The organism is Micromonospora sp. NPDC018662 (genome assembly GCF_044391475.1).
Taxonomy (GTDB): Bacteria; Actinomycetota; Actinomycetes; order Mycobacteriales; family Micromonosporaceae; genus Micromonospora.
This window is the reverse complement of the sequence record NZ_JBISAC010000007.1, coordinates 131,739-351,819: the sequence shown is the minus strand read 5'-3', so window position 1 is coordinate 351,819 and position 220,081 is coordinate 131,739. Positions and strand designations below refer to the sequence as shown.

At 74.3% G+C, this 220,081-nt stretch carries 200 protein-coding genes, 1 tRNA gene and 7 pseudogenes; 131 read left to right on the top strand and 77 right to left on the bottom strand.

The genetic code is table 11. The annotated features are described in order from the left end of the window. Positions 1 to 1,658, bottom strand: a pseudogene (locus tag ACH495_RS21695) (hypothetical protein); the annotation flags it as partial. A 160-nt stretch (positions 1,659 to 1,818) separates the two neighbouring features. Between ACH495_RS21695 and ACH495_RS21690 the strand changes: the two are divergent. The 3 genes from ACH495_RS21690 to ACH495_RS21680 are packed head-to-tail and all read left to right on the top strand — an operon-like array spanning position 1,819 to position 4,494. Next, positions 1,819 to 2,670, top strand: coding sequence for an ABC transporter permease (locus ACH495_RS21690; protein ID WP_396859518.1), 852 nt, complete (start codon positions 1,819 to 1,821; stop codon positions 2,668 to 2,670). Between the two features lie 19 nt (positions 2,671 to 2,689). After that, complete coding sequence (locus tag ACH495_RS21685) at positions 2,690 to 3,511, top strand: ABC transporter permease (protein WP_396859517.1); 822 nt, start codon at positions 2,690 to 2,692, stop codon at positions 3,509 to 3,511. Next, positions 3,508 to 4,494, top strand: coding sequence for an ATP-binding cassette domain-containing protein (locus ACH495_RS21680; RefSeq protein ID WP_396859516.1), 987 nt, complete (start codon positions 3,508 to 3,510; stop codon positions 4,492 to 4,494). Before ACH495_RS21685 ends, ACH495_RS21680 begins: the two co-directional genes overlap by 4 nt. A 20-nt stretch (positions 4,495 to 4,514) precedes the next feature. On the opposite strand, the gene ACH495_RS21675 is transcribed toward ACH495_RS21680, so the two are convergent. From ACH495_RS21675 to nadA, 3 genes are all read right to left on the bottom strand, one after another. Then, entirely contained in the window at positions 4,515 to 5,162 is a 648-nt protein-coding gene (locus ACH495_RS21675) for a DUF3043 domain-containing protein (protein ID WP_396859515.1), read from the bottom strand. Between the two features lie 30 nt (positions 5,163 to 5,192). After that, positions 5,193 to 6,548: a UDP-N-acetylglucosamine 1-carboxyvinyltransferase gene (gene murA, locus ACH495_RS21670; protein WP_089157291.1), complete on the bottom strand. Its 1,356-nt coding sequence runs from the start codon at positions 6,546 to 6,548 to the stop codon at positions 5,193 to 5,195. Positions 6,549 to 6,764: 216 nt separating this feature from the next. Continuing rightward, positions 6,765 to 7,940, bottom strand: a complete 1,176-nt coding sequence (gene nadA / locus ACH495_RS21665; protein WP_396859514.1) for a quinolinate synthase NadA — start codon at positions 7,938 to 7,940, stop codon at positions 6,765 to 6,767. A gap of 43 nt (positions 7,941 to 7,983) precedes the next feature. Here nadA and ACH495_RS21660 point away from each other — a divergent pair, with 43 nt between their 5' ends. The 4 genes from ACH495_RS21660 (at position 7,984) to ACH495_RS21645 (ending at position 11,364) form a co-directional block, all read left to right on the top strand. Then, the gene (locus ACH495_RS21660; protein WP_396859513.1) at positions 7,984 to 9,144 is read left to right on the top strand and encodes a glycerate kinase; all 1,161 of its coding nucleotides are present in this window, start codon (positions 7,984 to 7,986) and stop codon (positions 9,142 to 9,144) included. Positions 9,145 to 9,282: 138 nt separating this feature from the next. Next, positions 9,283 to 9,654 carry an iron-sulfur cluster insertion protein ErpA gene (erpA, locus tag ACH495_RS21655; RefSeq protein WP_396859512.1) on the top strand — a complete coding sequence of 124 codons (372 nt, stop codon included), beginning with the start codon at positions 9,283 to 9,285 and terminating at the stop codon, positions 9,652 to 9,654. A gap of 187 nt (positions 9,655 to 9,841) precedes the next feature. Continuing rightward, positions 9,842 to 10,816, top strand: a complete 975-nt coding sequence (locus tag ACH495_RS21650; RefSeq protein ID WP_396859511.1) for a carbohydrate kinase family protein — start codon at positions 9,842 to 9,844, stop codon at positions 10,814 to 10,816. Next, the gene (locus tag ACH495_RS21645; RefSeq protein WP_396859510.1) at positions 10,813 to 11,364 is read left to right on the top strand and encodes an AAA family ATPase; all 552 of its coding nucleotides are present in this window, start codon (positions 10,813 to 10,815) and stop codon (positions 11,362 to 11,364) included. The genes ACH495_RS21650 and ACH495_RS21645 overlap by 4 nt, the downstream gene beginning before the upstream one ends. Before the next feature lie 158 nt (positions 11,365 to 11,522). Here ACH495_RS21645 and ACH495_RS21640 read toward each other — a convergent pair whose 3' ends face one another. Together ACH495_RS21640 and ACH495_RS21635 are read right to left on the bottom strand one after the other, a co-directional pair. Then, positions 11,523 to 11,762 carry a sulfurtransferase TusA family protein gene (locus tag ACH495_RS21640; protein ID WP_396859509.1) on the bottom strand — a complete coding sequence of 80 codons (240 nt, stop codon included), beginning with the start codon at positions 11,760 to 11,762 and terminating at the stop codon, positions 11,523 to 11,525. A gap of 55 nt (positions 11,763 to 11,817) precedes the next feature. Beyond that, positions 11,818 to 12,969, bottom strand: a complete 1,152-nt coding sequence (locus ACH495_RS21635) for a cysteine desulfurase family protein (protein WP_396859508.1) — start codon at positions 12,967 to 12,969, stop codon at positions 11,818 to 11,820. Between the two features lie 169 nt (positions 12,970 to 13,138). On the opposite strand from ACH495_RS21635, the gene coxB reads away from it, so the two are divergent. Together coxB and ACH495_RS21625 are read left to right on the top strand one after the other, a co-directional pair. After that, positions 13,139 to 14,110: a cytochrome c oxidase subunit II gene (coxB, locus tag ACH495_RS21630; RefSeq protein ID WP_396859507.1), complete on the top strand. Its 972-nt coding sequence runs from the start codon at positions 13,139 to 13,141 to the stop codon at positions 14,108 to 14,110. Positions 14,111 to 14,120: 10 nt separating this feature from the next. After that, positions 14,121 to 14,549: a cytochrome c oxidase subunit 4 gene (locus tag ACH495_RS21625; protein WP_396859506.1), complete on the top strand. Its 429-nt coding sequence runs from the start codon at positions 14,121 to 14,123 to the stop codon at positions 14,547 to 14,549. Positions 14,550 to 14,908: 359 nt separating this feature from the next. On the opposite strand, the gene ACH495_RS21620 is transcribed toward ACH495_RS21625, so the two are convergent. The 4 genes from ACH495_RS21620 to ACH495_RS21605 form a co-directional block, all read right to left on the bottom strand. Beyond that, entirely contained in the window at positions 14,909 to 15,115 is a 207-nt protein-coding gene (locus ACH495_RS21620; RefSeq protein WP_396859505.1) for a hypothetical protein, read from the bottom strand. 120 nt (positions 15,116 to 15,235) lie between these two features. Then, positions 15,236 to 16,282: an anthranilate phosphoribosyltransferase gene (gene trpD, locus ACH495_RS21615; RefSeq protein ID WP_396859504.1), complete on the bottom strand. Its 1,047-nt coding sequence runs from the start codon at positions 16,280 to 16,282 to the stop codon at positions 15,236 to 15,238. Between the two features lie 79 nt (positions 16,283 to 16,361). Beyond that, a complete protein-coding gene (locus ACH495_RS21610) occupies positions 16,362 to 16,760 on the bottom strand; it encodes a hypothetical protein (RefSeq protein WP_396859503.1) in 399 nt (132 codons plus the stop codon). 53 nt (positions 16,761 to 16,813) lie between these two features. Beyond that, positions 16,814 to 17,779 (bottom strand): cytochrome c oxidase assembly protein, encoded by a 966-nt coding sequence (locus ACH495_RS21605; protein ID WP_396859567.1) that lies wholly within the window; start codon positions 17,777 to 17,779, stop codon positions 16,814 to 16,816. 111 nt (positions 17,780 to 17,890) lie between these two features. On the opposite strand from ACH495_RS21605, the gene ACH495_RS21600 reads away from it, so the two are divergent. The 5 genes from ACH495_RS21600 (at position 17,891) to ACH495_RS21580 (ending at position 23,023) form a co-directional block, all read left to right on the top strand. Further along, positions 17,891 to 18,490, top strand: a complete 600-nt coding sequence (locus tag ACH495_RS21600) for a heme-copper oxidase subunit III (RefSeq protein WP_091059316.1) — start codon at positions 17,891 to 17,893, stop codon at positions 18,488 to 18,490. A 72-nt stretch (positions 18,491 to 18,562) separates the two neighbouring features. After that, positions 18,563 to 19,396 carry a c-type cytochrome gene (locus tag ACH495_RS21595; protein WP_343445866.1) on the top strand — a complete coding sequence of 278 codons (834 nt, stop codon included), beginning with the start codon at positions 18,563 to 18,565 and terminating at the stop codon, positions 19,394 to 19,396. A gap of 67 nt (positions 19,397 to 19,463) precedes the next feature. Beyond that, entirely contained in the window at positions 19,464 to 20,552 is a 1,089-nt protein-coding gene (locus ACH495_RS21590; protein ID WP_396859502.1) for a ubiquinol-cytochrome c reductase iron-sulfur subunit, read from the top strand. Further along, positions 20,549 to 22,180 carry a cytochrome b N-terminal domain-containing protein gene (locus ACH495_RS21585; RefSeq protein WP_396859501.1) on the top strand — a complete coding sequence of 544 codons (1,632 nt, stop codon included), beginning with the start codon at positions 20,549 to 20,551 and terminating at the stop codon, positions 22,178 to 22,180. Before ACH495_RS21590 ends, ACH495_RS21585 begins: the two co-directional genes overlap by 4 nt. Before the next feature lie 168 nt (positions 22,181 to 22,348). Further along, a complete protein-coding gene (locus tag ACH495_RS21580; RefSeq protein WP_396859500.1) occupies positions 22,349 to 23,023 on the top strand; it encodes a DUF4142 domain-containing protein in 675 nt (224 codons plus the stop codon). 63 nt (positions 23,024 to 23,086) lie between these two features. Here ACH495_RS21580 and ACH495_RS21575 read toward each other — a convergent pair whose 3' ends face one another. The 5 genes from ACH495_RS21575 to ACH495_RS21555 form a co-directional block, all read right to left on the bottom strand. Next, a complete protein-coding gene (locus ACH495_RS21575) occupies positions 23,087 to 23,374 on the bottom strand; it encodes an Lrp/AsnC ligand binding domain-containing protein (RefSeq protein ID WP_343445870.1) in 288 nt (95 codons plus the stop codon). A 52-nt stretch (positions 23,375 to 23,426) separates the two neighbouring features. After that, positions 23,427 to 24,305, bottom strand: coding sequence for an NTP transferase domain-containing protein (locus ACH495_RS21570; RefSeq protein WP_396859499.1), 879 nt, complete (start codon positions 24,303 to 24,305; stop codon positions 23,427 to 23,429). Then, a complete protein-coding gene (locus ACH495_RS21565; protein WP_396859498.1) occupies positions 24,302 to 24,841 on the bottom strand; it encodes an NUDIX hydrolase in 540 nt (179 codons plus the stop codon). Before ACH495_RS21565 ends, ACH495_RS21570 begins: the two co-directional genes overlap by 4 nt. 49 nt (positions 24,842 to 24,890) lie before the next feature. Then, the gene (locus tag ACH495_RS21560; RefSeq protein WP_396859497.1) at positions 24,891 to 26,678 is read right to left on the bottom strand and encodes a RelA/SpoT family protein; all 1,788 of its coding nucleotides are present in this window, start codon (positions 26,676 to 26,678) and stop codon (positions 24,891 to 24,893) included. A gap of 127 nt (positions 26,679 to 26,805) precedes the next feature. Beyond that, positions 26,806 to 28,563, bottom strand: a complete 1,758-nt coding sequence (locus ACH495_RS21555) for a DEDD exonuclease domain-containing protein (protein ID WP_396859496.1) — start codon at positions 28,561 to 28,563, stop codon at positions 26,806 to 26,808. A 126-nt stretch (positions 28,564 to 28,689) separates the two neighbouring features. Here ACH495_RS21555 and ACH495_RS21550 point away from each other — a divergent pair, with 126 nt between their 5' ends. From ACH495_RS21550 to ACH495_RS21525, 6 genes are all read left to right on the top strand, one after another. Then, positions 28,690 to 30,087, top strand: coding sequence for an NYN domain-containing protein (locus tag ACH495_RS21550; RefSeq protein ID WP_396859495.1), 1,398 nt, complete (start codon positions 28,690 to 28,692; stop codon positions 30,085 to 30,087). A gap of 141 nt (positions 30,088 to 30,228) precedes the next feature. Beyond that, positions 30,229 to 30,456 carry a hypothetical protein gene (locus tag ACH495_RS21545; RefSeq protein ID WP_396859494.1) on the top strand — a complete coding sequence of 76 codons (228 nt, stop codon included), beginning with the start codon at positions 30,229 to 30,231 and terminating at the stop codon, positions 30,454 to 30,456. A 699-nt stretch (positions 30,457 to 31,155) separates the two neighbouring features. Next, a complete protein-coding gene (locus tag ACH495_RS21540; RefSeq protein WP_396859493.1) occupies positions 31,156 to 32,415 on the top strand; it encodes a M48 family metallopeptidase in 1,260 nt (419 codons plus the stop codon). Then, complete coding sequence (locus tag ACH495_RS21535) at positions 32,412 to 33,536, top strand: glycosyltransferase family 4 protein (protein ID WP_396859492.1); 1,125 nt, start codon at positions 32,412 to 32,414, stop codon at positions 33,534 to 33,536. The genes ACH495_RS21540 and ACH495_RS21535 overlap by 4 nt, the downstream gene beginning before the upstream one ends. A 60-nt stretch (positions 33,537 to 33,596) precedes the next feature. Further along, positions 33,597 to 34,901, top strand: coding sequence for a sensor histidine kinase (locus ACH495_RS21530; RefSeq protein WP_396859491.1), 1,305 nt, complete (start codon positions 33,597 to 33,599; stop codon positions 34,899 to 34,901). Continuing rightward, positions 34,853 to 35,521: a response regulator gene (locus tag ACH495_RS21525; protein WP_396859490.1), complete on the top strand. Its 669-nt coding sequence runs from the start codon at positions 34,853 to 34,855 to the stop codon at positions 35,519 to 35,521. Before ACH495_RS21530 ends, ACH495_RS21525 begins: the two co-directional genes overlap by 49 nt. Positions 35,522 to 35,599: 78 nt before the next feature. Here the strand turns inward: ACH495_RS21525 and ACH495_RS21520 are convergent, their stop codons facing one another. The 5 genes from ACH495_RS21520 to ACH495_RS21500 form a co-directional block, all read right to left on the bottom strand. Next, positions 35,600 to 37,270, bottom strand: a complete 1,671-nt coding sequence (locus tag ACH495_RS21520) for a putative bifunctional diguanylate cyclase/phosphodiesterase (protein ID WP_396859566.1) — start codon at positions 37,268 to 37,270, stop codon at positions 35,600 to 35,602. Between the two features lie 91 nt (positions 37,271 to 37,361). After that, positions 37,362 to 38,174: an SAM-dependent methyltransferase gene (locus ACH495_RS21515; protein ID WP_396859489.1), complete on the bottom strand. Its 813-nt coding sequence runs from the start codon at positions 38,172 to 38,174 to the stop codon at positions 37,362 to 37,364. Positions 38,175 to 38,372: 198 nt separating this feature from the next. Further along, entirely contained in the window at positions 38,373 to 39,041 is a 669-nt protein-coding gene (locus ACH495_RS21510; protein WP_007072219.1) for a response regulator transcription factor, read from the bottom strand. A gap of 7 nt (positions 39,042 to 39,048) precedes the next feature. Further along, complete coding sequence (locus ACH495_RS21505; protein WP_396859488.1) at positions 39,049 to 40,743, bottom strand: GAF domain-containing sensor histidine kinase; 1,695 nt, start codon at positions 40,741 to 40,743, stop codon at positions 39,049 to 39,051. A gap of 14 nt (positions 40,744 to 40,757) precedes the next feature. Continuing rightward, a complete protein-coding gene (locus ACH495_RS21500) occupies positions 40,758 to 42,557 on the bottom strand; it encodes an AMP-dependent synthetase/ligase (protein WP_396859487.1) in 1,800 nt (599 codons plus the stop codon). A gap of 98 nt (positions 42,558 to 42,655) precedes the next feature. On the opposite strand from ACH495_RS21500, the gene ACH495_RS21495 reads away from it, so the two are divergent. The 6 genes from ACH495_RS21495 (at position 42,656) to ACH495_RS21470 (ending at position 48,249) form a co-directional block, all read left to right on the top strand. Further along, positions 42,656 to 43,111, top strand: a complete 456-nt coding sequence (locus tag ACH495_RS21495) for an SRPBCC family protein (protein WP_396859486.1) — start codon at positions 42,656 to 42,658, stop codon at positions 43,109 to 43,111. A 41-nt stretch (positions 43,112 to 43,152) separates the two neighbouring features. After that, a complete protein-coding gene (locus ACH495_RS21490; RefSeq protein ID WP_396859485.1) occupies positions 43,153 to 43,860 on the top strand; it encodes a hypothetical protein in 708 nt (235 codons plus the stop codon). Between the two features lie 64 nt (positions 43,861 to 43,924). Beyond that, positions 43,925 to 44,881, top strand: a complete 957-nt coding sequence (locus ACH495_RS21485) for an ROK family glucokinase (protein WP_396859484.1) — start codon at positions 43,925 to 43,927, stop codon at positions 44,879 to 44,881. A 1-nt stretch (position 44,882) separates the two neighbouring features. Further along, positions 44,883 to 45,584: an endonuclease/exonuclease/phosphatase family protein gene (locus ACH495_RS21480; RefSeq protein ID WP_396859483.1), complete on the top strand. Its 702-nt coding sequence runs from the start codon at positions 44,883 to 44,885 to the stop codon at positions 45,582 to 45,584. Between the two features lie 437 nt (positions 45,585 to 46,021). Continuing rightward, positions 46,022 to 47,428, top strand: coding sequence for a flavin-containing monooxygenase (locus tag ACH495_RS21475; protein ID WP_396859482.1), 1,407 nt, complete (start codon positions 46,022 to 46,024; stop codon positions 47,426 to 47,428). Further along, positions 47,425 to 48,249, top strand: coding sequence for an alpha/beta hydrolase (locus tag ACH495_RS21470; RefSeq protein WP_396859481.1), 825 nt, complete (start codon positions 47,425 to 47,427; stop codon positions 48,247 to 48,249). Before ACH495_RS21475 ends, ACH495_RS21470 begins: the two co-directional genes overlap by 4 nt. Before the next feature lie 15 nt (positions 48,250 to 48,264). Here the strand turns inward: ACH495_RS21470 and ACH495_RS21465 are convergent, their stop codons facing one another. After that, positions 48,265 to 49,683 (bottom strand): trehalose-6-phosphate synthase, encoded by a 1,419-nt coding sequence (locus ACH495_RS21465; protein WP_396859480.1) that lies wholly within the window; start codon positions 49,681 to 49,683, stop codon positions 48,265 to 48,267. Between the two features lie 171 nt (positions 49,684 to 49,854). Then, entirely contained in the window at positions 49,855 to 50,691 is an 837-nt protein-coding gene (locus tag ACH495_RS21460) for a DUF308 domain-containing protein (RefSeq protein ID WP_396859479.1), read from the bottom strand. A 151-nt stretch (positions 50,692 to 50,842) separates the two neighbouring features. On the opposite strand from ACH495_RS21460, the gene ACH495_RS21455 reads away from it, so the two are divergent. Beyond that, entirely contained in the window at positions 50,843 to 51,535 is a 693-nt protein-coding gene (locus ACH495_RS21455) for a lysophospholipid acyltransferase family protein (RefSeq protein WP_396859478.1), read from the top strand. Positions 51,536 to 51,538: 3 nt separating this feature from the next. On the opposite strand, the gene ACH495_RS21450 is transcribed toward ACH495_RS21455, so the two are convergent. Further along, entirely contained in the window at positions 51,539 to 55,006 is a 3,468-nt protein-coding gene (locus ACH495_RS21450) for an ATP-binding protein (protein WP_396859565.1), read from the bottom strand. Positions 55,007 to 55,190: 184 nt separating this feature from the next. On the opposite strand from ACH495_RS21450, the gene ACH495_RS21445 reads away from it, so the two are divergent. Continuing rightward, the gene (locus tag ACH495_RS21445) at positions 55,191 to 55,391 is read left to right on the top strand and encodes a hypothetical protein (protein WP_396859477.1); all 201 of its coding nucleotides are present in this window, start codon (positions 55,191 to 55,193) and stop codon (positions 55,389 to 55,391) included. 123 nt (positions 55,392 to 55,514) lie between these two features. On the opposite strand, the gene ACH495_RS21440 is transcribed toward ACH495_RS21445, so the two are convergent. Further along, complete coding sequence (locus ACH495_RS21440) at positions 55,515 to 56,207, bottom strand: Crp/Fnr family transcriptional regulator (RefSeq protein ID WP_091059444.1); 693 nt, start codon at positions 56,205 to 56,207, stop codon at positions 55,515 to 55,517. A 247-nt stretch (positions 56,208 to 56,454) separates the two neighbouring features. On the opposite strand from ACH495_RS21440, the gene ACH495_RS21435 reads away from it, so the two are divergent. From ACH495_RS21435 to proC, 4 genes are all read left to right on the top strand, one after another. Beyond that, the gene (locus ACH495_RS21435) at positions 56,455 to 56,952 is read left to right on the top strand and encodes a polyadenylate-specific 3'-exoribonuclease AS (protein WP_396859476.1); all 498 of its coding nucleotides are present in this window, start codon (positions 56,455 to 56,457) and stop codon (positions 56,950 to 56,952) included. 83 nt (positions 56,953 to 57,035) lie between these two features. Beyond that, a complete protein-coding gene (locus ACH495_RS21430; protein WP_396859475.1) occupies positions 57,036 to 57,539 on the top strand; it encodes a pyridoxamine 5'-phosphate oxidase family protein in 504 nt (167 codons plus the stop codon). Between the two features lie 179 nt (positions 57,540 to 57,718). Then, on the top strand, positions 57,719 to 58,747 hold the full coding sequence (locus ACH495_RS21425) for a 6-phosphofructokinase (protein WP_343447693.1): 1,029 nt from the start codon (positions 57,719 to 57,721) through the stop codon (positions 58,745 to 58,747). Positions 58,748 to 58,832: 85 nt separating this feature from the next. After that, positions 58,833 to 59,642, top strand: a complete 810-nt coding sequence (gene proC, locus ACH495_RS21420; protein ID WP_396859474.1) for a pyrroline-5-carboxylate reductase — start codon at positions 58,833 to 58,835, stop codon at positions 59,640 to 59,642. A gap of 209 nt (positions 59,643 to 59,851) precedes the next feature. Here the strand turns inward: proC and ACH495_RS21415 are convergent, their stop codons facing one another. Together ACH495_RS21415 and ACH495_RS21410 are read right to left on the bottom strand one after the other, a co-directional pair. Next, positions 59,852 to 60,571 carry a 5-formyltetrahydrofolate cyclo-ligase gene (locus tag ACH495_RS21415; RefSeq protein ID WP_396859473.1) on the bottom strand — a complete coding sequence of 240 codons (720 nt, stop codon included), beginning with the start codon at positions 60,569 to 60,571 and terminating at the stop codon, positions 59,852 to 59,854. A gap of 9 nt (positions 60,572 to 60,580) precedes the next feature. Then, entirely contained in the window at positions 60,581 to 61,036 is a 456-nt protein-coding gene (locus ACH495_RS21410) for a hypothetical protein (protein WP_396859472.1), read from the bottom strand. A 169-nt stretch (positions 61,037 to 61,205) separates the two neighbouring features. On the opposite strand from ACH495_RS21410, the gene ACH495_RS21405 reads away from it, so the two are divergent. From ACH495_RS21405 to ACH495_RS21390, 4 genes are all read left to right on the top strand, one after another. After that, a complete protein-coding gene (locus tag ACH495_RS21405; protein ID WP_396859471.1) occupies positions 61,206 to 61,574 on the top strand; it encodes a hypothetical protein in 369 nt (122 codons plus the stop codon). 154 nt (positions 61,575 to 61,728) lie between these two features. Next, the gene (locus ACH495_RS21400; protein WP_396859470.1) at positions 61,729 to 62,112 is read left to right on the top strand and encodes a helix-turn-helix domain-containing protein; all 384 of its coding nucleotides are present in this window, start codon (positions 61,729 to 61,731) and stop codon (positions 62,110 to 62,112) included. 9 nt (positions 62,113 to 62,121) lie between these two features. Continuing rightward, a complete protein-coding gene (locus ACH495_RS21395) occupies positions 62,122 to 62,412 on the top strand; it encodes a hypothetical protein (protein WP_396859469.1) in 291 nt (96 codons plus the stop codon). Positions 62,413 to 62,771: 359 nt separating this feature from the next. After that, positions 62,772 to 63,122 carry a DUF2203 domain-containing protein gene (locus tag ACH495_RS21390; RefSeq protein WP_396859468.1) on the top strand — a complete coding sequence of 117 codons (351 nt, stop codon included), beginning with the start codon at positions 62,772 to 62,774 and terminating at the stop codon, positions 63,120 to 63,122. A gap of 94 nt (positions 63,123 to 63,216) precedes the next feature. Here the strand turns inward: ACH495_RS21390 and ACH495_RS21385 are convergent, their stop codons facing one another. After that, entirely contained in the window at positions 63,217 to 63,900 is a 684-nt protein-coding gene (locus tag ACH495_RS21385; protein WP_396859467.1) for an NADPH-dependent F420 reductase, read from the bottom strand. Between the two features lie 215 nt (positions 63,901 to 64,115). On the opposite strand from ACH495_RS21385, the gene ACH495_RS21380 reads away from it, so the two are divergent. Next, entirely contained in the window at positions 64,116 to 64,922 is an 807-nt protein-coding gene (locus tag ACH495_RS21380) for an SGNH/GDSL hydrolase family protein (RefSeq protein ID WP_396859466.1), read from the top strand. 216 nt (positions 64,923 to 65,138) lie between these two features. On the opposite strand, the gene ACH495_RS21375 is transcribed toward ACH495_RS21380, so the two are convergent. Further along, the gene (locus ACH495_RS21375; protein ID WP_396859465.1) at positions 65,139 to 65,627 is read right to left on the bottom strand and encodes a glutathione peroxidase; all 489 of its coding nucleotides are present in this window, start codon (positions 65,625 to 65,627) and stop codon (positions 65,139 to 65,141) included. Between the two features lie 144 nt (positions 65,628 to 65,771). Here ACH495_RS21375 and ACH495_RS21370 point away from each other — a divergent pair, with 144 nt between their 5' ends. Beyond that, positions 65,772 to 67,409, top strand: a complete 1,638-nt coding sequence (locus ACH495_RS21370; RefSeq protein WP_396859464.1) for a glycosyl hydrolase family 18 protein — start codon at positions 65,772 to 65,774, stop codon at positions 67,407 to 67,409. A gap of 96 nt (positions 67,410 to 67,505) precedes the next feature. On the opposite strand, the gene ACH495_RS21365 is transcribed toward ACH495_RS21370, so the two are convergent. Continuing rightward, positions 67,506 to 68,480, bottom strand: coding sequence for a helix-turn-helix domain-containing protein (locus ACH495_RS21365; RefSeq protein ID WP_396859463.1), 975 nt, complete (start codon positions 68,478 to 68,480; stop codon positions 67,506 to 67,508). A 221-nt stretch (positions 68,481 to 68,701) separates the two neighbouring features. Here ACH495_RS21365 and ACH495_RS21360 point away from each other — a divergent pair, with 221 nt between their 5' ends. From ACH495_RS21360 to ACH495_RS21350, 3 genes are all read left to right on the top strand, one after another. Next, positions 68,702 to 69,190 (top strand): hypothetical protein, encoded by a 489-nt coding sequence (locus ACH495_RS21360; RefSeq protein ID WP_396859462.1) that lies wholly within the window; start codon positions 68,702 to 68,704, stop codon positions 69,188 to 69,190. Positions 69,191 to 69,281: 91 nt separating this feature from the next. Next, positions 69,282 to 70,688, top strand: coding sequence for a class II 3-deoxy-7-phosphoheptulonate synthase (locus tag ACH495_RS21355; RefSeq protein ID WP_396859461.1), 1,407 nt, complete (start codon positions 69,282 to 69,284; stop codon positions 70,686 to 70,688). Positions 70,689 to 70,710: 22 nt separating this feature from the next. Beyond that, positions 70,711 to 71,730 (top strand): threonine aldolase family protein, encoded by a 1,020-nt coding sequence (locus ACH495_RS21350; RefSeq protein WP_396859564.1) that lies wholly within the window; start codon positions 70,711 to 70,713, stop codon positions 71,728 to 71,730. A gap of 157 nt (positions 71,731 to 71,887) precedes the next feature. On the opposite strand, the gene ACH495_RS21345 is transcribed toward ACH495_RS21350, so the two are convergent. Together ACH495_RS21345 and pknB are read right to left on the bottom strand one after the other, a co-directional pair. Beyond that, positions 71,888 to 72,766: a deoxyribonuclease IV gene (locus ACH495_RS21345; protein WP_396859460.1), complete on the bottom strand. Its 879-nt coding sequence runs from the start codon at positions 72,764 to 72,766 to the stop codon at positions 71,888 to 71,890. After that, positions 72,763 to 74,745, bottom strand: coding sequence for a Stk1 family PASTA domain-containing Ser/Thr kinase (gene pknB, locus ACH495_RS21340; protein WP_396859459.1), 1,983 nt, complete (start codon positions 74,743 to 74,745; stop codon positions 72,763 to 72,765). The genes ACH495_RS21345 and pknB overlap by 4 nt, the downstream gene beginning before the upstream one ends. 143 nt (positions 74,746 to 74,888) lie before the next feature. On the opposite strand from pknB, the gene ACH495_RS21335 reads away from it, so the two are divergent. Next, the gene (locus ACH495_RS21335) at positions 74,889 to 75,269 is read left to right on the top strand and encodes an Rv2175c family DNA-binding protein (RefSeq protein WP_396859458.1); all 381 of its coding nucleotides are present in this window, start codon (positions 74,889 to 74,891) and stop codon (positions 75,267 to 75,269) included. A 180-nt stretch (positions 75,270 to 75,449) separates the two neighbouring features. On the opposite strand, the gene ACH495_RS21330 is transcribed toward ACH495_RS21335, so the two are convergent. Continuing rightward, positions 75,450 to 76,532, bottom strand: coding sequence for a polyprenyl synthetase family protein (locus tag ACH495_RS21330; RefSeq protein WP_396859457.1), 1,083 nt, complete (start codon positions 76,530 to 76,532; stop codon positions 75,450 to 75,452). Between the two features lie 9 nt (positions 76,533 to 76,541). Then, a complete protein-coding gene (locus tag ACH495_RS21325; RefSeq protein ID WP_396859456.1) occupies positions 76,542 to 77,252 on the bottom strand; it encodes a helix-turn-helix domain-containing protein in 711 nt (236 codons plus the stop codon). A gap of 221 nt (positions 77,253 to 77,473) precedes the next feature. Here ACH495_RS21325 and metF point away from each other — a divergent pair, with 221 nt between their 5' ends. Continuing rightward, positions 77,474 to 78,391 (top strand): methylenetetrahydrofolate reductase [NAD(P)H], encoded by a 918-nt coding sequence (gene metF / locus ACH495_RS21320; RefSeq protein WP_396859455.1) that lies wholly within the window; start codon positions 77,474 to 77,476, stop codon positions 78,389 to 78,391. A 44-nt stretch (positions 78,392 to 78,435) separates the two neighbouring features. Then, the gene (locus tag ACH495_RS21315) at positions 78,436 to 79,125 is read left to right on the top strand and encodes a CDP-alcohol phosphatidyltransferase family protein (RefSeq protein WP_396859454.1); all 690 of its coding nucleotides are present in this window, start codon (positions 78,436 to 78,438) and stop codon (positions 79,123 to 79,125) included. A gap of 66 nt (positions 79,126 to 79,191) precedes the next feature. Here ACH495_RS21315 and ACH495_RS21310 read toward each other — a convergent pair whose 3' ends face one another. The 10 genes from ACH495_RS21310 to ACH495_RS21265 are packed head-to-tail and all read right to left on the bottom strand — an operon-like array spanning position 79,192 to position 88,094. Then, a complete protein-coding gene (locus tag ACH495_RS21310; RefSeq protein ID WP_396859453.1) occupies positions 79,192 to 80,679 on the bottom strand; it encodes a phytoene desaturase family protein in 1,488 nt (495 codons plus the stop codon). 12 nt (positions 80,680 to 80,691) lie between these two features. After that, on the bottom strand, positions 80,692 to 81,819 hold the full coding sequence (locus ACH495_RS21305; protein ID WP_396859452.1) for a glycosyltransferase: 1,128 nt from the start codon (positions 81,817 to 81,819) through the stop codon (positions 80,692 to 80,694). Then, positions 81,816 to 82,667, bottom strand: coding sequence for a carotenoid biosynthesis protein (locus ACH495_RS21300; RefSeq protein ID WP_396859451.1), 852 nt, complete (start codon positions 82,665 to 82,667; stop codon positions 81,816 to 81,818). The genes ACH495_RS21305 and ACH495_RS21300 overlap by 4 nt, the downstream gene beginning before the upstream one ends. After that, positions 82,664 to 83,218, bottom strand: a complete 555-nt coding sequence (locus ACH495_RS21295) for a GNAT family N-acetyltransferase (protein ID WP_396859450.1) — start codon at positions 83,216 to 83,218, stop codon at positions 82,664 to 82,666. Before ACH495_RS21295 ends, ACH495_RS21300 begins: the two co-directional genes overlap by 4 nt. After that, positions 83,215 to 83,946: a monooxygenase gene (locus ACH495_RS21290; protein WP_396859449.1), complete on the bottom strand. Its 732-nt coding sequence runs from the start codon at positions 83,944 to 83,946 to the stop codon at positions 83,215 to 83,217. The genes ACH495_RS21295 and ACH495_RS21290 overlap by 4 nt, the downstream gene beginning before the upstream one ends. After that, entirely contained in the window at positions 83,943 to 84,437 is a 495-nt protein-coding gene (locus tag ACH495_RS21285) for a YbaK/EbsC family protein (RefSeq protein WP_396859448.1), read from the bottom strand. Before ACH495_RS21285 ends, ACH495_RS21290 begins: the two co-directional genes overlap by 4 nt. A gap of 52 nt (positions 84,438 to 84,489) precedes the next feature. Continuing rightward, positions 84,490 to 85,365: a TetR/AcrR family transcriptional regulator gene (locus tag ACH495_RS21280; protein WP_396859447.1), complete on the bottom strand. Its 876-nt coding sequence runs from the start codon at positions 85,363 to 85,365 to the stop codon at positions 84,490 to 84,492. 4 nt (positions 85,366 to 85,369) lie between these two features. Continuing rightward, complete coding sequence (locus ACH495_RS21275) at positions 85,370 to 86,191, bottom strand: FAD:protein FMN transferase (protein WP_396859446.1); 822 nt, start codon at positions 86,189 to 86,191, stop codon at positions 85,370 to 85,372. Beyond that, positions 86,188 to 86,676: an FMN-binding protein gene (locus tag ACH495_RS21270; protein ID WP_396859445.1), complete on the bottom strand. Its 489-nt coding sequence runs from the start codon at positions 86,674 to 86,676 to the stop codon at positions 86,188 to 86,190. The genes ACH495_RS21275 and ACH495_RS21270 overlap by 4 nt, the downstream gene beginning before the upstream one ends. A gap of 20 nt (positions 86,677 to 86,696) precedes the next feature. Then, on the bottom strand, positions 86,697 to 88,094 hold the full coding sequence (locus ACH495_RS21265; RefSeq protein ID WP_396859444.1) for a ferric reductase-like transmembrane domain-containing protein: 1,398 nt from the start codon (positions 88,092 to 88,094) through the stop codon (positions 86,697 to 86,699). A gap of 563 nt (positions 88,095 to 88,657) precedes the next feature. Between ACH495_RS21265 and ACH495_RS21260 the strand changes: the two genes are divergently transcribed. From ACH495_RS21260 to ACH495_RS21215, 10 genes and pseudogenes are all read left to right on the top strand, one after another. Then, complete coding sequence (locus ACH495_RS21260; protein WP_396859443.1) at positions 88,658 to 89,185, top strand: SAV_6107 family HEPN domain-containing protein; 528 nt, start codon at positions 88,658 to 88,660, stop codon at positions 89,183 to 89,185. A gap of 133 nt (positions 89,186 to 89,318) precedes the next feature. Then, positions 89,319 to 90,056: a hypothetical protein gene (locus tag ACH495_RS21255; RefSeq protein WP_396859442.1), complete on the top strand. Its 738-nt coding sequence runs from the start codon at positions 89,319 to 89,321 to the stop codon at positions 90,054 to 90,056. Next, positions 90,053 to 91,357, top strand: a pseudogene (locus ACH495_RS21250) (DNA polymerase Y family protein); the annotation flags it as partial. The gene ACH495_RS21255 and the pseudogene ACH495_RS21250, both read left to right, overlap by 4 nt. 126 nt (positions 91,358 to 91,483) lie before the next feature. Beyond that, positions 91,484 to 91,921 (top strand): annotated as a pseudogene (locus ACH495_RS21245) (DNA polymerase Y family protein); the annotation flags it as partial. 234 nt (positions 91,922 to 92,155) lie between these two features. Then, a complete protein-coding gene (locus ACH495_RS21240) occupies positions 92,156 to 95,530 on the top strand; it encodes an error-prone DNA polymerase (RefSeq protein ID WP_396859441.1) in 3,375 nt (1,124 codons plus the stop codon). 98 nt (positions 95,531 to 95,628) lie between these two features. Then, the gene (locus tag ACH495_RS21235; protein WP_089157237.1) at positions 95,629 to 95,808 is read left to right on the top strand and encodes a hypothetical protein; all 180 of its coding nucleotides are present in this window, start codon (positions 95,629 to 95,631) and stop codon (positions 95,806 to 95,808) included. Positions 95,809 to 95,825: 17 nt separating this feature from the next. Continuing rightward, entirely contained in the window at positions 95,826 to 96,557 is a 732-nt protein-coding gene (locus ACH495_RS21230; RefSeq protein ID WP_396859440.1) for a methyltransferase domain-containing protein, read from the top strand. Next, the gene (locus tag ACH495_RS21225; protein ID WP_396859439.1) at positions 96,554 to 97,717 is read left to right on the top strand and encodes an alkaline phosphatase family protein; all 1,164 of its coding nucleotides are present in this window, start codon (positions 96,554 to 96,556) and stop codon (positions 97,715 to 97,717) included. Before ACH495_RS21230 ends, ACH495_RS21225 begins: the two co-directional genes overlap by 4 nt. A gap of 92 nt (positions 97,718 to 97,809) precedes the next feature. Continuing rightward, positions 97,810 to 99,072 (top strand): DNA polymerase IV, encoded by a 1,263-nt coding sequence (locus tag ACH495_RS21220; protein WP_396859438.1) that lies wholly within the window; start codon positions 97,810 to 97,812, stop codon positions 99,070 to 99,072. A gap of 115 nt (positions 99,073 to 99,187) precedes the next feature. Further along, the gene (locus ACH495_RS21215) at positions 99,188 to 99,586 is read left to right on the top strand and encodes a DUF3040 domain-containing protein (protein ID WP_107162615.1); all 399 of its coding nucleotides are present in this window, start codon (positions 99,188 to 99,190) and stop codon (positions 99,584 to 99,586) included. A gap of 183 nt (positions 99,587 to 99,769) precedes the next feature. Here ACH495_RS21215 and ACH495_RS21210 read toward each other — a convergent pair whose 3' ends face one another. Genes ACH495_RS21210 through ACH495_RS21200 form a run of 3 tightly spaced genes read right to left on the bottom strand, consistent with a single transcriptional unit; the run spans position 99,770 to position 104,616 of the window. Further along, complete coding sequence (locus ACH495_RS21210) at positions 99,770 to 102,235, bottom strand: DUF3488 and DUF4129 domain-containing transglutaminase family protein (protein WP_396859437.1); 2,466 nt, start codon at positions 102,233 to 102,235, stop codon at positions 99,770 to 99,772. A gap of 16 nt (positions 102,236 to 102,251) precedes the next feature. Next, on the bottom strand, positions 102,252 to 103,550 hold the full coding sequence (locus tag ACH495_RS21205) for a DUF58 domain-containing protein (RefSeq protein WP_396859436.1): 1,299 nt from the start codon (positions 103,548 to 103,550) through the stop codon (positions 102,252 to 102,254). A 1-nt stretch (position 103,551) separates the two neighbouring features. Beyond that, the gene (locus ACH495_RS21200) at positions 103,552 to 104,616 is read right to left on the bottom strand and encodes an AAA family ATPase (protein ID WP_396859435.1); all 1,065 of its coding nucleotides are present in this window, start codon (positions 104,614 to 104,616) and stop codon (positions 103,552 to 103,554) included. A 326-nt stretch (positions 104,617 to 104,942) separates the two neighbouring features. Between ACH495_RS21200 and leuS the strand changes: the two genes are divergently transcribed. Then, entirely contained in the window at positions 104,943 to 107,783 is a 2,841-nt protein-coding gene (gene leuS / locus ACH495_RS21195) for a leucine--tRNA ligase (protein WP_396859434.1), read from the top strand. Between the two features lie 536 nt (positions 107,784 to 108,319). Here the strand turns inward: leuS and ACH495_RS21190 are convergent. From ACH495_RS21190 to ACH495_RS21175, 4 genes are all read right to left on the bottom strand, one after another. Then, positions 108,320 to 108,940: a phosphotransferase gene (locus ACH495_RS21190; RefSeq protein WP_396859563.1), complete on the bottom strand. Its 621-nt coding sequence runs from the start codon at positions 108,938 to 108,940 to the stop codon at positions 108,320 to 108,322. Between the two features lie 83 nt (positions 108,941 to 109,023). After that, positions 109,024 to 109,740 carry a TVP38/TMEM64 family protein gene (locus tag ACH495_RS21185; protein ID WP_396859433.1) on the bottom strand — a complete coding sequence of 239 codons (717 nt, stop codon included), beginning with the start codon at positions 109,738 to 109,740 and terminating at the stop codon, positions 109,024 to 109,026. After that, positions 109,737 to 110,459, bottom strand: coding sequence for a type 1 glutamine amidotransferase (locus ACH495_RS21180; protein ID WP_396859432.1), 723 nt, complete (start codon positions 110,457 to 110,459; stop codon positions 109,737 to 109,739). Before ACH495_RS21180 ends, ACH495_RS21185 begins: the two co-directional genes overlap by 4 nt. Beyond that, positions 110,449 to 111,696 (bottom strand): MurT ligase domain-containing protein, encoded by a 1,248-nt coding sequence (locus ACH495_RS21175; protein WP_343447696.1) that lies wholly within the window; start codon positions 111,694 to 111,696, stop codon positions 110,449 to 110,451. The genes ACH495_RS21180 and ACH495_RS21175 overlap by 11 nt, the downstream gene beginning before the upstream one ends. Before the next feature lie 355 nt (positions 111,697 to 112,051). Between ACH495_RS21175 and mraZ the strand changes: the two genes are divergently transcribed. The 26 genes and pseudogenes from mraZ to ACH495_RS21045 all read left to right on the top strand — a co-directional run. Further along, complete coding sequence (mraZ, locus tag ACH495_RS21170) at positions 112,052 to 112,483, top strand: division/cell wall cluster transcriptional repressor MraZ (RefSeq protein WP_091060154.1); 432 nt, start codon at positions 112,052 to 112,054, stop codon at positions 112,481 to 112,483. Positions 112,484 to 112,687: 204 nt separating this feature from the next. Continuing rightward, positions 112,688 to 113,746, top strand: a complete 1,059-nt coding sequence (gene rsmH / locus ACH495_RS21165; RefSeq protein WP_396859562.1) for a 16S rRNA (cytosine(1402)-N(4))-methyltransferase RsmH — start codon at positions 112,688 to 112,690, stop codon at positions 113,744 to 113,746. Continuing rightward, complete coding sequence (locus tag ACH495_RS21160) at positions 113,743 to 114,327, top strand: hypothetical protein (protein WP_396859431.1); 585 nt, start codon at positions 113,743 to 113,745, stop codon at positions 114,325 to 114,327. Before rsmH ends, ACH495_RS21160 begins: the two co-directional genes overlap by 4 nt. Before the next feature lie 3 nt (positions 114,328 to 114,330). Next, on the top strand, positions 114,331 to 116,541 hold the full coding sequence (locus ACH495_RS21155) for a peptidoglycan D,D-transpeptidase FtsI family protein (protein ID WP_396859430.1): 2,211 nt from the start codon (positions 114,331 to 114,333) through the stop codon (positions 116,539 to 116,541). A 52-nt stretch (positions 116,542 to 116,593) separates the two neighbouring features. Further along, positions 116,594 to 118,156, top strand: coding sequence for a UDP-N-acetylmuramoyl-L-alanyl-D-glutamate--2,6-diaminopimelate ligase (locus ACH495_RS21150; RefSeq protein ID WP_396859429.1), 1,563 nt, complete (start codon positions 116,594 to 116,596; stop codon positions 118,154 to 118,156). Beyond that, the gene (gene murF / locus ACH495_RS21145) at positions 118,153 to 119,562 is read left to right on the top strand and encodes a UDP-N-acetylmuramoyl-tripeptide--D-alanyl-D-alanine ligase (RefSeq protein ID WP_396859428.1); all 1,410 of its coding nucleotides are present in this window, start codon (positions 118,153 to 118,155) and stop codon (positions 119,560 to 119,562) included. The genes ACH495_RS21150 and murF overlap by 4 nt, the downstream gene beginning before the upstream one ends. After that, a complete protein-coding gene (gene mraY / locus ACH495_RS21140) occupies positions 119,559 to 120,686 on the top strand; it encodes a phospho-N-acetylmuramoyl-pentapeptide-transferase (protein ID WP_396859427.1) in 1,128 nt (375 codons plus the stop codon). The genes murF and mraY overlap by 4 nt, the downstream gene beginning before the upstream one ends. A gap of 122 nt (positions 120,687 to 120,808) precedes the next feature. After that, positions 120,809 to 122,338, top strand: coding sequence for an FtsW/RodA/SpoVE family cell cycle protein (locus ACH495_RS21135; protein WP_396859426.1), 1,530 nt, complete (start codon positions 120,809 to 120,811; stop codon positions 122,336 to 122,338). Next, entirely contained in the window at positions 122,338 to 123,444 is a 1,107-nt protein-coding gene (gene murG / locus ACH495_RS21130; RefSeq protein ID WP_396859425.1) for an undecaprenyldiphospho-muramoylpentapeptide beta-N-acetylglucosaminyltransferase, read from the top strand. Before ACH495_RS21135 ends, murG begins: the two co-directional genes overlap by 1 nt. Positions 123,445 to 123,530: 86 nt before the next feature. Beyond that, positions 123,531 to 125,012, top strand: a complete 1,482-nt coding sequence (gene murC, locus ACH495_RS21125; protein WP_396859424.1) for a UDP-N-acetylmuramate--L-alanine ligase — start codon at positions 123,531 to 123,533, stop codon at positions 125,010 to 125,012. After that, on the top strand, positions 125,009 to 125,827 hold the full coding sequence (locus ACH495_RS21120; RefSeq protein ID WP_396859423.1) for a cell division protein FtsQ/DivIB: 819 nt from the start codon (positions 125,009 to 125,011) through the stop codon (positions 125,825 to 125,827). The genes murC and ACH495_RS21120 overlap by 4 nt, the downstream gene beginning before the upstream one ends. A 217-nt stretch (positions 125,828 to 126,044) precedes the next feature. Then, entirely contained in the window at positions 126,045 to 127,160 is a 1,116-nt protein-coding gene (gene ftsZ / locus ACH495_RS21115; protein WP_396859422.1) for a cell division protein FtsZ, read from the top strand. A 9-nt stretch (positions 127,161 to 127,169) separates the two neighbouring features. After that, positions 127,170 to 127,916 carry a YggS family pyridoxal phosphate-dependent enzyme gene (locus ACH495_RS21110; RefSeq protein WP_396859421.1) on the top strand — a complete coding sequence of 249 codons (747 nt, stop codon included), beginning with the start codon at positions 127,170 to 127,172 and terminating at the stop codon, positions 127,914 to 127,916. A gap of 193 nt (positions 127,917 to 128,109) precedes the next feature. After that, the gene (locus ACH495_RS21105) at positions 128,110 to 128,826 is read left to right on the top strand and encodes a cell division protein SepF (protein WP_396859420.1); all 717 of its coding nucleotides are present in this window, start codon (positions 128,110 to 128,112) and stop codon (positions 128,824 to 128,826) included. Positions 128,827 to 128,854: 28 nt separating this feature from the next. Next, positions 128,855 to 129,160 carry a YggT family protein gene (locus ACH495_RS21100; RefSeq protein WP_091059628.1) on the top strand — a complete coding sequence of 102 codons (306 nt, stop codon included), beginning with the start codon at positions 128,855 to 128,857 and terminating at the stop codon, positions 129,158 to 129,160. A 41-nt stretch (positions 129,161 to 129,201) separates the two neighbouring features. Further along, a complete protein-coding gene (locus tag ACH495_RS21095; protein ID WP_396859419.1) occupies positions 129,202 to 130,008 on the top strand; it encodes a DivIVA domain-containing protein in 807 nt (268 codons plus the stop codon). Positions 130,009 to 130,081: 73 nt separating this feature from the next. After that, positions 130,082 to 130,387, top strand: a pseudogene (locus ACH495_RS21090) (hypothetical protein); the annotation flags it as partial. Between the two features lie 351 nt (positions 130,388 to 130,738). Further along, a pseudogene (locus tag ACH495_RS21085) lies at positions 130,739 to 130,933 on the top strand (hypothetical protein); the annotation flags it as partial. A gap of 2 nt (positions 130,934 to 130,935) precedes the next feature. Then, the gene (locus tag ACH495_RS21080) at positions 130,936 to 131,244 is read left to right on the top strand and encodes a DUF167 domain-containing protein (protein WP_396859418.1); all 309 of its coding nucleotides are present in this window, start codon (positions 130,936 to 130,938) and stop codon (positions 131,242 to 131,244) included. 22 nt (positions 131,245 to 131,266) lie between these two features. Continuing rightward, on the top strand, positions 131,267 to 132,772 hold the full coding sequence (locus tag ACH495_RS21075) for a potassium/proton antiporter (RefSeq protein ID WP_396859417.1): 1,506 nt from the start codon (positions 131,267 to 131,269) through the stop codon (positions 132,770 to 132,772). Between the two features lie 220 nt (positions 132,773 to 132,992). Beyond that, a complete protein-coding gene (locus ACH495_RS21070; protein WP_107157596.1) occupies positions 132,993 to 133,412 on the top strand; it encodes a TraR/DksA C4-type zinc finger protein in 420 nt (139 codons plus the stop codon). Positions 133,413 to 133,479: 67 nt separating this feature from the next. Then, positions 133,480 to 134,085, top strand: coding sequence for a signal peptidase II (gene lspA, locus ACH495_RS21065; RefSeq protein ID WP_396859416.1), 606 nt, complete (start codon positions 133,480 to 133,482; stop codon positions 134,083 to 134,085). Next, complete coding sequence (locus tag ACH495_RS21060) at positions 134,082 to 135,026, top strand: RluA family pseudouridine synthase (RefSeq protein ID WP_396859415.1); 945 nt, start codon at positions 134,082 to 134,084, stop codon at positions 135,024 to 135,026. Before lspA ends, ACH495_RS21060 begins: the two co-directional genes overlap by 4 nt. A 2-nt stretch (positions 135,027 to 135,028) precedes the next feature. Then, on the top strand, positions 135,029 to 135,874 hold the full coding sequence (locus ACH495_RS21055) for a hypothetical protein (protein WP_396859414.1): 846 nt from the start codon (positions 135,029 to 135,031) through the stop codon (positions 135,872 to 135,874). A gap of 141 nt (positions 135,875 to 136,015) precedes the next feature. Further along, complete coding sequence (locus ACH495_RS21050) at positions 136,016 to 137,593, top strand: ATPase (RefSeq protein ID WP_396859413.1); 1,578 nt, start codon at positions 136,016 to 136,018, stop codon at positions 137,591 to 137,593. A 48-nt stretch (positions 137,594 to 137,641) separates the two neighbouring features. After that, positions 137,642 to 138,472 (top strand): annotated as a pseudogene (locus ACH495_RS21045) (DUF2567 domain-containing protein); the annotation flags it as partial. Between the two features lie 136 nt (positions 138,473 to 138,608). Here the strand turns inward: ACH495_RS21045 and ACH495_RS21040 are convergent. Continuing rightward, positions 138,609 to 139,313, bottom strand: a complete 705-nt coding sequence (locus tag ACH495_RS21040; RefSeq protein ID WP_396859412.1) for an LON peptidase substrate-binding domain-containing protein — start codon at positions 139,311 to 139,313, stop codon at positions 138,609 to 138,611. 107 nt (positions 139,314 to 139,420) lie between these two features. On the opposite strand from ACH495_RS21040, the gene hisD reads away from it, so the two are divergent. From hisD to hisF, 12 genes are all read left to right on the top strand, one after another. Beyond that, complete coding sequence (gene hisD / locus ACH495_RS21035) at positions 139,421 to 140,743, top strand: histidinol dehydrogenase (protein ID WP_396859411.1); 1,323 nt, start codon at positions 139,421 to 139,423, stop codon at positions 140,741 to 140,743. Further along, on the top strand, positions 140,740 to 141,813 hold the full coding sequence (locus ACH495_RS21030; protein WP_396859410.1) for a histidinol-phosphate transaminase: 1,074 nt from the start codon (positions 140,740 to 140,742) through the stop codon (positions 141,811 to 141,813). The genes hisD and ACH495_RS21030 overlap by 4 nt, the downstream gene beginning before the upstream one ends. Then, on the top strand, positions 141,810 to 142,421 hold the full coding sequence (gene hisB / locus ACH495_RS21025) for an imidazoleglycerol-phosphate dehydratase HisB (RefSeq protein ID WP_396859409.1): 612 nt from the start codon (positions 141,810 to 141,812) through the stop codon (positions 142,419 to 142,421). The genes ACH495_RS21030 and hisB overlap by 4 nt, the downstream gene beginning before the upstream one ends. Continuing rightward, complete coding sequence (locus ACH495_RS21020; RefSeq protein WP_396859408.1) at positions 142,421 to 142,588, top strand: hypothetical protein; 168 nt, start codon at positions 142,421 to 142,423, stop codon at positions 142,586 to 142,588. Before hisB ends, ACH495_RS21020 begins: the two co-directional genes overlap by 1 nt. Beyond that, on the top strand, positions 142,588 to 143,214 hold the full coding sequence (hisH, locus tag ACH495_RS21015) for an imidazole glycerol phosphate synthase subunit HisH (RefSeq protein WP_396859407.1): 627 nt from the start codon (positions 142,588 to 142,590) through the stop codon (positions 143,212 to 143,214). The genes ACH495_RS21020 and hisH overlap by 1 nt, the downstream gene beginning before the upstream one ends. Then, the gene (locus tag ACH495_RS21010; protein WP_396859406.1) at positions 143,207 to 143,527 is read left to right on the top strand and encodes a hypothetical protein; all 321 of its coding nucleotides are present in this window, start codon (positions 143,207 to 143,209) and stop codon (positions 143,525 to 143,527) included. Before hisH ends, ACH495_RS21010 begins: the two co-directional genes overlap by 8 nt. A gap of 18 nt (positions 143,528 to 143,545) precedes the next feature. Beyond that, on the top strand, positions 143,546 to 144,274 hold the full coding sequence (gene priA / locus ACH495_RS21005; protein WP_396859405.1) for a bifunctional 1-(5-phosphoribosyl)-5-((5-phosphoribosylamino)methylideneamino)imidazole-4-carboxamide isomerase/phosphoribosylanthranilate isomerase PriA: 729 nt from the start codon (positions 143,546 to 143,548) through the stop codon (positions 144,272 to 144,274). Then, positions 144,271 to 144,696 carry a Rid family hydrolase gene (locus tag ACH495_RS21000; protein WP_396859404.1) on the top strand — a complete coding sequence of 142 codons (426 nt, stop codon included), beginning with the start codon at positions 144,271 to 144,273 and terminating at the stop codon, positions 144,694 to 144,696. Before priA ends, ACH495_RS21000 begins: the two co-directional genes overlap by 4 nt. A 491-nt stretch (positions 144,697 to 145,187) precedes the next feature. Continuing rightward, positions 145,188 to 145,634 carry a MarR family winged helix-turn-helix transcriptional regulator gene (locus ACH495_RS20995; protein ID WP_396859403.1) on the top strand — a complete coding sequence of 149 codons (447 nt, stop codon included), beginning with the start codon at positions 145,188 to 145,190 and terminating at the stop codon, positions 145,632 to 145,634. Positions 145,635 to 145,636: 2 nt separating this feature from the next. Next, entirely contained in the window at positions 145,637 to 146,062 is a 426-nt protein-coding gene (locus ACH495_RS20990) for an organic hydroperoxide resistance protein (RefSeq protein ID WP_396859402.1), read from the top strand. Then, complete coding sequence (locus ACH495_RS20985; RefSeq protein ID WP_396859401.1) at positions 146,059 to 147,060, top strand: NADP-dependent oxidoreductase; 1,002 nt, start codon at positions 146,059 to 146,061, stop codon at positions 147,058 to 147,060. The genes ACH495_RS20990 and ACH495_RS20985 overlap by 4 nt, the downstream gene beginning before the upstream one ends. A 74-nt stretch (positions 147,061 to 147,134) precedes the next feature. After that, positions 147,135 to 147,902, top strand: a complete 768-nt coding sequence (hisF, locus tag ACH495_RS20980) for an imidazole glycerol phosphate synthase subunit HisF (protein ID WP_396859400.1) — start codon at positions 147,135 to 147,137, stop codon at positions 147,900 to 147,902. A 16-nt stretch (positions 147,903 to 147,918) separates the two neighbouring features. Here the strand turns inward: hisF and ACH495_RS20975 are convergent, their stop codons facing one another. Then, positions 147,919 to 148,380, bottom strand: a complete 462-nt coding sequence (locus ACH495_RS20975; RefSeq protein ID WP_396859399.1) for a hypothetical protein — start codon at positions 148,378 to 148,380, stop codon at positions 147,919 to 147,921. 116 nt (positions 148,381 to 148,496) lie between these two features. Then, positions 148,497 to 149,129 (bottom strand): YitT family protein, encoded by a 633-nt coding sequence (locus ACH495_RS20970; RefSeq protein WP_396859398.1) that lies wholly within the window; start codon positions 149,127 to 149,129, stop codon positions 148,497 to 148,499. A 59-nt stretch (positions 149,130 to 149,188) separates the two neighbouring features. Here ACH495_RS20970 and ACH495_RS20965 point away from each other — a divergent pair, with 59 nt between their 5' ends. Together ACH495_RS20965 and ACH495_RS20960 are read left to right on the top strand one after the other, a co-directional pair. Next, entirely contained in the window at positions 149,189 to 150,640 is a 1,452-nt protein-coding gene (locus ACH495_RS20965) for a PLP-dependent aminotransferase family protein (RefSeq protein ID WP_396859397.1), read from the top strand. Between the two features lie 73 nt (positions 150,641 to 150,713). After that, positions 150,714 to 152,021: a low temperature requirement protein A gene (locus tag ACH495_RS20960; protein WP_396859396.1), complete on the top strand. Its 1,308-nt coding sequence runs from the start codon at positions 150,714 to 150,716 to the stop codon at positions 152,019 to 152,021. A 41-nt stretch (positions 152,022 to 152,062) separates the two neighbouring features. Here ACH495_RS20960 and ACH495_RS20955 read toward each other — a convergent pair whose 3' ends face one another. The 3 genes from ACH495_RS20955 to ACH495_RS20945 form a co-directional block, all read right to left on the bottom strand. Then, positions 152,063 to 153,889: an AMP-dependent synthetase/ligase gene (locus tag ACH495_RS20955; protein ID WP_396859395.1), complete on the bottom strand. Its 1,827-nt coding sequence runs from the start codon at positions 153,887 to 153,889 to the stop codon at positions 152,063 to 152,065. A 117-nt stretch (positions 153,890 to 154,006) separates the two neighbouring features. Further along, on the bottom strand, positions 154,007 to 154,957 hold the full coding sequence (locus ACH495_RS20950; RefSeq protein ID WP_396859394.1) for a terpene synthase: 951 nt from the start codon (positions 154,955 to 154,957) through the stop codon (positions 154,007 to 154,009). A 126-nt stretch (positions 154,958 to 155,083) separates the two neighbouring features. After that, positions 155,084 to 155,713 (bottom strand): TIGR03085 family metal-binding protein, encoded by a 630-nt coding sequence (locus ACH495_RS20945; RefSeq protein ID WP_396859393.1) that lies wholly within the window; start codon positions 155,711 to 155,713, stop codon positions 155,084 to 155,086. 196 nt (positions 155,714 to 155,909) lie between these two features. Here ACH495_RS20945 and ACH495_RS20940 point away from each other — a divergent pair, with 196 nt between their 5' ends. Together ACH495_RS20940 and ACH495_RS20935 are read left to right on the top strand one after the other, a co-directional pair. Continuing rightward, a complete protein-coding gene (locus tag ACH495_RS20940) occupies positions 155,910 to 157,784 on the top strand; it encodes an ABC transporter ATP-binding protein (RefSeq protein ID WP_396859392.1) in 1,875 nt (624 codons plus the stop codon). Next, positions 157,781 to 159,562, top strand: a complete 1,782-nt coding sequence (locus ACH495_RS20935) for an ABC transporter ATP-binding protein (protein ID WP_396859391.1) — start codon at positions 157,781 to 157,783, stop codon at positions 159,560 to 159,562. Before ACH495_RS20940 ends, ACH495_RS20935 begins: the two co-directional genes overlap by 4 nt. 49 nt (positions 159,563 to 159,611) lie before the next feature. Here the strand turns inward: ACH495_RS20935 and ACH495_RS20930 are convergent, their stop codons facing one another. Genes ACH495_RS20930 through ACH495_RS20920 form a run of 3 tightly spaced genes read right to left on the bottom strand, consistent with a single transcriptional unit; the run spans position 159,612 to position 161,685 of the window. Next, entirely contained in the window at positions 159,612 to 160,208 is a 597-nt protein-coding gene (locus ACH495_RS20930) for a TetR family transcriptional regulator (RefSeq protein WP_396859390.1), read from the bottom strand. Then, positions 160,205 to 160,960 carry an ABC transporter permease gene (locus ACH495_RS20925; protein WP_396859389.1) on the bottom strand — a complete coding sequence of 252 codons (756 nt, stop codon included), beginning with the start codon at positions 160,958 to 160,960 and terminating at the stop codon, positions 160,205 to 160,207. The genes ACH495_RS20930 and ACH495_RS20925 overlap by 4 nt, the downstream gene beginning before the upstream one ends. Further along, positions 160,957 to 161,685 carry an ABC transporter ATP-binding protein gene (locus ACH495_RS20920; protein ID WP_396859388.1) on the bottom strand — a complete coding sequence of 243 codons (729 nt, stop codon included), beginning with the start codon at positions 161,683 to 161,685 and terminating at the stop codon, positions 160,957 to 160,959. Before ACH495_RS20920 ends, ACH495_RS20925 begins: the two co-directional genes overlap by 4 nt. A gap of 107 nt (positions 161,686 to 161,792) precedes the next feature. Between ACH495_RS20920 and ACH495_RS20915 the strand changes: the two genes are divergently transcribed. The 6 genes and pseudogenes from ACH495_RS20915 to ACH495_RS20890 all read left to right on the top strand — a co-directional run bounded on the left by ACH495_RS20915 (position 161,793) and on the right by ACH495_RS20890 (position 166,742). Then, a complete protein-coding gene (locus ACH495_RS20915) occupies positions 161,793 to 162,182 on the top strand; it encodes a MerR family transcriptional regulator (protein WP_396859387.1) in 390 nt (129 codons plus the stop codon). Continuing rightward, positions 162,179 to 163,183: an aldo/keto reductase gene (locus ACH495_RS20910; protein ID WP_396859386.1), complete on the top strand. Its 1,005-nt coding sequence runs from the start codon at positions 162,179 to 162,181 to the stop codon at positions 163,181 to 163,183. The genes ACH495_RS20915 and ACH495_RS20910 overlap by 4 nt, the downstream gene beginning before the upstream one ends. A 159-nt stretch (positions 163,184 to 163,342) precedes the next feature. After that, positions 163,343 to 164,017 (top strand): annotated as a pseudogene (locus tag ACH495_RS20905) (phosphoribosyl-AMP cyclohydrolase); the annotation flags it as partial. 180 nt (positions 164,018 to 164,197) lie between these two features. Next, positions 164,198 to 164,623: a phosphoribosyl-AMP cyclohydrolase gene (hisI, locus tag ACH495_RS20900; RefSeq protein ID WP_396859561.1), complete on the top strand. Its 426-nt coding sequence runs from the start codon at positions 164,198 to 164,200 to the stop codon at positions 164,621 to 164,623. Further along, complete coding sequence (locus ACH495_RS20895) at positions 164,620 to 166,173, top strand: anthranilate synthase component I (protein ID WP_396859385.1); 1,554 nt, start codon at positions 164,620 to 164,622, stop codon at positions 166,171 to 166,173. Before hisI ends, ACH495_RS20895 begins: the two co-directional genes overlap by 4 nt. After that, positions 166,170 to 166,742, top strand: a complete 573-nt coding sequence (locus ACH495_RS20890; RefSeq protein WP_396859384.1) for a Trp biosynthesis-associated membrane protein — start codon at positions 166,170 to 166,172, stop codon at positions 166,740 to 166,742. The genes ACH495_RS20895 and ACH495_RS20890 overlap by 4 nt, the downstream gene beginning before the upstream one ends. Here the strand turns inward: ACH495_RS20890 and ACH495_RS20885 are convergent. Beyond that, positions 166,735 to 167,010 carry a hypothetical protein gene (locus tag ACH495_RS20885; protein WP_396859383.1) on the bottom strand — a complete coding sequence of 92 codons (276 nt, stop codon included), beginning with the start codon at positions 167,008 to 167,010 and terminating at the stop codon, positions 166,735 to 166,737. The two genes, ACH495_RS20890 and ACH495_RS20885, sit on opposite strands and share 8 nt — an antisense overlap. Before the next feature lie 442 nt (positions 167,011 to 167,452). On the opposite strand from ACH495_RS20885, the gene trpC reads away from it, so the two are divergent. From trpC to ACH495_RS20860, 5 genes are all read left to right on the top strand, one after another. Beyond that, positions 167,453 to 168,256, top strand: a complete 804-nt coding sequence (trpC, locus tag ACH495_RS20880) for an indole-3-glycerol phosphate synthase TrpC (RefSeq protein WP_396859560.1) — start codon at positions 167,453 to 167,455, stop codon at positions 168,254 to 168,256. Between the two features lie 37 nt (positions 168,257 to 168,293). Then, positions 168,294 to 169,520 (top strand): tryptophan synthase subunit beta, encoded by a 1,227-nt coding sequence (gene trpB, locus ACH495_RS20875; protein WP_396859382.1) that lies wholly within the window; start codon positions 168,294 to 168,296, stop codon positions 169,518 to 169,520. A gap of 4 nt (positions 169,521 to 169,524) precedes the next feature. Beyond that, positions 169,525 to 170,328: a tryptophan synthase subunit alpha gene (trpA, locus tag ACH495_RS20870; RefSeq protein ID WP_396859381.1), complete on the top strand. Its 804-nt coding sequence runs from the start codon at positions 169,525 to 169,527 to the stop codon at positions 170,326 to 170,328. Between the two features lie 387 nt (positions 170,329 to 170,715). Beyond that, positions 170,716 to 171,921 (top strand): prolipoprotein diacylglyceryl transferase, encoded by a 1,206-nt coding sequence (gene lgt / locus ACH495_RS20865; protein ID WP_396859380.1) that lies wholly within the window; start codon positions 170,716 to 170,718, stop codon positions 171,919 to 171,921. A gap of 11 nt (positions 171,922 to 171,932) precedes the next feature. Then, on the top strand, positions 171,933 to 173,120 hold the full coding sequence (locus ACH495_RS20860) for an FAD-dependent oxidoreductase (protein ID WP_396859379.1): 1,188 nt from the start codon (positions 171,933 to 171,935) through the stop codon (positions 173,118 to 173,120). 39 nt (positions 173,121 to 173,159) lie between these two features. On the opposite strand, the gene ACH495_RS20855 is transcribed toward ACH495_RS20860, so the two are convergent. After that, positions 173,160 to 174,002 (bottom strand): GNAT family N-acetyltransferase, encoded by an 843-nt coding sequence (locus ACH495_RS20855; protein WP_396859378.1) that lies wholly within the window; start codon positions 174,000 to 174,002, stop codon positions 173,160 to 173,162. Positions 174,003 to 174,147: 145 nt separating this feature from the next. On the opposite strand from ACH495_RS20855, the gene gltB reads away from it, so the two are divergent. Both gltB and ACH495_RS20845 read left to right on the top strand, forming a co-directional pair. Next, entirely contained in the window at positions 174,148 to 178,815 is a 4,668-nt protein-coding gene (gltB, locus tag ACH495_RS20850; RefSeq protein WP_396859377.1) for a glutamate synthase large subunit, read from the top strand. Continuing rightward, the gene (locus tag ACH495_RS20845) at positions 178,808 to 180,313 is read left to right on the top strand and encodes a glutamate synthase subunit beta (protein WP_396859376.1); all 1,506 of its coding nucleotides are present in this window, start codon (positions 178,808 to 178,810) and stop codon (positions 180,311 to 180,313) included. Before gltB ends, ACH495_RS20845 begins: the two co-directional genes overlap by 8 nt. 68 nt (positions 180,314 to 180,381) lie before the next feature. Here ACH495_RS20845 and ACH495_RS20840 read toward each other — a convergent pair whose 3' ends face one another. After that, a complete protein-coding gene (locus ACH495_RS20840; RefSeq protein WP_396859375.1) occupies positions 180,382 to 181,968 on the bottom strand; it encodes a M1 family metallopeptidase in 1,587 nt (528 codons plus the stop codon). 148 nt (positions 181,969 to 182,116) lie between these two features. On the opposite strand from ACH495_RS20840, the gene ACH495_RS20835 reads away from it, so the two are divergent. Then, on the top strand, positions 182,117 to 182,902 hold the full coding sequence (locus tag ACH495_RS20835; RefSeq protein WP_396859374.1) for an SGNH/GDSL hydrolase family protein: 786 nt from the start codon (positions 182,117 to 182,119) through the stop codon (positions 182,900 to 182,902). A 62-nt stretch (positions 182,903 to 182,964) separates the two neighbouring features. Here ACH495_RS20835 and ACH495_RS20830 read toward each other — a convergent pair whose 3' ends face one another. After that, positions 182,965 to 184,419 carry an MFS transporter gene (locus ACH495_RS20830; RefSeq protein ID WP_396859373.1) on the bottom strand — a complete coding sequence of 485 codons (1,455 nt, stop codon included), beginning with the start codon at positions 184,417 to 184,419 and terminating at the stop codon, positions 182,965 to 182,967. 164 nt (positions 184,420 to 184,583) lie between these two features. Between ACH495_RS20830 and ACH495_RS20825 the strand changes: the two genes are divergently transcribed. From ACH495_RS20825 to ACH495_RS20810, 4 genes are all read left to right on the top strand, one after another. Further along, the gene (locus tag ACH495_RS20825) at positions 184,584 to 185,159 is read left to right on the top strand and encodes a TetR/AcrR family transcriptional regulator (RefSeq protein WP_396859372.1); all 576 of its coding nucleotides are present in this window, start codon (positions 184,584 to 184,586) and stop codon (positions 185,157 to 185,159) included. Between the two features lie 119 nt (positions 185,160 to 185,278). After that, positions 185,279 to 187,960, top strand: coding sequence for a hypothetical protein (locus ACH495_RS20820; protein WP_396859371.1), 2,682 nt, complete (start codon positions 185,279 to 185,281; stop codon positions 187,958 to 187,960). A 178-nt stretch (positions 187,961 to 188,138) separates the two neighbouring features. Continuing rightward, on the top strand, positions 188,139 to 188,576 hold the full coding sequence (locus ACH495_RS20815) for a hypothetical protein (protein ID WP_396859370.1): 438 nt from the start codon (positions 188,139 to 188,141) through the stop codon (positions 188,574 to 188,576). A gap of 65 nt (positions 188,577 to 188,641) precedes the next feature. After that, positions 188,642 to 188,965, top strand: coding sequence for a hypothetical protein (locus ACH495_RS20810; RefSeq protein ID WP_396859369.1), 324 nt, complete (start codon positions 188,642 to 188,644; stop codon positions 188,963 to 188,965). Between the two features lie 7 nt (positions 188,966 to 188,972). Here the strand turns inward: ACH495_RS20810 and ACH495_RS20805 are convergent, their stop codons facing one another. The 4 genes from ACH495_RS20805 to ACH495_RS20790 are packed head-to-tail and all read right to left on the bottom strand — an operon-like array spanning position 188,973 to position 189,917. Beyond that, on the bottom strand, positions 188,973 to 189,134 hold the full coding sequence (locus ACH495_RS20805; protein WP_396859368.1) for a hypothetical protein: 162 nt from the start codon (positions 189,132 to 189,134) through the stop codon (positions 188,973 to 188,975). 23 nt (positions 189,135 to 189,157) lie between these two features. Then, positions 189,158 to 189,430 (bottom strand): hypothetical protein, encoded by a 273-nt coding sequence (locus ACH495_RS20800; RefSeq protein ID WP_396859367.1) that lies wholly within the window; start codon positions 189,428 to 189,430, stop codon positions 189,158 to 189,160. Further along, positions 189,427 to 189,714 carry a hypothetical protein gene (locus ACH495_RS20795; RefSeq protein ID WP_396859366.1) on the bottom strand — a complete coding sequence of 96 codons (288 nt, stop codon included), beginning with the start codon at positions 189,712 to 189,714 and terminating at the stop codon, positions 189,427 to 189,429. The genes ACH495_RS20800 and ACH495_RS20795 overlap by 4 nt, the downstream gene beginning before the upstream one ends. Next, a complete protein-coding gene (locus ACH495_RS20790) occupies positions 189,711 to 189,917 on the bottom strand; it encodes a hypothetical protein (protein WP_396859365.1) in 207 nt (68 codons plus the stop codon). The genes ACH495_RS20795 and ACH495_RS20790 overlap by 4 nt, the downstream gene beginning before the upstream one ends. A gap of 234 nt (positions 189,918 to 190,151) precedes the next feature. Here ACH495_RS20790 and ACH495_RS20785 point away from each other — a divergent pair, with 234 nt between their 5' ends. After that, a complete protein-coding gene (locus ACH495_RS20785) occupies positions 190,152 to 190,382 on the top strand; it encodes a winged helix-turn-helix domain-containing protein (RefSeq protein ID WP_396859364.1) in 231 nt (76 codons plus the stop codon). A 93-nt stretch (positions 190,383 to 190,475) separates the two neighbouring features. Here ACH495_RS20785 and ACH495_RS20780 read toward each other — a convergent pair whose 3' ends face one another. Together ACH495_RS20780 and ACH495_RS20775 are read right to left on the bottom strand one after the other, a co-directional pair. Continuing rightward, a complete protein-coding gene (locus tag ACH495_RS20780; RefSeq protein WP_396859363.1) occupies positions 190,476 to 191,429 on the bottom strand; it encodes an endonuclease domain-containing protein in 954 nt (317 codons plus the stop codon). 112 nt (positions 191,430 to 191,541) lie between these two features. Continuing rightward, complete coding sequence (locus tag ACH495_RS20775; RefSeq protein ID WP_396859362.1) at positions 191,542 to 192,954, bottom strand: alkaline phosphatase PhoX; 1,413 nt, start codon at positions 192,952 to 192,954, stop codon at positions 191,542 to 191,544. A 188-nt stretch (positions 192,955 to 193,142) separates the two neighbouring features. Between ACH495_RS20775 and ACH495_RS20770 the strand changes: the two genes are divergently transcribed. The 3 genes from ACH495_RS20770 (at position 193,143) to ACH495_RS20760 (ending at position 196,776) form a co-directional block, all read left to right on the top strand. Next, entirely contained in the window at positions 193,143 to 195,662 is a 2,520-nt protein-coding gene (locus ACH495_RS20770; RefSeq protein WP_396859361.1) for an FtsK/SpoIIIE domain-containing protein, read from the top strand. Beyond that, positions 195,659 to 196,351, top strand: a complete 693-nt coding sequence (locus tag ACH495_RS20765) for a hypothetical protein (protein ID WP_396859360.1) — start codon at positions 195,659 to 195,661, stop codon at positions 196,349 to 196,351. The genes ACH495_RS20770 and ACH495_RS20765 overlap by 4 nt, the downstream gene beginning before the upstream one ends. 161 nt (positions 196,352 to 196,512) lie before the next feature. After that, on the top strand, positions 196,513 to 196,776 hold the full coding sequence (locus ACH495_RS20760; RefSeq protein WP_089157165.1) for a DUF6244 family protein: 264 nt from the start codon (positions 196,513 to 196,515) through the stop codon (positions 196,774 to 196,776). A gap of 9 nt (positions 196,777 to 196,785) precedes the next feature. On the opposite strand, the gene ACH495_RS20755 is transcribed toward ACH495_RS20760, so the two are convergent. Further along, complete coding sequence (locus ACH495_RS20755; RefSeq protein ID WP_396859359.1) at positions 196,786 to 198,135, bottom strand: pentapeptide repeat-containing protein; 1,350 nt, start codon at positions 198,133 to 198,135, stop codon at positions 196,786 to 196,788. Positions 198,136 to 198,350: 215 nt separating this feature from the next. Here ACH495_RS20755 and ACH495_RS20750 point away from each other — a divergent pair, with 215 nt between their 5' ends. Then, a complete protein-coding gene (locus ACH495_RS20750; protein WP_396859358.1) occupies positions 198,351 to 199,172 on the top strand; it encodes a lipase family alpha/beta hydrolase in 822 nt (273 codons plus the stop codon). Between the two features lie 43 nt (positions 199,173 to 199,215). Here ACH495_RS20750 and ACH495_RS20745 read toward each other — a convergent pair whose 3' ends face one another. From ACH495_RS20745 to ACH495_RS20735, 3 genes are all read right to left on the bottom strand, one after another. Beyond that, on the bottom strand, positions 199,216 to 200,808 hold the full coding sequence (locus ACH495_RS20745; RefSeq protein WP_396859357.1) for a GMC family oxidoreductase: 1,593 nt from the start codon (positions 200,806 to 200,808) through the stop codon (positions 199,216 to 199,218). A 68-nt stretch (positions 200,809 to 200,876) separates the two neighbouring features. Continuing rightward, positions 200,877 to 201,743: an aldo/keto reductase gene (locus tag ACH495_RS20740; RefSeq protein ID WP_396859356.1), complete on the bottom strand. Its 867-nt coding sequence runs from the start codon at positions 201,741 to 201,743 to the stop codon at positions 200,877 to 200,879. 69 nt (positions 201,744 to 201,812) lie between these two features. Continuing rightward, positions 201,813 to 203,570: a PP2C family protein-serine/threonine phosphatase gene (locus ACH495_RS20735; protein ID WP_396859355.1), complete on the bottom strand. Its 1,758-nt coding sequence runs from the start codon at positions 203,568 to 203,570 to the stop codon at positions 201,813 to 201,815. A 205-nt stretch (positions 203,571 to 203,775) separates the two neighbouring features. On the opposite strand from ACH495_RS20735, the gene trpS reads away from it, so the two are divergent. From trpS to ACH495_RS20700, 7 genes are all read left to right on the top strand, one after another. Beyond that, positions 203,776 to 204,891, top strand: a complete 1,116-nt coding sequence (gene trpS, locus ACH495_RS20730; RefSeq protein WP_396859559.1) for a tryptophan--tRNA ligase — start codon at positions 203,776 to 203,778, stop codon at positions 204,889 to 204,891. Between the two features lie 154 nt (positions 204,892 to 205,045). Continuing rightward, positions 205,046 to 205,411, top strand: a complete 366-nt coding sequence (locus ACH495_RS20725) for a YciI family protein (RefSeq protein ID WP_091060178.1) — start codon at positions 205,046 to 205,048, stop codon at positions 205,409 to 205,411. Positions 205,412 to 205,949: 538 nt separating this feature from the next. Continuing rightward, positions 205,950 to 207,398, top strand: a complete 1,449-nt coding sequence (gene pyk / locus ACH495_RS20720; protein ID WP_396859354.1) for a pyruvate kinase — start codon at positions 205,950 to 205,952, stop codon at positions 207,396 to 207,398. Positions 207,399 to 207,468: 70 nt separating this feature from the next. Further along, positions 207,469 to 208,338 carry an acyl-CoA thioesterase gene (locus tag ACH495_RS20715; RefSeq protein ID WP_396859558.1) on the top strand — a complete coding sequence of 290 codons (870 nt, stop codon included), beginning with the start codon at positions 207,469 to 207,471 and terminating at the stop codon, positions 208,336 to 208,338. A 71-nt stretch (positions 208,339 to 208,409) separates the two neighbouring features. After that, on the top strand, positions 208,410 to 208,880 hold the full coding sequence (locus ACH495_RS20710; RefSeq protein ID WP_396859353.1) for an RrF2 family transcriptional regulator: 471 nt from the start codon (positions 208,410 to 208,412) through the stop codon (positions 208,878 to 208,880). Positions 208,881 to 209,037: 157 nt separating this feature from the next. Continuing rightward, positions 209,038 to 210,033, top strand: coding sequence for a sulfite exporter TauE/SafE family protein (locus tag ACH495_RS20705; RefSeq protein WP_396859557.1), 996 nt, complete (start codon positions 209,038 to 209,040; stop codon positions 210,031 to 210,033). A 370-nt stretch (positions 210,034 to 210,403) separates the two neighbouring features. Further along, on the top strand, positions 210,404 to 212,650 hold the full coding sequence (locus tag ACH495_RS20700) for a cellulose binding domain-containing protein (RefSeq protein WP_396859352.1): 2,247 nt from the start codon (positions 210,404 to 210,406) through the stop codon (positions 212,648 to 212,650). A gap of 172 nt (positions 212,651 to 212,822) precedes the next feature. Here ACH495_RS20700 and ACH495_RS20695 read toward each other — a convergent pair whose 3' ends face one another. Both ACH495_RS20695 and ACH495_RS20690 read right to left on the bottom strand, forming a co-directional pair. Then, the gene (locus ACH495_RS20695; protein ID WP_396859351.1) at positions 212,823 to 213,818 is read right to left on the bottom strand and encodes an LLM class flavin-dependent oxidoreductase; all 996 of its coding nucleotides are present in this window, start codon (positions 213,816 to 213,818) and stop codon (positions 212,823 to 212,825) included. Between the two features lie 61 nt (positions 213,819 to 213,879). Further along, positions 213,880 to 214,359 (bottom strand): Lrp/AsnC family transcriptional regulator, encoded by a 480-nt coding sequence (locus ACH495_RS20690; protein WP_281936438.1) that lies wholly within the window; start codon positions 214,357 to 214,359, stop codon positions 213,880 to 213,882. 102 nt (positions 214,360 to 214,461) lie between these two features. On the opposite strand from ACH495_RS20690, the gene ACH495_RS20685 reads away from it, so the two are divergent. Then, positions 214,462 to 215,619 carry a trans-sulfuration enzyme family protein gene (locus ACH495_RS20685; RefSeq protein ID WP_396859350.1) on the top strand — a complete coding sequence of 386 codons (1,158 nt, stop codon included), beginning with the start codon at positions 214,462 to 214,464 and terminating at the stop codon, positions 215,617 to 215,619. A gap of 80 nt (positions 215,620 to 215,699) precedes the next feature. Here the strand turns inward: ACH495_RS20685 and ACH495_RS20680 are convergent, their stop codons facing one another. Continuing rightward, positions 215,700 to 216,434, bottom strand: coding sequence for a transcriptional regulator (locus tag ACH495_RS20680; RefSeq protein ID WP_396859349.1), 735 nt, complete (start codon positions 216,432 to 216,434; stop codon positions 215,700 to 215,702). Positions 216,435 to 216,481: 47 nt separating this feature from the next. After that, positions 216,482 to 216,564: transfer RNA gene (locus ACH495_RS20675), tRNA-Leu, on the bottom strand. 81 nt (positions 216,565 to 216,645) lie between these two features. On the opposite strand from ACH495_RS20675, the gene ACH495_RS20670 reads away from it, so the two are divergent. From ACH495_RS20670 to ACH495_RS20660, 3 genes are all read left to right on the top strand, one after another. Beyond that, positions 216,646 to 217,269: an ANTAR domain-containing response regulator gene (locus ACH495_RS20670; protein WP_091059864.1), complete on the top strand. Its 624-nt coding sequence runs from the start codon at positions 216,646 to 216,648 to the stop codon at positions 217,267 to 217,269. Positions 217,270 to 217,310: 41 nt separating this feature from the next. Next, the gene (locus ACH495_RS20665; RefSeq protein ID WP_396859348.1) at positions 217,311 to 218,495 is read left to right on the top strand and encodes a hypothetical protein; all 1,185 of its coding nucleotides are present in this window, start codon (positions 217,311 to 217,313) and stop codon (positions 218,493 to 218,495) included. A gap of 258 nt (positions 218,496 to 218,753) precedes the next feature. Further along, the gene (locus tag ACH495_RS20660) at positions 218,754 to 219,914 is read left to right on the top strand and encodes a branched-chain amino acid ABC transporter substrate-binding protein (RefSeq protein ID WP_281936428.1); all 1,161 of its coding nucleotides are present in this window, start codon (positions 218,754 to 218,756) and stop codon (positions 219,912 to 219,914) included. The last annotated feature ends 167 nt before the right edge of the window (positions 219,915 to 220,081 follow it).

The following is a 220,081-nucleotide window of genomic DNA, read 5'->3' as shown; positions in this document are numbered from 1 at the left end:
CCGGGCATGCCGGACGCGGGCATGCCGGACGCGGGCATGCCGGACGCGGGCATGCCGGACGCGGGCATGCCGGACGCGGGCATGCCGGACGCGGGCATGCCGGACGCGGGCACGCCGGCTCCGGGCCCGCTGTGGACGGGAGCGCCGGAGACGGGCGCGGTGGCGGCCGGTCCGGCGGACGCCCGCCGGTCGTGCTCGGCAGCCGGGCGGTGGATCTCGTCGTAGCGACCCGGCGCCGGCGGAGCGGACCGCAGCGGCTCGGCCGGTCGGGCCGGCGGTTCCGGTCGCGCCGGTGCGTCGCCGGCACGGACCGGTGTGTGCTCGTCGGGGTGTCCCGGCCACTGTGCCGGCCGGGGCCGGTACTCGGAGGGCCCGACGGGCGGCCGGGCGTCCCGGGGCTCCGGGCGGGGGCGGGCCGGGCCGTCCTGCTCCGGGCGGCGGCCGTCGCGGCGCGGGTCGTCGGTCGGGCGGACCGGGTACCCGTCCGGGGCCGGCCGCTCCGCGGGCGGGCGGGACCGCTCGTCGGGCCGGTACGCGGCCGGCTCGCTACGCGGTCGCCGCTCGATCACCGGCCACTCGCCCTGCGGGGCGTGCATCCGGTCGGCCGGCGGAGGCTGGCCGTCCCACCGTCTGTCGACCGAGGGACGCGGGGCGCCGTGCCGGTCGGTCCCGGTGGGGACGGCGGGGTCCCGGCGCGGCGGGCCGTCCGCCCACCGGCCGCCTCCCGGCTCGCGTCGGTCCGCCGGGGTACGCGGTCCCGGTTCGCGCCAACCGGCACGGCCCGGCTCGCCGTACGACGGCGTGCCGCGCTCGGGCGGGGGAGCGGCCTGACTGTGGCGGTCCGCCGGTCGGCCGGGTGCGGGATCCCGCGCCGCGTCGGCCGCCGGCCCGCGTCGGCCGTCGGACACGGCCTCGCGACCGTCCACCAGAGGACGGTGCCCGTCCACCGGCCGGCGGCGCTCGGACCAGCCCGCCGCGGGTTGTGGGAGTTCGCTCGGCTCCGGCATCCAGCCCGGCGCGGGCGGGGCGGACCGGTGTGACGGTGTCCCCGGGTGTGTCCAGCGCTGGTCGAAGCGTTCGGGCGAGGAAGGCGGGCCGGGCGGGGTCCGGTCCGCCGGCCGGGGCCGTCGACTGTCCGTGCCGGACCGGTCCGGCACGCCGCGCCACTCACCCGGCGCGCCGACCGGACGCTGCCCGGACGGCTCGTCCGGCCCGGCCGGGCTGACGGGGTACGTCCCGCGCGGTCCGGCCGGGCTGACCGGGTACGTCCCGCGCGGTCCGGCCGGGCTGACGGGGTACGTTCCGCGCGGTCCGGCGGGGCTGACCGGGTACGTCCCGCGCGGTCCGGCCGGGCTGACCGGGTACGTCCCGCGCGGTCCGGCGGGGCTGACGGGGTGCGCCCCGCGCGTGCCCGCCGGGCTCACCGGGTACGCGTCGGACGGCGCCGGGCTGATCGGGTGCGCGGTGTCGGGGGCGGGGCTGACCGGGCGTACCTCGGCGCGTCCGACCACGGCCCGGCGACGCGGCGGGGGCGTCAGGTGTTCGAGGCCGATGTCACCCGGGTAGCGCTGCCCGGGAAACTGCGGCTGCCACTCGTGGGTGGGCTCGAGCGCCCAGGCTGGTTCGGCCGGCTCGCGCCAACTGCCCCAGCCACTCATCGGCAGCCTCTTCCGCGGCTCGCGCGGCGCGGCCCCGGAACCGGCTCGCGTCGCTCGCTCACGGCGGTGTCACCTCGTTGGAAATTGTCGCGCTGGGGCGTCGGACGTGCCGTAGAGTCGCCCGGCCAGCACGTCTTGGCTGCGGAAGGAGGGTAACGGCGTGGGCTCGGTCACCGCCACTGTGGCGTCACCCACCGACGGACACGTTACCCCATGGTTTCGGACATTCGGCGCGATAGTGGCGGCTGGCTTCCGTCGACACGCCACCTACCGCCAGGCGGCCGTGGCCGGCGTGGTGACCAACACCGTGTTCGGCTTCCTGCGCTGCTACATCTTCCTCGCCGCCACCGGCGCGGCGGGCACCGTCGCCGGCTACGACCGGGCGCAGCTCGCCACGTTCGTCTGGGCCGGGCAGGGGTTGCTGGCGGTCATCGCCATCTGGGGCTGGACCGACCTGGCCGACCGGATCCGCTCCGGCGAGGTGGCCGCCGACCTGCTGCGGCCGGTGCACCCGGTGACCAACTATCTCGCGGTCGACCTGGGTCGGGCCGGGTTCGCCGCGCTCGCCCGGCTACTGCCCCCGCTGGTGGTCGGCCCGTTCTTCTTCGCGGTGTACCTGCCCCGCCACTGGGCCACCGTGCCGCTGTTCCTGCTCTCCGCCGTGCTCGCGGTGGTGGTCTGCTTCGGTGCCCGCTACCTGGTCAACGCCACCGCGTACTGGTTGCAGGACGTCCGGGGCCCGATGATCCTCTGGACGCTGGGCTCGGGCGTGCTGGCCGGGCTCTACTTCCCGCTCGGCTTCCTCCCGGGCTGGTTGGAGGCGACCCTGCGCTACGCCACCCCGTTCCCGAGCCTCCTCCAGGTCCCGCTGGACGTGCTGGTCGAGCGGGAGTCGATGTCGACGGGTCTCGGCCTGGTCGGGCTCCAGCTCGGCTGGGCGGTGCTGCTGCTGGCGCTCTGCCGGTTCGTCCAGCGCCGGGCCGAGCGCCGCCTGGTGGTGCAGGGTGGCTGAGCACGCCAGTGCGCCCAGGGTGGCTGAGGTGGGGGGCGGGGGTGGGGCGCTGCGGGCGTACCGGGCGCTGCTCGGCGCGCAGGCGCGTGCGCAGGCGGCCTACCGCACGTCGTTCGTGGTCGACCTGGTCGGCAACGTGGGCGCGACCGTGTTCGACGTGGTCACCGTCCTGGTGATCTTCGGGGTGACGCGGGAGCTGGGCGGCTTCACGCTGCGCGAGACGCTGGTAGTGGTCGGGCTGTCGTCGTGCGGGTTCGCCGCCGCCGACCTGCTGGTCGGCAACGTCGAACGACTGCCCCGGTACGTGCGCACCGGCCTCTTCGACGCGGTGCTGGTCCGCCCGCTCGCCGCGCTGCCGCAACTGCTCCTGATGGACCTGCCGCTGCGCAAGGCGTCCCGGGCCGTGTTCGGGCTGGCCGTGCTGCTGTTCGCGCTCGCCTCGGCCGGGATCGACTGGACCCCGGGCCGAATCGCGCTGGCCGTGGTCGCTCCGCCGGCCGCGGTGGTCTTCTTCGCCTCGGTCTTCGTCACCACCGCCACGGTGTCGTTCTACTGGGTCGACTCCGGCGAGCTGGCCAACTCGGTCACCTACGGCGGGCGCGACTTCACCTCGTACCCGATCACCGTCTTCGGCGGGTGGTTCCGCGCGGTGTTCGCGTACGGGATGGGGTTCGCCTTCGTCAGTTACCACCCGGCGCTGGCGCTGCTCGGCCGCGCCGACCCGCTCGGCCTGCCGACCTGGGTGGGTTGGGCCGCGCCGGGCGTCGCGCTGGTCGCGGCGGCGGTCGCGGCGCTGTCCTGGCGCGTCGGGGTCCGTCACTACCGGAGTACGGGGTCATGAGCGTCATCGAGATGGACGGGCTGCGCAAGGAGTTCACGGTGCGGGTCCGGGCCGGGCGGTTGCGCCGCGAGAAGCGGACGGTGACCGCGGTCGACGGGATCGACCTGCGGGTGGAGCGCGGCGAGATGCTCGGCTACATCGGCCCGAACGGCGCCGGGAAGTCGACCACGCTGAAGATGCTCACCGGTGTGCTCATGCCGTCGGCGGGCCGCGCCCGGGTCTGCGGGCTGCGGCCGGTCGCCGACCGGACCCGGTTGGCGCTGCGCATCGGGGTGGTGTTCGGGCAGCGGTCCCAGCTCTGGTGGGACCTGCCGCTGCGGGACTCGTTCGACCTGCTGCGGCACGTCTACCGGGTGCCGGCCGCCGCGCACGCCGCGCGGCTGGCCCGGTGCCGCGACCTGCTCGACCTGGACGCGTTCCTGAACATCCCGGTCCGGCAGCTCTCCCTCGGCCAGCGGATGCGCGGCGAGCTGACCGCGGCGCTGCTGCACGGCCCGGAGGTGCTCTTCCTGGACGAGCCGACCATCGGCCTGGACGTGGTGAGCAAGCAGGCGGTCCGTGGCTTCCTGGCCGAGCTGGGCCGGGCCGGCGACACCACGCTGGTGCTCACCACGCACGACCTGGCCGACATCGAACGGCTCTGCCACCGGCTGGTGGTCATCGACCACGGCCGGGTGGTGCACGACGGTTCGATCGCCGAGCTGCACCACCGGTACGGCTCGCGCCGGATGGTGGTCGCCGAGCTGGACACCGCGCTGGCCGAGCCGCCGGTGCTGCCCGGCGCGCCGGTGCAGCGGGTGGAGGCCGACGGGCGGCGGCTGGTCTTCGCGCTGGAACGAGCGAGCGTCGCCGAGGTGGTGGCCGGGCTGGCCGGCCTGGCCACGTTGCGGGACATCTCGATCGTGGAGCCGGACATCGAGGAGGTCGTCGCCCGCCTCTACCGCAGCGAAAGGAGGGGCCCCCTGTTAACGCCTGGCGTATAGGAAGGGGCCCCGCTTAACACTCAGATCTTGTCGCCGATGGCGACGCGAGGGGCGGGGGCGCGCATCTTGCGGAACGTGATCGACCGCATGATCGCGTAGAAGTAGAGCGAGCCGAGCTTCTCGGTGCTCTTCGGGAAGCGCTCGCGGACCAGCTTCTTGATCTTCCGGGCGATCAGCACCGAGTCGATCAGCACGCCCAGGGCCAGCGCGCCCCAGAGCAGGTTGGACAGCAGCCGCACGATCGGCGGCATCGCCTGGTTGGAGCCGACCAGCACGATAAGCGCGCCGCCGAAGAACCAGGTGCCGACCGTACGCCGGGAGTCGACCACGTTGCGGGCCAGCAGCCGCTCCGGGCCCCGGTCACGCGGGCCGCCCTCGCGGCGGAACTCGGCGGCGGACTCGGCGCGCGCCACGCGGCGCTGCTCCCGGGCCTCCTCCTTGGTCAGCGGGCGGGCCGGCGCAGCCGGCCGGCGACCGGCGGCCGGGCGCTTCGGGGTGGTCCGCCCGAGCTCCTTCTTGCTGGGCGTGTAGCCCCGGGGCCGGGCAGCGGCGGACTCCTCGTCGGTCGTCACCGTGGTGACGGACTCCTCGACGAGGTCGGCGGACTTGCGGCGAAACAGCGACGGCACGCCGGCAAGGGTAGCCAACCGGTCGAGCCCGGTGCACATCGCGGTGCACCGGGCTCGGGAGACGGCGGGTCAGGGACGCTCGACGTGCGCGCCCAGGTCGGCCAGCTTGGCCTCGAAGTCCTCGTAGCCCCGGTTGATCAGGTCGACGCCGTACACCCGGGAGGTGCCCTCGGCGGCCAGCGCCGCGATGAGGTGGCTGAAGCCGGCCCGCAGGTCCGGGATGACCAGGTCGGCCGCGTGCAGCTTGCTCGGGCCGGCGATCACCGCCGAGTGCTTGAAATTGCGCCGGCCGAAGCGGCACGGGGTGCCGCCGAGGCAGTCCCGGTAGACCTGGATGTTGGCGCCCATCGTGTTCAGCGCCTCGGTGTAGCCGAGCCGCTGCTCGTAGACCGTCTCGTGGACGATCGACAGGCCCCGCGCCTGGGTGAGCGCGACCACCAGCGGCTGCTGCCAGTCGGTCATGAAGCCGGGGTGCACGTCGGTCTCCAGTGCCACCGCGTTCAGCTCGCCGCCCGGGTGCCAGAACCGGATGCCGCCCTCCTGGCCCGGGTCGCCGAGCTTCGGCGGCCGGGCGTCGGTGACCTCGTACTCGCCGCCGACGGAGCGGAAGATGTTCAGGAACGTCATCATGTCGGCCTGCTGCGCGCCGAGCACCTCGACGTGACCGCGGGTGGCCAGCGCCGCCGCCGCCCAGCTCGCGGCCTCGATCCGGTCCGGGATCGGCCGGTGGGTGTAGCCGTGCAACTTCTTGACGCCCTGGATCTCGATCACCCGGTCGGTGTGGACCTTGATGATCGCGCCCATCTTCTGCAGGATGCAGATCAGGTCGATGATCTCGGGCTCGACCGCGGCGTTGCGCAGCTCGGTGACGCCCTCGGCCATCACCGCGGTCAGCAGCACCTGCTCGGTGGCGCCGACGCTCGGGTACGGCAGGGCGAACTTGGTGCCGTGCAGCCCGTTCGGCGCCGACAGGTGCAGGCCCTCGGGGGTCTTGTCGACAGTCGCGCCGAACTCGCGCAGCGCCTGGAGGTGGAAGTCGATCGGGCGCGGGCCGATGTGGCAGCCGCCCAGGTCGGGGATGAACGCGTGGCCGAGCCGGTGCAGCAGCGGCCCGCAGAACAGGATCGGGATCCGGCTGGACCCGGCGTGCACGTTGATCTGGTCGGTGCTGGCGCTCTCGACGTTGGACGGGTCGAAGACCAGCTCGCCGTCCTCGGTGCCGTCGGTCACCTTCACCCCGTGCAGGCCGAGCAGCCCGCGGACCACCTCGACGTCACGGATGCGGGGCACGTCGAACAGTCGGCTGGGTGTGTCGCCGAGCAGGGCGGCGACCATCGCCTTGGACACGAGGTTCTTCGCGCCGCGCACGCGGATCCGCCCTTCGAGCGGAGTGCCTCCGTGTACGACCAGGACGTCGTCGGTCAACGCAACCTCCAGCGCGTTGGGTGTTGCCGTGTAGGTGGGGGGGTTCGCGATTGCTCATCGCTACCCGGATCGCGGCCATGGGAAAACCGGCACGCGTATGTCGTCGCCCCGGCAGCATAGCCCTCCGTGACGAGAATGGAATCGGTCACATCGCCAGCGGGGGCACGAACCGGGGCCTCCGGTGCGTTTCCGTGCCAGCGAACTCACCGAGAGTGATCAGGTGCCCGGTAGCGCCAGCATCTGGTCCAGCGCCGCGCGGGCGTGCCCGGCGGTTTCCGGATCCACCGTGATCTGGTTGACCACGCGGCCGGCGACCAGCTCCTCCAACGCCCAGACCAGGTGCGGCAGGTCGATCCGGTTCATCGTCGAGCAGTAGCAGACCGCCCGGTCGAGGAACATGATCTGCTTGTCCGGGTGGGCCAGCGCGAGCCGCCGGACCAGGTTCAGCTCGGTGCCCACCGCCCACGCCGAGCCGGCCGGGGCCGCCTCGATGGCCTTGATGATGAACTCGGTGGAGCCCACCAGGTCGGCGGCGGTGACCACCTCGTGGCGGCACTCCGGGTGCACCAGCACGTTCACGCCGGGCACTCGGGCCCGCACGTCGTGCACGCTCTCCAGCGTGAACCGGCCGTGCACCGAGCAGTGCCCGCGCCACAGGATCATCTTCGCGTCGCGAAGCTGCTCCGGGGTGAGCCCGCCGCCCGGCTTGTGCGGGTCGTAGAGCACGCAGTCGTCCAGCGAGAAGCCCATCTCCAGCACCGCCGTGTTGCGGCCCAGGTGCTGGTCGGGCAGGAACAGCACCTTGCGGCCCTGCTCGAACGCCCAGTCCAGGGCGCGCTTGGCGTTCGACGAGGTGCAGACCACGCCGTCGTGCCGGCCGACGAAACCCTTGATGTCGGCCGAGGAGTTCATGTAGGTCACCGGGACGGTGTCCGCCGCCACGCCCACCTCGGTCAACGTGTCCCAGGCGGCCTCGACCTGCGACAACGCGGCCATGTCGGCCATCGAGCAGCCGGCCGCGAGGTCGGGCAGGATCACCTTCTGCGCGTCCGAGGTGAGGATGTCCGCGCTCTCGGCCATGAAGTGCACGCCGCAGAAGACGATGTATTCGGCGTCCGGGCGGGCCGCCGCCTCCCGGGCCAGCTTGAACGAGTCGCCAGTCACATCGGCGAACTGGATGACCTCGTCGCGCTGGTAGTGGTGGCCCAGCACGAACACCTTCGTGCCGAGCGCGGCCTTCGCGGCGGCCGCGCGGGCCACCAGGTCGGGATCGCTCGGCGCGGGGAGGTCACCCGGACACTCCACGCCACGCTCGGTGGCGGGATCGCTGCCACGGCCGAGGAGCAGCAGCGCAGTGGCGGTGTTGGAGGGCTCAACCCAGGTCGACGTCACACCCCCATGGTCCCACAGCCCGGCCGCCGCGCAGCCGCCGCCGATGTGGCCTGCCACACTGCTCGGCATGCGCGTGCTGCTCTGTCCGGACAAGTTCGCCGGCACCCTGCCAGCCCCGGAGGTGGCCGCCGCGGTCGCCGACGGCTGGCGGACCGTCGCCCCCGGCGACGACCTGCTGCTGAGACCGCTGGCCGACGGCGGGCCCGGGTTCGTCGAGGTGCTCGCCGGGGCGCTGCCCGGACGGCGGCTGCCGGTGCCCACGGTCGACCCGCTGGGCCGCCCCGCCGCCGGTGAGATCCTGCTCACCGACGACGGCGTGGCCTACCTGGAGAGCGCCCAGGCGTGCGGCCTGCACCTGCTGTCCGCCGCCGAACGCGACCCGAAGGCCACCACCTCGTACGGGCTGGGACTGCTGATCGCCGCCGCGGTCGAGGCGGGGGCGCGGACCGTGGTGCTCGGGCTGGGCGGCTCGGCCACCAACGACGGCGGCGCCGGCATGCTCGTCCCGCTCGGCGTCACAGCACTCGACTCCGCCGGCCGGGCGCTGCCGTACGGCGGGGCGGCGCTGGCCGCGGTGGCCGCGCTCGACGGCGTACCCCGGTTGCGCGGCGCGGCGCTGGTCGCCGCCACCGACGTGGACAACCCGCTGCTCGGGCTGCACGGCGCGAGCAGCGTCTTCGGCCCGCAGAAGGGCGCCGACCGGGCGGACGTGCTGCTGCTGGACGCCGCGCTGGAGCGCTGGGCGGACGTGCTGACCGAGTCGCTGCCCGGCTGCCCGGCCGGGCTCGGCGCGCTGCCCGGCGGCGGCGCGGCCGGCGGCCTCGGCGCGGCGGTGCTGGCCCTCGGCGGCCGGCGCGAGTCCGGCATCGGCCTGGTCACCCGCGCGGTCGGGCTGGACACCGCGCTGGACGTCGCCGACCTGGTGATCACCGGCGAGGGCTCCTTCGACCACCAGTCGCTGCGCGGCAAGGTGGTCGCCGGCGTGGCCGGGGCGGCCCGCGACCGCGGTGTGCCGTGCGTGGTGCTGGCGGGACGGGTGAGCACCGGGCGACGGGAGGCCGCCGCGGTCGGCGTGACCGAGGCGCACAGCCTGGTCGAGCACTTCGGCGGCGAGGAGCGCGGGGGCGTGGCGGCGGCGATGGAGCGGCCCGCCGAGGGGCTGCGGGCGCTCGGCGCCCGGCTGGCCGGCCAGTGGAGCCGCTGACCGGCGTTCCGCTGGTCACGCCGACGGGTGGCGGCGCCGACAGCGGCGTACGATCGGACACGGACCACCGGGAATACTGGCGGACGTGCGGCGTTGGCCAGTACGTCCGGACCTCATACCGCGCAGGGAGACTTCCACGTGACCACGCCAGCGCAGACCGAGTCGACCGAGGCCACCCAGGCCCCCAGCAGCGTCGTCCTCACCGACGTCGCGGCGCAGAAGGTCAAGGCCCTGATCGAGCAGGAGGGCCGCGACGACCTGCGGCTCCGGGTCGCTGTGCAGCCGGGTGGCTGCTCCGGCCTGCGATACCAGCTCTTCTTCGACGAGCGGTCGCTCGACGGTGACGTCGTCACCGACTTCGGCGGTGTCGAGGTCGTCGTCGACCGGATGAGCGCCCCCTACCTGACCGGCGCCACCATCGACTTCGCCGACCGGATCGACGCCCAGGGCTTCACCATCGACAACCCGAACGCCGGCAGCTCCTGCGCCTGCGGCGACTCGTTCAGCTGAGTCGACGGGCCGAAACGCCCGACGAACGACGGCGGGACCACCCCTCGGGGTGGTCCCGCCGTTTCGTGCTGTCCGCCCGGTGACATCCGGATGTGCGGGGGACGACCGGTTCGCGACCGACCGTCGACCGGGCCACCGGAACGACCGGTAGGCTGACCGCGCCGTGCTCCCGACCACGAGGGTTGACATGAAGATCGCCGTGACCGGCTCGATCGCGACCGACCACCTGATGAGCTTCCCCGGCCGCTTCGCCGACCAGCTCATCGCGGACCAGCTCGACAAGGTCTCGCTCTCCTTCCTCGTCGACGAGCTGGTGCTCCGGCGCGGCGGCACCGCGGCCAACATCGCGTTCGGCATGGCCCAGCTCGGGCTGCGCCCGGTGCTGCTCGGCGCGGTCGGCGCCGACTTCGCCGACTACCGCTCCTGGCTGGAGCGGCACGGCGTCGACTGCGACTCGGTGCACGTCAGCGAGGTCGCGCACACCGCCCGCTTCGTCTGCACCACCGACACCGACATGTGCCAGATCGCGTCCTTCTACGCCGGGGCGATGAGCGAGGCCCGCAACATCGAGCTGGACCCGGTCGCGCAGCGTCTCGGCGGCCTCGACCTGGTGCTGGTCAGCGCCAACGACCCGGCCGCGATGATCCGGCACTCCGCCGAGTGCCGGGACCGCGGCTACTCCTTCGTCGCCGACCCGTCCCAGCAGCTCGCCCGCATGGACGGCGCGGACGTGCTCGGCCTGGTCGACGGCGCCGACTACCTGATGACCAACGAGTACGAGAAGTCGCTGCTGCAGAGCAAGGCCGGCCTGACCGACGAGCAGCTGCTCGACCGGGTGAAGGTGCGGGTGACCACGCTGGGCAAGCACGGGGTGGAGATCGCCGGCCGGGAGATCGGCACCATCCGGGTGCCGATCGCGCGGGAGATCCAGGCGGTCGACCCGACCGGCGTCGGCGACGGCTTCCGGGCCGGTTTCTTCGCCGCCCTCGACTGGGGCGTCGGGCTGGAGCGCGCTGCCCAGGTCGGCTGCCTGCTGGCCACCCTGGTGCTGGAGAACTTCGGCGGCCAGGAGTACGAGGTCCGCCGGGACCTGTTCGTGAAGCGGCTCGCCGAGTCGTACGGGGAGGCGGCCGCCGAGGACGTCCGGCCGCACCTGCTGTGAGCGGCCCGGCCGGCGGGGTCGGCCCGGACGCGGCCCGTCCCGGCTCGGGCGGCCCGGTGCTGGTGGCCTTCGCCGGGCTGCCCGGCGTGGGCAAGAGCACGCTCGCGGTCCGGGTCGGCGCCGCGCTGCGCGCCCCGGTCCTGCCGGTCGACCCGGTCGAGCGCGCCCTGGGCCGTTACGGCCTCGTCGGCGACGTGCCCGGGATGGCCGCGTACGGCGCGGTCGCCGGGCTCGCCGAGGTGCAGCTCGGCCTCGGGCTGAGCGTGGTGGTCGACGCGGTGAACCCGGTCGCCGCCGCCCGCGGCCTCTGGCACGACCTGGCCGAACGGGCCGGCGTGCCGCTGCGGGTGATCGAGGTGCACTGCGGTGACGAGGCCGAGCACCGGCGCCGGGTCGAGGGCCGACCGCCCGGCGAGCACGCGACCGTGACCTGGGAGCAGACGCTGACCCGTCGCGCCCAGTACGAGCCGCTGATCGGCCCCCGCCTGGTGGTCGACACCGCCGTGGCGACCGACCCGCTCCCCGGCATCCTCGCCTACCTGACCTGACCCCACCCCCTCACCCCGCCGCCGAGCGCGCAGATTCACGGAAAGCGTGGCTTACCGGCCGGAATTAGCCACACTTTCCGTGAATCTGCGGAGGCGCGGGGCGGGGGAGCGCGGGAGCGCGGAGCGCGGGAGCGCGGGGGCAGGGCGCGGGGGCGGGGTCAGTGGGTGCGGCGGATGTCGTAGGCGGGGCCCTGGTCGGGGTGGGCGGCGAGGAACTCGTGGCCGCGCATCCGGCAGAACGCCGGGATGTCCACGGCCGCGGCCGGGTCGTCGGCCAGCACCCGGACCACTGCCCCGGCCGGCAGGTCGGGCAGCCGGCGGGCCAGGTTGATCACCGGGAGCGGGCAGCGCTGGCCCCGGCAGTCGAGCACCTCGACCGGCTCGCTGTCCGCGCTCACGGGGTCACCTCTCGAGCCGGCCCGGCGAGCCCCGCAGCCGCGAGCATGCTCGCGCTCACAGGCCGGTCACCCCCGCCTCCGCGCGCAGGGCCGCCACGATGCCGGGCAGTTCGGCCAGGAACCGCTCCACGTCCGCCTCGGTGGTGTCCCGGTGCAGCGACACCCGCACGTTGCCGTGCGACAGCACCCCCATCGCCTCCAGCACGTGCGACGGGCGCAGCGTCGACGACGTGCAGGACGAGCCGGAGGAGACCGCGAAGCCGCGCCGGTCCAGCGCGTGCAGCAGCGCCTCGCCGTCCACGTACAGGCAGGAGAACGTCACCAGGTGGGGGAGCCGGTCCACCGGGTCGCCGACCACCTCCACGTCCGGCACCTCCGCGGCCACCCGGGCCCGGATCCGGTCCACCAGCGGCGCCAGCCGGGCCGCCTCGGCCGCCGCGTCGGCCGCCGCCGCGCGCAGGCTCGCCGCCGCGGCCACCACCGCCGGCAGGTTCACCACCCCCGGGGTACGCCCCGACTCCCGCTCGTCGGCCGGGAACGGCGACTCCCACCGGGTGCCCTTGCGCACCACCAGCAGCCCGACGCCGGGCGGCCCGCCCCACTTGTGGGCGCTGGCGGTCAGCACCGACCAGCCCGACGGCAGCGGCGCCCGGCCGACCAGTTGGGCCGCGTCCACGTACAGCGGGACGCCCGCCTCGGCGCACCGCTCCGCCGCGGCCGGCACCGGTTGCACGGTGCCCACCTCGTGACTGGCCCCGATCAGCGCGGCCAGCGCCACGCCGGGGGCGGCCACCGCCGCCGCCCAGGCGTCCAGGTCGAGCCGGCCGAGCCGGTCCACGGGTACGGAGACCGCGTCGCCCCCGCCGGCGACGTGCCGTTCCGCCGCGTGCAGCACCGCCGAGTGCTCGATCGCCGAGTGCGCCAGCGTCGTGCCGGCCCGCCGCCGCCCGGCCAGTCCGCCCAGCACGGCGGCGTGCGCGGCGGCCGTACCGCTGGGGGTGAAGGAGAGTTCGTCGGCGCGGACGCCGAGCGTCTGCGCGGCGGCCTCCCGGGCGGCGTCGAGGAGTTGGCGGGCCCGGCGGGCCGGCGCGTAGAGCCGGGCCGGGTCGGCCCAGCCGTCGTCCAGGGCGGCCAGCAGCGCCTGCCGCGCGACCGGATGGAGCGGTACGGCGGAGGCGGCGTCCAGGTAGACCGGGGAGGCGCTCATGGTCCGTCACGCTATCGCCCGGCTGCGCCCACTATCTCCCCGAAGGGGGCGGACAGTGACCCCAAGACGGCCAGGCCCGCCATGGTCGAGTAATCTGCGACCGTCGGTGACGCCTTTGCCGTCGGTGTCAGAGAACAACCGCCGCGGCGCGCTAGGGAGGCAGGACCAGGTGGTCGCAAGGAGTTCGGAGGTACGGCCGTCGGCCGTACGGCACAGCGCTTCCCCGGGGGCCGGTGGGCGCCGGCGGCGTGGTGCTGGTCGACTCGCCGGGCTCGGTCTCGGCGGAGCGGCGCTGCTGGTTCTGCTCACCGGCTGTGACGTCGGCAAGACGTTCGCCGGGTTCGGCTGGCCGCAGGGGGGCATCACGCCCGAGTCGCACCGGATGTACGACCTGTGGATCGCGTCCTGCATCGCGGCGCTGGCGGTCGGCTTCTTCGTCTGGGGCCTGATCTTCTGGTGCGTCATCCGCTACCGCAAGCGCGGCAACGAGCTGCCGGTGCAGACCCGCTACAACCTGCCGATGGAGTTCCTCTACACCATCGCGCCGATCCTCGTGGTCTCCGTGCTCTTCTACTACACGGCGGTCGTGCAGACCGACGTGAACAAGGAGACGAAGAACCCCGACGTCACCGTCGAGGTCGTCGCGTTCAAGTGGAACTGGCAGTTCAACTACCGCGACGGCCAAGGTCGGGACGCCAACACGGTCGCCTCGACGCTGGGCACCAGCGAGGTCATCCCGGTGCTGGTGCTGCCGAGCGGCCGGTCGATCCGGTTCGAGGAGCAGAGCCGCGACGTCATCCACTCGTTCTGGGTGCCGGAGCTGCTGTTCAAGCGCGACGTCATGCCGGGCAGCATCCGCAACACGTTCGAGGTCTCCAGCATCGACCAGGAGGGCGCGTTCGTCGGCCGCTGCGCCGAGCTGTGCGGCAGCTACCACGCGTTCATGAACTTCGAGCTGCGGGTCGTCTCGCCGGAGAAGTTCGAGCAGTTCCTGGCCGCCAAGAAGGCCGGCAACTCGACCCAGGACGCGCTCAAGGCGATCGGTGAGCCCGAGTACGCCACCGAGACGAAGCCGTTCGACACGCGGCGCAACACCGCCAACTTCAACCCGTCCGACGCGTCGGCCGGCGCGGGAAGCTGAGGGGTTCGGCATGAAGACCGAGTGGAAGATCTTCCTGACCATCGCCACGTTCCTCCTCGGCGCGACAGTGCTCTACGGCGCCTGGACGTACGGCGACAGCGGCGGCCGCGTCGAGTGGGTCGGCACGGTGGCGCTGCTGCTCTCCTTCCTGCTGTGCGCGATGTGCGGCGGCTTCTTCTGGTTCGTCTCGCGGCGCATCGACCTGCGCCCGGAGGACCGGCCGGACGGCGAGATCGCCGACGGCGCCGGTGAGATCGGCTTCTTCAGCCCGGGCAGCTACTGGCCGTTCGGCCTGGCCCTGGCCGCCGCGATCGCCGGCCTGGGGCTCGTGTTCTGGCAGTTCTGGCTGCTGGGCCTGGGCCTGGTGGCGGTGGTCTTCGCCGCCTGCGGGCTGCTCTTCGAGTACTACTCGGGCACCCGCCGCACCGCCGAGCACTGATCCGCTCCGTCTCCGCCGCAGGCCCGCGCCCCCTCCGGGGACGCGGGCCTGCCGCTTCTCCCCGCCCGTTCCGCCGGCCGCCGGCCCCCACCCGCGTGATCAAGGGGTTCGTGTCTGCGCGAGTGCTCTTCTCCGACGCCAACTCCTTGGTCACCGGAGTGGTGGGCCGCCGGGGGAGAGGACACGCGTGACGCGTCCGGCCGGGGTCGCCGGAGATCTTGGTAATTGGTGGCCCCTCCAGGGGCCAGTTCGTACCAAGATCTACGCGTTTCTCGGGAAGCGGGAGCTGGCTCTCGTGGAGTGGAACGCGGGCGGCGCCGGCCGTGCTCGGCGGTCATCCTGCCCGGTGCGGGATGAGGTCAGGCGGCGTGACGGTGCAGGGGGCGCGGCGCGCGCCGGCGGGACCGCGTCGAGGGGCGGAACGGCACGGTGGCGATCAGCACGGCCGCGCCGCAGCCGGTGCAGGCCAGCTCCGGGCAGTCGGCGCCGTGCCCGTCGCCGCAGACCGGCGCCTCGAACAGCACGACGCCCTCACAGGTGTCGCAGTAGAGCTCGCGATCCGACACGGGCGTCTCCTCTCGCTCCGGTGCCGGCGGTGGCGGGGGGCCATCGCCCGGCAGAGCTTTCCACCGAAAGCGGAAAATTACTCCCCTGTAGTTTGGCACGCGGGTGTGACAGGAACCCGGTCAGGCGGTGCGCGCGACCGCCAGCCAGCGGTCCAACACGGTCGCGGCGGCACCCGAGTCGACCGACTCGGCGGCCCGGTCCAGGTTGGCGCGCAGCGCCTCGTGCAGGTCGCCGTCGAGCGGGCCCTGGGTGGACAGCGCGACCGCGGCGTTCACCAGCACGGCGTCCCGCACCGGCCCGGTCTCGCCGGCCAGCAGCCGCCGGACCACGTCGGCGTTGTAGACGGCGTCTCCGCCCCGCAGGTCGGCGAGGGTGGCCCGGGGCACCCCGAGCTCCGCCGCGTCCAGCAGCGACTCCCTGACGGTGCCCTGCTGCGCCACCCAGACCCGGGTCGGCGCGCCGGTGCTGAACTCGTCCAGCCCGTCCTCGCCGCGCAGCACGACCACCGAGTCGCCGCGCGCCGCGAAGACGGCGGCCATCACCGGCGCCATCCGCCGGTCGAAGCAGCCGACCGCGCCGGCGCGGGGCCGCGCCGGGTTGGTCAGCGGGCCGAGGAAGTTGAACGCGGTGGGCACGCCGATCTCGCGCCGGACCGGACCGGTGTGTCGCATGCCGGGGTGGAACCGGGCGGCGAAGCAGAAGCCGATGCCGGCCTCGGTGACGCAGCGGGCCACCTGCTCCGGGGCCAGGTCGAGCGGTACGCCGAGCTGCTCCAGCACGTCCGCGGTGCCGCAGGAGGAGGAGGCGGCCCGGTTGCCGTGCTTGACCACCCGGACCCCGGCGCCGGCGACCACCAGCGCCGCCATGGTGGAGATGTTGACCGTGTGCGCGAGGTCGCCGCCGGTGCCCACCACGTCGAGCGCGGTGGCGCGGACCTCCTCGGGCAGGTGCACCGGCACGGCGCGGGTCAGCATCGCCTCGACCAGGCCGCCCAGCTCGGCCGGGGTCTCACCCTTGGTGCGCAGCGCCACGGCGAAGCCGGCGATCTGCGCCGGGGTGGCCGAGCCGGCCATGATCTCGCCCATCGCCCAGGCGGTGTCGGCGGCGGAGAGCTCCTCGCCGCGCAGCAGCGCGTTGAGCAGCAGCGGCCAGGTCCGTTCGCCCATGGCAGGGCCTCCCGAGCGGCGTGAGGGAAAGCGGTTGGGGGCGCGCCACGGCCGCGTCGCCGTGGCGCCGCGGGGCGGCTCAGGCCGCGGCGTGGGTGCGGCGCAGCAGCTCGGCCACGGTGCTGCCGGCGGTCACCGGGTCCAGCGGGTGGGTCAGCGTGGCGTCGACCTCGGCGTACGCGGCGAGCCAGCGGTCGGCGGCGCGGGCCAGCACCACGCAGGTCGGCGGCGCGTCGTCCCGGTCGTCCTTGATCTGCCGGGCGATGCCGATGCCGCCGCCCGGGCTCGCCTCGCCGTCGAGCAGGAGCAGGTCGATCTCGTAGTCGTCGACCAGCCGGACGCAGCCGGCGTAGTCGGACGCCTCGACGAACTCGATCTCGATGCCGGGCGCCGGGCGGGTGCCGACGGCGAGCCGCATCCGGTCCCGGACCTTCGGGTCGTCGCTGTAGAGCAGGACGGTGCAAAGACGATCGCTCATCGTGACGTGGCTCCCACCTCGTAGCTGCCCGCTGATCGTAGCGGGCGTCACATTCAGCCGGTGGGCCCGGCCCCGGCTCCGGTGTTCGCCTCGGTGGCGAGCTGGCGGGCCTCCTGGCGGTCCAGCTCGCGGTCCAGCCGGCGGGCCTCGCGCTCGGACTGTTTGATCCACTGCACCACCAGCACGGCCAGCATGGTGACGCTGACGAACTCGCCGCCGGCCCAGAGGATGCCGCCGGCGACCACCTGGTCGTTGCGCGGGTCGGACCAGGCCAGGTTCAGCGACGGGTACCAGTCGCCGCCGAGCAGCGTGGTGCTCTGCATGATGGTGAGCCCGAGCACGGTGTGGAACGGCACCGAGAGCAGCATGAGCAGCGCGCGGGCCGGGTACGGCCAGCGCCCGGGCAGCGGGTCCAGGCCGAGCAGCGGCCAGAAGAAGACGCAGCCGGTCATGATGAAGTGCGCGTGCACCAGCTCGTGCGCCCACTCGTGGCGCAGGGTGAACTCGTAGAGGTTCGAGAAGTAGAGCACGAACGGGTTCGCCACGAAGATGGCGAACGCCACCAGCGGGAAGCTGTAGACCCGGGCCACCCGGCTGTGCACGATCGCGAGCAGCCGCTTGCGGGGTCGCAACGGCAGCGTGCGCAGCGCCAGCGTCACCGGGGCGCCCAGGGCCAGGAAGATCGGCGCGATCATCGACAGCACCATGTGCTGCACCATGTGCACCGAGAGCAGCGCGGTGTCGTACGCGCCGAGCCCGCTGACCGTGACCAGGGCGATGCCGCCGAGGCCGGGGCCGAGGAACGCCACGGTGCGCAGCACCGGCCAGCGGTCGCCGCGCAGCCGCAGCCGGTGCACCCCGTAGAGGTAGAGCCCGGCGGCGAGCACCAGGCCCAGCGTGAGCCAGCTCTCCAGCCGGGTCTCGGTGAGCACCCGGGACACGGTGAACGGTGGCGGGGCGGCCTCGCCTCCCGCTGCCAGGGTCGCCGAGGTGACGGCGAGGATCTGATCGACGTGCAGCACGCTTTTCAGGGTAGGTCAGGCGAAGCGGACGGCCACGATCGGGCCACTGCGGGCACCGGTTTGGCACCCCGCTGATCGTCGGTCCCGGTCAAGGGCAATAATGACCGCGTGACTGCGGCCCCAGCCATTGACAAGAGCCGGATCCACTCCCTGACGCGTCCCAACATGGTCAGCGTCGGGACGATCGTGTGGCTCTCCAGCGAACTCATGTTCTTCGCGGCGCTGTTCGCGATGTACTTCTCGATCCGCGCGGCGGCGCCGGAGCAGTGGGAGAAGCACACCGAGGTTCTCAACATCCCGTACGCGACCACCTTCACGGTGATCCTCGTGCTCTCCTCGGTGACCTGCCAGCTCGGTGTCTTCGCGGCCGAGAAGGGTGACGTCCACGCCCTGCGTCGGTGGTTCACGATCACCTTCGTGATGGGTCTGATCTTCGTGCTCGGTCAGGCGAACGAGTACCGGACCCTGGTGCACGAGGGCGTCAAGATCAACGAAGACGGGTACGGGTCGATGTTCTACCTGACCACCGGCTTCCACGGTCTGCACGTGACCGGCGGGCTGATCGCCTTCATCATCTTCATGGTCCGCACCACCATGGGCCGGTTCACCCCGGCGCAGGCGACCTCGGCGATCGTCGTGTCCTACTACTGGCACTTCGTCGACGTCGTGTGGATCGGGCTGTACGCCATGATCTACTGGCTTCAGTGATCTTGGCGCGTCACGAACCGCGCCGCTGCTCCGTCCCCTGAGACAAGGTCCAACCGGTTAAGGACACAGGTCATGACTTCTGACAACGACCGCCGACGCGGTCTGCTCGCGCGGCTGCGCGGGCGGCCCGTGGCGCGCAGCAGGGGCCGCCGCCGGCTGGGTGCCGCGGTCCGGCTGGCCGCCGCGCTGATGCTGGCCGGCGGCGCCTACACCGTCTTCGCCCCGGGCGTGCAGGCGCAGGACAACCCGCCGCTGACCGCCGCCGGCAACGAGGGCAAGGCGCTGTTCGACGTGAGCTGTGTGACCTGTCACGGTCGCAACGCCCAGGGCGTCGAGGGTCGGGGCCCGAGCCTGATCGGCGTCGGGTCGGCGTCGGTCGAGTTCCAGGTCGGCAGTGGTCGCATGCCGATGGCCCGGCAGGAGGCGCAGGCCATGCGCAAGCCTCCGCAGTTCACCGACGAGCAGGTGCGCCAGCTCGGGCAGTACATCCAGGAGCTCGGCGGCGGCCCGCAGGTGCCGTCGGGCAACCTGCGCGACGGCGCCAACATGTCCACCGGTGGCGAGCTGTTCCGGATCAACTGCTCGCAGTGCCACGCGTTCGGCGGCGGCGGCGGGGCGCTCTCCTCCGGCAAGTACGCGCCGAGCCTCAAGCCGGCCAGCGACCGGCAGATCTACGCCGCCATGCTGAGCGGCCCGCAGAACATGCCGGTGTTCGGCGACAACCAGATCACTCCCCAGGAGAAGGCGGACATCATCGCCTACATCCAGGAGACCCTGAAGAGCGACCAGGACCAGGGCGGTTTCAACCTGGGCCGGTACGGCCCGTCGACCGAGGGTCTGGCGATCTTCCTGGTCGGCATCGTCGCGCTGGTCTTCGCGAGCCTGTGGATTGCGGGCAAGTCGTGACCCAGGCGAACATCTGTATCATTGCCCTGGTGCCGGCCACCGGTGCCACGCGTAGCGAGGTGACGGCATGAGCACCCACACCGAGCACCAGGCCCAGCAGGGCCGGGAGCCGGTCGACGTGAACGACCCCCGGCTCTCCCGGTTCGAGATCGTCCAGGAGGGCGCCCGGCGGGACGACATCGAGATCGTCCACTACGAGGAGCAGGTCGTCCCGGGCAGCAAGGCGGAGCGCCGGCTGACCCGTACGGTCGCGCTGATGTTCCTGCTGACCGGCGTCGCCGCCACCGCCTTCCTGGTGATCTACATCTGGTGGCCGTGGCAGTGGGAGGCCGGTCGGGGCGGCGACAAGCTCTACACGCCGCTGCTCGGCCTGACCCTGGGCCTCGCCCTGCTCGGCGTCGGCTTCGGCATCCTGACCTGGGGCAAGAAGCTGCTGCCCAAGGAGGTGTCGATCCAGGACCGGCACGACCAGGGCGGCAACCCGGAGGACCGCAAGATCACCGGCGAGACGATGCTCTACCTGGCCGACGAGCTCGGCGTGAAGCGACGTCCGCTGCTCGGCATCTCGCTGCTGGCCGGCCTGGCGCCGGTCGGCGCGGTCGCCGCGGCGCCGCTGATCGGTGGCCTGATCGAGCAGCCGCACAAGAACAACCAGATGTTCACCACCGGCTTCGCGCCGGCCGAGGGCGGTGAGAAGATCCGGCTCATCCGCGAGGACGGCCGGCCGATCCGCCCGGCGGACGTCAGCGTCGGCGGCCAGCTCACCGTGTTCCCGGGCATCGAGGGCGGCGTCAGCAACCGGCACGCCGACTCGCCGACCCTGCTGATCCACCTGCGCGAGGACGACGCGCAGAAGTCGCGCGCCGCCAACGAGCGCAAGGGTCGCGGCGACTTCATGTGGGGCAACTACGTCGCGTTCTCCAAGATCTGCACGCACGCCGGTTGCCCGGCCAGCCTCTACGAGCAGCAGACCAACCGCCTGCTCTGCCCCTGCCACCAGTCCCAGTTCCTCATCACCGACAACGCCAAGCCGATCTTCGGCCCGGCGAACCGGCCGCTGCCGCAGCTGCCGATCGAGGTGGACGAGGAAGGTTTCTTCGTGGCGAGGTCCGACTACACCGAGACCATCGGTCCCGACTTCTGGGAGCGGCCATGAAGCGCCGAAAGTTTGATGCGGCCGCGCTGCCGGCCAAGACCGCCGGGGCGGTGGACGACCGCTTCCAGGTCGCCACGCCGCTGCGCAAGCTGCTGAACAAGGTCTTCCCCGACCACTGGTCCTTCCTGCTCGGTGAGATCGCGCTGTTCTCGTTCGTGGTCCTGCTGCTGACCGGTGTGTTCCTGACCTTCTTCTACGAGCCGGCGATGACCGAGGTGACCTACGACGGCAGCTACGCGCCGCTGCGGGGCACCCCCATGTCGGCCGCGTACGCCTCCAGCCTGGACATCTCGTTCGACGTCCGGGGCGGTCTGATCATGCGGCAGATGCACCACTGGGCGGCCCTGCTGTTCATGGCCGCGATCGTGGTGCACATGCTCCGGGTCTTCTTCACCGGCGCGTTCCGCAAGCCGCGTGAGACCAACTGGATCATCGGCTCGCTGCTGTTCTGGGTCGGCTTCCTGGCCGGCTTCACCGGCTACTCGCTGCCGGACGACGGCCTCTCCGGCACCGGCCTGCGGATCGCCTCCGGCATCATCCTGTCGATCCCGGTGGTCGGCTCCTGGGTCAGCTCGTCGATCTTCGGCGGCGAGTTCCCCGGCATGATCATCATCAGCCGCTTCTTCATCGCCCACGTGCTGCTCATCCCGGGCCTGCTGGTGGCGCTGATCAGCGTGCACCTGGGCCTGGTGTTCAAGCAGAAGCACACCCAGTGGCCCGGCCCCGGCCGGACCAACGAGAACGTGGTCGGCGAGCGGATGTTCCCGCGCTACGCGCTCAAGCAGGGCGGCTTCTTCATGGTCGTCTTCGGCGTGATCGCGCTGATGGGCGGCCTCTTCCAGATCAACCCGATCTGGTACTTCGGCCCGTACGAGGCATGGGTGGTCTCGGCGGCCAGCCAGCCCGACTGGTACGTCATGTTCCTCGACGGCTCGACCCGACTCATGCCGGGTTGGGAGATCAGCATCCCGATCGGCGACGGGTACGTCATCCCGCCGCTGTTCTGGCCGACGGTCGTGCTCCCCGGCATCCTGGTGGGCCTGTCGACGATGTACCCGTTCCTGGAGGCCCGCCGCCTGAAGGACTACAAGCACCACAACCTGCTCCAGCGGCCCCGGGACGTGCCGGCCCGGACCGCGGTGGGCGCCATGGCGGTCGCCTTCTACGTCGTGCTGACGCTCTCCGGCGGCAACGACGTGATCGCCGACAAGTTCCACATCAGTTTGAACGCGATGACGTGGGCCGGCCGGGTCGGTCTGCTGGTCATCCCGCCGCTGGCCTACTACGTCACCTACCGGATCTGCCTGGGTCTCCAGCAGCACGACCGGGAGGTGCTGGCCCACGGCGTGGAGACCGGCATCATCAAGCGGCTGCCCGACGGCCGGTTCGTCGAGGTCCACCAGCCGCTCTCGTCGGCGGACGGGCACGACGGCCACGCCCCGGCGCTGGACTACGTCGGCTGGGTGGTGCCGAAGAAGATGAACCGGCTCGGCGCCCTCGGGCCCGCCATCCGGGGCTTCTTCTACCCGATCGAGAAGCCGGCCGAGGCGCCGGTCTCGCCGGGTCACCCGCCGGTCGAGCCCCGAGCGGAGCGGGAGGAGATCGGCAGCGGCGACAGCCGTCGCTGACCCTTCCGGGTACGACTGACCGTGGCGCCCGCCGGAGTGATCCGGCGGGCGCCACGTCCGTTTCCGCCCCGATCGGCGGCTCGGTGCGCCCCGGACGGGTGGAATCGCAGGAATAACCCCGGTCAGCCGGGTATCCGTGCGGTCCGACGTCTCATGGGGGAGGAACGCATGTGGGGAATCAAACGCCTGGGTCTGCTGGCCGCGCTGGTGGTCGTGGGGCTGGCGCCCGCCGCCGCGGCGCAGGCCGCGGCGCAGCCGTCGACGCAGGACACCCAGTATCTGCAGGCGGTGCACCAGGTCAACCTGTTCGAGATCACCGCCGGTAACCTGGCCCAGCAGAAGGGCCAGAACCAGCAGGTCAAGGACCTGGGCAAGATGTTCGTCACGGACCACACCCAGCTGGACCAGACGGTGAAGTCGACCGCGCAGCAGCTCAACGTGCAGTTGCCGGCCAATCCGACCGCCGACCAGCAGAAGGTCCTCGACAAGCTGAACGGGCTGAACGGCGCCCAGTTCGACAAGGCGTGGGTGACCGCCCAGCTCGCCGGCACCGTGCAGGCCATCCAGGCCACCCAGACGGAGATCTCGCAGGGCTCCGAGCAGTCGGTGGTGCAGCTCGCCCAGGACGCGCTGCCGGTCCTGCAGGCGCACTACGACGCGTTGGTGGCGCTGGCCCAGACGCTGGGCGTCCCGGTGCCGCAGACCAGCGCCAGCGGCACGGCCAGCCCCGGTGGCACCACGTCGCCGGCGCCGGGCGGCACCGAGTCGCCGGCTCCGGGCGGCACCGGGACCGAGGAGCCCGCTCCGGGCACCACGGAGACCCCGGCGCCCGCGCAGAGCTGACCCAGCCGTACGACCGGCGGTGGCCGGCCCGCCCCCCACCGGGGTGGGCCGGCCACCGGCGTCTCAGTCGGCGCTGGCCAGCCCGATCGCGAACGCCTCCTCCAGGTCGTGCTGCGAGTAGGCGCGGAACGCGATATGCGACTCGGTGTTGAGCACGCCGGGCACCTTGGAGATGCTGCCGGCGATGACCTGGGCGATCTGCTCGAACTCGCGCACCCGGACCATGGCGATCAGGTCGACGTGCCCGGCCACCGAGTAGACCTCGCTGACGCCGGGCAGGTTGGCCAGGTTCTCGGCCACCTCGGGGATGGAGTCGGTGGCGCAGTCGATCAGCACGATCGCGGTGATCACGGGACGGTTCTCCGTTCGTCGGCGACGAGCCCCATGCTAGAGCCCGGTGCGGTCACCGCGCGGCCGGGACGGTCAGGTCGGCGCCGGCCCGGATCACACCGTCGAGGCGTTCCCCGGCGGCGACGGTCGCGCCCGGCCAGATCACCGACCGGTCGACCGCGCCGTGAACCCGCGCGCCGGCACCGACCACCGAGCGGGTGACCGGCCCGTCCACCGTCGCGGACGGGTCGACCAGCCCGGCCGGGCCGGCGGCGTGCAGGTTGGCGGCCAGGTAGTCGGCCGGTGTGCCGGTGTCGTAGAACGTTCCCCGGTAGCGGACCACGGTCAGCGCGCCGGCCGCCTCCGCCGGCCGCCACACCGCCCGCACCAGTTCGTCGAACGTGGCCGGCAGGCCCCGGACCAGCCGCCAGGGCAGCAGCGAGAGACCGGCGAAGCGGTGGCCGGCGAAGGTGCCGGGGGCGGCCGGGTCGTCCGCCGGCCGGCCGAGCAGGCGTACGCTCCGCCCGTCCCAGCCGTCGAGCAGCGCGGCCACGTCGGGGCCCGGTGGGGCCGTCGGGTCGGCCAGGTACGCGTCGGCGTTGGCGACCAGCACGCCCCGCCCGGCGATCCAGTCCCGCAGCCGGCCGACACCGCCGGCGGTGCCCAGCGGATCACCCGGCTCGACGGAGAGGTGGGCCCGGTCGCCCACCCACGCGGTCACCTGATCGCCCAGGTAGCAGGCGTTCACCGCGACCCGGGCCGGGCCGGTCAGGCCGAGGCCGGCCAGCCGTGCCAACGCCCGGTCGAGCAGTGGCACGTTGCCGACCGGGCAGAGCGCCTTCGGCAGCCGCTCGGTGAGCGGGCGCAGCCGCGTGCCCGCACCGGCCGCCAGCACCACCGCGCACACCTCACCCCCGGCGGCGGGGCCGCCCGGGTCGGGTCCGGGGCTCACGCGGCCGGGGGCGCGGCCGGCGGGACCTCGCCGGCGCGCGGGCCGATGCCGTAGTAGGCCAGCAGGTTGGCGGTGGCGCGGCTGAGCCGGGGCAGCTCGTCCAACGGGTGCCAGGCGGCCTCGAGCACCTCGGCCCCGTCCACCTTCAGCGCGGTGCGCGACGCCGGCACCTCCGCCTCGAAGACGACGTCCACCCAGCCCTTGGCGTGCACGACCGCGTTCGGCACGGCGGGCCGGAGCCGGTCGGGGGAGAGCCGGACGCCGGACTCCTCGTGCAACTCCCGGGCCGCGCCGACCACCGGGGGCTCGCCGCGTTGCAGCAGGCCGGCGGGGAGGCTCCAACTGTGGCCGGGGGGCTGGCGCAGCAGCAGGATCCGCCCCGCGCCGGTGGCCTCCGCGTCCCGGACCAGCGTGACCGCGCCCACGATGTACTTCGGCACGGCCAGCCGGACCAGCCGCCGCCGCAGCGGAACCGGCAACCGGTAGAAGAGGCGGTAGCCGAGGGCCCGTCCGGTGGCACGCGCGCGGGGGATCATGCGTTCAGGCTAGTGGCCGGCGAGTCGGCGGGGGCGAACGCCCTTCGCCCTACTGCCGGTGGTCGACCAGGTCGATGAGCTGCTCGACCACCGTGTCCGGCTCGACCGAGCGGTCGAAGACCGCCACCAGCAGCGTTTCCAGGTCGGGATAGCCCAGCTCCTCGGAGAGCCGCAGCAGCGGCAGGTCGCTGGCCAGGCCCCGGTCGTGCTTGCGCAGCGCCAGGCCGATCGAGGCGCGGCCCAGCCGGACCTTGTCGGCGATCGAGATGCCCGGCTCGGTGTGCTCCGCGAACCACCTGTTGATCTGCATCTGGGCGTGCGGGGACTTGACGAAGCCCAGCCACTCCCGGCGTGGCCCGCGCGGCGCCACGTCGACCTCGAAGCCGCTCTCCGCGTCGCTCTCGGTGAAGATCTCCACCACGTCGCCCTCCTCCAGCTCGGAGGAGAGCGGGGCCAGCCGGCCGTTGATCCGGGCGGCGAGGCAGTGGTCGCCGCGTTCGGTGCCCAGCTCGTACGCCAGGTCGACCGGGGTGGCCCCGGCCGGCAGCACCACCTGCCGGCCGTCGGCGACCACCTGGATCTGGGCCTCGGCCAGGTCACAGCGCAGCGACGCCATGAACTGGGTCGGGTCGACGGTGTCCTGCTCCCAGTCGAGCACCCGGCGCAGCCAGGACAGCTCGTCCGCCCGGTCGGCGGCCCGGCCGGCAGCTCGCGGGAAGCGGTAGTGGGCGGCGACGCCGTACTCCGCGGAGCGGTGCATCTCGGTGGTGCGGATCAGCACCTCCACGGTGCGGTCCTGCGGGCCGCAGACGCTGGTGTGCAGCGACCGGTAGAGGTTGTTCTTCGGCGAGGCGATGAAGTCCTTGAAGCGGCCCGGGACCGGCCGCCAGAGCCCGTGCACGGCGCCCAGCGCGGCATAGCAGTCGGTCGGTGGGCCGTCCACCACGATCGCGATGCGGGGCAGGTCGTACGGGGCGGTGTGGTCGCCGGCGACGGTGTCCTTCCAGATCGAGTAGAGGTGCCGGGGGCGGGGGGAGACGTCGGCGTCCACCCGGCTGCGGCGCAGTGCCGCCCGGGTGCGCGCCACCACGTCGGCGAGGTAGGCGTCCCAGCCGGGCCGGTCGTGCACGAAGCGGGCGATCCGCGCGTGCTCCTCGGGCCGCAGGTGCAACAGCACCACGTCGTCCAGCTCGCGTTTGAGCGTCTGGATGCCGAGCCGGTCGCAGAGCGGGACCAGCACCTCCAGGGTCTTGCGGGCGATCCGCTCCCGCGAGGCGGCGGAGCGGACCCCGAGCGTGCGCATGTTGTGCAGCCGGTCGGCCAGCTTGATGACCAGCACCCGGACGTCCTTGCCGGCCGCCACGATCATCTTGCGGACCGTCTCCGCCTCGGCGGCCTTGCCGTAGAACGCCTTGTCGAACTTGGTCACGCCGTCGACCAGGTGGGCCACCTCGCGGCCGAAGTCCTCCTGGAGCGCCTGGAGCGTGTAGCGGGTGTCCTCCACCGTGTCGTGCAGCAGCGCGGCGACCAGCGTGGTGGTGTCCATCCCGAGGTCGGCGCAGATCTGGGCCACCGCGAACGGGTGGGTGATGTAGGGCTCGCCGCTCTTGCGGAACTGACCGCGGTGCATGTTCTCCGCGATCGTGTACGCCCGGCGCAGCACCGAGGCGTCGGCGTTGGCATGGATGCCGCGGTGGGCGCGGACCAGCGCGGTGACCGGGTCGCCGTCGGCGGTGGGCCAGGTGAGCAGCGAGCGCAGTCGGCGGGTGAGCGGCAACTCACCCTGGGTCGGAAGGGCGCCGCCCAGGGTGGCGCCGTGTCCGGCGTCGACGTCCACCTGGGACACCTCCTCACCCCGGCCCGCGGTCACCGGGGCCGGTGACCGGGAGCAGGCCCGCGAATCGGGCAGTGCTGCACTTCTTCAACAGCCTAAGGGAGTCGACGTCGTCCGATCGGACACTTGGTCATGAGCGTTCGGTCGAGAGTTGGTGGGATCCGCCGTTCTCGGCCTTCGCCAGCAGGTCACGGAAGCGCCCCGCGCCGGCCACCGGCGAGGCCCATCCGGCGGTGGCCTCGACCAACCGGGTCTCCGGCCGTTCCAACCAGGACAGGATCCGCTCGGTCTCCTCGGCGGTCGCGGCCGGCACCGGCCCGTGCCCGGGCAGCACCGTCTCGGCGGTGGCCCGGATCGCCGCGATGGTCGGTCGTGGGTGGACACCCGGTGGCGACACGCCGGCCCCGGCCAGCCGCCCGTGCCGGACCAGCGCCAGCTCCCAGCCGCCCCGGGCGGCGGGCCGGGCGGCGGCCAGCTCGACGATGCCGGTCAGCGCCGCCAGGCGCTGCATCCGGACCGCCGCGCGCAGCACCGCGGCCAGCCGGCCCCGGACCACCGCGGCCTCCTCGTAGCGGTGCGCGGCGGCGAGCACGTCGATGCGGGCGAGCAGGGCGTCGACCACCACTGCGGGATCGTCGCGGGTGGCGGTGCGGAACGGCGTGGCGGCGCGGTGCTCGTACTCCTCCGGGGTGATCCGGTGCTCGCAGGGCGCCGGGCAGCGACCCAGCTCGGCCAGCGCGCAGGCCGGCATGGTGGTGCGTCGGGAGAGCCGGTGGGTGCACTGGCGCAGCGGCACCGCGTCGTGGAAGCCGGCGGCGGCCAGCTCCGCGGCCTGTCTGGACCGGAACGGGCCGAGGTAGGCGGTGTCGGTGGGGCCGAGGTCGCGGACGACCGACAACCGCGGGTAGGCCTCGTCGGTGAGCTTCAGCCAGACCTGGCGCTCCGGGTATTTCGACCGGCGATTGTACGGCGGGGCGTGCGCGGCGATCAGCCGCAGCTCGCGGACCTCGGCCTCCAGCGAGTGGGCGCACTCGACCGCCTCCACCCGCTCGGCGGCGGCCAGCATCTCGGAGATCCGGGCCCGCTTCTCGCCGGCGGTGAAGTAGCTGCGCACCCGGGTGGCGATGTCGCCGGACGTGCCGACGTAGAGCGGCCGGTCGTCGGCGGCTCGGAAGATGTAGACGCCGGGGACCTTGGGCAGCCCGTCGGCGAGGTGCCGCTTGCGGCGCTGGGTCGGGGTGACCGCCCGGGCGAACTCGATCGCCTCACCGACCGTGTCGACCCGGTGCCCGCCCAGGCGGCCGATCAGCCCGTGCAGCACGTCGACGGTGGCCTTGGCATCGTCCAGCGCCCGGTGGGTGGGCTGGGTCGCGGTGCGGAAGTAGCCGGCCAGCGTGCCCAGCTTGCGGTTGGGCACCTCGTCGCGGGTGAGCACCCGTCGGGCCAGCGCGGCGGTGTCCAGCACCCGCGGGTTGGGCCAGCGGTAGCCGTGCTTCGCGCAGGCCGCCTTGAGGAAGCCCACGTCGTAGGGGGCGTTGTGGGCGACCAGCACGGCGTCGGTGAGAAACTCCAGGAAGCTCGGCAGCACCTGCTCGATCGGCGGGGCGGGCAGCAGCATCGCCTGGGTGATCCCGGTCAGCACGGTGATGAACGGCGGGATCGGCACGCCCGGGTTGACCAGCGTGGCGAGCACGCCCAGCTCCTCGCCGCCGCGGACCTTGACCGCGCCGATCTCGGTGATCCCGCCGCCGTCCGGCGCGCCGCCGGTGGTCTCCAGGTCGACCACCACGAAGGTGGTCGCGTAGAGCGGCAGCGTGGGGTCGACGCCGCTGCCCGCCGCCCGGTCCAGACCGGCCAGCGCCTCCTGGACGTACTCCGTTCCCGTCACCCGCGGGACGGTAACGGCACGGTCCGACACTCGCGTCACTCCGGCCCCGCCGTTACCACGGGGGTACGATGAGAGATCGGCTCACTCACCGGGCGGTGGGCCCGTTCGGGGTGGGAGACTTGCCACATGCCCCTCGCCGAGCCGCACGACGACCGCTCCTCCGCGGAGGAGCCGGTGGTCGGCGCGCCCGAGGCCGGTGAGGACCCGTCGACGCCCGAGCCCGAGCCCACCCTCCCCGAGCCGGTCCGCCAGCGGATCGTCACGCTGACCGCCGCGGTCCTGCCCGGCCTGCCCACCGACGAGGTGCCGGTGCCGCTGCGGCGGGTCGCCAAGTTCGCCCCCAACCGCCGCGCCCGGCTCGGCGCCCCGGTGATCGCCGCCCAGCTCACCGCCGACCCACTGTTCCGGCAGCGGGTCACCGCCCGGGTGCTGGCCGACGCCGGCGATCTCGGCGCGGCGGTGGTGGAGGGCACCGCGCCGGCCGCCGCCGACCCGGTCGAGGTGGCCGCCCTGGCCTACCTGGCCCGGCCCCGGGGCTGGCGGGAGCTGATCGAGGCCAGCGGCGAGGCGGTGCGCGCCGAGGCGGACAGCGCGGTCGTGGCGGAGCTGGTCCGGGAGGCCGAGCAGCGGGCCACCCGGGCCGAGCACGACCGGGCGGTGGCCCGGGTCGAGGCCGAGAAGCTCCGCGACGAGCTGGCCCGGGTCCGGGAGGAGCTGGGCCAGCTCCGCGAGGAGGCCCGCCAGTTGGCCCGTACCCTGCGGGAGACCCAGGCCCGGGAGCGCAAGGCCACCGAGCTGCTGGCCACCGAACGGGGCCGGGCGGCCCGCGCGGCGGCTGACGCGGACGCGGAGCTGCGCCGCGCCCGGGCCCGGCTGGCCGAGGCGGAGGCCGCCGCCGGGGTGGCCCGGGCCAGCGCCAAGGAGGCCCGTTCCGTCGACGACGCCCGGCTGTGGCTGCTGCTGGAGACGATCGGCCAGGCCGCCGTCGGGCTGCGCCGGGAGCTGGCCCTCGACCCGGTGGACACGTTGCCGGCGGACTTCGTCGCCGACGCGTTCGCCGACCAGCCGGGCACCGCGCCGGCCGGGGCGGCGACCCGGGCCCGCGACACCGACGACCCGGCCCGGCTCGACCAGCTCCTCGCGTTGCCCAAGGCGCACCTGGTGGTGGACGGCTACAACGTCACCAAGCGCGGCTTCGGTGAGATGTCGCTGGAGCAGCAGCGCAAGCGGCTGATCACCGGCCTGGGCGGGATCGCGGCGCAGACCGGCGACGAGGTCACCGTGGTCTTCGACGGCGCCGAGCGGATCCACGGGCTGCCGCCGGCGCCGCGCGGGGTGCGGGTGTTGTTCTCCCGCAAGGGGGAGACCGCGGACGAGCTGATCCGCCGGCTGGTCCGCGCCGAACCGGCCGGCCGGCCGGTGGTGGTGGTCTCGTCGGACCGCGAGGTCGCCGACGGGGTACGCCGGCACGGCGCGTACCCGCTCGGCGCCGACTCGCTGTTGCGCCGGCTCGCCCGCTCCTGACCCGTCGGTGCCGTGATGATCGTTTCGGGGTGGGTGCTGCCTCGTTGTCCGGTTCTGTCACACCCGCCGCCTAGCCTTCTGGTGACCGACGGTGGTGGTCCCTTCCCCGACCGCCACCGGCGACCGCGTCAGGAGGCGTTCATGCTCATCGACTGCGACGGCTGCGGCATCCGCGGCGCCGGCTGCTCCGGTTGCCTGGTGACCGCGCTGCTCGACCCCGACTCCCCGGCGGCCGACCTGGGCCCGGCCGAGCACCGGGCGATCGAGGTGTTCGCCCGGGCCGGCTTCGACGTGGAGGTGCTGCCACCGGCGGCCATACCCGCACCCGCACCCGCACCCCGCCGTGCCGCCCGCCGCCGGGTGGCCTGACTCCGCCTGGCTTCGTCCCCGGGTGACTCTCCTCAGGGTGCGGCTCCGACGCGGCTCCGGTGCGGCTCGTCAGGTGCGGCGTTCCACTGGGCCAGGGCTCTGGCCGGCCCCCGATGGTCCTACCCCAGGTCGCTCCGCCGACATGTCGCGGGCTCTTGCCGCCGGGGCGATCCGGACCCCGGCACGTCCCGGGCGTGTCGCGGCAACCAAACAAATGCGTCGAGAGCGATATACCTGTCAGTCATATTTATGACCGACAGGTATATCGCTCTCGGGCCAACGCTGTCCGCTGTCCGCTGTCCGCTGTCCGCTGTCCACTGTCCGCGCGGCCCGCCGCTCGCTTCCTGCCGTTCGCCGCCGTGTGGCCTGCCGCCCCGCCGTTCGCCGCTCGCGCGGCCTGCGGCCTGCGGCCCGCCGCTCGCGCGGCCTGCCGCCTGCCGCCCGCGGCCTGCCGCCCGCCGTCTGCGGCCTGGTTCCTGCCGCCCGGTTCCTGCCGGCCGCGGAAGGCCGACGCGAGGCGAGACGCCAGGTGCCCCGCCGGCCCGACCGCCCGGCGGAGGGGTGCGGCCGGGCTGGTGGGGCGGCCGCCGTCGTCGGTCGGGCACCGGAGCGGATTCGTTCGGACCGGGCCATAGGATGGGCGGTCACGGTGGAAGGGAGCGGCATGACGCGGACGGGTCGCGACGGCGAGGTGGGTCGATGACCCCGCGCGGGTGGGCGCTGCTGACCCTGGCCGGGTTGGCGGTGGCGCTGGTCGTCACCGTGGCGCTGCTGGTGCCGTGGAGCCGGCCGCCGGCACCCCGCGCCGACCAGCTCGCCGCGTTGCGGGCGCTCCCGGTCGAGCAGGTGGCCCGGGGCCGGGCGTTCAGCGGCGCGTTGCGGCCGGCCGGCTGGTCCGCGCTCGCGGTCGGGTTGGTGGTGGCGCTGCTGCTCGGGCTCACCCCGCTGGGCGGGCGTCTGGTCGAGTTGGCCGGCCGGCCCTTCGGCGGACACTGGGTGGCGCAGGCCGTGCTCGGCGGGCTGGGCGTCATGTTCCTCGCCGACCTGCTCACCCTGCCGTTCGCGGCCTGGCGGCGCACCGTGCTGGTCCGGTACGGGCTGAGCACCCAGGGCTGGGGCGGGTGGACGGTCGACCTGCTGAAGTCGTACGCGGTCAGCGCGGTCATCGGCGCGCTCGTCCTGCTCGCCTTCTACTCGGTGGTCCGGCTCGCCCCCCGCTGGTGGTGGGCCTACGGCGCGGCCGGCGCCGCCGCTCTGGTGGTGATCCTGTCGTTCGTGCTGCCGGTGCTGGTCGAGCCGGTGTTCAACCGGTTCACCCCGATGGAGCCCGGGCCGCTGCGCACGGAGCTGACCAGCCTGGCCGCCCGGGACGGGGTCCCGGTCCGGGACGTGCTGGTCGCCGACGCGTCCCGGCGGACCCGGGCGGTCAACGCCTACGTCTCCGGGCTCGGGCCGACCCGGCGGGTGGTGGTCTACGACACCCTGCTGCGGGAGGCGGAGCCGGCGGAGGTGACCAGTGTGGTCGCCCACGAGCTGGGGCATGCCAAGGACCGCGACGTCTGGACCGGCACGCTGATCGGCGCGCTCGGCGCCGCCGCGGTGGTGGTGGCGCTCTACCTGGTCGGCTCGTGGGCCCCGCTGCTGCGGCTGGCCGGCGTCGACTCCATCGCCCAGCCCCGGGCCTTCCCGCTGCTGATCGCGCTGGTCACGGTGGCCGGCCTGGTCGCCACCCCGGTGCAGGCGCTGGTCTCCCGACGGGTGGAGGCCCGTGCCGACGCGCACGCGCTGGCGCTCACCGGCGACCCGGCGACGTTCGAGGCGATGCAGCGCCGGCTGGCCGGGGTGAACCTGGCCGACCCGGACCCGCCGCGCTGGGAGTACCTGTGGTCGGCGTCCCACCCGTCCACGGTGGAGCGGATGGCCGCCGCCCGCGCCTACGCCAGGGAGCACGGCCGATGAGCCGCACCTTGCTGATCACCAACGACTTCCCGCCGCGCCCCGGCGGCATCCAGTCCTTCGTGCACAACCTCGCGGTGCGCCAGCCGCCCGGCTCGGTGGTGGTCTACGCGTCGAGCTGGCGGGGCGCGGAGAAGTTCGACGCCGACCAGCCGTTCGAGGTGGTCCGGGAACGCACCCAGGTGCTGCTGCCCACGCCGCTGATCGCCCGCCGGGCGGCCCGGCTGGCCCGGGCGTACGACTGCGACACGGTGTGGTTCGGCGCGGCGGCCCCGCTGGGGCTGCTCGCGCCGGGGCTGCGCCGGCGGGCCGGGATCCGTCGGGCGGTGGCGCTGACGCACGGGCACGAGGTCGGTTGGGCGGCGTTGCCCGGCGCCCGGTCGGCGCTGCGGCGCATCGGCCGGGGCGTGGACGTGACCACCTACCTCGGCGAGTACACCCGGGTGCGGCTGGCCCGGGCGCTGGACGGGTTGACCGAGCTGCGCCGCCTCGCGCCCGGCGTCGACGTGGAGACCTACCACCCCGGCGTCGACGGCGGGCCCGTCCGGGCGCGGCTCGGCCTCGCCGACCGGCCGGTGGTGGTGTGCGTGTCGCGGCTGGTGCCGCGCAAGGGGCAGGACGCCCTGATCCGGGCGATGCCCGAGATCCGCCGCCGGGTGCCGGACGCCGCGCTGCTGGTGGTCGGCGGCGGGCCCTACCGGGCCACGTTGGCGAAGCTGGCCCGGCAGGTCGGGGTGGAGCGGGACGTGGTCTTCACCGGCTCGGTGCCCACCGCCGAGCTGCCCGCGCACTACGCCGCCGGCGACGTCTACGCGATGCCCTGCCGCACCCGCAACCGTGGCCTGGACGTGGAGGGCCTCGGCATCGTCTACCTGGAGGCGAGCGCGACCGGGTTGCCGGTGGTGGCGGGCGATTCCGGCGGCGCGCCGGACGCGGTCCGCGAGGGCGAGACCGGCTACGTGGTCCGGGGCCGGGACACCGCCCAGCTCGCCGACCGGGTGGCCACAGTGCTCGCCGACCGGGACCTGGCCCGCCGGCTCGGGGCGGCCGGCCGGGCCTGGGTCGAGCGGGAGTGGCGCTGGGAGACCCAGGCCGAGCGGATGGCGGGTCTGCTCGCGGGCTGACGACCGTCGGTGGTGCCAGCACCACCGAATTCCGGGCGCCGGTGCCGGAGAATGAGGTTCGTGGACGCCTCGGCATACCTACCGGTTCGAACCTGGCTGCGGCCCGGCGTGGTCACCGCCGGCCAGGGCCTGCTGATCGCACTGCTGTCGCTGGGCACGAACGTGGCGCTGTTCGTGCTGTCCGTGGTCGCGCTCGCCCTGATCCCGGTGTTCGGGGTCGGGATCGTGCTGTTCCCGGTGGTCACCGTCGGTGTCCGGTACAGCGCCGGGCTGCACCGCCGGTTGGCCCGCTGGGTGGGAGTGACGCTGGCCACGCCCTACCTGCCGGCACCGGACGGCGCGCAGTTCGGCACCTGGCGGCGGTTCCGCTGGGTGGTGTCCGACCCGGCGACCTGGCGGGACCTGGCCTGGATGCTGCTGGGCACCTTCACCGGCGCGATCTGCCTGGCCCCGCTCGCCCTCCCGGCGTACGGGCTGGAGGGGCTGATCGGGCTGCCGTTGGTGCTGCACACCGCCGGCGTCGACTACGGCTACGGCCCGTTCTGGCCGATCGACAACACCGCTCAGGCCCTGCTCTGCTTCCCGATCGGCGCGCTGCTGGTGGCCGGGGGCCTGGTCGTCGCCCGCTGGCCGATCCGGCTGCACGTGACGGTCGCCGGCTTCTTCCTGCCGCCGACCCGGGAGGCGGAACTGGCGCTGCGGGTGCGGCAGCTCACCGTCACCCGGGCCGAGACGGTGGACGCGCAGGCCGCCGAGCTGCGCCGGATCGAGCGGGACCTGCACGACGGCGCGCAGGCCCGGCTGGTCGCGTTGAGCATGAGCATCGGCCTGGCCGAGCAGTTGGTCCGGGACGACCCGGAGGCGGTCCGCCGGCTGCTCGCCGAGGCCCGGGAGACCAGCGGCCAGGCCTTGGCCGAGCTGCGCGGGCTGGTCCGCGGCATCCACCCGCCGGTGCTCGCCGAGCGGGGCCTGCCCGGCGCGGTACGGGCGCTGGCGCTGGCCGTGCCGCTGCCGGTGGACGTCACCGTGGACCTGCCGGGCCGGCCGGCGGCCCCGGTCGAGTCGGCCGCGTACTTCGCGGTGGCCGAGGCGCTGGCGAACGTCGGCAAGCACAGTGGGGCGACCCGGGCCTGGGTGGAGCTGCGGTACGCCGCCGGGCGGCTGACGCTCGTGGTGGGCGACGACGGTCGGGGCGGGGCGGCGTCGACGGCCGACGGCGGATTGGCCGGGACGGGACGCCGGCTGGCCGCCTTCGATGGGACGATGACGGTGACCAGTCCGGCCGGTGGGCCCACCGTCATCAGCATGGAGCTGCCGTGCGCGTTGTCATCGCCGAAGACCTCGCCCTCCTCCGGGACGGGCTGACCCGGATCCTGGAGGCGTTCGACTGCCAGGTGGTGGCCGCCGTCGACAACGGTCCGTCGGTGCTGCCCGCGCTGACCGCGCACCGGCCCGACGTCGCGGTGATCGACGTGCGGCTGCCGCCGACGTTCACCGACGAGGGATTGCAGGCCGCCGTGCGGGCCCGCGCCGAGCTGCCCGGGCTGCCGGTGCTGGTGCTGTCCCAGCACGTCGAGCAGCTCTACGCGCGGGAGCTGCTCGCCGACCGGCGCGGCGGGGTCGGCTACCTGCTCAAGGACCGGGTGTCCCACGTGGATCAGTTCGTCGACGCGGTGCGCCGGGTGGCCGCCGGCGGCACCGTGATGGACCCGGAGGTGGTCGCCCAGCTGCTGGCCCGTCGGTCCGGCGCCGAGCCGCTCGGTGAGTTGACCGCGCGCGAGCGGGAGGTGCTCGGCCTGATGGCCGAGGGCCGCTCGAACGCCGCCATCGCGGCCCGGCTCTTCGTCACCGCGAAGGCCGTCGACAAGCACATCAACAGCATCTTCAGCAAGCTGCGGATGCCGCCGTCCGGCGACGACAACCGGCGGGTACGGGCGGTGCTGGCCTATCTGGACGGCGCGGACGCCCGCCGGCCGGCCGGCTGACGCGCCGCCTCCGCGCTCGGTCGCAGGTGTTAAGCGGGGCCCCCTCCTATACCGAAGGCGTTAAGAAGGGCCCCCGCCTTACACCGCGGCGGGCGCCATGTGGGCGGTGGCGGGGCCGGGGCGGCCGAAGTGCCAGCCCTGCCCGGCGTCGCAGCCGATGGCGCGCAGCCGGTCCGCCTGGTCGGCCGTCTCCACCCCCTCGGCGGTGACCGTGAGGTCCAGGGCGTGCGCCAGCGAGACCAGCGAGGCGAGGATCCGCTCGTCGGTACGCCCACCCGGGTCACCGGCCGGCGCGCGCAGCCCGGTCACGAACTCGCCGGCCACCTTCAGCTCGTTCACCGGCAGGTCCCGCAGGTAGGCGAGGTTGCAGTAGCCGGTGCCGAAGTCGTCGATGGCCACCCGGACGCCGAGGTCGCCCAGCACCCGCAGGGCCCGGACCGGCTCGACCACGGTGCTCATCATGGTGCTCTCGGTGATCTCCAGTTGCAGCCGTTCCGGGGGCAGGCCGGTGCGGCCGAGCACACCGCGCACCTCGGGCACCAGGTCGGCCCGGTGCAACTGGCGTACGGCCAGGTTGACGCTGACGAACGGGGCGTCGCCGCCGGCCGCCGACCAGGTGCCCGCCTCGCGGCACGCCTCGGCCAGCACCCAGCTGCCGAGCCGGACGATCAGGCCGGTCTCCTCGGCCAGCGGGATGAAGCTGTCCGGCCGGAGCACCCCCAGCTCCGGATGGCGCCAGCGCACCAGCGCCTCCATGCCGAGCACCCGGCCGTCGCGCAGCGACGTCAGCGGCTGGTAGTCGAGGTAGAACTCGCCGCGGTCCAGCGCGGCGGGGATCGCCGCGGAGAGCGCGTACCGGGCCAGCTCGCGGCGGTTGCGGTCGGCGTCGAACAGCGACCAGCGGGCCCCGCCGGCGGCCTTCGCCCAGTGCAGCGTGCTGTCCGCCGCGCGCATCAGCTCCATCGGCGAGGTGCCGGCCACCGGCCGCTCCACGATGCCGATGCTGGCCGACACCGTCAGTTCGTGCCCGTCGACGAGCGCCGGCTCGCGGATCGCGTCCAGCGCCGCCTCGGCGACCTTGACCACGTCGTCGGTGCCGGCGGTGCGCTCGACCAGGATCACGAACTCGTCGCCGCCGAGACGGGCCACCAGATGCTCGCCGAGCGCCCGGCGCAGCCGCTGCGCCACCGCCACCAGCAGCGAGTCGCCGACCTGGTGGCCCAGGGAGTCGTTTACCACTTTGAACCGGTCCAGGTCGAGGAAGCAGACCCCGATCCGGTCCGCGCCCCGGCCGGGCGCGACGATCGCGGCGGTCAGCCGCTCGGTGAACAGCGTGCGGTTCGGCAGGTCGGTCAGCGGGTCGTGGGTGGCCTGGTGCCGGAACCGGGCCTCGCTGTCCCGCAGCGCCCGCTCGGCCTGGGCCCGCGCCATCATGGCGGCCCGCCGGATGGACTCCTGCTCGTCCAGCGTGCGGTCGCGCAGCGCCCGGGCGTACCCGGTGGCGACGGTGGCGAGCAGCCGGGCCATCCGGTCCTCGACGTCGTCGACGTCCAGGTCGAGGTCGCGGACCAGCCGGAGCTGGATCACCTCGACGGTGCGGCCCAGCCCTTCGGCGGAGGCGATGTGCGACTGCACCAGCTCGGCGCCCACCTGCTGGCCGATGCGCAGGTCGAACGGGTCGGCGCGGATCGCCTGGGCGAGTCGCTCGGTGAGCCGTTGCAGCATCTCCTCCAGCTGCGCCTGGGTCATCGGCAGGTAGCTGGTGCCGGAGACCGCCTTGGCCCAGGCCCGGGCGAAGACGCCGGGACGGCAGCGGCCGGCGGCGACGGTGGCCACGTCGTCAGGCACCGAGCCGCCCGACCCCGCCCATGAAGACCGCCCGTTCGGCATTCTCGGCCTGGTCGGGGGCGTCCGGTCGCCACTGCGGCACCCACACCACGCCCGGGTCGACCAGCTCGAAGCCGGCGAAGAGCGCGGTCAGCTCGGCCCGGCCGCGGATGAACAACTGGCTGTCGGTGCGCCGGTAGACCCGCTCCGCCTCGGCCCGCGCGTCGGCGTCGTCGCGCCCGTCGTCGCTGGCCTGGGAGAGCACCAGGTAGCTGCCGGGCGCCAGCGCGGCGCGCAGCGTCCGCAGGATCTCCTCCGGGCGGTCGGAGTCGGGGACGAAGTGCAGCACCGCCACGATCATCACCGCGACCGGCTGGGTGAAGTCGAGCAGCCCGGTGACGTCCGGATGGTTCAGGATCGCCGCCGGGTCGCGCAGGTCCTCCCGGACCACGGCGGCCCGGTCGTTGCCGGCCAGGATCTCCTGGCTGTGCGCGACGGCCACCGGGTCCACGTCGACGTAGACCACCCGGGCCGCCGGGTCGATCCGCTGGGCGATCTCGTGCACGTTGCCCACGGTCGGGATGCCGGAGCCGATGTCCAGGAACTGCCGCACCCCGGCCTCGGCCAGGTGGTGCACCGCCCGGCGGAGGAAGGCGCGGTTGGCCTGGGCCATCAACGGGGCCTCCGGCACCGCCTCCACCATCGCCCGGGCGGCGGCCCGGTCGGCCGCGAAGTTGTGCGAACCGCCCAGGTAGTAGTCGTACATGCGGGCCACGCTCGGGCGTTCGATGTCGATCGTCTCGGGTGCCCAGTCCGGCCGCTGCATGTCCCTGCCCCTTGGGTGTCGGCGCCGCGCGGCGTCACCGCCGCGCGGATCACCCGGGTATTCTGCCCGCCCGCCGTCGCGGTGCAAAGACTGCGGTCGCTCCGCGTCCGGCCGTTCACCGTACGCGGTCGACCCGCGCCCGGAATGCCGGAGAGGCCCGCGTCCGGCGTGCGGACGGGGCCTCTGGCGGCGGTGGCGTCAGAACTTCGGCGCGTCGGGGGCCTCCAGCAGCCCCAGTCGCAGCGCGGTCATCAGCGCCTGGGCCCGGTTGGCCGCGCCCAGCTTCTCGTAGAGCTTGGAGATGTGGGTCTTGGCGGTCGACTCGCTGACGAAGAGCTGCTTGGCGATGCCGGCCACGCTCATGCCGTCGGCGAGCAGCCGCAGCACCTGCCCCTCGCGGGGGGAGAGCTGCGGGCCGGACGGGGCCAGCCGGCGCTTCATCGCCTCGGCCAGGTCGGCCGCGGTGAACGCGCTGGGGGAGGAGGCGGCGTGCCGGGCGGCGGCCACCACCTCGTCGGCCGGTGCGGTCTTCGGCACGAACGCGCTCGCCCCCGCCTCCAGCGCGCCGAAGAGCTGGTCGTCGCCGGCATACATGGTCAGCACGACGATGCCCATCGAGGCGCTGGACTTGCGCAGCGCGCGGGTGGCCTCCAGGCCGCTGCCGTCGGGAAGTCGCAGGTCCATGATCACCACGTCGGGCTGGAGCGCGCCGGCCTGGCGCACACCCTCCGCCGCCGTGGCGGCCTCGCCCACGACCTCGAACTGCCGGTCCCGCTCGAAGGCGTGCCGCAGCCCCTTGCGGATCAGGTCGTGATCGTCGACAAGGAGAACCTTGGTCCGGGTGGCCGGTGTCGGGCTAGTGGTCATCCTCGGGTTACTCCCCTTCTGCTGCTGCGGCGCTGCCGCGCACCTTATCGCGCCGGGGCGACGAGCCGAGTACCACCGCCACGGTTGTGCCGCTGGGTTGCCGCGGCCTGATCTCCAACCGGCCTCGGATACGTTCCGCCCTCTCCGCCATGATCGCAAGACCATAGTGCCCCTCGGGCCGCTGGTCACCGATGCCGTGACCGTCATCCGACACTTCGATCCGGGCGTACGGGGGATCCACCTCACACGTGACCCAGAGGTTCGACGCGCCGGCGTGCTTGCGCGCGTTGGTCACCGCCTCCTGGGCGATGCGCAGCAACTCGGCCTCGGTGGCGGCCGGCAGCCGGGCGGTGGACTCGTCCAGGGAGAGGTTCACCCGCAGCCCGCCGGAGGCGCCGACGGTGCGGGCGTACTCGGCGATGGCCGCGGCCAGGCCGCCGTGCCGGTCCACCTCGCTGCGCAGCTCGAACAGGCTCAACCGCAGCTCCTGGATCACCCGGGTGACCTCCTGGCGCAGCGTGCGCAGCGAGTCGGCGGTCTCCTCGGCGTCGTCGTGCACGGTGGCGAGCGCGTTGTCGATGCCGTACCCGACCATCACCAGCTCCTGGGCGACCCCGTCGTGGATCTCCCGGGCCAGCCGCTGCCGCTCCTCGTTGGTGGCCAGCGAGCGCACCTCGTCGAAGAGCAGCGCGGCCTCCAGCCGCAGCGCCGCCGGGCCGGTCAGCGCCGTCACCCGGGACACCACCGGCGGCGGGTAGGCGGCGCCGGTGTCCGCCTCGATCACCACCAGGCCGACCGTGCGCACACCGGCGACCAGCGGCACGATCAGCGCGGACACCTCGCCGGAGTGCCGGGACCGGGCCTGCGAGCGGGCCGAGACGGTCGGCTGCTGGCTGGCCCAGGCGTCGGCGATGGCCGAGTCGGCGTCGAGCGTGGTCTCCCAGTCGACCCGGTCCGCGCCGATCTGGGCGAGCACCACCAGCCGGCCGCCGCCGCTGGCGGAGAGCACCGCGCCCCGGTCGGTCTTCGCCACCACCCGCAGCTCCTCCAGCAGGTGCTCGGAGATGCCGCCCGGGTCCAGGGTGGCGCCGGGCAGTTGCCGGGCGACCGTACGCAGCTGGGTCAGCAGCCGGGTGGCCTCGGCGTACGGCTGGGGTTTGCCCTCGCCGCGGACCCGCATCACCCGCTGGAGCGTGCCGGCGGTGTAGAGGCCGAGGCCGGCCAGGATCAGCCACTGCGCGCAGACCGCGAGGTAGCCGAGCTGGCCGAGCTGCGGCTCGCCGTCGACCTCGGTGAACGCGGCGCTGGCCAGCAGCGTCGCCGCGGTGACCGCGAGCAGCGCGGCACCCTCGGAGAACCGGCGGCGCAGCGCGGTCACGGTGACCGGCACGGCCAGGTACGGCAGCACCGCCGACGCGCCCAGACCGCCGGTGACGCCGGTGAGCTGGGTGTCGGCGGCGACCTGGCTGGCCGCCAGCCCGAGCACCACCACCTCGGCGAAGCGGCTGATCGGGGTGAGGAGCCGGTGCTGCGGGGCCAGCACGGCGGGCAGCCCGGCGACGCCGAGCAGGGCGATCCACCAGAGCTGGGTGGCGTCGCGGGTGGCGAACAGGGTCAGGGCGGCGACCAGCGCGAGCAGGACCGCGCGGGCCGCGACCGCGAGGAGCTGCGTCTGTGGCTGTCCGGATGTGGAGGCGGGCACCTGACGGATCGTAGTCAGCGCCGGTAGATCTCCGCGATCTCCGTGGCGTACGTCTTGTGGACGACCTGCCGTTTGACCTTCAGCGAGGGGGTCAGCTCGCCGGTCGCCTCGGTGAAGTCCTGCGGCAGGATCCGGAACACCTTGATCGCCTCGGCCTTGGAGACGGACTGGTTGGCCTGGTCGACAGCGGTCTGCACCTCGGCCCGCAGCGCCTCGTCGTCGCGCAGCTCGGCGGCGCTGGTGGTCTCCGGGCGCCCGTGCCCGGCCAGCCACTTCGGCAGCGCCTCCTCGTCGATGGTGACCAGCGCCGCGATGAACGGCTGCCGGTCGCCGACCACCACGCACTGGCTGACCAGCGGGTGCGCCCGCACCTGGTCCTCCAGCACCGCCGGGGCGACGTTCTTGCCGCCGGCGGTCACGATGATCTCCTTCTTCCGGCCGGTGATGCTCAGGTAGCCGTCCGTGTCGAGCTGGCCCAGGTCGCCGGTGCGGAACCAGCCGTCGGTGGTGAGCGCCTCGGCGGTGGCCGCCTCGTTGTGCCAGTAGCCCTGGAAGACGATGTCGCCGGAGATCAGGATCTCGCCGTCGTCGTCGATCCGGACGGTGACGCCGGGCAGCGGGCGGCCGACCGTGCCGATCCGGGTGCCGGTGGGCAGGTTCGCGGCGGCGGCCGGCGAGGTCTCGGTGAGGCCGTAGCCCTCGCAGACGGTCACCCCGACGCCCCGGAAGAAGTGCCCGAGCCGGGCGCCGAGCGGCGCGCCGCCGGAGATCGCGTCGCGGCACCGGCCGCCCAGGGCCGCGCGCAGCTTGCCGTAGACCAGGCGGTCGAAGAGCGCGTGCTGGGCGCGCAGCGCCAGGCCCGGCCCGCCCGGCGTCTCCAGCGCCTCGCTCCAGGCGATGGCGACCTTCTCCGCCCGGTCGAAGATCTTGCCCTTGCCGTCGGCCTCGGCCTTCTGCCGCGCGCCGTTGTAGACCTTCTCGAAGACCCGGGGTACGGAGAGCACGAACGTCGGCTTGAACTCCTGGAGCGCGCCGACCAGGTCGCTGGTGTCCGCGCAGTGCGCCATGGTGGCCCGGGCCTGCACCACGCCGACCTGGATGAGCCGGGCGAACGCGTGTGCCAGCGGCAGGAAGAGCAGCGTGGAGGCGCCCTGGCGGAACAGGTTCGGCAGCACCGGCACCGCGTTGGCGATGTCGGCGTAGATGTTGCGGTGGGTCAGCACGCAGCCCTTCGGCCGGCCGGTGGTGCCGCTGGTGTAGATGATCGTGGCGAGGTCGTCGGCCTTGAGCGTCGACCGGCGCACCTCGACCTCGGCCGGGTCCACCGACGCGCCGGCGGCGACCAGCTCGTCCACCGCGTCGAGGTCGATCTGCCAGACCTCGCGCAGGTCGGGCAGCCGGTCCCGGACGCCGGCGACGAGCGTCGCGTGCGCGGTGCTCTCCACCACCACGGCCACCGCGCCGGAGTCACCGAGGATCCAGGCGGCCTGCTCGGCGCTGGAGGTCTCGTAGATCGGCACGGTGACCGCGCCGGCCGTCCAGATCGCGTAGTCGAGCAGGGTCCACTCGTAGCGGGTGCGGCTCATCAGCCCGACCCGGTCGCCGCGGGACACGCCGGCCGCGATGAGGCCCCGCGCCACCGCGACCACCTCGTCGCGGAACTGCCGGCAGGTCACCTCGACCGGCCCCGCGTCGCCGGCCGGCCGGACGAACTGCACGGTGTCCGGGGCGACCTCGGCGTTTTCCCAGACCGGGTCGGTCAGGTTGGCCGCGTCGCCGACGGTGACGATCGGCGGGACGGAGAACTCGCGCACCTGCACTCCCTCGTGCTCGCACCGGCGCCGGGCCGGCCTGGTCGGCTCAGTCGAAACCTACCCGCCCGCCGGGGTGGGGAGCCGGGTAGCCTCCCCCCATGGCGGACTCCTCCACCCAGTCGATCATCGTCGGCGCGTCACCGGAGCAGGTGGCAGCCGTCATCTGTGACTTCCCCCGTTACCCGGAGTGGACCGAGTCGGTGCGCCGGGCCGAGGTGATCGAGGAGTACGAGGACGGCTACGCCAGCCAGGTCCGGTTCACGCTGGACGCGGGCGTGCTGGCCGACGAGTACGTGCTGGCCTACGAGTACGCCGAGGACATCTCCCGGATCGAGTGGCACCTGGTCGCGCCGTCGACGATGCAGCGGTCCCAGCGCGGTTCGTACGACCTGGTCGGCAATCCGGACGGGACGACCACCGTCACCTACACGCTGGAGGTGGAACTGTCCGTGGCGATGCTGGGCATGTTCCGCCGAAAGGCCGAAAAAATGATCATGGATACGGCGTTGAAGCAGCTCAAGCGCCGGGTAGAAGCACCCGGTGCGGGCAACTGACCCGAGCGCCGTCCCGGTCGTCACGCTGGAGGAGCCGAACCATGGGCACCACTGATCCGGGTTCGGCCCGGGAAGAGGCCGAGCGCCTCGTCGTCACGCTGCTGGCCACCGCGCGGTTGGCCGCCGCCTCGTCCGGCGCCGGGGGCCGCAGCCCGCTCGGTGGGATCCTCTCGGGTGTCCTCGGTCACATCCCGACCGGCACCGGCGCCGGTTTCGCCACCGGCTCGCCGGAATGCTGCGTCTGCCCGGTCTGCCGCGGCATCGCGGCGTTGCGGGACCCGAGTCCGGAATTCGCCGAGCGGCTCGCCACCGGCGCCGGTGACCTCGCGGCCGGCGTGGCCAGCCTGCTGCGGGCGTTCGCCCCGGCGGAACCGGCCGGGCCGGCGAGGCCGGCCGATCCGCCGGGACCGGCGACGCCGACCGGTCCCGGCGGTCCCACGCCGGCCGGGTCGGGGGACCACGTGTGGCGCGAGGCCACCCGTACCGGGCATGATTCTCAGCCGGCACCCGAGCAGGACGTGTGGTCCGCCGCCACCCGGGGGGAGGGCGCGGCCGACCCGGGTGCTTCCGACGGCTCCGGGCCGCGGCGTGGCGGCAGGCACGCCGAACCGGAGTTGTCGCAGCCGCCCGCCGACGCCGCCGGGCCGGCGGGGCCGGCGACGAGCCGGCCGCCGGCCGGCCGTCCCACGGTGCCCGCCTCGCGGGCGCCCGGCGAGACGGGCGCGGACGCACCAGGCGACGGGGCCTGACCACCGGACATCCCGGGTCGTACGGCCGGTTCGGCCGGCGCCCGGGGCAGCACAGCAGAGGGGAGTGGCAGCGGTGACGCTGACCATCGGAGTCGACGTCGGTGGCACGAAGGTGGCCGGCGGTGTCGTGGACGACACCGGCGCGGTACTCGTGCAGACGCGACGGGACACCCCCGCCGACGACGTGGCCAAGACCCGTGACGTCATCATCGAGGTGGTCACGGAGCTGACCGCCGGCCGGACCGTCGCGGCGGTCGGCATCGGCGCGGCCGGCTGGATCGACGCGTCCCGCTCCACCGTGCTCTTCGCGCCCAACCTGGCCTGGCGGGACGAGCCGCTGCGCGAGTACGTGAGCAACGCCACCGGGCTGCCGGTGATCGTGGAGAACGACGGGAACGTGGCCGCCTGGGCGGAGTTCCGCTACGGCGCCGCCCGGGCCGCCGACGACTCGATGGTCATGTTCACCATCGGCACCGGCGTCGGCGGCGGCATCGTGCTCGGCGGCGAGCTGGTCCGGGGCGCCAACGGCATCGCCGCCGAGCTGGGGCACATGCTCACCGTGCCGGACGGCCACCAGTGCGGCTGCGGCCGGCTCGGCTGCATCGAGCAGTACGCCAGCGGCAGCGCCCTGGTCCGCTTCGCCCGCGCCGCCGCCCGACAGGAGCCGCACCGGGCCACCGCGCTGCTGGAGCTGGCCGACGGCGAGGCGGAGGCGATCACCGGCCCGATGGTGACCGCCGCGGCCAAGGGCGGCGACCCGGTCTCCACCGAGGCGTTCGCCCAGGTCGGTCGCTGGCTCGGCACCAGCCTCGCGGACATGGCACAGATCCTGGACCCGCAGGTGCTGGTGGTCGGCGGCGGCGTGATCGACGCCGGCGACCTGCTGCTCGGCCCGACCCGGCGGTCGTTCACCGACGCGCTGGCCCAGCGCAGTCGCCTGCCCGTCGCCGAGGTGCGCCCGGCCGAGCTGGGCAACACCGCCGGCGTGATCGGCGCCGCCGACCTGGCCCGGAGGATCTGACGTGCCGGGTCCGGGTGTGCCGCTGCGGGTGCTGTCGTACAACGTCCACAGTCAGCGCGACGACACCGCAGCGCTGGCCGAGGTGGTCCGGGAGGCCGGACCGGACGTGGTGATCGTCCAGGAGGGCCCGCGCCGGTTCCGGTGGCGGCAGAAGTGCGCCACGCTGGCCGACTCGTTCGGCCTGGTGGTCGCCGCCGGCGGGCTGCCGGCGCTGGGCAACGTGTTGCTGACCAGCCTGCGGGTGCGGGTCACCGAGACCCGGTGCGCGCGCTACCCGCTGACGCCGGGCCGGCACCTGCGCGGGGCCGCGTACGCGGCGTGCCGGGTGGGCGGCGTCGACTTCCTGCTGGCCGGCTCGCACCTGTCCACCGATCCGGCCGAGCGGCCGGCGCAGGCGGCGGCGTTCAAGCGGGAGCTGGCCGCGTCCCCGCTGCCGGTGGTGGCCGGCGCGGACCTCAACGAGGGGCCGGACGGGCCGGCCTGGCGGACCGTGGCGGAGGGGCTGACCGACACCGCGATCGCCGCCGACCGGGCCGACCGGCACACGTTCTCCTGCGCCGACCCGCGGCGCCGCATCGACGCGCTCTTCGTCGACCCGCGGATCACCGTGGTCGACTACGACGTGGTCGACACGCCGCGGACCCGCCGCGCCAGCGACCACTTCCCGGTCCTGGTCGACCTGTTGCTGCCCAGCGCCGGCTGACCGCCGCGGCCGGTCCGACCGGGGCTCGGGCCGGCCGACGGGGCTCGGAGCGGGGGCGCGGTGGTCGCGACCCTGCCGTGACGGAACGTGAGGTGCCGGCGGCCGGTGTCCTCGACCGGTCGGCGCCTTTGCTCTGCAGCCCTATACGCATCGACTACCCATGGTGATCGAAGCGGCGTGGCTCGTTCCCGTGGCCCTTCGGCGCCTGCCCAGCTCATGGCCATGCTGCGCCCGTGGCTGCAGAGCAAAGGCGCCGGGCCGACAGCACCTCCGCGCCGCGCGGCGCTCACCGTGCGTAAAGAGGCGGGCGGTAACCCAGCGTCAGACGACCCGCCCGGATGCCCGGTGCCGGCTTCCGGGCGGCTGGACAACGGCGGGCATTCTCGGCAGGATTTCGCACCGACCCGGCACGCGTGCCGCACAAAGGAGATTTCCCGGTGTCCTCCTCCACCGATCTCGGCCGGCCCGAACCGGATCCCGCAGCCGTCCCGAGCCGGGACGACCGTCCGGTCTCCGACCGGGGCGACACGGTCTGCGTCATCGGCGCCGGCGCCAGCGGGCTGACCGCCGTGAAGAACCTTCGCGAGGCCGGCTTCGGCGTCGACTGCTACGAGCGGGAGACCGGCGTCGGCGGGGCGTGGAACTGGCGGCACGACCGCAGCCCGGTCTACGCCAGCACGCACCTCATCTCGTCCCGACCGTTCACCCAGTTCCCGGACTTCCCGATGCCGGACGACTGGCCGGACTACCCGCACCACAGCCAGCTCCTGTCCTACTTCGAGCGCTACGCCGACCACTTCGACCTGCGCCAGCACGTCTGGTTCGGCACCGAGGTGGTCCGGGTCGAGCCGGTCGAGGGGGACCGGTGGGACGTGACCACCCGCAGCACCGGCGGCTACGGTCCCGAGCGCACCTCCCGCTACGCCGCCGTGGTGCTGGCCAACGGCCACAACTGGTCGCCCAAGCTGCCCCGGTACGAGGGGCTGGCGGAGTTCCGCGGCGAGGTCATGCACGCCTCGTCCTACAAGGACCCGGCCCAGTTGCGCGGCAAGCGGGTGCTGGTGGTCGGCGCCGGCAACACCGGCTGCGACATCGCGGTCGAGGCGGCGCAGCAGGCGTCACACTGCTGGCACTCGACCCGGCGCGGCTACTGGTACGCCCCCAAGTACGTGCTCGGCCGCCCGGCCGACCAGGTCAACGACACGTTGCTGGCGCTGCGGGTGCCGCTGCGGGTACGCCAGTGGCTCTACCACTGGACGCTGCGGCTGACGGTCGGCGACCTGACCCGGTTCGGCCTGCCGAAGCCCGACCACCGGGTGTACGAGACGCACCCGATCGCCAACAGCCAGCTCGTCTACTACGTCGGGCACGGCGAGATCACCCCGGTGCCGGACGTGACCCGCTTCCACGACCGCACCGTCGAGCTGAGCGACGGCCGGCGGATCGATCCGGAACTGGTCGTCTTCGCCACCGGCTACCTGCCGCGCTTCGAGTTCCTGCACGGCCGGGTGCTCGGCGACGACGACGGCTCCGGACGGCCCCGGCTGTGGCTGAACGCCTTCACCGCCGGCCATCCCACGCTGGCCGTGGTCGGCCTGGTGCAGCCGGACTCCGGCATCTTCACCATCTCGCACTGGCAGAGCGTCCTCTTCGCCCGGCTGCTCACGCTGCGCCTCGCCCGGCCGGACCGGGTCGCCGCGTTCGACCGCCGGGTCCGTGCCGGCCTCGGCGAGCGGTACTCGGCCAAGGTCAAGGACAGCACCCGGCACTGGTTCGAGGTCGGGCACGCCGACTACCTGCGCGCGCTGCAGCGCGCCCTGCACGAGCTGGAGGACGGCAAATGACCAGCGAGCGGGTGCGGGTGGTCCGGGGCTGGGAGTGGGCCCGACCGGAGCGGCCGGTGCGCCGCGAGGTGCTGGCCGCGCTGCCCGAGCAGGAGGAGGCCAAGCCGCCGCTGCTGTTCGTGCCCGGCTTCGGCCACGGCGCCTGGGCGTTCGCCGAGCACTGGCTGGGCCACGCCGCCGGTCGCGGTTTCCCGGCGTACGCGCTGAGCCTGCGCGGGCACGGCGACAGCGAGCCGGCGCCGGAGGCGACGCTGCGCTCGTACACCCATGACGTGACGCAGGTGGCGGCGAGCCTGCCGCGGCAGGCGGTGCTGGTGGGGCACGGCGCCGGTGCCCGGGTCGTGGCGCACGCGATGTCCCGCTACCCGGCGCGGGCCGCGGTGCTGGTGGCGCCGGTGCTCGGCGGCTGGGCGACGTTCGGCGCGGCGCTGCGCCGCAACCCGGCCGGCACGCTGCCGGCGGTCTTCGGCGCCGGGCTGCGGCTCAACCGGCGGCAGCTGTTCAGCCGGGAGCTGCCCGACGCCGACGCGCGCCGGCACGTGGCGCGGCTCGGCCGGGCCGGCCGCCGCGCGCAGTGGCAGCTGCTCACCGGCCGGGCGCCGGAGCCGGCGGTGGGCCGGCCGCCGGTGCTGGTGCTGGGCAGCCCCGACGACCGGGTGCTGCCGGCGGCGGCGCTCACCCGGGCGGCCCGCCGGTACGCCTCGGCGCCGTTGCTCTTTCCCGGCATGGGCCACGACCTGATGCTCGACGCCCGCTGGCGGGAGCCGATCGACGCGATCCTGGACTGGCTGGACAAGGACCCGGCGCCCACCCCGGGCTGAGCGCCGGGCGCCGGGTCACCGGATGGTGCCCCGGCGGCCGACCAGCGACCCGCTCTCCTCCAGCGCGCTCAGGTAGGACGCCGCCCAGGCGTGGATGTCGTTGTGCGCCAGGTGTTCCCGCATCGCGCGCATCCGGGCCGCGACGTCCTCCGGGCCGGCCCGCAGCGCGGCGAGCAGCCCCTGCTTGAGCCCGTCCAGGTCGTGCGGGTTGACCAGGTACGCCTGCTCCAGCTCGGCGGCCGCGCCGGCGAACTCGCTGAGCAGCAGCGCGCCGGTGCCGTCGACGCGGGCCGCCACGTATTCCTTCGCCACCAGGTTCATCCCGTCGCGCAGCGGCGTCACCGCCATCACGTCGGCGACCCGGTAGAGCGCCACCAGCTCGGCCCGGTCGAAGGGCTGGGTGAGGTAGTGGATCGCCGGCTCGCCGACCCGGCCGAACTCGCCGTTGATCCGCCCCACCTGGTGCTCCACCCGGTCGCGCAGGATCTGGTATTGCCCCACCCGGTCCCGGCTGGGCACCGCCACCTGCACCAGCACGGTGTCCCGCACCTTGACGTCGCCGCTGGCCAGCAGCTCCCGGTAGGCCTTCAGGCGCTGCTCGATGCCCTTGGTGTAGTCCATCCGGTCGACGCTGAGGATCACCTGCTCCGGCCGGCCGAGGTCCTGCCGGAGCCGGTGGGCCCGCTCGGCCACCTCGGGCCGGGCCGCGAGCGCGGCCATCTCGGCGGTGTCGATGGCGACCGGGAACGCGCCGATGCGCACCACCCGGTCGTCGACGCCGATCCGCCGGTCGCTCGCGGACAGGCCGAGCACCTTGGCGGCGAGCTGGGCGAAGTTGTGCGCGGCCTGGGCCCGCTGGAAGCCGATCAGGTCGGCGCCGAGCATCCCGCGCAGCAGCTCGGCCCGGCGGGGGAGCTGCATGAACAGCTCCGGCGGCGGGAACGGTACGTGCAGGAAGAAGCCGATCCGCAGGTCGGGGCGGAGCGCGCGGAGCAGGCCGGGCACCAGTTGGAGGTGGTAATCCTGCACCCAGACCAGCCCGCCCGGCTCGGCCACCTCGGCGGCGGCCTCGGCGAACCGCTGGTTGACCCGCTGGTACGCCTCCCACCAGCGGCGGTGGTATTCCGGCTGCTCGACCGCGTCATGGTAGAGCGGCCAGAGGGTGGCGTTGGCGAAGCCCTCGTAGTGGTCGCGGAAGTCCTCGGCGCTCAGCGGGACGCTGCGCATCCGGACGCCGTCCACGTCGGGCAGGTCGGGGGCCGGGCCGGTGCCGCCGGCCCAGCCGACCCAGGTCGCGGGCGTGTGCCGCAGCAGGGGGTGCAGGGCACTCACCAGCCCGCCAGGGCTGCGGCGCCACTCGAAGGCGCCGTCCGGCGCCACACTGTCGTCGATGGGGAGGCGGTTGGCCACCACCACGAGGGGGCTCTGTCGCATCTCGGGCAATCCGCTCAGCAGGGGTGCCGGTGCCCGGAGGAGCGCAGACCGGACAGCCGGTGCGGGACGTGACGTTCAGCGGTATTCCTACTGACCGTAAGTTACACCCCTGTTACCGGATCGACCCGGGGCGGGCGGTGTCCCGCGATCCGGGCAGCCGTCGCGGTGATCTCAGACGACCGCGCCGTCGTCCGGGTCGTGGTCGTCCCGGTCGCCCGGACGCAGCCGCCAGATCAGCATCACGAACCCGGCCAGGATGCCGGTGAAGCCGAGCAGGGTCACCACCGACGGGTCGACCAGCGACATCACGGTGGGGGAGAGGAAGAACAGGAAGCCGAGCACGATGCAGAGCACGCCCAGCACCGCGTACTTCGAGAAGCGCGGCAGCGGGGGCGGCGGGGGCGGGGTGTAGTGCTCCTCCTCCGCGTCGCCCGGCAGGTCGGCGCCGAACGTGTCCAGCCCGTCCAGCAGGGACGGCTCGTCGTGCCGGTCGCGGCTGACCGAGATGCCGGACACGTCCGCGGCCCAGGGCAGGCGACGCACGTCGGTGGCGGTCGGCCCGGCCGGCTCCTCGGCGCGGCCGGCGGTGGCACCGCCCGGCGCGGCCGGGTCGTCGACGTCCTCGGCGGCCGGCCAGGGACGGCTGCCGGCGGCCGGCGCGGTGTGGAAGCCGGCCACGATCCGGGCCCACTCCGCCTCGATGTCGGGCTCGTCGGCGCGGGGCGGCGGTTCGCCCCCCTCGTCGGCGAGCTGGGTGAGGTAGTCCCGGGCGGTGGTGAGGTGGGACCGGTCGACATAGAGCCGGTCGACCGGGCGGGCCGGCACCGTGGTGGTGCGGGTCACCGGGTTGAGGTCGGCGGAGGGCTGGAGGTAGGCGGCGATGCCGCCGGCGGCCAGCACGTCGAGCAGGTGCTCACCGACGCGCGGATCGACGTCGCCCGCGACCGCGTACTCGGCCGCGTCGAGCCCGTTGTCCCGCCGCCCTCGGCGGGCCCCGCCCCCTGACACCGGCCACCCCCTTCACCACGGCCTGACGTCGTGCCCTGAATCCTGACACGTCGGGGCCCGGTTCCGGGAGTGCGTTGTGGCGCGGCGTACGTGGTTCGTACCCTCGTCCCGGACGATCCCGCGCGTCGCGACCCCACCCGGAAGGACCCCGGTGCTGTACTGGCTGCTGAAGTACATCATCCTCGGCCCGTTGCTGCGGCTGGTCTTCCGCCCGCAGGTCGAGGGGCTGGAATACCTGCCGGCCACCGGCCCGGTGATCCTGGCCAGCAACCACCTCTCCTTCTCCGACTCGATCTTCACGCCGCTGATCGTCAAGCGAAAAGTCACCTTCATCGCGAAAGCCGAATACTTCACCGGCAAGGGCCTCAAGGGATGGCTGACCAAGATGTTCTTCGTCGGCTCCGGCACCATCCCGGTCGACCGCTCCGGCGGGCACGCCGCCCGGGCCGCCCTCGACACCCAGCTCCAGGTGCTGCGCGCCGGAGGCATCGCCGGCATCTACCCGGAGGGCACCCGGTCACCGGACGGCCGGCTCTACCGCGGCAAGACCGGGGTGGCCCGGCTCGCGCTGGAGAGCGGCGCCCCGGTGGTCCCGATGGCCATGCTCAACTCCGACGCCATCCAACCCACCGGCCAGCTCGTCCCCAACCTGGGCCGGGTCCGGATTCGCTTCGGCCCGCCGCTGGACTTCTCCCGCTACGCCGGCCTGTCCGGTGACCGGTTCGTCGAGCGGGCCGTCACCGACGAGATCATGTACGAGCTGATGGAGCTGTCCGGCCGCGAGTACGTCGACACGTACGCGCAGAAGGCGAAGAACCCGCCGCGGCAGCCGGTCCCCGCCTGACGCTCAGCCGACCCCGGCGATCCGCAGCAGCCCGGTGGCGGCGTGCCGGTCCGCGAACGCGCGTACCCGGGCCAGCGTCGCCGCCGCGGCCGGCGGGTCCGCCTCGGCCAGCGGCCCCACCGCCAGCGCGGAGGCGATGATCTGGTCGGTGACGTCGGTCATCCCCGCGTAGCCCTCCGCCGCGGTGGTGAACAGCCGGCCCGCCCGGGCGGCGTCACCGTCGCGCCGGGCCAGCGCCGCGTCGGCGGACCGACCGGCCGCGCGCGCCCAGCGGGTGGCGCGCGGGGCGCGGGCCAGCAGGTCGCGTACCAGGGCCGCCGCGTCGCCGCCGAGCAGGCCGGCGACGTGCCCGACCGCCGGCACCCACTCGGCGAACGGGATCATCCGGGTCCGTCGCCAGTCCTCGTCCAACTCGGTGAGCAGCGCCAGCGCCTCGTCCCGGCGACCCTGCACCGCGCGGCAGAGCGCGGCGTGCGCCACGGTCGAGCGCAGCACCCGGTGGAAGCCGCTGCGCCGGGCCGCGACCAGCGCCTGGTCCACCAGGTCGGGGGCGGCGTCGCCGGCGTCCGGGTGGTCGCCCAGCGCCCGGATCCAGCCGGAGATCGCGACGATGTGCAGGTCCCACTCGTCGGTCGGACGGCGCGTGGACCCCTCGGCCATCCGCAGCGCCGCGGTCCAGTCCCCGCTGTAGTACGAGCGGGTCCACTGGTCGCTGAAGGTGACCGTCAGGCCGTGCTCGTCGGCCAGGTCCAGCGAGCGCTGCTCGTCGACCAGGCGGGCCGACCCGGCCAGGTCCCCCTCCTCCTGCAACGCCCAGGCCAGGTTGTGCACCGCGCGGCGGCGGCTGGTGAGCCGCTCCACCCGGCACTCCTCGGTGACCTCGGCCAGCTCGGCGTACGCCGCCTCGGCGCCGGCCTGGTAGCGGACGACCGCCAGGGTGATGCGGGCGTTGGCGCGTGCCTCGCGCAGCTCCAGCCGCTCGGCCAACTCGGCGGCGCTGCGGGCGGCGGCGCAGGCCGGCTCCGTCTCCGCGTCGAGCATGTGCGCCCGGGCCAGCTCCAGCAGCGCGCCGACCTTGTCCTCGCTGTCCGGCAGCTCGGCGTGCAGCCGGATCGCCCGGTCCAGGCAACGCCGCATCTCCGACCGGTCGGCCCGGGCCCAGGCCGCCGTGGACAGCAGCCGCCAGGCCTTCGCCGCGCCGGGCAGGTCGCCGGCGTCGGCCAGCCGCCCGGCCAGGCCGGTGAGGAGTTCCGCGCCGCCGTCGACCAGGAAGCCGTCGCGGTCGGTGTAGAACGCCAGCTCGGCCTGGAACAGCTCCAGCGCCGGGTCCGGCCCGCACTCGACGCTGAGCGCGCGCCCGACCAGCGTGGCCGCCGTCTCCAGCGCGTGCAGCTCGTACGCCCGGCGGGCGGCCCGGTGCAACGCGGACCGGGTGGCGGCGGCGTGCGGCGCCTGGTCGAGCCCCACCGTCCGGGCGATCTCGTGCGCCGCCCACCGGTGGTTGGCCAGCACCTCGGCCAGGTCGTGCTGCCGGCCGTCGGCGAGCTGCTCCAGCCAGTCGGCGGCGCGCTGGTGCCGGACGACCCGTTCGGCCCGGGGCAGCCGCTGGTAGCAGACGTCCCGCACCAGCACGTGCCGGAACCGGTACTCCGGCTGGCCGGGCATGGTCGAGACCGGCAGCTCGAAGACCAGGTCGCGGCGCTGGAGGCGGTGCAGCGCCCGCTCCACCCACTCCGCCGGCCGGCCCAGGGCCAGCGCCACCGGCGCCGCCCAGAACTGCACCCCCACCACCGAGGCGGCCTGGAGCACCGCACGGTCCGCCGGGTCGAGCAGGTCCAGCCGGTTGGCGATGACCGCCTGGACGGTACGCGGCATCCCGGCGCCCGCCGCCGGATCGAGCCGCCCGAGGCCGGCCGAGCGCTCGACCAGCCCGCCGTCGAGCAGCATCCGCGCGTACTCCTGGGCGTAGAGCGGGTTGCCGTCGGCGAACTCGATCAACGGCGCGCGGGCCTCACTGGGCAGCGTGGCCTGGCCGAGCAGCAGCGAGTAGAGCGTGTCGATGTCACCGTCGTGCATCGGCGGCACCGAGATGGACATCGCGCCGCTGATCGTCCCGGTCCAGGCCGGGTGCCGCTCGCGCAGCTCCGGCCGGGCGGTCGCGACGACCAGCAGCGGCACGTTGCGGGCCGCCGCGCCGAGCTGCTCGACGAAGGAGAGCATCGCCTCGTCCGCCCAGTGCATGTCCTCGAAGACGAGCACGGTGGGGCCGGTCGCGGCCAGCGCGAGCAGGAAGCGCCGCCACGCCGCCTCGGTCTCGGCCGAGGTGAGCCGCTCGCCGGAGACGCCGACCAGCGGGCCGAGCGCCTCGGCGAGCCGGACCGCGTGCGGGTCGGCGAGCCGGCCCAACCGCTCCCGCAGCCGTTCGCGGATGCCGGTCGGGTCGTCGGCGCCGGTCAGGCCGGCCCAGCTCCGCACGATGTCGGCCAGCGCGGCGTAGGTGACGTTCTCGCCGAACGGCGGGCACTGGCCGGTCAGCCAGGTGACCCGCGCGCCGGGCAGGTTGGCCGCGTGCCGGGCCAGCTCGCGCAGCAGTCGGCTCTTGCCCACCCCGGCCGGGCCGAACACGGTCAGCAGCTGGGAGGTGCGCTCGGTGACGGTGCGGTGCAGCGCGCTGACCAGCAGCCCGCGTTCGTGGTCCCGGTCGACCATCGGGGTCAGCTCGGCGCCCTGCCCGTCGCGCCGGGGCCGGGCCCGCACGGCCAGCCAGATCCGGCTCACCGCCGACCGGCCGCGCAACGTCACCGGGGGCTGGTCGGCGTACTCCATCTCGCGCCGGGTGGCGGACCAGGTGCTCTCGTCGACCACCACGCCGCCGGTCGGGGCCAGCGCCTGCAACCGGCTCGCGGTGTTGACCACGTCGCCGGTGACGAAGGCCTGCCCGCCGTCGCGCGCCGCGGCCAGGTCGACGAGCGCCTCACCGGTGGCGATGCCGACCCGGAAGCCGAGTGGCGGGTGCGGGCCGGCCGGCTGCCGGGCCAGGCTGCGCTGCAGCTCCAGACCGGCGCGTACGCAGCGCAGCGCGTCGTTGTCGGTCGCCACCGGCGCGCCGAACAGCGCCATCACCGCGTCGCCGATGTACTTCTCCACCACGCCGCCGTACTGGTGCACCAGCCGGCGCACCGTGGCGAAGTAGACCTGTTGCAGGCCCCGGGCCTGCTCCGGGTCGGCCCGCTCGGCGTACGTGGTGAAGTCCACGATGTCGATGAAGAGCACGCTGACCTGCCGGCGGTCCTCCTGCACCGCGACCGCGTGGTCGCGCAGCGGCTGGCCGCAGCCGGTGCAGAAGTTGGTGCCGACGTCGTTGGCGTGCCCGCAGCCCGGACAGGCCGCCGCGAGCGGCCGGCCGCACCCGCCGCAGAAGCGGTCGTCCGGCCCGGCGGTCCGGGTGCAGTGTCCACAGGTGAGGTCGATGTCCGGCTCCGTACGCGTGAGGTCCCCAGTGTCCCGCGCGGTCGGGTAGTCGGGTACCCGACGGGTCGGCGGGACGTCGCGGCTGTTCGGCCGGGTCTAGTCTCCCCTAGCAGGAAGTCCCGTCGACAGGGAGAGTGCCGTGCACGTCCGGCTTTCCGCCTCATGGACCGATCCACGAGGGACGGTGTGGGCCTCGGGCGACACGGTCGACGTGGACGCCGTCACACTCGCCGAACTGGAGGAAAAAGACATGGTGGAGCAGCCCACGGGCACCGGATCGACCGAGACCACGACCACCACCACGACCACGTCGCCGAAGAAGACCGACCCGTCGAAGATCGGCCCCGGCCCGAGCGCGCCGCCGGCCGACACCAAGGACAACTGACACGACGGGCCGGTGACATCCGGCGGGGTCCGGCGGGGTGACCGCCGGGCCCCGCCGTCGTCGTCCGGGCCCGGTCGTGGTCCGGCTCCCGGCTCGTGGTCCGGCTCCGGGTGGTCGGTCGGGCTAGCGGTCGCTCATGCCGGCGCGGCGGCGCAGCGCGGCCACGTCGGTGACCACGATCCGGCGCCCCTCGGTCCGCAGCCAGCCGCGGCTGGCGAACGAGCCGATGGCCTGGTTGACGCTCTGCCGCGAGCCGCCGGCCATCTCGGCGAGCTGGCTCTGGTTCAGCTCGATCGTGATCATCGGAGCCTGGCTCTCGCCGGCCAGCCGCACCAGCGTCTTCGCCACCCGACCGGGCAGGTCGAGGAAGACGTGATCGGCGTTCTGCTCGGTGAGCCGACGGATCAGCTGGCCGAGCGAGCGCATCACCGCGTCGAGGATGCGCGGGTTGGAGTGCACCAGCTCCATGAAGGCGGGTCGGGACAGCGCCAGCGCGGCGCAGTCCTCGATCGCCTCCGCCGAGGCCGACCGGGTCGAGGCGTCCAGCAGGGAGACCTCGCCCAGCACGTCCGGGGGTCGGATCACCGACAGCACGGCGCGCTCGCCGGTGGGCGCGGTGCGGAACACCGCCACCGCGCCGCGGCGCAGCACGATCAGCGACTCGCCGGGGTCGTTCTCGACGAAGAGGAGCTGCCCCTTGCGGTACGTGCGCGGCACGGCCGCGGCGATGACCCGCTGCCGCACCTCCGGCTCGAGCCCGGCGAACATCTCCACGCCCGTGAGCGCGTCACCCGGCTCCGGCAGGCGAGACTCCACGGCTCAACCCCTCCCCGGTCAGAAGTCACCAGCTCGCACACCGGGTGAAGCGGTCAGTCCCGGTACGAGGCAGTTCAACCGGTTCGGCGCCCGACGGCGGTACACATCAGATCATGACGCCCCGGTAGCGTGCTGTACACCCCCGGAGACACTTCCGTGACCATGGCCGGCCGGCGGCCGGGCGGTGCCGACCTCGGCGGATGCCCCGGGGGTGGCCCGGCGGAGCCGATGGGCGAGGATGGGGCCGATGGTCTACCGCTACTTCTACGACTGCGAATTCATCGAGGACGGCCGCACCGTCGACCTGGTGTCGATCGGCGTCGTCGACGAGTACGGCCGCGAGTTCTACGCGGTCTCCACCGAGTTCGACGACTCCCGGGCGGTGCCCTGGGTGCGGCGCAACGTGCTGGACAAGCTCCCCTCGCCGGCCGACCGGGCCTGGCGTTCCCGGGAGCGGATCCGGGACGACCTGCTCGAGTTCCTGCTGGCGCCGGTGCGGGACCGGCCGGGCGAGCAGCTGGAGCTGTGGGCCTGGTACGCCGCGTACGACCACGTGGTGCTGGCCCAGCTCTGGGGCGCCATGCCAGCGCTGCCCCGGGAGATCCCCCGGTTCACCAAGGAGCTGCGCCAACTCTGGGACGACCGGGGCCGGCCGCGGCTGCCGGAGGCCGAGGCCGGCCGGCACGACGCGCTGGTCGACGCCCGGCACAACCTGGCCCGGTGGCGGGCGATGACCGCGCGCTGAGCGCATGCCAACCCTGCACGGCAGGTTTGACCCGTTCTGCCCGGGGCACCGGAGGCGGCATCACGCCGATCCGAGGAGGGCCCATGAGCAACGAGCCGACCAGCGCCGCCGACGCCCGCCACAAGGTCACCGAGTTGATCCGGGACGCCCGGATCTGCCTGCTCACCACCAGCGCCGTCGACGGGCGTCTGGTCAGTCGGCCGATGGGGCTGCAGGAGGCCGACTTCGACGGTGACCTGTGGTTCTTCGCGTACGCCGACTCCGCCAAGATCCGGCAGATTCGGGTGAATCCGCAGGTCAACGTCGGTTTCTCCGATCAGCGTCACAACGCCTGGGTGTCGGTGGCCGGCACCGCCACCGAGGAGTGGGACACCGACCGCGCGAAGGAGCTGTGGAACCCGCTGCTCAAGGCGTGGTTCCCGGACGGCCTCGAGACGCCGGGGATCACCCTGATCAAGGTGCACGCCAGCTCGGCGGAGTACTGGGACTCGCCCGGCAGCACGGTGGTCAACCTGCTCGGCTTCGCCAAGGCGGCGGTGACCGGGAAGCCGCCGAAGGCGGGCGAGAACCACGAGGTCGGCTACTGACCGGTAGCCGGCGCGGCGGGCGGGACGGGCCGGGGCGCGGTGCTGGCGTACACGTGCGCCGACTACAGTTCGCAGTGACGGCCCGCCCCGGGCCGGCAATGGCGCCGATGGTCTGATCCGACACATATCCTGGGGCTTAATCCGGGCTTCACCTGATGCTTCAGGAGGATGAGCAGATCATGCGTATCGGCGTGCTCACCGGCGGCGGCGACTGCCCTGGTCTCAACGCGGTGATTCGGGCGGTGGTCCGCAAGGGCGTCGCCACCTACGGTCACGAGTTCGTGGGCTTCCGGGACGGCTGGAAGGGCCCGCTCGAGGGGCTGACCAAGCCGCTGGGCATCGCGGAGGTGCGCGGCATCCTGCCCCGCGGCGGCACCATCCTCGGCTCGTCCCGCACCAACCCGTTCAAGATCGACAACGGCGTGGAGCGGATCAAGGAGAACCTGGCCGCGCAGGGCGTGGACGCGTTGATCGCGATCGGCGGCGAGGACACCCTCGGCGTCGCCACCAAGCTCCACGAGCTGGGCGTCAACGTGGTCGGCGTGCCGAAGACGATCGACAACGACCTGGGCGCCACCGACTACACGTTCGGCTTCGACACGGCGGTCAACATCGCCATGGAGGCGATCGACCGGCTGCACACCACCGCCGAGAGCCACCACCGCACGCTCGTCGTCGAGGTGATGGGCCGGCACGCCGGCTGGATCGCCCTGCACGCCGGCCTCGCCGGTGGCGCCAACGTGATCCTGCTGCCGGAGCGGCAGTTCGACGTCGAGCAGGTGGCCGGCTACGTCGAGAAGCGCTTCCAGCACCAGTACGCCCCGATCGTCGTGGTCGCCGAGGGCGCCCAGCCGCTGGACGGCCAGATGGTGCTGCACAACCAGGAGCTCGACTCCTTCGGCCACGTCCGCCTCGGCGGCATCGGCCAGTGGCTCGCCGAGCAGCTCGAGGCGAAGACCGGCAAGGAGGCCCGCACCGTGGTGCTCGGCCACATCCAGCGCGGCGGCACCCCGACCGCGTTCGACCGGGTGCTCGCCACCCGGCTCGGCCTCCAGGCCATCGACGCCGTGCACGAGGGCGACTGGGGCAAGATGGTCGCGATGCAGAGCACGGACATCGTCCGCGTCCCGCTGGCCGAGGCCACCCGCGAGCTGAAGACCGTGCCGTTGGAGCGCTACGAAGAGGCCGAAGTCTTCTTCGGCAGCTGAGGTGTAAGGAGGGGCCCCCGCTTAACGCCTCGTGCATAGGCGGGGGCCCCGCTTAACAGTCGTCGGAGTCGAACGAGGAGGCGCGGTGGGCGGGCACACGGTCGCGGTGATCGGCGCGGGCAAGATCGGCGAGCTGATGCTCTCCGGGCTGCTGCGCTCCGGCTGGCCGGTGGACCGGCTGCTCGCCACCGCGCGCCGGCCGGCCCGCGCGCAGGAGCTGACCGACCGCTACGGCGTACGCGTGGTGGACAACGTCATCGCGGTGGGCGAGGCCCAGGTCCTGGCCGTCTCGGTCAAGCCGCAGGACGCCGCCGCCCTGCTCGACGAGATCGGCCCCAAGGTCCCCGCCGGCAAGCTGGTCATCTCGCTCTGCGCCGGCCTGCCGACCAGCTTCTTCAACCGGCGGCTCCCCGAGGGCACCCCGGTGATCCGGGTGATGACCAACACCCCGGCGCTGGTCGACCAGGCGATGAGTGCCATCTCGCCCGGCGCGCACGCCACCGGCGCGCACCTGGCGCTGGCCGAGGAGATGTTCTCCCCGCTCGGCGCCACCATCCGGGTGCCCGAGTCGCAGCAGGACGCGGTGACCGCGCTGTCCGGCTCCGGCCCCGCCTACTTCTACCTGCTGGTCGAGGCCATGATCGACGCCGGCATCCTGCTCGGGCTGCCACGCCAGGTGGCGCACGAGCTGATCGTGCAGACCGCGATCGGCTCGGCGGTGATGCTGCGCGACTCCGGCGAGCATCCGGTGAAGCTGCGCGAGGCGGTCACCTCGCCGGCCGGCACCACCATCTCCGCGATCCGGGAGCTGGAGAACCACGGCGTACGCGCGGCCATGCTGGCGGCGCTGGAGGCGGCCCGCGACCGCGCCCGCGAACTCGCCGCCCAGGTGTAAGGCGGGGAGCGCGGATTCGGGCGGTGAGTGGAACGGCATGGGTGTCTCCGAGAGCCTGAAGCACCCATGGCGCTCCACTCGTGAAGCTTTCAGCCCGTGAGTGGAACGCGGTGGGTGTCTACGAGGGCGTGAAGCACCCATGGCGTTCCACTCGTGAGGCCGTCGGATCGTCCGAGCCGGTGAACGACTGAGCGATGCGCAGAATTTCCTTATTCTGATATCGAGGACGCCCTGAGGACTGGGATGGCGTCGATCTTCTCTGCGCTGAGGCTCTCCCAGTAGATGCCGGTCGGGCGCTGCCGTCGCCGGCACTCGATCACCTCATCCGGGGTGATGATCAGGTCGAGGCCGACGTCGTGCGACGACTCGGGGAGCGGCCCGTCGACGATCTGCAAGGCGTGGACCGTCGTGGCGAGGATGGTGGATGGACCGACCAAGCCGGCCTCGATGAGCAGGGCGACCTCGATGTCCGAATAGCCCGCGCCCTTCCCGATCCGCACGCCGTCACGGTTGACCGCGACGCTGCCGCACACCACCAGGTCCACCGGCCGCATCTCGCTGATGCCGACCTTCGGCGCGTGGTCCGCCGCGCCGCTGCCAGTCGTGACGTCGGCGGGAGCTGCGTTCAGGTTGGCGGGATCGAGCAGATAGAAGGGACGGATGTCGGCGATCTTCGGCACCGCCATGTAGAGGAGCTTGCCGTCGGCAAGCGCTCGTAGCCTCACCGGCAGTTGAGCCGTGTCCGGGTTGGACTTGATGACGTTGGCACGACGCCACACCTCATGTTGCGCAAGCCGCTCGGCGGCCAGTTCGGCTCCGACGAAGTTGGGGATGCGTCCCTCAGCGCCCGGGGGAAGTGCTTGGCCAGCCTGTTCCAGTCGTGACCAGACGGCCTCGCGCACCTCACGTTTTTCCTGCTCGATGGTCATGCGCTCTCCTCAGGACGCCATCAGCGCGAGCGTCCGGTCCATGATCTCTTCGACGTCCCGCCGGCCTCGCCATGGTCGCAGCTCTCGGCCGGCGGCGAACAGGACGTTGACCGCGCCGCCTCCGCGAGTTTCCTCGACGGCGTCGATTACCTGGTGCAGCGTCTCGGTCGCGCCGTCAAGGCCGCGCTGCCGAAGGCGAGCCAACGCGAGATTGCCGAGGACAATGGCATGCGACTTTTGGCGTTCCTGAATGCCAGCGGGAACGCTTTCGAGGAGAGACTGAGCCCGCTTGGGCTCGCCGAGGCGGAGGTAACAGGACCCGGCCAGTCGGTTGAGTTGTCCGGCCGAGGTGAGTTCGCCGGGCCGACCATCACCGTCCATGTGGGCCAGGTGGCGCTCGGCTCGGCCAAGGGCCGAGCGCTCGCCCATCATCGCGTTGGCTTCGCCGACGTGCAGCAGTGCCACGGCGGACAAGGTGTGGTCCCCGCAGCGGGAGGCGAGTTGGGCGGCCTGAGCTGCTTGAGCGAGGCCACTCTTCGGATCGCCCTCGCTGTAGAGCGACCGGCTCTGGCTCGGCCCGCCGCACGACGCCGGGCTGGGTCTCGACCCGGCGGCACGGTCGGACCTGCTGCTGGTGGCCGGGGGCACCGGGCTCGCGCCGCTGCGCGCCCTCGTCGAGCAGGTCGCCGAGGCTCCGGCCGGGCGGCGGGTGACCATGGTCGTCGGCGCCCGTGCCTTCGCCGACCTCTACGACGCGATCAGCCTGGACCAGCTCCAGTGCGCGCACGACTGGCTGACCGTCGTGCCGGCGTTCTCGCACGATCCGCTCGCCGAGCCGGGGGAGCGGGGCGACGCGCTGACCGTGGCGCTGGTCCACCACCGGCCCGGCCAGGAGGTCTACCTGTGCGGGCCGCCGCCGATGGTGGCCGGGTCGCGGCTGCGGCTGCTCGCCGCCGGGGTGCCGGCCGAGCGCATCCACCTGCCGACCGATCCTGCCGGCTAACCCTATCGTTTTTTTCGCTTTGCCGGTTATCGTGGAGACGGGATCGATGACGTCGGAGGATCTTGTGACGGTGGTACCCGCAGGCGGATCAGCGCCCAACGGTGACGAGCTGCGGCGCTTCGCCCGGCGGTCACTCCGAGGGAGGCGGCTGCAATTGATCGTCGACGGCGGAGAGCCGGTCGACGTGCCGCCCGTGGTGGGCGAGGCCCTTGCCGAAGTCGTGTCGATCCTGGGTCGGGGGCGGCCGGTGCGGGTGATGGCAGAGAACGTCGAGCTGTCGACCGGGGAAGCCGCCGCGATCCTGGGTGTGACCCGGCCGACGGTGGTCAAGCTGATGAACGATGGCGTTCTGCCCTACACCCGTCCCAATTCCAGCCGCCGGGTCGCGTTGCACGACGTGCTGGCCTACAAGGAGCGCCGGTCGAGGGCGCGCCGTGAGGCCCTGGATGAGTTGACGGCGGACGCGATCGACATGGGCCTCTACGAAGAAGCGATTCGGCGCGGCCGCCAGCAGGCAGCCGACCAGCCGGACGAGTGACGCCCACTGATGATCGTTGCCGTGCTGGACGCCTGCGTACTCGTGCCCAGCGTCCTCGCCGACACCCTGCTGCGCTGTGCCGAACAGGACCTGTATCGCCCGCTCTGGAGCCGGGCGATCCTCGACGAGGTCCGGCGGAACCTGCCGCCGTCCGTGCTCGGTGTCAAGGCCGAACGCAGAGTTGAGGTGATGCGAGAGCACTTCCCGAATGCGATGGTTTCGGGTCATGAGCACCTCATCGCCGAAATCGCAAGGATCGCCACGTACTCGCCGCTGCTGCCGCCGCCGATGCGGAGGTAATCGTCACCGCCAACCTTCGTGACTTCCCGGACCATGCGCTGGCGCCGTACGCCATCAAGGTGCTGCATCCGGACGACTTTCTCTGCATGTTGCTGGACGATGACCCGGAACGGATGGCAGACATCGTCGTACAGCAGTCGGAGGGCACCGGGAGAGGCGGACGGCCAAAGCTCAGTGTGGACGACGTCTTGAGCGGCCTGGCCGGATGTCGGGCAATCCGGTTCGCGCACCGAGTCTCCCTTCGACTGGCTGAAGGCCGTATGCCCTGACCGTTTCGAGGCTGATCAGGGTGTCCGGGCATCTGACCCGGTCGGGGCGCCACCGCGACGGATGCGGAACGTGTGCCCCATACTGGGCCGGTGTTCACTCTCGCCCAGGCGCGACACCTGGTGGCCACCCTGCGGCCCCGCGTCGACGAGCTGATCAAGCTGCGGGCCGACCTCGCCGAGCTGCGGGTCGACCTGGCCGACCACGGCGCCAGCGCGCTCGGCGGGCTCGCCGAGGTGAAGGCCATCGAGGCCCGGCTGCACGCCGTGGTGGAGGAGTTCCACCAGCACGACATCGAGGTCAAGGGCATCGCGCCGGTGCTGCTCGACTTCCCCGGCGAGCGGGACGGCCGGGCGGTGCTCTGGTGCTGGTTGGAGGGGGACACCGACGTCCGCTGGTACCACCGGGTGGAGTGCGGCTTCGCCGGCCGCCGCCCGGTCTGAGCGGCCCGCCGCCACCCTCGTTCCTGTCGCCGTGCCACGGGCTCGCCGCCGTGCCCGGCAGCCGGCCGGGGACCGGCCGCCGGGCGGACGTGCGTCAGCTGTCGGCGTAGCGCCGGGCGGCGGCGAGGGCGGCGCGCAACCGCTCCGCACCGGCCGGCGCCGGCCGCTCCCAGTCGCCGTCGGTGGCGTAGAGACCGGCGTACGCGGTGGTGTCCCGCTGGAACCGCCAGCCCTCGGCGAGCGGCCCGACGTCGACCGCGTCGTAGCCCAGCGAGTCGAGGAACGTGGTGACGGCGGCCTTGGCCGCCTCGTCGTCGCCGGCGATCGGCAGGGCGGTCCGGTCGGCCGCGCCGGCCGGGCGGCCCAGGGTGCGCAGGTGTGCGAAGTAGATGTTGTTGAGGGCCTTGACCACGCGTGACTCCGGCAGGTGCCGCTGGAGCAGCTCACTGGTGGTGGTCGACTCGTCGTCCAGCTCCGGGATGCTCCCGTCGCGCTCCGGGTAGTAGTTGTTCGTGTCGATCACGATCTTGCCGGCGAGCGGTGCAGCCGGCACCTGGCGGTAGGCCCGCAGCGGGATCGTGACGACCACCAGGTCGCCGGCGGTCGCCGCCTCCTCGGGGGTGGCCGCCCGGGCCCGGGGGCCCAGCTCGGTCACCAGGTCCTGGAGCGTCTCCGGGCCCCGTGAGTTGCTGAGCACCACGTCGTGGCCGGCGTCCACCGCGAGCCGGGCCACCGTGCCGCCGATGTTGCCGCTGCCGATCAGTCCCACAGTCGTCATGTCCGGTGCCAACCCCGGCGACGACCCGCCGCATTCCCGACCACGGCGGTAGGTTGCCCGCCCCGGCGGAAACCTTCATCCACGCGCGGCTATGCGGCAACGATTTGTAACGACAAGTCGCTATGGGCAGGGACAGCGAATCGATGATCTTCCCTGTTTAGTGATCTCATTGATATCAATCTCTCACCACCACTTCCCACCCCCAGGAGTGCGACGTGCGGAGATCCCGTCTTGCCACCCTCGCCCTGTCCCTGGCCGCCTCGATCGGGGTCGCGCTGTCGCTGGGCGCCGCGCCCGCCCAGGCGTCCCCGTCCGACCGGTACGTCGCGCTCGGCGACTCGTACGCCTCCGGCGTCGGCGCGGACAGCTACACCTCCGAGAGCGGCAACTGCCTACGCAGCACCAACGCCTATCCGGCGCTCTACAACGCCAACATCCGACCGGCCTCGTACCGCTCGGTCGCCTGCTCCGGCGCCACCACCGCGGACGTGATCAACGGCCAGCTCTCCGCGCTCTCCTCGACCACCACGCTGGTCAGCGTCACGATCGGCGGCAACGACGTCGGCTTCGCCAACATCATGAGCACCTGCGTGCTCCAGGGCGAGTCGCAGTGCGTGTCGGCCGTGAACGCGGCCATGAACGTGGCCCGCACGCAGATGCCCGGCCGGCTCGCCAACGTCTACAACGGCATCAAGAACCGCGCGCCCTCGGCCCGCGTCGTGGTGGTCGGCTACCCGGTCTTCTACCAACTCGGCACCGTCTGCGTCGGGCTCACCGCCACCTCCCGGGCGAAGATCAACGAAGGCATCAACCTGCTCGACGACATCACCCGGACGGCCGCCACCTCGGCCGGCTTCACGTTCGCCGACGTCCGGTCCATCTTCGTCGGTCACCAGCTGTGCAGCTACGGCACCAAGTGGCTGCACGCGTTGAACGTGCTGAACCTGACCGTGTCGTACCACCCGACGGCCGCGGGGCAGTCCGGCGGCTACTACCCGGTCTTCCGGTCCGCCGCCGGCTGACCCGCGCACCGCGAGCGGCGGGGGGGCCCCCCGGGGGGGGGGCCCCCCCCCGGCCCCCCGGCGCCCCCCCCCCACCCCCACCACCCCCCCCCCCCGCGGGGGGGGGGGGGGGGCGCGGGGGCCCCCCCGCCCCCCCGGCCGCCCCCCCCGCCGCCCCCCCCCCCCCGCGGGGCGGGCGGCCCCCCCCCCCCCCCCCCCCCCCGCTGCGGCATGCCGTCAGGCCGGCAGCACCTTCTCGATCGTCGCCCGCAGCTCGGGGTCGTCGGGCGTGACCTGCGGGGCGAACCGGGCGACCACGGCGCCGTCCGGCGCGACCAGGAACTTCTCGAAGTTCCAGCGCACGTCGCCGGTGTGCCCCTCGGCGTCCGGCGTGGCCACCAACGCGGCGTAGAGCGGGTGCCGGTCCGGCCCGTTGACGTCGACCTTCTCCGTGAGCGGGAACGTCACGCCGTAGTTCACCTGGCAGAACTCCTCGATCTCCGCCGCGCTGCCCGGCTCCTGGCCGGCGAACTGGTTGCACGGCACCCCGAGCACGGTGAGCCCGCGCCCGGCGTACGCGTCGGCGAGCGCCTGGAGGCCCGCGTACTGCGGGGTGAGGCCGCAGCGGGAGGCCACGTTGACCACCAGCAGGGCGCGGCCGCGGTAGCGGTCGAGGTCGGCCGGGCCGCCGGTGAGGGCGTCGATCTGCACGTCGAAAACGGTCATGTGACGAGGCTACGGGCCGGCTCCCGGCTCGCCCCGCGCCACCCGTGAAATCGACGCATCTACATCTTGACGAACTGATGACGGCGTGAGTAGCGTCTCAGCAATCAATCTGGAAAGTTTCCTAACAGTTTGGGGAGACGCCGAATGAAGAGATCGCTCCGCCGGGCCCTCTGGGCCACCGGCGCCGTGGTCGCGCTCGCGGTCGCCGCGGTGCCCATGACCACCGCGTCGGCCGCCGGCAGCGTCACCGCCACGTTCACCAAGGTGCAGGACTGGGGGACCGGTCACGAGGGGCGGGTGACCGTCACCAACGGCACCGGCGCCACCGTGAACGGCTGGCGCATCGAGTTCGACCTGCCCTCCGGCACCTCGATCAGCAGTTCCTGGGACGCCGACGTGACCCGCAGCGGCGACCACTACGTCGCGGTCAACAAGAGCTGGGCCGGGTCGCTCGCGCCCGGGGCCAGCTTCAACTGGGGCTACAACGGCACCGGCGCCTACCGGGGGCCGCTGAACTGCACCGTCAACGGCGGCTCGTGCGCCGGCGGCGGCACCCCGCCGACCACCGCCCCGCCCACCACCACGCCACCGACCACCACGCCACCGACGACGGCGCCGCCCACCACGCCGCCGCCGACCACGCCGCCCCCCACCACGCCGCCGACCGGCGGCAAGAAGGTGGTCGGCTACTTCGCCGAGTGGGGCGTCTACGGCCGTAACTACCACGTCAAGAACATCCACACCAGCGGCTCCGCCGCCAAGCTGACCCACATCCTGTACGCCTTCGGCAACACCACCGGCGGCCGGTGCAGCATCGGGGACAGCTACGCCGACTACGACAAGGCGTACACCGCGGCGGACAGCGTCGACGGCGTCGCCGACACCTGGGACCAGCCGCTGCGCGGCAGCTTCAACCAGCTGCGCAAGCTGAAGAAGATGTACCCGAACCTGAAGGTGCTCTGGTCCTTCGGCGGCTGGACCTGGTCGGCCGGCTTCACCCAGGCCGCGCAGAACCCGGCCGCGTTCGCGGACTCCTGCTACGCGCTGGTCAAGGACCCGCGCTGGGCGGACGTCTTCGACGGCATCGACATCGACTGGGAGTACCCGAACGCCTGCGGCCTCCAGTGCGACGCCAGCGGCCCGAACGCGTTCAAGAACGTGGTCTCCGCGCTGCGCAGCAAGTTCGGCTCCAGCTTCCTGGTCACCGCGGCGATCACCGCCGACGGCAGCAACGGCGGCAAGATCGACGCGACCGACTACGCCGGCGCGGCGACGAACCTCAACTGGCTGATGCCGATGACGTACGACTACTTCGGCGCGTTCGCCGCCCAGGGGCCGACCGCACCGCACTCCCCGCTCTACTCCTACAGCGGCATCCCGCAGCAGGGCTTCTGGTCCGACGCGGCCATCCAGAAGCTCAAGTCCAAGGGCGTGCCGGCCAACAAGCTGCTGCTCGGCATCGGCTTCTACGGACGCGGCTGGACCGGCGTGACCCAGACCGCGCCCGGCGGCACCGCCACCGGCGCGGCCCCCGGCACCTACGAGGCCGGCATCGAGGACTACAAGGTCCTCAAGAACACCTGCCCGGCCACCGCGACGGTCGGCGGCACGGCGTACGCCAAGTGCGGCAGCAACTGGTGGAGCTACGACACCCCGGCCACCATCGGCGGGAAGATGAGCTACGCCAACACCCAGGGCCTCGGTGGCGCGTTCTTCTGGGAGCTCTCCGGAGACACCAGCAACGGTGAGCTGATCGGCGCCATCAAGGGCGGTCTCGGCTGAGCCGAGGTCGACGCACCAACCCTCGGCCTGGCTGAGGGCCGACGCACCACCCACCCGGCGGGGAGGGGCCGCACCGGCCCCTCCCCGCCCGCGTGGTCAGCCCCGGGCGGCCCGCTCCCGGTGCTCCCCCGGGGACCACCCGTAGGCGGCCCGGAACGCGCGACTGAAGTGCGCCGGGTGCGCGAACCCGCACCGGGCGCCGATCCGCGCGACGCTCAGCCGCCGCAGCCCCGGGTCGGCCAGTTCCCGGGCCGCCCGCTCCAGCCGGCCGGTGCGGATCAGACCGCCGACCGTCGTACCCGTGCCCTCGAAGAGCCGGTGCAACGACCGCACCGACAGGTGGTGCGCCGCCGCGACGGCGGCCGGGGAGAGTCCCGGATCGGTCAGGTGCTGCCGGACGAACGCCGTCACCCGGACCCGCAGCCCGGCGACCCGGGCCTCGACCGGCAGCTCCCGCTCGACGTCCAGCCGCCCGGCCAGCGTGCCGGCGATCAGGTCCAGGGCGATCCGGTCGAGGTGCGGGGCGTCGGCCGTCGCGTACTGCTCCGGGTGCGCCACGACCCGCCGCAGGAACGCGGCGAGCAGCGCGCCCATCCCGGTGCGGGCCGGGATGTCGGCGGTGAACAACTCCGCCAGCCGGTGCGGAGCCACCGGCACCGCCCGGTGCGGCACCAGGACGGTCAACGTCTCCACCACCCCCGGCGTCCCGTCGTCCGGCCGCGACCGGGAGCCGTGCGGTCGGACGGTGTCGACCAGGGTGAACGCGGACGGGTCGAGCGACCCCTCGCGCCGCTGCTGGGTCACCACCCCGCGCCCGGACAGCGGCAGCGCGAGGTGGTACAGCTCCGGGTCGGCGCTGTCGATCAGGTGGGCCGGGCGGATCAGCTCCAGGGACGGGTAACGCCAGACGCCGAGGCGGAGCGCGCCGAGATCGACCACGCGGGCCGAGGCGGTGAAGTCGTCCGCGTGCGCGCTCCGGATCGTGGCCGTCGTCGACTGCCGTGCGACGAGGTCCTGCCAGAAGTCGAACCGTTCGGCCGGGGGCAGCCACGCGGTGTCGACGGACGTCACGCTGAGGATGGTTCGTCACCTCCGCAGAACTGCGCGGCCCGGCGCCGCCACGCCCCCCGAGACTAGTGATCGTCCGGCCGGGCCGGGGTCGGCAGGCGCGCCGTCCGGCCGGACCGGGCGATCGGGGCGAGGATGGGGAGGCCGGCGACCGGCGGGCGGGCCGGTGTGACAGACTCGCCGGTCAGGCACGTCACGATGCCCCGGCGCCGATGGGAGGGACGATGGGTCAGCAGCACCGGAGAATGGCGACCGCCACCGTTCTGCTCGCGCTCCTGCCGGTCACCCTGACCGCCTGCGGCGACGACAGGGAGCCCACCGAGGGCTCCGCGCCCGCGACACGGCAGGCGCCGGCGCAGGAGGCGGCCGCCAAGAGCCGGGAACGCGTGCAGGCGTACCTCGACGCGCTGGCCGCCCGCGACACCGCCGCCGGCCGCAGCCAGCTCTGCGCCCCGCTTCAGGCCACCTTCGACACGGCCGCCACCGGCCCGAACGGCGACTTCGCCGACCACTTCACGGTGCCGCAGGCCACCATCACCGACGTCCGCACCGGGCCGCACGGCCAGGAGGTGAGCGCCTCGATCACGGTCGCCGCCGGGTCCCGGACGGCCACCCGCGCGCTGCTGTTCACGGTCACCCGCACCGGCGCGGACTGGTGCATCGCCGGCGAGGCCCCGGGCGGCAACCCCGCCCAGCCCGCCGGCACACCCTGACCCGGTCCCGGCGGTGGCGGGGGTCTCCCACGCACCGGAACCGTCCCCCTCGGCGTCGAGCGTCCCGGGCGGTCGCCGTACGCTTTCCTCCATGCGCCATGAGTGGCATCAGCTGAGTCACCCCGCCGTGGGCAGCACCGGTCTGCAGACCAGCCGCCCGACCGCCGACTCCGCCGAGGACGTGGCCCTCGGTCTCGACCGTTGGCGGGAGCTGCCGCGCGCGCAGACGCCGCCCTGGGCCGACCCGGCGCAGGTCGCGGAGGTCTGCACCGTGCTCGACACGGTGCCGTCCGTGGTCGCGCCCTACGAGGTCGACCAGCTGCGGCGGAAGCTGGCCCTGGTCTGCGAGGGCAAGGCGTTCCTGCTCCAGGGCGGCGACTGCGCGGAGACGTTCGCCGACAACACCGAGAGCCACCTGCTGGCCAACGCCCGCACGCTGCTCCAGATGGCGATCGTGCTCACCTACGGCGCGTCGCTGCCGGTGGTCAAGGTGGCCCGGGTCGCCGGGCAGTACACCAAGCCCCGGTCGCTGCCCACCGACGCCCGCGGCCTGCCCGCCTACCGCGGCGACATGATCAACTCGCTGGAGGCCACGCCGGAGGCGCGGGTCGCCGACCCGCAGCGCATGATCCGGGCGTACGCGAACTCGGCCGCCGCGATGAACATGCTCCGGGCCTACCTGGCCGGTGGGCTGGCCGACCTGCACGCGGTGCACGACTGGAACAAGGACTTCGTCCGGCAGTCCCCGGCCGGCGAGCGCTACGAGGCGATCGCCCGGGAGATCGACCGGGCCATCGCGTTCATCCGGGCCTGCGGGATGACCGACGAGGAGGCCCTGCGCACCGTCACGCTCTACTGCTCCCACGAGGCGCTCGCGCTGGAGTACGACCGCGCCCTCACCCGGATCTCCGACCGCCGGGCGTACGGCCTGTCCGGGCACTTCCTCTGGATCGGCGAGCGGACCCGGCAGATCGACGGGGCGCACATCGACTTCATCTCCCGGATCGCCAACCCGATCGGCGTGAAGCTCGGCCCGACCACCACGCCGGACGAGGCGATCGAGCTGTGCGAGAAGCTCAACCCGGACAACGTCCCCGGCCGGCTCACGCTGATCAGCCGGATGGGCAACCACCGGGTCCGGGACGCGTTGCCGCCGCTCGTCGCCAAGGTCACCGCGGCCGGCGCCAAGGTGGTCTGGCAGTGCGACCCGATGCACGGCAACACGCACGAGTCCTCCAACGGCTACAAGACCCGGCACTTCGACCGGATCGTCGACGAGGTGCTCGGCTACTTCGAGGTGCACCGCGGTCTGGAGACCCACCCGGGCGGCCTGCACGTGGAGCTGACCGGCGAGGACGTCACCGAGTGCCTCGGCGGCGCCCAGGGCATCGAGGACCTCGACCTGCCCGATCGGTACGAGACCGCCTGCGACCCACGACTGAACACCCAGCAGTCGCTGGAGCTGGCCTTCCTGGTGGCGGAGATGTTGCGTGGCTGACGCGAGGAGTGAGCTGGCGAGCATGATCGATCTTCGTACCGACACCGTGACCCGGCCGACGCCGGCGATGCGGGAGGCGATGGCCACCGCCGAGGTGGGCGACGACGTCTACGGCGAGGACCCGACCGTCGCCGCGCTCGAGGCCGAGGTGGCCGCCCGGTTCGGGCACGAGGCGGCGCTGTTCGCCCCGAGCGGCTCGATGGCCAACCAGCTCGCGCTGCAACTGCTCGTCCCGCCCGGTGACGAGCTGCTCTGCGACGCCGACGCGCACGTGGTCACGTACGAGGTCGGCGCCGCGGCGGCGTACTCCGGGATCTCGACGCGGACCTGGCCGGCGGTGGGCGCGGAGCTGGACCCCGACGTGGTCGTCGGGATGATCCGGCCGGACGGCTACTTCGCGGTGCCGACCCGGGCGATCGCGGTCGAGCAGACCCACAACCGGAGCGGCGGCGGGGTGATCCCGCTGTCGACGCTGCGCCGGCTGCGGGAGGTCACCGACGAGCACGGGCTCGCGCTGCACTGCGACGGCGCCCGCATCTGGCACGCGCACGTGGCCGACGGGGTGCCGCTCGCGGAGTACGGCGCGCTGTTCGACACGCTCTCGGTCTGCCTCTCCAAGGGGCTGGGCGCGCCGGTCGGCTCGCTGGTGGTGGGCAGCGCCGAGAAGATCGCCCGGGCCCGGTTCCTGCGCAAGCGGATGGGCGGCGGCATGCGGCAGGTCGGCATCCTCGCCGCCGCCGGCCGGTACGCGCTGGCGCACCACGTCGAGCGGCTCGCCGAGGACCACGCCAGGGCCGCCCGGCTGGCCGAGGCGGTCGCCCCGCACGGGGTGCTCGCGGCCGGGGTGCGTACCAACATCGTGCCGCTGGACCTCACCAAGCACCCGCTCGACGCGCACGCCCTCGCGGCCGCCGCCCGGGCCGAGGGCCTGCTGATCTCGGTGCTCGGCCCGCGTACCGCCCGGCTGGTCACCCACCTGGACGTCACCGACGCCCAGATCGACCGCGCCGCCGACATCCTGTCCGCCCTCCTCCGAGCCTGACCGTCGCTCCGCGCCCGCCCTCGGTGATCAAGGAGTTCGGGTCGGTTCTGGCGCTGATCGGGACGCAAACTCCTTGATCAACGTTGCGGGGCGGCCGGGCGGACAGACTGGGCGGTCCGGTCCGGGCGGTCCGGCGGTGGGTGTCCCGCGTCGCCGGTCAGGGGTGGAGGCGCCGGAGGGTGGCGATGTCGGCGGCGTGGCCGACGTGCCTCTCCGTGGGCGTCTCCACCAGCACCGGCACGCCGGCGGTCGCCGGATGGCGCATCAGCTCGGCGAACGCCGGCTCGCCGATGCTGCCCTTGCCGATGTTCTCGTGCCGGTCCCGGGTGGAGCCGCACAGGTCCTTCGAGTCGTTGGCGTGCACCAGCCGCAGCCGGTCGGCGCCCACGGTGGCGACCAGCGTGTCCAGCGTGGCGGTCATGCCACCGTCGGCGGCCAGGTCGTGCCCGGCGGCCCAGGCGTGACAGGTGTCGAAGCAGACCCCCAGCATCGGGTGCCGGTCGACCGCGTCCAGGTAGGGGCCGAGGTGCTCGACCCGGGAGGCCAGCGACCGGCCGCCCCCGGCGCTCGGCTCGACCAGCAGCATCGGCCCGCCGACGGCAGCGGTCTCGTCCAGTAGTGGCAGCAACGACGCCCGGACCTGCCGCAGCGCCGCCTCCGCGTGCCCGGCGTCGACCGAGCTGCCGGCGTGGAACACCACACCCTCGGCGCCGATGGCCCGGCCCCGGCGCAGCGCGTGGGCCAGCGTCTCGGCCGACCGGGTGACCGTGGCCGGGGTGGGGGAGCCGAGGTTGACCAGCAGCGAGGCGTGGATGAACACCGGCAGGCCACGCTCGCCGCAGCCGTCCCGGAACAGCGCGTCCTGGGCCGGGTCGCCCGCCGGCAGCGCCCAACCCCGCGAGTTGGAGACGTAGACCTGCACCACCTCGGACGCGGTGGCCTCGGCGTACGGCAGCACCGCCCGGGCCAGCCCGCCCGAGGTGGGGGTGTGCGAGCCCACCCGCCGGTGCCCGCCGGTCGCCTCCGCCGGGCTCACAGGCAGGTCACCGTGACCGTGGTGCCCGGCGGCACCGGCGTGTTCTCGGCCGGGTTCTGCAGCCGCGCCACACCGTTCGGGTTGAGCTGGACGTTGACCGGGAAGCCCTGGCTCTCCAGCGTCTGCTTGGCCTGCTGGCAGGGCATGTCGATGACGCGGGGGACGGCCACCTGGGGCGGGCCCTTGCTGATCTCCAGCTTGACCTTCGCGCCCTTCTCCACGCCGGTGCCGTCGGCCGGACTCTGGCCGAGGATCTCGTCCTTCGGCTTGTCGGAGTCCTTGTAGTTCTCCTCCGGGGTCAGCCCGAGCTTCCCGAGGATGCCCCGGGCCTCGTTGACGTTCTTGCCGACCAGGTTGGGCACGGTCACCGGGGCGCGGCCCTTGCTGAGGATCAGCGTCACCTTCGACCCGGGCTTGACCACGGTGCCCACCTTGGGGTCGGTGGCCAGCACCACCCCGGCCGGCAGCGCGTCGTCGTAGCGGGAGCCACCCTTGGCCGGCGCCAGCTTGGCGTCGGTCAGCTCGGTCCGGGCCAGCTCGAAGTCCTTGCCCACCACGTCCGGCACCGGCAGTCGCTCCGGACCGAGGGACAGCGTCAGCGTGATGGTGCCGCCCTTGACGATCCGGGCGGCCGAGCCCGGAGCCTGCCCGAGCACGGTGTCCTTGGGCACCTTCTCGTCGTAGCGGGCGTCGGCGTAGCGCAGCGTGAAACCGCCGCGCTGGGCCTGCGCCTCCGCCTCGGCCTTGGTGAGGCTCACCAGCTGCGGCGCGACGGTGTACCGGCCCACCCCGAACCACCAGCCGCCCAACGCGGCCACCAAGCCGAGCACCACGACCGCCGCGGCGACGGCCAGCCGGCCGCGCGGTGAGCCCATGATCCGGGTACGCAGGGCGGCCAGCCGGTCGCCCAGCCCCGCCGGCTCGTCGGCGCGCCGCCGGTGCGGCTGCTGCGCGCCGCCCTCGGGCAGCCGGGCCCAGGCCGGCCGTTCGGCCGGCCGGACGGCGGCCACCACCTGCGTCGGTTGGCTCAACACCGCCGTGTCGTCGCTGAGTTGGCGCAGCACGGCGGTGTGCGCGTGCGGGTTGCCCAGTTCCTCGCGGGCCGACTGCACCTCGGTCAACAGCGCTCCGGCGTCGGCCGGGCGGGCGGCCGGGTCCCGTCGGGTGGCTCGGGCGACAAGCGCGTCGAGGACCGGCGGCAGCGCCGGGACCAGGGTCGACGGTGCCGGCACGTCCCGGTCGACGTGCTGCCAGGCCACCTCCACCGGGCGGTCGCCGTCGTAGGGCACCCGGCCGGTGAGCATCTCGAACAGCACGATGCCGGCCGAGTAGACGTCGGTGCGCGGGTCGGCGTGCCCCTGGGTGACCAGCTCCGGTGCCACGTAGGCCACCGTCGCCATGAGCTGGTTGCCGTTCTCCTCCTCGGCGCTGGCCTCGACGGCCCGGGCCAGCCCGAAGTCGGCCACCTTGACCACGCTGTCGACGAGGCTGCCGCCGGCGCCGGCGGGCGCCTCGGCGACCAGCACGTTCTCCGGCTTGACGTCGCGGTGCACGAGACCGGCCCGGTGGGCGGCGGCGATCGCGGCGAGCATCTGCTCGGCGATGGCGAGCGCCTCGTCCGGCCGGAGCCGCCGCCGCTCGGCGAGCACGTCACGCAGCGTGCGGCCGCGGACGTACTCCATCACCAGGTAGGGCAGGCCGCCGTGGATGCCCTGGTCGTAGACCGCGACCACGTTCGGGTGGGTGAGCCGGGCGATGGTCTTCGCCTCGTCGGTGAAGCGCTCGACGAAGCCGGCCATCCGGGCCCGCGCCTGCGGCGCCTGGGTGGGATGAATGATCTTGACCGCCACGGTGCGCTCCAGGCGCTCGTCGGTGGCGGTGTACACGGTCGCCATGCCGCCACGAGCCACGCGACCGCGAATGCGGTAGCGCCCGTCGATCAGCGAGCCCAGCAACGTGTCGGCGACCTGTGTGTCCATCGGCAGGCAGTCTATGTGTCGGGACGGTGAAGGTTGAACAGGATGCTACCGCCGGGGTACGACGAGGGTGGACCGCCACACTCCACCGGCCGGTCCGGGGGTGCCGTGCGCCGGGCGCGGCGGGCACGTGGCAGGGTGTTCTGGTGACCGATTCCGTACCCGCCGAGACCGGCGCCGACCTGCCCGGACCGACCGACCCGGCCGGCTGGCTGACGCTGCCGGACGTGGCCGAGCGCCTCGACCTGTCGATCAGCAAGGTCCACCAGATGATCCGGCACCGGGAGCTGCTCGCGGTGCGCCGCGACGGCGTCCGCCGGATCCCGGCCGACCTGGTGGCCAACGCCATCGTGCTCAAGCACCTGCCCGGCGTGCTCAACCTGCTCGCCGACGCCGGGTACGACGACGAGGAGGCGCTGCGCTGGCTCTACCGGGAGGACCCGTCCCTCCCCGGCACGCCCGCCGCCGCCCTCTCCGGCGACCTGGCCCGCGAGGTCAAGCGCCGAGCCCAGGCCGTCGCCTTCTAACTCCCCGCCCCCTGCCCTCGCCGCCCGCCTCCCCCACCCCCCACCCCCACCGTCGCGCTGATTCACGGAAAGAGTGGCTATCGCGCGCGGAATGACCACTCTTTCCGTGAATCAGCGCGGATCTTGGGGCGGGGTGGGGTGGGGTGGGAGGGTGAGGGCAGGGTAGGGCGATGGGTGGGGTCAGTCGGTGCGGCGGGTGGCGGCGATGGCCAGGTCGACCAGGGCCTGGCGGGCCTCGGTGTCCAGGTTGACGGCGTTCAGCGCGGCCAGCGCGCCCTCGGTCAGCGTGGCGATCCGGCGCTCGGTGCGCTCCAGCGCGCCGCTCGTGGTGATCAGCTCGCGGAGCCGGGTCACCCCGGCGGCGTCCAGACCCGGCTCGCCGAGCCCGCCCAACAGCAGCTCCCGACCGGCCGGGTCGAGCGTCTCCAGGGCGGCCGCCACCAGGTACGTCCGCTTGCCCTCGCGCAGGTCGTCGCCGGCCGGCTTGCCGGTGCGCTCCGGGTCGCCGAAGACCCCCAGCACGTCGTCGCGGAGCTGGAACGCCTCACCCAGCGGCAACCCGTACGCCGAGTAGGCCGCGTGCACCTCGGCCGGAGCGTTGGCCAGCGCGGCGCCCAGCAGCAGCGGACGCTCGACGGTGTACTTCGCCGACTTGTACCGGGCCACCTTGCCGGCCCGCTCGAGCGAGGTGTCGCCGGTGGCCTGGGTCAGCACGTCCAGGTACTGCCCGACGGTCACCTCGGTGCGCATCTCGTCGAAGACCGGCCGGGCCCGCGCCACCGTCGCCGGGGGCAGGCCGGCGGAGTGCAGCAGCTCGTCGGACCAGACCAGGCAGAGGTCGCCCAGCAGGATCGCGGCGGCGTCGCCGAAGGAGTCGGCGTCGCCGCCCCAGCCCGCCGCGCGGTGCCGGGCGGCGAACCGCCGGTGCACGGCCGGCTCGCCCCGCCGGGTGTCCGACCGGTCCATCAGGTCGTCGTGGATCAGCGCGCTGGCCTGCACGAACTCCAACGCGGCCAGGGTAGCGACGACCTGGTCGGAGTCGACCCCGCCGGCCCCCCGGAAGCCCCAGTAGCCGAACGCCGGGCGTAGCCGCTTCCCGCCGCCGAGCACGAACGCCTCGATCGCCTCGGCGACCGGCAGCAGGCCGTCGTCGACGGTGGTCAGCCAGGCGCGCTGGCCGGCGAGGAACTCGGTGAGCGCCTTGTCGATCCGCTGGCGCAGACCGGCGCGGTCGACGGGGGAGACGGGAGCAGCGTGGGTCACGCCACGACGCTAGCCGGTTCCCGCCGGACTCGCCCCGTCGCCGCCCCGGTGTGCCGCCCGGCGCGGTTCGGCCCGTGCCCGCGCCGATCCGGTCCGCGCCGGTTCGGCCCGTGCCCGCGCCGATCCGGTCCGCGCCGGTTCGGCCCGTGCCCGCGCCGGTTCGGCCCGTGCCCGCGCCGGTTCCGTCCGCACCGGTTCGGCCCGTGCCCGCGCCGGTTCGGGTCGCGTCCGCGCTGCCCGTGCCCGCGCTGGTTCGGCCCGTGACCGCGCTGGTTCGGTCCGCGTGCGCGCGGACGTCGGCCCCGGGCCACCCGGGTGCGGGGACCGGGCGGACCGGGCGGGTGGGCGCGGGCGACCCCGGGTGGCGCCCGACCGCCGGCTCGGGCCACCGGCGGCCCGGGTGACGGCCCGGGCGGGTCCGGCGGGTGGTTCGGGCGGTCGACCGGCCGGCTCGCGGCGGAGTTGGCGGCTGCGCGCCGCGGCCTCGGCGATCAGCTCGCCCGGGACCCCGAGGACCGTCGCCAGCCAGGCGGACCAGAAGTCGCCGGGGAGCCGCCGCTGGCGCTCCCACCGGGACACCTCGTGCCGGGTGAGCGTGGGCACGCCGGCGGCGGCGCACAGCTCGGCGGCGATCCGCTGCTGGCTCCAGCCGCGGGCGGCCCGCAACTCGGCCAGGAGCGGCCCGAGCGGGCGGGGGCCGGACGGCGGGGACGGGAACATCGGGACCTCCGGGGCGGCGGCGTGGATGGCGACGCGGACGCCCGGTCGTGCCGCACCGGCGCGTCGCCGTCGGGCGACCCCCGCGCGGGCCCCCGGGCCGGCCCCCGCCGCCCCACCGCGCTGCCGTCGTTCCTACCCCCGGGGTACGACGTCCCGGGTCGGGCCGCTCGCGGACTGGGAAGATCCTCGGCACGGCGGCCCGGTCCGGCTACAGTCGGTCCGTGGCGCTCGGTCTACCCTCGGTCCTCCCCAACCCCCAGCCGGCCATCGGGGAGCTGATCCGTGACGGCCAACCGACCTTCTCGTTCGAGTTCTTCCCCCCGAAGACAGACGCCGGGGAGAAGCTGCTCTGGCAGGCGATCCGCGAGCTGGAGTCGCTGCGCCCCTCGTTCGTCTCGATCACCTACGGCGCGGGCGGCTCCACCCGGGACACCACGGTCGCGGTGACCGAACGGATCGCCACCGAGACCACGCTGCTGCCGATGGCGCACCTCACCGCCGTCAACCACTCGACCGCCGAGCTGCGCCACGTGATCGGCCGGTTGGCGTCGGTCGGCGTGCGCAACGTGCTCGCCGTGCGGGGCGACCCGCCGGGCGACCCGGGCGGCGAGTGGATCGCCCACCCCGAGGGCGTCCGGTACGCCGAGGACCTGGTCCGTCTGGTCCGCGACAGCGGTGACTTCAGCGTCGGCGTGGCCGCCTTCCCGTACAAGCACCCGCGCTCGCCGGACGTGGACAGCGACACCGCGCACTTCGTCCGCAAGTGCCGGGCCGGCGCCGAGTTCGCCATCACCCAGATGTTCTTCGACGCCGACGACTACCTGCGGCTGCGTGACCGGGTCGCCGCCGCCGGCTGCGACACCCCGATCCTCGCCGGGGTGATGCCGGTGACCCAGATCGGCACCATCGCGCGGTCGGTGCAGCTTTCCGGCGCGCCGTTCCCGCCGGCGCTGGCCGAGCGGTTCGAGCGGGTGGCCGACGACCCCGAGGCGGTGCGCCGGCTCGGGGTCGAGCAGGCCGGCGAGATGTGCGGGAAGCTGCTGGACGAGGGCGTGCCGGGGATCCACTTCATCACGCTCAACCGGTCCACCGCGACCCGTGAGGTGTGGCAGCGGCTGCGGGCCGACGCGCGGGTGTGACCACCGCCCACACGACACCCGGGCCACCCTTCTACGGTTGATCCGTGGTGGGCACACAGCTGAACTGGGACCAGTACGCGACCGCGTGGGCGCGGCTGCACGGTGGGTTCGATCCCCGCGGCGCCGCGCCGGTGGTGCGCGCCTGGCTGCGCTTCGCCTATCACGTGGGCTTCGTGCTGGGCCGGCTGCGCGTCGGCCCGACCGCAGTGACCGTGTTCGGGGTGCTGCTCTGCTTCTGCGTACCCCTGCTGGTGGGCCGGCCCGGCGACGGGCCGTTCCTGGGCGCGTTGTTCGTGCTGCTGGCCGCCGTGGCGGACAGCGTCGACGGCGCGGTGGCGGTGGCCACCGGCCGCACCACCCGGCTGGGCTACGTCTACGACTCGGTGGCCGACCGGCTCGGCGAGGTGGCCTGGCTGATCGCGTTCTGGCTGCTCGGCGCGCCCGGCGCGCTGGTCGCCGCGGCCGGTGGCCTGTCCTGGCTGCACGAGTACGTGCGGGCGCGGTCCGTCTCGGCCGGGATGCGGGAGATCGGCGCGGTCACCGTGGGGGAGCGGCCCACCCGGGTCTCGGTGGCCCTGGTCGGGCTGCTGGTCGCCGGGCTCACCGGGCTGATCGACGCCGACCTGACCGCCGGCACCATCACCATGGCCACCACGGTGTGGGTGCTGCTCGCCGGCTTCGGCCTCGGGCAGCTGCTCGCCGCGGTCCGTCGGGCCCTCGTCGACGCCGGCTGACCGCCCTTCGAGGTGTTAAGCGGGGGCCCCGCCTCTACCAAAAACGTTAAGCGGGGCCCCCTCCTTTCACCACGCCGGGCCGATGGCGTCGGCGACGATCTCGGCGGACATCGTCACCATGGGGAGGCCGCCGCCGGGGTGGGTGGAGCCGCCGACCAGCCAGAGCCCGGCCGCCGGGCCCCGGTTGGCCGGGCGCAGCAGCCCGCCCGCGGTGCCGTAGATCGCCCCGCCCGGCGCGCCGGTCGCCGCGTCCAGGTCGGCCGGCGTGCGGATCTCCGAGAACACCAGCCGGTCCCGTACGTCCACGCCCCGCTCGGCCAGCACGTCGAGGACGTGACCGGCGTACGCCTCGGCCAGCCCCGGCCGCCGCCAGTCCACCGCGTCCGGGGCGGTGCCGTGCCGGGGCGCGTTCACCAGCACGAACCACGCCTCGTGGCCGTCCGGTCGGACCGCCGGGTCGTGGGCGGCGGTGACGAACACGGTCGGGTCGGGGGCCGGGCGGGCCCGTACGCCGCGACCGGGGTCGCCGAACACGGCGTCGAACTCGGCGTCGTAGTCGCGGGGGAAGAAGACGGTGTGGTGGGCCAGCCCGGAGTCGCCGCGCACGCCCAGCAGCAGCACGAAACCGGCCAGGCTGCGGTCGGTGAGCGCGGCCAGCCGGCGCGGGTGCGGCAGCAGGTCCCGGTAGACGGTGAGGGCGTCGACGTTGGCCACCACCACGTCGGCGGGGACCGGCGCGGCCGACCCGGCGACGCGTACCCCGTGCACCCGGCCGCCGGCCGCGTCGATGCCGGTGACCGCCGCGCCGGTGCGGATCAGCACGCCCAGGTCCAGGCAGCGGGACAGCAGCGCGTCAGCGAGCGTGCCCAGCCCGCCGCGCAGGTACCAGCCGCCGTACGCCAGCTCGGCGTAGGGGACGGCGACCAGCGCGGCCGGCGCGCGGCGCGGGTCGGCGCCGGTGTAGGTGGCGTACCGGTCGAGCAGCATCCGCAGCCGCGGGTCGGACAGGTACTTCCGGCCCAGCCCGCGCAGCGTGCGGCCGGGACCGATGGCGGCGAGGTCGCCCAGCCGCCAGGCCAGCGCGGCCAGGTCGCGTGGCGAGTCCACGGTGCGGCGCAGGATGTCCCGGTGCGAGGCCGCCCAGACCCGGTCGGCGCGGCGCCACAGCCGCCGCCAGTCGGCGGCGGACCGGTCGCCGAGCACGGCGCCGATCCGGGCGGCGAACTCGTCCGGGTCGGCGCAGGAGTCCAGCGCCGGCCCGCCGCCGGGGAAGACGTGCCGCACGATCGGGTCCAGCGGGACCAGGTCGAGGTATTCGTCGAGCTTCGCGCCGGTGGCCTCGAACAGGTCGGAGAAGACCTGCGGCAGGGTGACCAGGCTCGGCCCGGTGTCGAAGCGCCACGCCCCCTCCGGGGTGTGGTGCGTGTAGCGGCCGAGCTTGCCGCCGACCGTGCCGGCCCGTTCCAGGACGGTGACGTCGTGCCCGGTGACCGCGAGCCGGGCGGCGGTGGCGAGCCCGCCCACGCCGGCGCCGATGACCACGATGCGCGCCATGGGGTGCCCCTCCTAGGTGACCGGGCGACCCCGCCAGGTGAGCCGGCGTCGCTTCCGCAGATGGTACGACCGGACGGTCAGCCAACCCAGGACCACGACCGACACGGGGTGGGCCAGCGCGTCGGGCCAGGACCGACCGCCGGTGGCCCGGGCGCTGACCATGCGTCCCGCGACGCCGGCCAGGTAGGCGCCGAACGCCACGCCGGCCACCGCCGGCGCGCCGGCCAGCAGCGCGGCCACGGCCAGCAGCGGCGGCGCGGTGTAGAGCAGGAGCAGCAGGGCCAGCACGACGGCCGCGCCGGCCGGGTGCCCGAACGAGGCCCACAGCGACTTGGTGTAGCCGTCGCGCAGTTGCGGCCAGTCGTCGTACATCCGGCAGGACGCCAGGCGGGAGCCGTCGGCCAGCGCGATCCGGCCGCCGGCCCGCTTCACCGCCCGGGCCAGCTCGATGTCCTCCAGCACCTTGTCGGCCACCGCCGCGTGCCCGCCGGCCCGCAGGTAGCCGGCCCGGTCCACGACCAGGAACTGCCCGCCGGCGGCGGCCAGCGAGGGCCGTCGCGAGCGTTCCATCGCGCGCAGCGGCAGGAACGTCAGCCACAACCACTGCAACAACGGCTGCACCAGCCGGTCGGCCGCCGTCCGCGCCACGATCCGGGGGTACGGCGACAGCAGCGTCGCGCCCGCCGCGCGCAGCTCGGTCACCGCCGCCGCGACCGCGTACGGGGTGAGCACCACGTCGGCGTCGACGAAGGCCAGCACGTCGGGGGCCGGTTCGGTGCGGGTGGCGAGCTGCCAGCAGGCGTGCGGCTTGCCCAGCCAGCCGGGCGGCGGGGCGACGCCGGTGAGCAGCGTGACCCGCGGGTCGGCGCCGGCCACCGCGCGCACCACGTCGGCGGTGCCGTCGGTCGAGCCGTCGTCGAGCACCATGATCCGCAACCCGGGCACGCCGCGCTGGGCGAGCAGCGCGCGCAGGCACGGGGTGACCCGCTCGGCCTCGTCGCGCAGCGGCAGCAGCACCGCCACCGACCCGGTCACCTCGGCCGGGACGTCGGTCGGGCGGCGCAGCCAGGCGACGGCGTTGACAAGCGTGTGCCCGGTGAGCGCGGCGACCGCCACCACCAGCGCGAGGGCGGCGGTCATGCCGGCGCGTCGACCCGGGGCGGGGGGCCCGGGGCGGTGGCGCGGTCGCGCCGGGCCCGCCACAGCACCACCGCCAGCGGCACCGCGGCCACCGCCATGCCCGCCGCGCCCCACAGCGCGGACGCGGGCAGCCGGAGGAAGACCGCGTGCGCCAGCACGCTGGAGGCGTACGTCCAGAGGTAGAGCGCGAACATCGGGGCGTCGCGGCGGTCGACCCGGTCGACGGCCGGCCCGGCGAGCGGGCGCAGCACGACGGCCAGCAGCACCGCGAAGCCGAGCCAGCCGAGATAGTTGCTGACCGGGATGCCGGGCAGGCCGGGCAGCGCCGGGGTGGCGTCCCGCCAGGTCCAGTAGCCCTCGGCCACCATCTGCGGATCGAGGAACAGGTCCCACGCCGCGAGCCCCACCGCCGCGAGCGCGATCCGGGCAAGGCGGGGCCCCCTGTTAACGCTTCCGGTAGAGGAGGGGCCCCCGCTTAACACCTGGGTGAGCCGGACCGCGGTGAGCCACGCCGGCCAGGCCATCCAGGTCCAGGCCAGCGGGATGATCAGCGGCACGCCGGCCAGCTTCGGGCCCAGCTCGCCGGAGTAGTCGTAGCTGCCGAACGGGAACCCGGTGGCCACGCCGATCGCCTCGACCGCGAACCCGCCGCCGGTCACGACCGCGACCAGCGCGGTCGCGGCCCGGGCGCCCCGGGTGAGCAGCGCGTGGCTGACCGAGAGCAGCCAGCCGAGCACCACGGTGGCCACGGTCAGCCCGGCCCGGGTGGTGCCACCGGTGAGCGGGTAGCAGATCTGGGCGAGGACCAGCACGGCCAGCAGCGCCCAGGGCAGCCGGGCGTTCCTCATGTCCCGTCCGGCGCGGGCAGCGGCAGGTCCCGGCCGAGCACGCCGAACGGTCGCTCGTCGCCGGGGAAGTGGAAGTGCCGCAGCACGTCGACGAAACCGAACCGGCGGTAGAGCCGCCAGGCCCGCGACGCCTGCTCGTCCGCCTCCGGGGTGGAGAGCAGCGTGGTGTCGCCCTCGGCCATGGTGAGCAGCGCGCGCAGCTGGCGGGCGCCCACGCCGTGCCCCTGCGCGGGCGGCCGGACGTGCAGCTCGACCACCTCGAACGGGCGGGCCAGCCAGCGCTGCCGGGCCTCCGCGTCCAGCGCCCGCTGCACCTGGTCGTGCCACCACTGGCCGGTGGCGCCGAGGTAGCCGTACCCGAAGCCGGCCAGGTGTCCCTCGGTGGTCAGGCTGGCGACGGCCCGGAACCCGGGCCGGCGGACGTGGGTGGCGATGTAGCCGCGTCGGGCCTCCAGCAGGTCGGCGCGGTAGCCCATCGCCTCCCCGTAGACGGCGACCACGTCGTCCAGGCGCCGGACCAGGTCGTCCGGCGTCCACCGCACCAGCCTCATGCGTTCCCTCTCGCGGAGTCGTGGTCGCCCTCGGCGGCGACCCAGCCGAGCACCGTACGGTCGCCGACGACGTCGCCCACCGCGAACCGCGCGAACAGTTCCTCCGCGTACCAGCCCTCGGTGGGGGTACGGGTGATCGCGGCGCGGTGCTCGGGGGAACGGTACGCGAACGCGACCAGGTCCGCCGGGTCACGCCACACGCTCACCGTGCCCTGCCAGCCCAGCGGTGCCTCACCGACGCCGAACCGGGCGAGCAGCCCCGGCGCGGCGTGCAGCTCGACGGCTACCGGCGGGATGGCCCGCCAGAAGGTGGCCGCCCGACGGGCCCGCAGCCGGGCCCGGGTCAGCGCCAGCACCGGCCCGGTGACCCGCCCGCCGGACGGCGTGCCGAACGGCTCCCGGCCGGACCACCGGCCCCGGCTGGTCAGCGGGCGCAGGTCCACCCGCACGGCGGCGGAGGCGATCCGGGCCCAGGAGCGGGCGACCGGGGAGGCGTCGAAGCTGGCCGCGTCGGCGGGGGAGTCCCAGACCACCAGCGCGGCCCACCGGGTCAGGTCGGCGTCGCCCGGCCCGAAGCCGGTGCCGGTCCCGGTGCCGAGCAGCTTGGTGAAGCGGACGCCGGGCAGCCGGCGCAGCCGGGCCGGGTGGGTCGCCATCCGGGCCAGCGCCCCGGGCACCGCCCGCCGGGGCACCCGCCACACGTGCAGCGTGACCAGGTCGGGGTTCACGCCACCCCGGCCGGTTCGCCGCCGGTGATCCGCAGCAGTTCCGCGTACGTGGTGGGGAACACCGCCTGCGGCACGCCGCCGGCCGCCCACACCTCGGGGTGGTCGGCGAGGGCGGTGTCGACCAGGGTGCGCAACGGCCCGGGGTGGCCGACCGGGGCGACGCCGCCGATCACCTGCCCGGTGTGCCGCTTGACGAAGTCGGGGGTGGCCCGGCGCAGGTGGGTCACGCCCAGCGTGGCGGCCAGCCCGGCGGTGTCCACCCGGTGCGCGCCGGAGGTGAGCACCAACAGCGGAGCGTCGTCCGCGTCGAAGACCAGCGAGTTGGCGATGGCGCCGACGTCGACGCCGAGCGCCGAGGCCGCCGCCGCGGCGGTGTGCACCGCCTCGGGCAGCAGCCGGACGGTGCTGGCGTGGCCGGACCCGTCCCGCGCCCCCGCGTCGTCGAGCGCCCGCTGCACCGCCCGCACGTTCACATGTGGCTCAGCCTGCATGCCGCCCATTCTCCCCCACCACACCGACCACCCCCACCGCCAGGTGGGTCGATCATGAAGTTGGCGGGTCCTCGGGCCGGTGTGTCGGACCGTCAACTTCATGATCGACCGAGGGTGGCGGGGGTGCGGCGGCGGCGCGGGCGTGGAGCAGCGTCTGGATGCCGTCGAGGATGCGGGTGAGGCCGAAGTCCAGGGTGGGGTCGGGGGAGCCGGGGGAGCGGGGGGCGGGGGGATCGGCCAGGGCGGCGGCCAGGGCGGGGAAGCGGGTCTCGCGGCCGCGCACCAGCGCGGCGAACGCCGCCTCCCGGCCGGAGTCCGGCGGCAGGGCGGCCAGGTTGCGGGCGTGCCCGACCAGCAGCGTCGCCACGTCGAGCCGCTCGGTCGCGGTGAGCCCGGTGCTGGCGAGCGCGGCGACGACGCGTTCCACCCAGGCCAGCTCGTTCGGGCCGGGCAGCCGGGCTCCCACGGCCGCCGCCTGCGCCCAGGGATGCCGGCGGAACCGTTCGACCAGCCGCCGGGTCCAGTCGTCGAGCTGCCCGCGCCAGCCCGCGTCGGTCGTGGTTCGGTCGTCGGGCACGCCTCGGCCGGCGGTCCGGTCGGCCGGTCCCGGGACGTCGGCCGCGCCTCGGCCGGCGGGACGGTCGGCAGCCGGCGCCGGGGGCGGCTCGCCCAGCGCCTCGTCCAGCATCAGGGCCACCAGTTCGGCCCGGCCCGGCACGTAGCGGTAGAGCGCCATCTTGGTCACCGCCAGCGACTCGGCGACCCGCTGCATGGTCAGCCCGTCGAGCCCGTCCGCGTCGGCGACGGCGATGCCGGCGCGGGCCACGGCGGCGGGCGAGAGCGTGGGACGCGGCCCGCGCCGGGGCCCGGCGGGCGTGCCCCACAGCAGCTCGAACAGCCGCTTCTTGTCGACCTCACCGGTCCGCACGTGTTCACCCTTCCCGGTATCCGTCCGTCAGCGGAGAAGATACGGCCCGGGAGCCGGGCCAACCCGGGGTGGCCCGGACCCGGCCGGCGGCGTCCACCAGCAGGGCCGCGTACCCGTCCAGGGTGGCCAGCCAGTCCAGCGCGTCCGTGCCGCGGGCGACGGCCGCGGTCGCGTACACGTCGGCCCAGAGCAGGTCGGGGCCGACCACGGTGACCGACCGGACCGCCTCGGCCGGCCGCCCGGCGCGCGGGTCGGTGATGTGCGCGCCGCGCCGCGCGGTGCCGGAGGTGGCGACCGCGCCGGCGGCCCGCTCGACCACGTCGAGCAGCCGGTCCGGGCGGTCCGGATCCTCGATCCCGATCCGCCAGGCCGGCCGGCCCGGTACGGCCCGCAGCAGCACGTCCCCGCCCGCGTTCAGGCACAGGTCGTGGTCGGCCAGGTCGGTCAGGTGTCGGGCGGCCCGTTCCACCGCCCAGCCCTTGACCAGGCCGGACGGGTCGTAGCCGGTGCCGCCCAGCGGCAGCGGCAGGCGGCGGGCGTCGAACCAGCCGCCGGTCCGCGCGCGGGCCGTCTCGCAGAGCCCGGCCACCTCGCGCACCAGCGGGTCGGCGGTGGCGGCCGGGCCGGGCGGCGCGCCGCGCAGGCGGCCCAGCACGCTGTCCGGCCGGTACGTGCTGAACACCGCGTCGGCGGCGCGCAGCTCGGCGAGGGCCCGCGCCACCCGCTCCTCGACCGCCGGGGTACGCACGCCGGGGCCGCGCAGGTGCACGCTGACCGGCAGCCCCATCACCTGCTCCACCCAGGCCCGCCGGTCCGGCCCGCTCACCGCAGGTGCGCCGCGTCGATGGCGGACTGGAGCGACTCCCGGTAGCCGTCGCTGGTGACGGTGGCCCCGGAGACGCTGTCGATCTCCGCGCTCTGCGCGGCGAGCGCCTCCTGCCGCAGGATCGGCACCGCGTAGTCGTTGATCTCCTGGTCCCGCCGGTTGCCGTCGGGCACCTGCACGGCGGTGACGTCGGTGATCTTCCCGCCGGAGACGGTGATCTTCACCTGCACCGGCCCCCACCGGGTCTGCGCCACCGACCCGGTGGCCGTGCCGTCGCCGCTGCCGCTTGCCGTGCCGCCGCCGTCCGTCGTGCCGCCGCTCGACGAGCCCGGGTCGCCGTCCGAGCCGCTCCACGAGCCGCCGCCCGGGTCGTTCCCGGCCGCTACCGCGCCGGTCTCCCCGGCGCCCATGGTGCTGGTCCGGTAGCTGAACAGCAGCACCAGCGCGGCCACGGTGGACAGCAGCCAGATGGTGATCCGTCGCACGGATCCTCCCTTCGCGCCTGTCACCAGGCGAACCGTTCGTGATGGACGTGCGCGTCGGGCACCCCGGCCGCACGGGTCGCGGCGCGGACGGCGTCGACCCAGCCGTCCGGTCCGCAGAGGAAGACGTCGTGCCCGGCCACGCCGGGGGAGAGCCGGCGCAACGCCTCGGCGTCGGCGAGCCCCTCGGCGTACGCCGGCAGCCAGGAGGGTTGCGCCGCCCGGGGGCCGACCAGGTGGTGCACCACCAGCCCGCGTTCCGCGACGAGCCGGTCCAGCTCGTCGCGGAAGGCCAGGTCCTCACCGGTACGCGCGCGGTAGGCGAGCACCGCCTCACCGGGCGCGTACGGCAGCTCCCAGAGCAACGCCAGCAGCGGGGTGAGGCCGACGCCGCAGGCCAGCATGGTGATCCCGCCGCCGCGCCAGTGCTGCCCGGTGAGCCGCCCGTACGGCCCCTCGATCAGCACCCGGGTGCCGGGGCGTAGGGCGGCCACCCGGGCGCTGTCGTCGCCCAGGTCCTTCACCGTGATCCGCATCAGGTCGCCGTGCGGCGGCGCGGACAGTGAGTACGGGTGGGCGCGGGACCAGCCGGGGCCGTCCAGGAACCGCCAGAGCAGGAACTGCCCGGCCCGCACCGGCAGCCGGTGCAGGTCCCGCCCGCGCAGCCAGACCGAGGTGACCCCGGGCGCCTCGGGCACCACCGCGGCCACCTCGATCCGGTGCCGCAGCGAGCGCCAGGCCGGCAGGCCGAGCCGCCAGACCAGCACGCTGGCCAGCGCCAGCAGGTAGACCGTCCACCAGTAGGCGCGGGCGAGCGGCGAGGCGACGAAGTCGGCGCCGGTCCAGAGCTGGTGCGGCAGCGCCAGTGCGACGCCCAGGTAGGCGTAGAGGTGCAGCAGGTGCCAGGACTCGTAGCGCAGTCGCCGCCGGGCCGCGCGGACCGAGGTGACCACGACCAGCACCAGCAGCGCGAGCGCCGCGGTGGCCAACAGCATCCCGGGGTACGTGACGACCAGGTCCCAGGTCTCGGCGAGCACCCCTTGGCGGGCGGTGCCGGCGTACCCGAGGACGGTCAGCAGCACGTGCGCCAGGACCAGGTGGAACGAGGTGAAGCCGGCGAGCCGGTGCCAGCGGGCGATCCGGTCCTGCCCGAAGCGGCGCTCCAGCAGGGGCACCCGGGCCATCAGCACCACCTGGATCAGCATCAGGTCGGCGCCGACCAGGCCGGTGAGCCGGCCGAGCGAGGTGAGCCCGGTGGCGGCGCCGGCCAGCAGCTCCTGCACGCCACGGTCGGCGGTCCAGAGGGCGGTGACGACCAGCAGGCTGAGCGCCGCGAGGCCGCCGGCGACGTCGGCCCACCAGGCCGGGGCGGTCGGCGGGGTACGGCGTACCGCGCGCCGGTCGGCCACGGTGGCGGTCACCGGAGGGGCTTTTCGGTACGGCTGACGTTCATGGGGTAAACCCTGGTCCGGCGAGTTCCGGGTCGCCTTTGCCGCGGCTGTGCGCCGGCTGGGAATCCGGCCGTCCTTCCGGCGGGTCCCGGGCGCGTCACACGTTGCGTTTTCGTCGGTGGGGAGGTGTACTGTCAGGGTAGTTAGAACGAGTGTTCGATTGGATCGCGTTTGACGCGGGTCGCGGTTGACCCGGCCTCGCGCGATCGGTCGCCCACCCGTTCCCCAGCTCCGGAAGCGGTGTTTCGCGGCACCGACTTCCGGAAAAGGTGCGGCTCCGCGGGCCGCACCGGGTTTCGGACAGTCGCGAGTCCGAGCCCGTCAGGCAGGTCGTCGCCCGCCGCCCACGACCCCCGGGCGGCGGGCGACGGACCAGCCGGCACGCCGGCCGGGTGTGGGTGTGGGGAAGCGTTCACACCCGGCCGGCCGCCACCTGAGGTGCGTCTTCCTCCGCACCGACCGCTCCGGGCGACCGGGCGACGGTTCTCCCGTCGCGCGACCGCCCGCCCCGGCCACACGCGGAGGAGAGACCCATGCCGACCAGTCCGGCCCAGGCGCCCACGGTGCCCGCGCACGTGCTGCCGCACCGCACCCCCGCCCAGTTGCTCGCGGTGGCCCGCGAGGGGTTGGCCGAGGCCGCCCGCACCCGCCCCGACGGTCTCCGGTACGCCGCCGCCCACCTCGCGGCGCTGCGCGCCGCCGCCGCCGTGCTGGCCGCGCGCGCCCGGCCCGCGCCCACCCGGCGTAACCGGATCACCAGCGTCTGGGTGCTGCTCGCCACCGTCGCCCCCGAGCTGGACGAGTGGGCCGCCTACTTCGCCGCCGGCGCCGGCAAGCGGGCCGCCGCCGAGGCCGGCATCCCCCGGGTGGTCACCGCCCGGGAGGCCGACGACCTGCTCCGTGCCGCCGAACAGTTCGTGACAGTGGTGGAGACCGCGCTCGGCCGGCCGCACCAGCCGGCGCTCGACGGCCTGCACCGGGCGACTCGGCTCGGCGGCTCCGACACCGCGCCGCGAGCCGGGTCGGCTGCCGCGCCGCGCTCCGGGGCGGCCGCCGCCTGAGTCGTGGCGCCCGGCCGCCATCGGCGGGACCCGGGTGGCCGGGCGCCGCACCACACCATCCAGCGCACCAAACATGATCCACAGCACCACCACGGGCCGGCCCGTGGCCAGCACACGACGGGGGGTTGGTCCGATGGCGGGCCGCATGGTGGTCGGCTCCGCCGCCCTGGCCGAGCTGGTGCGTCCGGCGAGCGCGCCCGACCCGGCCGGCGGCCACCGGGTGCTCCCCGTCCGGGCCGAGCTGACCGGGCTGCTGCCCAACCGTGGGCTGCGACGCGGCAGCACCGTCGCGGTCGGCGTCGGCCGACCCCGGCACAGCGGCGCCACCTCGCTGATCCTCGCGCTGCTCGCCGAGGCGTCCCGGGCCGGCTCGTGGTGCGCCGTGGTCGGCGTACCCACCTTCGGGGCCGGCGCGGCGGCCGAGGCCGGGATCGCCCTGGACCGGCTCGCCCTGGTGCCCGATCCCGGGCCGGAGTGGCCCACCGTCGTCGCCGCGCTCATCGACGGGGTCGACGTGGTGGTCACCGCCGTGCCGGCCGCGCTCTCCGCCTCGGTCTCCGCCCGGCTGGCCGCCCGCGCCCGGCAGCGCGGCAGCGTGCTGGTCCCGTACGGCCGGTGGGACGGTGCGGACGTGACGCTCCAGGTGGTCCGTGGCGTCTGGCAGGGCCTCGGGCCGGGGCGCGGGCGGCTGCGTCGCCGCGAGGTCACCGTCTCGGCCCGCGGCCGGGGCGCGGCCGCCCGGCCCAAGGAGATCAAGGTGTGGCTGCCCGGCGACGAGCTGACCCGGGTGATCCCCCGCTCGATCGGGTCCGGCGTCCCCGCCGTCCCGGGCCGCCGGCTGCGCGTGGTCGCCCCGGTGGCCGGGCCGTGAGCGCGCCGGCGCGGGCGCTGCTGCTGTGGTGCCCGGACTGGCCCGTCCTCGCCGCCGAGATCGTCGACGGCGTGCCCGCCACCGACCCGGTCGTGGTGCTGCACGCCAACCGGGTGGTGGCCTGCTCCGAGCGGGCCCGGGCCGAGGGGATCCGGCGCGGGCTGCGCCGGCGGGAGGCGCAGGGGCGCTGCCCGCAGCTCATCGTGGTCGACCACGATCCCGGTCGGGACGCGCGGGCGTTCGAGCCGGTGGTGGCCGCCGTCGAGGAGGTGGTCGCCGGCGTCGAGGTGATCCGCCCCGGGGCCTGCGCGACCGCCGCCCGGGGGCCGAGCCGCTACCTCGGCGGCGAGGAGGCGGCGGCCGAGCGGATCGTCGAGCACGTGGCCCAGAGCTGCGCGGTGGAGAGTCAGGTCGGCATCGCCGACGGGGTCTTCGCGGCCGGCCTGGCCGCCCGCGAGGGGCGGATCGTGCCCCCGGGCGGCACCACGGCGTTCCTGGCCGCCCGGCCGGTCGAGGCGCTCGGCCGGCCCGCCCTGGCCGACCTGCTGCGCCGCCTCGGCGTACGCACCCTCGGCGACTTCGCCGCGCTGCCCGCCGGGGACGTGCTGGCCCGGTTCGGCTTCGACGGGGCGCTGGCGCACCGGCTCGCCGCCGGGCGGGACGACCGGCCGCTCGCGGTCCGGCAGCCGCCCGCCGACCTGACCGTCACCGTCGAGCACGACGAGCCGATCGACCGGGTCGACGCCGCCGCGTTCGCCGCCCGGACGCTGGCCGAGCGGCTGCACGAGCGGCTCGCCGCATACGGGCTGGCCTGCACCCGGCTCGGCATCGAGGCGGTCACCGCGCACGGCCAGGAACTGCACCGGGTCTGGCGGCACGACGGCCTGCTCACCGCCGCGGCCATCGCCGACCGGGTCCGCTGGCAGCTCGACGGCTGGCTGACCGGCAGCAACGGCCGGGGCGGGGCCCGCCCGACCGCCGGCATCATCCGGTTGCGGCTGGTGCCGGACGGGGTGCTCGCCCAGGCCGGCCTGCAACCCGGGCTGTGGGGGGAGACCGGCGCGGAACGGGAGCGGGCGCACCGCGCCTTGCACCGGGTGCAGGGCATCCTCGGCCCCGAGGCGGTGGTCACCGCCGTCCTCGGTGGGGGGCGCTCCCCGGCCGACCAGGTGCGCCTGGTCCCGTGGGGCGACGAGCGGGTGCCGGCCCGTCCCGGCCCGCCACCCCTGCCGGCCCTCCCGCCGCCGGGTGCCACACCACCCGTCCCGTCCACCGGGTCGGCTCGGGTCGGTGCGCCGGCTCCCGGCGTGCCGGAGGCGTCCGTCGGGTCGGCCCCGGCGGTCCTGTCGATCCCGGCTCCGGGCCTCGTGCCGGTCGGGTCCGTCGAGTCGGGCCGCGCGCCGGTTGGGTCCGTCGAGTCGGGCCGCGCGCCGGTTGGGTCCGTCGAGTCGGCCTTCGTGCCGGTCGGGTCCGTCGATTCGGGCCGGATGGCGGTGCGGGCCGGTCGCCGGATCGGCCGGGCCAGGGCGGTGCCCGAGCCGCCGTGGCCGGGGCGGATCCCGCCGCCGGCGCCGGCCGTGGTCCTGCCCACCCCGCTGGCGGCCGAGGTGCACGACGCGGCGGGGGAACCGGTCGTGGTGAGCGCCCGGCTGGTGGTCAGCGCGGCGCCGGCCCGGCTGACCGTGGGCACCGGCCGGCCGGCCGAGATCTCCGGGTGGGTCGGCCCGTGGCCGGTGGACGAGCGCTGGTGGGCGCCGGCCGAGACCCGCCGTCGGGCCCGGTTCCAGGTCTGCCTGGTCGACGGTACGGCCCTGCTGCTCGCCGTCGAGGGCGGGCAGTGGCTGGTGGAGGCCATCTATGACTGAGCGGCGTGCCTCGGTTCCGCGGCATGCCGACGCGCCGCGCCGGTTTCCACCCTGCGGAGCCTACGAACGTGATGGCGTAGACGAGTCGCCCGGCCGAACTGCCGCCGTCCCTGCGGCCACCACCACCGAGGCCGGCCTTCGACCGGCCGACATGGGAGATCTTGGAAGCTGGTGGCCCCTCCGGGGGCCGAAATCTTCCAAGATCTCGGTGAGGGCCGGGCGGGGGAGCGCGGGATGAGCTTCCACAATCCGAAGATGCCCTGGTCGAAGCTGGAGCAGGTGCTCTCCGGGCGGGCCGAGGACGGGAAGGACGAGCGAGGCAGGGGCGAGCGGCACCTGCACGTGGTGGACCCGCTGGCGGTCGACGCCGACGGCGGTGACGCCCCGGCCTGGAGCCGCAGACGCGAGGAGTACCAACCGCCGGAGCTGGACCGCCCGGACGGCACGGTGCCCTACGCGGAGCTGCACGCGCACTCCAACTTCAGTTTCCTCGACGGGGCCAGCCACCCCGAGGAGATGGCCGAGGAGGCCGCCCGGCTGGGGCTCACCGCGCTCGCCGTGACCGACCACGACGGCTTCTACGGCGTGGTGCGCTTCGCCGAGGCGGCCCGCGCGCTGCGGCTGCCGACGATCGTCGGGGCGGAACTCTCGCTCGGGCTGCCCGGCCCGCAGAACGGCGAGCCCGACCCGCTCGGCCGGCACCTGCTGGTGCTCGCGCACGGGCACGAGGGGTACGCGCGCCTCGCCGCCACCATCTCCCGGGCCCAGTTGCGCGGTGGGGAGAAGGGCCGCCCGGTCTACGGCGAGCTGGAACAGCTCGCCGTAGAGCTGAAGGACCACGTGCTGGTGCTCACCGGCTGCCGCAAGGGGCACGTGCCGGCCGCGCTGCTCACCGAGGGGGTCGACGCGGCGGCCCGGGAGCTGGACCGGCTCACCGCGCTGTTCGGCGCGGAGACGGTGGCGGTGGAGCTGACCGACCACGGGCATCCGGTGGACGCGGACCGCAACGACGCGCTCGCCGAGCTGGCCGCCGCGGCCGGGCTGCCCACGGTGGCCACGAACAACGTGCACTACGCCACCCCGGGGCGGCGTCGGCTGGCCACCACCGTGGCGGCGGTCCGGGCGCGGCGCAGCCTGGACGAGATCGACGGCTGGCTGCCCGCCGCGGCCACCGCCCACCTGCGCAGCGGCGCGGAGATGGCGGCGCGGTTCGCCGCGTACCCGGGTGCGGTGGCCCGGGCCGCGGAGTTCGGCGCGGAACTCGCGTTCGACCTGCACCTGGTTGCGCCGCAACTGCCGGCGTACCCGGTGCCGGCGGGGCACACGGAGATGAGCTGGCTGCGGCGGCTGACCATGGCCGGCGCCCGGGAGCGCTACGGCCCGCCGGAGGCGCACCCGGAGGCGTACGCGCAGCTGGAGCACGAGCTGCGGATGATCGACGAGCTGGGCTTCCCCGGCTACTTCCTGGTGGTCTACGACATCGTCTCGTTCTGCCGCGAGCAGGACATCTACTGCCAGGGTCGGGGGTCGGCGGCCAACTCGGCGGTCTGCTACGCGCTGCGCATCACCAACGTGGACGCGGTCCGGCACCGGCTGCTGTTCGAGCGGTTCCTCGCCCCGGAACGGGACGGCCCGCCCGACATCGACGTGGACATCGAGTCCGACCGCCGGGAGGAGGTGATCCAGCACGTCTACGCCCGCTACGGCCGGGAGCACACCGCCCAGGTCGCCAACGTCATCTCCTACCGGCCGCGGTCGGCGGTGCGGGACGTGGCGAAGGCGTTCGGCTTCTCGCCCGGCCAGCAGGACGCCTGGAGCAAGCAGATCGACAGGTGGGGTTCGGTCGCCGCGGTCGACGTGGCGGACATCCCCGAGCAGGTGGTGGCGTACGCCAACGAGTTGCAGACGTTCCCCCGGCACCTGGGCATCCACTCCGGCGGCATGGTGATCTGCGACCGGCCGGTGATCGAGGTCTGCCCGGTGGAGTGGGGCCGGATGCCGGGGCGCAGCGTGCTCCAGTGGGACAAGGACGACTGCGCCGCGGTCGGCCTGGTCAAGTTCGACCTGCTCGGCCTCGGCATGCTGTCCGCGCTGCACTACGGCTACGACCTGATCGGGATGAGCCTGGACCTGGGCGGGATGACGCTCGACGACCCCGAGGTCTACGACATGCTCTGCCGGGCCGACTCGGTCGGCGTGTTCCAGGTGGAGAGCCGGGCCCAGATGGCCACGCTGCCCCGGCTCAAGCCCCGCGAGTTCTACGACCTGGTGGTGGAGGTGGCGCTGATCCGGCCCGGCCCGATCCAGGGCGGCTCGGTGCACCCGTACATCCGGCGCAAGAACGGCCAGGAGCCGGTCACGTACGCGCACCCGCTGATGCGCAACGCGTTGGAGAAGACGCTCGGCGTGCCGCTGTTCCAGGAGCAGCTCATGCAGCTCGCCATCGACCTGGCCGGCTTCGACGCGGCCGGCGCCGACCAGTTGCGCCGGGCCATGGGGGCGAAACGCTCGGTGGAGCGGATGGCGCGGATCGCCGACCGGCTCTACGCCGGGATGGCCGAGCGGGGCATCACCGGCGAGCTGGCCGACGACGTCTACCGCAAGCTCACCGCGTTCGCCAGCTACGGCTTCCCGGAGAGCCACGCGATGAGCTTCGCCTACCTGGTGTACGCCAGCTCGTGGCTCAAGCGCTACCACCCGGGCCCGTTCCTGGCCGCGCTGCTCAACGCCCAGCCGATGGGCTTCTACTCGCCGCAGACGCTCGCCGACGACGCCCGCCGGCACGGTGTGGAGGTGCGCCGGCCGGACATCAACGCCAGTGGCGCCAAGGCGGTGCTGGAGTCGACGCCGGAGACCCGGTGGGGGAGCCTGCCGGGGGAGCCGCCGCACGCCTGGGGGCTGGGTGGCCCGGCGGTCCGGTTGGGGCTGGGCAGCGTCCGTACCCTCGGCGAGGACGCGGCCGAGCGGATCGAGGCGGAGCGGGCCGCGCACGGGCCGTACCGGGACATGCCGGACCTGGCCCGGCGGACCGGTCTGACCGCGGCCCAGCTGGAGGCGCTGGCCACCGCTGATGCGTTCGCCTGCTTCGGGCTGACCCGGCGGCAGGCCCTCTGGGCCGCCGGCGCGGCGGCCCAGGACCGGCCCGGCCGGCTGCCCGGCACGGTGACCGGCGCGGACCCGCCCACGCTGCCCGGCATGGCGGCGGTGGACCGGCTGGTCGCCGACGTCTGGGCCACCGGCCTGTCCCCGGACAGCCACCCGGCCCGGTTCCTCCGCGACCGGCTGGACGCACTGGGCGCGGTGCCGATCGCCCGGCTCGGCCAGGTGCCGCCCGGGCGGCGGATCCGGGTCGGCGGGATCGTCACCCACCGGCAGCGGCCGGCGACTGCCGGCGGGGTCACGTTCCTCAACCTGGAGGACGAGACCGGCATGCTCAACGTCACGTGTTCGCCGGGGCTGTGGCAGCGCTACCGTCGAATCGCCCGCACCAGCGGCGCGCTGGTGGTGCGGGGCCGGTTGCAGCGGCACGAGGGCGTCACGAACCTCACCGCGGACCGGCTGGACGCGATCGAGCCGCCCGTCACGCCGGCGTCCCGGGATTTCCGTTGACCGTAGTGATCCACATTACGGTTTCCCGGGGCCGGACACGGGAGACTCCCGGACACGGGTGGGCAGAGTGGCTCACCCGGGTATGGGGGATGAACCAGATGACCTTTCACAGCACGTACCCCGGTGGCGTGGCCAACGCCCGACGGACCCGGCTCGGCGCCGGGTGGGCGCCCACCCACGAGATCGAGCCGCGCGAGCACCAGGTGACCGACGGCCCGGTGGCCAACGCCCAGCGCTCCCGCGCCGAGGAGGACCCGGCGGGCGGCGGCGAGTCCTGACCCCTAGGCTCGGCGGGGTGGAGCAGACCCGAACCCTCACCCCCCGCACCGCCGTGATCTGGGCGGTGCTCCGGGCCGAGCTGGGCCGGCGGGCCGACGAACGGCTCGCCGTGCTCGACGTCGGCGGCGGGACCGGCGGCTTCGCCGTCCCGCTCGCCGAGGCCGGCCACCGGGTCACCGTGGTCGACGCCAGCCCCGACGCGCTCGCCGCGCTGACCCGCCGGGCCGCCGAGGCCGGGGTCGCCGATCGGGTACGCGCGACGCAGGGCGACGCCGACGCGCTCGCCGGGCTGGTCGAACCGGCCTCGGTGGACCTGGTGCTCTGCCACTCCGTCCTGGAGGTCGTCGACGAACCGGAGCCGGTGATCGCGGCGCTGGCCGGCGCGCTGCGACCCGGCGGCGCGGCCAGCGTGCTGGTCGCCGCGCGGGCCGCCGCCGTGCTCGGGCGGGCGATGAACGGGCAGCTCGACGCCGCTACCGCGCTCGCCGCCGACCCGCACGGCACCGCCGGCGGCCGGGACACGCTGCGCCGCCGCTACGACGCCGACGGCGCGGTCGCGCTGCTCACCGCCGCCGGGCTCGTCGTCGAGGAGACCCACGGCGTACGCGTGCTCGCCGACCTGCTCCCGGCCGCCGTGGCCGACGGCCAGCCGGCCGCCCTCCTGGAGTTGGAGTACGCCCTGGCGGCGAAGCCGCCGTACCGGGACCTGGCCGCCCAGCTGCACCTGTTCGCCCGCCGCCCGGCATGACCGGCCCGGTCCCGGCCGCGCTCGACCGGGTCGCGCCCCGCTACGGCGGCGGCAGCCTGGTCGACGTGCTACCCAGCGCGCTCGCGCTGCTCGGCGTGCCCGGCGCGGTCGACCTGCTCGGCCTGACGCCCCGGCTGGCCGGGGTACGCCGGATCGCCGTGCTGCTGGTCGACGGCCTCGGCTGGCACCAGATCCCCACCGCCGCCCGGTACGCGCCGACGCTGGCCGGGCTCGCCGCCACCACCGGCACGCCGCTCACCGCGGGCTTCCCCTCCACCACCCCGACCAGCCTGGTCGGCCTCGGCACCGGCACCCCGTCGGGCGCGCACGGCGTGCTCGGCTTCACCGTCCGGGTGCCCGGCACCGACCGGGTGCTCACCCACGTCGACTGGGCCGGCGACCCCGACCCGTCCCGCTGGCAGCCGGTCCCCACCTGGTACGAGCGGGCCCGCGCCGTCGGCGTGGCGGTGACAGTGGTCAGCCGCCCCGAGTTCGCCGGCAGCGGCCTGACGCTGGCCGCCAACCGGGGCGGCGACTACCGGGGCGCCGCCGGGGTCGACGCGCTGGCCGTCCGGATGCTGGCCGCGTTGGCCGCCGGCACCGGGCCCACACTGGTCTCCGGCTACCACCCCGACCTGGACCGGCACGGGCACCTCAGCGGCGTCGACTCGGCGCCCTGGCGGTCGGCCGCCGCCGAGGTGGACGCGCTGCTGGCCCGCCTGGTGGACGGGTTGCCGCCGGACGCCGCGCTGCTGGTCACCGCCGACCACGGCCAGCTCGACATCCCCGCCGGGCACCGGATCGACCTGGACGCCGACCCCCGGCTGCGGGCCGGGGTGCGGGTGGTGGCCGGCGAGCCCCGGGTCCGCTACCTGCACGTCGAGCCGGGCGCCGAGGCGGACGTGGTTGCCGCCTGGGCCGGGGTGCTGGGCGGGGCGGCCGACGTGCTGACCCGGGCGGAGGCGGTGGCCACCGGCTGGTTCGGGCCGGTGCCGGAGGCGCACCTGGCCCGGATCGGCGACGTGGTGGTGGTCTGCCGGGACACGTACGCGGTGGTCGCCACGCGCTCCGAGCCGCCGATGGTGTCGCGGCTGGTGGCGTACCACGGCGCGGACACCGCCGCGGAGATGACCGTTCCGCTGCTGGTGGTCCGGGGCTGACCGGCGGTCCGGTGGAGCCGGGGGCGGCCGGCGGTCCGGTGGGCCGGGGCTGACCGGCGTGGCTGTCGGACCGGCGGGCTAGCCTGCGGGGCATGGGCCGCAGCCAGTCGTTGCCCCGGGGCGGCGGTGACCCGCGCTTCGGGCCGGACGCCGACGACACCGGCTGTTCGATCCTGCACGTCGACATGGACGCGTTCTTCGCCTCGGTGGAGGTGCGCCGCCGCCCCGAGCTGCGCGGCCGGCCGGTGGTGGTGGGCGGCGTCGGTCCGCGCGGCGTGGTCAGCTCGGCCAGCTACGAGGCCCGCGTGTTCGGGGTCCGCAGCGCGATGCCCACCGCCCGGGCCCGGGCGCTCTGCCCGGACGCGGTCTACCTGCCGCCCGACTTCACCGCCTACTCGGCCGCGTCCCGGGCGGTCATGCAGATCTTCCGGGACGTCACCCCGCTGGTCGAGCCGCTCTCCCTGGACGAGGCGTTCCTCGACGTGGCCGGCGCCCGCCGGCTGTTCGGTCGACCGGCGGCCATCGCCGCGCTGATCCGCCGCCGGGTGGCCGAGGAGCAGCGGCTGACCTGCTCGGTCGGGGTGGGGCCGAGCAAGTTCGTGGCCAAGCTGGGGTCCACCCGGGCCAAGCCGGACGGCCTGCTCGTGGTGCCCGCCGACCGGGTGCTGGACTTCCTGCACCCGCTGCCGGTGTCGGCGCTGTGGGGGGTGGGGGAGCGCTCGGCGGAGGCGTTGCGCCGGCTCGGCCTGCGCACCGTGCGCGACCTGGCCGAGGCGCCGGCCGGTCTGCTGCGCCGGGCGGTGGGCGAGGCGTCCGCGACGCACCTGCACGAGCTGGCCCGGGGGCGGGACCCGCGCGGGGTCTCCCCGGAGCAGGTGGAGAAGTCGATCGGCGCGGAGGTCACCTTCGACACCGACGTCACCGACCCGGGCGAGATCCGGCGGGCGCTGCTCGCCCTCGCCGAGAAGGCCGGCGCCCGGCTGCGGGCGGCCGGTCAGGTGGGTCGCACGGTGTCGCTGAAGGTCCGATTCGCCGATTTCCGCACGATCAGTCGCTCCCGCACGCTCGGCGTGCCGACCGACACCGCCCGGGAGATGTTCGACACGGCCTGGGCGCTCTGGGTCGCTCTCGCCCCGGGTGAGGCGGTCCGCCTGGTCGGCGTACGGATGGAGGGGTTGGCCGCGGCGGAGGAGACGCCGCAGCAGCTCACCCTGGGTGCGCCGGAGCGGGGATGGCGGGAGGCGGAGGCGGCGGCGGACGCGGCGGCCGCCCGATTCGGGCGGTCCGTCATAGGTCCGGCCAGTCTTCTCGGCCGCCGCGATCCACGACGAGTCGAAAAACCGACCCGACCGTAGGTCGTCCCGCTTTCCGACGCGCGGGCCCCCTCGTAGACTTGCGGGTAAGCAGCCGGTTGGCTGCCACGGTCTGTCGGCCCGCCCGGGCCGACCAACGTGACCGGGGAGGAGTGCCGTGCCGCTCTCGGAGCACGAGCAGCGGCTGTTCGAGCAGATCGAGCGGTCGCTTGCCGAGGATCCCAAGTTCGCCTCGGCCGTGCGCGCCAGCGACCCGCGTTTCCACGCGCGGCGTCGCGTGCTCGTCGCTGCCGGCGTGGTCGTCGCTGGTCTGGCACTGTTGATCTACGGTGCCGTGATCAAGATTCCTGCGGTGGCCGTGGCGGGCTTCGTCGTCATGCTGGCCTCGTTGGGCTACGCGGTGCAGTCGCACCGCCGGTCCCAGTCGCCCGACCTGCACGTGGTCGGCGGCACAACGACGAGTCGGCGTCGTCCCCGTGGCCGCAGCGGCCGCCGGGGCTCCTTCCTCGACCGGATGGAGGACCGCTGGCGGCAGCGCCCGGAGGGCCACCGCTGACCACGCCCCGCCCCGGACCGGGCGGGGCGGCGACGGACGCTTGCCGGCGTTAGCCGGCAAGCGCATTCGCCGCGTCACCCCCACCCGTGCTTCTGTCCCCCTGATTCACGGAAAGAGTGGTCATCCGGGCCCGGATGACCACTCTTTCCGTGAATCTGCGACGGGGAGGGAGGGGGTGGGGTGTCAGCGGGCGGGGCGGTTGGCCAGGAGGCGACGCGGGTTCCAGCGCAGCATCCGCTGCCGTGCCTGACCGGTGGCGATGACCAGCCGGGCCGACCGCTCGGCCAGGGCGGTCCGCCACCGCGCCAGCACCGACGGCGGCAGCACCGCGGCCAGCAGCCGGGTACGCCGGTTCGCGCGGGCCGCGAGCGCCCCCCGCACGGTCCGTAGCGCCGGCTGCAACTCGGCGTCGGTCAACGGGTCACGGGCGTACCGGGCCCGTTCCTCGGCCCGGCCCAGCAGTCGCACCCCGGTCGCCGCGCCCGCGTCCTCGACCAGCGCCTCCCGGCTCAACCGCTCGGCGGTCGCACGCGGGGTCTCCGTGCCGTCCACCCGGACGTGGAAGTCGACAAGGGTGTCCAGCAGTTCGTCCCAGGCGGCGTGCGCGTCGGCGCGGGCCGCCTCGGCGTCCACACCGACCACCATCTCGGGGCTGCTGCCCCGCTGGCCGGGCACGGCCACCGCGGTGGCCACCGGCAGGGTCGCCCGGACCCGCCGCCGACGCCGCAGCGCGGAGCGCCGCAGGGCCGGCACGGCCAGCAACGCCAGCAGGGCGAGCGCCCCGGCCAGCCACCACGGCCAGACCGGGTTCTGCCGGGTCGGCCCGGTGTCGCCGACCGCCAGGCCCTGGTCGGCGTCCTTGTCCAGCCGGTCCGGCTCGTTCGGGCCGGCCGACGGGTCGGTCGCGTCGGGCGCGGCGCTGCTGCCGGGCACGGGGGCGACCTCCTCCGGGGCGTCGATGTCCGGGGCCCAGGCGGACCGGACCGAACCCGGGATGCTCGCCGCCGGGGTGGCGTCGAACGGCACCCAGCCGATCCCGCCGAAGTAGACCTCGGTCCAGGCGTGCAGGTTCTGGTTGGTCAGCACGTACGAGCCGTTGCCGGTGTTGCTGCCGTTGGTGAACCCGACCGCCACCCGGGCCGGTACGCCGGCGGCCCGCACCAGCCAGGCCATCGCCGCCGCGTACTGCTGGCAGTAGCCGACCTTGGTGGCGAGGAAGTCGGTGATGTCGTCCCCGCTGCTGCCGTTGCGGGTGGAGAGCGCATAGGTGAAGCCGTTCTCCACCGAGAAGTAGTCGTAGACCGCCCGTACCTTGTCGTAGTCGGTCTGCCGGCCCTTCACCAGCCGCTCGACCAGCCGGTCGACGGCCGGGACCGACGGGGTGACGGTCTGCTGGCGCAGCACCGCGCTGTCCGACGGCAGGGACGGCGCGGCACGCAGCGCCGCCGGGCTGAACGTCGACCGTACGTAGTCGAAGGAGTAGCGCTTGCCGCGGGCGTTGTCCCGGCTGGAGAAGACGATCTGCTGCTGCGGGTCGTAGCGCCAGTTGCCGCTCAGGTCGTCGGTCTTGACCGGCTCGGCGTAGACCGGCATCAGCGGCATGTTCAGGTTCTTCGTCACCTCGACGGTGGCCCGGTAGCGCTGCTGCTCGACGCCGCGCGGGGCGCGTTCGGCCGGGTCGGGCAGGCCGCGGGTCACCGACTGCCCGCTGGGCACGCGCGCCTGGAAACCGCTCGGCCGCAGATCGTCCACCACGCCGAGGCGCAGGTAGAACGGGTTCGGCTCGTCGGTGGTGACCTTGACCAGGTCGAACCGCTCGCTCTGGTTGAGCTGGCCGCTGAGCGCGGCGAACAGGTCGATCCGGCCCGTGCTGCCGCCCTGGCCGGGCCGCCCGTTGCCGTCGCCGGGACCAGCGCCGACGTTGTTCATCAGGCCGCCGGTCATCCCGGGCACGGCCAGCGGCAGCGCCACCGCCACCACCACCCCGACCACGGCCAGCCGGCGGCCGGCCGCGGCCAGCGGCGACGCCTCCCAGACGTCGACGTCGCGGCCCTCGCCGGTGAACCGGCGACCGAACCGGCGCACCCGGTCGACGTTGTCGGTGACCAGCAGCCACAGGTAGCCGGCGGCGCCCACCACGAACGGGGTGGCGGGGACGCTGTCCACGTAGACCGCCACCGGCACCGAGTAGATGGCCAGCATCGGCAGCCCGGCCAGCGCCGGCCGGCGCAGCCCGACCGCGAGCACGTCCACCACCACGGCCACCGCGCCGATGCCGAGCACGGCGAGGAAGAGCAGCGAGTCGACGTCGGGCACCTTGACGCCGTACGCGCGCATGTCCTGCAGCGAGGTCTGGAGGAGGTCGCCGAAGTGGGCGAACGTAGCAGGGGTCGGCACGAACGCGAACGCCTCGGTGCCGCCCGGGAAGACCCAGGTCAGACCCAGGGTCAGGCCGGCCAGCATGGCCAGCACCTGGCCCCAGAGCGGGGCCCGGCCCAGCCGGCTCAGCGTCGCCGCGCCGGCCACCACGGCGACCACGATGGCCGCCTGGACCAGCCACGTCCAGCGTTCGAAGATCGCCGACAGCGGGGCCGCCGCCAGCAGCGTCGCCGCCGCGGCGACGAAGCCGATGTTGCGGTGCGGGGTCACCGAACCACCCTTCCGGTCATCGCATGCCTCCGGCGACGGTCTCGGCCAGCGCCGCCCGCAGGGCGAAGCCCTGGGAGCCACGACCGGCCTGCGGCCACAGCGCCGGCAGACGGTTGCCGTGCTCCACCCCGATCACCCGCCAACCGCTCTGCAGCAGGGCGAGCGCGGCGCTGCCGTGCGCCCGCTCCGCCTCGGCCCGCGCCTTCGGCGGCAGGTTCAGCCAGGTGTTGCTGTCGAGCAGGAACGCCACGCAGGTGGCGCCGTTGCCACGCAGCCCGGCCAGCAGCTCAGCCTCGGCGTCGCCGAGCGTGCCGAGGAGCGCGATGATCAGGCCGCCGTCGGCCCGCTGCCGGACCTGCTGCACCAGCGCGGTGATCTCGCCGCGCCGGTCCAGGTGCACCTCGGCGAGATGGTCGAGGAGCAGCCCCTCGCCGCCGGCCTCGGTGGCGCCCACGTCGACGCCGTTGCCGGTGACCAGGCGCAACTTGTAGCCGGCCTGGCGCAGGTGCACGGCGATGCTGGCGGCCGCCGAGACGGCCCACTCGAAGCTGGCCGTCGGCCCCTCGCCGCGGTGCCCGCCGGCGCGGGTGTCCAGCACCACGGTGGCCCGGCTCTCCCACGGTTGCTCCTCGCGGCGCACCATCAGCTCGCCGGTGCGCGCGGTCGACTTCCAGTGCACCCGGCGCAGGTCGTCGCCCATCCGGTACTCCCGGGTGGCGGCGTCGTCCTCGCCGTGCACGGCCACCGAGCGGGCCCGGCTGTCGCCGCTGCCGGCGTACTCGCCGGGCAGCCGCACCGCGGGCAGCGCGGCGACCTGCGGGATCACCGTGAGGTGGTCGGTGCTGGGGAACGAACGGGTCAGCTCGCACAGGCCGAACGGGTCGGTCAGCCGGATCACCAGCGGGCCCACGTCGTAGCGGCCCCGCACGTCGGCGCGGACCGTGTACGCCACGGAGCTGGCCTGGTGCGCGCCGAGCCGTTCCAGCACCACCCGGGGCCGGCTGCCCAACGCGTAGGGCAGCCGGTCCTCCAGCAGCAGGGTGCCGGTGGGCAGCCGGGACAGGTTCTGCAGCCGCAGCACCACCCGGGAGCTGGCCCCGACCGGCACCCGGTGCGGTTCGAGCGTGCGGTTGCAGGCCAGCTTGTAGCGGCTGCGGCCGACGTACGCGGCGGCGAGCAGCGGCAGGACGGCGAGCAGGACGGCCACCCGGAGCAGGTCCTTCTCGCCGAGGATGCCGGCGGAGAGCGCGGCGGCGACCGCGGCCGCCAGGAAGGAGCGGCCGCGGGTGGTCAGCCCGCGCAGCCCGTCGCGCACGTCACGGCCTCCGCGGCTCGAACGGCCCTTGGCCGTTGCCGTTGCCGGCGCCCCCGCCGGGCCGGGTGTCGTACGGCGAGCGCTGCCGGTCGTGCGGCAACGGCAGGCGGTGCACCAGCTCGGCGACGATCGCGTCGGTGGTGCGCCGGGCCAGCTGCGCGTCCGCGGTCGGGATGATCCGGTGCGCCAGCACCGGCACCGCGAGGTTCTGGAGGTCGTCCGGGAGGACGTAGTCGCGACCCTCCAGGGCGGCCACCGCGCGGGCGGTGCGCAGCAGTTGCAGCGTGGCCCGCGGGGACGCGCCGAGTCGCAGGTCGGGCGCCTCGCGGGTGGCGGTCACCAGGTCGATCGCGTACTGCTTGACGGCGTCGGCGACGTGCACCTGGCGGACGTGGCCGATCAGCCGCCGGACGGTGGCCGCGTCGGAGACCGGTCGCAGGGCCGGCAGCGGGTCGGTGGCGCCGTGTCCGTCCAGCATGGCCAGCTCGGCGCTCGGGTCCGGGTAGCCCATCGCGATGCGGGCGGTGAACCGGTCCCGCTGCGCCTCGGGCAGCGGGTAGGTGCCCTCCATCTCGATCGGGTTCTGCGTCGCGATCACCATGAACGGCGTCTGGAGCTGGTAGGTCACCCCGTCGACGGTGACCTGTCGCTCCTCCATGCACTCGAGCAGGGCCGACTGGGTCTTCGGCGAGGCCCGGTTGATCTCGTCGCCGACCACCAGGTTGGCGAAGACCGCGCCGGGCCGGAACTCGAAGTCGTGGGTCTCCTGGTTGTAGACGCTGACGCCGGTGACGTCGCTGGGCAGGAGGTCGGGGGTGAACTGGATCCGGCGGACCGAGCAGTCGATGGAGCGGGCCAACGCCTTGGCCAGCTTGGTCTTGCCGACGCCGGGGACGTCCTCGATGAGCAGGTGGCCCTCGGCGAGCAGCACCGCCAGGGCGAGCCGGACGGTGGCCGTCTTGCCCGCGATGACCTGCTCGATGTTGGCCACGACGGCCTCGCTGGCGGCACGGAACTCGTCGTGCGGCAGCAGACCGCCCACCTCGTCCCAGGTCTGTTGTGTCACGGGCCTCCTCCTCGTCGCCGGAACGGCAGCTCTGTATAGAGCACCTGGACCCGCCGTTGGGTTCGCGACGCCGAGCCTCGTCTGCCGCACGCATCTCACTGGCCTCTCAGGCTAACCATGTTTGTCGTGAACGCCGACTCCCGCAGGTGGTCGGTCGGTTACGCCCGGAATATTCGCCGGACGGGGGACCGGGGTACACTGCGACCCATGGCCGGAGTCTTCCTGCTTCTTACCGAGCCGTGCTGATGCGCTGAACGCGCGACAGCACGGCCGCCCCTCCTGCGCGAGGGGCTTTTTTGTGCCCCCAGCAGACCTGAGGAGACGCCATGAGTGAGGCAGCCGCACCGGCCACCGACATTCCCCCGTTCCGCTACACCGCCGCCCTGGCCGAGGAGATCGAACAGCGCTGGCAGGACACCTGGGAACGGGAGGGCACCTTCCACGCCCCGAACCCGACCGGCCCGCTGGCCGACCCGGGGCACCCCCGCGCCGGCGCCGAGAAGCTGTACGTGCTGGACATGTTCCCGTACCCGTCGGGCGCCGGCCTGCACGTCGGCCACCCGCTGGGCTACATCGGCACCGACTGCTACGCCCGCTACCAGCGGATGGCCGGCCACAACGTGCTGCACGCGATGGGCTTCGACGCGTTCGGCCTGCCGGCCGAGCAGTACGCGGTGCAGACCGGCACCCACCCGCGGACCACCACGGTGGCCAACATCGCGCGGTACAAGGCGCAGCTGCGCCGGCTGGGGCTGGGCCACGACGAGCGGCGCTCGGTCGCCACCATCGACACCGAGTTCTACCGCTGGACGCAGTGGATCTTCCTGCAGGTCTACAACTCCTGGTACGACGCGGACGCGCGCCGGGCCCGCCCGGTGGCCGAGCTGATCGCCGAGTTCGAGGGCGGGAACCGGCCCACCCCGGACGGCCGCCCCTGGGCCGAGCTGACCGTGGCCGAGCGCCGCCGCGTCGTCGACGACCACCGGCTGGCGTACGTCTCCGAGGCGCCGGTGAACTGGTGCCCCGGGCTGGGCACCGTGCTGGCCAACGAGGAGGTCACCGCCGACGGTCGCTCCGAGCGGGGCAACTTCCCGGTCTTCAAGCGCAACCTGAAGCAGTGGATGATGCGGATCACCGCGTACGGTGACCGGCTGCTGGACGACCTGGACACGCTGGACTGGCCCGAGCCGATCAAGCTGATGCAGCGCAACTGGATCGGCAGGTCCACCGGCGCGCACATCGACTTCCCGACCGACGCCGCCGCGGTGCGGGTGTTCACGACCCGGCCGGACACCATCTTCGGTGCCACCTACCTGGTGCTGGCGCCCGAGCACGAGCTGGTCGACGCGCTGGTGCCGGCCGCCTGGCCGGCGGGGACCCGGGACGCCTGGACCGGTGGGCACGCGAGCCCGCGCGAGGCGGTCGAGGCGTACCGCAAGGCCGCCGCCGCCAAGACGGACATGGAGCGGCAGGCCGACACCCGGGAGAAGACCGGCGTCTTCACCGGCGCCTACGCCGACCACCCGGTCACCGGCACGCCGGTCCCGATCTTCATCGCCGACTACGTGCTGGCCGGCTACGGCACCGGCGCGATCATGGCGGTGCCCGCCGAGGACGAGCGGGACCACGCGTTCGCCGAGGTCTTCGAGCTGCCCGTGGTGCGTACCGTGCAGCCGCCGGAAGGGTTCACCGGCGGGGCGTACACCGGGGACGGGCCGCGGATCAACAGCGCCGCGCCCGCGGTCGGCCTGGACCTGAACGGCCTGGGGCTGGCCGACGCGAAGGCCCGGGCCATCGGCTGGCTGGAGGCCGAGGGGCGCGGCGTCGGCGCGACCACCTGGCGGCTGCGGGACTGGCTGTTCTCCCGGCAGCGCTACTGGGGCGAGCCGTTCCCGATCGTGTACGACGAGACCGGGGCGCCGATCGCGCTGCCGGAGTCGATGCTGCCGGTCGAGCTGCCCGAGGTGGACGACTTCTCGCCGAAGACGTTCGACCCGGACGACGCCGCCAGCAACCCGGAGACCCCGCTGTCGCGGCGGCGCGACTGGGTCGAGGTCGAGCTGGACCTGGGTGACGGGCCGAAGCGGTACACCCGGGAGACCAACGTGATGCCGCAGTGGGCCGGCTCCTGCTGGTACGAGCTGCGCTACGTGGACCCGACCGCCTCCCAGCGCTTCGCCGACCCGGAGAACGAGGCGTACTGGATGGGCCCGCGGCGGCCCGGCGACTGTGGGGGCACCGACCTGTACGTGGGCGGCGCCGAGCACGCCGTGCTGCACCTGCTGTACGCCCGCTTCTGGCACAAGGTGCTGTTCGACCTGGGGCACGTCTCCTCGTTCGAGCCGTACCGCCGGCTGTTCAACCAGGGCTACATCCAGGCGTACGCGTTCACCGACCCGCGCGGCGCCTACGTGCCGGCCGAGGAGGTCGTCGAGGTCGACGGCCGGTGGTTCCACGGCGAGACCGAGGTCAGGCGCGAGTACGGCAAGATGGGCAAGTCGCTGCGGAACGTGGTCACCCCGGACGAGATGTGCGCGGCGTACGGCGCGGACACGTTCCGGGTGTACGAGATGTCGATGGGCCCGCTGGAGGTGTCCCGCCCGTGGGAGACCCGGGCGGTGGTCGGCTCGTACCGGTTCCTGCAGCGGGTCTGGCGCACGGTCGTTGACGAGCGGACCGGCGCGTCCCGGGTCACCGACGTGCCCGCCGACGAGGCGACCCGGCGGCTGCTGCACAAGGTGATCGACGGGGTCCGCGCCGACATGGACGGGATCCGGTTCAACACCGCGATCGCCAAGCTGATCGAGCTGACCAACGGCCTGACCCGACTGGCCGAGACGCCGCGCGAGGTGGCCGAGCCGCTGGTGCTGATGGTCGCCCCGTTCGCCCCGCACATCGCCGAGGAGCTGTGGCGCCGGCTGGGTCACGACACCTCGCTGACGTACGCGGACTTCCCGGTGGCCGACCCGGCCCTGCTGGTGGCCGAGTCGGTGACCTACCCGGTGCAGGTCAACGGCAAGGTCCGGGGCCGGGTCGAGGTGCCGGCAGACGCGCCCGAGGACGCGGTCCGCGCGGTCGCGCTGGAGGCGGTCGCCGGCGTGCTGGCCGGCAAGGAGCCGCGCAAGGTGATCGTGGTGAAGGGCCGGATGGTCTCGGTCGTCGCCTGACCCGGGTCGCGGGCGCGCCCAGCGTGGGCGCGCCCGCGATCGCGCACCGCTGGCGCCCGCGATCGCGCACCGCTGGCGGCGGTGCACGATCACCGCGGCGAGCAGTTCGGTCACCGCGCCGGCCCGGTCAACTCGGCCCGCCGATCCTGCCGGGTGCCGGGTGCCGGGTGCCGGGTGCCGGGTGCCGGGTGCCGGCCGGTGGCTCCACGCCGGTGTCGCCGTCGGGTGTGGCCCGTCCTCCGTTGCCGGTCCGTCCCGGCGGCTCGGTCCCTGCCCTCGCTGTTCACCGATCGGGTCGCGCCCCTGTCGAGCTGATATCAGAAACGACTCATCCCGTCCCGCACCGGCTGCCCGCGACTGAGTCGTTTCTGATATCAGCTCCAAAGGCGTCTTGAGGGACCGATGACCGGACGACCGCGACCGGCGACCGCGACCGGCGACCGCGACTGCGACCCGCGACTGCGACTGCGACCGGCGACTGCGACCGGCGACCGCAGCCGGCGACGTGCACCCGAGCCCGTGCCTGGTGGGGACGGTTACGACGTGCCGAGCGCGGCCTCGACCTCCGGGCGGTGCCGGTGCAGCCATTCGTGCCAGCCGCGTACCGTCTCGACTGCCCCGGCGGCGCGCAACCGGCGCATGCCGGGCTCGTCCCGGTCGGCACCGGAGTCGATGCCTCGCCAGGTGGCCCCGATCTGGTCCCGGATGACCGCGACCAGCTCGGCCCGGGGGAGCAGCCCGTCGGCCCCGCCCTCGTAGGCGTCACAGAGCAGCCGGCATCGGCGGCCCAGCTCGGCCGGGTCGGCGTCGCCGCCGAGCGTGCCCCAGTGCCAGCCGGCGAACGCCACGTCGTCGATGCGCCGGCCCGGACCGGCGAGGTCCCAGTCCAGCAGCGCCACCGGCACCGGACCGGCCGGTCCGGCCCGGTACACCGTGTTCTTCGGGGACAGATCCCGGTGGCAGACCGTCTCCGCGCCGCCGGCCAGCCCGGTGCCGGCGCAGGCGTCGTGCAGCGCCCGGGTCAGCCCGGCCAGCCCGGCCAGCGCCGCGTCGGCGAAGAAGGCCGGCTCCTCCCGGTCGCGCCACGGGACCACGCCGTCGACGTGCGCGAGCACCTGCCGGCCCTGGTCGTCCACCCCGAGGTGGTCGGGCGCGATCCCGGGTACGGCGGACCGTGTCCCCGATCCGGACCACCTCGGCGATGAACCCGCCGGGCAGCGTCTCCCCGCTGCCGCTCATGTCAGCTCGGCCCGAGCCGGCGCTGCCGCTCGGCCCGCCACCAGCGATGGATGATCAGCACGCTGGCGATCAGGCCGAGGCTGGCCGGCGCGGCGGCGTACCAGTTGATCGAACCGGGGCTGCTCACCGCCGCGCCGATCGCGGCGTAGCCGATGGCGGTCGGGGCGGAGGCGATGACGCTGCCGGCCAGGAACGGCAGCACCCGGGCCGCGGTGGTGCCGTAGCCGTAGCTGACCAGCCCGAAACCGGCGATCGGCAGCAGCCGGACGGTGATCACCCCGAACACGGTCTGCCGGGCGAACCAGCCGTCCAGCCGGGCCAGCCGGCCGCGGACCCGCTCGGCCACGAAGTCGCGGCCCAGCAGCCGGCCGACCGCGAAGCCGAGCGCCGCCGCGAGCAGCGCCGCGCCGAGCGCGTACGCGGCACCCTGCACCGGGCCGAAGATCGCGCCCGAGGCCAGCGTGACGAACGTCCGGGGCACGAGCGCGACCAGCAGCAGCGCGCCGCCGACCACTGCCGCGACCGGGGCGTACCCGCCGAGCGAGTCGGCGAGCCGGGGCAGGTCGGCCGCGTCCGGCCGGGGCACCAGCAGCAGCGTGACGCCGAACCCGACGAGCAACAGGAGCAGCAGCCCGAACCGGCGCGCCGACGGCTGCCCCAGCAACCCGACGAGGCGGCGGGCCGCCGGTCGCCGCCCCGGCCGGGCGGCCCCGGTCATGCCCGGGCGGCGGCGGCCACCGCGGCGCGGCGCTCGGACCGGAGCCGGTCGGCCCAGGTGTCGTCGAGCGGGGGGAGCTGGTGGATGCCGGTCGCCCAGCGCAGCAGCAGGTCGGCCAGGTCGGGGTTGCGGGCCAGCGCCGGGCCGTGCGAATAGGTGCCGAGTAGCTTGCCCCGCCACGCGCCCTCGGTGGCGCCGTCGTTGCCGACCCCGGCGGTGACCCGGGCCAGCGGCGACACGCCCGGACCGAGATGGGTGCGGCCACCGTGGTTCTCGAAGCCGGTCAGGTGCGGGATGCCCAGCCGCGGGTCGACCTCGCCGGCCAGCTCGCCGACCGCCCGGGTCGGACCCCGGTCGGAGGAGAGGTCGAGCAGCTCCAGCCCTTGGCAGCGGGTGCCCTTGGCGAAGAACGAGGTGCCGAGCAGTTGGTAGCCGGCGCAGACGCCGAACACCACCGAGCCCTGGGCCACCGCCCGGTGCAGGCCGCCGTCGGCGAGCAGGCGCTGGGCGCCCAGCGCCTGCGGCCCGTCCTCGCCGCCGCCGATCAGGTAGATGTCGGCGGTGGCGGGCAGCCGCTGGTCGGAGCGGACCTCCAGCACCTCGACCGGCATGCCGCGCAGCTGGGCCCGGCGGGCCAGGATCAGCGCGTTGCCCCGGTCGCCGTAGGTGGACAGCAGGTCGGGATAGACCCAGACGATGCGCAGGCTCTCAGTTGACACGGTCCAGCTCCGCTCGGATGTCCTGGAAGGCGGTGTAGTTGGCGATGACCTCCAGCCGGCCCGGCGGCACCGCGCGGACCGCCTCGTCGAACGTGCGCACGTGCCGGAACGGCACGCCGTTGACGTCGAGCCGCACCGCCAGGTCGTACGCCCGGTCGCCGGTGATCAGCACCTGCCGGCCGGCCAGCGGGGAGAAGTCGACGTCGAACAGCCACGACGTGTCCAGCCCGTCGGGGTCGCGCGCGTTGATGGAGAGCAGTGTCGGCGCGACGTCGGCCATGTCGAACGCCTCCAGCCAGCTCGCCGGGTTCTTGGCCAGCAGCAGCCGGATGTTGCGCCCGTCCCGGTCGACCTGGGCGTAGCGGCCGGCCACCGAGGTGACCGAGCCGAGCCGGGAGACCGCGTCCACCGGGCGTACGCCGAACTCGGCGGCGACCGCCAGCGCGGTGGCCGCGTTGCCGAGGTTGACCTTGCCGGGGAGCTGGAGCTGGATCTTGTGCCAGGCGCCGGTGGGGTCGAGCACGCCGTCGTCCTCCACCGTCCACTGCGGCTCGGGGCGGCGCAGCGGGCAGCCGGTGCACCACCACTGCCCGCCGGAGCGCTGGATGGTGGAGCCGCACTCGGGGCAGACCCAGGAGTCGTCGTGCCAGCGCTGGCCGGCGCTGAACCAGGTGACGTGCGGCGGCACGTGACCCTGGGCCGGGTCGGCCGGCGGGGTGGCGGCCCAGACCACCATCGGGTCGTCGGCGTTGGCGACCACCCGCACGTCGGGATGCCGGACCAGGGCGGCGCGCCAGAGCTGCGCCATCATGGCGACCTCCTTGGCGCGGTCGAGCTGGTCGCGGGAGAGGTTGAGCAGCGCCACCACGTGCGGCTCGGTCGCCTCCAGCACCTGCGCCAGGTAGTGCTCGTCCACCTCGAGCACGGCGTACGGCGTGCTGCCGGCCTTGGCCAGCGCCGAGGTGTGCCCGGTGGGCATGTTGGCGCCGAAGGCGTTGGAGGCGACCCGGCCCAGCACGCCGACCGCGGCGGTGGTGAGCCGGGTGGTGGTGGTCTTGCCGTTGGTGCCGGACACCAGGGCGATGGCCCGCCCGGCCGAGAGGTGGGCGAGCAGGTCCGGGTCGATCTTGAGGCCGATCCAGCCGCCGATCACCGAGCCGTCGCCACGGCCCGCGGCCCGCGACAGCGCCGCGGCGGTGCGCGACACGGAGCTGGCCACCTTTGCCCGCAAGGGCATCTTCGCGTCCGTCACCCGAGCGAGGTTACCGGACCACGGTGACCGCCAGATCGCCGCCGACGGCGAACCGTTCGGCCGGGGACGGCCCGGCGGACGGCCGGAGCGTGCTCGGCCGGACGGGGGCGGTCGATGTCGGGTAATGGACCGCCGCCGGGGGCGGCCACCCCCTCCACTGGGCCCCACCCGGGTTGACGTGCGGTTTTGCGCGCGGAAACGCCGCGCCGACCAGGCGATTCTGGTTGCAGGTGGAGGGAAGTGGAGTAGAGTGGGGCGCGATGGTGAGGCCGGGAGGGCCACACCGGCCCGGGGGGTCAGCGGCGCCGCGAACGCCGCTCAGGGCGAGGGGGTTGGGCCGATGTTCCTCGGCACCCACACTCCGCGCCTGGACGACAAAGGCCGGTTGATCCTGCCGGCCAAGTTCCGGGACGAGCTGGCGGGGGGTGTCGTGATCACCAAAGGGCAGGAGCGCTGCCTCTACGTCTTCCCGATGCCCGAGTTCCAGCGGATCGCCGACCAGTTGCGCGCGCAGCCGATGACCAGCAAGGCGGCCCGGGCCTACAGCCGGGTCTTCTTCGCCAGCGCGCACGACGAGGTGCCGGACAAGCAGGGTCGGGTCACGATTCCCGGCCACCTGCGGTCCTACGCGGCCCTCGACCGGGAGCTGGTCGTGATCGGGGCGAGCACCCGGGTGGAGATCTGGGACAGGGCGGCCTGGGAGGCCTACCTCGCGGAGAGCGAAGACGACTTCGCCGACATCGAGGAGGGGGTGCTGCCCGGCGGTCTGTAGGGCGTGACGGCGCCCGACGTACTGCGAGATCTCCAGCCGCTTTCGAGTTCCTGGCACCCCTTCCCCGGTGCCAGGCGCACGATCCGAGACGGAGGGCCGCGGCCTCCGGCGGGCGGGAGCGGATGGGGATCTGGCGGTATGGCGAGGCGTCGTGGCGACGACGGACACGTGCACACAGACGGTTTTCGAGTGGTGGGGGTCGACATGGGGGAGCTACGCGGCACGCACGTGCCGGTGCTGCTCGAGCGGTGTCTCGAGCTGCTGGCCCCCGCGCTGGCCCGCCCCGGCCGGACCGTCCACGTCGACGCCACGCTCGGCCTGGCCGGGCACGCCGAGGCGGTGCTCACGGCACACCCGGACACGGTCCTGATCGGCCTGGACCGGGACACCGAGGCGCTCGCCCACGCGCGGGTCCGCCTGGCCCGGTTCGCCGACCGGATCCACCTGGAGCACGCCGTCTACGACGAGCTGCCCGAGGTGCTCGACCGGCTCGGCTACCCGGCGATCGACAGCGCGCTGTTCGATCTCGGCGTCTCGTCCCTGCAACTCGACGCGCCCGACCGCGGGTTCGCGTACGCGCAGGATGCGCCGCTGGACATGCGGATGGACCAGACCCGGGGGGTGACCGCCGAGGAGGTGGTCAACACCTACTCCCACCCGGACCTGGCCCGGCTGCTGCGGGTGTACGGCGAGGAGAAGTTCGCCGGGAAGGTCGCCTCGGCGATCATCCGGGAGCGGGAGCGGTCCCGGATCACGTCGTCGGCCCGGTTGGCCGAGCTGGTGCGGGACGCGATTCCCGCGCCGGCCCGTCGAACCGGCGGACACCCGGCAAAGAGAACGTTTCAGGCTTTACGGATCGAGGTAAACAGAGAACTGGCAGCGCTGGAGACGGCGCTGCCGGCCGCTCTGGACAAGCTCACCGTGGGCGGCCGCCTGGTGGTCCTGTCCTACCACTCGCTGGAGGACCGGCTCACCAAGCAGGCGCTCGCCGACCGGGTCCGCAGCAAGGGCCCGGTCGACCTTCCGGTCGAACTGCCCGGGTCGGGTCCGACGTTCCGGCTGCTGAGCCGGGGCGCGGAGCTGCCCGGGGAGGCGGAGGTGGCCGCGAACTCGCGGGCCGCCTCGGTGCGGCTGCGGGCCGCGGAGCGGCTCGATCCGGAGGCGACCAGGCAGGGGCGTACCGACCGCGAACGGTACCGCCGCCGGGCGAAGGCGATGCACCAACCGGGGAACGGGACGGACGAGGAGGGGGAGGGGACATGAACGTCGAGAAGCGCGACGGCCGGGGGGCCGTCGGGCAGCGCGCACCGCGGTCGGGGGGCCGGACCACGGCGCAGCGCGCCACGCGGGACACGACGGCGACGGCCGACCGTCGGGAGGGGACCCGCGCCCGGGGGGCGCGCGAGTACCCGACCGAGGGCAGCGCCGCGCTGCGGCCGGCCGAGCGCACCCGGGCCGCCGCGCCGGCGGCGCCGCGGTTGCGGGTCGCCCCGCCGCCGCCGATCCGGGTGCCGCGGGCGCCCTTCGTCGGGCTGATCCTGGTGCTCGTGGTCGGCGGGGTGCTCGGCATCCTGGCGGTCAACACCAAGATCAACGAGAACGCCTTCCGCCTGGAGAAGCTCCAGCAGCAGCAGGCCAAGCTCGACGTGGACGAGCAGGAGCTGAAGAAGGAGATCGCCGAGCAGAAGGCGCCGGGCAACCTCACCGCCAACGCCCGCAAGCTGGGCCTGGTCGAGTCCGCGGACCCGGCCTACATCCGGCTGCCGGACGGCCGGACGATCGGCGTGCCGCACCCCGCCGAGGGTGCGCCGACCGGCGCCGGCCAGCAGGGCAACGGAGGCTGAGCGGTGCCGCCGAGATCGGATGAACCGCGCCGGGACGCCACAGGCTCCCGGCGCGGCTCGTCGCGTGGGGCCGAGCCGCGGGAGCCGGGCGTCGGCGGGATCTCCGACGCGCGGGCGTACACCCCGCGCGGGCGGACCATCCGCGAGGGCGGCGCCGAGCAGCGGCGTACCCCCCGCAGCAACCGGTCCGGCGACCCGTTCCGGCCGGCGTTGCAGGTGCTCGACGGCGGCCGGGCCGGGCGCGCCGGCCGCCGGGAGCCCGCCGCGTCCGCCGAGGGCGCCCGGGCCGGCCGCCGCGCGACGGCGGCCGGTGGCCGGGCCGGCGTGGTGCGGACCGTCTCGGCCCGCCCGGTGCAGGAGCCGTTCGACGACGAGGAGGACGCGCCGCCGCGTCGCCGGCCCGGCCCGCGCCGCCCGGCGGCCCGCCGGCCGGTCCGCAAGCCGCGCCGCCCGCCCCGGCTGGGCGACCCGCGCCGACGGCTGCGGCTCGCCACCGTGCTGGCGCTGACGCTGTTCGCCAGCATCGGCATGCGGCTGGTCTACCTCCAGACCGTGGACACCCCGGCGTACGCCGACGGCGGCCTGCCCAAGCGGCTCGCCGTGGTCGAGCTGCCGGCCCCGCGCGGCGCCATCCTCGACCGCACCGGCGAGCCGCTGGCGCACAGCGTCGAGGCCCGGTACGTCTTCGCCGACCCGACGGAGGTCAAGGACCGGTTCGCCACCGCCCGGGCGCTCTCCCCGCTGCTCGGCGTGCCGGCCTCCGACCTGGCCGAGAAGATGAAGCCGAGCAAGCTGCCCGGCACCGACACCGACCTCCAGTTCGTCTACCTGGCCCGGGGCGTCGAGATCGGCACGGCCAAGCAGATCGTGGCGCTCGACCTGGCCGGCATCGGCGTGCACCGCGACGAGCGGCGCGAGGTGCCCGGCGGTGACCTGGCCGCCAACCTGCTCGGCTTCGTCAGCCAGGACATGAACGGCCTGGAGGGCCTGGAGGCCAAGTACGACGACCTGCTGCGTGGTCAGGCCGGCAAGCGGACCTACGAGGTGGGCCAGGGCGACCTGGCCGCGCCCATCCCGGGCGGCTACAGCCGGACCACCCAGCCCCAACCGGGCAGCTCGCTGCAACTCACCCTCGACCGGGACCTCCAGTTCATGACGCAACGGATCCTGGCGAAGCAGGTAGCCCAGGTGAAGGGCAGCGTCGCCGCGGCCGTGATCATCGACGTGCCGACCGGTGAGGTGCTGGCCCAGGCCAGCCAGCCCACGTACGACGCGGCCGACCCGACGAAGGTCAACTCCCCGGCCGACCGGGACGACGCGGCCACGAGTTTCGTGGTGGACCCGGGCTCGATCCACAAGGCGATCACCTACGGCGCCGCGCTCCAGGAGGGCGTGATCACGCCGAACACCACGTTCCCGGTGGCGAACACGATCGTCCGGGGCGGCGTCACGTTCCGCGACACCCACCCGGCCGACGGCCGCACCATGAGCATCCCCGGCATGCTGGCGTTCTCGTCGAACGTCGGCACCATCGAGATCGCCGAGAAGCTGGGCAAGGACCGGCTGATCGACTACCAGAAGCGGTTCGGGCTGGGCCAGCCGACCGGTGAGGGCCTGCCGGGCGAGGCGCCGGGCCGGATCCTCCCGGCCGACCAGTGGAGCGGATCGGCGTACGGGTCGGTGCCGATCGGGCACAGCGTGGACGCCACGCCGTTGCAGATGGCCGCCGCGTACAACGCGATCGCCAACAACGGCACGTACGTGCAGCCGCACCTGATCAAGGAGACCATCGGGCCGGACGGCACCCGGACGCCGGGCGCCGCCCCGGCCACCCGCTCGGTGCTCAGCCCCGCCAACGCGGCGGCGCTGCGCCGGATGCTGGAGGCGGTCACCACCGTCGACAACGGCCCGGCGGAACGGGCCACCGGGCTGGCCGCCGCCGTACCGGGCTACCGGGTGGCCGGCAAGACCGGCACCGGCCTGCGCTACGACAACGGCAAGCAGCAGCCCGGCGAGGTCGGCTCGTTCATCGGGATGGCCCCGGCGGAGAAGCCGCGCTACGTGGTGGCGGTCTTCGTCTGGAGCCCCGACGGCGGGGGCGGCGCGGTCGCCGCGCCGGCGTTCCGGGAGATGATGGGCTTCACGCTCCGGCACTACCGGGTGCCGCCGTCGCTGACCGACAAGTCTCCGAAGTTCGAGGTCTTTCCGCGCTGAGCGGGCACGGCGGGACATCATCGGTGGGTGGCGACGAACCACCGGGGCGGCTGTGCGGTCGGAACCGGACGACCGGGTAGGGTCTGACGCCGTGCCCGGCAATCCACGTCCCGCCACCGTGCTTCCCGTCCGGCTCGGCGACCTCGCCGACCTGCTGGCCGTGGCGCCGCCCCCGGGGGCCGCCGAGGTGGCCGTCACCGGGGTCACCCACGCCAGCCACGAGGTCCACCCCGGTGACCTGTACGCCGCGCTGCCCGGCTCACGCCGGCACGGCGCGGAGTTCGCCGCCGCCGCGGCCGCCGCCGGCGCGATGGCCGTGCTGACCGACCCGGCCGGGGCGCCGCTGGCCGCCGACGCGGGCCTGCCCGTGCTGGTCGTCGACGACGCCCGGGGGGTGCTCGGCACGGTCGCCGCCACGGTCTACGGTGACCCGACCGCCGGGCTGACCGTGATCGGCGTGACCGGCACCGCCGGCAAGACCTCCACCAGCTATCTGATCGAGTCCGGGCTGCGCGCCGCCGGGCACGTCACCGGCCTGATCGGCACCGTGGAGACCCGCCTCGGCGACCTCGTGGTGGACAGCGTCCGCACCACCCCGGAGGCCACCGACCTGCACGCCATGCTCGCGGTGGCGCGCGAGCGCGGCGTGGACGCCGTGGTGATGGAGGTGTCCAGCCACGCGCTCGTGATGGGCCGGGTCGGCGGCGTCCGGTTCGACGTCGGCGGCTACACCAACTTCGGCTCCGACCACCTCGACTTCCACGCCGACGAGGCGGACTACTTCGCGGCCAAGGCCCGGCTCTTCGACGGCCGCTGCCGGGTCGAGGTGCTGAACCACGACGACCCGGCGCTGCGCCCGCTGTACAAGCCGGACACGGTGACCTACTCGGCGGCCGGCGACCACGACGCGACCTGGTGGGCCGACCGGATCTCCGGCGAGGGGTACGCGCAGCGCTTCACGCTGCACGGCCCGGACGCGGTGGCGCTACCCACCGGCGTGGCGCTGCCGGGTCGGCACAACGTGGCCAACGCGCTGCTGGCCGTCGCCACGCTGGTCGCCGCCGGCGTCGACCCGGCCACCGCCGCGCAGGGCGTGGCCGCCTGCGGCGGCGTGCCCGGCCGGCTGGAGCTGGTCAGCGGCGACGCCCCGGTGCGTGGCGTGGTCGACTACGCGCACAAGGCGAATGCGATCGAGGCGGTGCTCACGGCCCTGCGCGGCCTGACCGGTGGCCGGCTGGTCTGCGTGGTGGGCGCCGGCGGCGACCGCGACCGGGGCAAGCGGCCGGTGATGGGCGAGGTGGCCGCCCGGGGCGCCGACGTGCTGCTGGTGACCGACGACAACCCGCGGACCGAGGACCCGGCCACCATCCGGGCCGAGGTGCTGGCCGGCGCGTACGCCGCGGCCGCCCCGGCCCGCGTCATCGAGGTGCCCGGCCGGCGGGCGGCGATCGAGGAGGCGGTCCGGGTGGCGGAACCGGGTGACGTGGTGGCGGTGCTGGGCAAGGGGCAGGAGCGCGGCCAGGAGATCGGCGGCGAGGTGCTGCCCTTCGACGACCGGGTGGAGCTGGCGGCGGCGCTGCGGGCCCGCTTCGGGGACCTGGCGGGTGGGCGATGATCCCGCTGACGCTGGCCGAGGTGGCCGCCGCGGTCGGCGGCCGGCTGGCCGGGGCCGACCCGGAGGCCCGGGTCACCGGCACGGTGGAGTTCGACTCCCGCAAGGTGACCTCCGGTGGGCTCTTCGTGGCGTTCCCCGGCGAGAAGGTGGACGGCCACGACTACGCAGCCGGCGCGGTGGCGGACGGCGCGGTCGCCGTGCTCGGCGCCCGCGAGCTGCCGGGCGTGCCGATGGTGCTGGTCGACGACGCGCTCGACGCGATGGGCCGGCTGGCCCGCGCGGTGGTCGACCGGCTGCCCGGCCTGACCGTGATCGGGTTGACCGGCTCGTCCGGGAAGACCACCACCAAGGACCTGATCGCCCAGCTCGCGGTCCGGCTCGGCCCGACCGTGGCGCCGCCCGGTTCGTTCAACAACGAGCTGGGGCACCCGTACACGGCGTTGCAGGCCACGCCGGAGACGCGTTACCTGGTGATGGAGAAGGGCGCCCGGGGCGTGGGTCACGTCCGCTACCTGTGCGACGTGGTGCCGCCGCGGATCTCGGTGGTGCTCAACGTCGGGGTGGCGCACCTGGGCGAGTTCGGCTCGGTGGAGACCATCGCGCTCGCCAAGGGGGAACTGGTCGAGGCGCTGCCCGACGACGGGCTGGCGGTGCTCAACGCCGACGACCCGCGGGTCGACGCGATGGCGTCGCGGACCGGGGCCCGGGTGGTGCGCTACGGCGAGTCGGAGCGCGCCGACGTGCGCGCCGTGGACGTGACGGTCGACGGCCGGGGACGGCCCTCGTACACCCTCGTCACCCCGGAGGGCAGCGCGCCGGTGCGGCTCGGGCTGACCGGCCGGCACCAGGTGTCCAACTCGCTGGCCGCCGCGGCGGTCGCCCGCGAGCTGGGCCTGCCGCTGACCGAGCTGGCGGCGGCGCTGGGCGAGCTGGGCCTGGTCTCCACCCGGCGGATGGACGTGTTCGAACGCCCCGACGGCGTGGTCGTGATCGACGACTCGTACAACGCCAACCCGGCCTCCACCGGCGTGGCGCTGCGCGCGTTGGCGAGCATGCGCGGGGAGGGGCGTACGGTCGCGGTGCTCGGCTACATGGCCGAGCTGGGCGACTTCGAACGGGAAGGACATCAGCAGGTCGGCCGGCTCGCGGCCGAGCTGGGAATCGACCGGCTGCTCGTGGTGGGCGAGCCGGCGGCGCCGATCCACGAGGGCGCGACAGCGGTAGGCAACTGGGGAGGAGAGTCGGTGCTGCTCACCGATCAGGCGGCGGCCGTCGAGGTGCTGCGGAGCGAGCTGCGTCCGTCAGACGTGGTGCTGGTGAAGGGCTCCCGGTACCGGACCTGGGACGTGGCCGACGCGCTGCGCGCGGACGCCCGGGAAACGGAGACGGAGGGCGGCGCCGCATGAGGGCGGTCATCGTCGCCATCGGCGTCGCGTTCCTGATCTCGCTGTTCTGCACCCCGATCGCGATCAAGGTGTTCGCCCGGCTCAAGGCCGGCCAGCCGATCCGATCGAACCTCGGGCTCGCCAGCAACGAGGGCAAGAAGGGCACGCCGACGATGGGCGGCGTGGTCTTCATCCTGGCCACCGTGATCGCGTACGTCGCCGGGCACCTGGCCCTGACCACGCTGCCGGACGCGCAGATCGCGCAGGTCGAGCCGACCATCACGGCGCTGGTGCTGCTGGGGCTGATGGTGTTCTCCGGCGCGGTCGGCTTCATCGACGACTTCCTCAAGGTCCGCAAGCGGCACAGCGGTGGCCTCAACAAGCGCGGCAAGCTGGCCGGGCAGATCCTGGTCGGCGCGGTCTTCGGCGCGGTGGCGGTCTACTTCCCGTCGAGCATGAAGGACGTCAGCGGCAACGCCACCAACACCGAGACGGTGGGCAGCACCACGCTGAGCTTCATCCGGGACATCCCGGCGCTGGAGATCGGCAAGATCGGCGCGGTCATCGTCATCATCATGGTGGTGATGGCGGCGACCAACGGCGTCAACCTCACCGACGGTCTGGACGGCCTGGCCACCGGCGCCTCGGTGATGGTGCTCGCCGCGTACGCGCTGATCGCGTTCTGGCAGTACCGGCACTGGTGCGCGGACCCGAACTACAACGAGGCGTACTGCTACACCGTGCGCGACCCGCTGGAGATCGCGTTGATCGCCGGCGCGGCGGCCGGGGCCTGCGTCGGCTTCCTCTGGTGGAACACCTCACCGGCCCGGATCTTCATGGGTGACACCGGCGCGCTCGGGCTGGGCGGCCTGATCGCCGGCATGGCGATGTCCACCCGGACCATCCTGCTGCTGCCGATCCTGGGCGGCCTGTTCGTGATCATCACGATGTCCGTGGTCATCCAGATCATCTCGTTCCGCACCACCGGCAAGCGGGTGTTCCGGATGTCGCCGCTCCAGCACCACTTCGAGCTGGCCGGCTGGAGCGAGGTCAACATCGTGGTCCGGTTCTGGATCATCGCCGGCATCGGCGTGGCCATCGCGCTGGGCCTGTTCTACAGCGAGTTCCTCGCCGCGGTCAGCTAGCTGTGTAAGGAGGGGCCCCTTTTTAACAGACGTCTGTTAAAAAGGGGCCCCTCCTTACGATCCGACACGCCGACCGGACGGTTGCGCCACGGGCGGGCGGGTCGAGCCGCCATGATGAGCGGGTGGGGGAGGGACGAGACATCCAGGTCAGCAACGAGCCACCGGTCCGCCGTGCGCCCGCGGCCACGCCGCCGGCCGAGTCGCCGGCCGCCGCGCGCTGGGACCCGGCGGGCGGCCTGGCCGCGCTGCGCGGCCTGCTGGCCCGGCCGCTGGCCTCCTACTACCTGCTGCTCTCCAGCGCCGGCCTGCTGCTGCTGATCGGCCTCACCATGGTCTTCTCGGCGACCAGCGTGCGGGACTACGCCGAGGGCGGTGACGCCGCCGCCTCGCTGACCAAGCAGACCGTCTTCGCGGTGATCGGCGTCGGCGCGTTCTGGGCCTGCCAGCGGCTGCCCGCGCGGACGTTCCGGGCGGTGAGCCGCCCCGCGCTCGGCGTGGCGGTGGCGCTGCTGCTCCTGCTCAACCTGCTGGTCGCGCTGGAATCGCTGTTCGGGGTGGCGTCCATCGGGCCGTTGAAGGGCGAACTCCTCTCGCTCTCCCTCGGCCCGATCTCGCTTCAGCCGGCCGAGGTGGCCAAGTTCGCGCTGGTGCTGTGGGCGGCGCACGTGCTGGCCCGCAAGGGGGCCGCGCTGGGCTGGTGGCGGGAGCTGGCCACGCCGCTGTTCCCGGTGGTCGGCCTGATCTTCGTGCTGGTCGGCTACAACGACCTGGGCAGCATGCTCTGCCTGCTGGCGCTCGTGGTCGGCCTGCTCTGGGCGGCCGGCGTCCGGGCCCGGGTCTTCGCCGCGCTCTCCGCGATCGGCCTGGCCGGCATCGGCCTGCTGGTCGCCGCCGCCTCGCTCGGCGCCGGCTCCGGCTCCCGGGACGCCGAGAACTACCGGCTGGGCCGGCTCACCATGTGGCTCGAACCGCCCGATCCGCAGACCTGCATCGAGCTGAAGCTGGAGAACTGCTACCAGCCCATCATGGCCCGGTACGCGATCGGCAACGGCGGCTGGTTCGGCGTCGGCCTGGGCCAGAGCGTCTTCAAGTGGGACTGGCTGCCCGAGGCGCACAACGACTTCATCTTCGCCATCGTCGCCGAGGAGTTGGGCGTGGTGGGCTGCACCGTGATCCTGGTGCTCTTCGCCGTGCTGGCGTACACCGGCATGCGGATCGCCCGCCGGGTGGAGGACCCGTTCCGCCGGCTCGCCGCGGCCGGCGTGACCGCCTGGCTGGTCGGCCAGGCCGTCATCAACATCGGCGGCGTCACCGGGCTGCTGCCGCTGACCGGCGTACCGCTGCCGTTCATCTCCGACGGTGGCAGCGCGCTGGTGGTGACGCTGGCCGCGATCGGCATGCTCGCCTCCTTCGCCCGCGCCGAACCGGACGCGGCCCGGGCCCTGAACGCCCGTCCGCCGGCCCGATGGGTCCGACTAGTGTGGGCCCCGTTGCCGCCGCTTCCCGGCCGGCGCCGTCGACCGGCGCCGCCCCCGGCGGACCGAGGGCCCGTGCCCCGGTCCCGTCAGCGTCGGCAGGACGATCAGGCCGCGACCCGCGGCGCCCGGTCCGACCGGGCGCGCGCCGGCGCGGCGAACGAGAGGAGACGCTGATGGGTCCGCTGCGTTCGGTGGTGCTCTGCGGAGGGGGTACGGGCGGGCACATCTACCCGCTGCTCGCCTTCGCCGACTGCCTGCGCCGACACGACCCGAGCGTCCGGATCACCTGCCTGGGCACACCGAAGGGCCTGGAGAACGAGCTGATCCCGCCGGCCGGCTACGACCTGCGGCAGATCCCGGCCTACCAGCTGCCCCGCTCGGTCAACATGAGCCTGGTGCGCACGCCGGACCGGATGTGGAAGGCGGCCCGCGCGGCGGGCAAGGTGATCGACGAGGTGCGGGCCGACGCGGTGGTCGGCTTCGGCGGGTACGTCTCGGTCCCCGGCTACCTGGCCGCGTGGCGGCGTGACCTGCCGATCGTCATCCACGAGGTGAACGTGCCACCGGGCGTGGCGAACCGGATGGGCATGAAGTTCACCAAGAACGTCGCGGTGGGCTTCCCGCACCAGCCGGTCCAGGCCGAGGCGCTGCGCGACGCGCGGGTGGTCGGGGTGCCGCTGCGTCGGGGCATCGCCGGGCTGGACCGGGCGGCGCTGCGCGACGCCGCCCGCGCGCACTTCGGCCTCCGCCCCGACCTGCCGGTGCTCTTCGTGGCCGGCGGCTCGCAGGGCGCCCGCTCGATCAACCTGGCGGTCTCCGGTGCCGCGAAGGAGCTGGCCCGCCACGGTGTGCAGGTGCTGCACGTGATCGGCGCCCGCAACGAGCCGGTCTCCGTCCCCACCGACCTGCCGGTCCCGTACGTGACGCTGCCGTACCTGTCCGAGATGGAGCTCGGCTATGCGGCGGCCGACCTGATGCTGGGCCGGGGCGGCGCGATGACCTGCGCCGAGGTGGCCGCGATCGGCCTGCCCACGGTCTACGTGCCCTACCCGCACAGCAACCAGGAGCAGAAGCGCAACGCGCTGCCCGTGGTGGAGGCCGGCGGTGGGCTGCTCGCCGACGACGCCGAGGTGACCCCGGCCTGGGTGGAGCGCACCGTGATCCCGCTGATCCGGGACCCGCAACGACTCCACGCGATGAGCCGCGCCGCGGCCGGCTACGGCCGCCGCGACGGTGACGTGGCGCTGCTGAACTTCGTCTACGAGGCGGTCTCCGGGTGAGCGCGAGGAGTGAGCTTGCGAGCCCCGCAGCCGCGAACGAAGGCGGCTCTGCTGATGCGGGCCGTCGCGACGGGAAGGTACCTCTCATGAACACCGCGCAGTTCACGCCCGCCGGCACGATGACGGCGGAGGACCTGGGCCGGATCCACCTGATCGGGGTGGGCGGGGTCGGGATGGCCGGGCTGGCCCGGCTCTTCCTCACCCGTGGCCTGCCGGTCTCCGGCAGTGAGCTGCGGGAGTGGCCGTCCCTGGCCGGCCTGCGCGCGCTGGGCGGGACGATCCACTCCACGCACGAGGCGGCCAACCTGGACGGGGTGGACACGGTCGTCTACTCCTCGGCCATCCCGCAGCACCACCTGGAGCTGGTCGAGGCGCGCCGCCGGGGCCTGCGGGTGCTGCACCGCTCCGAGGCGCTCGCCGCCGCGATGACCGGTCGCCGCACGGTGGCGGTGGCCGGCACGCACGGCAAGACGTCCACCACGTCGATGGTCACCATGGTGCTCCAGCAGGCCGGCGCCGACCCGTCCTTCGTCATCGGCGGCGAGATCTCCGAGGTCGGCTCCGGCGCGCACCACGGCACCGGCGAGCACTTCGTGGTCGAGGCGGACGAGAGCGACCGCTCCTTCCTCATCTACCGCCCGTTCCTGTCGATCATCACGAACGTCGAGGCGGACCACCTCAACACGTACGGCGACCTGGCCACCCTGGAGGCGGCGTTCGCCGAGTTCGCCCGGCTCACCGACCCGGACGGCTTCATCGTCACCTGCGCCGACGACGCCGGTGGCCGGCGGCTGGCCGAGACGCTGCGGGCGGAGGGCCGCCGGGTCTGGACGTACGGCGAGTCGGCCGACGCCGACCTGCGGATGAGCGACGTGGCCTCCTCGGCGCAGGGCGTGCGCTACCTGGCCGAGGTCGAGGGCCGGTCGCTGGGCGAGATCCGGCTGCCGATGCCGGGCCGGCACATGGCGCTCAACAGCGCCGCCGCGGTGCTCACCGCGTACCTGCTGGAGTTGCCGGTGGCGGCGGCGGAGGCCGCGCTCGGCGCGTTCCCCGGCGTGCGGCGGCGGTTCGAGCGCAAGGGCGTGGCGGACGGCGTGCTGGTCTACGACGAGTACGCCTACCACCCCACCTCGATGACGCTGGCGTTGCAGACGCTGCGGGAGGTGGCCGGCGACGGCCGGCTGATCGTGGTCTTCCAGCCCTACCGGCTGTACCGCACCCGCGACCTCCAGGCGGAGATCGCCGCCGCGCTCGGCATCGCCGACGAGCTGGTGCTGCTGGAGGTCTTCGGCCCCGGCGAGCCGCGCGAGCCGGGGGAGGGGTCGGTCGCGTTGATCGAGGCGGTGCCGCTGCCGGCGGACCGGAAGGTCTTCGTCGAGGCGTGGGACGACGTGCCGGCCGAGGTGGCCGGTCGGGCCCGGACCGGTGACGTGGTGGTGACCATGGGCGCGCCGCCGATCTCGCTGATGGGTGACCAGCTGCTGGACGCCCTGATCGCCCGCACCGGCGGCGCCACGGCGCTCGGCGCCGGCGTCGGCCCGGACGGCGCGGCGACCACCGCCGGATGAGTCCCGGCCCGGCCCGGGGCCGCACCCCCGGCCAGGACGGCGGCGCGGGGCGGCGCAGCCCGGTCCGGCGCTGGCAGCTGGTCCGGGCCGGGGCGGACGCGGTGCCGCCGTCCACCCGTCGCTTCATGGCCCGCGCGCGGCAGCGGCGGATGCGCGCCGCGCTGCCGTGGGCGGTGGCCGCGGCGGTGGCCGCGGTGGCCGCGCTGGTTGCCTGGACGGTGCTCGGCACCGGGTTGTTCGGCGTCCGTGAGGTGCGGGTGGTCGGTGCGCGGCTGGTCACGCCGGTGGAGATCCGGGACGCCGCGGCGGTGCCGGACGACGCGCCGTTGGCCCGGGTGGACCTGGCCGCGACCGCCCGCCGGGTGGGCGCGCTGCCGCCGGTGGCCCGGGCCACGGTGGAGCGGGACTGGCCGGCGACGCTGGTGATCCGGGTCGAGGAGCGGGTGCCGGTGGCCGCGGTGCCGCAGGGCGAGCGCTTCGCCGTCGTGGACGCCGCCGGCGTGGTCTTCCAGCGCCTGGACCGGGCGCCCGACGGGTTGCCGCTGATCCGGGTGGCCCGGCCGGGCCCCGACGACCCGGGCACCCGGGCCGGGCTGGCGGTGCTCGCCGCGCTCGGGGAGAAGCTGCGCGCCGAGCTGGTCACGGTGGACGTGGCCGGGCTGGCCCGGATCACGTTGCTGCTGCGGGGCGACCGGCAGGTCTTCTGGGGGGACGCCGCCCGCAGCGCGGACAAGTCCGCGGTGGCGACCGCGCTGCTGCCGCGCCGGACCGACCGGATCGACGTCAGCGCGCCGGACGTGGTCACCTTCCAGTGACCGGTCAGTCAGCGAACGACCGGTGTGTCGCCGGTCGCTCGGTCGGCGACACGCCGGAAAGGGTCCTTGGCTCCTGGCGCGGCGGCGCATACGTTGCCCCGAAGAGATCAGTGGTTGACATAACTCTAAGCCTCTAGTAGAGGGTGAGGGTTCTCCTCTGGTCCGGCCAAGCCGTGTGGGGTCGGCCCATGCCAATCTCGAAGGGAAAGGACCGGAGATGACACCTCCGCACAACTACCTGGCGGTCATCAAGGTCGTCGGCATCGGGGGCGGCGGCGTGAACGCCGTCAACCGGATGATCGAGGTTGGGCTCAAGGGCGTCGAGTTCATCGCGATCAACACCGACGCGCAGGCGCTGCTGATGAGCGACGCCGACGTCAAGCTCGACGTCGGCCGGGAGCTGACCCGGGGGCTGGGCGCCGGCGCCAACCCGGACGTCGGCAAGAACGCCGCCGAGGATCACCGCGACGAGATCGAGGAGGTGCTCAAGGGCGCCGACATGGTCTTCGTCACCTGCGGCGAGGGCGGCGGCACCGGCACCGGCGGCGCGCCGGTGGTGGCGAACATCGCCCGCAAGCTCGGCGCGCTCACCATCGGTGTGGTCACCCGGCCGTTCTCGTTCGAGGGCAAGCGCCGCCAGGTGCAGGCCGAGGCGGGCATCGAGGAGCTGCGCAACCAGTGCGACACGCTCATCGTGATCCCGAACGACCGGCTGCTCGCCCTCGGTGACCGCAACATCTCCATGATGGACGCGTTCCGCACGGCGGACCAGGTGCTCCTCTCCGGTGTCCAGGGCATCACCGACCTGATCACCACGCCTGGCCTGATCAACCTCGACTTCGCCGACGTGAAGAGCGTGATGAGCGGCGCCGGCAGCGCGCTGATGGGCATCGGCAGCGCCCGGGGCGAGAACCGCGCCGTCGAGGCGGCCGAGGCGGCCATCTCCAGCCCGCTGCTGGAGCAGAGCATGGACGGCGCGCGGGGCGTGCTGCTCTCCATCGCCGGCGGCTCGGACCTCGGCCTGTTCGAGATCAACGACGCGGCGCAACTGGTCACCGACGCGGCCCACCCGGACGCCAACATCATCTTCGGCGCGGTGATCGACGACGCGCTCGGCGACGAGGTGCGGGTGACCGTGATCGCGGCCGGCTTCGACGGGGGCACCCCGGCCTACAAGGCGGTCGACCCGCCGCGCAAGAGCAACCAGAACCCGCCCACCCAGCCGAACGCGCCGGCGAACCCGCCGTCCACCATGCCGGCGCCGCAGCAGCCGTCGCGTCGGGTGCTCTTCGACGACGTCGACGTGCCCGACTTCCTCAAGAACGGGTCCTGAACCGCGCCGATGACGGACTCACCCATCGTGGTGCGACCCGAGCGTCGCGCCGAGCTCGCGGCCGGCCTGGCCCGGGTCCGGGCCCGGATCGCCGACGCCTGCGCGGTGGCCGGCCGGCGTCCCGACGAGGTGACCCTGGTCGCGGTGACCAAGACGTACCCGGCCGCCGACGTGGTCGCGCTGGCCGGCCTCGGCGTGACCGACGTGGGGGAGAACCGGGACCAGGAGGCGGCGCCGAAGGCGGCGGCGGTGGCCGGGGCCGAGGCGGTGCCGCGCTGGCACTTCATCGGGCAGTTGCAGCGCAACAAGGCCCGCTCGGTGGTCCGGTACGCCGACGTGGTCCAGTCGGTGGACAGCGTGCGACTGGCGGCCGCCCTGGACGCCGCCGCGACCGGTGCCCGGGACCGCGCGCTGGACGTGCTGGTGCAGGTGAGCGTGGACGGCGACCCGGCCCGGGGCGGCGCGCTGCCGGGCGTGGCCGACCCGGAACGGGGCCTCGACCCGGTGGCCGCCGCGGTGGCCGGGGCGGGCGGGCTGCGGTTGGCCGGCCTGATGGCGGTGGCCCCGCTGGGCTGGGAGCCGGACCGCGCGTTCGCCAGGTTGGCCGAGGTGGCGGCGCGGCTGCGCGCCGACCATCCGGGCGCGACGGCGCTGTCGGCGGGGATGAGCGGCGACCTGGAGAGCGCGATCAGCCACGGCGCGACACATGTCCGCGTCGGCAGCGCGTTGCTCGGAATGCGCCCCACGCTGGGGTAGCCTGGCCCTGACGGAAGCAAATTACATCAGTGTTGTTCAGGACGGCGTTCCCGTAGCCGGGGGCCGTGACGGGCGGGCCGCGAACCGCACGTCAGGGGATTGCCGGTCCGGTCCGGTGGGCATGATCGTCCACTCGTGATCAAGCGACACGGCACGGGGGCGCGTGCCGCACGGCGGACGGAAGGGCGCGGGGATGGGTGCACTGCGCAAGGCGGGGGTCTGGCTCGGTCTCGTCGAGGAGGACGACGAGCGGGCGTACGAGGACGGTGGCTACGACAAGGGTGGCTACCGCGACTCGTCGCGCTACCGGTCGAGCCGGTACGCCGAGGAGTTCGCCGACGAGGACGACGAGGAGTCGGAGGAGCCGCCGGCGCCCCGGGCCCGGCCCGGTGACCGGGGTCGGCTGACCGAGCGCGCCACGAGCCGCGCCGTCGACACCGACCGCGCCGAGTCCGAGCGTCCGGAGCGGGCCGACCGTGCGGAGCGGGCGGAGCGGGCGAGTGTCCGCTCCATCACGCGTTCCTCCGCCGGGGAGAGCTCCGGCGCGTTGTCGTACCACACCCGGGACAACCTCGCCCTGGCGCCGCAGGCCCCGCCGCGTGAGCGGGCGGTAGTCCCGGAGGACGAGCAGCGTTACCAGATCACCACGCTGCACCCGACCACCTACCGCGAGGCGCGGACCATCGGCGAGCACTTCCGGGACGGCGTTCCCGTGATCATCAACCTCACCGAGATGGACGAGGCGGACGCCCGCCGACTGGTCGACTTCGCCGCGGGGCTCGCGTTCGGCCTGCGCGGTACGATCGAGCGCGTGACCAACCGGGTGTTCCTGCTCTCACCGGCCAATGTCCAGGTCACCGCGGAGGACAAGGCCAAGATCGCTGAGGGCGGCTTTTTCAGCCTGAGCTAGCCCGCACGACCGAGGGACGTCGCCTGCTGTGTTGTCGATCCTGTTCCAGGTGCTCTACCTGCTGCTGTATTTCTTCCTGCTTGTCCTGTTGGCTCGATTTGTCCTCGGGGCCGTGCTGGCCTACGGTCGCCGGTGGCAACCCGGCCGGGGGGCATCGGCGGGACTGGAAGTCGTGTGGAGCGTCACTGATCCGCCCCTGCGAGCGTTGAGGCGTGTGATCCCACCACTGCGAATTGGTACCGTGAGCATCGACCTGGCCTCCCTTGTGCTCCTGGTTATCCTGTTCGTGCTGATGGAGTTCGTGTTACAGCGCCTGATCGTGGCGTTCGCCTGACCAGAGCGCTTTCGCGGCCGCAACTGACCCGAGGAGTTTCGATGCCGCTGACCCCGGCCGACGTCCACAACGTCGCCTTCAAAAAGCCGCCGATCGGCAAGCGGGGGTACGACGAGGAGGAGGTCGACGCCTTCCTGGACGAGGTCGAGCGTGAGCTGGCCCGTCTGATCGAGGAGAACAACGAGCTGCGCGCCCAGGTGGAGCGCGGCGGTCGGGGTGGCGCACCCGCCGGCCCCGGCGGCGACGCCCGGCTCGCGGCGGAGCTCAACGACGTCAAGGCCCAGCTCGACCGCGTGCAGCGCGACAAGGCGGCCGCCGAGCAGGCGGCCCGGGCGATGCAGGCCGAGCTGGAGCAGGTCCGCACCCAGAGCGGCCCGGTGGGCGTGACCGGTGACGGCGAGCAGCAGGCGCTGCGGGTGCTCATGATGGCCCAGCGCACCGCCGACGACCACGTCTCCGACGCCCGGCGCGAGGCCGACAGCCTGCTCTCCGAGGCCCGGTCCAAGGCCGAGGAGGTCACCCGCGAGGCGCGGGCCAAGGCCGACGCCCTGGAGCGGGACGCCCGCCAGCGGCACCAGGAGGCCATGGGCGGCCTGGACGCCAAGCGCACCGCGCTGTCGAAGCACATCGAGGAGCTCAAGCAGTTCGAGCGCGAGTACCGCACGCGCCTCAAGGCGTACCTGGAGAGCCAGCTGCGGGACCTCGACGGTCGTGGCCAGGGCATCGAGGTCGAGATGAACCGCGAGGGCACCCGTGCCGTGGGTGGCAGCAACGGCCTCGCCACCGCCGGCCTCGCCGGCTCCTTCGGCGGTGGCCGCGGCGCCGGCTCGCTCGAGTCCGGCCGCTGATCCCGCGTCGGTGGCCGTCCCCGTGGCGGCCACCGACGGCACCAGTCCGACACGACGCGGCCGGGGGTGAGCCGTGATAGCCGCCAGCGTCCTGCTCATCCTCGTCGCGGTCGTGCTGTTGGTGGTCGGGCTGGCCGGTGGGTCCAGCCCGCTGCTGATCGTCTCCATCGCGGCCAGCCTGCTGTCCGCCGTCGCCTTCGTCGTGTTCGCCCGCCAGGCGGCCGCGGCCCGGGCCACGGCGGGACGGGAGGCCGGGCCGCGGTCCCGGACCGCACCCACCGGCCCGTCCCCGGACGAGCCGGTGAGCCCGGTCCCGCACCACACGTCCACGGTCGGTGCCGGTGGACCCGGGTGGCGGCAACCGCCCGGTCCGCCGGTGACCGAGCCCTACCCTCCGGCGGCCCGCGCCTACTCGCCGCCGGACGCCCCGTCCACCGCTGTCCACTCGCCGCCGGTCGAGCCGGACGTGGGCGGGTATCCGCTGTCGCCCGCACCGGACGCCCCGTGGACCGGCGCGTACTCGCCGCCGGCCGCGCCGGACGCCGCGCCGGACTCGGCCTTCCCACCGGACGAGCCGGACGCCGCGCCGGACCCGGCCTTCCCACCGGACGCGCCGGACGCGCCGGACTCGGCCTTCCCACCGGTGGCCGAGCCGGCACCCACCTCGCCCGCCCCGGGCGGGCCGCTCGCCGGCGACCCGCCGGCCGAGTTCCTCTCCGCCGGGGAGGTCGCCCGGCTGGTGCGACTGCCCGACGAGGTCCGGGTGGTCGACGGCCACCCCCGGTTCCACCTGGTCGACTGCCCCCACCTGGTGGGCCGGCCGGACGAGCCGTTGCCGGTCGCCGAGGCGGTCGGGCTCGGCTTCACGCCGTGCGCCTACTGCGCCGTGGCCACCACGCTGCTCACCGACGCCCGGCCACGCTGACCATGGCGACCGTGGACACCCCGCTCACCGTCGCGGTGCGCGTGAAGCCCGGCGCGGCCCGGGCCCGGGTCGGCGGCCGGTTCGACGGGCCGTACGGCCCCGCCCTGGTCGTCGCCGTGCACGCGCCGGCGGTGGACGGCCGGGCCACGGAGGCGGCCCGGCGGGCGCTGGCCGACGCGCTCGGGGTCCGGCCGGCGGCGGTGTCGCTGCGGTCCGGCGCGGCCAGCCGCGACAAGCTCTTCCTGGTCGAGCGCCCGGCCGACGGGCTGCCCGAGGTGCTGCGTCGGCTGCGCGACGGCAGCGCCGGGTGAGGGTCCGGCGGGCCGGTACGCGATGACGCCGGGGCTGAACCTCGCGCTGCTGGTGGGCGCCGCGGTGCTGCTGGTCGCGGTGGGCGCGGTGCGCTTCTCCACCCGGCTCGGCGTGCCCAGCCTGCTGGTCTACCTGGCGCTCGGCGTGCTCATCGGCGAGGCCGGCCTGGGCATCCGCTTCGACGACGTCGAACTGACCCGGGTGCTCGGCTTCTGCGCGCTCATCGTGATCATCGCCGAGGGTGGTCTGAGCGCGCGGTGGAGCACGCTGCGGCCGGTGCTCGGCCTGGCGGCCGTGCTCTCCACGGTCGGCGTCGTGGTCAGCATCGTGGTCGTCGGCGTGGTGGTGCACCTGCTGCTCGGCCTGGACTGGCGGCTGGCCCTGCTCTACGGCGCGGTGCTCTCGTCCACCGACGCCGCGGCGGTCTTCGCCACGCTGCGCCGGCTGCGCCTGCCGCCCCGACTGGTGGCCACGCTGGAGGCCGAGTCCGGGATGAACGACGCCCCGGTGGTCCTGCTGGTGCTGCTGCTGTCGCGGGCCGGGGTGGCGGCGGCCCACCCCTGGTGGTACGAGGCGCTGCTGCTCGGGTACGAGCTGGGCGCCGGCGCGGCGGTCGGCGTGGGCGCGGGCCTGGCCGGGCGGTACGCGCTGCGTCGCGCCGCGTTGCCCTCGGCCGGCCTCTACCCGATCGCGGTGGTGGGCTTCACCGTGCTGGCGTACGCGGCCGGCGCGGCGCTGCACGCCTCGGGCTTCCTCGCCGTCTACGTGGCCGGGGTGCTGCTCGGCAACTCCCGCCTGCCGCACCGGCAGGCGATCCTCGGGTTCGCCGACGGCCTGGCCTGGCTGGCCCAGATCGGCCTGTTCGTGCTGCTCGGCCTGCTGGTCTCGCCGAGTCGGTTGGACGCGGCGGTGCTGCCGGCCGTGATCACCGGTTTGGCCCTGCTGCTGTTCGCCCGGCCGCTGTCGGTGGCGGTCTCCGCGCTGCCGTTCCGGGTCTCCCGGCGCGAGCAGCTCTTCCTCTCCTGGGCGGGGCTGCGCGGCGCGGTGCCGATCGTGCTGGCCACCATCCCGCTGTCGTTGCGGGTGCCGGGCGCGGACCGGCTCTTCGACGCGGTCTTCGTGCTGGTGGTGATCTTCACGTTGCTCCAGGCCGGCACGCTCGCCCCGGCCGCCCGCCGGCTGGGCGTGACCGCGCCGGCGGAGGCGAGCGAGATCCTGCTGGAGACCGCCCCGCTGGAGCGGATGCGGGCCGACCTGCTCCAGCTGGAGGTGCCGCCCGGTTCCCGGCTGGGCGGCGTGCACGTGGACGAGCTGCGGCTGCCGGTGGGCGCGGCGGTGACGCTGGTGCTGCGCGACGGGGTCGGTTTCGTGCCCGGCCCGGACACCCGGCTCAAGGTGGGGGACAGCCTGCTCATCGTGGCCACCGCCGGGGTGCGGGACGCCGCGGAGCGGCGGTTGCGGGCGGTCAGCCGGCGCGGTCGCCTGGCCCGGTGGTTTGGGGAGTACGGCGAGGACCGTACCGGCTGATCTGCTAGCGTTCCTTTTGCCCCGATAGTTGGCAGTTCGGGGCGGAAAATCGGAGCGACGGTGCGGCACGTTGTCGGACGCCTGTACGTTCCGTATTCTTGCCAACCTCCGGAGTGCACGGCGGGGTCGCCGTGTGCCCCGTTCCGTTCGCGGGGGACGCGCCGGTGCCCCCTGCCCACGTACCGCTGACCGCCGCGCCACGCGGCTGAGGGAGCTGACGATGGCGAAGCCAGCCGACACCAGGACCGCCGGTCGCAAGCCGGTGGCGAAGGCCACCCGCAGCGCGGCGGAGACCGAGAAGATCCGGGCCGCGCTGGCGGCGCGGCGGGACGAGCTCAACGCCGAGTACGATCAGACGCTGAGCGAGATCACCGAGCTGCAGCGCGACCGGCTGACCGACTCGGCCGGGGACGACCAGGCCGACACCGGCACCAAGACGTTCGAGCGTGAGCAGGAGATCTCTCTCGCCAACAGCATCAAGGAGCGGATCACGCAGGTCGAGCGCGCGCTGGAGCGTCTCGACGAGGGTGGCTACGGCTGGTGCGAGCGGTGCGGCAACCCGATCCCGGTGGAGCGGCTCGCCGCGTTCCCGTCGGCCACCCTCTGCGTGAGCTGCAAGCAGCTGGCGGAACGACGCTGACGTCCGTTCCCCGGCGGCCGAACCGCAGACGGTGACCGCCACCGTCGCGCACGTCGATGGGGAGCAGATGACCGCAGCACCACCCGCCGGGTCCGGCACCACCGAGTCGGGGGCCGGCGCGCCGCGCCGCACGGCGGTCGGCCTGCTGCTCGGCGTCTCCCTCGTCTCGCTCCTCGCGGACCTGGGCACCAAGCAGCTCGCGCTCAGCGAGCTGCCCGGCCGGGAGGAGCCGGTGTCGGTGCTCGGCGGCGCCGTCTACTTCACCCTCACCCGCAACAGCGGCGCCGCCTGGAGCATCGGCTCCGACCACACCTGGGTCTTCCCGCTGATCACGTTCGCGGTGATCGGCTGGATCGGCTGGATGGCGCTGCGACTGCGCTCGCTGCCGTGGGCGGTGTCGCTGGGCCTGGTGCTGGGCGGGGCGCTGGGCAACCTCACCGACCGGATCTTCCGCGCGCCGGGGCACTTCGTCGGCCACGTGGTCGACATGATCAGCCTGTTCGGCCCGTACGGCGAGTACTACCCGGTGTTCAACCTGGCCGACAGCTCGCTGGTCTGCGGCGTGGTGCTGGCGGTCTTCCTGGAGCTGACCGGGCGGCAGCGCGACGGCTCCCGGGCCGGCGCGAAACCCACCACCGACGAGGCCCCCGCCGACCAGAAGGAGCGCGCGTGACCGCCGCGTACGCCACCGGCGGGGACCACCGCTCCCTGCCCGTCCCGGACGGGCTCGACGGCATGCGGCTGGACCAGGCCGTGTCCCGGCTGTTCGGGCTGTCCCGCACCGCCGCGGCGGCGCTGGTCGACGCCGGTGACGCGCTGGTCGACGGCACCGCCCGGGCCAACTCGCACAAGGTGCGGGCCGGCGCCTGGCTGGAGGTCACGCTGCCCGCGCCGGTCGCCCCGCCGACCGTGGTGCCGCAGGCCGTGCCCGGTCTGACCGTGGTCTACGCCGACGACGACATCGTGGTGGTCGACAAGCCGGTCGGGGTGGCCGCGCACCCGAGCCCCGGCTGGACCGGCCCCACCGTCATCGGCGGGCTGGCCGGCATCGGCCACCGCATCTCCACCAGCGGCGCCGCCGAGCGGCAGGGCGTGGTGCACCGGCTCGACGTGGGCACCACCGGGATCATGGCGGTGGCCAAGAGCGAGCTGGCCTACACCGCCCTGAAGCGCGCCTTCAAGGAACGCGAGGTGGAGAAGCGCTACCACGCCGTGGTGCAGGGCCACCCGGACCCGCTGCGCGGCACCATCGACGCGCCGATCGACAGGCACCCGCACCACGACTACCGGTGGGCGGTGGTCTCCGGCGGCAAGCCGAGCATCACCCACTACGACACGCTGGAGGCGTTCCCCTCGGCCAGCCTGCTCGACGTGCGGCTGGAGACCGGGCGTACGCACCAGATCCGGGTGCACTTCTCCACCCTGCGGCACCCCTGCGTGGGCGACCTGACCTACGGCGCGGACCCGACCCTGTCGGCCCGGCTCAAGCTGTCCCGGCAGTGGCTGCACGCCCGCTCGTTGAGCTTCCGGCACCCGCGCACCGGCGACGAGGTCACGTTCGTCAGCGACTACCCGGACGACCTGGCCCGGGCGCTGGAGATCCTGCGCGACTGACCGTGGGCGACGACGACACCGCGTCGCCGGGCCGCTCGCGTGCCGCGGCGCTCACCTGGCTCGTGCTCGGCTGCGTGCTGGTGGTGCTGGTGGTGGCCGTCGCGCAGCGGCGGGACCGGCCGGTCGGCGACCGCACGGTCGGCGAGGTGACCCGCGTCGGAGTGGCCGCCGGCGGGTCCGTCCCGGCGTACCGGCGCGCTGCCGCCGCGGAGCTGGCCCGGCTCGACGCGCCGGACGGCTGGGCGCTCGTCACGTTCGCCGCCTACCTGACGCCGGACCGGGTGGCGACCGCGCTGGCCGGGACGCCGGTCTCGGCGGTGATCGCGCGCGTGCCGCTGCCCGGCCGACAGACCGAGATCGTGCGGATCGCCGCGTTGCGGCTGCCCGACGACGTGGTCGGCGGGATGGCCGAGGTCGCCGCGCGCAAGGACCGGGAGGCCGCGGACTACCTGACCCGCGCCGCCACCGCCGATCCCGGGCTCCGTCGGGAGTACGACACCGGCGCCGCGGTCGCGGCCGGGGAGGCGGCCGGCTACCGGGCCGGGTGCGCGTGCGTCTATGCCGCGGTGGTCCGGGCCGCCCCGGACGCGCTGCGCGCGCTCGCCGACCGTCCCGGCGTACGGGTGGTGGACCCGGCGCCGGAGGTGACCCGGCTGGACCGGACCGTGTTCACGCCACCCCTGCCCGAGCAGCGCGACGTGGCCCGGCCACCGGCCGACACCGGACCGGCGTCGGGTGGCGGAATGGGCGATTCGTCGGAAGCCGCACCGACAGTGAGCGGACCTTCACCGACCGGCCGGCCGCCGGTGACCGGCTCCGACCCGCCCAATCCCACTCCCACCTCCTGAGACGCCCGGATGCGCGACCGCCTGTCGGGTGCCACGGTGAGGAGAGCCACCGGGCGATGTGCGGCGCGGGGAGTGGTCCGAATAGGGTTTCGTTCGTAGCCTGTCAGGCGTCAGATCGATGGGCTGGGGGAGGGCGAATCCTTGGACGGCAGCGAGACCGGCTGGGGTCGGCAGGGTGAGCCGGCACCGCGGTGGCGGGCGCTGCTCGACCGGGCCCGGCTCGGCGGTCGCGGCGCGGAGCACGCCGACGCCGACCGGCACGCCGAGGAATCCGTGTCGCCGCCCCCCGAAGCGCTGCCGCGCCGTGGCGCGGGCACCGGCTGGACCGGCCGCGCCGCCGCCGTCGGCCGCGCCCCCGACGGGTCGTACGCCGCCGAGCCCGGCTACCGGGCCGAGGCCACGTTCCGGGTCGATCCGGCCTTCCGCGCCGACCCGCGCCACGACGGCGAGCCGGCCTACCGGGCGGAACCGGCCTACCGCACCGACCCGGAGCCGCTGGCCGAGCCATCCTGGCGGGCCGAGCCGTCCTATCCGCCGGAGCCGCTGGCCGAGCCGTCCTGGCGGGTCGATCCGTCCTACGCCGCGGAGGCCCCGGTCGAGCCGTCCTGGCGGGCCGACCCGTCCTACGCCGCCGAGCCGCCGGCCGAGCCGTCCTGGCGGGCCCAGCCGGAGCCGCGCGGGCGGGCCGAGGCGCCGGTCGAGTCGCGATACTCCCTGCTCGACGGCGGCTACCGGCCCGCGCCGCCGCCCGCGGAGTCCCGCTACGCGTTGCTGGACCGCGGCCGGTACCGCCCCGGGATCCCGCCCACGCCGGAGCCACCCGTGGTGCCCACGCCGCGCCGGCCGGTCGAGGCGCGGCCGGGCCGGATCGAGGCGGCCCCGGCCCGGTGGCGCACCCCGGCGCCGGACGCCGAGCTGGAACGGGCCACCGGCGTGCTCCGCCGCGAGCTGGGCACCCCTCGGGTGCTCGCGTTCGCCAACCCCAAGGGCGGGGTGCACAAGACCACCGCCACCGTGCTCGCCGCCGCCACCGTGGGCAGCGTGCGCGGGCGCGGCGTGCTCGCCTGGGACGACAACGAGCTGCGGGGCACGCTCGGCCTGCGCGCCGGCAGCGCCCGGCACGCCCGCACCATCCGCCACCTGGTCCACGACCTCGCGCAGATCGAGATCCTCGAGGGCAACACCCTGCTGGCGCACCTCGACGACTACCTGCGGCACGCCGCCGACGGCTCGTACGACGTGCTGGCCGGCGAGGAGAGCCCGCGTTTCGCCCAGCGCCTCGACCAGTTCACCGTCAAGCGGGTGCTGGAACTGTTGCGCCGCACCCACGAGGTGGTCTGCGTGGACACCGGCAACAACGTGGAGAGCCCGAACTGGCGCACCGTCATGCAGGCCGCCGACCAGCTCGTGGTGACCACCGTGCCGCGGGAGGACGCCGCGTTCAGCGCCGACTGGATGCTCGACCTGCTGCACGAGGTGGGCATGGGCGAGCTGGCCGACAACGCGGTGACGCTGATCTCCTGCCCCACCCCGGGGCGCACCTCGCTCCAGGACGACCTGGAACGGCACTTCGCCACCCGCACCCGGGCGGTCACCGTGGTGCCCTACGACCCGGCGCTGGAGACCGGCTCCTCGATCGAGTACCACCAGCTCCAGGCCGAGACCCGCAACGCCTGGCTCAAGGCGGCGGCGGTGATGGTGGAGCCGTTCGCGCGCTGACCGCCGACCACCGCCCCACGGCGTGCCCCGGCCTGAGAGGATCACCGGGTGAGCCCGGACACCCCTGATCCCGAGCGGCCCGCCGACCGTCCCGGCGCCGCGGCGCAGCCGCCCGCCGAGCAGCCGCCCGGCTGGCCCGGTGGCCTCCCGGTCCCCGCCGGCACCCCGGTCACCGCGCCCGGCGCGGACCCGCTCGCCGGCCATCCGGACGTCGTGCGCGAGATGCCCGGCGCGGCGCCCGACACCCGGCGCGACGGCGGCCGGCCGGTGGCGACGGTCCTCGGCGTGACGGCGCTGCTCACCGCGCTCGGCGTGCCGCTGGGTCTGCTGTGGGCGTGGGTGGCGCCGGGCACGCCGGTGCGGCAGACGCCGGACGGCGCCGTGTACGCGGTCCCGCAGCCGGAACAGCCGATCGCGGCCGACGGCTGGTTCAGCCTCCTCGCGCTGGGCTTCGGGGTGCTCGCCGCCGTCGCGCTGTGGGTGCTGCTGCGCCGCCGGCGTGGCCCGGTGGGTCTGCTCGCGGCGACGCTGGGCGGCCTCGGCGCGGCGGTGGTGGCCTGGCAGGTGGGCCGCCGGATCGGGCTGGGCACCTTCGAGCGGCTGCTGGACACCGCGCCGCCGGGCACCGACTTCACCAAGCCGGCCGACCTGCGCGCCGGCGGGGTCGACTGGTTCGGCCCGCTGCCCCTGCCGCACGGCAACCTGCTGCTCGCGGCGTTCGGCGCGGCCGTCACGTACACGCTGCTGGCCGGCTGGTCGCGATGGCCGTCGCTGCGCCCGGAGCCGGAGCCCGGCGACTGGCCGGGCGGCCCAGGGTCGGACCGCGGGTGGCCGGGCGGGCCGGGGTCGGGCGGCGGGTGGCCGGGCGGGCCGGGGTCGGGCGGCGGGTGGCCGGGCGGGCCAGGGCCGGGCGGCGGGTGGCCGGCCGCGACCGGGCCGGGCGACGGGTGGCCGGCGGCGGGGCCCGGCGGGAACGGGCCGGAACCGGCCGGCGACCGGCCGGCCCCGCCGGGGGTCAGTTCGGCGCCGGAAGACCCGCCAGCTCGCTGAGCGGCACCGGCACCGCGCGGACCTGGCGCAGCAGTGCCGTCTCGCGGTTGAGCAGGCGCAGTTCGGCGCGGAGCCGGCCGGGGGTGTCGTCGATGGCGAGCAGCCGCTGCCGGTCGGCGACGGTCAGCGCGGCGGTGGCCGCGACCAGGTGCGACAGCACGGTCGGGTCCTCCGGGAGCTGCTCGGAGATCTCCTCCTGGTCCGGCCGGATCAGACCGAGGTAGTGCCGGAACACCGAGATCACCCGGGCCGCCAGCACGTCGGCGACCTCGTCCGGGCCGGCCGGCTCGGGCAGCCACTCCACCTCGGCGGTGAGGTAGGGCTCGGCGTCGTCGTCGATCTCGGCGATGCGGAACCGGCGTCGACCCACCGTGACGATGTCGAACCCGCCGTCGGCCAGCTCGGTGACCTGCCGCAGCTCGGCCGTGCAGCCCACCTCGTGCAGGGTGACCTCGCCGCCGGCCAGCCCGGAGCGGCCCGGCGGCCCGGCCGGCGCGACCTCCCAGCCGGCCTGGATCGCCACCACGCCGAACTCGCGCGGGGCGCCCTCGGGCAGCCCGACCAGGTGGCGCACCAGCGCCCGGTAGCGCTCCTCGAAGATGTGCAGCGGAAGGACCAGCCCGGGGAAGAGGACGGTCCCGAGCGGGAACACCGGCAGCCGTGCGCTCACGTGATCGAGCGTAGCTCCCCCGCGCCCGGCCTGCGTGTCCCGGCTCACCGTCCCGGCGTGCGGGCGGCCCCGGTCGGCCCGACCGGCGGCGGCCTAGACTCGCAGGTGTGCTGAATCGGATCGACCTGCGCGGCGGCGTGCCCGACCCGCGCCGCCTGCTGCCCCGTGCCCAGCTCGACGTCTCCGTCGCGGTCGAGCGGATCCGCCCCCTCGTCGAGGCGGTCCGCGAGCATGGATACCCGGCGATCCGGGAGGCCAGCGAGCGGTTCGACGGCGTCGCGCCGACGCATCTGCGGGTGCCGGTCGAGGTGATCCGTGCCGCCGAGGGTGAGCTGGACCCGCAGGTCCGCGCCGCGCTGCTGGAGTCGATCACCCGGGCCCGCAAGGTCCACGCCGACCAGCGCCGCACCGACCACACCACGACCGTGGTGCCCGGCGGCACGGTGACCGAGCGGTGGGTGCCGGTCGACCGGGTGGGCCTCTACGTCCCCGGTGGCCTGGCCATGTACCCGTCGACGGTGGTGATGAACGTGGTCCCCGCCCAGGCGGCCGGGGTGCGCTCGCTGGTGGTGGCGAGCCCGCCGCAGAAGGACAACGACGGCCTGCCCGACCCCCGGGTCCTCGCCGCGTGCGCGCTGCTCGGCGTCGACGAGGTGTACGCGGTCGGCGGCGCCCAGGCGGTGGCCATGCTCGCGTACGGCGCGACGGTCGACCCGGCCGGCGAGGAGCGTTGCGACCCGGTCGACATGATCACCGGGCCGGGCAACATCTGGGTCACCGCCGCGAAGCGGCTGCTGCGCGGCGTGGTCGGCATCGACGCCGAGGCCGGCCCGACCGAGATCGCCGTCCTGGCCGACCACACGGCCGACCCGGCGCACGTGGCCGCCGACCTGATCAGTCAGGCCGAGCACGACCCGCTGGCGGCCAGCGTGCTGGTCACCCCGTCGACCGAGCTCGCCGACGCGGTCGACGCCGAGCTGGCCCGGCAGGTGCCGGCCGCGAAGCACGCCGAGCGGATCGGCACCGCGCTGCGCGGCGAGCAGAGCGGCGTGGTCCTCGTCGACGACCTGGCGGCCGGGCTGCGGGTGGTCGACGCGTACGCGGCCGAGCACCTGGAGATCCAGACCGAGAACGCCCGCGAGTGGGCGTTGCGGGTGCGCAACGCCGGCGCGATCTTCGTGGGCGCCTGGTCGCCGGTGTCGCTCGGCGACTACTGCGCCGGCTCCAACCACGTGCTGCCCACCGGTGGCTGCGCCCGGCACTCCTCCGGGCTGTCCGTGCAGTCCTTCCTGCGCGGCGTCCACCTGGTCGAATACACCGAGCAGGCGCTGCGCGAGGTGGCCCCGCACGTGGTCACGCTGGCCGGCGTGGAGGACCTTCCGGCGCACGGCCAGGCGGTCCGCGTCCGCTTCCCCGGAGGCGACTCGTGACCACGCTCGACGACCTGCCGATCCGGGACGACCTGCGCGGGCGTTCCCCGTACGGCGCGCCGCAGCTCGACGTGCCGGTGCGGCTGAACACCAACGAGAACTCCTACCCGGTGCCCGAGCCGGTGGTCGAGGCGATCGGCAAGGCGGTCGCGGCCGAGCTGCGCGACCTCAACCGCTACCCGGACCGGGACGCGCTGGCGCTCCGCGCCGACCTGGCGGCCTACCTGGGGCACGGCCTCACCGCCGACCACGTGTGGGCGGCCAACGGCTCCAACGAGATCCAGCAGCAGCTGCTCCAGGCGTTCGGCGGCCCCGGGCGCACCGCGCTCGGCTTCACCCCGGCCTACTCGATGCACCCGCTGCTGGCCCTCGGCACCGGCACCGGGTGGCTCCCGGGCGTCCGGGACGCCGACTTCGGGCTCACCGCCGCCGCCGCGGTCGCCCAGGTGCGCGAGCACCGCCCGGACGTGGTGTTCCTCTGCTCGCCGAACAACCCGACCGGCACCGCGCTCGACCCGGCAGTGGTCGCCGCCGTGCTGGCCGAGGCGCCGGGCATGGTGGTGGTGGACGAGGCGTACGCGGAGTTCGCCCGGCCCGGCACGGTCAGCGCGCTGGCCGTGCTGCCCGGTCACCCGCGGCTGGTGGTCACCCGCACCATGAGCAAGGCGTTCGGGTTCGCCGGCGGCCGGCTGGGTTATCTGGCCGCCGATCCGGCGGTGGTGGCGGCGGTGCAGCTGGTCCGCCTGCCGTACCACCTCTCCGCCCTCACCCAGGCCGCCGCCCGCGCGGCGCTGGCGCACCGCGACGCGCTGCTCGGCACCGTCAGCGCCGTCATGGCGCAGCGCGACCGGATCGTCGCCGAGCTGCGCGCCCGGGGGCACCGGGTGGCCGACAGCGACGCCAACTTCGTGCTCTTCCACGTCGACGGCGACCAGGGCGCCGCCTGGCGTACCCTGCTCGACGCCGGCGTGCTGGTCCGCGACGTCGGCCTGCCTGGCTGGCTGCGGGTCACCGCCGGCACCCCGGCCGAGACCGACGCCTTCCTCACCGCGATGGAGAAGTTGTCATGAACCGCACCGCCCGGATCGAGCGGGTCACCAACGAGACCAAGGTGCTGGTCGAGATCGACCTCGACGGCACCGGCCAGGCCGACATCTCCACCGGCGTCGGCTTCTACGACCACATGCTGAACCAGATCGCCCGGCACGGCGGCTTCGACCTGACCGTGCACACGGTCGGCGATCTGGAGATCGACGCGCACCACACCATGGAGGACACCGCGCTCGCGCTGGGTGCCGCCTTCGACCGGGCGCTGGGTGACAAGGCCGGCATCCGACGGTACGGCTCGGCCACCGTCCCGATGGACGAGGTGCTGGTCCGGGCCGCGGTCGACCTTTCCGGCCGGCCGTACGTGGTGCACGACGAGCCGGCGTTGTCGCCGTACATCGGGCCGGTCTACCCGACCAGCATGACGCGGCACATCTGGGAGTCGTTCGGCCAGGCGGCCCGGGTGACGTTGCACGTGGACGTGCTGCGGGCGGCCCGCCCCGGCGGCCACCCGGACGCGCACCACGTGGTCGAGGCCCAGTTCAAGGCCGTTTCCCGGGCGCTGCGTGAGGCGACCGCGATCGATCCGCGCAGCGCCGGCGTGGTGCCCAGCACGAAGGGCGCCCTGTAATGAAGGTGTGGCCGACGCTGCTGCTGATCCTGGCCGGGGTGCTGGTCGGCGGGACCTGGTCGCTCTACAAGCAGGGCGCCGCTCGCGCCGCCGTGGTGGTCACCGGCCTGCTGGCCGTGCTGGCCACCGCCGGCGGGCTGCTCTGGCTGCTGCCCGGGGAGGGCTGATGGCCCGGCGGGTGGTGGTGCTCGACTACGGCTCGGGCAACCTGCGTTCGGCCGAGCGCGCGCTGGAGCGGGCCGGCGCGGACGTCACCGTGACCGACGACCTGACCGCCGCCGCCGGGGCCGACGGCCTGGTGGTGCCGGGTGTCGGCGCGTTCGCCGCGTGCATGGCGGGGATCGAGGAGCTGGGCGCCGGCCCGGTGATCGCCGACCGGGTCGCGGCCGGGCGTCCGGTGCTCGGCATCTGCGTCGGCATGCAGGTGCTCTTCGGGCACGGTGAGGAGCACGGCGTGGTCACCAAGGGGCTGGGGCTGCTGCCCGGCGGCGTGACCCGGCTGCCCGCGCCCCGACTGCCGCACATGGGCTGGAACACGGTGCACGCCCCGGAGGGTTCGGTGCTCTTCGCCGGCCTGCCGGCCGACGCGCGGTTCTACTTCGTGCACTCCTACGGCGTCACCGACCCGGCGGCGCTCGCCGCCGCCGGCGTCGCCGTGACCACCGCGCACCACGGCGGCGACTTCGTCGCGGCGGTGGAGCGGGGCGCGCTGTCGGCCGCCCAGTTCCACCCGGAGAAGTCGGCCGACACCGGCGCGGCGCTCCTGCGCAACTGGCTCGGCACGCTTGAGTAAGGAGCGGGCCCGCCGCCGGGCGGCCCGCGAGGCCGAGCAGGAGCGGGAGCGCGCCGTCCGGGGCCGCCGGGTGGCGCGTCGGGAGCGGCGCCGAGCCTGGGTACGCCGGCTGACGCCCCGGCTTCGGCGGGGTCGCACCGGCCGGCTGCGCCGGCACAGCCGGCGGGAGCGGGCGACCATCGTGCTGCTCACCGCCGTCGCGGTGGCCGGCATCTGGAGTTACGTCGACGACCTCGCGCTGCGTCTGGCGTTGGTCGTGTTGTTGCTGCTGGTCCTGCCGGCGATCGTGGTGATCGCGTTGGACCGTCGTTGAGGATGCGAGGAGACACCGTTGAGCCTTGACCTGTTGCCCGCCGTGGACGTCGCCGACGGCCAGGCCGTCCGGCTCGTGCAGGGCGCCGCCGGCAGCGAGACCGCGTACGGCGACCCGTTGGAGGCGGCCCTCGCCTGGCAGTCCGACGGGGCGGAGTGGATCCACCTGGTCGACCTGGACGCCGCGTTCGGCCGGGGCTCCAACGCCGCGTTGCTCGCCGAGGTGGTCGGCAAGCTCGACGTCAAGGTGGAGTTGTCCGGCGGGATCCGCGACGACGAGTCGTTGCGGGCGGCGCTGGGCACCGGGGCGGCCCGGGTCAACATCGGCACCGCCGCGTTGGAGGATCCCGAGTGGTGCGACCGGATCTGCGGCGAGTACGGGGACCGGGTGGCGATCGGGCTGGACGTGCGCGGCCGTACCCTCTCGGCGCGGGGTTGGACCCGCGACGGCGGTGATCTCTACGAGGTGCTGGCCCGGCTGGACGCCGCCGGCGCGGCGCGGTACGTGGTCACCGACATCACCAAGGACGGCACCATGCGCGGGCCGAACCTGGACCTGCTGCGCGAGGTGTGCGCCCGTACCGACGCGCCGGTGATCGCCTCCGGCGGGGTGTCCACGCTGGATGACCTGCGGGCGCTGGCGACGCTGGAGCCGGTCGGCGTGGAGGGCGTGATCGCCGGCAAGGCGCTCTACGCCGGCGCGTTCACCGTCGCCGAGGCGCTCGCCACGCTGCGGGCCGGCGCGTGACGATCGAGGTGGGCGGGTCGCCGGTCGACGATCCGGTGGTCACCCGGCTCGGCTCGGGCGGCCCGTGGGAGGCGGTCTACGGCTACTCCCGGGTGGTCCGGGCCGGCGCGCTGGCGATCACCGCCGGCTGTACCTCCACCGTGGATGGTCGGGTGGCGCACGAGGGGGACGCGGCGGCGCAGACCGCGCAGGCGATCCGGATCGGCCTGGACGCGTTGGCCGAGGTGGGGGCCGGGCCGGCCGACGTGGTGCGGACCCGGATGTACGTCACCGACCGGCTCTACGTCGACGAGGTGGGCCGGGCGCACAACGCGGTGTTCGGCCCGGTTCGTCCGGTGGCGACCATGGTGGTGGTGGCCGGCCTGGTCGACCCGGAGCACCTGGTCGAGGTCGAGTTGGAGGCATACGTCCCCGGCCCCTGAGCCGGGCGGCCGGCGCGGACGTCGGTCTGCTGTGCCTGTCGAGCTGATATCAGAAACGACTCACCGCTGCGGCGGCGTGGGCAGGCACCCGGAGCTTGTGGCGACCGGGTCGTCCGCGCGTTCTTGACGCAGTTGACGCGCTGCCACGGGGCGCCCCGGAATCCGCGGTGGCATGGCCAGCCGGTGGGCGGTCCTGTCCGGGGCCCGGCCGGCGGTGGCGCGGGTGGCCGGTGGGTGGGCTGGCCGGGTCACGCGTCATCCCGGCCGGCCGGTCCGCGTCCGGCCGGTGCCGACGGCAGCGCCAGCGCCAGCGCCAGCGCCGACGCCAGCGCCGGTGCCGGCGACGGTAGGTGGGGCGGTCCGGGCGCGCCGGTCCCGAGTCGTTTCTGCTCTCAGCTCGAAAGGCGCTCCGGGCCAGGTGCCGCCCGGTCCGGCTGGCTCCCGAGCCAGATAGGTTGTGCACAACTTGATTGCGCGCTACAGTTCGACGGGTGACCGATGATCTGGTGCTACGCCGGCAGGTGTGCTTCGCCCTCTACGCGGCGTCGCGCGCCCTGACCGACGTCTACCGGCCCATCCTCGACGAGCACGGCCTGACCTACCCGCAGTACCTGGTGCTGCTGGTGCTCTGGGAGCGCGGCGACGACGCCCCCACGGTCTCCGAGCTCGGCGCGCGGCTCCGGCTCGACTCCGGCACGCTCTCCCCGCTGCTCAAGCGGCTGGAAGCGGCCGGCCTGGTGGTGCGTACCCGCTCGGCGGCCGATGAGCGCCGGGTCGAGGTGGGCCTCACCGACCGGAGCCGGGCGCTGCGGGAGCGGATGGCGGACGTGCCGATGCGGGTGGCCGTGGCCACCGGCCTCACCGAGGCCGAACTGGTCGGCCTCCGCGACACGCTCACCCGGGTCACCGAGACGATCCACCGACCGAAGGAGCAGTGACAATGCAGGTCCTCTACACCGCGTCCGCCAAGGCCACCGGCGACGGCCGGGACGGCCACGTCCGCACCTCCGACGGCACCGTCGAGCTGGACCTCGCCGTGCCGAAGGAGATGGGCGGCGCCGGCGGCGCGGCCAACCCCGAGCAGCTCTTCGCGGCCGGCTACGCGGCCTGCTTCCACTCCGCGCTGCGCATCGTCGCCCGCCAGGCCAAGGCGGACGTCGCCGGCTCGGTCGTCGAGGCCGAGGTGGGCATCGGCCCGAACGGCAGCGGCGGCTACGGCCTGACCGTGACACTGGTGGTGGACCTGCCCGCCGTCGAGCGCTCGGCCGCCGAGAAGCTGGTCGAGGCGGCCCACCAGGTCTGCCCCTACTCGAACGCGACCCGCGGCAACATCGAGGTCGCGCTGACCGTCCGGGAGGCCCTGTGAGCAGCGTGAACCGGGAGATCCACCTGGCCTCCCGCCCCGAGGGCTGGCCGACCGCCGACAACTTCCGGCTGGTCACCACCGAGGTGCCGACGCCGGGTCCGGGCCAGGTCGTGGTGCGCAACCAGTTCATGTCCGTCGACCCGTACATGCGGGGGCGGATGAACGACGTCAAGTCGTACGTGCCGCCGTTCGCGCTCGACGCCCCGCTCGACGGCGGCGCGATCGGTGAGGTGGTGGCCGGCGAGGCCGCTGGCGTCAAGCCCGGCGACGTCGTGCTGCACGGCCTGGGCTGGCGCGAGTACGCGCTTGTCGACGCGACGGCCGTCCGCAAGGTCGACGCCGGCCTCGCGCCGGTCAGCGCCTACCTGAGCGTGCTCGGCATGACCGGGCTGACCGCGTACGCCGGGCTGCTCGACGTGGCCGCCATGAAGCCCGGCGAGACCGTCTTCGTCTCCGGCGCGGCCGGCGCGGTGGGGTCGATGGTCGGGCAGATCGCGAAGCTGCGCGGCGCCGGCCGGGTGATCGGCAGCGCCGGCTCCCGGGCCAAGGCCGAGCGGCTCACCGCGCTCGGTTTCGACGCCGCCTTCGACTACCACGACGGGCCGGTGTACGAGCAGCTCAAGGCCGCCGCGCCGGACGGCGTCGACGTCTACTTCGACAACGTCGGCGCGGACCATCTGGAGGCCGCGATCGGGGCGATGAACCTGCACGGCCGGGCCGCGATCTGCGGCATGATCGCCCAGTACAACTCGGCCGAGCCGCCGGCCGCCCCGCGCAACCTGGCGCTGGTGATCGGCAAGCGGCTGACGCTGCGCGGATTCCTCGTCGGTGACCACGGTCACCTGCGTGAGCAGTTCGTGCAGGAGGTGGCCGGCTGGCTGCGCGAGGGCCGCCTGTCGTACGACGAGACGGTGATCGACGGCATCGAGCAGGCCCCGGACGCGTTCCTCGGCCTGCTGCGCGGCGAGAACCTCGGCAAGATGCTCGTCCGCCTCTGACGCCCCGCGCGAGCGGCGGTGACCGGCCGCCCCGGCCGGCCGCCGCCGCTTCCGCGTTGGCTAGGCTTTCCGGCATGACGGTGGCGGTGCGGGTCATTCCCTGTCTGGACGTGGACGCCGGACGGGTGGTCAAGGGCGTCAACTTCGTCGACCTGCGGGACGCCGGCGACCCGGTGGAGCTGGCGGCGGCGTACGACCGGGCCGGCGCGGACGAGCTGACGTTCCTCGACGTCACCGCCTCGTCCAGCGACCGCGGCACGATGCTCGACGTGGTCCGGCGCACCGCCGAGTCGGTGTTCATCCCGCTGACCGTGGGCGGTGGCATCCGGCAGGTCGCCGACGTCGACACGCTGCTGCGGGCCGGGGCGGACAAGGTCGGGGTGAACACCGCGGCCATCGCCCGGCCGGAGCTGATCGCCGAGATCGCCGACCGGTTCGGCCGCCAGGTGCTGGTGCTCTCGCTGGACGTGCGTCGGGCCCCGGCCGGGGTGACGCCCAGCGGCTTCGAGGTCACCACGCACGGCGGGCGGCGTGGCACTGGCCTGGACGCGGTGGCGTGGGCCGCGCGCGGCGCCGAGCTGGGTGCCGGCGAGATCCTGCTCAACTCGATGGACGCCGACGGCACCAAGGCCGGCTTCGACCTGCCGCTGATCCAGGCGGTCCGCGACGTGGTCGAGGTGCCGGTCGTCGCCAGCGGTGGCGCGGGCGCGGTGGCGCACTTCCCGCCGGCGGTCGGCGCGGGCGCCGACGCGGTGCTCGCGGCCAGTGTCTTCCACTTCGGCGAGCTGACCGTCGGCGAGGTCAAGGACGCCCTGCGCGGCGCCGGTCACCCGGTGCGCTGACCCTCTCCCGCGGCGGTCAGGGCCGGCCGGAGCGCCCCTCGGGGGACCGGCGGGGCATCGGGATGGAACGGACCACGTACTCCTGGACGGCGGCGGCGTGGTCGTCCTCGGCGAGCTGCCACTCGGACTCGGCCGGCGGATGCCGGCGGGTCAGCACGCCCTGCACCGTGTCGACGGTGGTGCCCAGCCCGGCGCTGGGTCGGGTGCGCCAGAGCCGCTCACCGTCCGGGGTGACCCGGAACCAGCCGTCGGAGACGCTGACCAGGCCGGCGCCGACGAGCCGCCGGACCGCCCCCTCGACCTCGTGCCGCTCGGGAATGGCCTGGTTGAGGTGGTCGGCGGTGGAGAGGACGTCGGCGAGGCGTACCCCTTCGGGGCGGCGTGTGGCGGCGGCCCGGCGGTGCCGGCCGGCGCCGCTCGCGATGACCAACGCCACGAAGATCCAGGCGTCGCTCCAACGCCATCCGTTGTCCCCCATGCACGAATGATGCCCGCCCGCGACGGCGGAGAAAACACCTGGTTTTGCCGCCGTGCGTCGTCGCAGCTCAGCGCGCTCCGGGCCGGCCCGCGCGGTGGCGGTCGGCCCGAACGCGCTCACGCAGCGTAGGCGCGGACCGGTCGGGCCGGGATCGCGAAGATCGGGATGAAGAACTGGGCGAGCGGCCCGATGGCGAGCGCGTAGGCCACCGTACCGAGACCGACCGTGCCGCCGAGCAGCCAGCCGAGGGCGAGCACGGTGACCTCGATGGCGGTCCGGACCAGCCGGAGCGACAGGCGCGGGCGGCGGGCGACCAGGCCGGTCATCAGGCCGTCGCGCGGTCCGGGGCCGAGCCCGGCGCCCAGGTAGAGGCCGGTGGCGGCACCGTTGGCGACGATGCCGACCACCAGCAGCGCGGCGCGTACCGGCAGGCCCTCGCCCGGCGGCAGCACGGTCAGGGTGCCGTCGACGACCAGCCCGATCACCACCACGTTGCTGATCGTGCCGAGCCCGGGGCGCTGCCGCAGCGGGATCCAGAGCAGCAGCACCACGGCGCCGACGGCGATGGTGACCGTGCCGAAGGAGAGGCCGGTCTGCCGGGCCAGCCCCTGGTGGAACACGTCCCACGGGTCCAGGCCGAGCCCGGACCGGACCATCAGCGCCATGCTGAGCCCGTAGAGGACCAGACCGGCGTAGAGCTGGGTGAGCCGCCGTGCCGGCCGGTGCCGGAGATTGCCAAGCTGTGCCATGCATGCCACCCTAGGGTCCAATTGGCGGAGCCGGAGAGGCCAATCAGGGAGGAGTGGCCATGACCAGCCAGGTGCGCGGTGTCCAATTGGCGCGGCTGCTCGGCCAGTGGCACGCGCTGCCCGGCCGCCGTCGCAGCCCCGACTACGTCGCGCTCGCCGCCGCCGTCCGCGGCCTGCTCGCCGACGGTCGGCTGCCCCTGGGGGTACGCCTGCCGGCCGAGCGGGAACTGGCCGAGGCGCTGCGGATCAGCCGGACCACCGTCACCGCCGCGTACCGGGAACTGCGGGAGAGTGGCCACCTGGCGAGCCGACGCGGGGCCGGGAGCTGGACCATGCTGCCGGGCACCCACCGGGTGGCCAGCACCGGACTCTGGACGCCGCTCGACGACCGGGACATGATCGACCTCGGGGTCGCCGCGCTCTCCGCCCCGCCGCAGCTCGTCCCCGCCGCCCGGGCGGCGGCCGAGGACCTGCCCCGCTATCTCGGCGGCGCCGGCTACCACCCCACCGGCATCATCGAGCTGCGCGAGGCGGTGGCCCGCGGCTACACCGAGCGCGGCCTCCCCACCAGCCCCGAGCAGATCATGGTCACCAGCGGCACCCAGCACGCGCTGGACCTGGTGCTCCGGCTGGCGCTGTCCCCCGGCGGCGGGGTGCTGGTGGAGTCGCCCACCTACCCCAACGCGCTCGCCGCGCTCGCGGCCCGGCGGGCCCGGATCGCCACGCACGGGCTCTCCGACGACGGCTGGGACGCCGACCTGCTGCTCGGCAGCCTCCGGCAGACCCGGCCCAAGCTGGCGTACGTGATCCCGGAGTTCCACAACCCGACCGGTCACCTGATGGCGGCCGACCTGCGCGAGCGGCTGGTCGGCGCGGCCCACGCGGCCGGTACCGACCTGGTCGTCGACGAGTCCTTCGTCGACCTGCCGCTGGACGGCACGCCGCTGCCGCCGCCGGTGGCCGTCTTCGACAGGCACTCCCGGGTGATCAGCATCGGCGGGATGAGCAAGCCCTACTGGGGCGGGCTGCGGATCGGCTGGGTACGCGCCTCCGCGCCGCAGGTGCAGCGGCTGGCCGCGGCCCGGGTCGGCGTGGACATGGCCAGTCCGGTCCTCGACCAGCTCGTCGCGGTGCACCTGCTGGCCCAGGCGCCGGCCATCGTGGCGGCCCGCCGGACCCAGCTCGCCGGCCAGCGGGACGCGCTGGTCGCCGCGCTCGCCGACCGACTGCCCGACTGGCGGTTCCGGGTGCCGCGCGGCGGCGTCACGCTCTGGGCCGAGCTGGACGGCCCGATCTCCAGCGCGTTGGCCCGGGCGGCCGAGGAGGTCGGCGTACGGCTGGCGCCCGGTCCCCGGTTCGGCCTGGACGGCACGCTGGAGCGGTTCCTCCGGCTGCCGTTCACGCTGCCGGCCGCGGAGCTGGCGGAGGCGGTCGGGCGGCTCGCCGCGGTCCGCTACGACCTGGACCGGGCCGGCCGGCCGCAGTGGCGGGAGCCGAGCGTCATCGCCTGAGCGACAGTGCCCGTTCCGGTGGTTGCCGGCCGAACCGGATCCCCGCCCGGCGGCGGGCCCGCAGACTGCCCGGGTGGGGAACCGGAGCGACGCCCGCTGGTCGTGGGCGCTCCGCGCCGCCGCGCCCGGCTCCCGCACCACCCGGCTGGAGCTCTTCTACGACCTGGTCTTCGTCTTCGCGTTCCTCAGCGTCACCACGCTGACCGCCACCGAACTGACCCCGGCCAACCTCTACCGCTTCCTGCTGGTGCTGGCGCTGCTCTGGTGGTCGTGGACCGGCTTCGCGCGGGTGGGCAACGCCTGCCGCGCCGACCAGGGCATGCTGCCGCTGGTCGGCTTCGTGACCGTGGCGGCGACGTTCCTGCTCGTGCTCAGCGCGCCGGGCGCGTTCCAGGACCGCCCGGGCGGCCTGCCCGGCCCGCTGGTCTTCGCCGGCTGCTACTTCGTGATCCGGATGGCCCAGCTCACCGTGTTCGGCCGGGTGGACCGGGCCGACCCGGCCCGGCGCCGGCGGTTCCTGCTGCGCGTCCTGGTGCCGGTCGTGGCCACCGTGCTGCTCGTGGTCGCCGGCGCCGTCCGGGCCTGGCTGCCCGAGGGCCGGTTCGCGGTCGGGCTGCAACTGGCGCTCTGGACGCTGGCGGTGCTGGTCGAGTACGTGGTCGGCACCACCGTGGCCTGGCACTGGTGGGTGGTGGTCTCGGCCGGGCACTGGGCGGAACGGCACGCGCTGATGGTGCTGGTCGCGCTCGGCGAGTCGATCATCGCGCTGGGGCTCGGCCCGAAGACCGGACTGCCGCTGACCGGCCCGGTGGCGGTGGCCGCGCTGCTCGGCATCGCGATCGTGGCGGCGCTGTGGTGGGCGTACTTCGACACGCTGGCGTTCGCGCTGGAGCAGGCGCTGCACCACGCCCGGGACCGGGACGCCCGGCTGCGGCTGAGCCGCTCGGTCTACACGTTCCTGCACCTGCCGATGGTCACCGGGACGATCCTCTACGCGCTCGGCCTCAAGGACCTGCTCGCCGAGGTCGCCGACCCGGCCACCCCGCCCTGGGGATGGGCGCTGGGTGGCTTCTGGGGCAGCGTCCTCTTCGGCGGGGTGGCGCTCTACCTGCTCAGCATCGCCGGCTGCTGGTGGTTGGCGGTGCGCGAGCTGCACCGTCCGCTGCTGGTCACGGTGGCGGCGCTGGTCGCGGTCGGCCCGTTCGCGTTCCGGGTCCCGGAGGTGGCCGCGCTGGGCGTGCTGGCGGTGCTCGCCGGTGCCGGCGTCACCTGGGAGACGCGCAGCGAGGACGGCCGCCGCCGCCGGGTGCGTCAGCTCGCGCTGGAGGAGCAGTTGGCCGCCGAGGCCGAGCAGAGCCGGTGGCGCCGGGAACACCTGTGACCGGCGCGGGCCGCCGGGGCCGGTCCCGCGCCGGGGGCAGCTCACAGCTCGGCGAGCGTGCCCTCGTACATCTTGTCGATCTCGCCGGCGAAGTTGGTCTCCACGCTGCGGCGCTTGATCTTCAGCGACGGGGTGACCTCGCCGTCGGCGATGGTCAGGTCGCGGGGGAGGATCGTCACCTTCTTGATCGTCTCCCAGCGGTTGAGCTTGGCGTTCAGCTCGTCCACGTAGCCCTCGACCATCGTCCGCGCCTGCGGCGAGGTGACGATCGTGGTGTAGTCGCGACCTTCGAGGTCGGTGCCGACGGCCCAGGCCGCGATCGCGTCCGGGTCCAGCGTGACCAGCATGGTGCAGTAGTTGCGGGCCTGCCCGATCACCACCGCCTGCGAGGTGTACGGGCAGATCGCCTTGAACATGCCCTCGATGTGCGACGGCGCGACGTACTTGCCGCCGGACGTCTTGACCAGGTCCTTCTTGCGGTCGGTGATGCGCAGGTAGCCGTCGTCGTCGAGCGTGCCGATGTCGCCGGTGCGGAAGAAGCCGTCGTCGGTGAACGCCTCGGCGGTCTCCCCGGGCAGGTTGTGGTAGCCGCGCATCACCGGCCGGCCGCGGACCAGGATCTCGCCGTCGGTGTCGATCCGGCACTCCAGGTCGCCCATGGCCCGGCCCACGCTGCCGATCTTGAGGCCGTCCGGCGGGTTGACGAACGCGCCGGCGCTGGTCTCGGTGAGGCCGTACCCCTCCGAGATGGGCAGGTTGGCGGCGGCGAAGAAGGTGGCGATCTCCTTGCTCAGCGGCGCCGCGCCGGAGACCAGGACCCGCATCCGGCCGCCGAGCCGGGCCTGGAGCTTGCTGAAGACCAGCTTCTCGGCGAGCGCGTACTTCATCCGCAGCCCGGCCGGGACCGGCTTGCCGGCCTGCTCCAGCGCGACCTTCTCCTTGCCGACCGCGACCCCCCAGCCGAATATCTTCGCCTTCGCGCCGCCCGCGCCCTGCGCGGTGGTGACCGCCTTGTTGTAGACCTTCTCGAAGACCCGGGGGGCGCCGCACATCAGCGTCGGCCGGACCACGCCGAGCAGCTCGACCAGCTTGTCCACCCGGCCGTCGACGTAGGTGGGCAGCCCGACGTGGGTGGCGCCGCAGAGCAGCGTCTTGCCGAACGAGTGGGACAGCGGCAACCACAGGTATTGCAGGTCCTCGACGCGCAGCAGGCCCAGCTCGGCCTGCGCCACGCCCTCCCAGCACCACCCGCCGTGCAGCAGCTCCACGCCCTTGGGCCGGCCGGTGGTGCCCGAGGTGTAGATCAGGGTGGCCAGGTGGTCCGGGCCGATGCCGGCGACCAGCTCGTCGATCAGGCCGGGCGTGGCGGCCAGCGCGGCGGTGCCGCGTTCCTCCAGCTCGGCGAGCGTGAGCTGTTCGACGGTGGCCGCCGGGTCGGCCGCGCCGTCGAGAAGCACCACGTGGGTCAGCGCCGGCAGCTCCGCGCCGGCGACCTTCGCGGCCTGGGCCGGGTTCTCCGCGAACAGCACCCGCGACCCCGAGTCGGCGAGGATGTACGCCGCCTCCTCGGGCTCGGTGGTGGGGTAGACGGTGGTGGTGGCCCCGCCGGCGCACATCACGCCGAAGTCGGCGAGCACCCACTCCAGCCGCGTGTTGGCCAGGATCGCCACCGGATCCTCGAGGCCCACACCGAGCCCGTGCAGCCCGGCCGCGATCGCCTTGGCGCGCTGCCCGACCTGCTCCCACGTCAACCAGACCGGGCCCGAGTCGTCGGGTGCGGGGTGGGCGAAGGCGTGCCGGTCGGGGGAGTCCGCCACGCGCTTGAGGAACATGTCCGGTACGGAACGGTACGGTACATCGAGAGCCATCGTGGAAGCCGCCTTCAGGGGTGGAGGGACGTGACGGGGGTCACGCCGGTCTGCGGTTACCGAAGAGTATTGCCTGCACCGGGGCAGCGGCTAGTGCGGATCGGCCGGGGTTCGGGCTCAGGCGTACCGGGCGGCGGCGCGGGACCAGTCGTAGGTGGCCCGGATCCAGTCCCGGCGGGTGGCCAGGAACGCGCGCACCCCGTCGTCGGCCGCGACGGCCAGCGCCGCGTCCCGTTCCGCGTACGCCGCCAGCGCCGCGTTGAACCGGGTCGCCGCCGCGCGTAGCGCCGCCGCCTCGTCCTGACCGGTCTCGCCGGCGATCGTGGTGACCAGGTTGTGCGCCGGTGGGGCGACGCCGCGTTCCTTGCCGTAGGAGAACAGGTCGTTGCACCAGCAGACCAGGTCGGTGGCGAGCGAGTCCAGCGCGGCCAGCGCCGGATCGGCCCGCCGGGCGGGGCCGGGACGCGCCGGGTGGGTCAGGTCGGTCACCGTGAAGCTGGGCCGTACGCCGCCGGTGTGCCGGCGCATCTGCACGTACTCGGCCACCCCGGGCACCCGCCGGTGCTCCCGGTTGGCCGCCTCCCAAAGCAGCGCCAGCAGATATTCGCGCAACTGGCTGACCAGGCGCAGCAGCAGCGCGGGCCGTTGCGCGTCCCGGGCCCGGCGGCACAGGTCGTGCAACGCCACCGCGAGCGGGCCGGCGCCGGCCGGGGTGGGCGCGGCCGGGTCGCCGTGCCGGTCCAGCACGCTCAGCAGCGCCGCCACGGTGGGGGCCAGCCGGGTGGGGTCGGTGCCCAGGCCGTCGTCGTCGCAGGCGTCGTCCACCACGAACAGCCAGTTGATCAGGTCGGTGAGCAGGCGTAGGCCCACCGGGGACGCCTCCGGGCCGGCCCGGGCGGCCAGTTCCGCGGCGTGCGCACCGGCCAGCCGGAGGCGCCCGGCCGGGTCACCGACCAGACCGAGGTCGCGTGCCCAGTCGGCGCTCTCCACGGTGACCCGCTCGACGGCGGGGTGCCGCCGCGCCGGGAAGGGCGGTTCGTGCAGCGCCGAGAGCGCGAAGCCACGCATCCGTGCCCCCTGTCCGTCGCCCGCGAGGCCGGGCGGCGGGCAGGAGCGTACGGCAGGATGCATCGGTGTTCGTCACTGGCTGGAGGATTTTTCATCATAAGTCGGTCACCACGCGCCTACTGCGGGTCACAATCCCAGCTCGGCGGCGCGCAGCCGGTCCGCCGGGCCGGCCGGACCCTCCACCTGGACCCGGGACACCCGCTGCCGGCCGGTGAGGAACAGCACCAGCTCGCCCGGCGCGCCCACCAGCCGCAGCCGCTCACCGCCCCGACCCACCCGCAGCTCCCCGTGGCCCGGCGCCTGCACCAGCACCTCGGCCGGAAAACGCCGCAGTGTCGTCCGGGCCAGCAGGGCGACCCGCTTCCAGAGCGCCGCCTGCTGCCCGACCGGCAGGTCGCGCGGATGCCAGCCGGGCCGGGCGCGGCGCACGTCCTCGTGATGGATGAAGAACTCCAGGCCGTTGACCAGCTCGTCGGTGAGCGGGTTGCTCACCGGGCTCCACACCGGCGGCCGGCGGACCCGGGCGACCAGGTCGGCGTACGGGCCGGCGGCGACCCGGCGGCGGACCGCCTCGCCGTGGGCCCGCAGCGGCGGCAGCAGGATCCCACCGGCCGCGTCCGGCCGGCGCTCCCGCACCAGCAGATGCGCCGCCAGGTCACGGGTGGTCCACCCCTCGTTGACCGTCGGCGCGTCCGGTCCCAGTTCCAGCATCAGGTCGGCGAGCGCCTCGCGCTCCGCTCGGGCGTACCGCGGCATGGCCCGATCGTAGGCCCGCCCGGCCGGATCGGCGCGCCATGACCGGCGCGGCGTCCCCGGGCCGACCGGCCGCCGCCCGCCGTCGGTCCCGCGATTCGCGGGAACGTGACGTCGGACATATCCCGTCCGGGTCGGCGGAGGTGGCGGCGAGCGGTAAGGATGGGGAAGAAAAAGGTGGCTTACGGCGGGGGAGAGCGTGGCGAGCGGGACAAGTCGGGACGTGCTCGGCAAGGGGCTCAGGGTGCTCGGCCGGGCGATCCGGGAGCAACCGCGGATCTTCGCGGTGGCGGTCAGCGGCAGCGTGCTCTTCGGCCTCCTCGTCATCGCCAGCGCGTACGTGATCGGCGCGGTGGTCGGCGACGTGGTGGTGCCGGCGGTCGAACGCGGCGCGGTGGCCGGCGGCGCCCTCGCGCTCGCCGCGTCGGCGCTGTTCGGGATCAGCGTGCTGCGGGTGGTCGGCATCTTCGGCCGGCGGCTCGGCGCCGGCTACATGCAGTACCGGCTCCAGGCCGCCTACCGTCGCCGGGTCACCCGCCGCTACCTGGACCTGCCGCTGGCCTGGCACCACCGCAACTCCACCGGCACGCTGCTGTCCAACGCCAACTCCGACGTGGAGGCCGCTTGGTACCCGATCGCGCCGCTCCCGTTCGCGGTCGGCACGCTGGTGATGCTGGTCGGCGCCGTGGCCTCGCTGTTCGTCACCGACTGGGCGCTCGCCCTGGTCGGCCTCGCCGTCTTCCCCGCGCTGTTCGCGCTCAACGTGGTCTACTCCCGCCGGATGGCGCCCCGCCAGGCCCGCGCCCAGCGGCTGCGGGCCGAGGTCAGTGGCATCGCGCACGAGAGCTTCGACGGCGCGCTGGTGGTCAAGACCATGGGCCGCGAGTCCCAGGAGACGGCCCGCTTCGCGGCCCGCGCCGGTGAGCTGCGCGACGCGTTGATCTCCGTCGGCCGGCTGCGCGGCGTCTTCGACCCGATGCTGGAGACACTGCCCAGCCTCGGCACGCTCGCCGTGCTGGTGGTCGGCGCGGTCCGGCTCCAACAGGGCGCGATCACCGTGACCGAGCTGGTCAGCGTCGCGTTCCTGTTCACCGTGCTGGCCTTCCCGGTGCGGGCGATCGGCTGGGTGCTGGCCGAGTTGCCGCGCAGCGTCGCCGGCTGGGAGCGGGTCAGCCGGGTCCTGGAGGCCACCGGCGAGATGCCGTACGGCGACGTGACGCTCGACCCGACCGGCCGGGAGCCGGCCACGCTGGGCTTCTCCGACGTCCACTTCGGCTACGAGCCGGCCGAGGCGCACCTGCCCGGCACGGAGGTGCTCGGCGAGGTGACGTTCACGGTGCCGGCCGGGAAGACGGTCGCCCTGGTCGGGCCGACCGGCGCCGGCAAGTCCACCATCGCGTCGCTGGCCGTGCGCCTGGTCGACCCGCGGACCGGCCGGATCACGCTGGACGGCGTCGACGTGCGGGACCTGACCGCCGCCTCGCTCGCCGCCACGGTGGCGCTGGTGGCCCAGGTGCCGTTCGTCTTCGACGACACGGTCCGCGCCAACATCACGCTCGACCGGGCCGGCATCGGCGACGACGAGGTGTGGGCCGCGCTGCGGCTGGCCGAGGCGGACGGCTTCGTCGCCGCGCTGCCGGACGGGCTGGACACCATGGTCGGCGAGCGGGGCACCTCGCTCTCCGGCGGGCAGCGGCAGCGGCTCACGCTGGCCCGGGCGCTCGCCGGCCGTCCCCGGCTGCTGGTGCTCGACGACGCCACCAGCGCCGTCGACCCGCGGGTCGAGGCCGCCATCCTGGCCGGCCTGCGCGCGCCCACCGATGGTGGGGCGCCCGCGTCGATCCTGGTGGTCGCCTACCGGCGGGCCACCATCGCGCTCGCCGACGAGGTGATCTACGTGGAGCAGGGCCGGGTGGTCGCCCGCGGCACCCACCCCGAGCTGCTGGCCACCGTGCCCGGGTACGCCGACCTGGTCACCGCGTACGAGCAGGCCGAGCAGGAACGCGAACAGAACCGCACGTACGACGAGGTCACGCCGGTGCCCTCCGGCCTGGAGATGGAGGTGGACCGGTGAGCGCGAGCACGGCCGAGGCGGCGGAGGCGACCGAGTCGACCTGGGGGACGCTGCGGCGGGGGCTGGCGCTCTCCCCGGAGCTGAAGACCGGGCTCGCCGGCACGTTGGCGTTGGCGCTGGTCTACATGGTCGGCCGGGTGGCGGTGCCGGTGGCGGTGCAGCGCGGCATCGACCACGGCATCGTCGGCGGGCTCGACCTGAACGTCATCTCGCTGACCGTGGCGGTCACCGTCGGCGTGCTGGTGGTCACCACCGCCTGCGGCTACCTGATGATGCGCCGGCTGTTCACGGTCAGCGAGACCGCGCTGGCCGGCGTGCGCACCCGCGCGTTCCGGCACGTGCACGACCTGTCCATGCTGCACCAGCAGTCCGAGCGGCGCGGGTCGCTGGTCTCCCGGGTCACCAGCGACGTCGACCAGATCACCCAGTTCCTCCAGTGGGGTGGCGTGATCCTCATCGTCAACCTGGGGCAGCTGCTGGTGACCACCGCCGTGATGCTCGCGTACTCCTGGCAGTTGACGCTCGTGGTGCTCGTCGCGTTCGCGCCAGCGGTGCTGGTGATCCGGCAGTTGCAGCGCCGGCTCGCCGGCGCGTACGGGCTGGTCCGGCAGCGGACCGGCACGCTGCTCGGCGCGATCGGCGAGAGCGTGGTGGGCGCGCCGGTGATCCGGGCGTACGGGATCGCCGGGCGCACCGCCCGCCGGCTGGACACGGCGATCGACGGGCAGCGGGTGGCCCAGCAGCGGGCGATCCGGATCAGCATCCTGGGCAGCTCGGTCGGTGAGCTGGCCGCCGGCCTGGCGCTGGCCGGGGTGGTGGTGGTCGGGGTGAGCCTCGGCGTCGACCGCACGCTGTCGGTCGGTCAGCTCACCGCGTTCCTGTTCCTGGTCACGCTCTTCATCCAGCCGGTGCAGATCGCCACCGAGGTGCTCAACGAGGCGCAGAACGCGATCGCCGGCTGGCGCCGGGTGCTCGACGTGCTGGACGTCGCCCCGGACGTGGCCGACCCGGGCGAGCGGGGCCGGGAGCTGCCGGCCGGTCCGCTCGACGTCCGCTTCGCCCAGGTGACGTTCGCCTATCCGGGCGGGCCCCCGGTGCTGCACGACGTGACGCTGGACATCCCGGCGAAGAGCCGGGTGGCGGTGGTGGGCGAGACCGGCAGCGGCAAGACCACGTTCGCCAAGCTGCTCACCCGGCTGATGGACCCGACCGAGGGCGAGGTGCTGCTCTCCGGCGTCGACCTGCGTCAGGTGCGCTTCGACTCGCTGCGCGCCCGGGTGGTGATGGTGCCGCAGGACGGCTTCCTGTTCGACGCCACGGTCGGGGAGAACGTCCGCTTCGCCCGGCCGGACCTGTCCGACGCGCGGCTCACCGCCGCCTTCACCGAGCTGGGCCTGGCCGACTGGCTGGACGGGCTGCCGTCCGGGCTGGACACCCCGGTGGGCGAGCGCGGCGAGGCGCTCAGCGTCGGCGAGCGGCAGCTCGTGGCGCTGGCCCGCGCGTACGTGGCCGACCCGGACCTGCTGGTGCTGGACGAGGCGACCAGCGCGGTCGACCCGGCCACCGAGGTGCGCCTGCAACGCACGCTGGACGCGGTGACCCGGGGGCGCACCACGCTGGCCATCGCGCACCGGCTCTCCACCGCGCAGGCGGCGGACGAGGTGATCGTGGTGGACCGGGGCCGGATCGTGCAGCGCGGCCCGCACGAGGAGCTGGTGCGCGACACCGACTCGGTCTACGCCCTGCTCTACGCCTCGTGGCTGGAGCAGACCCGCTGATCTGGCCACCCCGAACTCCCGCGATCGTGCACGTTCGGTCCCCAGTAGATCAGCGCACGTCGCCGGTGAGGTAGCGCTGGACCGTCGGGCCGGCGGCGGCCACCAGCGTCGCCGGCTCGGCGCCGGCGATCGGTTCGAGGCGGATCACGTACCGCATCAGGGCCAGCCCGGCGAGCTGGGTCGCCACCAGCCCGCCACGCAGCGGCAGCTCCGCCGGGTCGACCTCGAGGTGGTCGAGCACCCGCCGCAGCACCTGGGTGACCAGGAACTCCCGCAGCAGGCGGGCGGTCCACTCGTTGCTCACCGCCGAGCGCAGCAACGCCACCCCCGCGGCGCCGACCGGCGAGTCCCATACCTCGAGGAACGTGCGGACGAGCCGCTCGCCGATGCCCTCCGGCCCGCCCGCGAGAACCGTCGGCAGCAGCCGCGCCGGGTCCACCGGGAACGCCATGGCCGCCCGGAAGAGGTCCTCCTTGGCGCCGAAGTAGTGGTGCACCAGCGCCGGGTCCACGCCGGCGGCGGCGGCGACCGCCCGGATCGTGGTGGCGTCGAAGCCGCGCTCGGCGAACGCGTCCCGGGCCGCGGCGAGGATCGCCTCCCGGGTGTCCGGGTTGCCGGGCCGCCGCCCGGTGCGCCGTGGGCTCATCCGCTGCGCCGGCGCAGCGTCGCGGCGGCCAGCACCAGCGCGAGCACCGCCGCGCCGGCCACGATCGCCACGTCACGCCACATGGTGCCGGTCGGGTCGGCGTGCGCGCCGACCTCCTGGAGCGCCTCGACCGCGTACGACAGCGGCAGCACGTCGCTGACGGCCTGGAGCCAGCCGGCCATCTGGCCGCGGGGCACGAACAGCCCGCAGAGCAGCAGTTGCGGGGCGACCACGACCGGCATGAACTGCACCGCCTGGAACTCGGTGCGGGCGAACGCCGAGCAGAACAGGCCCAGCGCCACGGCCAGCACCGCGTTCACGCCGGCGATCAGCACCACCAGCCACGCGCTGCCGGCGGTGTCCAGCCCGAACACCCGGTAGGCCACCACCGAGGCGACGGTGGACTGGAGCACCCCGGCCAGGCCGAACGCGATGCCGTAGCCGAAGAGCAGGTCCAGCTTGCCCAGCGGCGTGGTGAGCAGCCGTTCCAGCGTGCCGGTGGTGCGCTCGCGGAGCATGGCGATGCTGGTCACCAGGAACATGATGATGAACGGGAAGAAGCCCAGCATGATCAGCGCGACCCGGTCGAACGTGCTCGGCGCACCGGGTGGGGTGGGCTGGTCGACGTACATGAAGTAGACCAGCGTGAGCAGCACGGCCGGCACCACGAGCAGCAGCGCCACGGTGCGCTTGTCGTGCCGGAGCTGGCGCAGGATCCGCCCGGTCGTGGCGGCCAGGATCCGCCCGGTCACGACGCGTCCTCCGACTCGCCGTCGCGGATCAGGCGCAGGAACGCCTCCTCCAGGTCGTCCACGCCGGTGGCGGCGCGGACCGCGGCCGGGGTGTCGTCGGCGACCAGCCGGCCCTCGCGGATCAGCAGCAGCCGGTCGCAGCGGGCCGCCTCGTCCATCACGTGGCTGGAGACCAGCAGCGTGGTGCCGGCGGCGGCCATGGCGTGGAACCGGGCCCACAGGTCGGCGCGCAGCACCGGGTCCTGGCCGACCGTGGGCTCGTCGAGGACGACCAGCTCCGGCTCGCCGACCAGGGCGCAGGCGAGCGAGGCGCGGCTGCGTTGGCCGCCGGAGAGCGTGCCGACGAGCTGGTCGGCGGCCTGGCCCAGGCCGACGTCGGTGACCGCGCGGTCCGCCTCGGCGCGGCCCCGACCCTGGAGTACGGCGAAGTAGCGGGCGTTCTCCCGGACCGTGAGGTCGGCGTAGACGCTCGGCGCCTGCGTCAGGTAACCCACCCGGTGGCGCAGCTCGGCCGTGCCGGCGGGTCGGCCGAGCACGTCGACCGTGCCGGCGTCGACCGTCTGCACGCCGACCACCGCGCGCATCAGCGTGGTCTTGCCGCTGCCGCTGGGCCCGAGCAGCCCGGTGACCGTGCCGCGGGGCACGGCGCAGCTGATGCCGTGCAGCACCCGCCGCCCACCCCGGTCGACCACCAGGTCACGGACCGACACCGCGTCGTCGTCCATGTCCGCCTCCGACAATTCATCAACTGTTGAAATCAACGGTAGGTGAATTCCACCGACCCGGCAATAGCTGTTGACTTCGAGTGGGCTCGAACTGGAAGCCTGGATCGGTGGACATCGGTATCCGGGAGAAGAGCCTCAGCGTCGGCGAGGCGGCGGAGCGGGTCGGCCTGACCACCTACACGCTGCGGTGGTACGAACAGGAGGGCCTCGTCGCGCCGGTCGGGCGGGACTCCGCCGGCCGCCGGCGCTACACCGAGGCGGACGTGAACTGGCTGTTCCTGCTGATCCGGCTGCGCCGGACCGGGATGCCGGTGCGCGACATGCGCCGCTACGCCGAGCTGGCCCGGCAGGGCGATCGCACGCTCGGCGCCCGGCGGGCGCTGTTCGAGGCGCACCGGGCCCGCGTGCTGGCCCGGATGGCCGAGTTGACCGAGGACCTCAAGGCGCTCGACCACAAGATCGATCTTTACCGGCAGGCAGAGGAGGAACTGGCATGATCACGCGACGGATGGGCGCGACCGGCCCGGAGGTCTCGGCCATCGGGCTGGGCTGCATGGGCATGAGCTTCGCCTACGGCGGCGCCGACGACGCCGAGTCGACCCGGACCCTGCACCGGGCCCTCGATCTCGGCATCAACCACCTCGACACCGCCGACATGTACGGCCTCGGGGCGAACGAGCGGCTGCTCGGCCCGGTCGTCCGGGCCCGGCGCGACGAGGTCTTCCTGGCCACCAAGTTCGGCAATCGTGCCGGCGGCGACAGCTTCGGCGGCACCGGCAGCCCGGGCGCCTTCGTGGACAGCAGCGCCGTTTGGGCCCGGCAGGCCTGCGACGCGTCGCTGGCCCGGCTCGGCGTCGACACCATCGACCTCTACTACCTGCACCGGCGCAACCCGGACACCCCGATCGAGGAGACCGTCGACGCGCTGGCCGAGCTCGTCCGGGCCGGCAAGGTGCGGCTGATCGGCCTCTCCGAGGTCAGCCCCGGCACCCTGCGGGCGGCGCACGCGGTGCACCCGATCGCGGCGGTCCAGATGGAATACTCCCTGTTCAGCCGCGATGTCGAGGGGGAGATGCTGGCCACCTGCCGGGAACTCGGCGTGTCAGTGGTGGCATACTCGCCGGTCGGGCGGGGGCTGCTGACCGGGTCCATCACCAGCCGGGAGCAGCTCGCCGAGGACGACTGGCGACGCACCGTGCCGCGGTTCGCCGACGGCAATCTCGACGTCAACCTGAAGCTGGTCGAGGCGGTCCGCGCGGTGGCCGCCGAGCTGGGCTGCACCCCGGCCCAGGCGGCGCTGGCCTGGCTGCTCGCCCAGGGCGAGGACGTGCTGCCGATCCCCGGCACCACGCGGGTCCGCCACCTGGCGGAGAACGCCGGCGCGGCGGACCTGCGGCTCACCCCGGAGCAGCGGGACCGGCTCGGCGGGGTGGTGCCCGCGGGCGCGGTCGCCGGAGAAAGGTACACACCGGCAGGAATGCGAACGGTCGGGCACTGACCTCCGCAGCGGACACGGGGTCCGGCATCGGTCATTGCGCCAAGATCGGACGTCCGGCACCATGGCGTCGTGGGTCCCGCTCCGTTGTCCGATACCGGTTTCCTCGACGACTGGGCCGCCCGCCTCCGGCAGGCCGCCGACCGGCCCGTCGTCGGCATCATGCTGCGGGGCAGCTACGCCCGGCGGGCCGCCACCGACCACAGCGACGTCGACCTCGACGTGCTGGTCGCCGCCGCTGACGAACGGCTCGGCGGCACCGCCCGGCCAGCCGTCGCCCCCGGGCCCGGGGTGCCGGATCCCGCTGTCGCCGGCACCCCGTACGCGGCCCGCCGCGCGTACCTGGGCGAGTTCGACGGCCGGCTGGTGCACGTCTCGGTGGCCTCCCGGGACGTCCGCTCCTGGGTGCACCGGCTCGGTCAGCCCGCCGACTGGGCGTTCGGGCTCCCGGTCACCGCGCCCGCCCGGCTGCTCTGGGCGGTGCCGGAGTGGCGTCGCCGGATCGACCTGCCGGTGCTCTGCCAGCCCGCCGACGAGCCGCGCCTGGAAGACCTGATCGCCACGCTCGGCAAGGTGGCCGGGGCGCACTGGGCCGGCGACGCGATCGGGCTCCGGCTCGCCGCGGCCGACCTGGCCCGGCTCTGCCCCTCGGTGCTCCGGCTGGTCAACCCGTCGGTCCGGGTGGTGTCCCGGCGGGCCGCCCTGACCGCCGCGCTGGACCTGCCGGTGGCCCCGCCCGGCTACCGCGCCGACATGCTGCTCTGCCTCGGGCTGCGCGCCGGCGACCCGGCCGAGGTCGGTGCCGCCGCCGGCCGCCTGGTCACCGGCATCGTCCCGCTGGTCCGCCCGTACGCCGGGGAGGTCGCCGCGGTGGCCGGCGCGGACCTGGCCGACGCGCTGGCGGACGGCCGGGTGGACCGCTACCTCGGTCAGCTGAGCCGGGCGCTGCACGCGCCGCCGCCCGCCACCCGGGACACGTCGACGGTGCCCGCGCCGCGTGCGGGAGAATGGTCAACCGTGCCCGCCTCTGACGCGCCCGTGACCGGCGCTCCCGCCCGCGCCGCGGCCCCCGGCCCGGCCCGCCCCTCCCGGCTCGACCCGGCCATCGCGGCCAAGCTCCGACGCACCCCGGACGGGCTGGTCGCCGCCGTGGTCCGCGCCCACGACTCGGGTGAGGTGCTGATGGTCGCCTGGATGGACGACGAGGCGCTGCACCGCACGCTCACCAGCGGCCGGGCCACCTACTGGTCGCGCAGCCGGGGGGAGTACTGGGTCAAGGGCGCCACCTCGGGCCACCACCAGTACGTCCGCTCCGTCGCGTTGGACTGCGACGGCGACGCGCTGCTGGTCAGCGTGGAGCAGGTCGGCGCGGCCTGCCACACCGGGCACCGCACCTGCTTCTTCACCGACCTCCCGGTCAGCTCGCCGGAGGTGACCCCGTGACCGACGGCGCGGTCACCCCGGACCGGTCCGCCTTCACCGAGCTGGCCGCCCGCTGGCGGGTCGTGCCGGTCACCCGGCGGCTGCTCGCCGACGCCGAGACGCCGGTCGGGGTCTACCGCAAGCTCGCCGGTGGGCCCGGCACGTTCCTGCTGGAGTCCGCCGAGCAGGGCGTCGGCTCGGCCGGGACGGCCTGGTCGCGCTACTCGTTCATCGGCGTCCGCAGCGGCGCCACGCTCACCGAGCGGGACGGCGAGGCGACCTGGACCGGCACGCCGCCGCCCGGCGTACCGACCTCCGGCGACCCGGTCACCGTGCTCCGGGAGACCGTCGCCGCGCTCGCCGGCCCGGCCTGGGACCCCGCCGGCGGCATGCCGCCGCTCACCGGTGGCCTGGTCGGCTACCTCGGCTACGACCTGGTCCGCCGCTTCGAGCGGTTGCCGGAGCTGACCGAGGACGAGCTGGACGTGCCCGAGCTGGGCATGATGCTCGCCACCGACCTGGTGGTGCTCGACCACTACGAGGGTTCGGCGATCCTGGTCGCCAACGCGGTGCTGCCGCCGCTCGACGCGTCCGACCGGCCGGCGCGGGTGGCTGCCGCCTACCACCACGCGGTGGGCCGGCTGGACGCGATGACCACCGCGCTGTCCCGACCGATTCCGCCCATGGTCTCCACAGTCGACCGGCCCGGCGTCGGCGAGGTGGTCAGCCGCACGCCCGAGGGCGGCTACCCCAAGGCGGTGGAGGCGGCCAAGGAGGCGATCCGGGCCGGCGAGTGCTTCCAGATCGTGCTCAGCCAGCGCTTCGAACGCGCCACCGACGCCGACCCGCTCGACGTCTACCGGGTGCTGCGCACCACCAACCCCAGCCCGTACATGTACCTGCTGCGCTTCGACGGCTTCGACATCGTCGGCTCGTCCCCGGAGGCGCACCTCAAGGTCAGCGCCGGTGCGGACGGGCGGCGCCGGGCGCTGCTGCACCCGATCGCCGGCACCCGGCCGCGCGGCGGCTCGCCCGACGCCGACGCCCGGCTCGCCGCCGAGCTGCTCGCCGACCCGAAGGAGCGCGCCGAGCACGTGATGCTCGTCGACCTGGGCCGCAACGACCTGGGTCGGGTCTGCCGGCCGGGCACCGTCGAGGTGCCGGAGTTCGCCACCATCGAGCGCTACAGCCACGTCATGCACATCGTCTCGACGGTGGTCGGCGAGCTGCGCGACGACCGTACCGCGTTCGACGCGCTGGCCGCGACGTTCCCCGCCGGCACGCTCAGCGGCGCGCCGAAGGTGCGCGCCATGGAGATCATCGAGGAGTTGGAGCCGGTCCGTCGCGGCGTCTACGGCGGCACTGTCGGCTACTTCGCGTTCGGCGGCGACCTGGACATGGCGATCGCCATCCGTACCGCGCTGATCCGCGACGGCCGGGCCTACGTGCAGGCCGGCGCCGGGGTGGTGGCCGATTCCGATCCCGCCGCCGAGGACCAGGAGACCCGGAACAAGGCCGCCGCCGTGCTCGCCGCCATCGCCGCCGCCGAGACGCTACGGCCGGCCCGATGAGCGCGCCCGACACCGCCGCGGCCGGCCCGCCCGCCGTCCGGGGCCGGCGCGAGCTGGCGTACGCGATGCTTCTCTGCCTGGCCGGCGCGGGCCTGGCCGCCTGGGCGGTGACCCGGAGCTGGTCGGTCGACCCGACCGCCCGCGACTCCCTCGCGCCCGGCCGGGCGACCCGCACCGGCGCGGACCTGCTGCCGTGGGTGTCGGCGCTGGCCTACGTCGGGCTGGCCGGCGGCGGCGCGGTGCTGGCGACCCGGGGTCGGCTGCGCCGGCTGCTCGGCGTGGTGCTGACGGTCGTCGGGCTGGCCGTCGCGGTCGGCGGCGGGGTCGGCCTCACCGAGGCCGGGGTGAGCCGGCACTGGCCGGCGCTGGTGCTGGCGGGCGGTCTGGCGCTGGCGACCGGCGGGGCGGGCACCGCGTGGCGCGGCGAGCGGTGGCCGGCGATGGGCGCCCGGTACGAGCGGCGGGCGGGTGCCACCGGGCCCGCCGGCGCGGACCGGCCGGCGGTCGAGCGGGGCACCCGGGACGCGTGGGACGCGTTGGACCGGGGCGAGGACCCGACGGTCAGCTGACCGGCTGGGTCTCGCGCGTGGCGCGGCGGTCCCGGGCCGCGGCCCGGGCGGCGGCCAGCTCGGTCACCAGCCGCTCCAGTTCGCGGCGTTGGGCGGCCCGGGCCCGGTCGGCGCAGACCGCCTCCCAGGCGTTGCCCCGGGCGGTACGCGTCCGGCCGTCACCGGCCACCGCGCGTTCGAGGGTGTGCACCACCCCGACGGTGAGCGAGGCGACGGTCCGGGAGATGGTGGTCAACCCGAGGTGCTGGTTCGGCCCGTTGGCGTTCATGGTTCACCCCACACGAGATCGTTGGCGTCGGACGGCAGCCGCGTCGTCGAGTCTGCCCTGCCACGATGCTGCCGGGCGCACGTTTCGCCACCGTGAAGCGCAGGTCAACGCTGCCGCACGCGGGGCGACCTGGGCCGGGGCGGAAGTCCTTGACCTTGGTCACAGCGGGGCGGACGTCGTGCTGCGACGCCGGGCCGGCCGTGGTGAGATAGGGCATGGGCGATGGTCGATGCGTGAGGTGGCGCTGCGTGACACCGTGTTCACCCGAAGTCGGCCATCATGCCACAGCCCATGTCGTGAGGTGCGCCATACCCCCCGGCACGTGTCGCCAGGTGGCGCCACCTAGCATCGGCCCATGACACCCGGAGAGGGGAGTCCGTTGGTGACTGCTGAGCATGCGCACGCGGAGGGGGACGACGCCGGAGCGGCGCCGTCCGCAGGCGTGCTCGACGAGATCCTGGCCGGCGTGCGCGAGGACGTGGCCCGGCGACAGGAACAGCTCCCGCTGGAGCGGATCCGGGAGCTGGCCGCCGCCGCGCCGCCGCCGATCGACGCGTACGCGGCGCTGCGCCGACCCGGCGTGGCCGTGATCGCCGAGGTGAAGCGCTCGTCGCCGTCCAAGGGGCGGCTGGCCGAGATCGCGAACCCGGCCGACCTGGCCGGCGACTACGCGGCCGGCGGGGCGCGGGCGATCAGCGTGCTGACCGAGGGCCGGTGGTTCGGCGGGTCGCTGGACGACCTGGCCGCCGTCCGGGCCGCGGTGAACGTGCCGGTGCTGCGCAAGGACTTCGTCGTCTCCAGCTACCAGGTGCACGAGGCCCGCGCCCACGGCGCCGACATGGTGCTGCTGATCGTCGCCGCGTTGGAGCAGAACGCGCTGGTCGGGCTGCTGGAGCGGATCGAGTCGCTGGGCATGACCGCGCTGGTCGAGGTGCACACCGAGGAAGAGGCGGACCGGGCCCTGGAGGCCGGCGCGCAGGTGATCGGCGTCAACGCCCGTGACCTGCGTACCCTGGAGGTCGACCGCTCGGTGTTCGAACGGATCGCGCCCGGCCTGCCCAGCAGCGTCGTCAAGATCGCCGAGTCCGGCGTGCGCGGCCCGCACGACCTGATCCGCTACGCCTCGGCCGGCGCCGACGCCGTCCTGGTGGGCGAGGGCCTGGTCACCCAGAAGAGCCCCCGCGAGGCGGTCGCCGAGCTGGTCAACGCCGGGAACCACCCGGCCACGCCCCGCCCGGTGCGCTGACCCGCGCCGGGCCACCCGAACCGAGAGGACGCCCGCGATGAGCGCCGCACCCGCTGCCGGCCAGGTTCCCGACGCCGCCGGTCACTTCGGCCGGTTCGGCGGCCGGTTCGTCCCCGAGGCGCTGGTCGCCGCGCTGGACGAGCTGGACGCGGCGTACCGGAAGGCGATGGGGGACGAGGAGTTCCTCGCCGAGTTCGACGCGCTGCTGCGCGACTACGCCGGCACCCCCTCGATGCTGTACGAGGCCCGGCGGCTCTCCGCCCAGCTCGGGGCGCGCGTCCTGCTCAAGCGGGAGGACCTCAACCACACCGGCGCCCACAAGGTCCGCAACGTGCTCGGCCAGGCGCTGCTCACCCGGCGGATGGGCAAGCGGCGGGTGATCGCGGAGACCGGCGCCGGCCAGCACGGCGTGGCCACCGCTACCGCCGCCGCGCTGTTCGACCTCGAGTGCGTGGTCTACATGGGCGAGGTGGACACCGAGCGGCAGGCGCTCAACGTGGCCCGGATGCGGATGCTCGGCGCCACCGTGATCCCGGTGACGGCCGGCTCGCGCACGCTCAAGGACGCGATGAACGAGGCGATGCGCGACTGGGTCGCCAACGTCGACACGACCCACTACCTGATCGGCACCGCGGCCGGGCCGCACCCGTTCCCGGAGATGGTCCGGGACTTCGTGCGCGGCATCGGCGTGGAGGCCCGCCAGCAGTGCCTGGACCTGACCGGCGCGCTGCCGGACGCGGTGGCGGCCTGTGTCGGCGGCGGCTCGAACGCGCTGGGCATCTTCCACGCGTTCGTGCCCGACGCCGGGGTGCGGCTCTACGGCTTCGAGGCCGGCGGCGAGGGCGTCTCGACCGGCCGGCACGCGGCCAGCATCACCGGTGGCTCGTCGGGGGTGCTGCACGGCACCCGCACCTACGTGCTCCAGGACGCCGACGGCCAGACGATCGAGTCGCACTCGATCTCGGCCGGCCTGGACTACCCGGGCGTCGGGCCGGAGCACGCCTGGCTGCACGACACCGGCCGGGCCACCTACCTGCCGGTCGACGACGCCGAGGCGATGGCCGCGTTCGAACTGCTCTGCCGCACCGAGGGCGTGATCCCGGCGATCGAGAGCGCGCACGCGCTCGCCGGCGCCCGCACGATCGCCCCGCAGCTCGCCGCCGAGCTGGGCCGCGAGCCGGTGATCCTGGTCAACCTCTCCGGCCGTGGCGACAAGGACGTGCACACCGCCGGCGCGTACTTCGGCATCCTCGACAAGGAGTGACAGCGTGAGCCGCATCGGGGTCGCCTTCGACAAGGCCCGGGCCGACGGGCGGGCCGTGCTGGTCGGCTGCATGCCGGCCGGGTTCCCGACCGTCGAGGGCAGCATCGCCGCCATGACCGCCATGGTCGAGGCGGGCGTCGACGTCATCGAGGTGGAGATCCCCTACTCGGATCCGGTGATGGACGGGCCGGTCATCCAGAAGGCCAGCGACATCGCGCTGGCCGGCGGCGTCCGCACCGCCGACGCGTTGCGCGTCATCGAGGCGGTGGCGGCGACCGGCGCGCCGGTGGTCACCATGACCTACTGGAACCCGATCGAGCAGTACGGCGTCGACGCGTTCGCCCGTGACCTGGCCGCCGCCGGCGGCACCGGCCTCATCACGCCGGACCTGATCCCCGACGAGGCCGCCGAGTGGTTGGCCGCCTCCGAGGCGCACGGCCTGGACCGGACGTTCCTGGTGTCGCCGTCCTCCACCGACGCGCGCCTGCGGATGACCGTCGAGCACTGCCGTGGCTTCGTCTACGCCACCGCGATCATGGGGGTGACCGGCGCCCGCGCGCAGACCTCCGAGGCGGCGCCGATCCTGGTCTCCCGCCTGCGCGAGGTCACCGACCTGCCGGTCGGCGTCGGGCTGGGCGTGGGCACCGGCGCGCAGGCCGCCACCGTCGCCGGTTACGCCGACGCGGTGATCGTGGGCAGCGCGCTGGTCCGCTGCGTGCTCGACGCGCCGGACCAGGCCGCCGGCCGCACCGCGCTGCGCACGCTCAGCGCCGAACTCGCCGAGGGCGTCCACAACCCGGTCCGCTGACCGCTCCGCCCGCCCGTCCCTGGCCGGTTCGGCGACGCCGGTCGGCCCGGTGGACGCCGGTCGGCCCGGTGACGCTGGTCGGCTGCGTCACGGGACGCACGGCGACATCGCTGGCGACCGCCTTTCGAGCTGAGTCGTTCGTGATATCGCGCCACCACTTCGCCGGGCCGGCGTGATCTCGTCCGCCGGACTGCCATCACCCCGCCGAGTTGGTGTCGGATCGTGGCCGAGTCCCGGCCGACGTCCGACCGAGTCGTTTCCGCTCTCAGCTCGACAGGCGAGCGAAGGAACAATGGGCTGACCCCGGCGACGACGGCGCGCCCCGCGACCCGCTCGGAGCGGACCGGGGTGCCGCGCGCACGGTCCGCACCGGTACCGTGTGCACCCGTGACCCTCGCCCCGATGACTTCCCTGGCGGCCATGCCCAGCCCCAGCACCGCCGTCTGGCAGCTCGGTCCGGTTCCGATCCGGGCGTACGCGCTCTGCATCATCGCCGGCATCGTGGTGGCCTGCGTGGTCACCGAGTACCGGCTGCGCCGCCGCGGCGTCGCCCCGGGTGCCGTGCTCGACATCGCCGTCTGGGCGGTGCCGGCGGGCATCATCGGCGCCCGGATCTACCACGTGATCACCTCGCCGGAGAAATACTTCGGCGACGGTGGCGAGCCGCTCAAGGCGTTCGCCATCTGGGAGGGCGGGCTCGGCATCTGGGGCGCGGTGGCCGGCGGCGCGGTCGGCGCCTGGCTCGCCGCCCGTCAGCTCGGCATCCCGCTCACCGTGGTCGCCGACGCGCTGGCCCCGGGGCTGCCCCTGGCGCAGGCCGTGGGGCGGCTGGGCAACTGGTTCAACAACGAGCTCTACGGCGGGCGGACCAGCCTGCCGTGGGGCCTCGAGGTGCACGTGATGGACCCGGACAATCCGGGGCACGCGCTCCGCGACGACGCCGGCAACCCGGTCCTGCAACCCGGGCTCTACCATCCGACGTTCCTCTACGAGTTGATCTGGAACGTCGGCGTCGCCGCGCTGGTGCTGGCGCTCGACCGCAAACTGCGGCTGGGCCGGGGCCGGGCCTTCGCGCTCTACGTGATGGGCTACACGGTGGGCCGGTTCTGGATCGAGCTGATGCGCACCGACGAGGCCAACCACATCCTCGGCGTACGCCTCAACGTCTGGACCGCGGCACTGGTCTTCCTCGGCGCGCTCGCCTACTTCGTCCGGGTGCGTGGTCCCCGGGAATACCTCGTCCCGGTGGGTGAGCCGACCACGCCGGCGACGGCGACCGGCGACGTGTCCCAGGTCGACCTCTCCGCCCGGGAGGCCGGGGCGGCGACGGTGGCGCCCGACGGTTACCGGGTGGTGACCGAGGACCAGTTCCGCGCGTACCGGGAGACCGGCGCGCTGCCCCCGACGGAGCCGACGGCGACCGACGACGTCGATCGCGACGGGACCGAGCACGCCGCGACGGACCGCGCCGACGACGCCGCCGAGCGGAGCGACGACGCGGACGACGGTGACCGTACCGCGGACGCCGGGCGGGTCGACGCGGACGCCGGGCGGGTCGACGGCGGCGGGCGTCCGACGGACCGGGACAGCTGAGCGGGGGAGTCATGCGCAGCGCGGTGGTGGTCGGCGCCGGCCTCGGTGGAATGGCGGTGGCCGGCGCGCTGGCCCGCTCCGGGTGGCGGGTCACGCTGCTGGAACGGGCCGACCGGGTCCGGCCGGAGGCGACCGCCGTGGTGCTCTGGCCGAACGGGGTACGCGCGCTGCGCGCCCTCGGCCTCGGCGCCGGGCTGGACGCGATCGCCACGCCGCTGCCCGACGGCGGGATCCGCCGCCCGGACGGGCAGTGGCTGGTGCAGCCCCGCCCCACCCCGGCCGAGCGGATGCCGGTGGTGGTGCACCGGGAGGACCTGCACGACGCGCTCATCGCCGGGCTGGGTGAGCAGGTGGAGCTGCGGACCGGGGCGACCGTGCGGAGCGTACGCGCGGTCGCCGGCGAGCGGCCGGCGGTGGACGACGGCCGGCACACGTTCACCGCCGACCTGGTGGTGGCCGCCGACGGCACTGATAGCGAGATCCGGCGGCAGCTCGCCCCGGAGGCCACAGTGGTGAGTTCCGGGTGCGCCGCGTGGCGCGCGGTCATCCCCTGGTACCGCGCCCCGCAGCTCCCCGACGACCAGCCGGTGCACGGCGAGACGCTGGGCGCCGGCTACCGGTTCGTGGCCGCCTCGCTCGGCGAGCGGGGCACCGCCGGGGCGTCGCGCCGGGGCGGCATCTACTGGGTGGCGACCGCGGCCGGCGCTCCCCGGCCCGAGCCGCCGGACATCCAGCTCGCGCTGCTCAAGCGCTGGTTCGCGGGGTGGCCCGCGCCGATCGCCACGCTGCTGGAGGCCACCGACCCGGCCGACGTGGTGCAGCAGGAGATCCGCGAGCTGCGACCGTTGCCCCGGTCGTACGGCTTTCCGGTCGGTCCGGGCGGCGTGGTGCTGCTCGGCGACGCCGCGCACGCCATGCCGCCGCACCTCGGGCAGGGCGCCTGCCTGGCGTTCGAGGACGCGGCCACGCTCGCCGGGCTGCTGCGCGAGTCGCGGCTGCCGGACGCGGTGACCGCGTACGACCGGCTGCGCCGTCCCCGCGCGGCGACCATGGTCCGGCAGACCCGCCGGATGTCGGCCGTGCTCCAGACCCGGGGCCGGCTGGCGCTGCGCGCCCGGGACGCCGCGCTGGGCACGATCAGCCCGCGGCTGCGCAACACCGCCGCCGCGGCGGCCGCCGCCTGGCAGCCGCCGTCCTGACCGGCCCGGCGTGGGCCCACGCCGGGCCGGCGAGGGCGCTCAGATGACCGCGGCCGGCTCGGCGATGCAGGCGGTGCCGACCCGGCGGAAGCCGACCCGCAGGTAGACCCGGGCGATGTCCTCGCTGCCGGCGCTCAGGAAGATCAGGTCGGTGCCCGCGGCGCGCAGCTCCCGGGCCAGCGCGGCGGTCACCGCGGCGCCCAGCCCGCGCCGCCGGGCGGACGGCAGGGTGGCCACCCCGGCGATCTCCGCCACGTCGCCGACCCGCATCGCCATGCCGCTGGCCAGCGCGCCGTCGGACGGGGTGCCGGCGAGCACCGAGACGCGCCGGCCGTCGGTCACCCGGGACGCCTCCTCCTCCAACGCGTCGACGTCCAGCCGGGCGAGCGCGGCGTCCCGCTCGGCCGGCCCGGCGTCGCCCCGGGCGGTGCCGCCGTGGGCGAAGCCGACCGCGGCGACGGCCCGGCGCAGCGCGATGTCCGCCGCGAAGCCCGGGGCGCCGGGGTCCAGCACCCGCACCGGTACGTCGCTGAGCGTCGCCGGGTCGGGCAGCCGCTCCGCCTCCAGCAGCATGAGCGGGGCCTCCAACACGGTCAGGCCCGCCGAGCGGGCCACCGCCAGCAGGCCCGGCTGGTGCTCGTGCACCCACTCGAACGCCTCCGGCAGGCCCAGTTCCCGCTGCCGTTCCCGGACCGCTGTCACCTCGGCGAGCGTGGCCGGTTCGGTGGCGCCCGGGCGGGGGCGGGCGTAGAACGGCCAACCGGCCCCGTCCCGGACGAACAGCACCAGGGAGTCGAACTCCTCCGCCCGGGCTCCGTCGCGGGGCACCGCGTCGTAGAACCGCTCCAACCGGTCGAGTACGTCAGCTCGCACGAGATCCACCGCGCGAGACTACACGTCCCAGCATCTGGAAGTGTGATCAATCTGAACTGGCCTTGCGCGGCACGCCCTAACGTAGACTCAATAAACCCCAGCGGGCCGACGTCGTCCCCTCCATGATCCAACCTGAGTGACGACAGGAGGCCCGGTGGCCTTTCCGTACCCTCTCAGCCCGCAGCCGGCCCCGCCGACGACGGGGCTGTACGACCCCGCGTACGAGCATGACGCCTGCGGAGTGGCCTTCGTGGCCGACCTGCACGGGCGGCGTTCGCATCAGGTCGTCGCGAACGGCCTCGGGGCGCTCTGCCGGCTGGACCACCGGGGCGCCCGGGGCGCGGAGCACAACACCGGTGACGGCGCCGGCATCATGATCCAGGTGCCGGACGGCTTCCTGCGCGCGACCGTCGACTTCCCGCTGCCCCCGCCCGGCCAGTACGCGACCGGCCTGGTCTTCCTGCCCGACGACGACGCGGCCGAGGCCCGCGCCCGCCGGGTGGTGGACAAGTACGCGCTGGTCGAGGGCGCCGACGTGCTCGGCTGGCGGGAGGTGCCGACCGATCCGTCCGGCCTGGGGGAGACCGCGCTCGCGGCGATGCCCCGGGTCCGGCAGCTCTTCGTGGCCGCGCACCGGCTCACCGACTCGCCCGCCGGCCCGGCCGGCTCCCCGCTGACCGGGCTCGACCTGGACCGGGTGGCGTTCTGCCTGCGCAAGCAGGTCGAGCGGGAGACCGCCGAGCGGGGTGTGCCCGCCTACTTCCCGTCGCTGTCCGGTCGCACCATGGTGTGGAAGGGCATGCTCACCCCCGACCAGCTCCCGGCGTTCTACCCGGAGCTGACCGACGAGCGGGTGGTCAGCGCCATCGCGCTGGTGCACTCGCGCTTCTCCACCAACACGTTCCCGTCCTGGCCGCTGGCGCACCCCTACCGCTTCATCGCGCACAACGGCGAGATCAACACGATCCGGGGCAACCGCAACTGGATGCAGGCCCGGGAGGCGCTGCTGCGCAGTCCGGGCATCCCCGGCAACATCCGCCGGGTGTTCCCGGTCTGCACCCCGGCCGCGTCCGACTCGGCCAACTTCGACGAGGTGCTGGAGCTGCTGCACCTGGCCGGGCGGAGCCTGCCGCACGCGGTGCTCATGATGATCCCGGAGGCGTGGGAGAACGACCCGGACATGCGCGCCGACAAGCGCGCGTTCTACCGCTTCCACGCCAGCCTGATGGAACCGTGGGACGGCCCGGCCTCGGTCGCGTTCACCGACGGCGAGATCGTCGGCGCGGTGCTGGACCGCAACGGCCTGCGGCCGGGCCGCTGGTGGCACACCAGCGACGGGCTGGTGGTGCTGGGCAGCGAGGCCGGTGTGCTCGACCTCGACCCGGCCACCGTGGTCGCCAAGGGCCGGCTCCAGCCGGGCCGGATGTTCCTGGTCGACACCGTCAACGGCCGGATCGTCTCCGACGACGAGATCAAGACCGAGCTGGCCGCCGCGCAGCCGTACCAGGAGTGGCTGCACGCCGGCCTGATCGAGCTGGACGACTTGCCCGCACGCGAACACACCGTCTACACCCACGACTCGGTACGCCGCCGGCAGCAGACCTTCGGCTACACCGAGGAGGAGCTGAAGATCCTGCTCGGCCCGATGGCGCGCACCGGCGCGGAGCCGCTCGGCTCGATGGGCACCGACACCCCGATCTCCCCGCTGTCCACCCGGCCGCGGCTGCTCTACGACTACTTCCACCAGCTCTTCGCCCAGGTCACCAACCCGCCGCTGGACGCCATCCGCGAGGAGTTGGTGACCAGCCTGGCGTCCACCATCGGGCCGGAGGGCAACCTGCTCGACCCGGGCCCGGCGAGTTGTCGGCAGATCGTGCTGCCCTACCCGGTGATCGACAACGACGAGCTGGCCAAGATCCTCTCCATCGACGAGGACGGCGACCTGCCCGGCTTCAAGGCGGTCCGGGTCTCCGGTCTCTACCGGATCCGGGACGGCGGCGCGGGCATCAAGGCCCGGCTCACCGAGATCTGCCGGCACGTCTCCGAGGCGATCGAGGACGGCGTGCGCATCCTGGTGCTCTCCGACCGGGACTCCAACGCCGACCTGGCCCCGATCCCGTCGCTGCTGCTCACCGCCGCGGTGCACCAGCACCTGGTGCGCGAGCAGACCCGCACCCAGGTGGCGCTGGTCGTCGAGTCCGGCGACTGCCGCGAGGTGCACCACGCGGCCGTGCTGATCGGGTACGGAGCGGCGGCGGTGAACCCCTACCTGGCGTTCGAGTCGGTCGAGGACATGATCTCCACGGGTGCGCTGGCCGGCGTCGAGCGGGTCAAGGCGGTCCGCAACTACGTCAAGGCGCTCGGCAAGGGCGTCCTGAAGATCATGTCCAAGATGGGCATCTCGACCGTGTCGTCGTACTGCGGCGCGCAGGTGTTCGAGGCGGTCGGCCTGGACACCCGCCTGGTCGACCGCTACTTCCGCGGCACGCCGAGCACCATCGGCGGCATCGGGCTGGCCGAGATCCACGCCGAGGTGGCCGCCCGGCACGCGCTGGCCTGGCCGGCGCCGGGCACGCAGGCCAGCGACCGGCTGGAGGTCGGCGGCGAATACCAGTGGCGCCGCGAGGGCGAGCTGCACCTGTTCAATCCGGAGACCGTCTTCCTGCTCCAGCACGCCACCCGCAGCCGCCAGTACGACGTCTTCCGGCAGTACACCGCCAAGGTCGACGAGCTGGCCGCGCAGGCGGGCTCGCTGCGCGGGCTGTTCACGCTGCGCACCGGCGTACGCCCGGCGGTGCCGCTGGACGAGGTCGAGCCGGCCACCGAGATCGTCAAGCGCTTCGCCACCGGCGCGATGTCGTACGGGTCGATCTCGGCCGAGGCGCACGAGACGCTCGCGATCGCGATGAACCGCCTCGGCGGCAAGTCCAACACCGGTGAGGGCGGCGAGGACGTCGAGCGGCTGCACGACCCGGCCCGGCGCTCGGCGGTCAAGCAGATCGCCAGCGGCCGGTTCGGCGTGACCAGCGAATACCTGGTCAACGCGGACGACCTCCAGATCAAGATGGCGCAGGGCGCGAAGCCCGGCGAGGGCGGGCAACTGCCCGGCAACAAGGTCTGGCCGTGGATCGCCCGGACCCGGCACGCCACCCCGGGCGTCGGCCTGATCTCCCCGCCGCCGCACCACGACATCTACTCCATCGAGGACCTGGCCCAGCTCGTCCACGACCTGAAGTGCGTCAACCCGGCCGCCCGGGTGCACGTCAAGCTGGTCAGCGAGGTGGGCGTGGGCACCGTGGCGGCCGGCGTGGCCAAGCTCAAGGCCGACGTCATCCTGATCTCGGGGCACGACGGCGGCACCGGCGCGTCCCCGCTCAACTCGCTCAAGCACGCCGGCACCCCGTGGGAGCTGGGGCTGGCCGAGGCGCAGCAGACGCTGCTGCTCAACAAGCTGCGCGACCGGGTCACCGTGCAGGTCGACGGTCAGCTCAAGACCGGCCGGGACGTGCTGGTCGCGGCGCTGCTCGGCGCCGAGGAGTTCGGCTTCGCCACCGCCCCGCTGATCGTCGAGGGCTGCGTGATGATGCGGGTCTGCCACCTGGACACCTGTCCGGTCGGCATCGCCACCCAGAACCCGGTGCTGCGGGAGCGGTTCACCGGCCAGCCGGAGTTCGTGGAGAACTTCTTCCTCTTCCTCGCCGAGGAGGTCCGCGGCTACCTGGCCGAGCTGGGCTTCCGCAGCATCGAGGAGGCGATCGGCCACACCGAGCTGCTCGGCGTCGTCGACGCGATCGACCACTGGAAGGGCCACGGGCTCGACCTGAGCCGGGTCCTGCACCTGCCGGAGCTGCCCGAGGGCACGGCCCGGCGCGGCGTACGGGCCCAGGACCACGGCCTGGACGTCGCGCTGGACAACCGGCTCATCGAGCTGGCCGGTCCGGCGCTGCGCGACGGCACCCCGGTCCGGGTCGAGGTCGAGGTGCGCAACGAGCACCGCAGCGTGGGCGCGATGCTCGGCGGCGAGGTGACCCGCCGGTTCGGCGGCGCCGGGCTGCCCGACGACACCGTCGAGTTCCTGCTGCGCGGCACCGCCGGCCAGTCGTTCGGCGCGTTCCTGCCGCGCGGCGTGACGCTGCGCCTGCACGGCGACGCCAACGACTACGTCGGCAAGGGCCTGTCCGGTGGGCGGATCGTGGTCCGGCCGGACGCCGCCGCGCCGTTCGTCGATCACGACGCCGAGCCCGGCCACCGCGCCGAGGACCAGATCATCGCCGGCAACACCATCCTCTACGGCGCCACCGGCGGCGAGGTGTTCCTGCGCGGCCGGGTCGGGGAGCGGTTCGCGGTGCGCAACTCCGGCGCGGTGGCCGTGGTCGAGGGCCTCGGCGACCACGGCTGCGAGTACATGACCGGCGGCACGGTGGTGGTGCTCGGGCCGACCGGGCGCAACTTCGCCGCCGGCATGTCCGGCGGCACCGCGTTCGTGCACCGGCTCGACCGGCGGCGGGTCAACGCCGAGCTGGTTGACCTGTCGCCGCTGCGCGACGAGGAACGCGACCGGCTGCACGAGCTGGTCCAGCGGCATTTCGCCGAGACCGACTCGGCGGTCGCGGAGGCGCTGCTCAAGCGCTGGCCGGACGCGGTGGAGGAGTTCACCGCAGTGGTGCCCCGCGACTACCGCCGGGTCATGGAGATCATGCGGGCCGCCGAAGCCGCCGGCCGCGACGTCGACGACGCGGTGATGAGTGCTCTCACCACACCTTCGACCGCGTCCGTGCCGCCCGCGCCGCGGGTGGTCGCCCAGGAGGTGGCTCGTGCCTGACCCGAACGGTTTCCTGCGCTACGACCGGCGGCTGCCCGCCCGCCGCCCGGTCCCGGTGCGGATCACGGACTGGCGGGAGGTCTACCCGCCGGCCGGCGAGGAGCTGATCCGCGAGCAGGCCACCCGGTGCATGGACTGCGGCATCCCGTTCTGCCACGACGGCTGCCCGCTGGGCAACCGCATCCCGGACTGGAACGACCTGGTCCGCACCGGCAACTGGGACGCCGCGGTGGAGTCGCTGCACGCCACCAACAACTTTCCCGAGTTCACCGGCCGGCTCTGCCCGGCGCCGTGCGAGGCGGCCTGCGTGCTCGGCCTGGGCGGCCAGCAGCCGGTCACCATCAAGCAGGTCGAGGTGGAGATCGCCGACGCGGCGGTGGCGCGGGACGGGCTGCGCCCGCGGCCGGCGACCACCCCGACCGGCCGTTCGGTCGCGGTGGTCGGCTCCGGCCCGGCCGGGCTGGCCGCCGCGCAGCAGCTCGCCCGCGCCGGTCACACGGTCACCGTGTACGAGCGCGACGACGCCGTCGGCGGCCTGCTCCGCTACGGCATCCCCGACTTCAAGCTGGAGAAGCTCCACGTCGACCGCCGGGTCGCCCAGCTCACCGCCGAGGGGGTGCGTTTCCGCACCGGGGTCGACGTCGGCACCGACGTGACCGCCGAGCAGTTGCGCGCCGAGCACGACGCGGTGGTGCTGGCCTGCGGCGCGTTGCGGGGCCGGGACACCCCGGAGACGCCGGGTCGGGCGCTGCGCGGCGTGCACCAGGCGATGGCGCACCTGGTGGCCGCGAACCGGGTGGTGGCCGCCGCGGGTGACGGGCGGCCCGCGCTCGCCACGCTGCCCGACGGCACGCCCATCGACGCGGCCGGCAAGCACGTGGTGATCATCGGCGGTGGCGACACCGCCGCGGACTGCCTCGGCGTGGCCCACCGTCAGGGCGCGGCCGGCGTGCACCAGCTCGACCTCTACCCGCAACCCCCGGCCGAGCGGGACGGCGCCCGGGACCCGTGGCCGACCTGGCCGTGGCTGCTGCGTTCCTACCCGGCGCACGAGGAGGGCGGTGAGCGGGTCTTCGCGGTGGCGGTGCAGGAGTTCGTCGACGACGGCACCGGGCAGGTCCGGGCCGTCCGGATCGCCGAGGTGACCGTGACGAAGGTCGACGGCCGGCGCATCGTCACGCCGCTGCCCGGTTCGGAGCGGGAGATCCCGGCCGACCTGGTGCTGCTCGCGATCGGCTTCGAGGGCACCGAGGAGCAGCCGCTGCTGGCCCAGCTCGGGGTGGCCCGCAACGGGCGCGGCGCGATCGACGCCCGCCCCGACTGGCAGGCCGCCGACGGCGTGTTCGTCGCCGGCGACATGCACCGCGGCGCCTCGCTGATCGTGTGGGCGATCGCCGAGGGGCGGGCCGCCGCCGCGGCCGTGCACGCCTACCTGGGCGGGGCTGGCGAGCTGCCCGCCCCGGTCGACCCGGCCCGGCAGCCGCTCGCCGCCCGCTGAGGTGTAAGGCGGGGCCCCCGCTTAACGCATTTGGTAGAGGAGGGGGCCCCGCTTAACACCCGGACCGGTCAGCGGTGGAGCAGGTCGTGCGCCGTGCGGATCTTCGCCCAGGAGGCCGGCTGGGCCGGGGCCGCCGAGGTGCGCGCGGTGGCGCCGAGCTCGGGCCGGCCGGCGGTGAACAGCCAGGTGGTGAACACCGCGTCCAGGTCCCGGCCGGAGATCCGCTCGGCGAGCGCCTGGAACTGCTCGATGGTGCCGTTGCCGTACTGCCGCTGGGCCGTCCAGGTGCGCAGGATCCGGAAGAACGCCGGGTCGCCGACGGCCAGCCGGATCTGGTGCAGCGCCATCGCGCCCCGGTCGTAGACCGCGTCGTCGAAGACCCGGTCGGCGCCCGGGTCACCGGGGAGCACCTGCCAGAACTCCGAGTCGGCCGGGTAGCTGTCGTAGGTGAAGTCGAACAGCTCCTGCGCGGTGCCCTCGCCCTGCTCCTCGGACCACAGCCACTCGGCGTACGAGGCGAAGCCCTCGTTGAGCCAGATGTTGCGCCAGGCCGCCACCGAGACCGAGTCGCCGAACCACTGGTGGGCGTTCTCGTGCACCACCACGTACGGGTTGGCGCCGCGCCGCCAGAAGCCCGGCCCGTACACCGGTCGGGTCTGCGTCTCCAGCGCGAAGCCGATGCCGTCGATCGGGCCGGCCACGCCGCCCTGCGCCTCGAACGGGTACGGGCCGAACACGCCGCTCTCCCAGTCGACGATCTCGGCGGTGCGTTCGATGCTGGCCCGGGCGGCCGGCCCGCGCTCGCCCAGCGTGGTGCTGTACGCGTTCACCACCGGCTGCCCGTTCGGCGCGGTGTCGGTGACGATGTCGTACTGCCCGATGGCCAGGAACGCCTGGTAGGTGGCGCCGGGCTTGACGCTGCGCCAGCTCCACCGGGTGCGGTTGCCGGCCTCGGGGAGCGGGTCGCGCGGCTGCACGCCGTTGCTGACCACCTCCAGGCCGGTCGGCACCGAGACGGAGATGTCCCAGGTGGCCTTGTCCTTCGGGTGGTCGTTGCTCGGGTACCACCACCAGGCCGACTCGGGCTCGTTGACGGCGAGCGCCCCGTCGGCGGTGCGGGTCCAGCCGGTGTAGCCGTAGACGGTGGTCTCCGACGGGATGCCGGCGTACTTCACCACGACGGTGAGCTGCTGGCCCTTGGCCAGCGGGCGGGCCGGCGTGACGACCAGCTCGTGGTCGCCGGCGCGGGCGAACCCGGCGGTCCAGCCGTTGACCCGGACCGACTCGACGGCCAGCGCGAAGTCGAGGTTGAACCGGGACAGGTCCTTGGTGGCGGTGGCCAGGATCGTGGTGGTGCCGCTGAGCCGGTCGGTGGCCGGTTCGTAACGCAGCCGGATGTCGTAGTGGTCGACGTCGTAGCCGCCGTTGCCGTAGTCGGGGAAGTAGCTGTCGCCCAGCCCGGGGCCGCCCGGCGTGGGGGTGGCCGCCGAGACGTGCGGCCGGCCCCATCCGGTCGGGGCGGCCTGGCCGGGTGCGCCGGTCACGGTGGTGACGGCGGTGGTGAGGGTCAGGGCGGCGATCGCCGCCGAGAGTGCGCGTGGCACGGGTGGGACTCCCTCCGTCGGGTGTACGCACCGCCAACCTAATCGACACATGTAAACGGATCTGCCCCGAGCCGGCTGCCGGGGCTATTCAATTCCTGCGAATGTTTCGATAGCATTACCGACTAGTAACAAGCACCCAACCCTCGACCACGCGCGCGGTCTGCGGGCTCCACCACCCCTGTCCCGTGGAGGTCCCCTGATGTCCCGTCGCGTCCGTACCGCCCTCGCCGCGGTCCTGGCGGCCGTCCTCGGCGCCGTGCTGCTGCCCGGCGCCGCCCGTGCCGCCAGCGTCAACTACGTCGCCCTCGGCGACTCCTACTCCTCCGGCGTGGGCGCCGGGCCGTACGACCTCTCCACCTGCCTGCGCAGCCAGAAGTCGTACGCCCCGCTCTGGGCCGCGGCGCACGCGGTCGCCAGCTTCCGCTTCCCGGCCTGTGGCGGCGCGGTCACCGCGGACGTGCTGAACGACCAGGTCGGCCAGCTCAGCGCCAGCACCACGCTGGTCACCATCACCATCGGCGGCAACGACGCCGGCTTCGCCGACGTGATGACCAGTTGCCGCTTCGGCAGCACGTCGAGCTGCGAGAGCGCGGTGGCCGGGGCGAAGGCGTTCGCCACCGAGACGCTGCCCGCCCGGCTGGACGCCACCTACGCCGCGATCCGCGAGCGGGCCCCGAACGCCCGGCTCGTGGTGCTCGGCTACCCGCGCCTGTTCGAGACCGGCTCCTGCGGCCTGCTCGCCATGAGCAGCTACAAGCGCACCATCCTCAACCAGGCCGCCGACGTGCTGAACGGCGTCACGGCCGGCCGGGCCGGCGCGGCCGGGGCGACGTTCGTCGACGCGCGGCCGTTCTTCACCGGGCACGGCGTGTGCGCCGCCGAGCCGTGGATCCGCGACGTCAGCGGCGTGATCGAGGCGTACCACCCGAACGCCAACGGCTACCGCTACGGCTACCTGGCCGCGCTCACCGCCGCCATCGGCTGAGGTGCAAGGAGGGGGCCCCGGTTAACGCATTCTGCATAGGAGGGGCCCCCTCTTAACAACTCTCAGCGGCCCGCTGGCACCAACTCCGCGGCCGGCGTCGCCGGCACGGCCGGTCCGACGCGCCGCCGGGGCCGGGCGCGACGCCCGGAGGGCACGGCGAGCGCGGCCAGCGCGGCGGCCACCGAGATGCCGGTGAGCAGCAGGAAGCCGGCGGTGAACCCGGCCTCCCGGGGCAGCCCGCTCGGCTGCGGGTTCGCGGTGATCACGGTGCTGGCCAGCGCCGCGCCGATCGCGCCGCCGATGGTACGGATGTTGGCGTTCATGCCGGTCGCCGCGCCGGTCTGCGAGGCCGGCACGTTGCCCACGATCAGGTTGGCCATCGAGGCGAACGCCAGCCCGATGCCGAGCCCGACCAGGCCACCGGCGAGCCCGACCTGCCAGCGGGTGTCGTGCGCGACGGTGAGCATCGCGGCGGCGGCCACGTTGAACACCGCGCCGGTGCTCAGTTGCGCCTTGGCGCTGAACCGGGACTCCAGCCGCCCAGCCAGCAGCCCGGCCGCGAACATGCCGACCAGCATCGGCAGCATGAGCAGCCCGGCCTGGGTGATGCTGGCGCCGAAGCCGTAGCCGGCGCTGGTCGGGATCTGCGCGAACTGCGGCAGGAAGGCGTAGACGGCGAACATCGAGGCGCCGTAGAGCAGCGCGACCAGGTTGGTGGTCCAGACCGCCGGCAGGCGCATCATCCGCAGGTCGATCAGCGGGTTCGCGGCCCGCGCCTCGACCGCCAGCCAGACGGCCAGCAGCACGGCGGCCACGGCCAGCAGCCCGGTCACCTGGCCGGAGGTCCAGCCCCAGGCGGCACCCTTGCTGACCGGCAGCAGCAGCGCCACCAGCCAGCCGGAGAGCAGGACGGCGCTGACCCAGTTGATCCGGCCCGGGGTGCGGACCGGCGAGCGGGGCACGAACCGGTGCGCGGCCAGCGCGGTCAGGCCGACCACCACCAGCGGGATCCAGAACAGCCAGCGGTAGCCCAGCGTGGCCACGATCGGCCCGGCGAGCACGACGCCCAGGCCGCCGCCGACGGCCACCACCGCCGAGATCGACGCGACCGCCGAGCTGACCCGGGCGGCGGGGAACTCGTCGCGGATGATGCCGAACGACAGCGGGAAGACGGCGCCGCCGATGCCCTGGACCACCCGGGCGGCGATCAGCACGCCGATGGTCGGCGCGACGGCCGCCACCAGGCAGCCCAGCGCGAGCGCGGCGAGCGAGACGACGAGCATCCGCTCCTTGCCGACCATGTCGCCGACCCGGCCGAGGATCGGCGTGAAGATCGACGCGGAGAGCAGGTAGGCGGTCAGCACCCAGGTCACCGTGTTCGGCGAGGTGTGCAGGTCGTGCTGGATGGTGGGCAGCACCGGGGTGATCAGCGACTGGAGCATCGCGAAGAAGCCGGTGCCGGCCGCGAGGACGAGGAACGTCATCCGGCGCGAGCCGCGCCGGAAGGTGTCGATCATGTGGGAGAGCTCCCGTTCGGTACGAGTCGGTGGCCGCTCGCGCGTGGGGCGGCGGTGGCGGCGCGTCGGGCCAGGACCTCCGGAGTACGCTATCCGGAGGGTTGCCTCCACAAACGTAATGGAGGGGTGCCTCCGTTTGCAAGACGGAAGGAGTGACAGGCGTCATGTCCAGCGCCGAGCAGTCGACCGAGGTCTTCGCGCGCCGCCCGAAGCGGGCCGACGCCCGGCGCAACTACGACGCGCTGATCGCCGCCGCCCGCGACGTGTTCGGCGAGTACGGCGCCGGCGCGTCCCTGGAGCAGATCGCCCGCCGGGCCGGTGTGGGCATCGGCACGCTCTACCGCAACTTCCCGCAGCGGCGCGACCTGTTCGAGGCGGTCTACGTCGAGGAGGTGCGCGCGCTCAGCGCCTCCGCCGCCGACCTGGCCGACCTCCCGCCCTGGGACGCCCTGGTCGGCTGGCTGCACCGGTTCGTCGCCTACGTCGGCGCGAAGCGGGCGCTGGCGGACGAGTTGGTGCACGACTCCGACGTGTTCCGGAGCTGCCGCACCGAGATCTACGCGGCCGGCGAGCCGCTGCTGCGCCGCGCGCAGGCCGCCGGGGCGGCCCGGACCGACGCCGACTTCGACGACGTGGTGCGCCTGATCAGCGGCATCGCCGCGTACCAGTTCCCGGACCCGGCACAGCGCGACCGCGTGCTGGCCATCGCGCTGGACGGCCTCCGCCCGCCGCCGCGCTAGCTGTCGGGTGTTAAGCGGGGCCCCCTCCTATGCCTCAGGCGTTAAGCGGGGGCCCTTCCTTGCACCCTTGCGCGGGGTGTCGACAATGGGGGGACACCGGCTGTCACCCGGAGGTGACCATGCGCGAACCGGCGACCCGGCCACGGCCCACCCGCGAGCATCTCCCGGCCGGCGGCCTGGAACTGCTCACCCTGCTGGCCCGGCTGCTACGCCGTCCGCGTCGCGGGGACCGCCGGCTCCCACTGCTCTGGGTGCTCCGGCCGGCCGGTGACGGCGCGGTGGCCGCCCTGCTGCGCCGCTTCGCCGGCCGGGGCGCCGGCCGCCGGGTGCCGCACGCGGTGCTGGAGCTGGCCGACCGGCCGCCCACCGACGACGTCGCGACCGTGCTGCGCGAGCTGCACCGGCAGCTCTCCCTGGAGGCGTTCGGCGCGCCCCGGCTGCGGTTCCGGCACTATCCGCTCGCCGACTGGCTGATGCACCAGACGCTCGCCGTCGACGTGGACGCCGCGGACAGCGGCCGGGCCTCGCTGGTGCGCCGGCTGCGCGACTGGCGGGGGCGGCGCGTCGGCGTCGGCGAGGACCCGCAGGTGGGCGGCGGCTCCGGGCTCGGCACCGCGCTCCAGGTGCTGCTCTGGCTGCTGCGCCGGGCGGTGCCCAGCGTGGTGTTCCGGATCGCCGTCTCCGGCCGGGTGCCAGTGGTCGGCCGGCAGTACCGCTGGTTCATGCGCCAGCAGTATCTCGCGCCCCGGCAGTCGGTGACGTTCCTCGGCTTCGCCGAGCGGCTCACCGCCGGCTGGCGCGACGGCGAGCATCCCGCCCAGGTGGAGAAGCTGCTGCTGCACGCGTTCCTGGAGGACCTGCGGCTGGCCTACCGGCGACGGTTCTGGCGACCGGGGGACTGGCGGCGCACCGCCTACCCGGTGGTGCTGCTCGACGGCGTCCGCCCGGACAACGTCGGGTACACCCTGGTCCGGATCTTCGGCGAGGTCCGCAACGAGACCGGCCGCAACGACCCGCTGCTGGTGGTCGCCGTCGCCACCGACCCGCCGCCGGAACCGGCCGCGCCCCGGCCGGTGGTCCAGGCCGAGGAGGCGTACGAGGACTGGGCCGAGGCGCTGCCGGAACGTCGCCGGCTGCGGCGTACCGGCGCCTGGCTGCTGGTGCTGGCGGCGGACGAGGACGCTGCCGGCGTACCCCCGGGGGTTGCCCCGCCGGCGCTGGTGGCACCGGATCCGCCCTGGTGGGCGCGCCGGTTCCTGCCGGCGGCGGTGGCAGTGGTGCTGGTGGCCGGCGTGGGCGTCTGGGCGCACGGGCGGTGGTCGTCGGACTGCCGGCCCTGGCCCACCGACCGGGTGAGCGTGCGGCTGGTGGGCGGTGAGTGCGTCGGCTACAGCGACACCGCCGGGCAGGTCTTCAACAGCGAACCCGGGCAGGACCGGCTGCGCGCGGTGCAGCGGCGCATCTTCGCCCAGAACCGCGCCACCGAGGAGGTGTGGCGGCGCAGCGATCACCGCCGCCCCTACCTGACGCTCGTCTACCTGGGCAGCCTCACCGGCAACCGGACCCGCGCGGACGAGGAGTCCTACGTCTCCGAGCGCGAGGAGCTGGAGGGCATGGCCACCGCCCAGTACGCGCTGCTGAAGGAGTCGGCGGCGGCGGACGACGCGGCGCTGCTGCACATCGTGGTGGCCAACGCCGGCCGGCAGATGCGGCACGCCGACGACGCGGTACGCATGCTGGAAGGGCTGGCCCGCGACGACCCGACAGTGCTCGGCGTGGTCGGGCTGGTGGACAGCCGCAGCAGCACCGCGGCGGCGCTGCGTGAACTCAACCGGGTCGGCCTGCCGGTGCTCGCCCCCACGCTGTCGGCCGACCGGATGGACGAGAACTCCAGCCTCTACCTGGCCATGTCCGCACCCAACCGGGAGCAGGTCGCCATGGTCGAGGCGTACGCCCGGCAGGTGCTGCGGGTGGGCCAGGCGCACGTCTACTGGACCACCGGCGAGGGCAGCTCGCTCACCGACGACCTCTACGTCGCCACGCTCGTCGACGGCCTGCGGGAACGGTTCGGCAGCCGGCTGACCCGGCTCGACGAGTGGCGCAGCGGCCGGCGGCTGACCCAGGAGTGCGGCTACCCCGGCATGCTGTTCTTCGCCGGCCGCTGGTCGGAGTTCGACGGCTTCCTGCGGGCGCTCAAGGAGTGCGGCGCGGACCCGCCACGGCACCTGGTCGCCGACGACTCGGTGAACCGCTACATGGCCAACCCGGGGCTGCGCGCCAGCGCGCCGGGCAACCTGCCGGTCACGTACGTGTCGAAGGCGTCGCTGGCCACCTGCGCCGCGCTGCGGACCGCGCAGGCCGCCCGCGACGACGCCCGGGGCAGCTTCCTCACCTGGATCGGCGCGGACGACCTGCTCGACCCACCGCGTTGCCGCACCGGCACCGGCCCGCCGGTCGGCGAGCGGGTCAGCCTCGCCTACGACGCCGCCATGATGATGGTGCGCGCGCTGGAGAGCCTCGCCGCCCGGCTGCGGCACGCCGACACCGGCCGCCGCTGGGAGCCACGCGCGGTCGACCCGGTCGGCGTGCACGCCGAGGTGCTGCGGCAGAACGCCGCCGGCGGCTACCCGGGGGTCAGCGGCCTGATCCGGTACGCCCCGGACGCCGGCGAGCCGGTCGCCAAGCGGCTGGCGCTGCTCACCGTGGCGAAGGTGCCCGACGTCGGGGCGGCCCCGGTCGAGGTCTTCCACTGTGGCGTCGCCGACGCTGGCCCCGACCCCGGCTGCCGCACCGCGAGATAGCGGGTTGGCCGCACTGTGCGTGACGGCTCTGGTCGTGAGGTGGCTTTTGGGCCTCATACCGCACAGTCATAATTATGCCGCTGGGTCATATCGGTCGCGGGTCATGTCCGGTGAGCCGAGCGCGTACTCTCCGTGCTGGCAATGATGGAGATCAGTTGTCCGGAAGGTCGAGGCGCGGATGACGAACGAGCGGGACCCGTCGGCACGCGACGGCGGGGAACTGGACGGGTTTCACATCGGAGAGCTGCCGGGCGGGATCGGGGAGGCGGTGTCGGACTTCGCCTCCGAGTGGGAGGACGTCAGCATCGCCACCCGCGTCTGGGAGCGTCAGGTCGAGGACGGCTACCGCGTCGACCTGCGGGTGCACGTGCTCCGGAGCGAGCGTCTCACCGATCTGGACGCGGTCCGCGAGTTCCTCGCCGAATACCTCGAGCGCGACCCCGCGACCTGGGAACTTGCCGACTTCACCCACCCCGACGGGCCCGGCCTGATCGGTGCGGCAGAGGCGTTCTGGCTCGCCGGGCCCGGAGTCGCCGGGACCGTGTTGGGGGACCCGGAGGTGGTGGACGCGGGCGCGCTCCGGTCGATCGCGGTCGGCGTGGTCAGCAGCGCCTGATGAACGGGTGGACACGTTCCGCGCGGTGCCTCGATCACGTGTCGGCAGGGCCTATCGTCAATGGAATGTCTGCTGCTCATGCCGGTGGCTCCGAGTCGCCCGAGCCTTCGTCTGCTCTCACTGATGCGGTCATCGAAGGGCTTCTCGTGGCGGTGGAGGCGATCGTCGAAAGTGACCCGGAGAACGCCGAGCGGCTACTGAAGGCCGGGATCGCCAACGTGGAGGCGGCCGGAGATGACGAGATGGCGCGGGCGTTGGGCTCAACGTTGCAGGACATGCTCGACGATCTGCGGGAACTGCCGGGCGCGGCCGATCGACTGGCTGCCTACCGTGCCGGCCGCGTCAGCGGAATACCCTGGGAACAGGCCAAGCGTGAGCTTGCCCTATGACGATTTCTCATCCGCCCAGGCGGTCGATCTCTGCGGCGGTCAGATCCTCGGCGCTCACCTGGCCAGACGCCACTTCGTAGAGCCGCGTCAGCCATTCCTGCTCGAAGTTCACGCTCTCGATCGCAGCGTTCGCAACAGCCATGGCGACTGCGGTTTCCGCGTCCACCATCTGCCTCACGTCATCGGTCCACATCAGCTCGGAGGTGCCGGCGAGCAAAGTGGTGCCCAGCTGACGAACCGGGTGAACAATGCTTGCGGGCTCGGCGCGTCGTCCGGGTTGAGGCGGTGCAGCTCCACGGCCGCGTCGTAGAGCTGCCCACACAGGTGGACCGACAGGGCGAGGTGGTCGCCCGCGTACTCGGCCAGGAGGGCGAGCCGAGCCTCCGCGCACGGCCACGGGTGAGCACAGCGCTTGCAGATCCAGAGCGGGCGCATGGGTGCGTGCGGTCGGGTGCCGGTGCTCATGCCGGCACCCGCAGCCGGTGGGCGGTGGTGCGAGCGAGAGCTGGGCCACCACTGGCTCTGGCGTTCAGCCAGCGCAGCCCGGCCGGCTGCACGAACAGCTCCCGCTTGGCGACCGCCTCGCCCCTGCCGTCCAACTCGTAAGCCTCGATCCATGCCCACCCGTCGAACGTGGAGCGGTCGGCGATCTCGCGAATGACCCGCACGGTGATCGGGCGGCAGAACTGCACGCTCGCCGCGCGGTCGAGGCGCAGCAGGTCTCCCGCCCGAATCGGACGAGCGCTCACCGTGGCTCGTCGGGCCGGGTCGCGGCGGCCTTGACCAAGCGCGCGTAGACCACCTCCAGGCAGGGGTAGTCCTCGCCGCAGCCGCACAGCCAGCGGACGACCCGGCGCGGCGGGTGTGCGAAGAGAATGTCGTCGGCGTCCTCGATGTCCTGCGCCGAGGCGAAGGACTCTTCGGGGGACGTGTCGTCGGTGCGCTCGCCCATCGGGCCTCCCGTCGGGGTGCGACGTGCGGGGGACAGGTACGCACGCCCGGCCGTCCGGGGGATCGGCCGGCCGAGCGCTCTGCGCAGTGGGAACGGACCAACTCCGGTTTGCAGACCTGGGAGCCGGCCAGATCGAGCTTTACACGTCTAGTCACACAATGCAAGCACGACAACACGTTGCTTGTCATGGCTAGTCGTGCGTGATCGAATGGCGGGGCAGACCTGGGAGTCCATATGCCCGTCAAACCGAAGTGGGAACAGCTCGCGGATCAGCTCCGCACTCAGATTCAGTCAGGAGAACTCGCGCCGGGGGACAAGTTGCCGTCCACGGCGCAGCTCAAGGCGGAGCACGGCGTCTCGACGACAGTGGTTCGCCAAGCCATCCTCGTGCTTCAGACACAGGGATGGGTGGAGGGCGTACACGGCTTGGGAGTATTCGTTGCCGAACGCCCCGAGTCGCGGTGAGGTGCGAGATCTTGGAAGCGGAAGGCCCCTCTGGGGGCCATTTTCTTCCAAGATCTCAAGAACCGCCAAGATCGCAAGAACGGAAGCAGCGGCTCATCCGGGCCAGCCGGCGGCTCGGAGGGCGGCTCGTAGCTGGTCGATCACCGCTTCCGGGTCGTCGCGCAGGGCCCAGGAGGGGAAGCGGAGGATGCGGTCGCCCTCGATCCAGAGGTCGTTCTGCCGGCGCATGTCCGCCCAGGCGTGTGCCGGGTCGAGATGCTGCCCGCCGTCGATCTCGACGTGCACCCGCCACTCGTCGAAGTAGGCGTCGAGGTAGCGTCGCCGGCCCGCGGCGTCGCGCCGGACCACCTGGCGGGTTGGTTCGGGCAGGCCGGCGCGACGCACGAGGTCGAGCAGGGTCAACTCGCCCAGCGAGTGCGCGCCGCCGGCCGCGTCCGTGGCGGTGGTCAGCAGGAGTCGCCGGCGGCGGACTCGTGGCATCCGGCTCAGCACCTCGTGCAGGTCGTCACCGCCGACCAGCCGCTGCTGGAACGCCGCGGCGACGATCGCTCGGGCCTGCGCGTCGGTAGGTGCCCACTGGGCCGCGTCGATCACCGAGCGCGCAGCCGTCGTCCGGGGAGGTTGGCCGACCCGCACCACATCCTCGTCGGGCAGGTGGGTGGTCCGGTGTGCGCGCACCCCGGCCGGGAGCGGAGCACGACGGCAGGTGGCGGGCAGGAGCAGATGGATGACGCGGTCCGGAAACCCCCGAAGGCCACCCGCCTGGGCGGCGGTGATGCCGCCGAGCAGCGCGGTCGGGCCGGCGGCCAGCACCGCGATCCACCGGAGCTGAGCGGGACCGACGGGGCCGTTGTGCGCGACGAGAACAGCACGGTGAGCGTGACGCCATCGACCGGTCGCCACCCGATGCCGGATCGCCTTGCGCGTGAGATGTGCCTGTGCCTGGCCGAGGCTGAGCACGTCGTCCTGACGGAACAACAACCAGGTCAACTCGTCCGCGTCGTCCGATGGCAGCGCCCGCCGCATCCCCGCCCAGCAATTCCCCACCCCCCAAGGCTGCCGTCCACAGGGACCGCCGCGCGGCCCCTGTGGACAACGCTCGTAGATCGTGGAAGAAAAGGGCCCTGGGAGGGGCCGATTCCTTCCAAGATCTACAACGTCAGCGGTGGGCGTTGCTCGGGCGGGCCCAGGGGCCGGTGATGGCGAAGACGTAGCCGGGGGTCTGGATGTTGGCGAAGAGGATCTTGCCGTCCGCGCTGAACGTCGGCCCGGTGAACTCGCTGTCGTTCAGCTCGTTGCGGGCCAGCGCGTACGCCTTGCCCTGCTCGGTGACGCCGACCAGGTGCGACACGCCCTCGCCGTCCTCGGCCAGGATCACCCCGCCGTACGGGGACACGGTGATGTTGTCCGGCCCGTCGTAGTTGCCGGTGTCGGCCTCCGGGTCGGTGTTCACGCCGAAGATGGTCTTCAGCGTGACGGTCTGCCGGCGCGGGTCGTAGAACCAGACCTGGCCGTCGTGCTCGTTGACGCTGCCGTCGTCGTGGCGGGCGTAGCTGGCCACGAAGTACGCGCCGCCGTCGCCCCACCAGGCGCCCTCCAGCTTGCGGCTGCGGGTCACCTCCTCGTCGGTGAACTGCTTGCGCACCGACACGGTGCGGGCGTCCCGGTCCGGCACCTCCACCCAGTCGACCTGGTAGCGGGTGCCCGGCGTGGTGGCCTCGGACAGGTCGGCCACGTGCCCGTCGCCGCGCCGGCACCGCATCGCCTCCAGCGTGCCGGCGGTGGCGCCGTCCGGCCGCTGGGCGAGCGCGCGCAGCGCGCCCTTGCCGGCCCGGAAGCCGGGCGGCGGCGTCCACCGGAAGTACAGCCCGTTCGGGCCGCTGGCGTCCTCGGTCAGGTAGATCGAGTGGGTGTACGGGTCGACCGCCACCGCCTCGTGGGAGTAGCGACCGAGGAACGTCAACGCCACCGGGTCGGTGTTGGCGGCCCGGTCGTGCGGGTCGACCTCGAAGACGTACCCGTGGTCCTTGAGGAACTGACCGCCGGCCCGCTGCTCGGTCTCCTCACAGGTCAGCCAGGTTCCCCACGGCGTGATGCCGCCGGCGCAGTTGTTGTGCGTGCCGGCCACGCTGACGTACTCGCGCAGCCGCCGGCCGTGCTTGTCCACCTCGATGGTGGTGGTGCCGCCGCGCGCGCCCGGGTCGTAGGTGAGGCCGGGCAGCGCCGGCACCGGGTAGGGCTCGCTGCCGCCGATCTCGTGGTTGTTCACCAGCACCGAGCCGCGCGGGCCGCGGAAGCAGCCGGTGCCGTCGGCGTCGCTCGGGGTCGGCTGCCCCGATTCCAGCGTCGTCGCGCCCGCCTGCGCGACGACGGTGTAGGAGAAGCCGGGCGGCAGCGCCAGCAGGCCGGCCGGGTCCGGCACCAGGTCGCCGTAGCCGACCGCGGGCCGGCACGCGGCGCGGGCCGCCGCCGGGCCGGCGATGGCGTCCAGGTTGCCGGCCACCACGATGCCGAGGCCGCCGGCCGCGCCACCCAGCAGCGACCGCCGGGAGAGGGGTGAGTTGGAGGTCACGTCGTCGCCTTCCTGTGCATTCGAGGGTGCACTGGCAGGCAAGTCGGGTCGTGGGAACGGCGGGCGGCGGGACCGTCCGCCGTCGGGTGAACAGTGGACGAATCCCGGGTGCCGAGCGCCATGTGCCAGCGGGGCGGGCGTCCGTTAGGGTTCCCTCGATCGCAGAGGGCGGCGTCGGAGGGCGGACGGTGAACAGGTTCGCGGCGGCGTACCGGCAGGCGGTCGAGCGGCACCGGGCGGCGCTGCGCCACTGGGACACCGCCCGGCGGATGCTGGGCGCGGCCGGCCCGGCCCCGGTCGGCAGCCCCGAGCTGGTCGCCCGGCTGGCCCGCCTGGGCGGGGAGCTGGCCGCCGCGGTGCCCGGCACCGCCCGCGTCGCGACCCACCCCGTTCCGGTACGCCTCGGCGAGGCGACCACCGTCGACGGCGTGTTCCCGGTGCTGGTGCCGGTGGGGGCCGGCGCCCACCTGGCGGTCGACGTGGACGCCCGCGACCCGCGCGTCGGCGAGCTGCTGCGTGCCGTGGTGGTCCGGCTGCTCACCGCCGCCCCGGCCGGCGCGGTCCGGGTGGTCGGCATCGACCAGGCCGCGTTCGGCGCGGCGTTCCTGCCGCTGCGCCCGCTGCACGACGCCGGGGTGCTCGGCGCGGCGGCGACCACCGAGGTGGAGACGACCGCGCTGCTGGACGCCGCGGAGCGGCACGCGCGTACCGCCCAGCGGGCCGACCCGGAGGACCGGGAGCTGCTGGTGGTGGTCGCCGCGTCGACGCTGCCGGCCCGGGAGCTGGCCCGGCTGGCCGCGCTCACCCACGCCGGCCCGGCCGCGGCGGTCTGCGTGCTGCTGGCCGGCTACGCATCGGCCGGGCCGGGCGCGTCCGTGCCGCCGCTGGGGGCCACCACCCAGCTCCGGGTCACCGAGCGCTACACGCTCGTCGGCGACCCGCCCGGGCGTCCGTTCAGCGTCGACGGCAGCGGGCTGGCCGCACCGGTGGTGCTCGACGGCGACCCGTCGCACGCCGTGGTGACCGCGTTGGCCCGCCGGCTCGCCGAGGCCGCCGACGACAGCTCCGCCGTCACGTTCGCCGACCTGCTCCCGGCGCGGCGGTGGGCCGAGTCGGCCGGCACCGGCCTGCGTACGGTGCTCGGCCGGGCCGGGAAGAAGCCGCTGACCGTCGCGTTCGACGACGCCACACCGCACTGGCTGGTCGGCGGCCGCACCGGCGCCGGCAAGACGGTGCTGCTGCTCGACGTGCTCTACGGGCTGGCCGCCCGCTACTCCCCGGCCGAGCTGCGGCTGATGCTGCTCGACTTCAAGGAGGGGGTCAGCTTCACCGAGTTCGTGCCGACCCCGCGCGACAGGTCCTGGCTGCCGCACGCGAGCGCGGTCGGCATCGAGTCCGACCGCGAGTACGGCGTGGCCGTCCTCCGGGAGCTGCGCGCCGAGCTGACCCGACGCGCCGAACTGCTGAAGCGCCACGGTGTCAGCCGCCTCGCCGACCTGCCGCCGAACGCCCGGCCGCCCCGGATCGTCACCGTGGTCGACGAGTTCCACGTGTTGTTCGCCGGCAACGACGCGTTGGCCCGGCAGGCCGTCGACGGAATCGAGGAGCTGGCCCGCAAGGGCCGCTCGTACGGCCTGCACCTGGTGCTGGCCAGCCAGAGCACCACCGGCATCGAGGCGCTCTACGGCCGGGCCGAGGCCATCTTCGGCCAGTTCCCGCTGCGCATCGCGTTGCCCGGCGGGGACGCCGTGCTGGACCCGCGCAACGACGCGGCGCGCGGCCTCACGGTCGGCGCCGCCGTGGTGAACACCGCCGCCGGCGCGCCCGGCGCGGACACCGAGGTGCAGTTCCCGGACGCGCACGCCGCCGCGGCCGACCTCGCGGCGCTGCGCCACGAACTGCACGCGGCCCGCCCGGAGGGCGCCGCACCGCCGGCGGTGTTCCGCGGCCACGAGACGCACCGGCTCGCCGACGATCCGGCCTGGGCCGCGCTGGCCCCCGGCGCCGATCCGCCGTACGCGCTCCTCGGCCGCGTGGTGGACGTCGCCGGCAGCCCGGCCGGCTTCGCGCTCGACGCGAGCCCGGGCCGGCACCTGGCCGTGGTGGGCACCGCCGCGACCGGCGCGGAGGTGCTCCGCTCGGCCGTGCTGGCGCTGGCCCGGCAGCACGCGCCGGGCACCGCCCGGTTCCTGTTCGCGCCGTTGGCGCCGGGCACCACCGGCCTCGCCGACGACCTGGCCATGACGCTGGCCGCCGCCGGCCACCCGGTCCGCCGGCTCGACGCCGACGCGCTGCGCGTGCTCCTCGCCGAGCTGGCCGGCGACACCACCGGGCCGGATCGCACCTACCTCACGGTGTTCGGCATGGACGCCGCCGCCGGCACGCTGGCCGCCACCGACCCGGGCACGTTCCGCTCCGGCCACGACGACCTGCGTGCGGTGCTGCGGCACGGCCCGGCGCGTGGCGTGCACGTGCTCGGCTGGTGGCGGGGGCTGCGCCGGCTCGCCGACGACCTCGGTGGCAGCGGGCACCGCGACGACGTGACCGGGCTGGTCGCGTTGAACGTGCCGGCCGCCGACCTCGGCCTGCACCTCGGCGTGCACGACCTCGCCTACCAGCCGCGCGACGGCCGCGCGCTGCTGGTCGACCGGCACGAGCACCGGACCGCCCTGATCGTGCCGTTCGCGTCCGAGAGCGATGACTCATGAGTGGATTCGACGACTACGCGGCCCTGATCCGGGAGCTGTCCACCCGGCAGCGGGGCGGGGAGCGGGCCATCGCCGCCGAGGCGGAACGCCGGCGTGGCCTCCAGTCCGGCGTGGACGAGGTCGGGCGACGGCTGGCCGCGCAGGGGGAGCGCCTGGACCGGCTCGGGCAGGCGGTCGGCGTACCGATGCGGTCGGTTCCGGAGGCGGCGACGCCGGACGGCGGCGGACCGGCCGGTCCCCCCGCCGGGCCGGGGAGCGTGTCGGCCGGCGACCCGGCGGCGGAGCTGGCGGCGGCCGGGCGGCTGGCCGACGAGGCGGACCGGCACGGGCAGGAGGCGGAGGCGCTGGCCCGGCGGCCGGTGCTGCTGCCCGCCTGGTCCGCGCCGGCCCGGGCGGTCGCGGTGTACGCCGGGTGCGCGCTGGTCGGCTCGGTGCTCATGCTGATCGCGTTGCTCGGCTCGCCGCTGCCGGTGTCCGGGATGGACCTGGTGGCGGCGCTGTCCTGCGCCGGCGTGCCGTTGCTGTCGTTCGTGGCCGGTCAGGTCGTGCTGGCCCGCTGGGGCCGCCCCGCGTTGCCCGACCCCGAGACCCCGGCCGGCCGGTACGTCCCGATGGGCTTCGTGATCTGCGCCCTGGTCTCCCCGTCCCTGTTCTGCCTCTACCTGATCCTCTTCCGCCTCCTCCGCTGACCCACCCTCGCCCCCGCCCCCGCCCTCGCCCCGCGATCTTGCGGTTGTGGCCCACGTGATGCGGCTTGCGCGGCTTTTGCCGGGGCAACAAGTGCAAGATCGCGGAGGCGGGGGGCGGGGTAGGGTGAGTGGGGCGGGGTGGGGCGACTGGGGGAGGGCTTGTGAGCGCGGCGGAGGTCATTGCCAGGCTGGCGGCGGCGGCACAGAAGCTGGACGAGGCGAAGGCCCGCACGGCCGCCGCGGCGCAGGACGCGGCCGAGGCGCGGGCGCTGGTCGCCGGCGCGTTGGAGGGCGCGACGGCCGGGCCGCTGATCGGGGTGATCGACGCCTACCGGCAGGCGCTCGCCCAGGCCGCGCAGGGCGGCGAGCCGGCCCGCCAGCACGTGCAGGAGACCATCGCGAAGGTCCAGGCGCTCGGCAACTGAGCACGCTGCTCAGACGTCGGTGAGGACGAGCCAGTCACCGTCGCGCCGACCGACTGTGGTGTCCGGCGGCCAGGCGTGGGTGGTCGACGCCGACGCGCGGGCCTGGTCGACCAGGAACAGCCGGACCAGAGTGGCGCCCTCGAAGCTGGCCGGCCCGTGGAACACGGCCCGGCCGAAGTTGGCGGACCCCTCGAAACGGGCGCCCTCGAACCACGCCTCCGCGCCGAACTCCGTCCAGCGGAACAACGCCATGTCGGCGAAGCGCGCCCGGTGGAAGCCGGCGTACCCGGCGAACGTGGTGTGCTCCATGGACACCCCGCCCAGGAAGACCGTCTCCCGGAAGCTGGCGCTGTCGGTGAACCTGGCCCGGTCGAAGCTGATCGGCTGCCGCACCGTGGCGTCCCGGAACGAGACCGGCCCGAAGCTCGCGTCGCGGCAGGACAGCTCGCCACCGAGGTCGGCCCGGTCGAAGCTGACCCGGCCGGTGATCCGCGCGTCGTCGAGGACGATCTCGGCGTCGCCGGTGAGGTCGTCGAAGACGACGTCGGCGAACTCGGCGGCCAGTCGCAGCCGGCCGTGCGTGACCGCCCCGGCGAAGCTGGTGGTGCCGGTGCAGACCGCGCCGGTGAGGTCGAGGTCCACGAGCGTGCAGCCGGCGGCGTCGAAGCCGTCCAGCCGGGCGCCGGTCAGGTCCAGCGCGATCCCCGGCCACCAGCCCTCCTGGTCCGCGCGCAGGTGCCGGGTGAGCATCCGCTGCGCGGTACGCCGCACCTCGGTCTCGCGCGCGTCGTCGGGCGCCGGCATCCGCAGGTACGCGCAGAGCACCGCCACGGTGGTCGGGCGCTGCCCCGGGTTGTCCTGACCGAGTCGTTCCAGGGCGTGCAGGCCGCCGAGGCGTACCGCCGGGTGGTCGCTGCCGATCAGCTCGATGGCCCGGACGTACAGCTCGGTGAGCCGCCGTTCGGCGGAGTCGTGCTCGGCGGCGGTGGCCTGGCGCTCCTGGTGCCGCGCGGCGGCCTCGGCGACCGCCTCGGCGTGCGCCTGCACCCGGTCGCGGTGCGTCTGGTCGCGGGCGGCGACCGCCTCCTGGTGCCGCTGGCCGCGTTCGCTGATCCACTGTCGACGGGCGGCGAACAGCAGCGCCAGCCCGCCGCCGGTGCCGGCGACCACGGTGAGGCCGGTGCGGATGGCGTCGACGCGCAGCGTGGCCCGGGTGTCGGGCTGGCTGGCCCGGTCGGCCTCGGCGAGCAGCCAGTCGAGCACCAGCCAGCCGATCAGCACGGCCAGCAGCAGCCCGAGCAGCGCCAGCCACCAGGGCATCACCTTCAGCGGCTTCTCCGGCGGCGGTGGGGTGGACACGGCGCCCAGCATGCCATCCGGGCCGGCCGCGCAGGGGCCGCCGTCATACGTCCCGAATGCCGGTTCGCGCGTCAGGTGGAACAACTGGTTACCGGCGCGTAACTTTTCATTGACGTGTGTGAAATCGGACACGCATCATCGTTCCCACGATCGATCGGATCCCACCCGTCCCGCCCGGTTCCCGCCGGGTGCCCCTCCCATCGGAGGTGCAGCCCATGCTGCTCCGAACGATCCTGGCCGCCACCGCTGCCGCCACCGCGCTGCTCGTGCCGGCCACCGCCGCCCACGCCGCCCCCGCCGCGCCGAGCGCGGTCACCGCACCGGCCCCCGCCGCCCCCGCCAGCACCGTCACCGCCGCCGAACGGGCCGCCGCCGCGGCCGCCGACCCGGTGATCGTGGTCGGTGGCCTGATCGGCGTCTCCATCGCGTACGAGCCGATCGCCGCCCGGCTGCGCGCCGACGGCTACCGGGTCTCCATCTACCAACTGCCGAACCTCGGGTTCGGCGACATCCGCGAATCCGCCCGCGCGCTCTCGTCCTACGTGGACCAGGTCCGCGCCGCCACCGGCGCGAGCCGGGTGGACCTGGTCACCCACTCCGAGGGCGGGCTGGTCAGCCGCTGGTACGTGAAGTTCCTCGGCGGGTCCGCCGCGGTCGACCAGTACGTCAGCCTCGGCAGCCCGCAGTACGGCACGTACGTCGCCAACATCCTCGCCGTCGTCGGCCTGGGCAGCTGCGCCGGCATCGTCGCCTGCCAGCAGATGACCATCGGGTCGAGCTTCCTGGCCGACCTGAACGCCGGCGACGACACCCCCGGACCGGTCCGCTGGACCACGCTGCGCACCTGGCAGGACGAGCTGGTGCGTCCGGTCGACAACGCGGTGCTGGCCGACGGCGCGACGAACGTGCTGGTGCAGGCGTGGTGCCCGCTGCGGGTGGTCGGCCACCTCGGTCTGGTGCTCGACGGCACCACCTACACGGCGGTGCGGCAGGCGTTGGCCGGCGTCGCGATCCGGCCCAACTGCTTCGCGGTCTGAGCCGGTCCGGGCCCGCCCCCGGGTGGGCCCGGACCGCCCGCGCTCACCCCTGCGCGCGGCCCCGGATCAGGTCGGCGGCCCGCCAGGCCAGCGCCGTCACCGGCGCGCTGGTCCAGCCCGCCACCATCGCCGGCAGCACCGACGCGTCCACCACCCGCAGCCCGTCGACACCGCGTACCCGCAGCTCGGGGTCGACCACGTGCGCGTCGTCCGCGCCCATGGCGCAGGTGCCGACCGCGTGGTAGCCGCAGTAGCCGTGCGCCACCGCCGCCTCGACGATCTCCTCGTCGGTCCGCGTCGCCAGGCCGGGCACCGTCTCGGCCTGGAGCCGCTTGGCGATCGGCCCGGTGGCGAAGAACTCCCGCATCCGGCGGAACAGGTCCACCGCCGCCCGCCGGTCGTGCTCGGTGGCCAGGTAGTTCGCCACGATCGCCGGCGGGGTGCGCGGGTCGGCGTCGGTGACCGTGAGGTGGCCCTCGCTGTCCGGTCGGGTCACCGTGCCCAGGCACATCACGCCCGGCTCGCGTTCCAGCTCCAGCGCCCGGCCGGGGCGGGGCGGGGCGGCCGAGAACGGCGCCATCAGCAGGTGGCCGTCCGGGCGGTCGAGATCCGGCCGGGACTTGACGTGCGCCGCGACGTCGAGCACCGGCAGCGCCAGCGGCCCGCCCCGGGTGAACAGCCAGCGCAGCGTCGCGCCGGCCTGCCCGAGCGGGCTCGCGAGCCGGGCGTTGTAGCCGCCTGGCTCGGCGAGCCGGTACTGCAACGCGATCGACCGGTGCTCCCGCAGGCCGGCGCCCACCCGGGGACGGTCGAGCAGCACCGACACGCCGGCGGCGCGCAGCGTGTCGGCCGGCCCGATGCCGGAGACCTGCAACAGCGCCGGGGTGGCCAACGCGCCGGCGGCGAGGATCACCTCGCCGGCCGCCCGGTGCTCGACCTCCCGACCGCGGTGCGCCACCCGTACGCCGACCGCCCGGCCGCCCTCGACCAGCACGCGCAGCACCACGGCGTCGACCACGACGGTCAGGTTGGGGCGGCGCCGCGCCGGATGCAGGAACGCGTCGGCGGCGCTGACCCGGCGGCCACCGTGGATGGTCGCGGTCGGGTAGCCGATCCGTTCGTCGTCGTCGGCGTCCAGGTCGTCCACCGGCCGCCAGCCCAGCTCGGCGCCGGTCGCCACCATCTCCTCGGCGAGCGGGTCGGTGCCGGTGGCGACGGAGAGCCGCACCGGCCCGCCGACGCCCCGGTGCGGGGCCGGCCCCAACGGATGGTCCTCCAGCCGCTGGAACACCTGCCGCATGGTCGACCAACCCCAGCCCAGCGGCGCCAGCGCGGCCCAGTCCCGGGCCGCGCCGCGACTCCAGATCATGCCGTTGACGGACGTCGAGCCGCCGATCATCCGGCCGCGCTGCCAGGTCTCCCGCCGGCCCGGGCCGGTCGTCGCCGGGTAGTGCCAGGCGGTGCGTGGGTCGTCCATCAGCCGGGAGAACGCCTTGGGCACCCGGACGAACGGGCTACGGTCCCAGCCGCCCGCCTCGATCAGCAGCACCCGGGTGCCCGGGTCCTCGGTCAGCCGGCCGGCCAGCACGCATCCGGCCGCGCCGGCGCCCACGACGACGTAATCGAACTCCACCACTGGGGACCCCCACTCGCGAGAATCCTTCTGACAGTAGTTTCTCGATCACGGATGGCAAGTGTCGGGTTTCAGGCGGCCTTCGCCAGCGCCTCGTACTCGTCGTCGGTCAGCTCCACCTCGGCCGCCGCGACGTTCTCCTCCAGGTGCGCCACCGACGACGTACCCGGAATCGGCAGCATCACCGGCGACCGGCGCAACAGCCACGCCAGGGCGAGCTGCGCGGGGCTGGCGCCGTGCGCGGTGGAGATGGCGTCCAGCGGACCGCCCGGCCGGGCCAGGTTGCCGGTGGCGATCGGGAACCAGGGGATGAACGCGAGATCGTTGCGCTCGCAGTGGGTCAGCACGTCCTCGGCGCTGCGGTCGGCCAGGTTGTAGAGGTTCTGCACGGACACGACCGGCGTGACCGCCCGCGCCGCCTCGATCTGCTCCACCGTCACCTCGGAGAGCCCGATGTGCCGGATCTTGCCCTCCTGCTTGAGCAGCGCCAGCTCGCCGAGCTGGTCGGCGAGCGGCACCTGCTCGTCGATCCGGTGCAGCTGGTAGAGCGGGATCGACTCCAGGCCCAGGTGGCGCAGGCTCAGCTCGCACTGTTGGCGCAGGTATTCCGGCCGGCCCACCGGCCGCCAGTCACCCGGGCCGGAGCGGGTCAGCCCGGCCTTCGTCGCGATCACCAGGTCGTCGGCGTACGGGTGCAGCGCCTCCTTGATCAGCAGTTCGCTGACGAACGGCCCGTACGAGTCGGCGGTGTCGATGAACGTGACCCCCAGCTCGTACGCGCGGCGCAGCACCCGCACCGCCTCCGCCGGGTCCTTCGGGTCGCCCCAGACACCCGGGCCGGTGAGCTGCATCGCCCCGTAGCCGAGGCGGTCGACCCGCAGGTCACCGCCGATCCGGTAGCTGCCCGACGCCTTGGCGGGCTGGTTGCTGGTGGCCATCACGGTCCTCCTCAGGTGGGTGGTCCTCCGACCGGAGGACATTCCCCGAACCGCGCGGCCGAAGCCTGCTCAGCCGAGGTGTCGCAGCACCACCAGCGCCTGGTCGTCCTCCGAGCCGGCCAGGTCGCGCAGGAGCGCGTCCGCGATCACCTCCACCGGCTCGTCCCGCACCGCGGCCAGCGCCCGGTGCAGCGCCGCGACGCCCTCGTCGTACGGCCGGCCGCGCCGCTCCACCAGCCCGTCGGTGTACGCGACCAGCACGTCCCCGGGACGGAACGCGACAGTGGTGACGGTCATCGGCCGGTCGACCATGCCCAGCGGCATCGCGTTCGCGGTCTGCACGGTGCGCGGCGGCTGCCCGGCCGGCAGCACCACCGGATGCGGGTGCCCGGCCCGGGCCACGTGCGCCGCGCGGGCCGCCGGATCGACCACCACGATCAGGCAGGTGCCCAGGAACCCGACGCCGAGCAGCTCGGTGAGCCGGAGGAACACCTCCTCCAGCGGCACGCCCAACCGGATCAGCGTGTTCAGCACGGTACGGAGCTGGGCCATGTCGGCGGCGGCCTCGACCTGGTGCCCGACCACGTCGCCGACCACCACGGCCAGCCGGTCGCCGTCCTGCCGGACCAGGTCGTACCAGTCGCCGCCCAGGTGCAGGCCGCTCATCGCCGGCCGGTAGCGGGTGGCGACCGCCAGGCCCTCGGGGGCGGCCAGGGCCGAGCTGCGCAGCCGGCCGGCCAACCGGGTCACCAGGTTGTGCTCGGCGGCGGCCAACCGGACCCGCTCCAACGTCTGCTCGCACAGGTCGGCGACGGTGTCCAGCAGCGCCAGGTCGCTGTCGCGCAGCGGACGCTCCCGCCGCCAGCCGAAGCCCAGCGCGGCGATCGGGCGGCGGTCCGCGCCGAACAGCGGCAGCGCCACGGTGGTCACCATGCCGTGCCGGCCGACCGGGTCGGGCAGGCCGGGGAACCGGGTGGCGAAGTCGGCGCGGTCGCGCAGCACGATGCGTTCCCCGTGGTGCAGCGCGCGGACGATCGGGCGCGGATCGTCGACGGTCAGGTCGCGGAACGTGGCGGCCAGCTCGCCCGGCACGTCGTCGTGGTACCAGAGCCGGACCCGGCGGCCCTCGTCCCGCATGGCCAGCCCGGGCAGTTCCGCGCCGAACGCGGTGGTGGCGGCGTCCAGGATCACCTCGATCGCCTCGGCGGTGGAACGGGTCATGCTCAACCGGGCCGCGAACCCGGCCATCGCCTGCGCCGACCCGGTCAGTTCGGCCCGTTGCAGCGCCTGGCCGCACAGCGCGGCGACCGCGTCGAGCAGGCTGCGCAGCGACTCGTCGTCGTCGGTCCGGCCGGCCCAGCGCACCTCCAGGGCGCCGAGCGCGCCGCCGTCGCCGTCCCGCAGCGGCAGGCAGACGCCGGTGCCCAGGTCGTCGGCCAGCGCCAGCGCCGCGTTGTCGCGTACCGCCCGGGCCAGCGGGGCGTCGGCGTCGACCGGCAGCCGCTCGGGCGGCGTGCCGGCGCCGGCCACGTCGAGCACGGTCCGGCCGGGCAGGGCGATCGCCACCCGCAGGGCGGCGGCGTCCACCACGGCCGGGGCCACCGTGGTCACCACTTCGACGATGGCGTCCCGGCCCCGGGCCGAGCTGAGCGCCCCGGCCAGCCGGGCGAGCGCCTCCGCCCGCCGTAGCGCCTGCTCCGACCGGGCCCGGAACAGCCGCAGCTCGGCGCGGGCGGCGTCCAGCTCGGCGAGCAGCCACCCGCGGCGTTCGTCGCCGGCGGCGAGGACGTCCGGCCACCGGGCGTCGCCGGGTCCGGTGATGCTCACCCGGGACCTCCCGCTCGGGCGTGGGCGTCGGCAGTACCCGGAAACGTACCAGCGGCTCGCCGCCGCGACCGCTCGTCACGCCGTACGGTCCGACAGTCGATCGAACCCCTACAATCTCCGGTACGAAAGGGACGGACGGCGCGCCCGGCCGTCGGTGACGAGAGAGGCTTGCCGTTTCATGCACGCTGCGCAGGACAGCTCGCTGATGGCTCCACCGCCTGCGGCGGGCCCGGACGATCCGGCCGACGGCGGTCCGGACAACGCCTCCTTCGCGGCCGCCCGGAAGCGGTCGCTGGCGATCGAGCAGAAGTTGCGCGACGATCCGTCCCGGTTCCGGGTGCTGACCGGCGACCGGCCCACCGGCCGGTTGCACGTCGGTCACCTCTTCGGCTCGCTCGAGAACCGGGTGCGGTTGCAGGACGCGGGGGTGGAGACCTTCGTCATCATCGCCGACTATCAGGTGATCACCGACCGGGACGCGGTCGGCCCGGTGGGCGAGCGGGTCCTGTCGCTGGTCACCGACTACCTGGCCGTGGGGCTCGACCCGCGCCGCTGCACCATCTTCACCCACTCCGCAGTGCCGGCGCTCAACCAGTTGATGCTGCCGTTCCTCGCCCTGGTCACCGACGCCGAGCTGCGCCGTAACCCCACGGTGAAGGCGGAGCTCGCGGCGACGAACGGCCGGCCCATGTCCGGGCTGATGCTGACCTACCCGGTGCACCAGGCCGCCGACATCCTGTTCTGCAAGGCCAACCTGGTGCCGGTGGGCAAGGACCAGTTGCCGCACGTCGAGCAGACCCGGGTGGTCGCCCGCCGGTTCGACGAGATCTACGGCCGGGCCGACAGGCGGCACGCCGTGTTCCCCCGGCCGGACGCCCTGCTCTCCGAGGCGGTGAACATCCTCGGCGTGGACGGGCAGAAGATGAGCAAGTCCCGGGGCAACGCGATCGAGCTGGCGATGAGCGCCGACGTCACGGCCAAGCTGATCCGCCGGGCCGTCACGGACAGCGAACGGACCATCACCTGGGATCCGCAGCGTCGTCCCGAGGTGGCCAACCTGCTGTTGCTCGCCGCGCTCAGCACCGGCCGGTCGCCGGAGGCCCTGGCCGACGAACTGGCCGGCACCGGCGCCGCGGGGCTGAAGGCCGTGGTCACCGAGGCGGTCAACGAACGGCTGGCCCCGATCCGCAGCCGGCGCGCGGAGCTGGCGGCCGACGAGGGCTACCTGCGGTCGATCCTGGCCGAGGGCAACCGTCGGGCCAACGAGGTCGGCGACGCCACGCTGGCCGAGGTCCGCGAGGCCATGGGGATGGTCTACTGAGCCTCGGGAAGGGCCCGTCGGGAGGCTGACCACTGCGGGACGAACGCCCCGACGGGGCGGTAACCGGGCGACGGTCCGGGGGAGTTGGGACGAGCGGCCGCGCGGTGACGCGGGCCCGTGCGAGGCTGGTTGCGACGGCGGTCAGGAGGTGCGCATGGGCGCCACGCCCCGGCTCGACTTCGCGTTGGACACCTACGAGTGCATCGTGCTCTACCCGGGGCCCTCCGGCCGGGCACTGCCGGAGGAGACCGTGCAGCGGTTGCAGTCCGAGCACCTCCGGCACATGCAGGCGTTGCAGCGGCGCGGCATCGTGCTGGTCGACGGCTCGGTGGACGGCCCGGCCCGGGAACCGGACCCGCCGATCGGCTTCGGGCTGGCCCGGACCGGCTCGGTGGACGACGTGCGCAGCGTCATGGAGGCCGACCCGGCGGTGCAGGCCGGGCTCTACCGGGTGGAGGTGCTCACCTTCCTCTGCCCGGCCGGCTCGCTGGAGTTCCCGCTGGTCAAGACCGAGAGCTGAGGCACTGCCGCGCGGGCGACGGCGGGCCGCCCGGCGCTCGGCGCCCGCCTGCTCGCCCCGTCGACGCCGGCCTACCGGACGCCGTACGCCTCTGGAACGGCGTGCCGGCCGCGACCTCCGCGCTGGTGGCCCGCGTCCGCGACGCCGACGAGGTCGCCCCGGCGGTCCCCCTCGCCCGGCGCTGCCACCCTGCCGCTGCCGCTGCCGCTGCCGCTGCCGCTGCCGCTGCCGCTGCCGCTGCCGCTGCCGCTGCCGGTGCGGGCCGGCGGACACGACTGGGCCGGCCGGGGCGCTGCGCCAGGGTGGCCCGTTCTCGGCCGTGCCCACGCTGCCGCCGGCCGGCCGGCCCGTACCCCGCGCCGAGCGGTGACGGCGGGCGGTACGATTTCCGCCGCGCGGTCGCCGATGCCCGCCACACGACGTTCCGGTGCGGTACGCCTACCGCCCGCCCGCGCGGTTCTTCGCGCGTCGTTGGACAACTGTTCCGCAGTCCGCAAGGGGTCGGCCGGGAGGCCGATCCGGAGGAGAGACTAGCCTGATGGGCGTGACACGCCGCGCGAAGATCGTCTGCACTCTCGGCCCCGCCACCTCGTCCCCGGAGCGCATCCGGGGGCTCGTCGAGGCCGGCATGAACGTGGCGAGGCTCAACTTCAGCCACGGCGCTCACGCCGACCACGAGTCGGTCTGCCGGATGGTCCGGGAGGCGGCCGAGGCCGCCGGGCAGCCGGTCGCCGTGCTCGCCGACCTCCAGGGCCCCAAGATCCGGCTCGGCCGGTTCGCCGACGGGCCGCACGAGTGGCGCACCGGCGACTCCGTGGTGATCACCAGCGACGAGATCGTCGGCACCAAGGAGCGGGTCTCCTGCACCTACCGCAAGCTGCCGCAGGAGGTGAAGCCGGGCGACCGGCTGCTGATCGACGACGGCCGGGTCGCGGTCGAGGTCAGCGACGTCACCGGCAACGACATCCGCTGCCTGGTCACCGAGGGCGGTCCGGTCTCCAACAACAAGGGCGTCTCGCTGCCGAACGTGGCGGTCAGCGTCCCGGCCATGTCCGACAAGGACGCCGAGGACCTGCGCTTCGCCCTCGGCCTCGGCGTCGACCTGGTGGCGCTCTCCTTCGTCCGCTCGCCGGAGGACATCAAGCTCGTCCACGCGATCATGGACGAGGAGGGTGTCCGCCGCCCGGTGCTGGCCAAGGTCGAGAAGCCGGAGGCGGTCGACCACCTGGAGGCGATCGTGCTCGCCTTCGACGGCGTCATGGTCGCCCGCGGCGACCTCGGCGTGGAACTGCCGCTGGACCAGGTCCCGCTGGTGCAGAAGCGCGCCGTGCAGCTCTGCCGGGAGAACGCCAAGCCGGTCATCGTGGCCACCCAGATGCTCGACTCGATGATCGAGAACTCGCGCCCGACCCGCGCCGAGGCCTCCGACGTGGCCAACGCCGTGCTCGACGGCGCGGACGCGGTGATGCTCTCCGGCGAGACCAGCGTCGGCAAGTACCCGGTGCTCACCGTCAGCACCATGGCGAAGATCATCACCACCACCGAGGCCGGCTCGATCGCCGTGCCCCGGCTCCAGCACGACCCGCGTACGCACGGCGGCGCGCTCACCGTCGCCGCGTCGTCGATCGCCCGCGCCATCGGCGCCAAGGCCATGGTCGCGTTCTCGCAGACCGGCGACACGGTCAAGCGGCTCAGCCGGCTGCACTGCGACCTGCCGCTGCTGGCGTTCACGCCGGTGCCGGAGGTGCGCAACCAGCTCGCGCTCTGCTGGGGCGTGGAGACGTTCCTGATGCCGTTCGTGCAGCACACCGACGACATGTTCCGCCAGGTCGACCAGGCGCTGCTGGGCCTGAACCGGGCCAACCCGGGCGACTACGTGGTGATCGTGGCCGGCAGCCCGCCCGGCACCCCCGGCTCCACCAACACGCTGCGCGTGCACCAGCTCGGCTCGCTCGTCGACGCCGCGGCGGCCCGGGCGCTTCAGTGAGCGCGAGGAGTGAGCCGGTCTTGCGAGCCCCGCAGTCGCGAACAGGGGCAGCGCGGTGAGTGACGCTCCGGTGGCGACCGGGCAGGCCGCCGTCGACCAGCTCCTGGAGGTGCTCGACCTGGCGCAGACCGGCGAGATGGCCTTCCGCGGGATGAGCCCGCCGGTCGGCCCGCAGCGGGTCTACGGCGGTCAGGTCGCCGGTCAGGCGCTGGTGGCGGCCGGCCGCACGGTCGGCCCGGAGCGGGCCGTGCACTCGCTGCACGGCTACTTCGTGCGGCCCGGCGACCCGGCCGAGCCGATCGACTACCAGGTGGAGAACGTCCGCGACGGCCGGTCCTTCTCGGTGCGCCGCTCGGTGGCGTTGCAGCACGACAAGCCGATCTTCTTCATGTCGGCGTCGTTCCAGCGGGCGGAGGAGGGGCTGGACCACCACGCCCCGCTCCCGCCCGACGTGCCCGGCCCGGACGACGTGCCCACCATGACCGACCGGCTGTCCCGCTACCCGGAGCGGCTCGGCATCTGGGGCCAGATCCCGCGCCCGATCGACGTCCGGTACGTCGGCGAGCCCGGCTGGGTACCCCCCGGTGACCGCCCGGCCGAGCCGCACCAGCGGGTCTGGATGCGCATCGACGGCAAGCTGCCGGACGATCCGCTGCTGCACGCCTGCGCGCTGACGTACGCCTCCGACCTGACGCTGCTCGACTCGGTGCTGTCGGTGCACGGTGAGGTGTGGGGGCCGGGCGGTGTGGTCGGCGCGAGCCTCGACCACGCGCTCTGGTTCCACCGGTCGTTCCGGGCCGACGAGTGGTTCCTCTACGACTGCTGGAGCCCGTCCGCGTCGGGCGCCCGGGGCCTGGCCACCGGCCGGATGTTCACCACCGACGGCCGGCACATCGCCAGCGCCGTGCAGGAGGGGCTGCTGCGTCGGGTGGGTGGCTGAACGGGCAACCGTGACCGTTCGGCCGAGGGTCGGAAGACCGGGCGGCTGAACAGGCGACTAACCTTGCCGGCATGCGCCTCTCCGCCCGGGTCGACTATGCCCTCCGTGCGGCTGCCGAGCTGGCCTCGGTCGCCGAGGGCACGGCCGCCGGGCGGAGCCGGCCGGTGACCGCCGAGCAGATCGCCCGCTCGCAGGACATCCCGCCGAAGTTCCTGGAGAGCATCCTGCTCCAGCTCCGCCGCGGTGGCATCGTGCACGCCCAGCGTGGCCCCGAGGGGGGTTACTGGCTGGCCCGTCCGGCCGGGGAGATCTCCCTGGCCGAGGTGATCCGGGTGATCGACGGGCCGCTGGCGCACGTCCGTGGTCAACGCCCGGAGCAACTCGGCTACCAGGGCCCGGCGCGCGCGTTGCAGGACGTGTGGATCGCGTTGCGGGCCAGCGAGCGGGAGATCCTGGAGCTGGTCACGATCGCCGACGTGGCCGCCGGCACGTTGCCCGGCCGGGTCAACGAGCTGGCCGCCGATCCGCGCGCCTGGAGCTGACGGCGCGCACTCCCACCTCGGCTCCGTCGCCTGCGGACCACGCCCGACGGGCCGTCCGGCGTGTCTCACCAACCGGATGGAGGACTTGACCCGGGGTGCCTCCGTGCCGCATTGTCGACCAAGTTGATAGGAGATGCCGAAAAGTCAGGGGGCGCTCGTGCGCAAGCTGCTGGTCCTCGCCCTCGTCGGGCTCCTCGCGCAACTGGTCGACGGCGCGCTCGGCATGGCGTACGGGCTGACGTCCTCGACGCTGCTGCTCTTCGCCGGCGTCGCGCCGGCCGCGGCCTCCGCCTCGGTGCACCTCGCCGAGATCGGCACCACGCTCGCCGCCGGCCTGTCGCACTGGCGCTTCGGCAACGTCGACTGGAAGGTGGTCGGCCGGATCGCGCTGCCCGGCGCGATCGGTGCGTTCGCCGGCGCCACGTTCCTGAGCTCCATCTCCACCGAGTCGGCCGCCCCGTGGATGGCCGCCATCCTGTTCACCCTCGGCGCGTACCTGCTGATCCGCTTCTCCCGGCCGCTGCGCGCCAACCGCGCCGCCGGCCGGCTGCGCAGCCGTTTCCTGGCCCCGCTCGGGCTGGTCGCCGGCTTCGTCGACGCCACCGGCGGTGGCGGCTGGGGCCCGGTGGCCACCCCGGCGTTGCTGGTCTCCGGCCGAATGGAGCCGCGCAAGGTCATCGGCTCGGTGGACACCTCCGAGTTCGTGGTGGCCGGCGCGGCGAGCGTCGGCTTCCTGATCGGCCTCGGCTCCGAGGGCTTCCTGCTGCCCACCGTCGCCGCGCTCCTGATCGGCGGCCTGATCGCCGCGCCGATCGCGGCCTGGCTGGTCCGCATCGTGCCGGCCCAGGTGCTCGGCGCCGTGATCGGCGGCGTGATCGTGCTGACCAACGCCCGCACGCTGCTGCGCGCCGGCGAGTTGGGCGGCCCGGTGCCGGCCCTGGTCTACGCCCTGCTCGGCGCCGGCTGGCTGGCCGCCCTGGTGCTGGCGGTGCGGGCGCTGCGTCGTGCCCGCCGCGCCCGGGCCACGGCCGAGGCGGCGCTCGCCTCGACCCCGCCGACCCTGTCGGCCCCGCCGGCCGCGTTGGCCGACGCCTCGGCTCCGTCGGCCGAGCCGGGGGAGCCCCGGCCGCTCGCCGCCGCCGTCGAGGGCTGAGCCTCCCGCGTCGCTGACGAACGGCGGAGCCGGCCGGCCCGCGTGCCGCCTTCGTCGGTGTGTCGCCGGCCGGGGTGGATGTGCTTGCGCGCGATATACCCCTCAGTCATATTTATGCCTGAGGGGTATATCGCCGTTCCGCGAGTTGTCGTACCGAGACGTCACTTTCCGTGGTCGGGCGACGGGAGGGGTGCTGTCGGGGCGCGGTGTGCTTGTGAGGGGTGCGCGGCGGTGGCTACGCTGGCGGGGCGCGGAGCCTAATCATGGACGTCGATGCGTCGGCGTCCTCGTCGCGTCAGCGCGCGTGCACTTCCGCCGGTCCGGGCAGGCCGGCGTCGCCGCGTGCCCGACCTTCGCGAAAGGCAACCCCGTGCACCACACCACCGCACGCCGGCTCGCACTGCTCGCCGCGGCCTCGGCGGCCACCCTGACGGCCGGCGTACTCACCACCGTCACCGCCTCGGCGGCGGCCGCCGCCTGCCGGGTCGACTACCGGATCACCAACCAGTGGGGCGGCGGCTTCGGCGCCGACGTCACCGTGACCAACCTCGGCGACCCGGTCAACGGCTGGACGCTCGGCTGGAGCTTCACCGCCGGTCAGCAGGTCACCCAGGCATGGAACGCCACGGTCAGCCAGTCCGGCGTCCAGGTCACCGCCCGCGACGCCGGCTACAACGCGGCCATCGGCACCGGCGGCACCGCCGCCTTCGGCTTCAACGCCTCGTGGAACAACGCCACCAACCCGGCCCCGACCGCGTTCACGCTCAACGGCACCGTCTGCACCGGCGCGCCCCCGACCGCGACGCCGACCACACCCGGCCCGACGACGCCACCGCCGACCACCCCGCCACCGACCACGCCGCCGGCCGGCGCCAAGCAGATGGAGAAGCTCGACCGGGGGCTGGTCAGCGTCCGCTCCGGCAGCGGGAACCTGGTCTCCTGGCGGCTGCTCGGCACCGAGACCTCGGGCGTGTCGTTCAACCTCTACCGGGGTGCCACCAAGGTCAACGCCAGCCCGATCACCGGCGCCACCACCTACCTGGACGGCGGCGCGGCGGCCGGGTCCGCGTACACCGTGCGGGCCGTGGTGAACGGCGCCGAGCAGGCGGCGTCCGCCCCGGCGCTGCAGTTCGCCAACGGCTACCTGGACGTGCCGATCCAGGCCCCGCCCGGGGGCACCACGCCGAGCGGCGAGGCGTACACCTACTCGGCCAACGACGCCAGCGTGGGCGACCTCGACGGCGACGGCCGCTACGAGTTCGTGCTCAAGTGGGACCCGTCCAACAGCAAGGACAACTCGCAGTCCGGCTACACCGGCAACGTCTACGTCGACGCGTACACCCTGACCGGCGCCCGGCTGTGGCGGATCGACCTGGGCCGCAACATCCGCGCCGGCGCCCACTACACCCAGTTCCAGGTGTACGACTACGACGGCGACGGGGACGCCGAGGTGGCCATGAAGACCGCCGACGGCACCCGCTCCGGCACCGGCCAGGTGATCGGCTCGTCCTCGGCCGACCACCGCAACTCCAGCGGCTACGTGCTGGCCGGCCCGGAGTACCTGACCATGTTCGACGGGCGCACCGGCGCGGCCCTGTCCACTGTCGACTACGACCCGCCGCGCGGCACGGTCTCGTCCTGGGGCGACTCGTACGGCAACCGGGTCGACCGGTTCCTGGCCGGCACCGCCTACCTGGACGGGCAGCGCCCGTCGCTGATCATGGCGCGCGGCTACTACACCCGGGCGGTGATCGCCGCCTGGGACTTCCGCGACGGCACGCTGCGCAAGCGGTGGACGTTCGACTCCAACGCCTCCGGCAACGGCGCCGCCGCCGGTCAGGGCAACCACCAGCTCTCCGTCGCCGACGTGGACACCGACGGCCGGCAGGAGATCGTCTACGGCGCGGCCACCATCGACGACAACGGCCGCCTGCTCTACTCGACCGGCAACGGGCACGGCGACGCGTTGCACGTCGGCGACCTCGACCCGTCCCGCGCCGGCCTGGAGGTCTTCAAGGTCGACGAGGACGGCAGCAAGCCCAGCTCGTGGATGGCCGACGCGCGCACCGGCCAGCTCCTCTGGCAGACCGCGCCGAACGGCGACAACGGCCGCGGTGTCTCCGACGACATCTGGGCCGGCAGCCCCGGCGCGGAGTCCTGGTCGTCGGCGGTCGACGGCCTGCTCAACACGCGCGGGCAGAACGTCGGCCGGAAGCCGTCGTCGGCGAACTTCCTGATCTGGTGGGACGGCGACCCGGTCCGCGAGCTGCTCGACGGCACGAAGATCGACAAGTACGGCACCGGCGGCGAGACCCGGCTGCTCACCGGCAGCAACGTCGCGTCGAACAACAGCACCAAGTCGACCCCGGCGCTCTCCGCCGACATCCTCGGCGACTGGCGTGAGGAGGTGGTCTGGCGTACCGCCGACAGCTCCGCGCTGCGGATCTACAGCACGCCGGTCACCACCGGCCTGCGCCTGCCGACGCTGATGCACGACCCGCAGTACCGGGTCGCCGTCGCCTGGCAGAACACCGCCTACAACCAGCCGCCGCACCCGGGCTTCCACCTCGGGGACGGCATGAGCACGCCGGCCGCGCCGAACATCTACCTGCGCTGACCCCAAAAGGCAGGCACCGGGTCGCCGGCCGCGGAATCCGCTCAGCCGGCGACCCGGTGCACCACACCGCAGCATTCCCGACCCGTCCCGACCGGGAATGCCGTACCACCACCGGGGACAAAGCTATGCGTCCCACGCGACGCTGCGGTGACGTCGCTATGAAGAGCGTGTTTCAGCCTTCCCGGCGCAGGCCACCGGCCACCTTCTCGGCGATCAACTCGAACGAGCGGACCCGGTCGTCCACGTCGTAGACCATCGCGGTCAGCATCAGCTCGTCCGCGCCGGTGCGCTCCAGCAGCGACCCGAGCTGCCGGGCCACCGTCTCCGGCGAACCGGTCGCCTGACCGTCGCGGCGCTGCGCCACGAACTCCCGCTCCAGCTCCGAGTACGGGTAGGCCGCCGCCTCCTCCGGCGTGACCAGCGGCTCCGGCCGCCCCGACCGCAACTTCAGGAACGACAACCCGGCCGGCCCGGCCAGCCACTCCGCCCGCTCGTCGGTGTCCGCGCAGACCGCGTTGACCGCCACCATCGCGTACGGCCGGTCCAGCCACTGCGACGGCCGGAAGTGCTGCCGGTAGAGCCGCAACGCCGGGATCGTGTTCTGCGCACTGAAGTGGTGCGCGAACGAGAACGGCAACCCGAGCAGGCCGGCGAGCTGGGCGCTGAAGCCGCTCGACCCGAGCAGCCACACCTGCGGCGACTGCCCGCGCCCCGGCGTCGCGGTGATCGGGCCCGGCTCGGCACCGCTGAAGTAGTTCATCAGGTCGGCCAGCTCGCGCGGGAAGTGCTCGGCGGACAGGCCCTCCATGGTGCGGCGCAACGCCAGCGCCGTCCCCTGGTCGGTGCCGGGTGCCCGCCCGATGCCCAGGTCGATCCGACCCGGGTGCAGCGCTTCCAGGGTGCCGAACTGCTCGGCCACCACCAGCGGCGCGTGGTTGGGCAGCATCACCCCGCCCGAGCCCAGCCGGATCGTGCGGGTGTTCGCGGCCAGGTGCGCGAGCAGCACCGCGGGCGCCGAACTGGCGATCGCCGGCATGTTGTGGTGCTCGGCCACCCAGAACCGGCGGTAGCCCAGCTCCTCGGTGCGGCGGGCCAGCTCGGTGGTGTGCCGCAGCGCCTCACCGGCGTTGCCGGTCGCGGCCACCGGGGCAAGGTCAAGGACAGACATCGGTACGTCGATCACGACATGCTGCAACCCGTCCGGTGCCGGAATTGTTCCGTCGGGTGGGTCAGCCCATACCCCGGGCCTGCTCGAAGATCAGGCTGGTCTGGGTGTGCTGCACCGCCGGATCCACGGCCAGGTGGTCGAGCACGAAGTCCCGCAACGCGTCCCCGGACGCCGCCCGCACGTGCAGCACGTAGTCCTCCGCGCCGGCCACGTGGAACACCGACACCACCCCCGGCAGCCGCACCGACCGGGCCCGGAACGCGTCCACCGCGGCCCGCTCGTGCGCGGTCAACCGCACCGACACCAACGCCTGCAACGGCAGGCCCACCGCCGCCGGGTCCACCTCCGCGTGGAACCCGCGGATCGCCCCGCACTCGCGCAACGCCCGGGTACGCGTCAGGCACGTCGACGGCGCCACCCCCACCCGCTCGGCGAGCGCGTTGTTCGGCAGCCGACCATCGGCGGTCAGCTCGGTGAGGATCGCGCGGTCGACGTCGTCGAGGGCGGAGAACGGCCGTACATCATTCGGTGCGAGAGGCATCCCGTCATCCTTCACCGAAGAAGCTCCGGACGGAAGCGAGATCATCAGAATCTTCTTCGCTACTATTGCCCTGATGTGTCGTCATGTTCGACGCTTCCGGGCATGACCGCCGTGGACACCGCAGCCGTGCACGCCGGGCGTGACGACCTCGCCGGGCTCGGCGTCCACGTCCCGCCCATCGACCTCTCCACCACCAACCCGCTGCCCTCGGTGGCCGGGGGCGGCGACGACTACGAGACGCTCGCCACCGGCAACCCGCTCCCGGCCGGCGGCAGCGCCGTCTACCAGCGGCTCTGGAACCCCACCGTGGCCCGCTTCGAGACCGCGCTCGCCCAGCTCGAAGGCACCGCCGAGGCGGTCGCGTTCGCCAGCGGCATGGCCGCGCTCACCGCAACAGTGCTCGCCGCCACCCGCGACGGAAAACGCCACGTCGTCGCCGTCCGCCCGCTCTACGGTGGCACCGACCACGTCCTCGCCACCGGCCTGCTCGGCACCGAGGTCACCTGGGCACGCGCGGGCGACGTCGCCGCCGCGATCCGCCCCGACACCGCGCTGGTCGTCGTGGAGACCCCGGCCAACCCGACGCTCGACCTGGTCGACATCGCCGCGCTCGCCACCGCCGCCGGCGACGTCCCGCTGCTCGTCGACAACACCGTGGCCACGCCCGTCCTCCAGCAGCCCGCCCGGCACGGCGCCGCGCTCGTCCTGCACAGCGCCACCAAGAGCATCGGCGGCCACGGCGACGTCCTCGCCGGCGTCGTCGCCTGCGCGCCCGAGTGGGCCGCCCGGCTGCGCCAGGTACGCGCCGTCACCGGCGCCGTCCTGCACCCGCTCGGCGCGTACCTGCTGCACCGTGGCCTCCAGACGCTCCCGCTGCGGGTCCGCGCCCAGCAGGCCGGCGCCGAGAAGATCGCCGCCTGGCTGGCCGGTCACCCCGCCGTCGAGCGGGTCCACCACCCGTCCCGGCACGACCCGGCCGGGCTGGTCGGCCGCCAGATGTCCGGCGGCGGCAGCCTCCTCGCGTTCGAGGTACGCGGCGGCGCGCCCGCCGCGGCCACGGTCGCCGGCGCCTGCGAGCTGATCACGCACGCCGTCTCGCTCGGCGGCGTCGACACGCTGATCCAGCACCCGGCGTCGCTGACGCACCGGCCGGTCGAGGGCGACGCCAAGCCGGGCGGCGCGCTGCTGCGCGTCTCGGTCGGGCTGGAGGACCCGGAGGACCTGCGGGCCGACCTGGCGCGGGCGCTCGCGGCGATCTGAGGCGGGCGCCGGCGCGGGCGTCGGCAGCGGCCGTGCCGGACCGGTTGCCGCCGGTGTCGTGCCACCGCCCGACCCTCCGGTCAGGACTTGGGGCCGACGTGCCGGTCCAGCGCGGCGATCGCCTCCCGTCGGGCCACCGACAGCGACCACGGCAGGTTCATCCGCCAGGCGATGCCGAGCAGGTCGAGCGCCCACTGGCACAGCGCCATGATGTCGGTGGAGCGGTTGGAGAACATGTAACGGGGATAGACGTACTCCTTCCCGCGGACCACGACCCGGTTGGCGAAGCGGCAGCCGTCGGAGTGGAAGAGCCCGCGCAGGAAGTCACCCGGGTGCGCCTCGACGAAGGTGCGTTGCCAGTCGGCCAGGACGATCGGGCGCTCGTGCTTCTTGCCCGGCCCGTGCTGGGGAAACAGGCACGGCCAGTGAAGCGCGGTGCTCTGCACGGCGACGCAACCTCGCTTCTGGATGCGCTGCACCTTGTGGGCCAGGACGGCGCGCATCGCGGCGTCGCACAGGTCGATCAGGTTCGGCCAGGCATCCGCACAGTAGATGCGGAGCACCGGCGTCCGGTCGGTGGTGACCAGATGACCGTCTCCCAGGTAGAGCCCGAGCAGGTAGGCGTAGGCGGCCTCATCGGGTGGACTCTCCTGGTCGGGCCGACAGCGGAAGCATCGGACCGCGCTGCCGAAGACGGCCGGTTCCGGTCGGTCGACACACCAGTGCCACACGGTGGAGTAGGGGAGGGAGAGGCTGCGGGCCACCGAGCGGATGTTGTGACCCCGGGTACGAAGGGCGCGGGCCCGTGCCCGCATCTCGGGAGGATGCACAGCAGCATCTTCGAACAGGTGTATGACAAAAGTGCCGGGAGCGGGATTCGAACCCGCAAGCCCTTTCGGGCAGAAGTGTTTGAGACTTCCGTGTATGCCGTTCCACCATCCCGGCGGGGTGGGGTAACTGTACCCGACTAGGCTCATGCGGGAGCATGGGTGGTGACCGTGCCGAGATCGATGGTGGGAGTGGCTCGTGGGCGAGATGCAGACGGATGCCGAGCGCAAGCGCGTTCTGATCGCCGAGGACGAGGCGCTGATCCGGCTGGACCTGGCCGAGATGCTGGTCGAGGAGGGCTACGAGGTGGTCGGCGAGGCAGGCGACGGCGAGACCGCCGTCAAGCTCGCCGAGGAGCTCAAGCCCGATCTGGTCATCCTCGACATCAAGATGCCGATCATGGACGGGCTGGCCGCCGCCGAGCGGATCGCCGGCGCGCGCATCGCCCCCGTGATCATCCTGACCGCGTTCAGCCAGCGCGACCTGGTCGAGCGGGCCCGGGCGGCCGGCGCGATGGCATACCTCGTCAAGCCGTTCCAGAAGAGCGACCTGGTGCCGGCCGTGGAGATCGCGCTGTCCCGCTACTCGGAGATCTCCGCCCTGGAGGCGGAGGTGGCTGGCCTGACCGACCGGCTGGAGATCCGCAAGACCGTCGAGCGGGCCAAGGGCGCGCTGATGACGACGTACGGCATGACCGAGCCGCAGGCCTTCAAGTGGATCCAGCGGACCGCGATGGACCACCGGATGACCATGAAGGAGGTCGCCGAGCGGATCCTCGCGGAGACCGCCGGCGGCGAGGTGGCGCAGCAACCCGCCTCCTGACCCACGGGGCGGGGGAGCGACCGATCGATAGGATCGGATCCATGCCTCTTCCGCGCGTGAGGTCGGTGGTCGTCGTGGTGGCCGGTGTCGCGGTGCTGCTGGCCGCGTGCCGGTCGGCGCCGGAGGAGCCGGCCGCGCCGGCGCCGGTGCGCCCGGCATGGCGGGCGGTGGATCTGCCGCTGCCGCCGGGCCCCGCGGGTCGGCCGCTGCTGCGCGACGCGGCACACTGCGGGAACCGCTGGTACGCGGTCGGCGGGCTGGTGGACGGCGCGGGGGAGACCCGGCCGGCGGCCTGGTCCAGCTCGGACGGCGTGACCTGGTCGGCGTTGCCGGTGCGGGCGCAGACGTTCTACGGCCGGCAGCACGTGCTCTACGCGGTTGCCTGCCGCGACGATCGGATGGCGGCGCTCGGGGCGAAGACGGGCGGCGTGCACGGCAATCCGCGTACCGGAACGTGGGTCTGGCGTCCGGGCGGGCCGGTGCGGGAGGTGCCGGCGGCGTTCGAGTTGTTCGGCGGGCCGCGCGCGGTGAGCGCGGCGCGGCTGGCGGCCGGTCCGGGGGGTTGGCTGATCGCCGGGGCGCGGGCGGACGGGGCGGCGGTGTGGTCGTCGTCGGACGCCGGCGGGTTCGTGCTGCGTGAGGGGGTGCCGGAGCTGGCCGGCGACGCCCGGGGCCGGACGACGGCGTACGACGCGGTGGCGGTGGGTTCCGGCTGGCTGGTGGTGGGGTCGCTGCTGCCGGCCGGCGGCACCGCCCTGGCACCGTTGGCCTGGTCGTCGGCGGACGGCCGGACGTGGCGGCGGGCGGGTCTGCCGGCCGACGCCGGCGGGGCGGCGGAGCGGGTGGTGGTGCGCGACGGCGCGCCGACAGTGGTGGGTCCGGTCCGGGACGGCTTCGCGGTGTGGCGCGCGCCGGCGGGGTCGCCGGACGGTTGGCGGCGGGTGGGCGGGTTCGGCGCGACCGGCCCCGGGGTGCTGTCGGTGGCGGGCCTGGTGGCGTCGGACGGGCGGCTGCTCGCGGCGACCGGGGACGGCGCGGATCGGCGGCTGTGGATCTCGGGTGACGGTGGCGCGTCGTGGCGGCCGGTGATCGCCCCGGCGTCGGTGCCGGACCGTGGGGACGCCGCGCTGGCGGTGGCCGCCGGCGATGGCGGCCTGCTGGTGGTCACCGACGACGGAAAAAGCTCCCGTGCCTGGTGGGCGGCGTTGCCGGCCGTCGATGAGTAGCGGGTGCTGACGGGTTGACCCGTTACCGATGAAACCTCGGTGAACGCCTTGCGCCGCCTTCGGTTCTTACGGCAAGCGTCGGGAATCCGCCACGGCGTGTAACGGTTCGGTCAACCCCGCTTTCCGGGGCTTACGCCACCGCTGGCCGGTGGGATAACGTCCCGGCCCAGACCGGCGACGACGGTCTGGTTCGTCCGCCCCCGCAAGTGCCAATCAGCAGCGGGTGGTTCGGACCATGGACGGAGGAGGGTTCGGGCCTTGAGGCAGAAGCTCGCACGCGTGATCGGCGGGGTCGCCATGCTGGCGCTCGTCGCCGGTGGTACCGCTTGTTCCAGCGGCAGCGACGACGAAGCGTCCGGGGGCAGCGCCTGCGGGAGCAAGATCGCTTTCTTCGGCGCGCTGACCGGTAGCTCGGCCGCGCTGGGCATCAACGAGAAGAACGGCGTCAAGCTGGCGGTCGACAAGTACAACAAGGAGAACGCCGACTGCAAGGTGGAGCTCGCCGAGCTCGACTCGCAGGGCAGCCCGGACCAGGCGCCCGGTCTGGCCCAGAAGGCGATCGACGACGCCAAGATCCTCGGCGTGGTGGGTCCGGCCTACTCGGGTGAGTCGGAGGCCGCCGGCCCGCTGTTCAGCGAGGCCGGCCTGGTCACCATCACCCCCTCCGCGACTCGGCCCAGCCTCGCCGAGCAGGGCTGGAAGACGTTCTTCCGCGCGGTCGGCAACGACTTCAGCCAGGGCCCGGCCGCCGGCAACTACATGAAGAACGTGATGAAGGCCGACCGGGTCTACGTCATCGACGACCAGTCGGCGTACGGCGCGGGCCTGGCCGACGAGGTCAAGAAGGTGCTCGGCCCGGCGGTCGTGGGCAGCGACAAGGTTCAGGGCGAGGGCAAGCAGACCGAGTTCTCCGGCGTGGTCACCAAGGTCAAGGCCGCGAACGTCAAGGCGGTCTTCTACGGTGGCTACTACCAGGAGGCCGGCCTGATCCGCAAGCAGCTCACCGCTGCCGGCGTCACCGCCCCGCTGGTCGCCGGTGACGGCGTCAACGACGGCGCGTACATCACCTCCGCCGGCGCGGCGGCTGCCGAGGGCACCATCCTCACCTGCCCCTGCCAGCCGTCCACCGAGGCGCGCGGCACCTTCGCCGCCGACTACAAGGCGCTCAATGGCGCCGACCCGGGCACCTACAGCGACACCGCGTTCGACGCGGCGAACATCCTGCTGGCGGGCATCAAGGCCGGCAAGTCCTCCCGCGCCGACCTGCTGGAGTTCGTGAAGGGCTACAGCGGCGAGGGCGTGGCGGCCAGCTACAAGTTCGTCGAGGGCGGCGAGCTGGACCCGGCGCAGGTCAAGGTCTGGGCGTTCAAGGTGCAGGGCGGCAAGGTCGTCCCGGACCAGGAGATCCCCAAGTCCTGATCGGTCGATCGCTGCGACTGGCGATTGAGTTGTGAATCGCGGGGGGGGGGGGGGGGGGGGGGGGCCCCCCCCCCCCCCCCCGCAAATGACCCCCCCCCCCCCCCGCCCGGAAGGCACCAGCGCACGTAGATATAAAACAGCGCCCCCATACCACACACCCCCCCCCG

Coding starts and splice junctions, on each gene's coding strand:
- ACH495_RS20835 (WP_396859374.1), top strand. CDS start 182,117: ATGTCCCGTCGCGTCCGTACCGCCCTCGCCGCGGTCCTGGCGGCCGTC.
- trpS (WP_396859559.1), top strand. CDS start 203,776: ATGGCTCCACCGCCTGCGGCGGGCCCGGACGATCCGGCCGACGGCGGT.
- ACH495_RS21295 (WP_396859450.1), bottom strand. CDS start 83,218: ATGAGGCTGGTGCGGTGGACGCCGGACGACCTGGTCCGGCGCCTGGAC.
- ACH495_RS21105 (WP_396859420.1), top strand. CDS start 128,110: ATGGGTGCACTGCGCAAGGCGGGGGTCTGGCTCGGTCTCGTCGAGGAG.
- ACH495_RS21255 (WP_396859442.1), top strand. CDS start 89,319: ATGGCGGGCCGCATGGTGGTCGGCTCCGCCGCCCTGGCCGAGCTGGTG.
- ACH495_RS20810 (WP_396859369.1), top strand. CDS start 188,642: ATGTCTGCTGCTCATGCCGGTGGCTCCGAGTCGCCCGAGCCTTCGTCT.
- ACH495_RS20695 (WP_396859351.1), bottom strand. CDS start 213,818: ATGTCTGTCCTTGACCTTGCCCCGGTGGCCGCGACCGGCAACGCCGGT.
- ACH495_RS21225 (WP_396859439.1), top strand. CDS start 96,554: ATGACCGGCCCGGTCCCGGCCGCGCTCGACCGGGTCGCGCCCCGCTAC.
- ACH495_RS20965 (WP_396859397.1), top strand. CDS start 149,189: ATGACCAGCCAGGTGCGCGGTGTCCAATTGGCGCGGCTGCTCGGCCAG.
- ACH495_RS21070 (WP_107157596.1), top strand. CDS start 132,993: ATGGCGAAGCCAGCCGACACCAGGACCGCCGGTCGCAAGCCGGTGGCG.
- ACH495_RS21510 (WP_007072219.1), bottom strand. CDS start 39,041: ATGACCACTAGCCCGACACCGGCCACCCGGACCAAGGTTCTCCTTGTC.
- ACH495_RS21370 (WP_396859464.1), top strand. CDS start 65,772: ATGAAGAGATCGCTCCGCCGGGCCCTCTGGGCCACCGGCGCCGTGGTC.
- ACH495_RS20820 (WP_396859371.1), top strand. CDS start 185,279: ATGCGCGAACCGGCGACCCGGCCACGGCCCACCCGCGAGCATCTCCCG.
- pknB (WP_396859459.1), bottom strand. CDS start 74,745: ATGGACACACAGGTCGCCGACACGTTGCTGGGCTCGCTGATCGACGGG.
- ACH495_RS21325 (WP_396859456.1), bottom strand. CDS start 77,252: ATGTTCCCGTCCCCGCCGTCCGGCCCCCGCCCGCTCGGGCCGCTCCTG.
- rsmH (WP_396859562.1), top strand. CDS start 112,688: ATGGGGGAGCTACGCGGCACGCACGTGCCGGTGCTGCTCGAGCGGTGT.
- ACH495_RS21355 (WP_396859461.1), top strand. CDS start 69,282: ATGCGCCATGAGTGGCATCAGCTGAGTCACCCCGCCGTGGGCAGCACC.
- ACH495_RS21095 (WP_396859419.1), top strand. CDS start 129,202: ATGCCGCTGACCCCGGCCGACGTCCACAACGTCGCCTTCAAAAAGCCG.
- ACH495_RS21240 (WP_396859441.1), top strand. CDS start 92,156: ATGAGCTTCCACAATCCGAAGATGCCCTGGTCGAAGCTGGAGCAGGTG.
- ACH495_RS21160 (WP_396859431.1), top strand. CDS start 113,743: ATGAACGTCGAGAAGCGCGACGGCCGGGGGGCCGTCGGGCAGCGCGCA.
- ACH495_RS21470 (WP_396859481.1), top strand. CDS start 47,425: ATGACCAGCGAGCGGGTGCGGGTGGTCCGGGGCTGGGAGTGGGCCCGA.
- hisH (WP_396859407.1), top strand. CDS start 142,588: ATGGCCCGGCGGGTGGTGGTGCTCGACTACGGCTCGGGCAACCTGCGT.
- ACH495_RS21635 (WP_396859508.1), bottom strand. CDS start 12,969: ATGAGCGCCTCCCCGGTCTACCTGGACGCCGCCTCCGCCGTACCGCTC.
- ACH495_RS20725 (WP_091060178.1), top strand. CDS start 205,046: ATGGGCGCCACGCCCCGGCTCGACTTCGCGTTGGACACCTACGAGTGC.
- ACH495_RS21520 (WP_396859566.1), bottom strand. CDS start 37,270: ATGACCCAGGCGCAGCTGGAGGAGATGCTGCAACGGCTCACCGAGCGA.
- mraY (WP_396859427.1), top strand. CDS start 119,559: ATGAGGGCGGTCATCGTCGCCATCGGCGTCGCGTTCCTGATCTCGCTG.
- ACH495_RS21375 (WP_396859465.1), bottom strand. CDS start 65,627: ATGACCGTTTTCGACGTGCAGATCGACGCCCTCACCGGCGGCCCGGCC.
- ftsZ (WP_396859422.1), top strand. CDS start 126,045: ATGACACCTCCGCACAACTACCTGGCGGTCATCAAGGTCGTCGGCATC.
- ACH495_RS20740 (WP_396859356.1), bottom strand. CDS start 201,743: ATGGCCACCAGCAACCAGCCCGCCAAGGCGTCGGGCAGCTACCGGATC.
- ACH495_RS21680 (WP_396859516.1), top strand. CDS start 3,508: ATGAGCGTCATCGAGATGGACGGGCTGCGCAAGGAGTTCACGGTGCGG.
- ACH495_RS21580 (WP_396859500.1), top strand. CDS start 22,349: ATGTGGGGAATCAAACGCCTGGGTCTGCTGGCCGCGCTGGTGGTCGTG.
- ACH495_RS20830 (WP_396859373.1), bottom strand. CDS start 184,419: ATGATCGACACCTTCCGGCGCGGCTCGCGCCGGATGACGTTCCTCGTC.
- ACH495_RS20680 (WP_396859349.1), bottom strand. CDS start 216,434: ATGCGGGCACGGGCCCGCGCCCTTCGTACCCGGGGTCACAACATCCGC.
- ACH495_RS21385 (WP_396859467.1), bottom strand. CDS start 63,900: ATGACGACTGTGGGACTGATCGGCAGCGGCAACATCGGCGGCACGGTG.
- lspA (WP_396859416.1), top strand. CDS start 133,480: ATGACCGCAGCACCACCCGCCGGGTCCGGCACCACCGAGTCGGGGGCC.
- ACH495_RS20945 (WP_396859393.1), bottom strand. CDS start 155,713: ATGCCGCGGTACGCCCGAGCGGAGCGCGAGGCGCTCGCCGACCTGATG.
- ACH495_RS20930 (WP_396859390.1), bottom strand. CDS start 160,208: ATGAGCCCACGGCGCACCGGGCGGCGGCCCGGCAACCCGGACACCCGG.
- ACH495_RS20800 (WP_396859367.1), bottom strand. CDS start 189,430: ATGAGCACCGGCACCCGACCGCACGCACCCATGCGCCCGCTCTGGATC.
- ACH495_RS21465 (WP_396859480.1), bottom strand. CDS start 49,683: ATGCGACAGAGCCCCCTCGTGGTGGTGGCCAACCGCCTCCCCATCGAC.
- ACH495_RS21590 (WP_396859502.1), top strand. CDS start 19,464: ATGAGCACCCACACCGAGCACCAGGCCCAGCAGGGCCGGGAGCCGGTC.
- ACH495_RS20710 (WP_396859353.1), top strand. CDS start 208,410: ATGCGCCTCTCCGCCCGGGTCGACTATGCCCTCCGTGCGGCTGCCGAG.
- ACH495_RS21610 (WP_396859503.1), bottom strand. CDS start 16,760: ATGAGCGATCGTCTTTGCACCGTCCTGCTCTACAGCGACGACCCGAAG.
- leuS (WP_396859434.1), top strand. CDS start 104,943: ATGAGTGAGGCAGCCGCACCGGCCACCGACATTCCCCCGTTCCGCTAC.
- ACH495_RS21625 (WP_396859506.1), top strand. CDS start 14,121: ATGAAGACCGAGTGGAAGATCTTCCTGACCATCGCCACGTTCCTCCTC.
- ACH495_RS20665 (WP_396859348.1), top strand. CDS start 217,311: ATGCCTCTTCCGCGCGTGAGGTCGGTGGTCGTCGTGGTGGCCGGTGTC.
- ACH495_RS20815 (WP_396859370.1), top strand. CDS start 188,139: ATGACGAACGAGCGGGACCCGTCGGCACGCGACGGCGGGGAACTGGAC.
- ACH495_RS20970 (WP_396859398.1), bottom strand. CDS start 149,129: ATGGCACAGCTTGGCAATCTCCGGCACCGGCCGGCACGGCGGCTCACC.
- ACH495_RS20790 (WP_396859365.1), bottom strand. CDS start 189,917: ATGGGCGAGCGCACCGACGACACGTCCCCCGAAGAGTCCTTCGCCTCG.
- ACH495_RS21300 (WP_396859451.1), bottom strand. CDS start 82,667: ATGAGGAACGCCCGGCTGCCCTGGGCGCTGCTGGCCGTGCTGGTCCTC.
- ACH495_RS21435 (WP_396859476.1), top strand. CDS start 56,455: ATGGTCTACCGCTACTTCTACGACTGCGAATTCATCGAGGACGGCCGC.
- ACH495_RS21305 (WP_396859452.1), bottom strand. CDS start 81,819: ATGACCGCCGCCCTCGCGCTGGTGGTGGCGGTCGCCGCGCTCACCGGG.
- ACH495_RS20785 (WP_396859364.1), top strand. CDS start 190,152: ATGCCCGTCAAACCGAAGTGGGAACAGCTCGCGGATCAGCTCCGCACT.
- ACH495_RS21425 (WP_343447693.1), top strand. CDS start 57,719: ATGCGTATCGGCGTGCTCACCGGCGGCGGCGACTGCCCTGGTCTCAAC.
- ACH495_RS21185 (WP_396859433.1), bottom strand. CDS start 109,740: ATGACCGGGGCCGCCCGGCCGGGGCGGCGACCGGCGGCCCGCCGCCTC.
- trpD (WP_396859504.1), bottom strand. CDS start 16,282: ATGGGCGAACGGACCTGGCCGCTGCTGCTCAACGCGCTGCTGCGCGGC.
- ACH495_RS20975 (WP_396859399.1), bottom strand. CDS start 148,380: ATGGGGGACAACGGATGGCGTTGGAGCGACGCCTGGATCTTCGTGGCG.
- ACH495_RS21110 (WP_396859421.1), top strand. CDS start 127,170: ATGACGGACTCACCCATCGTGGTGCGACCCGAGCGTCGCGCCGAGCTC.
- ACH495_RS20950 (WP_396859394.1), bottom strand. CDS start 154,957: ATGCGTGGCTTCGCGCTCTCGGCGCTGCACGAACCGCCCTTCCCGGCG.
- ACH495_RS20750 (WP_396859358.1), top strand. CDS start 198,351: ATGCTGCTCCGAACGATCCTGGCCGCCACCGCTGCCGCCACCGCGCTG.
- ACH495_RS21515 (WP_396859489.1), bottom strand. CDS start 38,174: ATGCAGCGGCCGGACTGGGCACCCGAGACGATCGACATCGAACGCCCG.
- pyk (WP_396859354.1), top strand. CDS start 205,950: ATGGGCGTGACACGCCGCGCGAAGATCGTCTGCACTCTCGGCCCCGCC.
- ACH495_RS20885 (WP_396859383.1), bottom strand. CDS start 167,010: ATGAACGCCAACGGGCCGAACCAGCACCTCGGGTTGACCACCATCTCC.
- trpB (WP_396859382.1), top strand. CDS start 168,294: ATGAGCGCCGCACCCGCTGCCGGCCAGGTTCCCGACGCCGCCGGTCAC.
- ACH495_RS20955 (WP_396859395.1), bottom strand. CDS start 153,889: ATGGCTCTCGATGTACCGTACCGTTCCGTACCGGACATGTTCCTCAAG.
- ACH495_RS21020 (WP_396859408.1), top strand. CDS start 142,421: ATGAAGGTGTGGCCGACGCTGCTGCTGATCCTGGCCGGGGTGCTGGTC.
- ACH495_RS21235 (WP_089157237.1), top strand. CDS start 95,629: ATGACCTTTCACAGCACGTACCCCGGTGGCGTGGCCAACGCCCGACGG.
- ACH495_RS21075 (WP_396859417.1), top strand. CDS start 131,267: ATGACGCCGGGGCTGAACCTCGCGCTGCTGGTGGGCGCCGCGGTGCTG.
- ACH495_RS21550 (WP_396859495.1), top strand. CDS start 28,690: ATGCCCCTCGCCGAGCCGCACGACGACCGCTCCTCCGCGGAGGAGCCG.
- ACH495_RS21260 (WP_396859443.1), top strand. CDS start 88,658: ATGCCGACCAGTCCGGCCCAGGCGCCCACGGTGCCCGCGCACGTGCTG.
- ACH495_RS21660 (WP_396859513.1), top strand. CDS start 7,984: ATGTGGCCTGCCACACTGCTCGGCATGCGCGTGCTGCTCTGTCCGGAC.
- hisB (WP_396859409.1), top strand. CDS start 141,810: ATGAACCGCACCGCCCGGATCGAGCGGGTCACCAACGAGACCAAGGTG.
- ACH495_RS21545 (WP_396859494.1), top strand. CDS start 30,229: ATGCTCATCGACTGCGACGGCTGCGGCATCCGCGGCGCCGGCTGCTCC.
- ACH495_RS21285 (WP_396859448.1), bottom strand. CDS start 84,437: ATGCAGGCTGAGCCACATGTGAACGTGCGGGCGGTGCAGCGGGCGCTC.
- ACH495_RS21495 (WP_396859486.1), top strand. CDS start 42,656: ATGGCGGACTCCTCCACCCAGTCGATCATCGTCGGCGCGTCACCGGAG.
- ACH495_RS21220 (WP_396859438.1), top strand. CDS start 97,810: ATGGGCCGCAGCCAGTCGTTGCCCCGGGGCGGCGGTGACCCGCGCTTC.
- ACH495_RS21595 (WP_343445866.1), top strand. CDS start 18,563: ATGACTTCTGACAACGACCGCCGACGCGGTCTGCTCGCGCGGCTGCGC.
- ACH495_RS21175 (WP_343447696.1), bottom strand. CDS start 111,696: ATGCCCTTGCGGGCAAAGGTGGCCAGCTCCGTGTCGCGCACCGCCGCG.
- ACH495_RS21535 (WP_396859492.1), top strand. CDS start 32,412: ATGAGCCGCACCTTGCTGATCACCAACGACTTCCCGCCGCGCCCCGGC.
- ACH495_RS21395 (WP_396859469.1), top strand. CDS start 62,122: ATGATCGTTGCCGTGCTGGACGCCTGCGTACTCGTGCCCAGCGTCCTC.
- ACH495_RS20825 (WP_396859372.1), top strand. CDS start 184,584: ATGTCCAGCGCCGAGCAGTCGACCGAGGTCTTCGCGCGCCGCCCGAAG.
- hisF (WP_396859400.1), top strand. CDS start 147,135: ATGACGGTGGCGGTGCGGGTCATTCCCTGTCTGGACGTGGACGCCGGA.
- ACH495_RS21120 (WP_396859423.1), top strand. CDS start 125,009: ATGAGTCCCGGCCCGGCCCGGGGCCGCACCCCCGGCCAGGACGGCGGC.
- ACH495_RS20805 (WP_396859368.1), bottom strand. CDS start 189,134: ATGGTGGACGCGGAAACCGCAGTCGCCATGGCTGTTGCGAACGCTGCG.
- ACH495_RS20685 (WP_396859350.1), top strand. CDS start 214,462: ATGACCGCCGTGGACACCGCAGCCGTGCACGCCGGGCGTGACGACCTC.
- ACH495_RS21650 (WP_396859511.1), top strand. CDS start 9,842: ATGAAGATCGCCGTGACCGGCTCGATCGCGACCGACCACCTGATGAGC.
- ACH495_RS21675 (WP_396859515.1), bottom strand. CDS start 5,162: ATGTGCACCGGGCTCGACCGGTTGGCTACCCTTGCCGGCGTGCCGTCG.
- ACH495_RS20860 (WP_396859379.1), top strand. CDS start 171,933: ATGCGCAGCGCGGTGGTGGTCGGCGCCGGCCTCGGTGGAATGGCGGTG.
- ACH495_RS21415 (WP_396859473.1), bottom strand. CDS start 60,571: ATGACCATCGAGCAGGAAAAACGTGAGGTGCGCGAGGCCGTCTGGTCA.
- ACH495_RS21360 (WP_396859462.1), top strand. CDS start 68,702: ATGGGTCAGCAGCACCGGAGAATGGCGACCGCCACCGTTCTGCTCGCG.
- murF (WP_396859428.1), top strand. CDS start 118,153: ATGATCCCGCTGACGCTGGCCGAGGTGGCCGCCGCGGTCGGCGGCCGG.
- ACH495_RS20765 (WP_396859360.1), top strand. CDS start 195,659: ATGAGTGGATTCGACGACTACGCGGCCCTGATCCGGGAGCTGTCCACC.
- murC (WP_396859424.1), top strand. CDS start 123,531: ATGAACACCGCGCAGTTCACGCCCGCCGGCACGATGACGGCGGAGGAC.
- ACH495_RS20690 (WP_281936438.1), bottom strand. CDS start 214,359: ATGCCTCTCGCACCGAATGATGTACGGCCGTTCTCCGCCCTCGACGAC.
- ACH495_RS20840 (WP_396859375.1), bottom strand. CDS start 181,968: ATGTGTCGATTAGGTTGGCGGTGCGTACACCCGACGGAGGGAGTCCCA.
- ACH495_RS20990 (WP_396859402.1), top strand. CDS start 145,637: ATGCAGGTCCTCTACACCGCGTCCGCCAAGGCCACCGGCGACGGCCGG.
- ACH495_RS21490 (WP_396859485.1), top strand. CDS start 43,153: ATGGGCACCACTGATCCGGGTTCGGCCCGGGAAGAGGCCGAGCGCCTC.
- mraZ (WP_091060154.1), top strand. CDS start 112,052: ATGTTCCTCGGCACCCACACTCCGCGCCTGGACGACAAAGGCCGGTTG.
- ACH495_RS21310 (WP_396859453.1), bottom strand. CDS start 80,679: ATGGCGCGCATCGTGGTCATCGGCGCCGGCGTGGGCGGGCTCGCCACC.
- ACH495_RS20910 (WP_396859386.1), top strand. CDS start 162,179: ATGATCACGCGACGGATGGGCGCGACCGGCCCGGAGGTCTCGGCCATC.
- ACH495_RS21080 (WP_396859418.1), top strand. CDS start 130,936: ATGGCGACCGTGGACACCCCGCTCACCGTCGCGGTGCGCGTGAAGCCC.
- ACH495_RS21585 (WP_396859501.1), top strand. CDS start 20,549: ATGAAGCGCCGAAAGTTTGATGCGGCCGCGCTGCCGGCCAAGACCGCC.
- ACH495_RS21540 (WP_396859493.1), top strand. CDS start 31,156: ATGACCCCGCGCGGGTGGGCGCTGCTGACCCTGGCCGGGTTGGCGGTG.
- ACH495_RS20890 (WP_396859384.1), top strand. CDS start 166,170: ATGAGCGCGCCCGACACCGCCGCGGCCGGCCCGCCCGCCGTCCGGGGC.
- ACH495_RS20920 (WP_396859388.1), bottom strand. CDS start 161,685: ATGGACGACGACGCGGTGTCGGTCCGTGACCTGGTGGTCGACCGGGGT.
- ACH495_RS21430 (WP_396859475.1), top strand. CDS start 57,036: ATGAGCAACGAGCCGACCAGCGCCGCCGACGCCCGCCACAAGGTCACC.
- ACH495_RS21565 (WP_396859498.1), bottom strand. CDS start 24,841: ATGATCCCCCGCGCGCGTGCCACCGGACGGGCCCTCGGCTACCGCCTC.
- ACH495_RS21350 (WP_396859564.1), top strand. CDS start 70,711: ATGATCGATCTTCGTACCGACACCGTGACCCGGCCGACGCCGGCGATG.
- murG (WP_396859425.1), top strand. CDS start 122,338: ATGGGTCCGCTGCGTTCGGTGGTGCTCTGCGGAGGGGGTACGGGCGGG.